This window comes from Arcicella sp. GW821-FHT09D11 (assembly GCF_059416265.1).
The window spans coordinates 671,098-901,783 of record NZ_JBWKOV010000001.1; the positions used below are offsets into that span (position 1 = coordinate 671,098).

The 230,686-nt window shown below is 35.6% G+C and carries 204 protein-coding genes, 9 tRNA genes, 1 pseudogene and 1 riboswitch (2 of these 215 running past the window's edge); of the genes and pseudogenes, 88 read left to right on the forward strand and 126 right to left on the reverse strand.

What is annotated here, in order from left to right; genetic code table 11:
- Both AC07N0_RS02760 and AC07N0_RS02765 read right to left on the reverse strand, forming a co-directional pair.
- Nucleotides 1-314, reverse strand: the 5' portion of a protein-coding gene (locus AC07N0_RS02760; protein WP_309915534.1) for a carboxymuconolactone decarboxylase family protein. Its footprint begins 229 nt before the window's first position; only the first 314 of its 543 coding nucleotides appear in the window; its start codon is at nucleotides 312-314; the stop codon falls past the left edge of the window.
- A 102-nt stretch (nucleotides 315-416) separates the two neighbouring features.
- Nucleotides 417-914 (reverse strand): hypothetical protein, encoded by a 498-nt coding sequence (locus AC07N0_RS02765; protein ID WP_494588027.1) that lies wholly within the window; start codon nucleotides 912-914, stop codon nucleotides 417-419.
- Nucleotides 915-1,144: 230 nt separating this feature from the next.
- On the opposite strand from AC07N0_RS02765, the gene AC07N0_RS02770 reads away from it, so the two are divergent.
- Together AC07N0_RS02770 and AC07N0_RS02775 are read left to right on the forward strand one after the other, a co-directional pair.
- Nucleotides 1,145-1,642, forward strand: a complete 498-nt coding sequence (locus AC07N0_RS02770; protein ID WP_494588028.1) for a DUF6934 family protein — start codon at nucleotides 1,145-1,147, stop codon at nucleotides 1,640-1,642.
- Nucleotides 1,643-1,646: 4 nt separating this feature from the next.
- Nucleotides 1,647-1,829, forward strand: coding sequence for a hypothetical protein (locus tag AC07N0_RS02775; protein WP_494588029.1), 183 nt, complete (start codon nucleotides 1,647-1,649; stop codon nucleotides 1,827-1,829).
- 40 nt (nucleotides 1,830-1,869) lie between these two features.
- Here AC07N0_RS02775 and AC07N0_RS02780 read toward each other — a convergent pair whose 3' ends face one another.
- Nucleotides 1,870-3,156: a DUF5690 family protein gene (locus AC07N0_RS02780; RefSeq protein ID WP_494588030.1), complete on the reverse strand. Its 1,287-nt coding sequence runs from the start codon at nucleotides 3,154-3,156 to the stop codon at nucleotides 1,870-1,872.
- 227 nt (nucleotides 3,157-3,383) lie between these two features.
- Here AC07N0_RS02780 and AC07N0_RS02785 point away from each other — a divergent pair, with 227 nt between their 5' ends.
- The 3 genes from AC07N0_RS02785 to AC07N0_RS02795 all read left to right on the forward strand — a co-directional run bounded on the left by AC07N0_RS02785 (nucleotide 3,384) and on the right by AC07N0_RS02795 (nucleotide 6,056).
- On the forward strand, nucleotides 3,384-4,166 hold the full coding sequence (locus AC07N0_RS02785; protein WP_494588031.1) for an HAD hydrolase-like protein: 783 nt from the start codon (nucleotides 3,384-3,386) through the stop codon (nucleotides 4,164-4,166).
- An 86-nt stretch (nucleotides 4,167-4,252) separates the two neighbouring features.
- Complete coding sequence (locus AC07N0_RS02790) at nucleotides 4,253-5,404, forward strand: TIGR03364 family FAD-dependent oxidoreductase (RefSeq protein ID WP_494588032.1); 1,152 nt, start codon at nucleotides 4,253-4,255, stop codon at nucleotides 5,402-5,404.
- Between the two features lie 199 nt (nucleotides 5,405-5,603).
- Nucleotides 5,604-6,056 (forward strand): hypothetical protein, encoded by a 453-nt coding sequence (locus AC07N0_RS02795; RefSeq protein WP_494588033.1) that lies wholly within the window; start codon nucleotides 5,604-5,606, stop codon nucleotides 6,054-6,056.
- A 121-nt stretch (nucleotides 6,057-6,177) separates the two neighbouring features.
- Here the strand turns inward: AC07N0_RS02795 and AC07N0_RS02800 are convergent, their stop codons facing one another.
- Complete coding sequence (locus AC07N0_RS02800; protein ID WP_494588034.1) at nucleotides 6,178-7,356, reverse strand: alkaline phosphatase family protein; 1,179 nt, start codon at nucleotides 7,354-7,356, stop codon at nucleotides 6,178-6,180.
- 661 nt (nucleotides 7,357-8,017) lie between these two features.
- On the opposite strand from AC07N0_RS02800, the gene AC07N0_RS02805 reads away from it, so the two are divergent.
- The 11 genes from AC07N0_RS02805 (at nucleotide 8,018) to AC07N0_RS02855 (ending at nucleotide 20,400) form a co-directional block, all read left to right on the forward strand.
- On the forward strand, nucleotides 8,018-10,579 hold the full coding sequence (locus AC07N0_RS02805; RefSeq protein ID WP_492800722.1) for a DUF5686 and carboxypeptidase-like regulatory domain-containing protein: 2,562 nt from the start codon (nucleotides 8,018-8,020) through the stop codon (nucleotides 10,577-10,579).
- 183 nt (nucleotides 10,580-10,762) lie between these two features.
- On the forward strand, nucleotides 10,763-11,797 hold the full coding sequence (locus AC07N0_RS02810; RefSeq protein WP_492800723.1) for a CDP-glycerol glycerophosphotransferase family protein: 1,035 nt from the start codon (nucleotides 10,763-10,765) through the stop codon (nucleotides 11,795-11,797).
- A gap of 198 nt (nucleotides 11,798-11,995) precedes the next feature.
- A complete protein-coding gene (locus tag AC07N0_RS02815; RefSeq protein ID WP_494588035.1) occupies nucleotides 11,996-12,799 on the forward strand; it encodes a cytidylyltransferase domain-containing protein in 804 nt (267 codons plus the stop codon).
- A 21-nt stretch (nucleotides 12,800-12,820) separates the two neighbouring features.
- A complete protein-coding gene (locus AC07N0_RS02820; RefSeq protein ID WP_494588036.1) occupies nucleotides 12,821-13,678 on the forward strand; it encodes a transketolase in 858 nt (285 codons plus the stop codon).
- Nucleotides 13,679-13,791: 113 nt separating this feature from the next.
- On the forward strand, nucleotides 13,792-14,700 hold the full coding sequence (locus AC07N0_RS02825; RefSeq protein WP_494588037.1) for a transketolase family protein: 909 nt from the start codon (nucleotides 13,792-13,794) through the stop codon (nucleotides 14,698-14,700).
- A gap of 164 nt (nucleotides 14,701-14,864) precedes the next feature.
- Nucleotides 14,865-16,208 (forward strand): aminotransferase class III-fold pyridoxal phosphate-dependent enzyme, encoded by a 1,344-nt coding sequence (locus AC07N0_RS02830; RefSeq protein WP_494588038.1) that lies wholly within the window; start codon nucleotides 14,865-14,867, stop codon nucleotides 16,206-16,208.
- A gap of 109 nt (nucleotides 16,209-16,317) precedes the next feature.
- Complete coding sequence (locus tag AC07N0_RS02835) at nucleotides 16,318-17,157, forward strand: SDR family oxidoreductase (protein ID WP_494588039.1); 840 nt, start codon at nucleotides 16,318-16,320, stop codon at nucleotides 17,155-17,157.
- Nucleotides 17,158-17,321: 164 nt separating this feature from the next.
- Nucleotides 17,322-17,813 carry a KdsC family phosphatase gene (locus AC07N0_RS02840; RefSeq protein WP_494588040.1) on the forward strand — a complete coding sequence of 164 codons (492 nt, stop codon included), beginning with the start codon at nucleotides 17,322-17,324 and terminating at the stop codon, nucleotides 17,811-17,813.
- A 141-nt stretch (nucleotides 17,814-17,954) separates the two neighbouring features.
- Nucleotides 17,955-18,860 carry an N-acetylneuraminate synthase family protein gene (locus AC07N0_RS02845; RefSeq protein ID WP_492800730.1) on the forward strand — a complete coding sequence of 302 codons (906 nt, stop codon included), beginning with the start codon at nucleotides 17,955-17,957 and terminating at the stop codon, nucleotides 18,858-18,860.
- 253 nt (nucleotides 18,861-19,113) lie between these two features.
- Nucleotides 19,114-20,025: a sterol desaturase family protein gene (locus tag AC07N0_RS02850; protein ID WP_494588041.1), complete on the forward strand. Its 912-nt coding sequence runs from the start codon at nucleotides 19,114-19,116 to the stop codon at nucleotides 20,023-20,025.
- Nucleotides 20,026-20,400 (forward strand): DMT family transporter, encoded by a 375-nt coding sequence (locus AC07N0_RS02855; protein WP_492800732.1) that lies wholly within the window; start codon nucleotides 20,026-20,028, stop codon nucleotides 20,398-20,400. It begins immediately after the preceding gene.
- Here AC07N0_RS02855 and ribD read toward each other — a convergent pair.
- Nucleotides 20,381-21,433 carry a bifunctional diaminohydroxyphosphoribosylaminopyrimidine deaminase/5-amino-6-(5-phosphoribosylamino)uracil reductase RibD gene (gene ribD / locus AC07N0_RS02860; RefSeq protein WP_494588042.1) on the reverse strand — a complete coding sequence of 351 codons (1,053 nt, stop codon included), beginning with the start codon at nucleotides 21,431-21,433 and terminating at the stop codon, nucleotides 20,381-20,383. The genes AC07N0_RS02855 and ribD overlap by 20 nt on opposite strands.
- 19 nt (nucleotides 21,434-21,452) lie before the next feature.
- Here ribD and prmC point away from each other — a divergent pair, with 19 nt between their 5' ends.
- Nucleotides 21,453-22,313 (forward strand): peptide chain release factor N(5)-glutamine methyltransferase, encoded by an 861-nt coding sequence (gene prmC / locus AC07N0_RS02865; RefSeq protein ID WP_494588043.1) that lies wholly within the window; start codon nucleotides 21,453-21,455, stop codon nucleotides 22,311-22,313.
- A 75-nt stretch (nucleotides 22,314-22,388) separates the two neighbouring features.
- On the opposite strand, the gene AC07N0_RS02870 is transcribed toward prmC, so the two are convergent.
- The 3 genes from AC07N0_RS02870 to AC07N0_RS02880 form a co-directional block, all read right to left on the reverse strand.
- A complete protein-coding gene (locus AC07N0_RS02870; protein WP_494588044.1) occupies nucleotides 22,389-23,231 on the reverse strand; it encodes an endonuclease/exonuclease/phosphatase family protein in 843 nt (280 codons plus the stop codon).
- A gap of 256 nt (nucleotides 23,232-23,487) precedes the next feature.
- Complete coding sequence (locus AC07N0_RS02875) at nucleotides 23,488-23,691, reverse strand: cysteine-rich CWC family protein (RefSeq protein ID WP_309915465.1); 204 nt, start codon at nucleotides 23,689-23,691, stop codon at nucleotides 23,488-23,490.
- A gap of 57 nt (nucleotides 23,692-23,748) precedes the next feature.
- Entirely contained in the window at nucleotides 23,749-25,584 is a 1,836-nt protein-coding gene (locus AC07N0_RS02880) for an ABC transporter ATP-binding protein (RefSeq protein WP_494588045.1), read from the reverse strand.
- A gap of 528 nt (nucleotides 25,585-26,112) precedes the next feature.
- Between AC07N0_RS02880 and AC07N0_RS02885 the strand changes: the two genes are divergently transcribed.
- The 3 genes from AC07N0_RS02885 to AC07N0_RS02895 are packed head-to-tail and all read left to right on the forward strand — an operon-like array spanning nucleotide 26,113 to nucleotide 28,995.
- A complete protein-coding gene (locus AC07N0_RS02885; protein ID WP_494588046.1) occupies nucleotides 26,113-27,297 on the forward strand; it encodes a glycosyltransferase family 87 protein in 1,185 nt (394 codons plus the stop codon).
- Complete coding sequence (locus tag AC07N0_RS02890; protein WP_494588047.1) at nucleotides 27,279-28,238, forward strand: glycosyltransferase family 2 protein; 960 nt, start codon at nucleotides 27,279-27,281, stop codon at nucleotides 28,236-28,238. Before AC07N0_RS02885 ends, AC07N0_RS02890 begins: the two co-directional genes overlap by 19 nt.
- Complete coding sequence (locus AC07N0_RS02895; RefSeq protein ID WP_494588048.1) at nucleotides 28,213-28,995, forward strand: polysaccharide deacetylase family protein; 783 nt, start codon at nucleotides 28,213-28,215, stop codon at nucleotides 28,993-28,995. Before AC07N0_RS02890 ends, AC07N0_RS02895 begins: the two co-directional genes overlap by 26 nt.
- Here the strand turns inward: AC07N0_RS02895 and AC07N0_RS02900 are convergent.
- From AC07N0_RS02900 to AC07N0_RS02915, 4 genes are all read right to left on the reverse strand, one after another.
- Entirely contained in the window at nucleotides 28,967-29,710 is a 744-nt protein-coding gene (locus AC07N0_RS02900; RefSeq protein WP_494588049.1) for a glycosyltransferase family 2 protein, read from the reverse strand. The genes AC07N0_RS02895 and AC07N0_RS02900 overlap by 29 nt on opposite strands.
- Nucleotides 29,711-29,726: 16 nt before the next feature.
- On the reverse strand, nucleotides 29,727-30,215 hold the full coding sequence (locus AC07N0_RS02905) for an NADH-quinone oxidoreductase subunit C (protein ID WP_494588050.1): 489 nt from the start codon (nucleotides 30,213-30,215) through the stop codon (nucleotides 29,727-29,729).
- A 5-nt stretch (nucleotides 30,216-30,220) separates the two neighbouring features.
- Entirely contained in the window at nucleotides 30,221-30,775 is a 555-nt protein-coding gene (gene nuoB, locus AC07N0_RS02910; protein ID WP_309915445.1) for an NADH-quinone oxidoreductase subunit NuoB, read from the reverse strand.
- Nucleotides 30,776-30,862: 87 nt separating this feature from the next.
- Nucleotides 30,863-33,157, reverse strand: coding sequence for a T9SS type B sorting domain-containing protein (locus AC07N0_RS02915; protein WP_494588051.1), 2,295 nt, complete (start codon nucleotides 33,155-33,157; stop codon nucleotides 30,863-30,865).
- A gap of 383 nt (nucleotides 33,158-33,540) precedes the next feature.
- Here AC07N0_RS02915 and recG point away from each other — a divergent pair, with 383 nt between their 5' ends.
- Nucleotides 33,541-35,637, forward strand: coding sequence for an ATP-dependent DNA helicase RecG (recG, locus tag AC07N0_RS02920; RefSeq protein ID WP_494588052.1), 2,097 nt, complete (start codon nucleotides 33,541-33,543; stop codon nucleotides 35,635-35,637).
- 70 nt (nucleotides 35,638-35,707) lie between these two features.
- On the opposite strand, the gene AC07N0_RS02925 is transcribed toward recG, so the two are convergent.
- Both AC07N0_RS02925 and AC07N0_RS02930 read right to left on the reverse strand, forming a co-directional pair.
- On the reverse strand, nucleotides 35,708-37,600 hold the full coding sequence (locus tag AC07N0_RS02925; protein WP_494588053.1) for an amidophosphoribosyltransferase: 1,893 nt from the start codon (nucleotides 37,598-37,600) through the stop codon (nucleotides 35,708-35,710).
- A 472-nt stretch (nucleotides 37,601-38,072) separates the two neighbouring features.
- Entirely contained in the window at nucleotides 38,073-39,716 is a 1,644-nt protein-coding gene (locus AC07N0_RS02930; RefSeq protein WP_494588054.1) for a carboxylesterase/lipase family protein, read from the reverse strand.
- Between the two features lie 103 nt (nucleotides 39,717-39,819).
- Here AC07N0_RS02930 and AC07N0_RS02935 point away from each other — a divergent pair, with 103 nt between their 5' ends.
- Nucleotides 39,820-40,554: an NUDIX hydrolase gene (locus tag AC07N0_RS02935; RefSeq protein ID WP_492800747.1), complete on the forward strand. Its 735-nt coding sequence runs from the start codon at nucleotides 39,820-39,822 to the stop codon at nucleotides 40,552-40,554.
- A 52-nt stretch (nucleotides 40,555-40,606) separates the two neighbouring features.
- On the opposite strand, the gene AC07N0_RS02940 is transcribed toward AC07N0_RS02935, so the two are convergent.
- Entirely contained in the window at nucleotides 40,607-42,985 is a 2,379-nt protein-coding gene (locus AC07N0_RS02940; RefSeq protein ID WP_494588055.1) for an alpha/beta hydrolase family protein, read from the reverse strand.
- A gap of 751 nt (nucleotides 42,986-43,736) precedes the next feature.
- Between AC07N0_RS02940 and AC07N0_RS02945 the strand changes: the two genes are divergently transcribed.
- Nucleotides 43,737-44,276 carry a hypothetical protein gene (locus AC07N0_RS02945; RefSeq protein ID WP_492800749.1) on the forward strand — a complete coding sequence of 180 codons (540 nt, stop codon included), beginning with the start codon at nucleotides 43,737-43,739 and terminating at the stop codon, nucleotides 44,274-44,276.
- A 50-nt stretch (nucleotides 44,277-44,326) separates the two neighbouring features.
- Here the strand turns inward: AC07N0_RS02945 and AC07N0_RS02950 are convergent, their stop codons facing one another.
- Entirely contained in the window at nucleotides 44,327-44,569 is a 243-nt protein-coding gene (locus AC07N0_RS02950) for a MoaD/ThiS family protein (protein ID WP_494588056.1), read from the reverse strand.
- A gap of 139 nt (nucleotides 44,570-44,708) precedes the next feature.
- On the opposite strand from AC07N0_RS02950, the gene moaA reads away from it, so the two are divergent.
- The 3 genes from moaA to AC07N0_RS02965 all read left to right on the forward strand — a co-directional run bounded on the left by moaA (nucleotide 44,709) and on the right by AC07N0_RS02965 (nucleotide 47,253).
- Entirely contained in the window at nucleotides 44,709-45,692 is a 984-nt protein-coding gene (gene moaA, locus AC07N0_RS02955) for a GTP 3',8-cyclase MoaA (protein ID WP_494588398.1), read from the forward strand.
- 106 nt (nucleotides 45,693-45,798) lie between these two features.
- A complete protein-coding gene (locus tag AC07N0_RS02960) occupies nucleotides 45,799-46,782 on the forward strand; it encodes a bifunctional heptose 7-phosphate kinase/heptose 1-phosphate adenyltransferase (RefSeq protein WP_494588057.1) in 984 nt (327 codons plus the stop codon).
- Nucleotides 46,783-46,800: 18 nt separating this feature from the next.
- Nucleotides 46,801-47,253, forward strand: a complete 453-nt coding sequence (locus AC07N0_RS02965) for a GNAT family N-acetyltransferase (protein ID WP_492800752.1) — start codon at nucleotides 46,801-46,803, stop codon at nucleotides 47,251-47,253.
- A gap of 133 nt (nucleotides 47,254-47,386) precedes the next feature.
- Here the strand turns inward: AC07N0_RS02965 and AC07N0_RS02970 are convergent, their stop codons facing one another.
- The 5 genes from AC07N0_RS02970 to AC07N0_RS02990 form a co-directional block, all read right to left on the reverse strand.
- Nucleotides 47,387-47,695, reverse strand: coding sequence for a hypothetical protein (locus tag AC07N0_RS02970; RefSeq protein ID WP_494588058.1), 309 nt, complete (start codon nucleotides 47,693-47,695; stop codon nucleotides 47,387-47,389).
- A 143-nt stretch (nucleotides 47,696-47,838) separates the two neighbouring features.
- Nucleotides 47,839-48,222: a RidA family protein gene (locus AC07N0_RS02975; RefSeq protein WP_494588059.1), complete on the reverse strand. Its 384-nt coding sequence runs from the start codon at nucleotides 48,220-48,222 to the stop codon at nucleotides 47,839-47,841.
- Between the two features lie 120 nt (nucleotides 48,223-48,342).
- Nucleotides 48,343-49,026, reverse strand: a complete 684-nt coding sequence (locus AC07N0_RS02980) for a Crp/Fnr family transcriptional regulator (protein ID WP_492800754.1) — start codon at nucleotides 49,024-49,026, stop codon at nucleotides 48,343-48,345.
- Between the two features lie 9 nt (nucleotides 49,027-49,035).
- Nucleotides 49,036-49,431: a DoxX family protein gene (locus AC07N0_RS02985; protein WP_494588060.1), complete on the reverse strand. Its 396-nt coding sequence runs from the start codon at nucleotides 49,429-49,431 to the stop codon at nucleotides 49,036-49,038.
- A gap of 4 nt (nucleotides 49,432-49,435) precedes the next feature.
- Entirely contained in the window at nucleotides 49,436-49,891 is a 456-nt protein-coding gene (locus AC07N0_RS02990) for a YHS domain-containing (seleno)protein (RefSeq protein WP_494588061.1), read from the reverse strand.
- 165 nt (nucleotides 49,892-50,056) lie between these two features.
- Between AC07N0_RS02990 and AC07N0_RS02995 the strand changes: the two genes are divergently transcribed.
- From AC07N0_RS02995 to AC07N0_RS03015, 5 genes are all read left to right on the forward strand, one after another.
- Entirely contained in the window at nucleotides 50,057-50,503 is a 447-nt protein-coding gene (locus tag AC07N0_RS02995) for a DoxX family protein (protein ID WP_492800757.1), read from the forward strand.
- Nucleotides 50,504-50,786: 283 nt separating this feature from the next.
- Nucleotides 50,787-51,470: an RNA polymerase sigma-70 factor gene (locus tag AC07N0_RS03000; RefSeq protein WP_492800758.1), complete on the forward strand. Its 684-nt coding sequence runs from the start codon at nucleotides 50,787-50,789 to the stop codon at nucleotides 51,468-51,470.
- A gap of 28 nt (nucleotides 51,471-51,498) precedes the next feature.
- A complete protein-coding gene (locus AC07N0_RS03005; protein WP_494588062.1) occupies nucleotides 51,499-52,491 on the forward strand; it encodes a FecR family protein in 993 nt (330 codons plus the stop codon).
- A gap of 65 nt (nucleotides 52,492-52,556) precedes the next feature.
- The gene (locus AC07N0_RS03010; RefSeq protein WP_494588063.1) at nucleotides 52,557-56,021 is read left to right on the forward strand and encodes a SusC/RagA family TonB-linked outer membrane protein; all 3,465 of its coding nucleotides are present in this window, start codon (nucleotides 52,557-52,559) and stop codon (nucleotides 56,019-56,021) included.
- A gap of 51 nt (nucleotides 56,022-56,072) precedes the next feature.
- A complete protein-coding gene (locus AC07N0_RS03015) occupies nucleotides 56,073-57,602 on the forward strand; it encodes a SusD/RagB family nutrient-binding outer membrane lipoprotein (RefSeq protein WP_494588064.1) in 1,530 nt (509 codons plus the stop codon).
- Between the two features lie 222 nt (nucleotides 57,603-57,824).
- Here AC07N0_RS03015 and AC07N0_RS03020 read toward each other — a convergent pair whose 3' ends face one another.
- On the reverse strand, nucleotides 57,825-58,610 hold the full coding sequence (locus AC07N0_RS03020; RefSeq protein ID WP_494588065.1) for a DUF3050 domain-containing protein: 786 nt from the start codon (nucleotides 58,608-58,610) through the stop codon (nucleotides 57,825-57,827).
- A 232-nt stretch (nucleotides 58,611-58,842) separates the two neighbouring features.
- Between AC07N0_RS03020 and AC07N0_RS03025 the strand changes: the two genes are divergently transcribed.
- Nucleotides 58,843-59,355: a hypothetical protein gene (locus AC07N0_RS03025; protein ID WP_494588066.1), complete on the forward strand. Its 513-nt coding sequence runs from the start codon at nucleotides 58,843-58,845 to the stop codon at nucleotides 59,353-59,355.
- 95 nt (nucleotides 59,356-59,450) lie between these two features.
- On the opposite strand, the gene AC07N0_RS03030 is transcribed toward AC07N0_RS03025, so the two are convergent.
- From AC07N0_RS03030 to AC07N0_RS03040, 3 genes are all read right to left on the reverse strand, one after another.
- Entirely contained in the window at nucleotides 59,451-59,999 is a 549-nt protein-coding gene (locus tag AC07N0_RS03030; protein ID WP_494588067.1) for a hypothetical protein, read from the reverse strand.
- Nucleotides 60,000-60,085: 86 nt separating this feature from the next.
- Nucleotides 60,086-61,819: a beta-helix domain-containing protein gene (locus AC07N0_RS03035; RefSeq protein ID WP_494588068.1), complete on the reverse strand. Its 1,734-nt coding sequence runs from the start codon at nucleotides 61,817-61,819 to the stop codon at nucleotides 60,086-60,088.
- Between the two features lie 60 nt (nucleotides 61,820-61,879).
- Nucleotides 61,880-64,729: a TonB-dependent receptor gene (locus AC07N0_RS03040; protein WP_494588069.1), complete on the reverse strand. Its 2,850-nt coding sequence runs from the start codon at nucleotides 64,727-64,729 to the stop codon at nucleotides 61,880-61,882.
- Between the two features lie 421 nt (nucleotides 64,730-65,150).
- On the opposite strand from AC07N0_RS03040, the gene AC07N0_RS03045 reads away from it, so the two are divergent.
- The 6 genes from AC07N0_RS03045 (at nucleotide 65,151) to AC07N0_RS03070 (ending at nucleotide 74,031) form a co-directional block, all read left to right on the forward strand.
- On the forward strand, nucleotides 65,151-68,168 hold the full coding sequence (locus AC07N0_RS03045) for a PAS domain S-box protein (protein ID WP_494588070.1): 3,018 nt from the start codon (nucleotides 65,151-65,153) through the stop codon (nucleotides 68,166-68,168).
- Nucleotides 68,155-68,541, forward strand: a complete 387-nt coding sequence (locus tag AC07N0_RS03050) for a response regulator (protein WP_492800768.1) — start codon at nucleotides 68,155-68,157, stop codon at nucleotides 68,539-68,541. The genes AC07N0_RS03045 and AC07N0_RS03050 overlap by 14 nt, the downstream gene beginning before the upstream one ends.
- Before the next feature lie 103 nt (nucleotides 68,542-68,644).
- Nucleotides 68,645-68,960: riboswitch (cobalamin riboswitch) on the forward strand.
- 110 nt (nucleotides 68,961-69,070) lie between these two features.
- Nucleotides 69,071-71,023, forward strand: coding sequence for a TonB-dependent receptor plug domain-containing protein (locus AC07N0_RS03055; RefSeq protein ID WP_494588072.1), 1,953 nt, complete (start codon nucleotides 69,071-69,073; stop codon nucleotides 71,021-71,023).
- Between the two features lie 143 nt (nucleotides 71,024-71,166).
- Nucleotides 71,167-72,270: a YncE family protein gene (locus tag AC07N0_RS03060; protein WP_492800770.1), complete on the forward strand. Its 1,104-nt coding sequence runs from the start codon at nucleotides 71,167-71,169 to the stop codon at nucleotides 72,268-72,270.
- An 88-nt stretch (nucleotides 72,271-72,358) separates the two neighbouring features.
- Nucleotides 72,359-72,952 carry a DUF6580 family putative transport protein gene (locus AC07N0_RS03065; protein ID WP_494588073.1) on the forward strand — a complete coding sequence of 198 codons (594 nt, stop codon included), beginning with the start codon at nucleotides 72,359-72,361 and terminating at the stop codon, nucleotides 72,950-72,952.
- Nucleotides 72,953-73,095: 143 nt separating this feature from the next.
- The gene (locus tag AC07N0_RS03070; RefSeq protein WP_494588074.1) at nucleotides 73,096-74,031 is read left to right on the forward strand and encodes an ABC transporter substrate-binding protein; all 936 of its coding nucleotides are present in this window, start codon (nucleotides 73,096-73,098) and stop codon (nucleotides 74,029-74,031) included.
- A gap of 111 nt (nucleotides 74,032-74,142) precedes the next feature.
- Here the strand turns inward: AC07N0_RS03070 and AC07N0_RS03075 are convergent, their stop codons facing one another.
- Nucleotides 74,143-75,015, reverse strand: coding sequence for a glycosyltransferase family protein (locus AC07N0_RS03075; RefSeq protein ID WP_494588075.1), 873 nt, complete (start codon nucleotides 75,013-75,015; stop codon nucleotides 74,143-74,145).
- Nucleotides 75,016-75,019: 4 nt separating this feature from the next.
- Complete coding sequence (locus AC07N0_RS03080) at nucleotides 75,020-76,000, reverse strand: glycosyltransferase (RefSeq protein ID WP_494588077.1); 981 nt, start codon at nucleotides 75,998-76,000, stop codon at nucleotides 75,020-75,022.
- A gap of 190 nt (nucleotides 76,001-76,190) precedes the next feature.
- Between AC07N0_RS03080 and AC07N0_RS03085 the strand changes: the two genes are divergently transcribed.
- On the forward strand, nucleotides 76,191-76,991 hold the full coding sequence (locus tag AC07N0_RS03085; protein WP_494588078.1) for a glycosyltransferase: 801 nt from the start codon (nucleotides 76,191-76,193) through the stop codon (nucleotides 76,989-76,991).
- Nucleotides 76,992-77,006: 15 nt separating this feature from the next.
- On the opposite strand, the pseudogene AC07N0_RS03090 reads toward AC07N0_RS03085, so the two are convergent.
- The 17 genes and pseudogenes from AC07N0_RS03090 to AC07N0_RS03170 form a co-directional block, all read right to left on the reverse strand.
- Nucleotides 77,007-77,105 (reverse strand): annotated as a pseudogene (locus AC07N0_RS03090) (helix-turn-helix domain-containing protein); the annotation flags it as partial.
- A gap of 42 nt (nucleotides 77,106-77,147) precedes the next feature.
- Complete coding sequence (locus AC07N0_RS03095; RefSeq protein WP_494588079.1) at nucleotides 77,148-77,999, reverse strand: hypothetical protein; 852 nt, start codon at nucleotides 77,997-77,999, stop codon at nucleotides 77,148-77,150.
- A gap of 186 nt (nucleotides 78,000-78,185) precedes the next feature.
- Entirely contained in the window at nucleotides 78,186-81,245 is a 3,060-nt protein-coding gene (locus AC07N0_RS03100) for an AAA family ATPase (protein ID WP_494588080.1), read from the reverse strand.
- A 3-nt stretch (nucleotides 81,246-81,248) separates the two neighbouring features.
- Complete coding sequence (gene sbcD, locus AC07N0_RS03105; RefSeq protein ID WP_494588081.1) at nucleotides 81,249-82,451, reverse strand: exonuclease subunit SbcD; 1,203 nt, start codon at nucleotides 82,449-82,451, stop codon at nucleotides 81,249-81,251.
- 182 nt (nucleotides 82,452-82,633) lie between these two features.
- Entirely contained in the window at nucleotides 82,634-83,578 is a 945-nt protein-coding gene (locus AC07N0_RS03110; protein ID WP_494588082.1) for a sporulation-delaying protein SdpB family protein, read from the reverse strand.
- Entirely contained in the window at nucleotides 83,563-84,102 is a 540-nt protein-coding gene (locus tag AC07N0_RS03115; RefSeq protein ID WP_494588083.1) for an SdpA family antimicrobial peptide system protein, read from the reverse strand. Before AC07N0_RS03115 ends, AC07N0_RS03110 begins: the two co-directional genes overlap by 16 nt.
- Nucleotides 84,099-85,148 (reverse strand): sporulation delaying protein family toxin, encoded by a 1,050-nt coding sequence (locus AC07N0_RS03120; RefSeq protein WP_494588084.1) that lies wholly within the window; start codon nucleotides 85,146-85,148, stop codon nucleotides 84,099-84,101. The genes AC07N0_RS03115 and AC07N0_RS03120 overlap by 4 nt, the downstream gene beginning before the upstream one ends.
- Before the next feature lie 320 nt (nucleotides 85,149-85,468).
- Nucleotides 85,469-86,077 (reverse strand): hypothetical protein, encoded by a 609-nt coding sequence (locus tag AC07N0_RS03125; RefSeq protein WP_494588085.1) that lies wholly within the window; start codon nucleotides 86,075-86,077, stop codon nucleotides 85,469-85,471.
- Between the two features lie 180 nt (nucleotides 86,078-86,257).
- Nucleotides 86,258-87,091, reverse strand: a complete 834-nt coding sequence (gene tsf, locus AC07N0_RS03130) for a translation elongation factor Ts (protein ID WP_492800783.1) — start codon at nucleotides 87,089-87,091, stop codon at nucleotides 86,258-86,260.
- Nucleotides 87,092-87,313: 222 nt separating this feature from the next.
- Nucleotides 87,314-88,117, reverse strand: coding sequence for a 30S ribosomal protein S2 (gene rpsB, locus AC07N0_RS03135; protein ID WP_309915322.1), 804 nt, complete (start codon nucleotides 88,115-88,117; stop codon nucleotides 87,314-87,316).
- A gap of 274 nt (nucleotides 88,118-88,391) precedes the next feature.
- The gene (rpsI, locus tag AC07N0_RS03140) at nucleotides 88,392-88,781 is read right to left on the reverse strand and encodes a 30S ribosomal protein S9 (RefSeq protein ID WP_184129677.1); all 390 of its coding nucleotides are present in this window, start codon (nucleotides 88,779-88,781) and stop codon (nucleotides 88,392-88,394) included.
- Nucleotides 88,782-88,865: 84 nt separating this feature from the next.
- Nucleotides 88,866-89,309 (reverse strand): 50S ribosomal protein L13, encoded by a 444-nt coding sequence (rplM, locus tag AC07N0_RS03145; protein WP_184129674.1) that lies wholly within the window; start codon nucleotides 89,307-89,309, stop codon nucleotides 88,866-88,868.
- Nucleotides 89,310-89,662: 353 nt separating this feature from the next.
- The gene (locus tag AC07N0_RS03150) at nucleotides 89,663-90,145 is read right to left on the reverse strand and encodes a hypothetical protein (protein ID WP_492800784.1); all 483 of its coding nucleotides are present in this window, start codon (nucleotides 90,143-90,145) and stop codon (nucleotides 89,663-89,665) included.
- Nucleotides 90,146-90,213: 68 nt separating this feature from the next.
- A complete protein-coding gene (locus AC07N0_RS03155) occupies nucleotides 90,214-90,744 on the reverse strand; it encodes a hypothetical protein (RefSeq protein WP_494588088.1) in 531 nt (176 codons plus the stop codon).
- Between the two features lie 32 nt (nucleotides 90,745-90,776).
- Nucleotides 90,777-93,563, reverse strand: a complete 2,787-nt coding sequence (locus tag AC07N0_RS03160) for a hypothetical protein (RefSeq protein WP_494588089.1) — start codon at nucleotides 93,561-93,563, stop codon at nucleotides 90,777-90,779.
- Nucleotides 93,564-93,587: 24 nt separating this feature from the next.
- Complete coding sequence (locus AC07N0_RS03165) at nucleotides 93,588-94,289, reverse strand: hypothetical protein (RefSeq protein ID WP_492800787.1); 702 nt, start codon at nucleotides 94,287-94,289, stop codon at nucleotides 93,588-93,590.
- A gap of 264 nt (nucleotides 94,290-94,553) precedes the next feature.
- A complete protein-coding gene (locus AC07N0_RS03170) occupies nucleotides 94,554-95,105 on the reverse strand; it encodes a hypothetical protein (RefSeq protein WP_492800788.1) in 552 nt (183 codons plus the stop codon).
- A 592-nt stretch (nucleotides 95,106-95,697) separates the two neighbouring features.
- Between AC07N0_RS03170 and AC07N0_RS03175 the strand changes: the two genes are divergently transcribed.
- The 4 genes from AC07N0_RS03175 to AC07N0_RS03190 all read left to right on the forward strand — a co-directional run bounded on the left by AC07N0_RS03175 (nucleotide 95,698) and on the right by AC07N0_RS03190 (nucleotide 98,780).
- The gene (locus tag AC07N0_RS03175) at nucleotides 95,698-97,164 is read left to right on the forward strand and encodes a 4Fe-4S binding protein (RefSeq protein ID WP_494588090.1); all 1,467 of its coding nucleotides are present in this window, start codon (nucleotides 95,698-95,700) and stop codon (nucleotides 97,162-97,164) included.
- Nucleotides 97,161-97,682 carry an NADH-quinone oxidoreductase subunit J family protein gene (locus tag AC07N0_RS03180; protein WP_494588092.1) on the forward strand — a complete coding sequence of 174 codons (522 nt, stop codon included), beginning with the start codon at nucleotides 97,161-97,163 and terminating at the stop codon, nucleotides 97,680-97,682. The genes AC07N0_RS03175 and AC07N0_RS03180 overlap by 4 nt, the downstream gene beginning before the upstream one ends.
- 30 nt (nucleotides 97,683-97,712) lie before the next feature.
- A complete protein-coding gene (gene nuoK, locus AC07N0_RS03185; RefSeq protein WP_492800791.1) occupies nucleotides 97,713-98,024 on the forward strand; it encodes an NADH-quinone oxidoreductase subunit NuoK in 312 nt (103 codons plus the stop codon).
- Nucleotides 98,025-98,258: 234 nt separating this feature from the next.
- Nucleotides 98,259-98,780 (forward strand): acyl-CoA thioesterase, encoded by a 522-nt coding sequence (locus tag AC07N0_RS03190; RefSeq protein ID WP_492800793.1) that lies wholly within the window; start codon nucleotides 98,259-98,261, stop codon nucleotides 98,778-98,780.
- Nucleotides 98,781-98,909: 129 nt separating this feature from the next.
- Here AC07N0_RS03190 and AC07N0_RS03195 read toward each other — a convergent pair whose 3' ends face one another.
- Together AC07N0_RS03195 and AC07N0_RS03200 are read right to left on the reverse strand one after the other, a co-directional pair.
- Nucleotides 98,910-99,779, reverse strand: coding sequence for an SMP-30/gluconolactonase/LRE family protein (locus AC07N0_RS03195; protein WP_494588093.1), 870 nt, complete (start codon nucleotides 99,777-99,779; stop codon nucleotides 98,910-98,912).
- A 38-nt stretch (nucleotides 99,780-99,817) separates the two neighbouring features.
- Nucleotides 99,818-100,294, reverse strand: coding sequence for a nucleoside deaminase (locus tag AC07N0_RS03200; RefSeq protein WP_494588094.1), 477 nt, complete (start codon nucleotides 100,292-100,294; stop codon nucleotides 99,818-99,820).
- Nucleotides 100,295-100,688: 394 nt separating this feature from the next.
- Between AC07N0_RS03200 and AC07N0_RS03205 the strand changes: the two genes are divergently transcribed.
- The 11 genes from AC07N0_RS03205 to AC07N0_RS03255 all read left to right on the forward strand — a co-directional run bounded on the left by AC07N0_RS03205 (nucleotide 100,689) and on the right by AC07N0_RS03255 (nucleotide 110,319).
- Nucleotides 100,689-101,078, forward strand: a complete 390-nt coding sequence (locus AC07N0_RS03205; protein WP_309915291.1) for an NADH-quinone oxidoreductase subunit A — start codon at nucleotides 100,689-100,691, stop codon at nucleotides 101,076-101,078.
- A gap of 151 nt (nucleotides 101,079-101,229) precedes the next feature.
- Nucleotides 101,230-101,778, forward strand: a complete 549-nt coding sequence (locus AC07N0_RS03210; RefSeq protein ID WP_492800796.1) for an NADH-quinone oxidoreductase subunit B — start codon at nucleotides 101,230-101,232, stop codon at nucleotides 101,776-101,778.
- Nucleotides 101,779-101,834: 56 nt separating this feature from the next.
- On the forward strand, nucleotides 101,835-102,335 hold the full coding sequence (locus tag AC07N0_RS03215; RefSeq protein WP_323249535.1) for an NADH-quinone oxidoreductase subunit C: 501 nt from the start codon (nucleotides 101,835-101,837) through the stop codon (nucleotides 102,333-102,335).
- 12 nt (nucleotides 102,336-102,347) lie between these two features.
- Nucleotides 102,348-103,583 carry an NADH dehydrogenase (quinone) subunit D gene (gene nuoD / locus AC07N0_RS03220; RefSeq protein WP_494588095.1) on the forward strand — a complete coding sequence of 412 codons (1,236 nt, stop codon included), beginning with the start codon at nucleotides 102,348-102,350 and terminating at the stop codon, nucleotides 103,581-103,583.
- Between the two features lie 24 nt (nucleotides 103,584-103,607).
- Nucleotides 103,608-104,102, forward strand: coding sequence for an NADH-quinone oxidoreductase subunit NuoE family protein (locus tag AC07N0_RS03225; RefSeq protein WP_323249531.1), 495 nt, complete (start codon nucleotides 103,608-103,610; stop codon nucleotides 104,100-104,102).
- 185 nt (nucleotides 104,103-104,287) lie between these two features.
- Entirely contained in the window at nucleotides 104,288-105,628 is a 1,341-nt protein-coding gene (nuoF, locus tag AC07N0_RS03230; protein ID WP_494588097.1) for an NADH-quinone oxidoreductase subunit NuoF, read from the forward strand.
- Nucleotides 105,629-105,638: 10 nt separating this feature from the next.
- Complete coding sequence (locus tag AC07N0_RS03235) at nucleotides 105,639-106,829, forward strand: glycosyltransferase family 4 protein (protein WP_494588098.1); 1,191 nt, start codon at nucleotides 105,639-105,641, stop codon at nucleotides 106,827-106,829.
- 95 nt (nucleotides 106,830-106,924) lie between these two features.
- Nucleotides 106,925-107,941: an NADH-quinone oxidoreductase subunit G gene (locus tag AC07N0_RS03240; protein ID WP_494588099.1), complete on the forward strand. Its 1,017-nt coding sequence runs from the start codon at nucleotides 106,925-106,927 to the stop codon at nucleotides 107,939-107,941.
- A gap of 38 nt (nucleotides 107,942-107,979) precedes the next feature.
- On the forward strand, nucleotides 107,980-109,173 hold the full coding sequence (gene nuoH, locus AC07N0_RS03245) for an NADH-quinone oxidoreductase subunit NuoH (RefSeq protein ID WP_494588101.1): 1,194 nt from the start codon (nucleotides 107,980-107,982) through the stop codon (nucleotides 109,171-109,173).
- A 66-nt stretch (nucleotides 109,174-109,239) separates the two neighbouring features.
- The gene (locus AC07N0_RS03250; protein WP_492800803.1) at nucleotides 109,240-109,758 is read left to right on the forward strand and encodes a NuoI/complex I 23 kDa subunit family protein; all 519 of its coding nucleotides are present in this window, start codon (nucleotides 109,240-109,242) and stop codon (nucleotides 109,756-109,758) included.
- A 51-nt stretch (nucleotides 109,759-109,809) separates the two neighbouring features.
- Nucleotides 109,810-110,319, forward strand: a complete 510-nt coding sequence (locus tag AC07N0_RS03255) for an NADH-quinone oxidoreductase subunit J family protein (RefSeq protein ID WP_492800805.1) — start codon at nucleotides 109,810-109,812, stop codon at nucleotides 110,317-110,319.
- Between the two features lie 139 nt (nucleotides 110,320-110,458).
- On the opposite strand, the gene pyk is transcribed toward AC07N0_RS03255, so the two are convergent.
- Both pyk and AC07N0_RS03265 read right to left on the reverse strand, forming a co-directional pair.
- Nucleotides 110,459-111,934, reverse strand: a complete 1,476-nt coding sequence (gene pyk, locus AC07N0_RS03260) for a pyruvate kinase (protein ID WP_492800806.1) — start codon at nucleotides 111,932-111,934, stop codon at nucleotides 110,459-110,461.
- A gap of 286 nt (nucleotides 111,935-112,220) precedes the next feature.
- A complete protein-coding gene (locus tag AC07N0_RS03265; RefSeq protein ID WP_494588103.1) occupies nucleotides 112,221-112,781 on the reverse strand; it encodes a PAS domain-containing protein in 561 nt (186 codons plus the stop codon).
- 57 nt (nucleotides 112,782-112,838) lie between these two features.
- Here AC07N0_RS03265 and murC point away from each other — a divergent pair, with 57 nt between their 5' ends.
- Complete coding sequence (gene murC / locus AC07N0_RS03270) at nucleotides 112,839-114,212, forward strand: UDP-N-acetylmuramate--L-alanine ligase (protein WP_494588104.1); 1,374 nt, start codon at nucleotides 112,839-112,841, stop codon at nucleotides 114,210-114,212.
- 82 nt (nucleotides 114,213-114,294) lie between these two features.
- Entirely contained in the window at nucleotides 114,295-116,643 is a 2,349-nt protein-coding gene (locus tag AC07N0_RS03275; RefSeq protein ID WP_494588105.1) for a S9 family peptidase, read from the forward strand.
- 210 nt (nucleotides 116,644-116,853) lie between these two features.
- On the opposite strand, the gene AC07N0_RS03280 is transcribed toward AC07N0_RS03275, so the two are convergent.
- The 11 genes from AC07N0_RS03280 to AC07N0_RS03330 all read right to left on the reverse strand — a co-directional run bounded on the left by AC07N0_RS03280 (nucleotide 116,854) and on the right by AC07N0_RS03330 (nucleotide 126,592).
- Entirely contained in the window at nucleotides 116,854-117,660 is an 807-nt protein-coding gene (locus AC07N0_RS03280; protein ID WP_494588106.1) for a Rossmann-fold NAD(P)-binding domain-containing protein, read from the reverse strand.
- On the reverse strand, nucleotides 117,657-118,229 hold the full coding sequence (gene nadD, locus AC07N0_RS03285; RefSeq protein WP_492800811.1) for a nicotinate (nicotinamide) nucleotide adenylyltransferase: 573 nt from the start codon (nucleotides 118,227-118,229) through the stop codon (nucleotides 117,657-117,659). The genes AC07N0_RS03280 and nadD overlap by 4 nt, the downstream gene beginning before the upstream one ends.
- 98 nt (nucleotides 118,230-118,327) lie before the next feature.
- Nucleotides 118,328-118,897, reverse strand: a complete 570-nt coding sequence (gene gmk, locus AC07N0_RS03290) for a guanylate kinase (RefSeq protein ID WP_492800812.1) — start codon at nucleotides 118,895-118,897, stop codon at nucleotides 118,328-118,330.
- A gap of 536 nt (nucleotides 118,898-119,433) precedes the next feature.
- The gene (locus AC07N0_RS03295; RefSeq protein ID WP_184129601.1) at nucleotides 119,434-120,051 is read right to left on the reverse strand and encodes a sigma-70 family RNA polymerase sigma factor; all 618 of its coding nucleotides are present in this window, start codon (nucleotides 120,049-120,051) and stop codon (nucleotides 119,434-119,436) included.
- Between the two features lie 166 nt (nucleotides 120,052-120,217).
- Nucleotides 120,218-120,724, reverse strand: coding sequence for a hypothetical protein (locus tag AC07N0_RS03300; protein ID WP_492800815.1), 507 nt, complete (start codon nucleotides 120,722-120,724; stop codon nucleotides 120,218-120,220).
- 56 nt (nucleotides 120,725-120,780) lie between these two features.
- Entirely contained in the window at nucleotides 120,781-121,629 is an 849-nt protein-coding gene (gene mreC, locus AC07N0_RS03305; RefSeq protein WP_494588107.1) for a rod shape-determining protein MreC, read from the reverse strand.
- Between the two features lie 117 nt (nucleotides 121,630-121,746).
- Nucleotides 121,747-122,772 carry a rod shape-determining protein gene (locus AC07N0_RS03310; protein ID WP_309915228.1) on the reverse strand — a complete coding sequence of 342 codons (1,026 nt, stop codon included), beginning with the start codon at nucleotides 122,770-122,772 and terminating at the stop codon, nucleotides 121,747-121,749.
- A gap of 192 nt (nucleotides 122,773-122,964) precedes the next feature.
- Entirely contained in the window at nucleotides 122,965-123,621 is a 657-nt protein-coding gene (locus AC07N0_RS03315; protein ID WP_494588108.1) for a beta/alpha barrel domain-containing protein, read from the reverse strand.
- An 8-nt stretch (nucleotides 123,622-123,629) separates the two neighbouring features.
- A complete protein-coding gene (locus tag AC07N0_RS03320) occupies nucleotides 123,630-124,637 on the reverse strand; it encodes a PfkB family carbohydrate kinase (protein WP_494588110.1) in 1,008 nt (335 codons plus the stop codon).
- Nucleotides 124,634-126,091, reverse strand: coding sequence for a tagaturonate reductase (locus tag AC07N0_RS03325; protein WP_492800819.1), 1,458 nt, complete (start codon nucleotides 126,089-126,091; stop codon nucleotides 124,634-124,636). The genes AC07N0_RS03320 and AC07N0_RS03325 overlap by 4 nt, the downstream gene beginning before the upstream one ends.
- Before the next feature lie 177 nt (nucleotides 126,092-126,268).
- Nucleotides 126,269-126,592: a DUF3467 domain-containing protein gene (locus AC07N0_RS03330; RefSeq protein WP_323251335.1), complete on the reverse strand. Its 324-nt coding sequence runs from the start codon at nucleotides 126,590-126,592 to the stop codon at nucleotides 126,269-126,271.
- Between the two features lie 158 nt (nucleotides 126,593-126,750).
- On the opposite strand from AC07N0_RS03330, the gene AC07N0_RS03335 reads away from it, so the two are divergent.
- On the forward strand, nucleotides 126,751-127,449 hold the full coding sequence (locus AC07N0_RS03335; RefSeq protein ID WP_494588111.1) for a YjjG family noncanonical pyrimidine nucleotidase: 699 nt from the start codon (nucleotides 126,751-126,753) through the stop codon (nucleotides 127,447-127,449).
- A 161-nt stretch (nucleotides 127,450-127,610) separates the two neighbouring features.
- Here AC07N0_RS03335 and AC07N0_RS03340 read toward each other — a convergent pair whose 3' ends face one another.
- Both AC07N0_RS03340 and AC07N0_RS03345 read right to left on the reverse strand, forming a co-directional pair.
- On the reverse strand, nucleotides 127,611-128,228 hold the full coding sequence (locus AC07N0_RS03340) for a hypothetical protein (protein ID WP_323251348.1): 618 nt from the start codon (nucleotides 128,226-128,228) through the stop codon (nucleotides 127,611-127,613).
- A gap of 58 nt (nucleotides 128,229-128,286) precedes the next feature.
- Nucleotides 128,287-128,589, reverse strand: coding sequence for a (2Fe-2S) ferredoxin domain-containing protein (locus tag AC07N0_RS03345; RefSeq protein ID WP_309915208.1), 303 nt, complete (start codon nucleotides 128,587-128,589; stop codon nucleotides 128,287-128,289).
- A 167-nt stretch (nucleotides 128,590-128,756) separates the two neighbouring features.
- On the opposite strand from AC07N0_RS03345, the gene AC07N0_RS03350 reads away from it, so the two are divergent.
- Nucleotides 128,757-129,638 (forward strand): fructosamine kinase family protein, encoded by an 882-nt coding sequence (locus tag AC07N0_RS03350; RefSeq protein ID WP_494588112.1) that lies wholly within the window; start codon nucleotides 128,757-128,759, stop codon nucleotides 129,636-129,638.
- A gap of 136 nt (nucleotides 129,639-129,774) precedes the next feature.
- On the forward strand, nucleotides 129,775-131,061 hold the full coding sequence (locus AC07N0_RS03355; protein ID WP_494588113.1) for an O-acetylhomoserine aminocarboxypropyltransferase/cysteine synthase family protein: 1,287 nt from the start codon (nucleotides 129,775-129,777) through the stop codon (nucleotides 131,059-131,061).
- 140 nt (nucleotides 131,062-131,201) lie between these two features.
- Here the strand turns inward: AC07N0_RS03355 and AC07N0_RS03360 are convergent, their stop codons facing one another.
- Complete coding sequence (locus AC07N0_RS03360; RefSeq protein WP_494588115.1) at nucleotides 131,202-132,077, reverse strand: SDR family oxidoreductase; 876 nt, start codon at nucleotides 132,075-132,077, stop codon at nucleotides 131,202-131,204.
- A gap of 159 nt (nucleotides 132,078-132,236) precedes the next feature.
- Between AC07N0_RS03360 and AC07N0_RS03365 the strand changes: the two genes are divergently transcribed.
- Nucleotides 132,237-132,602 (forward strand): winged helix-turn-helix transcriptional regulator, encoded by a 366-nt coding sequence (locus AC07N0_RS03365; protein ID WP_494588117.1) that lies wholly within the window; start codon nucleotides 132,237-132,239, stop codon nucleotides 132,600-132,602.
- A 149-nt stretch (nucleotides 132,603-132,751) separates the two neighbouring features.
- On the opposite strand, the gene AC07N0_RS03370 is transcribed toward AC07N0_RS03365, so the two are convergent.
- The 4 genes from AC07N0_RS03370 to AC07N0_RS03385 form a co-directional block, all read right to left on the reverse strand.
- Nucleotides 132,752-133,594, reverse strand: a complete 843-nt coding sequence (locus AC07N0_RS03370) for a sialate O-acetylesterase (protein WP_494588118.1) — start codon at nucleotides 133,592-133,594, stop codon at nucleotides 132,752-132,754.
- Between the two features lie 295 nt (nucleotides 133,595-133,889).
- The gene (locus tag AC07N0_RS03375) at nucleotides 133,890-135,605 is read right to left on the reverse strand and encodes a GMC oxidoreductase (protein ID WP_494588119.1); all 1,716 of its coding nucleotides are present in this window, start codon (nucleotides 135,603-135,605) and stop codon (nucleotides 133,890-133,892) included.
- Between the two features lie 81 nt (nucleotides 135,606-135,686).
- The gene (locus AC07N0_RS03380) at nucleotides 135,687-136,208 is read right to left on the reverse strand and encodes a gluconate 2-dehydrogenase subunit 3 family protein (protein WP_494588120.1); all 522 of its coding nucleotides are present in this window, start codon (nucleotides 136,206-136,208) and stop codon (nucleotides 135,687-135,689) included.
- A gap of 379 nt (nucleotides 136,209-136,587) precedes the next feature.
- On the reverse strand, nucleotides 136,588-137,796 hold the full coding sequence (locus tag AC07N0_RS03385; RefSeq protein WP_494588399.1) for a 4-hydroxy-3-methylbut-2-enyl diphosphate reductase: 1,209 nt from the start codon (nucleotides 137,794-137,796) through the stop codon (nucleotides 136,588-136,590).
- Between the two features lie 249 nt (nucleotides 137,797-138,045).
- Between AC07N0_RS03385 and AC07N0_RS03390 the strand changes: the two genes are divergently transcribed.
- Nucleotides 138,046-138,525 (forward strand): flavin reductase family protein, encoded by a 480-nt coding sequence (locus AC07N0_RS03390; protein ID WP_494588121.1) that lies wholly within the window; start codon nucleotides 138,046-138,048, stop codon nucleotides 138,523-138,525.
- A gap of 154 nt (nucleotides 138,526-138,679) precedes the next feature.
- On the opposite strand, the gene prmA is transcribed toward AC07N0_RS03390, so the two are convergent.
- Both prmA and AC07N0_RS03400 read right to left on the reverse strand, forming a co-directional pair.
- Nucleotides 138,680-139,513 carry a 50S ribosomal protein L11 methyltransferase gene (gene prmA, locus AC07N0_RS03395; protein WP_494588122.1) on the reverse strand — a complete coding sequence of 278 codons (834 nt, stop codon included), beginning with the start codon at nucleotides 139,511-139,513 and terminating at the stop codon, nucleotides 138,680-138,682.
- A 104-nt stretch (nucleotides 139,514-139,617) separates the two neighbouring features.
- Nucleotides 139,618-139,690 (reverse strand) — tRNA-Phe (locus AC07N0_RS03400).
- Between the two features lie 263 nt (nucleotides 139,691-139,953).
- On the opposite strand from AC07N0_RS03400, the gene AC07N0_RS03405 reads away from it, so the two are divergent.
- The 6 genes from AC07N0_RS03405 to rlmN all read left to right on the forward strand — a co-directional run bounded on the left by AC07N0_RS03405 (nucleotide 139,954) and on the right by rlmN (nucleotide 146,040).
- The gene (locus AC07N0_RS03405) at nucleotides 139,954-141,282 is read left to right on the forward strand and encodes a 4Fe-4S dicluster domain-containing protein (protein WP_494588123.1); all 1,329 of its coding nucleotides are present in this window, start codon (nucleotides 139,954-139,956) and stop codon (nucleotides 141,280-141,282) included.
- Between the two features lie 79 nt (nucleotides 141,283-141,361).
- On the forward strand, nucleotides 141,362-142,354 hold the full coding sequence (locus tag AC07N0_RS03410; protein WP_494588124.1) for an alpha/beta hydrolase: 993 nt from the start codon (nucleotides 141,362-141,364) through the stop codon (nucleotides 142,352-142,354).
- A gap of 76 nt (nucleotides 142,355-142,430) precedes the next feature.
- On the forward strand, nucleotides 142,431-143,306 hold the full coding sequence (locus AC07N0_RS03415; RefSeq protein WP_494588125.1) for a sterol desaturase family protein: 876 nt from the start codon (nucleotides 142,431-142,433) through the stop codon (nucleotides 143,304-143,306).
- A 16-nt stretch (nucleotides 143,307-143,322) separates the two neighbouring features.
- On the forward strand, nucleotides 143,323-143,754 hold the full coding sequence (locus tag AC07N0_RS03420) for a PBECR3 domain-containing polyvalent protein (RefSeq protein WP_494588126.1): 432 nt from the start codon (nucleotides 143,323-143,325) through the stop codon (nucleotides 143,752-143,754).
- Nucleotides 143,755-143,897: 143 nt separating this feature from the next.
- On the forward strand, nucleotides 143,898-144,710 hold the full coding sequence (locus AC07N0_RS03425; RefSeq protein WP_494588127.1) for a (Fe-S)-binding protein: 813 nt from the start codon (nucleotides 143,898-143,900) through the stop codon (nucleotides 144,708-144,710).
- A gap of 250 nt (nucleotides 144,711-144,960) precedes the next feature.
- Nucleotides 144,961-146,040, forward strand: a complete 1,080-nt coding sequence (gene rlmN / locus AC07N0_RS03430) for a dual-specificity RNA methyltransferase RlmN (RefSeq protein ID WP_323251401.1) — start codon at nucleotides 144,961-144,963, stop codon at nucleotides 146,038-146,040.
- On the opposite strand, the gene AC07N0_RS03435 is transcribed toward rlmN, so the two are convergent.
- From AC07N0_RS03435 to AC07N0_RS03455, 5 genes are all read right to left on the reverse strand, one after another.
- Complete coding sequence (locus AC07N0_RS03435; protein WP_494588128.1) at nucleotides 146,030-146,524, reverse strand: DUF456 domain-containing protein; 495 nt, start codon at nucleotides 146,522-146,524, stop codon at nucleotides 146,030-146,032. The genes rlmN and AC07N0_RS03435 overlap by 11 nt on opposite strands.
- Nucleotides 146,525-146,610: 86 nt before the next feature.
- Nucleotides 146,611-147,294 (reverse strand): response regulator transcription factor, encoded by a 684-nt coding sequence (locus AC07N0_RS03440; protein ID WP_323251405.1) that lies wholly within the window; start codon nucleotides 147,292-147,294, stop codon nucleotides 146,611-146,613.
- Nucleotides 147,295-147,400: 106 nt separating this feature from the next.
- Nucleotides 147,401-147,670 (reverse strand): type II toxin-antitoxin system RelE family toxin, encoded by a 270-nt coding sequence (locus AC07N0_RS03445; protein ID WP_494588130.1) that lies wholly within the window; start codon nucleotides 147,668-147,670, stop codon nucleotides 147,401-147,403.
- Nucleotides 147,667-147,864: a hypothetical protein gene (locus AC07N0_RS03450; RefSeq protein ID WP_492800840.1), complete on the reverse strand. Its 198-nt coding sequence runs from the start codon at nucleotides 147,862-147,864 to the stop codon at nucleotides 147,667-147,669. Before AC07N0_RS03450 ends, AC07N0_RS03445 begins: the two co-directional genes overlap by 4 nt.
- A gap of 124 nt (nucleotides 147,865-147,988) precedes the next feature.
- On the reverse strand, nucleotides 147,989-149,731 hold the full coding sequence (locus AC07N0_RS03455; protein ID WP_494588132.1) for a sensor histidine kinase: 1,743 nt from the start codon (nucleotides 149,729-149,731) through the stop codon (nucleotides 147,989-147,991).
- A gap of 271 nt (nucleotides 149,732-150,002) precedes the next feature.
- Between AC07N0_RS03455 and AC07N0_RS03460 the strand changes: the two genes are divergently transcribed.
- The 5 genes from AC07N0_RS03460 to AC07N0_RS03480 all read left to right on the forward strand — a co-directional run bounded on the left by AC07N0_RS03460 (nucleotide 150,003) and on the right by AC07N0_RS03480 (nucleotide 155,430).
- Nucleotides 150,003-150,785 carry a T9SS type A sorting domain-containing protein gene (locus AC07N0_RS03460; RefSeq protein ID WP_492800842.1) on the forward strand — a complete coding sequence of 261 codons (783 nt, stop codon included), beginning with the start codon at nucleotides 150,003-150,005 and terminating at the stop codon, nucleotides 150,783-150,785.
- A 291-nt stretch (nucleotides 150,786-151,076) separates the two neighbouring features.
- Nucleotides 151,077-151,149 (forward strand) — tRNA-Gly (locus tag AC07N0_RS03465).
- Nucleotides 151,150-151,216: 67 nt separating this feature from the next.
- Nucleotides 151,217-151,300 (forward strand) — tRNA-Leu (locus AC07N0_RS03470).
- Between the two features lie 253 nt (nucleotides 151,301-151,553).
- Nucleotides 151,554-152,771 (forward strand): hypothetical protein, encoded by a 1,218-nt coding sequence (locus tag AC07N0_RS03475; RefSeq protein ID WP_494588133.1) that lies wholly within the window; start codon nucleotides 151,554-151,556, stop codon nucleotides 152,769-152,771.
- Between the two features lie 244 nt (nucleotides 152,772-153,015).
- Nucleotides 153,016-155,430 (forward strand): glycoside hydrolase family 2 TIM barrel-domain containing protein, encoded by a 2,415-nt coding sequence (locus AC07N0_RS03480; protein ID WP_494588134.1) that lies wholly within the window; start codon nucleotides 153,016-153,018, stop codon nucleotides 155,428-155,430.
- A gap of 149 nt (nucleotides 155,431-155,579) precedes the next feature.
- Here AC07N0_RS03480 and AC07N0_RS03485 read toward each other — a convergent pair whose 3' ends face one another.
- From AC07N0_RS03485 to AC07N0_RS03530, 10 genes are all read right to left on the reverse strand, one after another.
- Nucleotides 155,580-156,101 (reverse strand): YciE/YciF ferroxidase family protein, encoded by a 522-nt coding sequence (locus AC07N0_RS03485; RefSeq protein WP_492800845.1) that lies wholly within the window; start codon nucleotides 156,099-156,101, stop codon nucleotides 155,580-155,582.
- A gap of 514 nt (nucleotides 156,102-156,615) precedes the next feature.
- Entirely contained in the window at nucleotides 156,616-157,218 is a 603-nt protein-coding gene (locus AC07N0_RS03490) for a DUF4142 domain-containing protein (protein WP_494588135.1), read from the reverse strand.
- A 200-nt stretch (nucleotides 157,219-157,418) separates the two neighbouring features.
- The gene (locus AC07N0_RS03495; RefSeq protein WP_494588137.1) at nucleotides 157,419-157,595 is read right to left on the reverse strand and encodes a hypothetical protein; all 177 of its coding nucleotides are present in this window, start codon (nucleotides 157,593-157,595) and stop codon (nucleotides 157,419-157,421) included.
- 97 nt (nucleotides 157,596-157,692) lie between these two features.
- The gene (locus tag AC07N0_RS03500; RefSeq protein WP_494588138.1) at nucleotides 157,693-158,022 is read right to left on the reverse strand and encodes a hypothetical protein; all 330 of its coding nucleotides are present in this window, start codon (nucleotides 158,020-158,022) and stop codon (nucleotides 157,693-157,695) included.
- Between the two features lie 122 nt (nucleotides 158,023-158,144).
- The gene (locus AC07N0_RS03505) at nucleotides 158,145-158,366 is read right to left on the reverse strand and encodes a hypothetical protein (protein WP_494588139.1); all 222 of its coding nucleotides are present in this window, start codon (nucleotides 158,364-158,366) and stop codon (nucleotides 158,145-158,147) included.
- A gap of 5 nt (nucleotides 158,367-158,371) precedes the next feature.
- The gene (locus AC07N0_RS03510) at nucleotides 158,372-158,851 is read right to left on the reverse strand and encodes a response regulator (protein WP_494588140.1); all 480 of its coding nucleotides are present in this window, start codon (nucleotides 158,849-158,851) and stop codon (nucleotides 158,372-158,374) included.
- A gap of 495 nt (nucleotides 158,852-159,346) precedes the next feature.
- Entirely contained in the window at nucleotides 159,347-159,790 is a 444-nt protein-coding gene (locus tag AC07N0_RS03515; protein WP_494588141.1) for a ferritin family protein, read from the reverse strand.
- A 93-nt stretch (nucleotides 159,791-159,883) separates the two neighbouring features.
- Nucleotides 159,884-160,198, reverse strand: coding sequence for a hypothetical protein (locus tag AC07N0_RS03520; protein WP_494588142.1), 315 nt, complete (start codon nucleotides 160,196-160,198; stop codon nucleotides 159,884-159,886).
- 98 nt (nucleotides 160,199-160,296) lie between these two features.
- Complete coding sequence (locus AC07N0_RS03525) at nucleotides 160,297-160,857, reverse strand: helix-turn-helix domain-containing protein (protein ID WP_494588143.1); 561 nt, start codon at nucleotides 160,855-160,857, stop codon at nucleotides 160,297-160,299.
- A gap of 109 nt (nucleotides 160,858-160,966) precedes the next feature.
- Nucleotides 160,967-161,401, reverse strand: coding sequence for a response regulator (locus AC07N0_RS03530; RefSeq protein WP_494588144.1), 435 nt, complete (start codon nucleotides 161,399-161,401; stop codon nucleotides 160,967-160,969).
- 629 nt (nucleotides 161,402-162,030) lie between these two features.
- Here AC07N0_RS03530 and AC07N0_RS03535 point away from each other — a divergent pair.
- Together AC07N0_RS03535 and AC07N0_RS03540 are read left to right on the forward strand one after the other, a co-directional pair.
- On the forward strand, nucleotides 162,031-162,582 hold the full coding sequence (locus AC07N0_RS03535) for a hypothetical protein (RefSeq protein WP_494588145.1): 552 nt from the start codon (nucleotides 162,031-162,033) through the stop codon (nucleotides 162,580-162,582).
- A gap of 19 nt (nucleotides 162,583-162,601) precedes the next feature.
- The gene (locus AC07N0_RS03540; protein ID WP_494588146.1) at nucleotides 162,602-163,048 is read left to right on the forward strand and encodes a hypothetical protein; all 447 of its coding nucleotides are present in this window, start codon (nucleotides 162,602-162,604) and stop codon (nucleotides 163,046-163,048) included.
- 108 nt (nucleotides 163,049-163,156) lie between these two features.
- Here AC07N0_RS03540 and AC07N0_RS03545 read toward each other — a convergent pair whose 3' ends face one another.
- From AC07N0_RS03545 to AC07N0_RS03585, 9 genes are all read right to left on the reverse strand, one after another.
- Nucleotides 163,157-163,576 (reverse strand): response regulator, encoded by a 420-nt coding sequence (locus tag AC07N0_RS03545; protein ID WP_494588147.1) that lies wholly within the window; start codon nucleotides 163,574-163,576, stop codon nucleotides 163,157-163,159.
- Nucleotides 163,573-164,916: a sensor histidine kinase gene (locus AC07N0_RS03550; RefSeq protein ID WP_494588148.1), complete on the reverse strand. Its 1,344-nt coding sequence runs from the start codon at nucleotides 164,914-164,916 to the stop codon at nucleotides 163,573-163,575. The genes AC07N0_RS03545 and AC07N0_RS03550 overlap by 4 nt, the downstream gene beginning before the upstream one ends.
- 112 nt (nucleotides 164,917-165,028) lie before the next feature.
- Nucleotides 165,029-165,499, reverse strand: a complete 471-nt coding sequence (locus AC07N0_RS03555) for a response regulator (RefSeq protein WP_494588149.1) — start codon at nucleotides 165,497-165,499, stop codon at nucleotides 165,029-165,031.
- A gap of 353 nt (nucleotides 165,500-165,852) precedes the next feature.
- Nucleotides 165,853-169,902, reverse strand: coding sequence for an ATP-binding protein (locus tag AC07N0_RS03560; RefSeq protein ID WP_494588150.1), 4,050 nt, complete (start codon nucleotides 169,900-169,902; stop codon nucleotides 165,853-165,855).
- A 332-nt stretch (nucleotides 169,903-170,234) separates the two neighbouring features.
- Complete coding sequence (locus AC07N0_RS03565) at nucleotides 170,235-172,652, reverse strand: TonB-dependent receptor domain-containing protein (protein ID WP_494588151.1); 2,418 nt, start codon at nucleotides 172,650-172,652, stop codon at nucleotides 170,235-170,237.
- On the reverse strand, nucleotides 172,633-174,018 hold the full coding sequence (locus AC07N0_RS03570) for an HTTM domain-containing protein (RefSeq protein ID WP_494588152.1): 1,386 nt from the start codon (nucleotides 174,016-174,018) through the stop codon (nucleotides 172,633-172,635). The genes AC07N0_RS03565 and AC07N0_RS03570 overlap by 20 nt, the downstream gene beginning before the upstream one ends.
- On the reverse strand, nucleotides 174,005-175,141 hold the full coding sequence (locus tag AC07N0_RS03575) for an imelysin family protein (protein ID WP_494588153.1): 1,137 nt from the start codon (nucleotides 175,139-175,141) through the stop codon (nucleotides 174,005-174,007). The genes AC07N0_RS03570 and AC07N0_RS03575 overlap by 14 nt, the downstream gene beginning before the upstream one ends.
- 79 nt (nucleotides 175,142-175,220) lie before the next feature.
- Entirely contained in the window at nucleotides 175,221-176,351 is a 1,131-nt protein-coding gene (locus AC07N0_RS03580) for a DUF4856 domain-containing protein (RefSeq protein WP_494588154.1), read from the reverse strand.
- A gap of 135 nt (nucleotides 176,352-176,486) precedes the next feature.
- Nucleotides 176,487-177,146 (reverse strand): response regulator transcription factor, encoded by a 660-nt coding sequence (locus AC07N0_RS03585; RefSeq protein WP_494588155.1) that lies wholly within the window; start codon nucleotides 177,144-177,146, stop codon nucleotides 176,487-176,489.
- A gap of 333 nt (nucleotides 177,147-177,479) precedes the next feature.
- On the opposite strand from AC07N0_RS03585, the gene AC07N0_RS03590 reads away from it, so the two are divergent.
- Together AC07N0_RS03590 and AC07N0_RS03595 are read left to right on the forward strand one after the other, a co-directional pair.
- Complete coding sequence (locus AC07N0_RS03590) at nucleotides 177,480-178,154, forward strand: response regulator transcription factor (RefSeq protein WP_494588156.1); 675 nt, start codon at nucleotides 177,480-177,482, stop codon at nucleotides 178,152-178,154.
- Nucleotides 178,155-178,183: 29 nt separating this feature from the next.
- Nucleotides 178,184-179,440 (forward strand): sensor histidine kinase, encoded by a 1,257-nt coding sequence (locus AC07N0_RS03595; protein WP_494588157.1) that lies wholly within the window; start codon nucleotides 178,184-178,186, stop codon nucleotides 179,438-179,440.
- Nucleotides 179,441-179,521: 81 nt separating this feature from the next.
- Here the strand turns inward: AC07N0_RS03595 and AC07N0_RS03600 are convergent, their stop codons facing one another.
- The 3 genes from AC07N0_RS03600 to AC07N0_RS03610 form a co-directional block, all read right to left on the reverse strand.
- A complete protein-coding gene (locus AC07N0_RS03600; protein WP_494588158.1) occupies nucleotides 179,522-182,221 on the reverse strand; it encodes a TonB-dependent siderophore receptor in 2,700 nt (899 codons plus the stop codon).
- Nucleotides 182,222-182,368: 147 nt separating this feature from the next.
- Entirely contained in the window at nucleotides 182,369-183,331 is a 963-nt protein-coding gene (locus AC07N0_RS03605; RefSeq protein WP_494588159.1) for a FecR family protein, read from the reverse strand.
- A gap of 78 nt (nucleotides 183,332-183,409) precedes the next feature.
- Nucleotides 183,410-183,913, reverse strand: coding sequence for an RNA polymerase sigma factor (locus AC07N0_RS03610; RefSeq protein WP_492800870.1), 504 nt, complete (start codon nucleotides 183,911-183,913; stop codon nucleotides 183,410-183,412).
- Between the two features lie 353 nt (nucleotides 183,914-184,266).
- On the opposite strand from AC07N0_RS03610, the gene AC07N0_RS03615 reads away from it, so the two are divergent.
- The gene (locus tag AC07N0_RS03615; protein WP_494588160.1) at nucleotides 184,267-188,985 is read left to right on the forward strand and encodes a hypothetical protein; all 4,719 of its coding nucleotides are present in this window, start codon (nucleotides 184,267-184,269) and stop codon (nucleotides 188,983-188,985) included.
- A gap of 83 nt (nucleotides 188,986-189,068) precedes the next feature.
- Here the strand turns inward: AC07N0_RS03615 and AC07N0_RS03620 are convergent, their stop codons facing one another.
- Complete coding sequence (locus AC07N0_RS03620; protein WP_309915034.1) at nucleotides 189,069-189,287, reverse strand: hypothetical protein; 219 nt, start codon at nucleotides 189,285-189,287, stop codon at nucleotides 189,069-189,071.
- A gap of 206 nt (nucleotides 189,288-189,493) precedes the next feature.
- Here AC07N0_RS03620 and AC07N0_RS03625 point away from each other — a divergent pair, with 206 nt between their 5' ends.
- The 7 genes from AC07N0_RS03625 to AC07N0_RS03655 all read left to right on the forward strand — a co-directional run bounded on the left by AC07N0_RS03625 (nucleotide 189,494) and on the right by AC07N0_RS03655 (nucleotide 195,216).
- Entirely contained in the window at nucleotides 189,494-190,897 is a 1,404-nt protein-coding gene (locus AC07N0_RS03625; RefSeq protein ID WP_492803627.1) for a BatD family protein, read from the forward strand.
- Between the two features lie 57 nt (nucleotides 190,898-190,954).
- Nucleotides 190,955-192,064, forward strand: a complete 1,110-nt coding sequence (aroC, locus tag AC07N0_RS03630) for a chorismate synthase (RefSeq protein WP_494588161.1) — start codon at nucleotides 190,955-190,957, stop codon at nucleotides 192,062-192,064.
- 5 nt (nucleotides 192,065-192,069) lie between these two features.
- Nucleotides 192,070-192,510, forward strand: coding sequence for a nucleoside deaminase (locus AC07N0_RS03635; protein ID WP_494588162.1), 441 nt, complete (start codon nucleotides 192,070-192,072; stop codon nucleotides 192,508-192,510).
- Between the two features lie 87 nt (nucleotides 192,511-192,597).
- Entirely contained in the window at nucleotides 192,598-193,206 is a 609-nt protein-coding gene (locus AC07N0_RS03640; protein WP_492800874.1) for a superoxide dismutase, read from the forward strand.
- Nucleotides 193,207-193,303: 97 nt separating this feature from the next.
- Nucleotides 193,304-193,379: transfer RNA gene (locus tag AC07N0_RS03645), tRNA-His, on the forward strand.
- Nucleotides 193,380-193,432: 53 nt separating this feature from the next.
- Entirely contained in the window at nucleotides 193,433-194,116 is a 684-nt protein-coding gene (locus AC07N0_RS03650) for a carotenoid biosynthesis protein (RefSeq protein WP_494588163.1), read from the forward strand.
- 221 nt (nucleotides 194,117-194,337) lie between these two features.
- On the forward strand, nucleotides 194,338-195,216 hold the full coding sequence (locus tag AC07N0_RS03655; RefSeq protein WP_492800876.1) for a MerR family transcriptional regulator: 879 nt from the start codon (nucleotides 194,338-194,340) through the stop codon (nucleotides 195,214-195,216).
- Between the two features lie 187 nt (nucleotides 195,217-195,403).
- On the opposite strand, the gene nusG is transcribed toward AC07N0_RS03655, so the two are convergent.
- The 10 genes from nusG to AC07N0_RS03705 all read right to left on the reverse strand — a co-directional run bounded on the left by nusG (nucleotide 195,404) and on the right by AC07N0_RS03705 (nucleotide 201,322).
- Complete coding sequence (gene nusG / locus AC07N0_RS03660) at nucleotides 195,404-195,955, reverse strand: transcription termination/antitermination protein NusG (RefSeq protein ID WP_184129484.1); 552 nt, start codon at nucleotides 195,953-195,955, stop codon at nucleotides 195,404-195,406.
- 100 nt (nucleotides 195,956-196,055) lie between these two features.
- A complete protein-coding gene (gene secE / locus AC07N0_RS03665; protein ID WP_309915010.1) occupies nucleotides 196,056-196,241 on the reverse strand; it encodes a preprotein translocase subunit SecE in 186 nt (61 codons plus the stop codon).
- Nucleotides 196,242-196,401: 160 nt separating this feature from the next.
- Nucleotides 196,402-196,472, reverse strand: a tRNA-Trp gene (locus AC07N0_RS03670).
- A 121-nt stretch (nucleotides 196,473-196,593) separates the two neighbouring features.
- Nucleotides 196,594-197,781, reverse strand: coding sequence for an elongation factor Tu (gene tuf / locus AC07N0_RS03675; protein WP_323248964.1), 1,188 nt, complete (start codon nucleotides 197,779-197,781; stop codon nucleotides 196,594-196,596).
- A gap of 160 nt (nucleotides 197,782-197,941) precedes the next feature.
- Nucleotides 197,942-198,013 (reverse strand) — tRNA-Thr (locus AC07N0_RS03680).
- Between the two features lie 113 nt (nucleotides 198,014-198,126).
- A tRNA-Gly gene (locus AC07N0_RS03685) sits at nucleotides 198,127-198,199 on the reverse strand.
- A 72-nt stretch (nucleotides 198,200-198,271) separates the two neighbouring features.
- Nucleotides 198,272-198,354, reverse strand: a tRNA-Tyr gene (locus AC07N0_RS03690).
- Nucleotides 198,355-198,581: 227 nt separating this feature from the next.
- Complete coding sequence (locus tag AC07N0_RS03695; RefSeq protein ID WP_492800877.1) at nucleotides 198,582-199,790, reverse strand: outer membrane beta-barrel protein; 1,209 nt, start codon at nucleotides 199,788-199,790, stop codon at nucleotides 198,582-198,584.
- Nucleotides 199,791-199,949: 159 nt separating this feature from the next.
- A complete protein-coding gene (locus AC07N0_RS03700) occupies nucleotides 199,950-200,747 on the reverse strand; it encodes a hypothetical protein (protein WP_494588164.1) in 798 nt (265 codons plus the stop codon).
- A 26-nt stretch (nucleotides 200,748-200,773) separates the two neighbouring features.
- Complete coding sequence (locus AC07N0_RS03705) at nucleotides 200,774-201,322, reverse strand: RNA polymerase sigma factor (protein WP_407654651.1); 549 nt, start codon at nucleotides 201,320-201,322, stop codon at nucleotides 200,774-200,776.
- A 205-nt stretch (nucleotides 201,323-201,527) separates the two neighbouring features.
- Between AC07N0_RS03705 and murI the strand changes: the two genes are divergently transcribed.
- Nucleotides 201,528-202,334 (forward strand): glutamate racemase, encoded by an 807-nt coding sequence (gene murI / locus AC07N0_RS03710; RefSeq protein WP_492800879.1) that lies wholly within the window; start codon nucleotides 201,528-201,530, stop codon nucleotides 202,332-202,334.
- Nucleotides 202,335-202,371: 37 nt separating this feature from the next.
- On the opposite strand, the gene AC07N0_RS03715 is transcribed toward murI, so the two are convergent.
- The 20 genes from AC07N0_RS03715 to AC07N0_RS03810 all read right to left on the reverse strand — a co-directional run bounded on the left by AC07N0_RS03715 (nucleotide 202,372) and on the right by AC07N0_RS03810 (nucleotide 225,440).
- Nucleotides 202,372-202,641 carry a hypothetical protein gene (locus tag AC07N0_RS03715; RefSeq protein ID WP_494588165.1) on the reverse strand — a complete coding sequence of 90 codons (270 nt, stop codon included), beginning with the start codon at nucleotides 202,639-202,641 and terminating at the stop codon, nucleotides 202,372-202,374.
- A gap of 21 nt (nucleotides 202,642-202,662) precedes the next feature.
- Nucleotides 202,663-203,199, reverse strand: coding sequence for a DUF420 domain-containing protein (locus AC07N0_RS03720; protein WP_494588166.1), 537 nt, complete (start codon nucleotides 203,197-203,199; stop codon nucleotides 202,663-202,665).
- A 25-nt stretch (nucleotides 203,200-203,224) separates the two neighbouring features.
- Nucleotides 203,225-203,950, reverse strand: a complete 726-nt coding sequence (locus tag AC07N0_RS03725) for an SCO family protein (protein ID WP_494588167.1) — start codon at nucleotides 203,948-203,950, stop codon at nucleotides 203,225-203,227.
- 101 nt (nucleotides 203,951-204,051) lie between these two features.
- Nucleotides 204,052-204,369: a cytochrome C oxidase subunit IV family protein gene (locus AC07N0_RS03730; protein WP_492800883.1), complete on the reverse strand. Its 318-nt coding sequence runs from the start codon at nucleotides 204,367-204,369 to the stop codon at nucleotides 204,052-204,054.
- Between the two features lie 27 nt (nucleotides 204,370-204,396).
- Nucleotides 204,397-205,155 carry a cytochrome c oxidase subunit 3 gene (locus AC07N0_RS03735; RefSeq protein ID WP_492800884.1) on the reverse strand — a complete coding sequence of 253 codons (759 nt, stop codon included), beginning with the start codon at nucleotides 205,153-205,155 and terminating at the stop codon, nucleotides 204,397-204,399.
- 53 nt (nucleotides 205,156-205,208) lie between these two features.
- Nucleotides 205,209-205,802 (reverse strand): cytochrome c oxidase subunit 3, encoded by a 594-nt coding sequence (locus AC07N0_RS03740; protein ID WP_492800885.1) that lies wholly within the window; start codon nucleotides 205,800-205,802, stop codon nucleotides 205,209-205,211.
- A gap of 30 nt (nucleotides 205,803-205,832) precedes the next feature.
- Nucleotides 205,833-206,720, reverse strand: a complete 888-nt coding sequence (cyoE, locus tag AC07N0_RS03745) for a heme o synthase (RefSeq protein WP_323248944.1) — start codon at nucleotides 206,718-206,720, stop codon at nucleotides 205,833-205,835.
- Between the two features lie 38 nt (nucleotides 206,721-206,758).
- Complete coding sequence (locus AC07N0_RS03750) at nucleotides 206,759-207,742, reverse strand: COX15/CtaA family protein (RefSeq protein WP_494588168.1); 984 nt, start codon at nucleotides 207,740-207,742, stop codon at nucleotides 206,759-206,761.
- A gap of 151 nt (nucleotides 207,743-207,893) precedes the next feature.
- Nucleotides 207,894-209,777, reverse strand: a complete 1,884-nt coding sequence (locus AC07N0_RS03755; protein ID WP_492800887.1) for a cytochrome c oxidase subunit I — start codon at nucleotides 209,775-209,777, stop codon at nucleotides 207,894-207,896.
- A gap of 35 nt (nucleotides 209,778-209,812) precedes the next feature.
- Nucleotides 209,813-210,919, reverse strand: a complete 1,107-nt coding sequence (locus AC07N0_RS03760) for a cytochrome c oxidase subunit II (RefSeq protein ID WP_492800888.1) — start codon at nucleotides 210,917-210,919, stop codon at nucleotides 209,813-209,815.
- Between the two features lie 91 nt (nucleotides 210,920-211,010).
- Nucleotides 211,011-212,342 (reverse strand): quinol:cytochrome C oxidoreductase, encoded by a 1,332-nt coding sequence (locus AC07N0_RS03765; RefSeq protein WP_492800889.1) that lies wholly within the window; start codon nucleotides 212,340-212,342, stop codon nucleotides 211,011-211,013.
- Between the two features lie 79 nt (nucleotides 212,343-212,421).
- Nucleotides 212,422-213,039 (reverse strand): c-type cytochrome, encoded by a 618-nt coding sequence (locus tag AC07N0_RS03770; RefSeq protein WP_492800890.1) that lies wholly within the window; start codon nucleotides 213,037-213,039, stop codon nucleotides 212,422-212,424.
- Nucleotides 213,040-213,095: 56 nt separating this feature from the next.
- The gene (locus AC07N0_RS03775; RefSeq protein ID WP_492800891.1) at nucleotides 213,096-213,620 is read right to left on the reverse strand and encodes a DUF3341 domain-containing protein; all 525 of its coding nucleotides are present in this window, start codon (nucleotides 213,618-213,620) and stop codon (nucleotides 213,096-213,098) included.
- A 59-nt stretch (nucleotides 213,621-213,679) separates the two neighbouring features.
- Nucleotides 213,680-215,089: an NrfD/PsrC family molybdoenzyme membrane anchor subunit gene (gene nrfD, locus AC07N0_RS03780; protein WP_492800892.1), complete on the reverse strand. Its 1,410-nt coding sequence runs from the start codon at nucleotides 215,087-215,089 to the stop codon at nucleotides 213,680-213,682.
- 105 nt (nucleotides 215,090-215,194) lie between these two features.
- Complete coding sequence (locus tag AC07N0_RS03785) at nucleotides 215,195-218,275, reverse strand: TAT-variant-translocated molybdopterin oxidoreductase (protein ID WP_494588169.1); 3,081 nt, start codon at nucleotides 218,273-218,275, stop codon at nucleotides 215,195-215,197.
- 71 nt (nucleotides 218,276-218,346) lie between these two features.
- Nucleotides 218,347-219,552 (reverse strand): cytochrome c3 family protein, encoded by a 1,206-nt coding sequence (locus tag AC07N0_RS03790; RefSeq protein WP_494588170.1) that lies wholly within the window; start codon nucleotides 219,550-219,552, stop codon nucleotides 218,347-218,349.
- Between the two features lie 868 nt (nucleotides 219,553-220,420).
- Nucleotides 220,421-220,491: transfer RNA gene (locus AC07N0_RS03795), tRNA-Cys, on the reverse strand.
- Between the two features lie 222 nt (nucleotides 220,492-220,713).
- Nucleotides 220,714-222,531, reverse strand: coding sequence for a 30S ribosomal protein S1 (rpsA, locus tag AC07N0_RS03800; RefSeq protein WP_492800895.1), 1,818 nt, complete (start codon nucleotides 222,529-222,531; stop codon nucleotides 220,714-220,716).
- Between the two features lie 291 nt (nucleotides 222,532-222,822).
- A complete protein-coding gene (locus tag AC07N0_RS03805) occupies nucleotides 222,823-223,695 on the reverse strand; it encodes an inositol oxygenase family protein (RefSeq protein WP_492800896.1) in 873 nt (290 codons plus the stop codon).
- A 122-nt stretch (nucleotides 223,696-223,817) separates the two neighbouring features.
- Nucleotides 223,818-225,440: a sodium/sugar symporter gene (locus AC07N0_RS03810; protein ID WP_494588171.1), complete on the reverse strand. Its 1,623-nt coding sequence runs from the start codon at nucleotides 225,438-225,440 to the stop codon at nucleotides 223,818-223,820.
- 170 nt (nucleotides 225,441-225,610) lie between these two features.
- On the opposite strand from AC07N0_RS03810, the gene AC07N0_RS03815 reads away from it, so the two are divergent.
- The 3 genes from AC07N0_RS03815 to AC07N0_RS03825 all read left to right on the forward strand — a co-directional run.
- Complete coding sequence (locus AC07N0_RS03815; protein WP_494588172.1) at nucleotides 225,611-226,585, forward strand: hypothetical protein; 975 nt, start codon at nucleotides 225,611-225,613, stop codon at nucleotides 226,583-226,585.
- A gap of 520 nt (nucleotides 226,586-227,105) precedes the next feature.
- Nucleotides 227,106-228,089, forward strand: a complete 984-nt coding sequence (locus tag AC07N0_RS03820) for a ribonucleoside-diphosphate reductase small subunit (protein WP_492800899.1) — start codon at nucleotides 227,106-227,108, stop codon at nucleotides 228,087-228,089.
- A gap of 256 nt (nucleotides 228,090-228,345) precedes the next feature.
- A protein-coding gene (locus AC07N0_RS03825; protein ID WP_494588173.1) for a valine--tRNA ligase crosses the window boundary here: on the forward strand, nucleotides 228,346-230,686 show its 5' portion. Its footprint extends 287 nt past the window's final position; only the first 2,341 of its 2,628 coding nucleotides appear in the window; it begins with the start codon at nucleotides 228,346-228,348; its stop codon lies off the right edge, out of view.

Genomic DNA, 230,686 nt, shown 5'->3' on the forward strand with positions numbered 1-230,686 from the left:
GCGATATCTAACAAGGCTCTGAGTTTCGGAGAGATGGGCGTTGAGGCAAAGTTATCTTTGATGTCATCTATCAAGCTAGCATCACAGCCTAAATGAGCGACGGCTGTTGCAGCGTGTGAGGAATGACAAAAATGACAATCGTTTAAATACGAAACATGGGCTGCGATCAATTCACATTCTACGCTACTCAAACTTGAGTCGCTACGTAATAATGCTTCTGCCAAATTTAATAAAGGTACTGCGGTAACTTTGCTATAATCTAATAATCCTGTCATGCCAGGCAGATTAGGATTGGTAAGTGTTATATGTGCCATTAGTTGATTTTCTTTGATTGATGGAAAGTAAGAATCAGCTGCTGTATGCACAGCAACTATTACCAAGGTATCAATAGACACCATGGTAAAAATCATTGAACACTAAGACAATTCGGGAGGGGTAAAAAAGGACTGACTATAATCAGTAGGAAGATGGACTTCGTAAGAAAAAGAATTGATTGTACCTTTAACCAATGTATATTGGTATTGAGTAAGGTTTATTCCGTTATTCTGAATATAAGTAACCGATAATGACTTACATAAATCCAAAGCTTTTTTGAGCGGTGATTGTTTGTCAGAATGATTACGAGCCAACACTGTATTGATTTCATCTGCTAAGGATGCAAATCGTTCTCTGGCAGATTGATTGGTTTTGATTTTTGTAATCAACGTATCATTTTCATAACGCTGTTCAATAACATTATAAAATTCACCTTTGTATTGAATTAAAGCTTCGGTGGGTGATGTATTATGGAAGTCGGAGGTATAAGGTAGAGAAATCGGAACTTTTAATTCTAAAAATTCATCGTTTGCTTCATACGGCGTTGCAGTAGCATATTCTTTATCAAAACACAGCAATACAATGCCTGTGCTGAACATATTGTACAGCAAAAGACAAAGAAAAGATATGCTTATGATTTTTCTCACAACTTAAATACATTACTTGAACAATCAAATTTATATAAAAATCTTAATATTTGTTAGCATTTTTTGGTTTACTTTCTCTTATAAACATTAGTATAGAACAAAAATCAGAAAGACTCCTATTTTCATGTAAAAAATTAGTCTATAATTAATATTTTATTAATTTAGGATGTTATTCTTTTTCAATGAATATCCTAACTAAAATGAAAATTGAAAAGTATCCTACACAAAGCAACGCAAATAAATCTATATTTAGTTTTACAAGTATCGGACGTAATGTAATCGAAAAACGAGTCCAATTTACTCAAATTAATGATATTGAAAATTATGGATTACCTAAACATATAACACTTTATAATTTAGCTTTCGGTGATTGGAACGAAGAATCTGAAGATATAGATGATTTTGCTAGAAGTAATAATGGAGATACTGAAACAGTATTAGCAACAGTTGCTAATACTGTCCGAGAGTTTTGGGATTATCATCCAGACTCCCTCTTATTCATAACAGGCAGTACTTCAGAAAGAAATAGGCTTTATCAAATTGCTATTTCAAAAAATCTTAATGAAATACTGAACGAAGTAACTATCTATGGATTGACAAACTACTCTTGGGAAGAATATTCAATTGGCAATAATTATGATGCTTTTTTGATTATCAATAAAAGAAACTTATTATATTAGTATTATGAAAACGACAAAGACAAACATAGAGCATGCTAGCACAAATAGTCGGTATAACCCAAAATTAGATTATTTGGATGGAAAAGATATGTCATCAAAAAAATTAATTAAAGCTAAAGAACTACTTTCAAAAGCAGGTTTGCCGAAACAAGTTCTTGAACAATTCAACAAAGCAAAAAGTCTATAGTTTATATTTTCTAATATTCCAGAGACGAATAAATCATTTTTTATATACTAAGCACTGTAGAAGAAGTATTGGTATTTAATTTTCGATTAAAGTAAAAGAAGGAAATAATAATTAATACCATTGAAATCAAAGGTAAAAATAAAGATAAATCAGTCAGCAGGTTCAACCACGACGTATTTTTAGTGCCAAAGTTTTGGTAAATCAAAATCACCACACTGCCTACATATCCACTAAAATCGGCTAAGTAAAACAAGAACCCTACATTAGCTTTTTCTTTCAATACTGCCAAGAGTCGGTCGAAAAGCATTCCATTGAAAGGTACATAAGCCATGTATAAGCCTATTCCTAAATAAACAGACCACCAAAAAGGAGAGATAGTATGATTTAAAAAAGATAAGGTAGCAATCAGCACCAAGATTACTCCTGCAAAAATCATCAAATGATTCAACCAAAAAGCTTGTTTATGATTCTTTACAAAATACATAAAGGCGGTAAAAGCACAAATTACTAAGCCTATCAAAGACTCTGTTTTTGCAAAGATAGAAGCATTGGTTACACCTATTTCTCGCCAGATTTCTACGCCAAAGTTATCCCTAATGTCTCTTAGGATAGTCATCAATACATATATCGTAATCAAGGCTATCAGTCCAAAACCATGTTTTTTCAAGAAATTCTTTCGGTCTTCTGTATTCATAGGTAAGCGTTCCGACCGTTCGTTTTCATCTACTTTACTTGGTTTAGGAGCAATAGACATGGCATAAACCGATATCAGTAATAGTGGAAAAAATGTTAATCCCGTCAAGAAAGGCATCCAATATTCATTCACACCCATATTAATAAAATACTTCCCGATAGATTTTACCATGCCAGACGCTACAATAAAACTCACTGCCAAGCCAGCGCCTAAAATCTCTGTGATTTGTCGACCTTCTAAAAAACTAAACACTAAGCCATATACCATCCCTAAGCCCAAGCCATTAAAATACAAGAACGCCCAATTATAGGGAGGAGGTACTAATCCAAACAATAACAAGTTGAGTTCCGCAAATAGAATCATCCCTATAATGTATTTGGCTCTTTGATGGGGCTTTACTTCTGATACTATTTTGATACCCAAGCCTTTGGCCGTAGCATATCCCAACACTTGCGAGATAACCAACACAATTTTATAGTCTATTCCTAATAAAGTAACATCATGAAAATCGCCAGCAGTAAAAGGCTTTCTGAAAGCATACATACAGAAATAAGTACTGAAAGCGGCTATGCCTAGATAGATGGCAAGAAATATTTGAGATTGGCGCTGAAGAAAATTTTCTAGTTTGTTCATGGATGAAAAACATCTCTTCCAGTATATGATTTATGCTGAAAGATGACTTTTTTAATCACAACATTACAAACAAAAACACCTAAAAATCAGCATTTTACAAAGCCTTAATCAAGATTTAACGTATAATTAAAATGAGACTACTTATCTTTGATTTCATTAAAAAGACACTCAGATAGTATCCTAATTTTCATAATTAAAGCTTTGGTTGTCACTAAATCCAACATTAAATGTCACTCATTGAATTAGTCACTTTTGATATGGCGGGAACAACCGTTCAAGATCGCCATGAGGTAGAAATGTGCTTTATTGAAGCCGCTACTCAAACTGGTTTAACCGTATCGCCCGAACGCGTTCTGGCACTACAGGGGTATTCTAAAAAATATGTTTTTGAATTATTATGGTCGGAAATGATTGGTGATAATCATCCTGATTTGCGTGAATTTGTAAATAATTCATACCATACTTTTTGTGAAATTTTAGAGAATCATTACATCAACCATGACATTTATCCCACCGAGGGATGCTTGGAAATATTTGATTACCTGAAAAGCAAAAAAATAAAGATTGCCCTTACTACTGGATTCTATAGAAAAGTAACCAACATTATCTTACAAAAGTTAGGCTGGCTCGATGGCTTGAACAACAATTACGTTGGCAACGAAAATACATTGATACAGCTTTCTATTGCTTCAGACGAGGTACAGAAAGGTCGCCCAGAACCTTTTATGATTCAAAAAGCGATTCAGATGCTAAATGTGTCTAATGCAAACAAAGTAATCAACATTGGCGATACACCTTCTGATTTAAAATCAGGTGTACGTGCTGGATGTAGAATGTCGTTGGGTGTAACCAATGGTACCCATACGCGTCAACAATTGAGCATCCATAGAAATGATGGTCTGTTGAACAAAGTTTCAGACATCAAAGACATTATAGAGAACATTGAAAATGAACGTTTGGAGGACGATACACCATTCCCATTCTTAAAGAAACTTAATTTTTTACTATAATACTCTATTCTCAACAAAACCACTATTCAATAGAACGTTATCTAAATGCACCTAGCTTTTAGATACGATTTTTTAAAAACCATTCCATGAAAAAATATGATTTGATAGTCATTGGAGCAGGAAACGTAGGTACTTTTCATGCTTATCATGCTTTAACACAAGGCAAATCTGTATTGATGATAGATAAAGATTCGGAACCCATAGAAGCTACAGTTAGAAATTTCGGACAGGTAGTGCCTTCTGGACAAGCGTTAGATACTTGGTTTGAATATGGTAGAGAGTCATTAGGTATTTATAAGAAAATTCAGGCGAAATTTGATATTACTGCTCGCCAAAATGGTTCATACTATTTCGCTTCTGATGATGAGGAGATGTTGCTATTAGAGGAGGCAAGGGCATTGTTTAAAATCAGGGAATATCCTTCTACGCTACTTTCTAGAAAATCTTGTTATGAACGTTTTCCTAACCTGAATTCTGAATATTATAAAGGTGGTTTATTTTTTCCCGAAGAGGTATCAGTTGAGCCTAGGACGATGGTTCATCAAGTAAGGAAAATGCTTATCCAAGATTTTGGATTGGTATTTATGAACAATACTGCTGTTATCGACTGTGAAATAAAGAATGGTATTTGTGAAATCAGCACTGCAACCAATCAAAAGTTATTCGCTGACAAAGTAGCTGTTTGTAATGGTCATGAATTCAAAATTTTATTCCCTGAAATTTTTAATAACAGCGGTATGAAAATCTGCAAACTCAATATGATGCAGACCTACTCTTTACCTGAATTAAAATTGAATGGCAATATCCTTTCGGGACTTTCTATTCGTCGTTATGATAGCTTTAAATCTTGCAATTCATATCCATATATTCAGACGCCCGAGTGGCAAAAAGTTTACAAAGAGTGGGGTATTCATATTCTTTTCAAACAGGCATTAAATGGTTCTATCATCATTGGCGACTCGCACGAATATGCTGATGTACACGAGAATGCTAAATTGCCACTAGGCATTGATATGTCGATAAATGATTTGATTTTGAAGGAAGCTAAAAGAATTATGTCTTTGCCTAACTGGAAAATTCAAAATTATTGGGCTGGATATTACTCTCAAACGGCAGATGGTGGTTCGTATGAACACCAAATTGGAGATAAAATCTATATTTCAACAGGTATCGGTGGCAAAGGCATGACTACCGCCGCAGGCTATAGCCGTAAACGCATTGAGGATATTTTTGAGTAAGAGATTCATTAACATGAATCTCTTCGGGTATAGCTAGTTTGTGCATTTTTAAATTTATTTGTTTTTTATTTATCTTTGACTGTCAGATAAATAGCAATATTTCTTGGCAATTTCCCTCGCTTAAGAGACGTTATATTGCTACGATTAAACAACATCTATATTGATTAAAACTAGCATTAAACCTTAAATTAACGATATCATGAAAAAAATATCTTTACTCTTCCTTCTATTTATTACTGCATTTTCTATTAGCTCTTGCGAGAGAGAGAAATGTGGATGTACTTATCCAGCCGAATTGAACTTTTTAAAGTCTTGGCGACTAATTTATACTGACATTAATGGTAAACAAGTGCCTAGTGATAAGAAAGAGATTATTACTTTTGATGCTTTCAACAAGCCTAAAGCTGTTTATAAAAAAGAGGTTGATGATATAGTGGTGGAACAAACAGTGGTTGATGCCATCAAAGAAACTAGTAATAGTGATAAAAATGAGGTGGTTGTAACAATGACTTTAGACAACGTTGCTTATAAACAAAAACTTAAACTTGTATACGTTGCAGGTCAAACACAAACATTATTAGCTACTACCAAAGTAAAAGCTAGTGACAATTTCAGTGATTATATTTTACACTACGAATTGTATCAACCATAATTGATAACAATTATAGTTAGTCATATCTGTAGATTCTTGCATTTTTTCTCTTGAAAAAAAATCCCCTGATAAACTACGTCTGAGACGTTCATCAGGGGACTTTATATAAAAGGTAAGAGCGTTATTTCATCGTTTGTTTAATCACCTCTCCTATTTCCTTTCCATTCTGGAAATCAAATCCTAAGAATTTAGCTAATGTTTTTGCTAATTGATTTTGGAAAAATTGACCTTCTGTTTTTATTTCCCCTAACGCTGGCGTATCTGGTCCAATTACGCCAAACCAAATTTCATAACAGTCTGGTACTTTTTGACCGTGGCTTGTCCATTGGCTTTTAACTTTATTTCCACGACCGTGGTCTGTTGTTAAAATAATCGTTGTTTTGTCCTTATACTTTGGGTTGTTTTGACAGTAGTTCCATAAGTCCCCCACGAACTTATCAACAGTATTGGCAGCAAAAAGATATTCATCATATTTAGCTTCATGGGCAAATTCGTCGGTTTCATCAAACGATAAGAAAAATACTTCTGGATTATTCTTTTTGATATATTCCTTCGCTAAATAATACGTAATAAAATCGTGGCGGTCGCTAGCTAAACTTGGATAATTACTTTGAATTTCATTTAACATTTTTTCTTTCTCTGTTAAATTTCCTTCTACTAGCTCTTTACCACTGTTTACAGGAATACTACTTCTTTTTTCGTTGATAATATATGGAAATACATCCCAAGTAGAATATGCCGCAACTTTCCCTTTATATTTTGGCTGATTGTTCAAAAACTCTAACACCGTAATATTTTCGTTCAGAATTTTATCATTTGAATTTACTTTATCATCAGCATAACCCGTTAATATTTCGTTATAGCCTGGATATGAAAACCAATAAGGATTTTTTACATTTACTTTATTGCCTGCCCAACGATTACCGTACAATTGCCCTTGTTTAGCCATCGTATTCCATACAAAGGGCATTATTTTCTTACGACTCACAGAGGCTGTATCAGACCAAAAGGTTTGTTTTACCCTGTCTTTATTTTTAGTATATTCTTTATTATTCAATAGTACAGAATCAACTCCACCAAATACTTCCTCCCAACGAAAGCCGTCTGTCGTAATCAAAAAAATATGCTCTGTTTTATGTTGTGAGAAACCCTCTTGCGAAAAAACTAATGTAGCAAATGCAATTAATACAAAAGCGTTTTTCAGTATTTGAGGAAAAAACATCAACACTTTTCTTATTTGAAAAACATAATCGCTCACCATTAGTTTAATCATGGTTGAAGCATTGGGCAAAATATTCATTGATTGATTTTTTAAATATTTTCTATTGGAATGCCTTAAAAGGATTCAAAAGTAGCGATTTATAGGACTGAAAAAGTTATTGAAATGTTAACAATAAATTATAATTCATGCTTCAATATTAATAAAAATGTGTCTTTAATTATTTTTAAAATTCTTCCACAGAACTTTGCTATCAATAGTTGACAGTAATAGCCTTTTCTCAAAAATATTACCGCTAAAATAATAATAGTAAACATACTTGACTTTTAGGCTATCCATACTTACTTTTACATAGTCAATTTAGTTTACCATTATTCATTGATAGCAGTATTACTGTTATTTATCCTAAGAAAACAGTTGTTCATCATTTATTTCGTTTGTTGAACTATATTGATTCTTAGTTTTGTTAGGATTAAAATACGTATTTTAAATCTATTTATCTAACAATTGAACCTTTTAGAAGTAGCCTTAGTTTTTGTGAATATAGTTTATTCATTTATTGTTTTTTCGGTTTTATAAGACCGTTTTTTTTAATTCTTTCCAACCTACTTTCGGTTGGTTTATTAAAAATATTGATTTCGTATTTTCAAAAAAAATCTCAAGTTAATCCTTATTACATGTGGTTGTTTCTGATGGCCGTTCTTATATAATTCAACTGCTTTATTTAAATTAATTTTATAAAATGAGTGATTATTACAAAATACTCAAAACCTGTTTACTTCTACTATTTGTAGCTATTACACCAATTATTTATGCACAACAGCTTACTCGTATCAAAGGAAAAGTAAGCGATGCTAAAACTGGAGAAACGTTGCCATTTGTAAATGTAAGTATTATGGGAACTAAACAGGGTACTCAGACAGATATGAATGGGAGTTTTTATCTAGAAACTCCTGTGCTAAAACCTACTCTGCGAGTAGCCTTCGTAGGTTATACCCCTGAGGTCAGAGAAATAGATGGTGGCAAAATAGTAACTGTAACCTTCAAACTTAAAACGCAGAATACAGACTTACAAGAAGTAACCGTAAAAGGCAAAAAAGATAGATACCGCAACAAAGACAATCCTGCTGTTGTATTGATTCGCAAGGTAATAGAACACAAAGACCAAAACAGGAAAGAAGCCCTAGATTTTTATCAATATAATAAATACGAAAAATTAGAATTTGACCTTAGTAATATTTCTGAAAAATTCAGGAACAAACGCTCTTTGAGAAAATTTGACTTTGTATTTAATCACCTTGACACTTCACAAATCACTGGTAAAGTCAATTTACCAATGTATCTAAAAGAGACTATATCAGACGTTTACTACAAAAAATCACCAGAAAACAAAAAAGAAGTAATCAGCGGTGAGAAAATGACGGGCTTGGGGAATTATGTAGATAACAATGGTATAAAACTATATCTGGAGGCCTTGTATCAAGATGTAAATGTGTATGACAACAATATTCTACTATTAGCCACACAGTTTTTAGGACCAACGGCTCCTGTTGCTCCTCAATTTTATCGGTATGTAATTATTGATACCACCAACTTTAAAGGAACCAAGTGTGTCAATTTAGGTTTCTCTCCAAGAAATTCTAATGACCAACTTTTTCAAGGAACAATGCTGGTAGCACTGGACTCTAGTTATGCGATTAGGAAGGTACAAATGGGCTTTTCTAAAGACATTAACGTCAATTTTGTGACAGATTTAAGGGTGGCTCAAGAATACGATTTTGTTGAAAACGAAGGGCTGATGCTCACTAAAGATGACTTAGCAATTGAGTTCAACCTATTGAAAAAGGAAAATGGTATGGGGCTTTTTGGGCAAAGGAGTGTGTCGTATAATAGGTACGTTATCAACAAGCCCATCAGTGATGAAAAGTTTTCAGGACTAAAAACAGATATCTTAAAAGATGCCGCCAATAGAGATGATAGCTTTTGGCAACAAAACCGACATCAGGAACTATCATCAAAAGAGTTGGGTATTTACACGATGGTCGATAGTGTAAAAAAAGTACCTGCTTTTCAGCGTTTCATGAATACTGCCACTTTTTTACTGGAAGGTTATAAGCCCCTCGGAGGCTTTGAAATCGGGCCAGTCAATACGTTTTACAGTTTTAATACAATAGAGGGTTTTAGGCTACGAGTAGGCGGGCGAACAACGCCTACTTTTAGTGATAAAATGGCCTTGGAGGGCTATGCTGCTTATGGTTTCAGAGACGAACGCTATAAGTATTTTGCTTCTGCTACTTTCTCATTGACAGACCATAATACCTATACCTACCCTATCAAACATCTCAGGATTTCTTATCAAGATGAAATTAAAATCCCTGGTCAGGAATTACAGTTTGTTCAAGAAGATAATTTCTTGCTCTCTTTCAAAAGAGGTCAGAATAATAAAATGACCTATAATAAAGTAATCAATCTGGATTATTTAAATGAATCGAGGTCGGGATTAACAGTGAATGTCAATTTCAAGAATATCAGACAAACGCCTACTGGTGCGCTTACTTTTAATACTATCAAAGACGGCAATATTACTCCTACCCCCGAAGTGATTAGTAGTGAGTTGATGATTGGTCTAAAATATGCCCCTAATGAGCAATTTTATCAAGGCAAAAATTACCGTATCCCGATTATTAACAAATATCCTACCTTTCAAATACGATATACGTTAGGCATAAAAGGTTTGTTAAATGGACAATATAATTTCCATCGCCTAGTAGGTTATGTTCACAAAAGGATGTATTTGCCCCCTATCGGCTACACCGATTTTACGTTAGAAGGAGGCAAAACTTTCAATACATTGCCCTATCCATTATTAACGATTCATAGAGCCAACCAAAGCTATGCCTATCAGCCAGAAGCCTATAACCTGATGAATTTTTTAGAATTTGTCAGTGATGAATACGCCGCTCTTTTTGTTGACCACCATTTTAATGGATTTATTTTCAACAAATTACCCTTGATAAAAAAACTAAAGTTAAGAGAAGTTATTACCTTTAAAGGATTGATGGGAAGGCTAAGTGATAAAAATCTCCCAACAACACAGAATGGTTTAATGTTATTACCTGTAGACGAAAATGGAAAACCTACTACTTTTTCGCTCGAAAATAAACCTTATATGGAAATGAGTTTTGGTATTGAGAATATCTTTAAAGTACTTCGACTAGATTTTGTAAAGCGTTTAAGCTATTTAGAAAATCCAAATGTCAGTACGGGAACAGCAATTAGGTTTAGAATGAGATTTGATTTTTAATCGAATATAACCCAAAATATCATACCTAAAAAACCTTAAAATTGACTTTAAACCACCTTTTTAAAATACGTTAATATCAATTTCATCCTGATATAGCTCAAACTCACAAACACTTAATTTCGAGATAATATTGAATTAATACTTGCTTGATAATTTTGCTTTAAATAAATCAAAAGATAGTCTATGAAAAAGAAGATTTTATTCATAACTGGTTCAATCAATCAAACTACTCAAATGCATCAGATTTCGGAGCAACTTCCTGAATTTGATTGTTGGTTTAGTCAAATTTTTGCAGATTCCCCCTTTATGCAATGGGTTATAGACAAAACAGAGTTTTTGGATAAAACTGTATTAGCGGGGCAGTTCAGAGAAAACTCTGAAAAATACTGTTATGAACATCATCTCAAATTGGATTATAAAGCTAGAAAAAATCAATATGATTTAGTGGTTTATTGCTCAGATATGGTTATTCCTGATAGAATGCTCCAAACTAGAACCTTGTGGGTGCAAGAAGGTATGATTGACGAGTACACTAATTTAAGTAGGCTTATAAAAACATTACATTTACCCCCTTATCTTGCTGTAGGGACATCATTAAATGGTTCTTCCAACATTTGTGATGTTTATTGTGCAGCTTCAGAAGGATATAAAGAACATTTCTCAAAAATTGGTACTAACAAAAGCAAAATTGTAGTAACGGGTATTCCAAACTTTGATAATTGTGAACAGTATCATACAAACGATTTTCCCTTACATAATTATGTCTTAGTAGCAACTTCTGATGGAAGAGAATGCTTTAGACCAGAAGACAGAGTCGGTTTTATCAAAGACTGTGTGGTAAAAGCAGCAGGAAGACAAATGATATTCAAGCTTCATCCTAATGAAATTGTTGAAAGAGCTACTAACGAAATCAAAGAGAATACGCCTGAAGGAACAATCATTTATACCTCTGGTAATATTAATCCAATGATTGCCAACTGTGATGAATTTATCACGCAATATTCATCGGCAGTATATGTGGGCATGGCGCTTGGTAAAAAAGTACATTCGTTCTTTGATAAAGAAGAACTTATCAGACAAATGCCTCTTCAAAACAAAGGTACTTCGGCTAAAAATATCGCTCAGGTTTGCAGAGACTTTTTAGGCTTTGAAGGAAAGAAAGAAGATTTCGTTAAATCTTACGACTACAAAGCTGTTAGCGAATTGGTATATGAATAACCTGTATGATAAGTAATCATGCAGCATTATATTAGGCTATAAGCCGTAGGCAATATGCAAAATGTTTATTTTTTCATGATAAAATCATATCTATTTTTTGCTTATTGCTTAAGGCCTATAGCTTACAGCGAGTAAAATTAAAGTTAATTTTGCTCACTTACTTACAGACATTTTGTTTCAAAATAATATATTAAAATAATGTCAGAAATTACAATTGTTGTTCAAGCGCGCATGTCGTCTAGTAGATTACCCAAAAAGGTATTATTACCCATTTTGGGCGAAAGTCTGCTGTATAGAATGATAGAGCGTTTACAACAAATTAAACATCAGGCTACTATTGTAATTGCTACCTCTGAAGATCAACAAGATGATGTAATTGAACAGTTTTGTCAAGAAAAAAACATTATCTGTTACCGTGGAAGCCTGAATAATTTATTAGACAGACATTATCAGGTTGGCGTATTGACTAATGCCAAAATTGTGCTGAAAATTCCTTCTGATTGTCCACTTATCGACCCAAGGATTGTGGACAAAGTATTAGATTTTTATTTCGACAATGAAGGAAAATATGATTTTGTGAGTAATCTTCACCCAGCTACTTATCCAGACGGCAACGATGTAGAGATTATGACGTTTGAAGCGTTGAGCAAAGCTTGGAATGAAGCCAGTCGCCCGTTAGAATTAGAACATACTACTCCTTACTTTTGGGAAAATCCAGATAAATTTCGGTTAGCAAATGTTAGTTGGGAAACGGGCTTAGACTATTCTATGTCACATCGTTTTACCATAGATTACTACGAAGACTATCTATTCATCAAGCGTGTTTTTGAAGAGTTATATACTCAAAACCCTGCGTTTTCAATGGATGATATTCTTACATTGCTACAGAACAACCCTGAAATATATACTATCAACGAACGTTTTGCTGGCGTAAACTGGTACAGAAATCATTTAGATGAATTGAAAACCATCACGCCTGAGCAAACCAAAATTAGTATTTAGCATAAATTCCAAATAAATACAATGACCGAAGAAAAATTAGAAACATTAAAAAGTATCGCATTACGTGTCCGTGAGCATATCATCGGAATGTCAACGGATGGCGGTTGTTTTGTAGGAGCTTCCCTTTCGGCTACCGATTTGATGGTTTACCTCTACAACAATTTTTTAAATATCACTAAAGAAAATCTTGACGATCCCAATCGTGACTATCTGTTTCTTTCAAAAGGTCATGATGTACCTGCTTTGTACGGAACGTTAGTTGAAATGGGTATTTTAGAAGCCGAGCGTCTTCAAAATCACCTTTCTACTTCTGATAATATTTACTGGCATCCTAATACTAAAATTCCGGGTATCGAATTTCACTCTGGTTCATTAGGACACCTACCTGCGGTATCGCTTGGCGTTGCTTTAGATTGCAAGATAAGAGGTACAAACAACCGAATCATCTGTATTTTGGGTGATGGTGAATTAAACGAAGGCTCATGTTGGGAAGCTGTTTTGGTAGCCAATGCGTACAAATTAGACAACCTAGTTTTTGTAATAGACCGTAACCAGTTTCAAGCAAATATTGCTACTGAAGATTTGATTCCATTGGAACCTCTGGCTGATAAATTCAAGGCTTTTGGTGCGGATGTGGTAAGAATAGACGGACATAATTTTCAGGATTTGGAAGAAGCTTTTACAAGTTTAGATGAACGCAAAGGCAAACTTCACGTAGTGATTGCTGATACTATCCGTGGGAAAGGCTTACCAAGTATAGAGGCTCGTGCTGACCGTTGGTTTTGTAATTTTTCAGCCAATGAGGTATCTCAACTGATGGAAGAATTACATGGTGTTCATTCAGCTAATATCGAATCTGAAGTATTAGTAGTTAGATAGCTTTCAGCTATCGGATGTCAGCTATCGGCTTTAAGCCTTTAGTTTATGATATTAAAATCTTTAATCCGAAATCTGATAGCCGAAATCCGATGACTTAAAAAACATATAAAATTATGTACGAAGAATTATTAAAAAATACAGCCCTTAACGACGAACGTTTTGTAGTAATGACTGCGGAAAACCGTGCATTAGTCAGAAATCTACCAGCTGTTTTGGGTAAAAGATTTATAGATACGGGTATCACCGAACAAACGATGATTGGTGCTGCCGCTGGTTTGGCACTTCGCGGACGCATTCCTATAGTCCATGCTTTGTCGGCTTTTTTGTCGATGCGTGCTTTTGAGTTTATCCGTACCGATGCAGGTATTGCTAATTTACCCGTGAAATTAAGCAGTTTTATCCCAGGCTTTTTATCAGATGGCAATGGCCCTACGCACCAAGCCATTGAAGATATTAATATCATGCGTGGTATTCCGAATATGCAGGTTTTTGCTCCTGCTGATGAAAATGATTTAGTAACGATGTTACCTCAAATCTGGAATACCCCTAATCCTTCTTATGTACGTATTTGTACACGACCTGCTCAGTATCAACACCAAACTAATTTTGAAATTGGGAAGGCTGAAATCATTGCAGAAGGAACAGATGTAACCATCTTAGTTTATGGTTTTATGTTTGAGCAAGCCTTGATTACAGCAGAAATTTTACGTCAAGAAGGTAAATCAGTAGGGTTAGTAAACATGAGAAGCCTAAAACCTGTGGACGAACAAGCCATTGTAAAAGCTGCCCTTCAATCAGATTTAGTGGTAACTATCGAAGACCACTTCTTAACAGGCGGATTATACACAATTGTTGCCGAAACTTTATTGAAAAATAGAATTACGGCTGATGTCTTACCAATTGCTTTAGTTGAAAAATGGTTTAAGCCAGCACGTCTAAATGAAGTATTAGCATACGAGGGGTTCACGGGCAAACAAATGGCTGAAAAAATATTGACTTATGAAGCGATTAGCATTGAATGATAAGTGATGAGTTAGTTATGAGACTGAGCTTTTGAGCAATAAGTCTTGAGAAATGAGATGTTAGTTTTAAGTTTTCACTTCTTGAGTCTTATGTCTTTCTTCTAAAGTCTTATCTCTTTGTATCCTCAAGTCCTAAATCTTCAAAGTCCTAAATTCCAACAAAAATGCCAAATTCAATAAAATCTAACGATAATTATCCAACTATCACAGAGTCTGATAGTTTGTATAACAGAGCTTTAAAAGTACAAAAACCAATTACACAAACACTTGCCAAAGGGCCAGGTCAGTTTACGAAGGGAGTAGCTCCTAAGTATTTGAAAAAAGGGAAAGGCTCGCACGTTTGGGATGTTGATGGCAACGAATACATCGATTTCAATGCAGCGATTGGCCCACTTTCGTTGGGTTATGCCTACCCTGTAGTAGATGAAGCCATTAAGCAACAGTTAGAAGATGGTATCACTTTTTCATTGATGCACCCTTTGGAAGTAGAACTTTCTGAATTGATTCAAGAAGTAATTCCTAATGCTGAAGCTGTAAAGATTTCAAAAACAGGTGCGGATGTTTGCTCGGCAGCTATCCGTGTGGCACGTGCTTTCACAGGTCGCGAAAAGATTTTCTGTTGTGGTTATCATGGCTGGCATGATTGGTATATCGGTATTACAAGCCGTAATGCTGGTGTTCCAGAGGCTATTCAAAACATGACTTATACGTTCGAATACAACAATATTCAAGCAATCCGTGAGGCGTTGGATGAAGACGTAGCTGCTATTATTCTTGAACCATTCATTTTTGAAGCACCACAAAATAACTTCTTACAGGAATTAGCAACTCTTTGTCGTGAAAATGGCACATTGCTCATTTTTGATGAAATGTGGACGGGCTTCCGTATCGCTGTGGGTGGTGCTCAGGAGTATTTCAATGTTGTGCCTGATTTAGCAGTCTATTCAAAAGCCTGTGCGAACGGTATGCCGATTGCATTATTGACGGGGCGTGCTGATGTAATGGAATTGTTCAACAGTGATGTATTTAGCTATACAACTTTTGGTGGTGAAGCACTTTCTTTGGCAGCAAGTATTGCTACTATCAAAGAAATCAGGGATAAAAATGTGCCTGCCTATTTGGATGCAAAGGGACAAATTATCAAAGATGGTTATAACGAAATCGCGAAAGAATTTGGCTTAGAAAATCTTACGAAATGTATCGGTTATAACTGCCGTTCGATGGTGACGTTTGCGCCCGAAGCTGGTAATGGCTTAGAAGTAAAAGCCTTTGTACAACAAGAAATGATTAAGCGTGGTGTTTTATGGGCTGGTTTTCATAATATGTGTTTTAGCCATTCAGACGAAGACATCAACTATACACTTTCGGCATATCGTGAGGTAATGCCAATTTTGAAAGAGGCTATCGAAAGTAATGATGTAAAATCGTACTTGAAAGGTGAAGTATTAGAAGCAGTTTTCAGAAAAACAAGCAATTATAATATAAAGCCTGCTTTGGCTAAAGCGTAAAAGCTGTGAGTTGTGAGCGATGAGCTGAGAAGTTAACATATTGATAAACAACATATCAATATTGTTTATTTTACATAACCTGCTTGATTTTAGATACGTTAAATTATTTATGGAAAATACAATTTCTAGTCCTGACTTAAACCTTTCCCAATTGTTTTCTTTAGAAGGGAAAACGGCTATCGTAACGGGTGGAACTGGACTTATCGGTAAAAAGCATTGCGAAGCGTTAATAGCTGCTGGATCCAATGTAGTAGTAGCAGACATTGCACAGGCAAACCCACAAAAATTTGCGGAAAGCTTAGGCGAAAAAGCGATAGGAATAAGCATAGATGTTACTGACGAAGCATCTTTGCAAAATGCTAAACAAGCAATCATCGCTCGTTTTGGTTCGATAGATGTTTTGGTAAACAATGCCGCTATCAATGATATGTTTGAAAACCCTGAGCTTGCAGCAGAACTTTCGGCTTTTGAAAAATATCCGATAGCATCTTTCCGCAAGTCGCTAGAAGTAAATGTTTTAGGGGTGTTTTTATGCTCACAAATATTTGGTTCGGTCATGGCTGAACAAGGTAGTGGAAGTATTATCAACATCGCTTCAACTTACGGAATCGTTGGGCCAGACCAAAGCATTTACCGCAACGAAGCAGGCGAGCAGTTATTTTTCAAATCGCCGTCGTACCCAACTACCAAAGGAGCTATTATTAATTTCACAAGATATCTAGCAGCTTATTGGGGAAACAAAGGGGTAAGAGTAAATACGCTTTCGCCGGGTGGCGTAGGCAATGCGCAAGATGAATATTTTGTAAAGAATTATTCGGCTAAAACTTTATTAGGAAGAATGGCTACTGCAAACGACTATCAAGGAGCTTTAATTTACCTAGCCTCAGATGCTTCTGCCTACATGACAGGTGCAAACTTGGTAGTAGATGGTGGTTGGACGGCGATATAATTTTGATTGGAATAGTTGTGAGTTAGTGAATTGCGATTTAGTGAGTTATAAACTAGCAAATTCTGAGTTAAATAAAAGTATGTATAAAATCCTATTTTGAATCATTCACTCAATCACTAACTCACAATTCACTAACTAAAAACCACTAAATCACTCAATAAAAAATGGATATACACGAAAAAGCAAAGCATATAAAACTTCTGATTACTGATTGTGATGGTGTTCTGACAGATGCAGGCGTTTATTATGGTGAGAATGGTGAGGTATTAAAAAAATTCAATATCCGTGATGGAATGGGTGTAGAAAGACTTCGTAAATCAGCCAATGTAGAAACTGCTATTATCACAGGTGAGGTTTCTCCTTCGGTGGTGAAAAGAGCTGAAAAGCTAAAAATCACAGAATTGCACCTTGGCATAAAAGATAAATTAGCCATTCTAACACAGATTATGGCGAATCGTGGTCTTACCAAAAACAACATTGCCTATATAGGAGACGATGTAAATGATATTGAAATTATGCAACATGTGGGGCTAACAGCTTGTCCTAATGATGCCATTAGTTTTACCAAAGAAATAGCCGATTATATCTGTGAAAACAAAGGTGGCGAAGGCTGTTTTAGAGAATTTGCAGAATTGATTATTGCGGCACAATCTTAATTGATTTTAAAAAATTTAACAATAATGTCTTCCAGAGGTTGTATAAATCTGATTATTTATACAATCTCTTATCCCCAAAGACATCAATACTTTTCTAACAAACCTTCCTCGGGGGTCAGGGGTTTTTTACGTCCATTATCAATGAAAAACGTTATATTATCATCAGGAAAAGTTATCGGTAAAGGTGAGCCATGCTACATTATTGCCGAAATCGGAATCAATCACAACGGTTCTTTAGACGTTGCAAAACAATTGGTTGACGAAGGAGCAAATGCTAAAGCAGATGCTGTGAAATTTCAAAAAAGAACACCTGAATTATGTGTTCCGCTTGACCAATGGGAAATCCAACGTGATACTCCTTGGGGAAGAATGTCGTACATCGACTACAAACGTAAAACTGAATTTGGCAATTTAGAATATTCAGCCATCGACCAGCACGCTAAGCAAAGAGGTATCGACTGGTTTGCATCACCTTGGGATGTCGAGTCGGTTGATTTCTTAGAATACTTTAGCCCAGTATTATACAAATTAGCTTCGGCTTCTTTAACTGACTTAGAATTAATCGAAAAAATTCTTCATACTGGTCGCCCATTAATGATTTCAACGGGAATGTCAACCGTAAAAGAGATTATCGAGACAGTGGCTTTCATCCAAAACTTTGATGAAAACTATCCATTGATGATTGCTCATTCTACTTCGGCTTATCCATGCAAACCAGAAGAATTGAATTTAAGCATGATTAAAACGTTGGGTGAAATGTTCCCAGACACGCCAATTGGTTATTCTGGTCACGAAACAGGCTTGGCTACGACTGTAGCGGCTGTGGCTTTAGGAGCTACTTTTGTGGAGCGTCATTTCACACTAGACCGTGCTATGTGGGGTTCTGACCATGCTGCTTCAGTAGAGCCTCAAGGGTTATCTCGTTTGGTAAAAGACATCCGTGACGTAGAAATTGCAGTAGGTGATGGCGTTAAAAAAGTATATGAAGCTGAGATTTCTCAAATGAAAAAACTTAGAAAACATATTTCTGCTGAGTATTCTGCTTAATTTCAATGAAATTATCAGCGTTTTTCTGATGAGCGTCTATTTTATTAGCATAAATTGATTAAAAACAATACATTTTTCGTTAAGAGGTAGAGGCTTCCCAAAGTTTGCTACCTCTTAATTTCTACAAACTCATGATAAGTAAGAGTAATTAGTGGAAATTCTTTTTCCAGCACAACAACATTATACGACCAATATGAATCTCTTAACAATAACCACTTCAATATTAATATGTTGGATAATTTTTATTATTCTAATGGAAAGGTTATATCCATATCGTAAAGGGTTAAAGCTTTTCAGAGAAGGCTTTTGGGTGGATTTAGTTTGGTACACGATTATTCAGAGTTTCTTTCTTAAAATTCTTATTTTCGATTACATCATTCAGCCTATCAATACAAGTTTCGATTGGTCTGAATACCAATTTGTTAAACATTGGTCAGTTCCAGTACAAGTTCTTTTTTTTCTGATTACACACGATTTTTACATTTATTGGTTTCATCGCTTTCAACACTCCAATAAATTTTTCTGGAGAACACACGAAGCTCACCATTCTGGAAAAGAAGTTGACTTTTTAGAAGGTTCACGTTCACACGTTGCAGAAATTATCATTAACCAAACGATTGAATTTTTACCCATCATTGTGTTAGGTGCTGACCCTGCTGTGCTACCGATTAAAGCCTTATTAGATGCTATTTTTGGCATGTTTATTCATGCTAACATTAATGTAAAATTGGGTAAATGGAAATATATTTTCAACTCTCCAGAGTTGCATTTATGGCACCATTCCAATTATCAAGAAGTGTTTCATGCTAATTTTTCAACAAAATTTGCCTTTTGGGACTATCTTTTTGGTACAGTGTATTTCCCAGGGCATAAGCCAGGCAATGAGCGAGAAAATTGGGGATTATATTATGACTATCCGAAAGACTATTTCTTACAGCATGCTTTTTCGGTTAAACGTTTCGACGAAAAGAAATTATTACGCTTTAAATGGTTCGCAAGGTATTATAACCTTCGCCCTACCATTTTGAAAAAAATCACTCATTGGATTGAAGATATTGAACATTATTTCCTCATTGAAAACTCGAGTATGAATTATCGTAGAATAGAGCAACACAAAATAGAGGAAAATAAAGATTCAACTAATCGACCCTCAGACCTTACATAAATGGCTTGGATATACCTTATTATTGCTGCTTTGTTTGAAGCAGCATGGACTTTCTCATTAAAGTTATTTAGTTTTAAAGACATTAAAGCACTTCCCTTAAACAAGTATTTTGCTACAGAAGGAATTGTAACGCTAATGCCATTCGTGGGTTATATCGTTTTTGGATTAGCCAATGTTTATTTTTTCTCAGTTGCACTCAAAACAGTTCCCACAGCTACGGCAATGGCCGTATGGACGGCAGCCACACTGATTTTCATTAAAATAGCTGAAATAGCTTTCTTTAATGAAAAATTAAACTGGTTTGAAGTCTTTTTTATCATGCTAATTACGGTAGGCATTATTGGTTTGAAAGTAGTTAGCGGTAAAGTCTCGTAAGGACATTATCGCTACCAAGATTTTCTTTTACAATGGTAACACCCTTAATCCTTGGGGCAGTAATGCCCGTCTCCAAGGTTTTCTTGCTTTGTAGGATAATTGCTTCGTCCCATAGATTGGTATCAATAAAACTTTGCAATAATTTACTACCTCCTTCTACTATCAAAGATTGAACTTTTCGTTGTGTTAAATCTTCTATAATAGTTGATAAAAAGGCTGTTTCATCCGCTATTTTCACAAAAACAACATTGTTTTCTTCTTTATTTGCTAACAAATTATAGCAAATAGTAGGCTGTGAGACATCAAAGATATGCAATGATGTGTTTAAGGAGAGGTCTTTATCTACTACGATTCTTAAAGGATTTTTGCCCGTCCAGAATCTAGTATTCAGACTAGGGTTATCATAGCGAGCGGTATTAGTGCCGACCATAATAGCATCTTCTTCACTACGCATTTTATGGACAACCCTTCTGGAAAGTGCATTAGAGATTTGAACAGCTTCAAAATTCTCTTTAGCAATAAACCCATCAGCAGTTTCTGCCCATTTCAAGATAATATATGGGCGTTGCTTTTCGATAAAAGTGAAAAAACGTTTATTCAATGCTCGTCCTTCTTCTGCTAAAATACCCGTCTCTACTGCTATTCCAGCGGCTTTTAGCTTGGCAATGCCCTTTCCTCCTACCAGTGGGTTTGAATCTACATTACAAATGATTACTCGTTTGACGGCATGCTTTACTAGTAAATCTGCACAGGGAGGTGTCTTGCCAAAATGTGAACAGGGTTCAAGCGTGACATATACATCAGCTTCTGTCAACAAAGATTTATCTACTACCGAATTTACAGCATTTACTTCTGCATGGGCTTCTCCATACTTTTTGTGCCAGCCTTCACCAATTAATTGCCCATTATGTACAATTACGCACCCTACCATCGGATTGGGTGAAACAGTGCCTGCTCCTAAACGAGCTAATTGCAAAGCACGAGCCATCCATATTTCAGGCTCATTAGCGTAATTTTCTTTGTAACTTTGCATAAATTTTATTAATCATTTTATGTCTGCAAAAACCCTTTTTCAACAATTAGTATCCGAAATTAGTGCTGTTTATGATGAAAACGAAGCAAAAAGCATCGTTTATTTGGTATTAGAACACTTTCAAGGTATTTCTAAAACAGATATTTTATTGGATAATCCACTAAAAGAGGTTTTTGATTATCAAGAGATTATCACCCGACTCAACAATCATGAACCTGTTCAGTACATTATTGGCGAAACGGAGTTTTATGGAAGAACATTCAAAGTAAGTCCTGCTACTTTAATTCCCAGACCAGAAACAGAAGAATTAGTTGAACTAACATTAAATACTTTTCAGGATTTAGCAAAGAATAATTTGATTGTATCGAATCCGGAAGTATTAGATATTGGCACAGGTACGGGTTGTATTGCTATTTCTGTGGGAGGCGGTATTGATAATGCCTCAATCACCGCTTATGATGTATCTATTGAAGCCCTGAAAATTGCTCGTCAGAACGCAATAAATAATAAAGTAAAAGTAAATTTTGAAGAAGTAAACTTTTTAGATGAATCAAAGCATGATTCACTGCCTGCATTTGATATTATTCTTTCTAACCCTCCTTATGTTACTAATTTTGAAAAGCAGGAGATGGAGAAAAACGTATTAGCTCATGAGCCACATCTCGCCCTTTTTGTAGAAGACGACAATCCATTGATTTTCTATAAGGCTATTGCCAAATTTGCAAAAAAACATTTATCGATAAATGGATTTTGTATCGTAGAAATTAACCAATCATTTGGTTTAGAAACAGCAGCTTTATTCTGGGACGAAAGTTTTAGCAGTGTTGAAGTAGTGAAAGATTTTTTTGGAAGAGATAGAATGGTGAAGGCGTTGTTATAGCTATCAGCTTTCGGTCATCAGCTATCGGCGTTTTAGCTGATGACCGAAAGCCGATGACCGAAAGCCGATAGCCTACTAAAATGCAAGCTGTGCAAATACAGCATGATGGTCTGATGCAAAACGACCATTCCATGTATTACTTAATGTACCGTGCTTCAATACTTTTATTTTATCAGTATTCAGAAAAATATAGTCTATCAATTTCCCTTCTATTTCTTTAGCCTGAAATCCATTAAAAGTACTTATTGGCCCAAAATGTGGTGTTAAAGTAACTTTCTCCGTATCAATTAATCCTGCATTGATGATAACGGTTGGCTCTTCTGTAGGAGTGCTGTTGAAATCTCCAGTTAAAATAACAGGAATTTTAGCATCAACTGCTTTGATTTTAGCAACCAGCATTTTAGCACTTTCACGACGAGCTACCTGACCGATATGGTCGAAGTGAGTATTGAAGAAATAGAATACTTTCTTGGTTTTATTGTCTCTGAATTTGGCATAAGTAACAATACGGTTCAACGCTGCATCCCAACTTTTGCTTGGTACATCAGGCGTTTGGCTCAGCCAAAAAGTATTGCTTTCCAATATTGTAAACTTATCTTTTCTGTAAAAGATGGGCGAAAACTCTCCTCCTTCTTTAGCATCATCACGCCCAACGCCTACATAGGCATAATTAGGAAGTAATTTGGTTAAATCTCTAATTTGTCCAACTAATACCTCTTGCATTCCACAAATATCTGCTTCGTAAAAATCTAACATACTGCTAAGATTTTCCTTGCGCTTAGCCCATTGGTTTTCTCCATCCTGCACAGTTTCCATGCGGATATTGAAAGTCATTACATTCAATTTTTGTTGTGAATAACTGCTCATAAAAGTACTTATGAAAAGTATTAATAGCAGAGAATAGAAAGAAGTTTTCATTTGCTGACTGTTTGAGATTTTTCAGCAAAGCTATTCATTTTCAATGTCAGACCTGACCTGATGTAGATAAAATTTGTGTAAAGGAATTTTTGAAGGGAGACTTTAGGATTGTTAGACTTTAGGACTTGAAGATGTAAGACGAAAGATATTAGACGCTAGACTTAAGACCTAAGATACTAGACAATAGATTTAAGACATAAGATATGCTTGTCTAAAATCACCCGAAAGCTGAAAGCCGACTTCCGAAAGCCTACGACTACGACACTTCTGCTTTCAGTTCCTCTAAACATTCATTACACAAGCACGCACCGTCAAATTCCCACTGACTGATGTCTGAAATGTGTTCTATTTGAGTTTTGCTCAGGTTGATTTTCATGCAGTCGCACTGTAAGATATTATTTACCTTACAGATAAAAACTTTCCCACATCTCGGGCAACCTTCTTGAGCGTGCTTTTCCATGATAAATTATTTAAGAACCCTAACCTTGCAGGTTTACGACGTTTAGCTAATAGCTATCTACGTTTCCTGCATACTGTTTAACTTCTTATAAAATCCATTTTCGTTTTCTAAAAGTTCACTATGGGTTCCTCTTTCTACAATCTTTCCATGATTAATAACCAAAATTTCATCTGCATGTTGAATCGTGCTAAGCCTGTGTGCAATTACTAGCGTAGTACGATTTTTCATTAAATGCGTTAAAGCTTCCTGCACCAATTTCTCCGATTCTGTATCTAAAGCAGAAGTAGCTTCATCAAGAATCAAAATCGGTGGGTTTTTCAACACTGCTCTGGCAATGCTTAATCGCTGACGCTGTCCGCCCGAAAGCCTTCCTCCACGGTCGCCAATAAAGGTTTCATAGCCATCAGCCAACTGGGTAATATATTGATGTGCATTGGCAATCTTAGCGGCTTCTTCTATTTGTGCATGACTAGCCACCGAACCAAAAGTAATATTATTGGCTACGCTATCATTGAACAAAATAGATTCTTGGGTAACAATACCGATTTGCTTGCTTAAAGATGCTAATTTAATATGTTTTAGGTCTATGCCATCCATCAAAATCTGTCCTTCCGTGGGGTCATAAAATCTTGGAACTAAGTCTGCAAGGGTTGATTTCCCTCCGCCTGACGTACCGACCAAGGCAACAGTTTTCCCTTTCTGAATTTTGAACGAAATATTATCCAATACTTTTCTTCCAGTTTGGTATTCAAAGCTTACATTTTTGAATTCAATCTCTTCTTTAAACTCAGGGATATTAATGGCATCTTTGCCATCTTGAATAGCAGGTACGGTATCAATCAATTTCAAGATTCTTTCTGCCGAAGCTATTCCCCTTTGTATTCCACTAAAGGCATCTGCAATTACTTTGGCTGGACGCATTACTTGTGAAAACAAAATGATAAAAGAAATAAACGTTGAAGCACTTAGACTTTCGTCGTTATTAATGACTAAGGTGCCTCCGTATAATAAAATACCAGCAATAACGGTTACTCCCAAAGCTTCGGAAACGGGGGATGTCATTTCCTGACGATATACCATGCGTAATACAGCAGCTTTATAGCCATAATTCTCTGCTTTGAAACGTTCGGCTACTACCTTTTCAGCATTAAATCCTTTTACGATTCTCATTCCTCCGAATACTTCGTCGAGGGTACCAATCATAGCACTTTGGCGTTCTTGTACATCACGAGCAGCACGTCGTAATCTTCTACTGATAGTAGCAATTACACCCCCTGATATAGGTAAAATCAACAATGAGAACAAGGTTAGTTTTACCGACATATTAAACAAGAAAACAAAGTACATAATCAAGGTAAAAACCTCTTTGAAACTCGCCGTAAAAGCTCTACCGACTGAATTTTCAACCTCTTGTACATCCGTAGTAAGATGAGCCATCAAATTGCCTTTTCGTTCATTGTTAAAAAACCCGAAATGTAGGTTAAGGGTTTTCTCAAAAATGGCTTGACGCAACGAAGCAATGGTTTGTGCCTCTACTGTTTTGAGGATTCTTTGAGAAAAATATCGAAAGATATTTGAGCATACAACCGATACTACAATAGCGATACAGGCAAACTTTAATGCCCCCATTCTACCATACAAATCAATGATTTGGTAGAAGTAATAATTAAAGATTTCTTTGAAGTAATCTGATTCAAGCGAGAACTCAGGTTTTTTGCTAAACTTCGCTAAATCAGTAGTTTGCACTTTATCAAACAGAACATCAAGCAAAGGAATCAATAAGGTAAAGTTTAAAATGCCGAATAAACTCGCCAGTAACGAAAATAAAAAATATGGAAATGCAAACACCCTTAGAGACTCTGCATATTGAAGAATACGAAAGTAAGTTTTCAATGAAAATTGTTTCAGATTTGAAAGTAAAAGCAAAAATAACCGCTACAAATTTAATAAAATGTATTGACTATTTCTGCTTTGATAAATATCTGCAATATAGTACTTGAATGATTAGGCAAAAAACACTAAATTGTGAAAGATAAATATTAATTTTGTTTAGAAACTTCCACTAAGGTTTCGAAACCTCTTTTGAATATATACTAATTGCTTTTATGATTAAATCCTTAAAACTATCAAAGCCTTTTTCTGTCATTGGAATAAGGTTTTCTCAAGTAGAATCTGTTCTCAACATATTCTGCTCTTTCTGGCAAAAGGTTTTCTTGCTCCCTGTGTATCAGCGCAATTCTTCTCAGAATTTGTCTTATCATTTTTGTTATGCCCAGTCCAACCTTATTGAATCAATTAACGTCAATAATAGAGCACTTTGTTCTCGCTATTTTTAGCAAATTTTATGTTTGTTAAATAATAGCACGATTATTGAATATAGTAAGGTAAAACTAATTGCTCAAAGGAAACACATACAATAGAATGACATTTTCTGTTCTGAAAGACAAAAGAAAACTACTTCCAATTTTGTGGTTTTTACTGCCTGTTGTTGCTGGCTTTATGAAATGGCGACTTCATTCAATAAATAATTACAATATTTTTAAAGGGGTATTTACTCACCTGATACACTCTTATAATTTATACGAACTATACCCACAGGAATATTTTGATTCTAATCATTATGGCCCGTTGTTTAGTTTGATTATTATGCCTTTTACATTCATTCCTGATGTAATCGGTATTCCGCTGTGGGTAGCATTTCATGCATTTGTACTTTACAAAGCTTTTGCTTTGTTACCTATAAAACCAGCCTATCAATGGATATTATTAGCTATTTGTATTGTCGATTTAAACACTTCATCTCATAATTTACAAGTAAACCCAAGCGTGGTGGCTTTGATAATACTTTCATGGTATTATGTAAAGAAAGACCAAGTAATATGGGCAACTCTTTTTGTAATGATTGGCGTCTTTGTGAAGTTGTATGGTATCGTAGGGCTGGCCTTCTGGGTATTTTCAGATAGCAAGCTAAAATACATTGGCTATGCTATTATGTGGGCGATTATCCTTTTTGTTTTACCGATGGCTATTAGTTCACCTGAATTTGTAATACAATCGTATTACGATTGGTTCAACAGCTTGGTTCATAAAAATATTGAAAATCAGGGCGTTGCAAATGGTGTTGGTACGAGTATGCAAGATGTTTCGCTGATGGGACTAGTAAGAAGAGTAGGCGGTTTTCCGAACCTCTCTAATCTGTTCTTTCTTATCCCTGGTTTTATTTTACAAGTACTTCCTCTATTAAGATTTAAACAATATAAAAACTTACTCTTTCAATTAAGATACCTTGCTTCCTTATCCATTTTTGTAGTCATTTTTTCATCATCATCCGAATCCCCAACTTTTATTATTGCGGTGGCTGGTGTGGCAATCTGGTTTATTACACAGGCACACCCTGTAGAACGATGGGTTTGGATTTTACTTTTTACAGTTGTTGCCTTCACTTCGCTTTCAGCAACGGATATTCTGCCAGCTTGGTTGCGAATGAAGTTTATCGTTTACTCAATTAAGGCCTTTCCATGTTGCTTGGTTTGGTTTGCGTGTATTTATCAACTTCTTTTAAGTGAAACCTCAGAAATTAAATCATTATGGATCAGTCAAGAATAAACATTTGTATCCTGTCGGCGGCATACAATGAGGGTGAAAACCTGTTAGTTTTTTATCATGCCGTCAAAAAAGTAATCGATAAATTACCTTATACGTTCGAGTTTTGTTTTGTAAATGATGGCAGTAAAGATGATACGCTATCAGTGATTAGAGCCCTAGCAAAAAAAGACGAATCAGTAAAATATATTTCTTTTTCAAGAAATTTCGGGCAACAGATAGCCTTAAAGGCTGGTATTGATACCATCAATGCTGATGCTATTATTATGATGGATAGCGACTTACAGCATCCGCCAGAAATGATTCCAGATTTGATTGATATCTGGCTTTCTAAAAATGTAAACATGGTCAATACCCTTCGTGAAGAAGACCAAGATTTATCATGGTTCAAAAGACAGTCGAGCAAGAGTTTTTATAAAGTACTGAATAAAGTAAGTGACCTAGAGCTAGAACCAGGTCAAGCTGATTTCCGTTTGATTGATAGACAAGTAACTGAAACTTTGAAAAACACCAAAGAACAAGATGTGTTTTTAAGAGGAATGATTCAGTGGATTGGCTTTGACCAAGCGACTATTAAATACAAAGCCAACAAACGTTTTGCTGGAGAAAGTAAATATACTTTTTCAAAAATGTTGCGTTTAGCATTGGCTGGCATTACATCATTCAGTATTAAGCCATTATATACGGCTATTTACATGGGTTTCTTTATTGCCTTTTTATCATTTTTGTACTTACCTTATGTAATGTATAGCCTTGCTATTGGCAAAGCCGTTGATGGTTGGGCTTCGCTATTGGTAACAGTAGCATTTTTTGGAGGATTAAATTTAATCGTATTAGGGGTTTTAGGAATTTATATTGGCAAGATTTTAATCCAAAATAAAGAAAGACCTTTGTACATTGTTCAAGAACAGAATATTCATGAAAATAGCCTTGTTGAGTTTTGATGTAGAAGAATTTGATATGCCTTTTGAATATGGTGGGGTTCCGCCTATGGAAGAGCAAATCGCCACTTCTAATCAAGGTTTACAATCCATTGTTTCAGTATTAGATAAATATCAAGCTACGGCTACCTTTTATTGTACGGGAGTATATGCTTTGGCAAAAACAGCACAGATTAAGGAATTAAGCAAAAAGCATGAGATTGCTTCGCATAATCATTATCATTCTAGCCATAAAAAAGAAGATTTAAGTACGTCAAAAGCTATTCTGGAAAATATTACCCAACAAGCAATTGTTGGGTTTAGAATGCCTAGAATGGCGCCTGTTTCGGATACAGATTTGTTGGATGCGGGTTATTTATACAATGCATCCATCAATCCAACTTATTTGCCAGGGCGATACGATTATCGTCATATTTCTCGTACATTTTTCACGCAGAATAACCTGATTCATTTTCCTGCTTCGGTTTCGCCTGCTTGGCGAGTACCTTTGTTTTGGATAGCCTTTCATAACTTTCCGTTGTCGTACTTTTTCTCTTTATGTAAAAAAGTAGTAGAAGCCGACGGCTACTTGCATTTGTATTTTCACCCGTGGGAATTTACAGACTATACTGATTTACCAAACGGGGCTAAATATCCTTTCTATTTACATAGAAATAACGGCAAAAAAATGTTGGAGCGATTCGATAAGCTGATGGCTTTTTTACAAAAAGAAGGCTTTGAGTTTAAAACCACTAAAGAGTTTTTGCTTCCTTCAGTTTAGCATATTTAACCACGGGATTCATGGCAGCAAGCAAAGCCCACATAAAACCCGCATAACCGTCTAAACAAGACCCTTTCAGTAGGTAAATCTTTAAGAAAGTAATAGGAAAGCGAGTAACGATGGTGGCTACGGAGGCTTTTTTGCCACGTTCTGCCAGCGTTTTTGCCCCTAGTGAAGTATATTTATTGAATTTATTGAAATAGTCTGTCAAATCTCGGTAGCTATCGTGTAGGATATGATTTTTCAGTACGCCTACTTTCCCTTGAATCTCTACACTTTCGTGTACGTGTTCAGTATTCCAATTACCAAAATTTCGGTTGAAAAGTCTGAGTGTAAGCCTTTTATATTCTCCGCTAAAACGCAAGAGCTTCCCCAGAAAAATCAACGAACGAGGAATTTTATAGGCTTGATACTCTGTCTCCTCTAGCGAAAGATTTTGTATTTCTTGTTGCAGAGCAGTACTTAGCTCTTCGTCATCATCCAGAGAAAGTATCCAATCGTTACTAGCTTGTAGGGTAGCAAAGTTCTTTTGAACACCATAGTTATCAAACTTTCTGTAGATAACTTTTGCATTAAATCGCTCGGCTATTTTAAGCGTTTTATCACCACTGCCCGAATCGACTATCACGATTTCATCTGCCCAAGCTACCGTTTCCAATACTTTAGCCAATGTTTTTTCGGAATTAAAAGTAATCAGTACAACGCTTATTTTCATTGGATAGGAGGAGGAATCAATATTTTACTTGGATACCATGATAGTATTCTTGAGCCTGATAATCTTTTCGAAGGGGATGTCCATCCCAATCTTCTGGCAATAAAATCCTTCTTAAATCTGGATGACCTGTGAATTCAATTCCCATTAAATCAAAGGTTTCTCTTTCATGCCAATCGGCCGTTTTCCAGATATTACTGACAGAAGGCACTTGTGGCAAAGGCTCTCCTTTTTCATTTCTCGCAAAAACCACCTTTAACATCAGTTTATGCTCGTAAGGAATTGAATACAGATTATAGATTACCTCCATCGTTGCTTTTTCAACGCCATTATCCAACCCTGTCAGGCAAGATAGCATATCAAAGTAGCAATCTTCATGCTCAAGCATTAATTGACAAACCTCTGCAATGCTTTCTGTAGGCACAGTAATACATTGGTGGTCAGCTTGGAGAATGATTCCTTCTCCAAATTTCTCTATCAGAATATCTTTAAAGTTTTCTATTTTCATCTTGCTTAGGCATTAATGGCAAATGCTGGTTTTTGGTTTCTGGCTTCTTCCTCTTCCATGTCTAATAGTGCTTTGGGCGCTACTAAACTTTCGCTTCTAATTTTTTCTTGCAGTTTCAAAAAACCACCAATCAAGGCCTCAGGGCGAGGCGGACAACCCGGTACATATACATCTACAGGAATGATTCTATCCACACCTTTCACTACATGATAGCCGTGTTCCCAATAGGGGCCTCCACAATTTGAACAACTCCCCATCGAAATTACGTAACGAGGTTCAGGCATTTGTTCATAAAGACGACGGATACGGTCGGCCATTTTGAAAGTAACTGTTCCTGCTACAATCATTACATCTGACTGGCGAGGGGAAGGTCTCGGAAAAACACCAAAGCGGTCTAAATCATAGCCAGAGGCCATTGTCTGCATCATTTCAATAGCACAGCAAGCCAAACCAAAGCCCATAGGCCAAAGCGAACTTAAGCGTGCCCAGTTGATAAGGTCATCTACTTTGGTAATAACAACACCACCTTCATTGAACTGTTGATCGAGTAATCCTTGCATAATGATTTAGATTTGTAGGGCTAAAAATGTTGTCCCCGACTGCAAATTTAATCTCATTCCTGCATTTTACTGCTCTCACCCTTAAAATTATCTGACAATGGTTAAATATCCTGTGATGGGACGGATGTCTGCATCGGCTTTTATCACGTAATAATAAGTGGCTGCTGGTAAACTAACATTATCTATTCTTCCATTAAATGGATTAGAGGAATAACTAAGGGTACTAAAAATTTCGTTGCCCCAGCGGTTATAAATTTTCACTTCTGCATTCGGATATTCTTCGATGCCCTCTAGTTCCCAAATATCGTTTACGTTGTCTTGATTAGGTGTAAAGCCCGACGGTACAATAATCTTGGCTTTTACTTTTACCAAAATATTATCGCTGCTAGTGCAGGTACTAGCACGTGAGCTCACTTTTAACACATACTCAGTAGATACAGTAGGCGAAGCAACGGGCATGGGAACGCGACTGTTATTCAAACCACTTTCAGGCGACCACTCATAAATTAAGTTATTATCAAATCCTCCGCCCGTGATACTCTTCAACGTAATAGTATCTCCTTTAAAAATAACGATGTCATTCCCAAGCAATACCTTGGGAGGCAAGTCAACAAAAACGATTCTGGTCAGTTTAGATACACAGCCAAATTCATTTGTGTATTGATAGGTAATAGGCGATTGTCCATAAACTAATGGCGTATATGCCGTGCCACTGACATTCATACCTATAAATTTGGCTTTGGTAGCATCATAAGGATTTACATAATTGAGTAAATTAAGCTTGGTAGTAGTTGAGCCACAAAAAGGAAGGATGGTATCAAACTTGATGGGCGTTAAGGGATTTACAGTTAGTTTTACCGCATCTGACATTTTCTTACAGCCATTTTCGTCCGTCACTAATACTTTATAAACGCCAGAGGTTAAAACATTAAATTTATTATCTGTTGCATTTTGAATAGCAACATCATTCTGATACCAAGCGTATTGTAAATTATAGCCAGTATTGGCAGTAAGTGGGATAGAATCTTTCTGGCAAATTACTTGCTTTCCCGTAGCATTTGATAACATAGCATCTGGCAAAGCGAATATTGTTACACTAGCTTTAGGCTCGTATTCACAAACGCCCCCTATTTGGGTCATCCTACTAACATACTCTCCTGATAAATTAACATCAAGTATATGGCTATTATTGGTGATATTAGTGGTACTCCGCGACCATTGGTAGCTAAAATCACTCGGTGTAAAAGCACTTCCATTTTGTTTCTGAATCGTTAACTTAATTGGAATTTCATCAAAACAGGCTTTTTTGGCATCAGGATTAATTACATATTGTTCTCCAGCTACTTTGTTTACTATTGTTATTTCTGAGGTGGTAGACTCACTACAACCAGTATTATAACCAATTACTACCGTATATTTTCCAGGTTCATTGATTTTGATTCTATAATCTTTTTCATTGCTAAGATTAACATTGTCTTTTTGCCATTGATAGGTATATCTTGCATCTAATGCTGTCGCAATTTCTACAAATCCATAATCACAAAAATCTATTGAAGCAGTATGTGTTTTGACAGGCGATAAATCTTTGAAAATATCGGGCTTGGCAGGAGGGTCAAAACAGTCGATGACTTTAAACTGAAAATCTCTTCGGGATTGCCCAATTACAACACCATTTCTGATTTCTTCAACCAATACAGAATACACAAAAAGTCCTAGCTCAGTAGCTGTCACCGTAATTATTCCCTGATTATCAATCTTCATTCCTTGTGCATTGGCTGGAATAGCAGTATTGGCAGTATATCCGTTGTTCCAAGTAATTAAAGGGATGTTAGAAGCACCTCTAGGGTCAGGTATAGCATTGTTACCATTACTAAATCCACGATAGGGCGTTACAAAAGAATATCTTAATTGGTCACCGTCTGCATCGGTTGCCGAGTTATCAAATCTAAAGGGTTTGCCTTTACAAATATATTCACCATTAGGGGTTGAGAATTGTGGAGAAGAATTAACAAAATCACTCCCATTTTTTTTCAAGGATGGAAATTCTAAATAGAATAGCATACCTGTATTTTGGGGATTGTTAATATTATTGGCCGAATTTCTACAACACCTATCATAAACGATATAATAACCTTGGTCATCGGAATAATCGACTGGGTTTAGGTACACATTGTCAATATAAGTGATGTCGGTAATGTTCAGCCCTTGATTGGTAGCACAAGCGGCATTGCTGTAAATAAAAGGAATACCATTTAAATTATAAGAATACAGGATAAGTGATTGCATCAAGGCATTATCTCTTTTCCTGAAAATACCGACTTTCAATCCATTGTCTTCTTGTTGAGATGCTTTTCTGACTGCATTGTCGAAATAGAGATGCATAGTTAAGGTAAACCAACCGTGTATATTCCCTTTGACGAGGTCGAAATTACCCCCGAGAATATGATTGGCTCTGAGCTGAAAGCTATTTAAAAAGCAGAGAACGCAAAAAAATGTAACGTAAATTTTCTTCATAGTTTTTGGATTCGAGAGCGTCTTTGTATTCAAAAAGCGTAGAGGGGAAGTATTAATTAGTATATTCTCTTTAGAGATTCCGAGGGCTTAAAGTTAATATTTTGATATAAAAATCAGTATTTTCACATAATTGTTTATCATCTATCTAAAATATTGTATTTCCTGTGAACAAATAGAGGCAAATATATTCATGCAGAAATTCAATATAAGACTACTAACTTACTAATAACGTTGCGATTAAGAGCAAAATTATGCAAAACAATTTTTTCGATACCCGCATAGAGATTCTCAAAGGTGTAGGTGCTGCAAGAGCGCTACTACTCAATACCGAATTGCAAATTTTCACCTATGCCGACTTGATTCAATACTATCCTTTCAGGTATGAAGACCGTACTAAATTCCATACAATAGCCGACTTGTATGAAGGAATGGAGGTAGCACAAATAAAAGGAAGGCTACATTTTATGGAGAAAATTGGCGAAGGCCATAAGGCTCGTCTTACTGCCCAATTCTCTGATGGAACGGGTACGATGGAATTAACGTGGTTTCAAGGAGTAAGTTTTTTAGAGAAAAAGTTAAGACCTAATTCAGAATATGTTATTTATGGCAAACCAGCCTTCTTTCAAGGTCGCCCACAAATGCAACATCCCGAAATGGAATTGCTAAACCCAACCAATGAAAAAGGAGGATATTTTCAGCCAGTATATGGTTTAACCGAAAAGCTAAAGAAACGATATATAGATTCTAAAGTAATTGCGACGATGCAACGCAATTTATTAGACATCTCTTATGCACAAATTCGAGAAACATTACCTGAAAATATCAGACAAAAATTCCGTTTGATAGAAAAGAAAGATGCTGTTTATAATATTCATTTGCCGATGTCGGAAGCTTGGTTGCATCAAGCTAGACGCAGGTTGAAATTTGAAGAACTTTTCTATAATCAGCTCAGGCTTATCAAACAAAAGCTGAATAGAAGGACTGATTATAAAGGACAAGTTTTTAAGAGTACTGGTTTAGTAACAGAATTTTACAAAAATCATCTTCCTTTTGATTTAACCAATGCCCAGAAGCGTGTAATCAAAGAGATTTTTGAAGATATGAAATCGGGCAAACAAATGAACAGGCTTTTGCAAGGTGATGTAGGTTCTGGAAAAACCATTGTTGCTTTCATTTGTATGCTTTTGGCAATAAGCAATGGATGTCAGGCATGTATTATTGCCCCTACCGAAATTTTAGCAGACCAACATTATCAAGGCTTAAAAGATTTTGCAGATTCATTAGGCATTAAAATTGATAAACTGACGGGGTCGGTTCGTAAAAAAGCACGGGTTGGTATTCATGAAGGACTTTTGGATGGTTCGTTGAATATCTTAGTGGGAACACATGCCATTTTGGAAGATATTGTACAATTTCAAAATCTTGGTTTTGTAGTTATTGACGAACAACATCGTTTTGGTGTAGCACAAAGAGCCAAACTTTGGGAGAAAAACTCAGTTATTCACCCACATATTTTGGTCATGACGGCCACTCCTATTCCACGAACCTTGGCCATGACCCTGTATGGAGATTTGGATGTTTCTATCATTGATGAATTGCCTAAAGGTCGAAAGCCTATCAAAACTGTTCATCGTTATGATTCACACCGCCTAAATGTGTTTGGTTTTATGCGTGATGAAATCAAGAAAGGGCGACAAGTATATGTGGTGTATCCGCTGATTGAAGAATCTGAAAAACTAGATTATAAATACTTGGCTGATGGCTATGAAAGTATAGTACGAGCCTTTCCTGAATACCATATTAGCATAGTTCATGGAAAAATGAAGCCCGCAGATAAAGATTTTGAGATGCAACGCTTTATCAAAAAAGAAACGCAAATTATGGTAGCAACTACCGTGATTGAGGTTGGTGTAAATGTGCCAAATGCCTCTATCATGGTGATTGAAAGTGCCGAGCGTTTCGGATTATCACAGTTACACCAATTACGTGGACGAGTAGGACGTGGGGCAGAACAAAGTTATTGTATTTTGATGACGGATGTAAAGCTTTCTAAAGACACCCGTATCCGTTTAGAAACGATGGTAAGAACAACTGATGGTTTTGAAATTGCCGATGTAGATTTACAATTACGTGGTCCAGGTGATTTATCAGGTACGCAACAAAGTGGCGTAATAGATTTACTCATTGCTGATTTAGCTAAAGATGGCGAAATATTAAGAGTTGCCAGAGAATGCGCTACAGCCATCTTGGAAGAAGAGCATGACTTAGACCTACCCCAAAATGCGATGGTTAAAGAACAGATAGAACAGCAAAAAGCAAATGCTAGTAACTGGGCTAGGATTAGTTAATGATAAACAAAAACGACTTGCCAAATCATCTTCGTCAAGTCGTTTTTATTTATTTTATATCGATGCGCTACTAATAAGCTCTCATCTCAACACCCTTCATAAAGTTTACAAAAGCAGTATTTACTACTTTGTTACCTCCCGGTGTTGGATAATTACCTGTAAAGTACCAGTCTCCTGTATCATTCGGACAAGCTTTGTTTAAACTATCAACTGTTTGATAAACAATTGCTAATTCAGCTTTCAAGTCTTTTGGTTTTACTAACTCAGCAATTTTATCAGAAATCTCTTCCGTTGTAAACGGTTCATAAATAGCTTTTACAAAGTTCTCTTTATGAGCAGTTCCTAATTCTATTGCTGTTAAACAACGTCCTAGTGTATCTTCTAGCACATCATCCATATTTCTTTCAATCAGTAACTGATAAGCCGCACGGAAAGCTACAAATTCTTTCATACGTGACATATCTATGCCATAACAATCAGGATAACGAATTTGTGGCGCTGAAGAAACAATAACGATTTTCTTTGGTCCTAGCTTATCCAATAATCTTACGATAGAACGCTCTAAGGTAGTTCCACGCACGATTGAGTCATCAATTAATACTACATTATCAACGCCTTTCTTGATTACCTCAAAAGTAGTATCATATACATGAGCTACCATGTCGTTACGGTCGGCATCATTGGTAATAAATGTTCTTAGCTTAACATCCTTAGAAATCAATTTCTCGACTCTTGGACGGAAAGTAAGCAAATCTTCAAGGTCTTTTTCAAACAAAACACCTTCCATGATAGCCTTTTTACGTTCCTTAGCAAGATAGTCTTCCAATCCTTCAATCATTCCCAAAAAGGCCGTTTCGGCAGTATTAGGAATGTACGAGAATACCGTATTCTTAAGGTCGAAGCTTACCTCTTGGAGTACCTGAGGAATCACTAAACGTCCTAATTGCTTACGTTCTGCATAAATATCTGGATCTGAAGCTCTTGAGAAATAGATGCGTTCGAAACTACAAGATTTTCTTTCGATGGGCTCGATGAATTGTTTTTCAGAATAATCTCCTTTTTTATCGATGATTAAAGCGTGTCCTGGTTGCACCTCTTTAATATCTTCATAATTACAGTTGAAGCTTGTTTTAATGGCTTGCTTTTCAGAAGCTACTACTACTACTTCGTCGTCGGCATAATAAAATGCTGGTCTGATTCCTGCGGGGTCACGGGCTACAAAAGCTGCACCGTATCCAGTCATTCCACACATCGCATATCCACCATCAAAATCACGGCAAGAACGCTGTAATACTCGTTGTAAATCTATATTATCTTGGATAACATCCGATAATTCTGGATTGTTATACTCGCTTTTGAAATACTCGAATTGGCGTTGGTTTTCTTCGTCCAAAAAATGTCCGATTTTCTCCATTACCGTTACTGTATCTACCTTTTCTTTAGGGTGTTGCCCTAGTGAAACGAGTTTGTCGAACAACTCTTCAACATTTGTCATATTGAAGTTTCCAGCCATTACTAAGTTTCTGCTTCGCCAGTTACTTTGTCTGAGCATCGGATGACAGTTCTCTATTTCATTCTGTCCGTGTGTTCCATAACGAAGGTGTCCTAAAAATACTTCGCCAGAAAAAGCCACATTTTCTTGAATCCAATGAGCATCTTTAGCTTTGTCTTTGTTGTCCTTCAGAGCCTTTCGGAATTTCTTGTAAATCTTTCCAAAAATATCAGGTACTGCATTTTGTTCTACTGAACGATAGCGACTGATATAACGGTGACCTGGAGGAACATCAATCTTGATGTTAGCAACCCCTGCACCGTCTTGTCCTCGGTTTACCTGCTTTTCCATCATCAAATACAATTTATTCAGACCGTACAGCGGCGTGTTGTATTTGTTGATATAATACTGATAGTCTTTCCGAAGACGGATTAGCGCTATCCCGCACTCGTGTTTAATTGCGTCAGACATGACTTTGATTATATTTTTTTTGAATTATTAGAACCTATTTTTTTGAAAATAAAGTTCCCTAAACCAATGTATTTAATGTCAAATGGTTCTGGTAAGAATTCGCAATAAATCTCAGATTAAAAAAAAATTAAAGATGGGTTATTTTTCTGTAAGCAAAATTACAGATATAACTTTGAAAAAAGCAAATTTTAAGGATTCATTAACACTATTTTTTGCAATCATTTTTAAAATTGTAACTATTCTTAGATTTAGTTAAAATATTAGTGTTTATCTGTTAAGACTATAGGACTGCAGGATTTAGGACTAAAGGATGCTAGACTAAAGATACTAGAATTTAGGACACTAGATACTAGACTTTATACTATTACTAAAAAGGACTGTCTCAATATATAATATCTTCAAATTTTCTTGGATGGATATTACTTATTAAGACAGTCCTCTAAATTTTCACTATTTATTTCTTTTGATATTCTTATTTCTTCTGATACTCTTTGTCTAAAAATAAATAACGATTATCATTTGGCGTTTTAATAGCCTTCGATTGTACTTTAATAATCATCACATCTGGATTAGCCTCGTCTTTAGCCACTGGCCAATTTTCTAAACCTGCTCCGTTCGGATTTCCCGTTTTAATAAAGTTAGCAAAGTAATTTTGCATCGTTTGCGACACTTTATAATCGTCTTCGTTCCAATCATAAGTAGTATTGCCTGCTAAATTACCCATAGCATATTCAATCTCTGCTGAGTGAACAGCACCTTTTGGCTTTGGTGGTTTCGGTGCATTCTTATCTCTTTTTACTACTCCCCCAGCTAAGGCAGCCTCAAGGTCTTGCGCTTTCATGTCGGGTCTAGGATGTGCATAAAAATAGCGATATACTGGCTGTGTGCTATTTTTGCGGTGTTCGTCAAACCATTTCCAAGTAGAATAAGCAATAAAGCGGTCACCAGCCAATGCCGTTGCCGACTGTTCTGTTTCTTCGGCTGTACCTACAGGGTATAATTTCAACACTTCCTGTGCTTTATCTCCGTACAATTCTTTTACGGTATTGGTATACACTTCCGCCGTAGCTTCTTTTCCTTTTGTTAAAGCCTTATAATTCATTTCTTCCGAGTTCCAACCTAGTAATAATGGTACATTAGCATGTTCTTTACTAGCGTAAATCTCTGGTAATGTTTTTGGCAAAAAGTATCCATCAAGTGTTGATTTGAAATTCCATACCCCAAATTCCATCATTTTCTGATAAACCTCATAGGTTGTCATCGCACGCAATTCTTTCAACGTACTCACTCCTGCTTTTTGAGCAAAGTTAACGCCTATTTTTTCTCCTTCTTGTAAAGTAACAGCTGCTAATGTTGGAAAAACCAATCCGCCACTTTCGCCAATAGCACCCGCAATTAAATTTTTAGATAATGGCGAAACCACTTGCGCACTTACTGAAACTGAACCAGCAGACTCGCCTGCTATCGTAATTTTGTTAGGATCTCCGCCAAAATTAGCAATATTAGCTTTTACCCATTTCAGTGCTGCGTTTTGATCTAAATAGCCATAATTACCCGAAGCTTTATGAGAAGATTCTTTGGTAAGCTCAGGATGTGAGAAAAAACTAAAAATGCCCAATCTGTAATTTAAAGTAACCGTAACGATTCCTTTTTTTGACATACTTTCGCCATCATATCTTGGTTCAGAGCCATCCCCTGCGATAAAGCCTCCGCCATAGAAATATACTAACACTGGCAATTTTTCCTGACTACTTACTTTGGGTGTCCACACGTTTAAGTATAAACAATCTTCGCTCATGCCATTACTTCTAAAACCCATATCTCCAAAAATAGCAGGCTGAATGGCTTTAGGGCCAAATTGTTTGGTTTCCAAAACGCCCGTCCAGTTTTTGACAGGCTGAGGTTCTTTCCACCTTAAATCACCAACGGGTGGCTGGGCAAAAGGAATACCCTTGAAACTATGCGTATTCGTACGAACATCAAATTCGCCTTCCACAATGCCATTTACCGTTTTGGCTTGAATTGGCAATACATATCCGTTTTTGAGCGATTGAGCAGTAATGTTTAGATTCATTAATACACAGAGTAAGCATAACAGTCTGATGCTAAATTTCATTTTATTTGTTAGTTTTACGAAAGATTGAACTTATTGTCTCATTTTGTGACAATAATAAAATGATTTATAGAAAAATACAATTAAATCTTATTATTTTTTAAAAATGACAAAAAGGGCTATTCATAAAAAGTATGCAAACACCGCAAAAGAATCAGGCTTTTTGCCTCATATTGCCTACGATTCAGTCATTTTTGGTTTTGACGGAGAGACTTTGAAGATTCTTATTTTAGAGTATCACAATACGAAACTCTTTGCATTGCCCGGAGGATTTGTCAAAGAACATGAAAGCTTAAATGATGCTGTAAGAAGAGGTTTGCACGACAGAACGGGTTTAGAAAATATTTATCTCGAACAGTTTCATACTTTTGGTTCTTTAGAAAGATTTGTTCCAGCAACCATAGAACAGATAATGTTAAATAATGGACATTTAAACTCGGGCGAAGAGCATTGGCTTTTAGAGCGTTTCATTTCGGTGGGATATTATGCCTTAATCAATTTTAATGAAGTAAACCCACAACCAGATACATTATCTGATAGATGCGAGTGGTATCCCGTTAATGAATTGCCTCCTCTGATGTTAGACCACGATGAAATGGTACAGAAAGCCTTGGAGACGCTTCGAGACAACATCAATAAAAAATTGGTTGGGGCTAATTTATTACCCGAAAAGTTTACCATGAAACAATACCAGCAAGTTTATGAAGCTATTTTAGGAGAAAAGATTCGTAGAACTACTTTCCAACGACAAATATTGGGTTTGGATATTTTAAAAAGACACGAAAAGCAATTTTTAGGCAAAGCTCACAAAGCTCCTTTTCTGTATAGTTTTATTAAATAGCTTTCAAACACAAAGCCCATCGAAAAATCTTTCGATGGACTTTGCATTAGTACTAAACAACATTCATCTCTACCATTTTTACCTCCTTCACATAAGTAGTCAACCACGTATCCATTTCCCAAAGCATGTGTAAAATAGATTCTTTGGCTTGGTATCCGTGGCTTTCATAAGGCAATTGGACATAACGCACCGTTGCTCCTAATCCTTTCAAGGCATTATAATATCGTTCAGACTGCATCGGGAAAGTTCCCATATTATTATCTGCTTCGCCATGTATCAATAGCAAAGGGGTTTTCATTTTATCGGCATAATTAAATGGCGACATTTTGTGATAGGTTTCAGGGGTTTGCCAAATCGAACGTTCTTCTCCTTGAAAACCAAAGGGAGTCAATGTTCTATTATATGCTCCACTCCTAGCAATACCCGCCTTAAACAAATCACTGTGCGACAGCAAATTAGCGACCATAAAGGCCCCATAAGAATGCCCCATAACGCCCACTCTATTTGAATCTACTACGCCTAGACTAACCCCTTCATCAATGGCTGCTTTCGCCCCTGCTACTAATTGTTCCAGATAGGTATCATTGGGTTCCACATTTCCTTCACCTACAATCGGAATCGAAGCTCCTTCTAAAATAGCAAAGCCTTGGGTTACCCAAAAGATTGGCGACCCCCAATAAATAGAGGTAAATTCATAAGGAGAGCCTGAAATCTGCCCCGCATTACTTTTATCCTTAAATTCTAGGGGATAAGCCTCTAGCAAACAAGGCAAGGCTCCTTGTTCTTTTTGATAATCGGCTGGTAAATAAAGATTAGCCGTAAGCTCTACTCCGTCTGGTCGTTTGTATTTTAATACTTGTTTGGCTATTCCTTTTAATGCTGGATAAGGATGCGGGAAAAAAGTAAGCTGTGTGGTATTTTTATTAAGCAAATCTCTGACAAAATAATTGGGATTATCTTGCTTTGATTCTCGGACAGTCAGCACAATTTGTTTGTCATTATCCAAAATAGAAATGGGTCTTTCATAAAAGGGTGCTTCTGAACGCCACAGTCGATTTGTTTCCTTAGTAGTTAAGTTTAAAATATCAACAAAAGGTCTATCACCCTCCGCTGACGCTCCATCGCCCGTCATAAATACCATATTGTCCTTCTGTACATCCATCACCAATTTACCATACTGGTTTTTTTTCGTTGATGGATTACCCGGCTCATTGTATTTATCCTCAGAAGAACGGTCGAATAAAATTTGAACTGCTTGTTGTCCGCTTGGATCAATAATTTTTGTAATTACTCTTCTGGTTTTATGCCAATATTCCTCCATCAAAGCTAATGTTTCATTAGCCCAGATGATGCCTGCATAGCGATAATTCGTTTCAGCAATTGTATTATAATTTCCCGTAAAGGGTGCTGACAAGGCAAATACTTTATCTCGAATTGTTACTTCATTTTTAGGGTCACCATCATCTTGGGCTTCAACCCAATATATGGTAGCTGGTACGTCAGCTCGCCAGTTAAATCCACGAGGTTCTTTCTGAACGGCATCAAATAAAATCGGAACGTTTTCTATCAATGGGTTATCTACCAAAGTTTTTACCAATACCCCATCTATTCCAAAAATGTCTATTTTTTGAGGAAAACGATTGTGAGGAACAAGATAAGAAAAAGGTCGATGAATGGTTTTCACTAGAATATATTTCCCATTGGGTGAAGTAATGGCTGTACGAATAATACCTGCATCAATGATTGTTTCAGCCTCTTCTCCAAGGTTAATCTTCACGATAACAGATGTGGCATAAAACTCAAAAAGCTTTTCATCACTTTCATTTTTAAGCAAATCCTGATACGTTCTGCTCGGATTGGTCTTCCCTAAATTTTCAACAATCGTAGGCCCTGAAGGTATTGTTTTTTTCTGAGGAGGATTTCCACGATTTGGGTCAACAGTTTTGGCTATCAAAGATTTACCATCAGATAACCAGACGTACGGATGCCCAAAGACAGCATTCATTCCTAAATCTGTTACTTTGTTTGCAGTTGCTGTAGCAATATCAAGTACCCAAAGTTCTATCTTATCAGGTGTTGAATTACAAAAAGCTATCTTAGAATCATCTGGCGACCAGCTTGCATAGCTTAATAATGGTTTTTCAGGCAACCCTTTAATGATGACTTCGGCTGTACCTAGCACTTTCCTTAATTTGATACTCACAAAATAAGCTGTTCTGCTTGGTCCATTGTTGGCAGGATTAATTCTCAGGCCTGCTAGTTTAAGCTCAGGTTGGGCTAATTGTTCTATCGATGGCTGAGCCGAACGTTGAAGCAGCACCATCCATTCCCCTTTTGAATCAACACTTACACTTGGTGTTACGTTTGCAGTCACTAAATCTGCAATAACTTTTGGTGGCATTTTGTAGCCCTCATTTTCACAAATATCCATATCGTCACAAAGTGTTGAAAAGTGTAAAGTTTATTAAAAATAAATCGCTTATTAGTCACTAGGTTCGTCCATGAATGTACAAATAAAATTTTGTTTTCTTTATAAAGGCACACGATGCTTTATGGAGAGTGTTTTCATCAAAATTCCATGAATAAATAATATCAGTATCATTTCAGAAAAAAAAGGACATGACTGCATCCACAATAATTTGTAGTTATACGTCGTATGTTCATATTCGTCATTTTTTTGCACACTCTAAAACTATTATATATACGTAACAATGCTAAAAATCGATTCAGTTATATTAACATAGGATAACATATAAACATAGCTATTTAGTAAATATTATACCACACTAATTGAGCATTTTATTTTTTGAAAAGTGCAGTTTTTTGATGATTAACGATTGTTTTTACCTAAAATATTTGTTGAATAAATTATATTTTCCTTAATTTGCATATATCATTTTCTTTCCATTTATTACTAGCCATTGCTTAATACTAATTTTGATTTATTCATAGTTAGATATTTTAAGTAGTATTTAATACGACATCTATTTTAAATACAAAATAAACTTTTGCAAAGTTTATTTGTCCAAATAAGCATTTTAAGGCTAAACAAATTCGTTAAAAAAATTGAATAGCCATTTACCCTCATTCATAATATTAAAAATGGAATGAGTTTATGTACCATTGCTATTTAAACTAAAAAAATTGTTTTTAACCTAAAATCGCCATCAATTTTAAAACACATGAAAACAAATATTATTCCGGCCTCTGTAATTATGATAGCCCTTATTTTAAGTCAATCTTCTTGTGTTAGTAGCAAAAAGTACAAAGAACTTGACGGATCAAAAAGTAGACTTAATGAAAACTTTAAACGCTCACAAGTTGAAGTAAGAGATTTACGGTCTAGAACATTAACATTGTCTGACGAGTTACTTGCCCAAGAGAAAAGATATCGCTCTTATTTTGTTGAAATAGGCAATATCAGAAACAATTATAAGCAAGATTCTTTAAAAATGGTAAATCTGTTTAAAGACGTAGATTTAAAAGTTGAAGAATTTAAGGCTTATAAAGTAGAAACTCAGAAAAAAATTGAAGGGTATGAAACTCAAGTAAGTACGTTAAATACGCACATCAAAAAGCAAGATAAAAATATTCAGTTATTATCTAGCAAAATAATGAAAGAGCGTAGACTTCACGCTAGTCAGAAACGTGAAATTATTAATCGCTACGAGAGAAGAATCAAAAATTTGAATGCTACCATAAAGTCCTCAAATGGTATCTAAGTAAGTAGCCTTTGATTTTCAATATAATTGTAAAATCAAAGGCTATTTTATTACCCTCCGCTTACGGGTGGAATCAATGCTATTTCGTCTCTGAAATTCAAGGTCAAATCCTGCTCTGCATACTCGCTGTTTACTGCCACCAATAGCGATTTTATCGCCCTCAGCTTTGGATAATCGTCTTTTAGCTTTTCTAGCAGTTGCGCTACATTAACAGACTCCTGCATTTCTATTTCAATCAATGTACTACCAATTATTTCTTTAGTAATACCGAAAAGATTTATACTGTACTTCATATTATTGGCTAAATATTACCTTTTATACGATAACAATTGAATGTTTTTATATTCGCTAAGGTTATTTACTTAAATTTGTTCAACAAAGAGACGAATTTACGGAATGATCACTCAAAACAAAAAGCAACCTAACCAAACCTTGATTTACGATAATCATGGTCGACCAATTACGTATTTGCGTTTGGCTGTGACTGACCGTTGTAATTTGCGTTGCTTTTACTGTATGCCTGAAGTGGGCGTGAAGTACCTTCATAAATCAAAATTGATGACTTATGAAGAAATGCATCGAACCGTTTCTGTATTGTCTGAATTAGGTGTTTCGAAAGTACGCATCACAGGGGGCGAACCTTTTGTTCGCCATAATATGATTGATTTCATGTATATGCTTTCTGAAATTGAAGGCATTACTGAGCTTAACATTACTACGAATGGTATTCTTACGGGACAATACATTCGCCAAATGAAAGAAATAGGCATTCGTTCTATCAATTTGAGTTTGGATACTTTAGATAAAAAACGTTTTTTTGAAATTGCCCGCAGAGATGAATTCGACAAAGTATATGAAACGCTTTTTCAATTATTAGATGCTGGTTTTGAAGTAAAAGTAAATGCTGTAGTAATGGACGGGCAAAATACCCAAGACATTATTCCATTAACAGCATTGACGAAAGATAATAAGGTTTCAATTCGTTTCATTGAAGAAATGCCTTTTAATGGCGAGGGTGCCCACTATCCCAAACTTCATTGGAATGCTACCCGTATCTTACAAGAAATCAGAAGCGAATATCCTGATTTACAAAAATTGGTTGATGCTCCCAACTCAACCTCATACAATTATCAAATTCCGAATCATCAAGGTAATATCGGAATTATTGCGGCCTTTTCACGTACCTTCTGTGGCACTTGCAACCGCATTCGTTTAACCGCTACGGGCGAGTTGAAAACTTGTCTTTACGATGATGGTGTACTGAATATCAGAGATTTACTAAGAAATGGTATTTCTGACACAGAACTCAAAGATACTTTTATCCATGTTTTTAGCAATCGCCCTAAAGATGGTTTTGAGGCCGAACGCAATCGCAAAAGTATCATCACAGAATCAATGACCACGATTGGTGGATAAACCGAAAAATCCTTTTCCGTTTGATTCTATCAAAAATGCCCTAATTTTGTAGGCAAGAAACTTCTTTTCTTTTACCCGTACAACTAGAATCTATTTCCTTGTTATTATGACAATCTCTGAGATATTCAATCAATTTAATCAATTAAAAGTTCTTATTATTGGCGACGTAATGCTTGATTCTTACACATGGGGAAAAGTAGAACGTATTTCGCCAGAAGCTCCAGTACCAGTAGTAAATGTACTCAATCGTGAAGTTCGCTTAGGTGGTGCTGGCAATGTAGTAATGAATGTACAAAGTCTGGGTGCTGAAGCAATTATTTGCTCGGTAGTTGGCAATGATACTTATGGAAATGATTTAATCAACCTTTTGCAAGAACGAGGTTTATCAACAGAAGGGATTATTCAATCTGATACCAGAATTACTACTGTCAAAGAAAGAATCATTGCAGGCTCGCAACAAATTGTGCGCATTGATACCGAAACGGATGCTTTGATTAATGATACCGAGAACGAATTACTCACTGAGAAAATAAAAGAATTGGCTAAAGGTGCCGACGTAATCATCTTTGAAGATTACGACAAGGGTGTCTTATCTAAAGGGCTCATTGCCGACATCATTGATTTTGCCAATAGTCATAATATTCCTACCGTAGTCGACCCTAAAAAACGTAATTTTCTTCATTATCAACAAGCGACTCTTTTTAAGCCCAATCTAAAAGAATTACGCGAGGGTTTAGACATTACTTTTGATGTAAAGAAAACCGAAGAGCTAGAAAATGCGGTGAGTAAACTAAAGGATACTTTGCAGTTAAAAGGTGCGTTTATCACACTTTCTGAAAGGGGTGTTTATATTGATTTTGAAGACGAGAAGAAACATTATCCTGCCTATTTTCGTAAAATTGCCGATGTTTCTGGAGCGGGCGATACCGTTATTTCCATTGCGGCTTGTTGTATAGCGTTGGGATTAACGCCACAGCTAGTAGCAGGTTTGTCTAATTTAGGTGGTGGATTAGTCTGCGAATCATTAGGCGTTGTGCCGATTGACAAAGCTTTGTTACAAAAAGAGGCTAGTTTAAATTTTGAAAACTAATTTTAGCATTTTCTAATCATGTTTGAAGTACAAAAGGATAACTTTTTGATTTCTACGGATAAATCAAAATTGCAAATCAATGTCATTCATGACTACCTGAGCAACCACTCGTATTGGGCTAAAGGTATTCCTATTGAAATCGTTCAACGTTCTATCGACCATTCAATGGCTTTTGGTATTTATCATCAAACAGAAAATCAATTGGTGCAAGTAGGGTTTTGTAGAATCACTAGTGATTTGGCTACTTTTGCTTACCTAGCCGATGTTTTTGTATTGGAAACATACCGTGGTAATGGACTTTCTAAGTTCTTGATTGAAACTGTGTTGAAACATCCTGATTTGCAAGGACTACGCAGATGGATATTGGCTACTTTGGATGCCCAAGGCCTTTATGCACAATATGGTTTTAAAGCACTAGACAAACCAGAAAATTTCATGCAAATAAAAGCCGAAAACCCGTATAATATTTAATTGTGAATGAGTGAGTTTTTCTAATGGTGAATGAGTGAGTTAGTGATTGAGTGAGTATTATTTTTCCATACCAAAATCACTAACTCACAATTCACTAACTCACAACTAAAAAATCACTCAATCACTAAATTACCTAAGGTTTCTCCTCTATCCCCAACATCGTCAAAGATGGATTTATGGTTCTGGGCGTAATTACTATTTTAAAAACCTTATTGTTGGCTATTCTAAACTCTGTAGTGTATTTCCCTTTCTCTTTCAAGCTTCTATATACAGCCGTATAATTTATTTTACTTTCCCAACCATTAATCACTAGTGATGATATCACTTGGTCTAAACACTTACTGAGGTTCGAGAAATAGCTTAAAACAGTCTCTTTTTCCCTAATAGCATTCAACGAACCAATCGGGATTACGGCTACTTCATAAATAGTTTGTTGTTTCATAAATTTTAATGAAAAATAATTCAACTATTTTTCAAACGTAAAACTTTTCATAAACGTTCAGCGTTTTACTATCATACGCATCAAAAAAGCAAAAAGCCCCGATTTTCATCGAGGCTTTTTTTATGGCTAAATCTTCTGATATTTTACTGTGCAATCGCCGTAAATTCTATTTCTACTAAGTAATCTGGCGAAACCAATTTACTGATTTCATAAATGCCTGTCGTAGGTTTAATGTCTTTGAAATAGGCTCCGTGTGCTTTCGCGATATTATCAAACTGAGTAATGTCTGTAGTAAAAATTCTTGTTCTTACTACATCACTCAAACTCGCCCCTGCTTCTTCTAATACTTTAGCAATTCTTTCAATGATGTTATTGGTTTGTGCATAAGCGTCGTCAGCCTTTACATTTTCGCCATCAACGATGGCCACCGTTCCTGATACTTCAATAATATTTCCGATTCTTACGGCACGGCAATAGCCCATTTTATCTTCCCAAGGTGAACCTGTAAGGATATTTTGTCTTGACATTTTTTGTATTATTTTTGGTTAAGCTACAAAGATAATTTTAGCACCTTAAAATACTAATGCTTTGTCAGTCAATTTTTATAAAACATTGTATTGCGAACGAGCCGACTTATTCATCTATCTTTAAACTAAGCGATGAACATCCTTTACAATAATTTCACTACGCGTATAGTCTATTAACCCTGCATTCTTTAATTCATTAAATAGCATTGTTACGGTTTGACGGGTACTACAAATTAAGCCTGCTATGTCGCTGTGGGTAAGATAATTCTTTACGATAATATCCTTGGTTTGTCCATTGCCTTCTTTCGTGACCCAATCTTTTAAAAATAAGACAAATCTTGTCCGCACATCTTTAAACATTAGATTCGTATAATTATTCGTAATGCGTTTGAGTTTAAAACCTACCAATTTGGTATAACGAATAGCCAATTGTGGATTGTTCCTAACAATATTTTCAAAATCATTTAGTTTAAAACTACATATTACTACTTTCTCCGAAACTGCTACGGCATATTCATCTTCATTTTCATCTACTTCATCAAAAGTATATTGCCCAAATAAATCTCCTGATCTTAAAATTTCTTTTACCGTTTCGTTCCCTTCAGCATCTACCGAAATGATTTTAAGCGTACCGCTCTTGATAGTATAAAGTCGCTGTTCGTCATCATGTGAAAAATAGATGATTTCGTTTTTCTTAACCGTCTTAAAATTTGGAATCAAACACAAGGCACGGTTCTCTTCTCTACTTAATACCGAGAACAACTGATGGTCGTGGAGATACCAATATTTTGCTTCCTCTTGCATACTGATTAATTAAGTTAGTGTATAAAAAAAGGCAAAAAAGTCACCCTTACGTATATATGCTACTATCGCACAACAAAATAAGGTAACTAATGCTAAGATAAACAAATATCCTCCATCTCCGTCGCTTTCTATGCCCAATAAAGTAAGATGAGCCAGAATAGCACCAAGCATTATTCCCATTCCTAACCAAGCACCTATCCATGCTTTTTTAGGAATTAATAATAGGATGACTGTTATTAATTCTGTCACGCCCGCGCCATAGCGCCCAAAAGGTTCTACGCCTAATTTAGTAAAAAGATGTACACTTTCAGGCGCCCCTGTGAATTTGAAGAAAAGCGTTTGGGCTAAAATCACTGCTGCAATGATTTGGGCTTTCCAACTGATATATTTTTTTTGACTAGTCATGTTTTTATTTTTTGAGTATTTTTTCCCAATTACTATCTGCTTTTGCTTTTAAGTTAGCCTCATCTTTGTTCCAATCTGGTAGGGTATTGGCAAAAAAAGTATGATAAAACAGGTATAATTTGCCATTGACAATTTTGTAGGTTTCTGGGTCAATTGTTACTTTTTCACCCTTACTTCCCATTGCATAAGCACACCATCCGCCGTACTGGGGTTCGTATTTTGAAGGACTCTTTTTGAAGTTTTCCAAATTACTAGCACTCGTAAAATGATAGATAACTCCTTCCTGATTGTAGGAAAACTCCTTTTTCCCTTCCACTGGTTTTCCTTGAAAATAACTGACTGGGTCGAAGCCACTAACGGCTAAACCTTTGTCTGTTAAATAATGTTTTTTTCGAGTAGCCATGTCTTGCGAAAAAAGATTTAAACTAATGATACTGAATAGAATAACTAGAAATTTCATCGTCTTTTTTGTTTAATTACATCACAAATTTCGTTTTTCTTCTCGCCACCAATTGTCAGCTAACTTACCAATTTATATTTTTTAGCTATTGCACAAAATAATTCTATCTAATATTGACAATGTTATATTTTTATTATAAATTCAATAAACTAAACAATTATCAATATGACTACAATTGAAAGCATAGAAAATTGGGGTGATAGACATCACCCAGCATGGCTTGACATTATTCGGATTGCGTTGGGGTTGTTACTATTATTTAAAGGAATGAGCTTTATTGGCGATACTTCCTATTTATCAACGCTTGTTGAAGGACTGCATTTTAATGCTTGGACTTTCGTAGCGGTGCATTATGTGGCCTTTGCCCATCTGGCAGGAGGTTTGATGATTGCGTTAGGATGCCTTACCAGACTGGCGGCGGCTTTCCAAGTACCCATTTTGTTTGTAGCAGTGTTTTTTACCAATATCAGTAACGGCTTTACTTTCGTCAATTCTGAATTTTGGTTATCAATCGTTGTGTTATTCCTTCTATGTCTTTTTTGGTTAATTGGTTCTGGTAAATTTTCGTTTGATGAATACGTAAAAAATCATCCTGCTTATAAAATGAAGTGATTGTTTCATTAAGCATTAGCCTTAACATGTTTAATCATAAAAACCTCTAACATCTACTTGATGTTAGAGGTTTTTTTATGGTAATCTCTCTGTGAAAAAAACATTGTATTAACCCCCTAATAAAGTGATATTTACAGAAAAAATACTACGATTTTGATACCCTTTAGCACAATATTGAACTATACTTATATTTTATTTTAAAAAAACTTTAAAAACAAGGTAGGGTAAAATGAAAAATTAAAGTCTATCTAATTGAAAGTGCAACTAACTATAAAGTTTGCCCGTGAATTTACCAATAGAAGATAATTCGAAGGATTTTAATAAGAATCTGTTAGATACAACATCTGTTAACCATAATTTTATCGATTCTTCACAGAAAGTAATCGATAACGAGCTTTTCATTAAAAAAATTCTGGAAGAAGAGCCTCGGAAAGGTTATGAGATGTTGTTCAGAAAATACTACGCTCCGTTGTGTAGCCATGCCATCAGGTATGTTTATTCAAAGGAGGTGGCCGAGGATATCGTAGCTGAGGTATTTTATAATTTTTGGCACAAGGCTCTTTATAAGCAGATTGATACTTCGCTAAGGGCATATTTATATACGATGGTTCGTAACAGAAGTTTTACTTACCTCAAAAGCGAGTATAATAACAACAATACCGATGATATTGTTGACTGGAATGGTGCATCTCACCTGCCCCAACCTGACAAAGTACTTGAATATGACGAGTTATATATGCAAGTAGAACGAGTAATCGGCACACTTCCTCCGCAATGCCGAAAAGTGTTTTTATTGAGCAGATTTGAAGGTAAAAAATACAATGAAATTGCCACCGAATTAGGCGTTAGTCAGAAAGCCGTTGAAGCACACGTAAGTAAAGCATTAGCCGAGTTACGAAAGGGATTAAAAAATTATGGATTGGTTTCCCTTTTGATATTTTCAATCATCATGTATTACAGTAAGTGATAGTTTTTCTTTTAAATATATCAACAACATGAATCTATACAAAGAAATGATTTTTAATTATTTCGCTGGTAACGCCTCGCCTTTACATAAAAAATTAATTGAAGATTGGTTGCAAGAACCGAAGAATATTGAGCAGTATTTTGAATGGCTCGATGAATGGGAAAGAACCTGTCCGCAGTTCTTACCTGATGTTGAAATAGCGCTTTTAAAAAACTTAGCGCGTATAGAGAATAACGTTTTACCAGTAAATGACGCTACTATTATCAATCCTGTTCCCCAAAGTACCAAACTAAATTTATGGTGGATAGCAGCCGCTGTTTTTTTGGTTTTTGGTACTACGGCTTTCTTCTTAAAACATGATATTATGTATCAATCTTACACCACTGACTTTGGCGAAATAAGAAATATACATTTATCAGATGGCAGTGAAGTAACGCTAAATGCCAACTCACAATTATCTGTTCCAAGATGGGGATTTGGTATAAAAACCAGAGAAGTACTATTGGCAGGGGAAGCAGAATTTTCAGTTAAGCATACCCTAGACCACATGAAGTTTATTGTCAATACCCCAGACAAACATCAGATTACGGTGTTAGGAACTGAGTTTGTAGTATATGCCAGACAACGAGGCACAAAGGTGGTGTTGAATAAAGGAAAAGTAATTTTGAGTTCTGCTAATAAAAAGGAAATTATTACGATGAAGCCTGGCGACATGGTGAATATTTCTAAAAAAGGAGAATTGCACCTACAAGTATTGAATAAAGAAAAGCTTAATACTCAGCTCTCTTGGAAAGACCACCGCTTTGTCTTTGATAATACCCCTATGAAAGAAATCGCCAGTTTAATCAAAGAAAACTTTGGCGTTGACATTAAGATTCAAACACCTGAATTAGCCAATAGAACCATTACTGGTGCTTTCAAGGCAGAAAATGCCGAAGAATTAGTCAATGTATTAGCCGAAATGCTAGAATTCAGCGTAGTGAAAGAAGAGAATTCTTATATCATTTCTTTTACTAATTAAGTAGTACTCGAGTAAAACTAGTCATAATCAACCCGTAAAAATTCACTAAACAATCCGAATTCAATATGAGAAACAAAGCTTTACTTAGAATGCTTTGTTGTGGCATCGCCCTGAGTATTTTTCCCTCATTGGTTTTTTCACAACTATTGGCATATTCCAATCAGAAAAGTAAATCTAAATTTACTGAAAAAGAAAACACTTCAAATACTATTAAATTAAGAGAGGCTTTATTGAAATTAAAAGAAATTTACAAAGCTGATATCTTGTTTGAGGAAGGGTTGGTAGCCAACCACGAAGTACAGAGAACATTGATTGATAATAAGAATACTGTTGAACAAAACATAGAATCTGTATTACAGCCAACGGGTTTGCGTTTTAAAAAAATCAAGAAAAACTCTTATGTAATTTTACCCTCCACAGCCAACAAAACGAGCGTTTCGATTGAAAGCAAAGCACAAGAATTAACCAAACCCGAAGAAGTTAGTGCTGAAGTTGTTGCCGAAAATATTATCTCAGGAACGGTGGTAGATGACAAAGGTATTTCGTTGGCGGGTGTAAGCATCTTAATCAAAGGGACTTCAAAAGGGACTTTGACAGATGAAAAAGGGATTTATAAAATTGAGGTAGAGTCATCTAATTCAGTGCTTGTTTTTAGCTTTATTGGCTTCAAGAAACAAGAAGTTACCGTGCTTCAAAAATCGTTAATCAACGTACAAATGATTCCTGAGAATCAGGCTTTAGAAGAAGTAGTGGTTACGGCACTAGGTATCAAAAAAGAGAAAAAATCTTTGGGTTATGCAGTTTCTGAAATAAAGGGAGAGGAATTAACAAAGGCACGTTCTACTAATATTGCTAATACGTTAGCTGGTAAAGTAGCAGGTTTGAATATTTCGGGAACTGCCACAGGACCAAGTGGCTCAAGCAGAATTGTAATTCGTGGAAATGGTTCTATTTCTGGGAACAACCAACCTTTGATTATTGTAGATGGTATTCCTATCAATAATGATAACTTGGGTTCAGTAAACATTGGTGCAAACCGTGATGGAAACTGGACTGGGGCTGACAGAGGCGATGGTATTTCGAGCTTAAACCCTGATGAAATCGAAAATATCAGTGTGTTGAAAGGGGCTACTGCGGCGGCTTTGTATGGTTCAAGAGCATCAAATGGGGTTATTTTGGTAACAACCAAAGGAGGAAAAGCAGAAAAAGGCATTGGGTTAGAAATAAACAGCAATTTTGTTGCGGAGGATTTATTAATCAAATCTTATGATGATTACCAATATGAATATGGTTTAGGAAGTAATGGCGTAAAACCAACTACAGTTGCCCAGACTGCTACAAGAAATAGCTGGGGAGGAAAACTGGACGGAAGCAATGCGATGTTTTATGATGGTATAGAAAGACCTTATGTGGCAGTTAAAGATAATTTAAAGAAGTTCTATCAGATAGGAACAACTTTAACAAACTCTATCGCTCTGACAGGTGCTACTGAAAAAGTCACGTATCGTTTCTCGATGAATGATTTAAACAACAAAGGAGTTTTGCCTAGCAACACATTACGTAGAAACAACTTTGCCTTGAACCTTAATGGCAACTTGGGTAAAAACATCTCATTCGTAGCCAATGCAAAGTACATCATTGAAAAAAACCATAACAGACCAAGAGTAAACGATTCACCAGGAAACGCCAACTTTACGATGTATGTGTTACCTACTTCTTTGGGCGTGGATGTATTAAGAAATGCTGTGGTGGATGCTAGTGGTAACGAAAAAGTATGGTCTGATAACCAATTTACCCAAAACCCATATTTTGCGACAGAACAGTTTCAACAAGATGATGAGAAAAAGAGAATCATCACTTCTTTTGAACCTAAATATACTATTAACGAATGGCTATATGTAAAAGGACGTTTAGGTTTTGATAATTTCAATTATTACTACAAAAACATCGAACCTTATGGTACGGGCTATGCCCTCAGAGGAAACTACAGTGTATCAACCCGTAATTTCACTGAAACTAACACAGAGTTGTTGATAGGTTTTAACAAGAAATTTGGAGAGAAATTCAGTGTGAATGGATTAGTGGGTGGCAACCAAATGAGACAAGTTACGAGAGTAACAGAATTCAGTGCCTCTAATAGCTTTAACATTCCGTTCTTTTATGATATTTCAAATATTGATCCTTCTGCAAGGACTTTATCAGAAGCATATATCGAAAAAAGAATTAACTCAGTATATGGTTCAGCTGAATTCTCGTACAATAACTTCTTGTATTTAACAGCAACGGCTCGAAACGATTGGTTCTCTACCCTTGCACCGGGCAGAAACAGCATTTTGTACCCTTCTGTTGGTTTAAGCTTTGTAGTATCTGAAGCTATCATGATGCCAGAAGCAATCAATTACCTAAAATTCAGAAGTTCATGGGCACAGGCTGGTGGTGATACCGACCCTTATAATTTAACATTATACTATGCTTTGAATGGTGCTCATTTGGGTTCTCCGATAGCACAAGTGAGTTCAAACCGCGTACCTAATTCAAACTTACAGCCCTTGACATCAACGGCATCTGAATTAGGACTTGAAGCAAAATTATTCAGAAATAAAGTCAATATTGATTTAGCCGTTTATAACAGAAAAACGACAAATGATATCGTAGCGGCTACTATCTCTGGTGCTTCGGGTTACAACAGTGCTTTATTCAACGTTGGTGCTATTCAAAACAGCGGTATTGAATTATTGCTAGGAGTGGCTATTGCTAAGTCTAAAGACTTCTCGTGGGATGCGTCTTTCAATATGGGGTACAACAAAAGTGAGGTGTTGAGCTTATACGGCAACTTAAATACATTACGTGTTGACCAGTCGAGACCGGGTGCTACTTTTGTTCAACAAACGATTGGTTTGCCTTATAGCCAAATTCAAGGATATGATTTCAAAAGAGATGCTAGCGGTAACATCGTTTACAATGCACAAGGCTATCCAATGCAAGGCGACTTGAAAAACTTTGGCACAGGGGTTTCGCCATATACGTTAGGTTTAAACAACTCTTTCTCTTTCAAAGGTATTACGCTAAGTGTTTTGTTTGACGGCAAGTTCGGTGGCTACATTTATTCTGGTACAAGTGCCTTGGCTTATCGTTTTGGTTTAGCCAAAGAAACCTTGCAAGGTCGCGAAGGTGGCTTAGTGGGTGTCGGCGTTACGCAATCGGGTGAACCCAATACGGTAAAAGCACAAGCACAGGCCTATTACAGCGGATTGTATAGTAGTATTGCTACACCATTTGTTTATCAATCTGACTTTATTAAGTTAAGACAAATTGTATTGGAATATAGTATCCCAAGCAAATACCTAAACAAGTTGCCATTCAAAGGAGCATCGATTTCTATCGTGGGTAGAAACTTAGCAATCTTGATGAAGAAAACGCCAATCATTGACCCAGAGTCTACTTATAACAACGGGAATGCCCAAGGATTAGAGTTTGCTGGAACACCTTCAACAAGGTCGTTTGGGATGAATTTAAACTTGAAGTTTTAATCAACAGTATCATTCTTTTTAGCTAAAATTCAATTAATATAATATACAATTATGTTAAAAAAAATAACAATATTCGCTTCTCTCATCTTATCAATGGGAGCTTGTACGAAAGATTTTGAAGTAATTAATGTCAACCCTAATACGCCATCAACCGTACCCATTGATTATTTATTAGGAGAATCAGAATTATTTATTGCTGGTTCTAGCGATGCCTCTAGCAAAGCTTGGCGTATCAATTTTGGTTTCGCTGCTTGCTTTGTACAACAGATGTCATCCATTGATGTAACGTTCTATGGAGGGAGTTTTTATAACTCTGGCTCTAATAACTTTACCTCATTCTTTGACTATTCTTACCCCAATGCGGTAAAAAGCTTGGTCAATGTAATTGATATTGCCAAAAAGGATACTAAGTACGTCAACGTATTGTCGATGGCTAGAATCTTGAAAGTAATGGAAATGGCCAGACTAACCGACCTTTATGGTGATATTCCCTATTCAGAAGCAGGAAAAGCATTTTTAGATGGCAATTTTTCTCCAAAATACGATGCTCAGAAAGACATCTATTTTGATATGCTGAAAGAATTGGACGAAGCAGGCAAAGCATTTAATGCTACATCTTACATCCCTAAAACAGCAGACTACCTTTATTCGGGTGATTTGGATAAATGGAAACGTGCTGCCAATACATTGATGTTACGTTTGGCAATGAGATTGCAAAAAGTAGATGTCGCATCGGCACAGTCGTGGGTTAAAAAAGCGATAGATGGTGGTTTGATTGCTAACAACAGCGAAACCATTGCCCTTAAATTTGATAATACTGGTGCGATGATTAACTCGAACCCTAACTCTTGGGTACTTGGGCCAAGTGGTCAGAACATTGCTAATTTGAACAATGCGGGTGTACAATGGGGTAAAACTTTTATCGACCTTATGAAGGCTCGTAAAGACCCTCGTTTAGCAGTTATTTCAAGTTTGAGAAGTGGTGATAGAACCATCGAAAACCAAAGAGGCTTACCTAATGCTACGGATGCTATTATCTTGAATACTTTGGATGAGAAAAATCTTAATAATTATTCTCGTCCAAGCAGTAGTTTAATGAGCCTAGCTGCTCCTTGGATTTATATGACCTATGCGGAGGCTCAACTCTTAAAAGCAGAGGCGATTGAAAGAGGTTGGGCAACTGGTTCAGCAAAAACAGCGTTTGTAGACGGGCAAAGTGCTGGCATCAATCAGCTTTCAGTAGTAGGAAGTACGCTTACAGCAAGCGATGTAAGTGCTTATGCTGCCTTGAATACTTATCCTGAAAGTGGTAGCTTAGAAGATAAAATAAAGGCTATCCATACAGAACTTTATTTACTTCATGCTTCAACGCTTAACCATATTGAAGCTTGGTCTGACTGGAGAAGAACTGGTTATCCACAACTAACGCCTGTGAATTATGCAGGCAATGAAACTGGAGGAGTTATTCCACGTCGTTTGCGTTATCCTTTAAGTGAACTAGGAATCAATCCTAATTTCAAAGACGCCATTACACGCCAAGGTCCAGACTTATTTACGACTAAGGTATGGTGGGATAAGTAGTGATTAGTAAATAGTGATTGGTGAATAGTCCGCCGTCACTACATCATTACAAACCATTAATTATCAGTTATTTACAACAAAAAAAAACGTTACTTAAATTGTATTCATTACTTAAGTAAATTAGTCGCTCTCAAAATTAAGTATAACTGAATAAATACAAAAACCTCATCCAAAGTTGCAGCTGCGGATGAGGTTTTATTTTGTTATATACGATTCAAGCCTTTACAGACTATTTTCAAGCTCTTTAACTTTTGCTTCTACTCCATTCCAAAGTTGGTTTCTTACTTCTAATGATTTTAGAGAATATGCTTCGGCTTCTTGCCATTTTTCGGCATCATCCCCACAAAGTTCTTCAACCATTTTTAATGCCAAATGACTGTGATGGTCGCCATCTACTTCAATGTGTCTTTCTAAATAATAATTGAATATCGAAATCCTTTCAGGCATACTTTGATTCAAGTCTTTCACCATCGACACGAACATATCAGGGATTAAATCTTCACGACCAAAAGTAAATACGGCTGCCATGATGTGTGGCTTTTGTGTGTTGATTACTTCAAACGTAAAGGCTACAAACTGAAGAATGCTTTCAGATACTTCTACCGCTGCCAATGCTTCCAGTACTGGTGTTTTCTGAGTGATTAACTGAATGAACTGATTGATTTGTGCTGTGTTTGCCCCTGCCTGTGCCATTGCTTTTAAATAAAGCTCAAAATGGCTCATCGTATTACCTTCGGTATCAGTGTCGCTTTCTTCACAAATCACAATTTCATTGATTAAAAAACGAGTACTTGCATTACCCACAGGAACCCAAGGAATATCTACGCAAGTAAGATGGCGTTGTAGGCCTTTGAGTAAAGACATAAAATCCCACACTGCAAAAACATGGTTTTGCATAAAAAGCTGTAAATCTTCTAATTCATGGATGTGTTTGTAAACTGAATGTGAAGTAATTTGTTGACGGATGGGCTCTATTGCTGATTGAATCTTAATAATATTGGGGTTCATTCGCTATTTTTTTAATGGTTTTAATATTTACGGATTTTATGGTGCTATTGGTTTTATTGCAACTCAAAATTAAAGCATAAAGTTTAGTTTATACCATCATGTTTTCTAGTGTTCATTTGATTTTTAAGAATATAAGCCACAAAACTTAATAATGATAACTTTCATTTAACATACCATTAATCATGTATTAATATCTAAATCTGATTTTTGTATAGCACAAAACTATTACAAAATGAAAAAGATATACTGTATTTTATGCTGTTTCTGCTATCTGGAAAGCACCGCACAAGATGGTATTTATCTAACTGCTCGCGACTTTGGAAGTCATAAACTTAGTGTAACCAACTCGGGTATTTTTAAGGAAAGATATAGCAGTGTTAAAGTACAAAATGATACTAGCAGTATTTACAATTTTAAAAATGCTTTTGGTTACCATAAAGGTGATAAAGATTGGCGTTTCGTAGGGAATAAATCCTATGAAATAATAAACAGCGACGGTATATACATTTATCGTTTAGACATCAGTAACGACATATCTACACAACTTTATTACTTTAGTAAAGAAGCAGACGGAGAGCTAATAGCTTTGTCTAGAAGAAATTTAAGGAAGGTATATGCTGACAACGCTTATTTCATAGAATTATTAAACAGTGTCAATTGGCGATTAGGGTTAGAAGACGAAATTCCTCCTTTCCATACCGTTAGAGTGGCAGAGCTTTATAATTATACCTTGGCTAAACAATAGAAAAGCCGAAGCGATACGCTTCGGCTTTTGCATAATTACACCAATATGAAAATCCATTTCGGACTTTCTCCCCGTTTCTCAACGGAGAGAAAACCTTAGTAAGGCTTGACAGTTACCCACTCATGAGTAGCTTTGTTGTATTGCAAATGGTCGTCGGGCCATTCTATATATTGTTTCATGGGTAGGTATTTATCTACGTTCCCATCTTTAATTAATTCTCTGAATAAAAAGCCTCCTCGCTCTTTCACAATTTCTTCTGTTAAATGAGGCGTGTTAATGATTTCTTCAAAAGATTCGGGCATTAATGAACCTTCTTTCAACTTGAATTTTGCCAATACTCCTCGTCTGAATACTGGGCTAGATGATACTGGACGAATTAAAAAAACGTAATTCCAACCATCTTCTGTTTGATAATAATTTTGGATTTTAAAAAAAGGTAAGGCTTTTACATAGAAACTTCTGAAACGTGTTTCAAATTTTGTGGTATTATCAGCACCCGGTGCAGGTAAGTAGATATAAGTAATGATGTTTGTTAAAAGTGTATCTTGTTCGGTACTAGAAAAGTATTCACTCGCTTGATATTTTTTTGAGTTACAAGAAAAAAGCAACACAAAAACAGAAAGAATGATAAGTATGTTTTTCATATTGGTAGTTGATGCAATCTTAATAAACTTCAGTCTGATATTTTAAAAAATATACAGACTGAAGTATTGAATTGTACTAAGTATTTTTATTTAACGTAAGTAATACCTTGTGGGTTAAATTCTGTCCAGCCTGCTGTCCAGTCTGTATCTTTGAATGCACCAACGTAGTCAGTTTTAACAAAGAATGCAGGTAAAGTAGTTGGTAGATTAACACCTAATAAACTAGAACCAGTAGCTAAAGTAAATGTAGGACGACCAGTTAAGAATAAAGAAGGGCTTAAACCAACAGTTGAAGAAGTAGCTAATATTTTGTTACCAGTCTGAGCAGCAAACCAAGCTGAAGGCTTCTGACCACCGATTAAGATATCAGCTAAAGCACCACCTTGTTCTTTTTCAGAAACTGCACTCGTACCGAAACCACCTGTTCCCCAAGCTTCTAATCCAGCTAATACTACGTTGTTAAGTACTAACTCACCTCTTTCAGCATTACCTTTAGCATCACCTAATTGGCTATCGATATAAACACCGTAAGGGAAACCTGTAACAACTGTATTATAAACTTTCAATTTGTTGTTACGACGTAACTGCATACCATTTTGGAATTGTGAACTGATAGTAGTAGTCAAGCTTCCTTTTGGCCCGATGATACTCATGTTAGCCAATGTAGCAGCTGTATAAGGAGTGTTGCTTGAACCTTTACTATCGTTATCAACTTCAAATCCATTTGAACCAGAGATATCTGCCTGAGTTGCTCCACGAACAGAAATACCGAACTGAATGTTTCCAGAGAAACCGTTGTCCATATCAAAATCATCATCTAAACCTTTGTAAGCAACTAAATATTTAGCATTTACATTACCACCGAACCATTCGAATGAATCATCCAAACCAAATGAAGCTTGAAGATATTCTAATGTAGTACCTGAACCTACTGAACCAAATGTGAATGAGTTAACTTCTTGATTTGGATTGATTGGAATACCTGCATATTCAATACGTACATATTTTAATGAACCTGAGTTATCAGCGTTATCAGTACCTCCGTGGAATGCACCATAAGCACCTTCAAGTTCACGGCTAGCTTGTACATCTGGCAAGTTGTTTACTGCACGACCACAGATAACTAATCCACCCCAGTCACCTGGCTCACGCTCACCAACTGCACGCTCAGATGTCATGATGATAGGCTTAGCAGCAGTACCTTCAGCGATAATTTTACTTCCTCTTTGAATAACCAATGTACCTTTAGTAGCACGGTCACCGATAACGATAGTACCCGGTTGGATTGTTAATGTACCAGTTTTAGTAACTGTTCCGAAAACTGATTCCTGACCTACACGTACAAAGCTCTTCAATTTGTAGATTTTGTCAGCAGTCCAAGTTACGTTACCTTCAATGATACCTTCAACGATTACAACTGTAGGAGCAGGTACTGCCGAAACTGTAACAGGGATAGTAGTTAAAGCAGATACTTGATTTGATTGGTCTGTTACTTGAACAGTAAAGTTTACAACCGTACCAGCAGACACGTTATCAATTACATAATCTTTTGTATAATCAAGTGTTTTTTCACCTGTACCTGTTTTTGTATCAAAAGCAGCACCATTTTTCAATACTACTACAGATTTAACACCACCTGGAGCATTGATTGAAGCTTTTAATTGAACTGTTGCTCCTGGAACACCAGCCAAAGTTCCTGAAACTGAAATAGTAGGTAAAGGAACAACTTCAGCTGTATCGTCTTTACAAGCCTGAAATACCGTCGCCATTGATAGCAACAAAGCAATAATTCGAGTAGCTTTCATGTTTAAAAATTTCATTGATTTAATTTTTAGATTAAGAAAAAAATGTTTTAGAAATTGAAATGTATCTATGGGTTATTAATTTTTTCTAAGCGTATAAACCAATCCTAAAGAGTAAGTTCTTCCCGGAGAATAAGCTTGTATAATCTGATCGACATTACTATCAAATGTATTATCCTTGTTTCCGTCCTGAATAATTAAGTTTCTTTGGTTCAGTATATCTGTAATACCGCCTTTCAGCATAAGATTTTTTGCAATTTCTTTAGAGAATGTAAAGTCAACTACATTTCTTGGCATCTCGTACCAGTCTGGATAACCTGCTGCAAATGAGTTACCTACCGCATAGATACGCTTACCGATTACGTTGAATAATAAGCTAATCTGTGTGTTCTTTTTAGCATCATTATAGTTGATACCTGCATTGATGATATAAGGAGACTGTCCTTGTAATGGGCGATTGTCTGACTGGTTTTGCGAAGCAGCACCAAGTTTCACACGGCTATAAATAAATGCTCCGTTGAATACTAGGTTTATTTTACTTAATAATGGTGATGCTGTTAATTTATCTAACGATTTTTTCACTTCAATCTCAAAACCAGCACTATAAGCACTTTCAGCATTTCCAAAAGTTAAGTTGGCATTGTTAACACCATCAAAAATTACTTCAATTGGATTTTTAAAGTTCTTATAGAACGCTGCAATTGAGATTACTTCAGCAGGAGTTGGGTAGAATTCATAACGGAAATCGTAGTTATCAATCTCTGCGTTGTTCAATGTAGGATTACCTGTTATTACGCGGTTGTTTACAAAATCATAGAAAGAGAATGGTGCAACTTCACGAAATTCAGGGCGATTCAATGTTTTACCGTAAGCAAGACGTAATAAGGCTTTTTCAGAGAAATTATACGTTAAATTAGCTGATGGTAAGATATTTGTCAGGTCACGTTTATAATTTACTGGCGTATTTCTACTGATGTCGTAACTGTTTAATTTTTGAACGTTCTTCTCTACACGTACACCAGCAATTAAGTTCAATTTTTTCGTAAAAGAATAGTTTCCAGAAACATAACCTGCTATCTGATTATTACTTGCATCGTATGAATCTGAAGCATTCGTTTGCTCATCAATTTTCACACCGTTTGTGCTATTGATATTTTGAAGTGCAAAAATTTGTTCAATTGGTAAGCTACCAATGTCAAACAATGAACTATTAGCACGTACATAACCAAGGTTACGAGCTTTGAAAGTACGTTCTTTATCTTCATAAAAAGCACCTGCTTTCAATTCTAATTCTTTATTTCCTTCTGGCGTCGAACCTTTTACTAATGTTAATTTCTGTACTAAATTGATTCCTCCTAAAACAGCGTGTTCATCTAATACAATGTTTGTTCTACCTAAGTTTACAGTTTGTGCTGCACCAAAAGGCACTAATAATACTGGCGTGTTACCACCATCAATTGAATATCTAAAACGCTTATAATCAGGTCGGTCACTATTTGATTTATTGTATCCAACTACCCAGTCTACTTTTGTTTTATCATCGTTAAAACTATGACGACCCAAAACCTGTCCTGTATAAATTCCACGATATACTTGATCTAAAGAACGAATATTCCAAGTACCACCATTTTCTAAACCATTTCTGTTTACATACTGAGCGTTACTCATTTGGTTATACAAGTTCTTGAATTCAAATGTGTGCTTCTCGTTCAATCTCAAAGCCCAGTTATGTAAGAAACCTGCTCTGATTGAGTTATTATATTGTAAATCTTTGAATCTTGTATCTTCATTAATCGTCTCAACGTTCGTTTGGTCAACTGAATAACCAAAATCACTTCTTGCCATTTCAAATATTGTACGGGTGTTGCTATAGTTAACAGCCGTAATATTTGCCAATTTCAAATCTTCTTTGTCAATAAATTTATAAGCACCCGTGATTGAGAAACGTAAATCAGGAATAGCATTTGAAGATTCTGGCGTCCAAGTATTTCTTAACATTTGTCCAGCCTGCGTTAATGCTGCCTGATTTGTCGTAGCTATTTGTTTTAAATCGTTTGTCGTAGGGAAATACTTAGGCAAATCTGAAAAACCATTATTAAAACCTGTATAAGAGTATTTTCCTGTTTGCGGGCGGAAAAACTCTTTTCCTGTTGTTCCGTCACGGTATCCTCCGCTTACATCGATAGTCAAATAATTTTCATCAGGGATACTTTTCGTGAAGATTTTCACAACACCCCCTGCAAATTCAGCTGGCAATTCAGCTGCTGGAGATTTATATACTAAAATACGGTCTATTTGTCCTGAAGGGATTACATCAAATGAAAACGAACGTACATCCGATTCCATACTTGGTGTAAATACGTTATTTAACATTACTGTGTTGTAACGTTCGTTCAAACCACGAATATTAATGAAACGGTCTCCGAAGATGGTTACACCTGGAACACGCTTAACTACCTCAGCAGCAGTACGGTCTAATGTTTTTCCGATTTGAGCGGCTGAAATACCACTTACAATTTGTTGAGCAGCTTTAATTTCTGAGATAACAGAAACTTCTGTGTTAGTAAGTTTTTTAGCGACTACTCTTACTTCATTTAATGTAGTAGCTTGGTCTTCTTCAATAAAAGTATTAATTTCAGTAACGCTTCCTTCTACTACTTTTACATTCTCGATAACTTTTACTTTATATCCTACAAAAGAAATTTTAAGTTTATAGTTTCCAACTGGAATTTTATTAAAAGAAAAGAATCCGTTAATATCAGCGGCAGCTCCTCTGTTAATTCCTTCAATGAAAACAGTAGCGCCTACTAGGTCTTCTTTACTTGCTGCATCTTTGATTGTACCGCGAATAGTTCCTTCCTGAGCGAAAGTGAATGAAAGTGAAGAAAATAGAATAATTAATGTGTAAAGTAATTTGTGCCTCATCATACTGGTTTGTTTTTTTGATGGCACAAAATTAGGTCGGCTATTTAACCACAGTATTACGCTTGTATTATGCTTGGGTTATGTTTATGTTACCGCAATGTTATGTAAATTAAGAAAGCCCTTAATTTTCTTGTACATAGAGGGTAGCTTGATTTAATATATCTACAAAGATTAGTATACAAAACCTCATAGCTCTTCATACAACTATTATCCTTAGCGGTAATAGTTTATTATTTTTTTCATTTTTACGATAAAAATTTCATTATTTACCAAATGTTAATTATGTTTAGATATAGTGACTCATTTATCCGTAAAATTTATTTAAACATTCTACATAAAAAATAGGTAGTTTGATAAATGTACAACTAAAGCTAAAGACTAATCCTTACTGCTTTTTTAGCGATCTTAAAATATCATAATATAAATGAGTAATCTGAAAGAAGAGTTATACGAACTAATAAAAAGTGATATCGCAATTTTTGACTTTATCCAAGAGTTTGCCTTGGATGGCTTTTGGTATTTGAATGTAGAGTCTCCTAATAACGGATGGATAAATACTAAGTTCTGGGCTACGCTCGGATATAAGGCTACAGATATACCGCTGGATTTAACTGCTTGGAAAACCATCATTTTCCCCGATGATTTAAAAGAATTAACCGACAACTTCTTACAACTTCCACATTATCAAACTCATCATCAACCGTATGACCAAGTTATAAGATTCAAACATAAAAATGATTCTACTGTCTGGCTTCACTGTAGGGCAATAGCCATTAAGAATGATAGCCCCCAAGACATTAAAATACTTTGTACTTATACAGATATTACTGAGTTAAAAAGAAAAGAGGAATTTCTGGAACGTTGTAATACTGCGGCAATGATAGGTTATTGGGAATTGGATTTACAGACCCAGAAACTGTATTGGAGTAAGACGACTAAATCAATACATGAGGTAGATGATGATTGTGAGCCCGATTTAACTACTGCTATTGATTATTATAAGGAAGGAGAAAATAGACAAAAAATAATAGAGGCAATAAATAATGCTATTAAAAACGGAGAAAAATATGATTTAACCTTACAAATAATTACGGCTAATAATCACCTAAAATGGGTCAGGAGTATCGGTAAAGTAGAGTTCTTGGACGGAAAGTGCGTTAGGCTGTTTGGTACTTTTCAAGATATTAATGCAGAGACATTAGCCAAAGAGGAAATACTTAAAGAAAAACAAAAGCTTCAAAGTGTTATTGAAGGTACTAATGTAGGTACGTGGGAATGGAATGTACAAACAGGAGAAACAGTTTATAATGAACGCTGGGCTGAGATTATTGGCTATACACTAGAGGAGTTGGCTCCAATAAGTCATGAGACATGGGAAAACCTAGTACACCCCGAAGACCTAAAGATTTCTAATCAAAAGATACTGGACTGTTTTGAAAAGAAAATAGAATTCTTCCGTTGTGAATGCAGGATGAAACACAAGGATGGGCATTGGGTTTGGATACACGATAAAGGTAAAGTAGTTACGTGGACAAGCGATGGGCAACCCTTGATGATGTATGGAACACATTCGGACATTAGTGAACAAAAGCAAATCGTTGAAAGAAATACGGTGTTTATTGAACATACCCCTACGGCCATAGCAATGTTTGATAGTAACTTAAAATATTTGGCAGTTTCTGAAAAATGGAGGGCTGATTATCGTTTAGAAGGCATCAACTTAATTGGAAAAACACATTATGAGATTTTTCCTGAAATAGGCGAAGATTGGAAAAATATTCATCTAGAATGCCTAAAGGGGAAATCTATCAAAAGAAACGAAGATAAATTTGTCAGAGAAGATGGCACTGTTCAATGGCTCAAATGGGAAGTAAAGCCATGGTATAATGATAATAATACCATAGGTGGATTGATTATGTATACTGATGATATTACTGAGCAAAAGAAAACTGAACAGAGCCTTCTGGAAAAACATACTTTATTAGAAACGATTCTTGAAAGTATTGATGTAGGAATTGTAGCATGCGACCAAAACGGGGCTCTTACGCTGTTCAATAGTACGACCAAACGTTGGCATGGATTACCATTAGACAATGTTCCTCCATCCGAACTTTCAAAATATTATGGACTTTATGATTTAGAAGGAAACCCGCTGCCGACTGAAGAAATACCCCTTATCAAAACTTTAAGAGGCCATAAAGTAGAAAATCAAGAAATATTGATTTCTTCTATCAATGGCACTTCACATATTGTTTCTTCTTTTGGCGCTCAGCTCAGAGGGCCCAATAATGAATTATTTGGTGCAGTTGTTGCTATGCATGATGTAACAGAGCGAAAAAAGGCATTAGAGAAGCTGTTGATTAGTGAGGAATCTTTTAGAGGAAATTTTGAAAATGCTGCTATTGGCATGGCTCTACTAGAGCCAGACGGACGATGGTTGAAGGTAAATCAAACACTTTGTAATATTGTTGGTTATACAGAGAAAGAGTTGTTTTCATTAACTTTTCAGGATATTACTCATCCTGAAGACCTAGAAGCTGATTTACACTTACTTAATGAATTAGTAAATGGTGAGCGAGCATATTATCACATGCAAAAACGATATTTCCATAAGAAGGGAAATATTGTACATGTTATTTTGGCGGCTTCTTTAGCAAGAGATCAGGCTGGTAAACCATTATATTTTATTTCTCAAATAATAGATATTACGCAGCAAAAGAAGGCTGAGGCAGAAATTCAAGCTCTTTTGGATGTTACAAAAGACCAAAACGAAAGGCTAAAAAACTTTGCTCATATAGTTTCGCATAACCTAAGGTCACATTCAGGGAATATTTCAATGATGATGGATATTTTATTGGAAGAATACCCGACCTTATTGGATAACGACTACATCACTTTATTAAAAGCTGCATCGACAAATCTTAAAGAAACTATCGTTCATTTAAATGAAGTAGTTTTGATGAATACCACCATTATTGACAATTTAAAGAGTGTTAATCTGTACAATGCGATAGAAAATGCTATTCAAAATGTTTCGGCTTTTGCAAAAGATTCAAACGTAAATATTAAAAATACTATCAGTATAGATGAACGAGTTTTGGCTGTTCCTGCTTATTTAGATAGTATCATTTTAAATTTTTTGACCAATTCAATAAAGTACAGCACAGAAGAGAGAGATAGTTATGTTAAATTATCGACCTTTATTGATAATGAATACGTTGTTTTAAAAGTAGAAGACAACGGACTGGGTATTGATTTAAAACGCCATGGTGCAAAATTATTTGGTATGTATAAGACATTTCATGCGCATAAAGATGCTCGTGGTATTGGTTTATTCATCACAAAGAATCAGATAGAAGCAATGGGAGGAAAAATAGAGGTGATAAGTGAAGTAAACAAAGGAACGACATTTAGTATATATTTTAAACATGAAAAAATTTAATATTGCTTGCATCATTGATGATGACCCGATTTTTATTTTTGGTACAAAAAGAATCATGCAACTTGCAAATTTTTGTGAAGGATTTTTAGTTTTTCACAACGGGAAAGAGGCATACGAGAGCTTGAGAGCGATTATCATTGGAGGAGGAAAACTTCCAGATTTAATTTTATTAGATTTGAATATGCCTATATGGGACGGCTGGCAGTTTTTAGATGAGTTTATCCAGATTCCTAATGAAAAAGCCACTACCATTTATATAGTAACAAGTTCGATAGACCCTGAGGATGTTAAAAAAGCGGAAGCCTATGAAATCGTTAGTAATTATTTAGTTAAGCCTATTAAGATGGAGGATCTCAAAAAATTAATGGAATAAACTAATTATCAAATAATTGATTTTCAAACATTTAATAATTCTCAAAAAACAATATTATATAGTTTAAATCTGATTTTTATATCATAGAAATAAATTTTCTACTACCTTTGCAACAGTTTATGGTGCATTAGGCTCGTTTCTATATGAGTTTAAGGCTTAATAGGGAATCAGGTTTTAAGTCCTGAACTGTCCCCGCAACTGTAAGTTTCAATACAATTATTACCATTCTTCGATACCACTGGTTTAATGGTGATTGAGTGAATGAATGATTGAGTGAATGAAGAAATTCAAAAATAATCCTAAAAATCAATTGGCTTATTAATCACTAAATCGCTAAGTCACTAAATCACTAAATAAATTGGGAAGGTCAAGGTAATGATGAAACAAGTCAGGAGACCTGCCATTAAATCATTCTTAATCGTTTGCTTACGGAGGATAAGCATCATTGAGCGTTCGATTATTTCTTTCAAACTTTCTTGGTCATTTTTTTCGGTTTATTTCCGTAGGTCAAGGCTTAACTATTCAGGTTATGTCTGCTATTTTTACGTATTTGTTACGTTGTAAGCCTATATTTTTGCTCATCGGGATATTTGTATCCTTAGATTGCTATGCCCAAGAAATTTCTACCAGACAGATTGATGAAGTAAAAGTAACAGGCTTTTCAAACGAGCATTTTATGGCTGGCTTGAAAGTTAAAAAAATCGATTCGACTACTTTAGCACGTTTTCAATACCAAACCTTAGCAGATTTCCTACAATATCAATCGCCCATTACGTTCAAAAGTTATGGTAATGGTCAGTTAACTAGTATTTCTTTCAGAGGCACTTCTGCCATGCATACAGCCGTGCTTTGGAACGGTCTGAATATCAATAATCCTATGGCTGGGCAAACAGATTTTTCTACTGTGCCACTCTTAGGCTTTGACCAAATGGCTATCCAATACGGTTCGGCGGCTTCTTGTGTAGGTTCTGATGCTGTGGGTGGAAGTATCTTATTAGGTTCTGTTCCACAATGGAAAAAGCCTGGCGTAAACCTTACACTAGGTGGTCAATACGGAAGTTTTGATAATTATAGCGAACAAATAGGCTTAAGGTTTGTCCATCAGTCGAAGAAAGGCTTACAGTTCTCAGGGAAAACTTTGCTTTATGGAAGTAAGAACAACAACCATTTTTCGGAAGAAGAAAGAACAGATAATGCAGGAAGGACGTATCAGATTGAGCCTTCTGAAACGGCTCAAAAAGGCTTGATTCAAGATTTATACCTGAAACAACAGAACGGAAACTTACTCTCTTTGAATATTTGGTTGACCGACAATAAACTAAGTATTCAACCAGATATAATTGCATTCAGAGAAATTACCCAAACCAAGGCTTCACGTTTTTTATCGTCATATCAATTCGGTAATACGAATGTAAAAATGGGCTTTGTAAAAGATATTATTGATTATGGCACGGGCGATTTTTCAGCACCTAGCCATTCTGAAACAGATCGCTACATTGCTCGTGTTGAACATGAAATTAGCTATAAAAAAGCCAACTCTCTATGGAACACAAATATCAAATTAGGTGGAGAGTTTGTACATTATGTAGCAAACGTTGATGGTTACGACGGACAAGGAGGTATCACCGAAAACCGTCAAGACGTATTTGTATTAATCCGTAATCAATTCACTAATAAGCTAACGGCTTCATTTAATCTTCGTCAAGCATTTTCTAATCGTTATCAAGCGCCCTTTACGCCCTCACTAGGAATTGAATACTTATTGCTTTCTGCCAAGAAAAGTCAAATAATAGTAACAGGTAATGTGGCGAGAAGTTATCGTTTACCGACCCTTAATGAGCGTTACTGGAAAACACTTGGTAACCCAAATATTCAACCAGAAAGTGGTTTCAATAAAGAAGTAGGCATTAATTGGAAACAAGTAATTTCTGAAGAGCTTAATACGTCACTAGGCGTGAATGCCTATCATAATTTAATTGATAATTGGACATACTGGAATCCTGACAACGCTTATCGAGTAGAAAACCTACAACAAGTATTAACAAAAGGACTTGAAGTTACGGGCAATATAAAATACCTAAAAGGGAAAATACTGGCGGGTATTACCACAACTTATGCTTATACACATGTCTCTCAACAAAAAATGTATGCTGCGTATACAGAAGATATTATTGGTAAACAAATGATTTATGTACCCCTGCATACCGTTTCGGGGACTGCCTATGTAGGCAAAGGGAACTGGACATTAAATTTTCAAGGTTTGTATAACTCCGAACGTTATATCACTTTTGATCATTCAGGTCGCCCTTTCCCTCCTTATTTTATGTTGAACGCTACCATTTCAGGGAAAATTCAAGTAGGAAAAACACAAGCTAATTTGCTTTTTCAAATGAATAACCTAACTGATACTGTATATCCAAGTGTAAAGAAAAAAGCCATGCCCGGGCGAGGCTTTTCACTGGGGTTAGTTTTTAATATTTAGCATCTGATAGGCTTTCGTTAATGGGTCATCGGATGTCAGATATCGGCTGTCAGTATTAATACTTTCGCTTGAATACTGAAAGCCGACGACCGAAAGCCGAAATCAAAAAAATATTTTTTTTCAATTTTTAATCCATTAAAACAATGCAATTTAATTCTATTATCGTTCGCTCATTAGTGGCAAGCACGTTGTTCTTGTCATTAAATGCTTGTAATTCAACCTCTGATCCTGAACCTTCTCAACCTTATGATACTGGTGTTTTTGTAGTAAATAGAGGTAATTTCTTTGATAACAATGGCTCTATTACTTTGATAAATCCAACTACTAAAGTTACTAGTTTTGATATTTTCCAGAAAGAAAATACAAATGCTGTGGCTGGTGGTGTAGCTGATTACGCTGAGGTAGATGACAAAGGATTAATCTTAGTAGATAATTCGACTGCTGGCAAAGACTATATTCAAATCGTAAATGCTCGTACGTTTAAGGCTGTAGCTAAAATAGATTCTAACATCGTTGAAAACCCACGTTATGTTGTAAAAGCGGGTACAAACAAAGCGTATGTTTCTTGTTGGGATGCTTTTAATGCAGATTACTCTTATAAAGCAGGCTATATTTTAGTAATTAACCTGACGACAAACAAAATTACCAAGAAAATTATGGTTCAGCCTGGTGCTGAAAAATTGCTAGTTGTTGGCAATGAGGTAGTAGTTGCTTCAACTGGTTACAGTGGTTCAAGTAATATCACAGTGATTAATACTCAAACAGACGCTGTTTCACAAACAGTAACAATAGGCTATGAACCAAAATTGATTGGTGCAGATGCTAATGGAAAAATATGGTTTGAAGCCGACGGTAAATTTGTGAAGTTCAACCTAAGTACTAAAGCCGTAGAAAGTCGTATTGCTTTTGCTACAGCTAGTACCCTTAATCAATCGGCCGGAAGTTTCTCTTTCAATAAAGACAAAAATGTTATTTTCTTTGTTTACTCTTACTACGACTATGCTACTAATAAAAGTAAAGGAGAAACTTATAGCTTTAATATTAACGATGCTAGTATTGCTACAACAAAGCCATTTATCAATAAATTATTCACAGGTTTAAATACAGACCCATCAACGGGTAATATTTATGCAGGGTTTGCTCCTTCGCTTAAGCAAGCTGGTTATGTATTCAGGTACCAATCAAATGGAACATTGATTGATTCTTTGAAAGCTGAAATCGGACCAGAAGGATTTATTTTCAAGTAATTCAGATTTGATTTATCAAAGCTATATATCATTTTCAGATTGGTCAACTTTTAAAAAGTTGACCAATCTATTATACAAATATCCACTTATGAAACAAACTATCAATCCTCGCTTTTTAACCTTGCTTTGCTTCATTCTAGCCATTGCCTTGTTAAGAATTGCCAATTCGGCACAGCTTACACCTGTTGCTAACTATACCCCACTGGGTGCTATGGGGCTTTTTGGTGGAGCATATTTTACTAGTCGTTGGAAGGCATTTGCATTTCCTCTTCTTACGATATTAGTAAGCGATATTGTAATCAATAAGGTAATTTTTCAAGGTAAATATGGAATGATGTACGAAGGTTGGTACTGGATTTATGGCATCTTCGCCATCATTGTATTATTTGGCAGAATAATCCTTCAGAAAATCAATGTGCAGAATATTGTATTAGCAGCAGTGATTGCTTCGGTTTCACATTGGGTTTTAGCTGATTTAACTGTTTGGATTGGCGGAGGTACAGATTTGAGAACAAATCTACCGCTAACACGTGATTGGGCAGGCTTACAACAATGTCTTATACAAGGTTTTCCATTTATGAAAAACTTTTTGGTAGGAACACTTGCCTATTCAGCTTTGCTTTGTGGCAGTTTTGAGTTGCTACAAGTACGTTTTCCAAGTTTAGCAAAGGCTCAAGCTTGAGGCTTTTAGTCTTCGGCTATCTTCTATCTTTTTGAATTTTTATTTAAGGATAAGCTTCTAAAAGCTTTTACCTCTAATTTATTATTCTTTATCAGGTAATTGCTGACTTCTAATCAATAATTACCAATCACAAATCATTCATTATGAAAGTCGTCTCTTTTCTTCCAGCCGCAACGCAAATGATTTACGACATGGGTTTGCAAGACTTACTCTATGGCGTAACCTTTGAATGTCCGCCAACATCCAGAACTGAAAATGAAATTATTGTGCGTTGTGTGCTAGAAGGAAAAGATTACTCAAGTACTGAAATTGATAAAATTTTTTCAGCGTCTAAAGCGCAAGGGAAAAGCTTGTATTATGTAGAGGAAGATAAATTACAAGCCATAGCTCCTGATGTAGTAATTACGCAGGATGTTTGTGAAGTATGCCAGATTGATACAAAATGTACGCAAGCGGTGATAGATAATCTTGAAAAAACACCTCAGATTGTCACACTCACCCCACAAAGCTTAGAAGATGTTTTTCAGACAGTAATTACCATCGCTACAGCTTTGGGTAGAGAAGAAGCTGCGTATCAACACTTGGCAAATCTGCAAAAAAGAATTGATAATGTGATCGACAAACTCAGAGAATACAGGGCTTTACCCAAAAGAGTAATGCTGTTGGAATGGATAGAACCCATTTATAATTGTGGACACTGGATTCCTCACCAAATTGCTTTTGCGGGTGGAGTAGATATGTTAAGTAATCCATCAGGAGATAGTATCGTAACACAATGGGAAAAAATATTAAAGTACGACCCTGAAGTATTAATCATCGCTCCTTGCGGTTTTGATACGCAAAGAAGTATGGAAGAATTGCATTTATTAACGATAAAAAGCGGTTGGGAAAACCTACGGGCAGTTCAAAAAAAAGCTGTTTATGTGCTTGATTATGATTTGTTTACCCAGCCCAGTGCATCGACCTTAGTAAATGGTATTGAAATTTTGGCAGCATTATTTCACTCTACACTTTTTACAATTCCCCAACACCTAGCTTATAAAGTCTATCCTATTTTTAATCAAACATTAGCTATATAATTTAAGGAATAAATTATGTATGTTTCATCATCTAAAAGATTTTCCCTCTAATCTATCAAAAGTCTGGAACGAAAGTTTCAGGCTTTTTTATGGTCTATTCTTTATAAATCTTCACAGCAATTTATAATTTCTATACTCTCCTATTCTATAGCCCGTTAGTTTCTCAACTGCCATCTTTAATTTATTTTTGAATGATAATTTTTTCTCCTGAATATCATAATCAAACATCCAATTTACACTATCTATACGGGCTTGCATCACTTTTGGATGAGTTCCTTCAAAGAGTGTCAAAGAATCTATTTCAGAGTAGTCAAATTCCTCTAATACTTCCTTTATTTTATCCACATCTTGTCCTTCTCCCCAAAAATTAATCGAGCTTTTCATTTTTTCACGCTGTATTTCTGGTGGTTTTACCCAACCATAATGGTAGATATAGGCATCAATTAATTTTACTTTTAATTTCTGATTATCTGCCGTTCTAAAACCTTGTGCATCCTTATAGGAATGTACTTTACCTGTATTTCTAATCACCCTGATTTCTCGTCGATACCAACGATGTGCATTACCTACATAACGGTATGAACCATAAAAATGTGTATAGTTAAACAGCAAACCTTCTACTTCAGTTTTATGCAAATTATCCTGCATCGCTTGCTTGATAACAGGCAGGTATTTTTCATGTACTACTTCATCCCCTTGTATATAAAAGCACCAATCAGCATCAGGCGAAACAGCAGCTAAGGCTTTATCTGTTTCAACGGCTAGTACTTGTCCACCTTTGCGAAGCGAATCGTCCCAAACGGTTTCTATTATTTTTATTTTTGGCGAATCAATACTTTGTATCAATGCTAATGTGGCATCTTCTGAATTCCCTACGGCTACTATTACTTCATCGCAAATTGGCAAGATTGAAGTAATGGCTTCCACCACGGGATAATCAAATTTTATAGCATTCCTAACAAAAGTAAATCCAGATATTTTCATAACGTTATTCAGAAAAAGGCAAAAATTTCGGGTAGTTCTCCAAAGCCTTTGGTATTTGCGAATTAAGTGGTTTTCCAGCTAAAACTGTTTCATAATAAGTAATATACTTCTCGGTCATGGCCTTAGCCGAAAATACATCTTGAGCATATTCATGGCAAAGTTTAGGCGAAAAATGGTCAATATTTTTGAGTTGTTCTACCAATTCATGCTTATGATTTGACAGAAAGCCTACCTCTGGATGAATCAATTCTGGTAATGACCCATAAGTGGTACCAAACACCGCTGAACCCATATAAAGGCTCTCAACAATGGCCAAACCAAATGGCTCATGCCATAAAACTGGGAAAAGCAATGCCTTGGATTGATTCAATATTTGCAGTTTTTCTTGTCCTCCTATCATCCCATGAAAACGAACATTGAGGTCGGGCGTAAAGCGAAAGCCCATTTTAAAATTTAAGCGACTGCCACCCATAACCACTAATTTATGATGACTCCGTTTGGCAATTTCAATCGCCCCTTTTACATTTTTCACACGCCAAGCAGCTTTTGCTAAAAAATGAAGATGTTTTCTTGGAAGGTTAAAATCTGGCTTTCCATATTCATCAAAGTCGATTCCGTTATATACAAATGCTTCTCCACCGTGGCGTTCTGCATGGTTTTGAGATACAAAAACGGTATTCTGGTGCAAAGAATCTAATTGAGAGCTGTTTCCATGCTGAGTAACTACAAAGGGTTTTCGGATATATTCTTGTGGTTTTTGGTTGAGATGTACCACATCAATATCATCAGGAATTTGTCTGTCTAATGGGTCATTTTCATTAAAGGGAATAATGTTAGCAAAAGATGATTGGGAACCTTCTTTCACTAAAAAAGTGACTTTATGCCCTAATAAACTAAGGTATTTTCCAAGCCACCAAACTACTCGTTCTGTTCCACCATATTGATTTACAGGAAGTATCGCATTATGTTGAAGAAGTATATTCATAATATATTGTTTCTACAAAAGCCGTTGTAGAAACAAAATTTAAAAAATTTCAAGATTGTTTTCTTAAGAAAAAATCATACTTAATACCACAAATTTAAGGTATTGTCTGTGTAGTTTGACTATACTCAAAGAAATAACCGTAATTTTGAGGCTTTAATTGAAAATCATTCCATTTTAAAGATACAAGTTTATGCGTTGCTCAGTGAATATCGCTTTTTACAATAAAATTGATCATCTAAAACTCATTTTGGCAGCATTAGAACGCCAAACTGTTAAAGATTTTGAAGTGATTATTTCAGATGATGGTTCTCGTGAAGAAGTGGTTAAGCAAATCAAAGAAATTCAAAAGTATTCATCACTCCATATCAATCATCTTTGGCAAGAAGATAATGGCTGGCAAAAAAATATCATGCTGAATAAAGCAGTGATGAGTGCGAAATCTGATTACATTATTTTTATTGATGGTGATTGTATTCCTGATGATAGATTTGTGGAAGCTCACTTGGAAGCTAAAGAAAAAGGTTTTGCACTATCAGGAAGAAGAGTATATTTATCAGATAAAATTTCTAAAAAACTTACCCCTGAAAGCATCAAAAAAGGATATTTCAAAAAGAATTTTCTGTATTTATTATTATCAGGTGAAACACGTCATGGGGAAAAAATGCTTTATGCAAGAGTCCCATTTTTTGCTAGAATGATTAACAATAAGCACCGCGATATTTTAGGCTGTAATTTTTCAATCCATAAAGAAGATTTGCTAAGCATCAATGGTTTTGATGAGCGTTTCCTTTGGCCTGGTGTTGGCGAAGATTTAGATGTTTATAGAAGACTTCGTCAAATTGGCAAATCAACAAAATCTGTAGCTTCCTCGGCTTTAGTTTACCATCTGCATCATAAAGAAACTAAAATCCCACAAGAAACTTGGGATTTACAGAAAGTAACACAAGCAGAAACGAATCCATTTACTCCATTTGGAATTGTAAAAAAATAAAACTAGGGTAGTTTTTTACCCAATAAAAAAATCAATAGGTTTCTCAAAAAAAATAGCTATTTTGATTAACTCAGCAATTGATGGTTCTATCCTATTATTCTCTATTTTAGATAAGTATGATTGCGAAAATCAGATTTATATCAGCACAAAATCTTTTTACTTCTTGAACAACAATGAAAAGTGTCTCAAGTATCGTTTTAGATTAATTCGTTTTACAGAAACACGTTGCTGTACACTGATTGCTGTGAAGTCCCAATTTTTTACAATCTCTATGTCTTGGTCAAGTGGGCGTACACACAGCAAAGACTCTTGTAAAAAACGATTTATTACTGCATTCCACTCTATATTATTCCTATTATAATGTCCAATATTTTCACTCGCTGACTTTACATTTCCAAATTCAGCCATCGCTACTGATAAGGCAAACTGTTCAATTAGCTTTTTATTTACTTTAGCCAAAAGCATATTATCACAGATAATCAATGCTAGTTTCACTATATTCATTCCTATTTTACTAGGTAACCCTACTACACTAGCATTCCACATATAATGGTCTGGACTAATGACGATTCCTCCAAAAGATTTTTTACCTACTTGCTTCCACATTATTCTTTCGGTTTTGCTCTTGAGGCTAGACAGTTTTCCTTCGTTCACATGCATCAATGGATTATCCAAGGTAGTTTTTATTTCTTTAATGTCTGAATACAAAAAGGTATCTGTATCCACATAAAGCACATCTTCATGAGGGTGAATCGAACAGATATATTCAATAGCTTTGATTTTTACTCTTAAAAAAAATCTATATTCTCCTTCCCATTCTTCTAATAATCCTTTACTAATTTCTACAATATTTACTCGCTCGGCTACACGCTGATAGAACCTTGGTGCATCAGTCAAAATATAAATTCTATCGGAATTATCCATCTGCCCTAGAAACGAGCAAATAGAAAAGTAAGCTTGCGTATGGTTTCGCTGCTCTTCACCAAAAACCAAGTATAAAATATTCATAACTAATTAAGATTACTCAGGATGCTTTTTACAAAAGACTTCAAATGATATTTCTCTTTAATTTCTTCTGCTATGGGTTGATAAGGCATTTTGAAGAATACTCTTGGATTTTAATGAAACATTGGATAAAATCAGTCTTTATGCTATTTTTATATAAATTGAATGCGTATTTAAGTTTACAAAAAGCTAACTTTTTATTTCTATTTTACTAAACCCTCTATTGTTTCTCTCCAATTTTATTTGGGTTGAAATTCTTTCTTTGATTGACTCCACGTGCGAAATAATCCCTATATTCTTTTGTCCCTCTTGCTGTAGTTTTTCTAAAGTACTCAATGCCAAATCAAGCGTTTCGGGGTCGAGGGTTCCAAAACCTTCATCAATAAAAAGGCTTTCAAGTTTTACATTCTTAGAGGCTAAGTCTGACAAAGCTAATGCTAATGACAAACTTACCATAAAGGTCTCTCCACCCGAAAGTGTTTTTACTGAACGACGCTCATTTCCCATATACTGGTCAACAATCATCAACTCATCATCCTCATTTTCAGTGGGTTTGTCCAATAAGTACCTATCTGAAAGCTCTGCTAATCTTCGATTAGATAAAGCCACCAGTCTGGCTAATGTCAAGCCTTGTGCAAATGTACTAAATTTTTTTCCTTCTGCATCTCCAATATATCGGTTTAATAATTCCCACTTCAAATTAGATTTTTCTAAGAACGCAATTTCTTGTGTTAAAACAGACACTTCGTTGAGAAGTGTGTTCTGAGACTGTATTTTTACCCTTAAATCTACCACTTCATCAGCCACTGCTTTTCGCTGTTCTTGCAAAATTTTACTAAATTCAAAAAGTTCTTCCAGGCTTATTCTTGGGTTATCTTCTTGTTGTTTTAGTGCAAATTCTATTTTTTTACTCTTCAATTCATTTTCTAAAACGGTTATTTTTGTTCTGAGTTTTTCTTGCTCTTCACGCAAATTTTTGCTTTGTTCTACAGAAAGCAATTGTTTTTGAGCTTCTTTTATATTGGCAAAACCCAAGTTTTTCAATGCCTTCAACAACTCATGCTGTAATTCTTTTACCGCTTCGCTCTTTTCTTTAATTTCTATGCGAAGTTGTTGAATTACTTGCTGATTAGCACTGATTTTTGTTTGTAATTCCGAGAATTGTTGCTGGAGTATATCACAATCATTATTGATATTCTTGCCCGCATATAAACCTTTAATGGTGTCAAGAAGGGTATTTTTTTGTTCTTGAAAGCCCTTTGTTTCTTTTACAATTTTGTGTAAAGTCCTTAAATCTTCTAATACTTTAGCCGACTTTATCAATAAATTCAAGGCTTCTGTTTGTCCTTCTTTCAGCTTTATTTGGTCTTGCACCCACGCTCTATTCCCTACTTTATCTAACTGTAAATTCTGTTTTATATCAGTTATTTCTACATGTTTTTCAGTTAGCTTATCCTGAAATCCTTGTTTTTTCTGCTGTTCTTTTATTTCTATTTGTCGTGCAGAAGCTATTTGCGTTGTCAAGACGTTCACTTCATTACTTAATTCTTTTTCTGCTATTTTCTGAGCTTTTAAGTCTTGGTCTATCTCTACATAATTATTAGCATAGTGACTCAGAAAAGGATGTTCTAAGGAGCCACAAAGCGGACATGCTTCGTCTTTTTTCAATAACGTAGCTCTATCTTTTTCAAAATTGTAAGACTTACCCAAACGTTCTTTTTCAGCTTCTAACGCCTCTATTTTCTTAATGAGATTAGCTAGTAAAATTTGTTTTTTTTCAAGAACAAGTGTATTCGAATTTTGACTTTCAAGCTGGTTTTTTTCTTCTTTTTCAGCTTCATTAAAAAGCGTTTTTAGGTTACTATACTCACTAATCAATTGGTTAAGTTGATGGTATAATTTCACCTCAAACTCTAACCGATATCCTTTTTCTTCTATTTCCTCAGGTGATGAAATCTCAGCGATTTCATACCATTTTTCCATCTGTACTTTCTGTGATTGAGCAACAGATTGAATAAGTACTAAAGAACTATCAGTCAATTGATTGACTGATAAACTACTTAATTGCGGAATTCTCAAAAAGGATATTGACTCATTAATTTGCTGTTGTTTAGCTTTCAATGTTCCTTCTTGTTCGCTCAATTCACGCATCAATTCCGTTACTTTTCTACGATATTCTAGCAATAACTCACGTGCATATTCTGCTCCTACTTCTTGTTTAGTCAGTTCTGCGATGGCTTCCAGATTTCGTTTAAATGCGTCCTGATTATTAAGTAAATCCTTTGCTTGGGTTTCTTGTCTATTTTGAAGATTTTCAAGTTCTCTTTCATCGTTTTTTACTTGGGCAATCTGCTCTCTGAAAGGCTCAACCAATTCGTGTTGCTGTAATATTGGTAGTTTCTCCGTTTCAAATAGCTGCCAAATAGCTTCTGTCGTAACAAAGTCTTTTTCCTTCTGAACTATTTCTTGATTGATTATTGCTAAGGCATTTTTTACTCGAATACTTTCTGATGTTTTTTCAATATTTTCACTCGCCTGACTAATCAATAATTCTTTAGCAACTAAGTCTTTTTCCCAGTTTTCAGCAATTTCTTTAGCAACTAATTTATCTGAAACACTTTTTATTTGATTACGCTTAAGCTTTAATTCCCCACCTTTTTCATTATTAATTTCAAAAGCTTTTTTACCTAACAAGCGATAAATTTGCATGCCAGTGATATCTTCTAGCAATTTTCCCCGCTCGTCTTTCCCCGACTTTAAGAACTTTGAAAACTCACCTTGTGAAAGCAAAATTGATTTCACAAATTGATCATAATTCAATCCTATTAGGCTTTGATTTTTATCGGGTACATCTGTTTTTTTATTGGTAATAATCTGGTCTTTGGCTTTATCGATTAGCTCCATCCCATAATCATTCAGATTATTATTTCGATTGACATTTATCCACCATTTAGACACATATACTCCCGACTTACAAACATATTCTACTTCAACGACACATTCTTTTTCACCACGAGTCAGAATTGACCCTCCCGACCCCACTAAGTCTTTAGAAATCTTTTTATCAAATCTTGGCACTCGGTTAAATAATGCCAAAGTGATGGCATCAAGCAAGGTAGATTTCCCCGCTCCTGTTGGACCAACAATGGCAAAAAGCCCTGCTGTTGATAGTGGACTTGCCGTAAAATCAATACTATGTTCTCCTTTAAAAGAGTTGATATTTTTTAAATATATTTTATTGATTTTCATCGCCTAATTCTCCTCCTTAACTTTTTGTAATAGTTCCGTAAAAGCCTCCATCAATAAAGCCTGATGTTCTTCTGAAAGTCCACTTTCTTTTTCCAATCTTCTTTTTAAAATCTCAGTTTCATTGATATCATCAATGTGTTCTCCTTCATAAAAAAGCTCTTCGGTACTTTGTACTTCATTTTTAAACGTAATTCTATGTTTCAGCACAATGGCATTGTCGTCTTCAAAAACGGCTATAATATCGTTCAACTCTCTTGTTAAAAGCGGGTTATGCAATTCTTCAATTACTTCTATTTCTAAAAATGCTTTTAAAAGGCATTCATTTTGAAAACTACTCAGTTGACTTTTCACCTTTTCAAAATCACCACTTATTTTCTTTAATAACCTGTTTTTAGGAATAAGGATATCTTCTATCCGCGTGATTTTACGATTAGTTACTTCCAATTCGGTGATAATCTTCAAATCATTTTTTTCACTAAAACTTAAAGCAATCGGCGACCCTGAATAACGAATATGTTCTTTCCCTGACACTCTTTGTGGTCGATGGATGTGTCCTAATGCTACATAATCAAGTAGTTCAGAAAAATCACTTCCTTCAAAAGAAGCCAGATTACCTATCTGGATTTCCCGTTCAGATTCAGAACTGATAGAACCATTGGCATATAAATGCCCCATAGCGATAACAGGCAACCCCGGAAAACGTTCCTGACATATATTTGCTAATTGGTCATAATGATTTTTAATACCATTTCGCACTGCCTCAATGCGTCCTGAGGGTGTTTCTCCCTCTACTGGCTGACGCAAATCAGCATCTCGTAAATAAGGAATAGCACAGACAATAACGTCTTTTAAATCAATTATTTGGTCTTCAATATTAGGTGTAATACCACCAATAACGATAACATCCAACATCGCCAGAATATCCTTTGGCGCATTCAGCATCGATACAGAGTCGTGGTTTCCACCCGTAATAATGATTTTGCATTTCTGTACAATCATTTGTCGTAAAAACCAATAATATAGCATTCTGGCTTCGGCAGGAGGATTGGCAAGGTCAAAAATATCCCCAGCAATTAATAAGACATCAATCTGTCGTTCTTGGATAATGGCTATTAGCCATTCCAAAAACAGTTGATGGTCTTCGTGAAGGTCGTATTTATGGAGTTTTTTACCCAAATGCCAATCGGCAGTATGCATAATTTTCATGGAATGTCATTCTATTTAAAAGAATGCAAAAATACGCCTCTTAATTGAATTATAGCTTAAAAATCAATAGGCTTTACAAAAGCATAAACCCCACCCTATTGAAATACTCAATATGATGGGGTTTATTAAAATCAGTTTGCCTAAAAAGTAGCTCTTCGTGCTTGGTTACTTAGCACTATTATTCACGGTAAACTTTGTGAATTGCTGAATTTAAATAATCTAAACACACTGATTTTGCTAAATTTAAATGAAAACTCATGCTCAAAAGGTCGTAAAAATAAGATTAGCGCACCAATCATGATTAAAGCAAAACTTACTAAGCCATGTACAAACCCTATTAAGACATGAAATAATATTCCTAAAAATAATAGCGTACCTCTATTACTTTTACTCATAAATAATCCTGCAAAAAGTAAAAACTCTAAAATAATTACCCACCAATTGATAATCGTTAATGACAACGGATTTTGTAATAATGGTAACACTATCGGCTTAAGCCAATTGGCCAGTCCAAACATTGGGTCTGTAAACCAATAATATAGGGCTGTTCCGTTTTGCCATTCTAACACACTACATTTTCCGACAGCCGAATGTAAATAAATAACTGCTACTTGTATTCTTATTAAATCATAAAAAATAGAAGCTACTAAGTTCTTATATCTATATTTAGCACTCCCATCGACATTCTCAGCAGTGTCCCAATGCCACAAACGACTGTCTGTTAAAGTAATCGGAATTAATAAGAAACTAATCACGGTAGCAGCATGTTCTCCCCCATCTACAAGAGGCGCAGATGAAATCAAGCTATAATTTATCCACCAATGTAACACACCCATTATTCTGGGTCTCCAACCGATTGTTACTACAAACAAGATGATGATGCTAATCCATCTTGCTAATTCAAGGTGATTGGATAATAGGCAAAAAAGACTAATTTTCCCACTTAATCCATTACACATCGGAATGTCATCAACGCCTAATATCGGTCTGAATAGCGTACTTACATCATTCATTAATAAGGTAAGTAAAACACTCAACGCAATAAGCGACCTGCCTAAGCCATAAACATTGCTCCAAATATTTAGGTTTAGTTTTCTTTCGATTTGATTATCTATTTCTTGCCACATATCACTTTTAGGATTACATATTTAGCTGGCATCTCTTCACTTTTTTTAAGTTCAGACCATGCCCAAGGAACGGGAGAATAACTTACTATTGCGATTGTATCTTTCAAAATAGGCATTGGAGAGATATTTCTAACCTCTATTATTTTGGTCGTATCTTTTTTGATACAATCAACAAAATTTCCCTTACAATGCTGCCAGTCGTTTTCAGATGGCTGAGGAATAATCATAGCCATTTCAACAGATTGAGCTCTTACAAGTCTATTTAATCCAAATGAGTTACCCGGTTTTGAAAGTGGGGTAAGTGGATTTTGTATCCACTTACCATTTTCTTTATAATAAATTATCACTTCCTCTTCTTTAGGATTACGGGTAAAAAATGCCCATCCTTCGGGTAAAAACGACTGGAAAGTACTTGTTACCTCCGTGTTGTAAATCGACAATGGATTATGGGGCAAAGAGATTGTCATTGTCAGAATCACAAACACAACCACGAATAGTTGCCCCACGATATATAAGGCTCTCATATTCTGAATTGATATTGTTTTGTGATTGATTTCACTAACTGCTCTTGAAATAAAACCTCTTTCCCAAAAAGGTCTGATGGCATAGGGGTATTATCAATGGCAAACAACACAACATTTACCGCTACTGCTATATTAACAGCTTCGTGCACATTCACATTTTGATTAATATTTACATTCTGGTTCACATTGACATTCTTGTTTTCATTCACATTTTCGTTCACATTAAACCAACTGCCTGCTCCAATATCTGCTAATCTGTTAAAATTCACATCTATGTTTCTATTAAAATTTAGATTTTGAAGACGATTGAGGTTTCTGTCAAGCTGTATGTTTAAGTTTTTATTGGTGTTCAAATTGAAATTGATGTCTCTATCAAAATTCAAATCAAAGTTTCTGTTTTTATTCACAGCCAACATACTATTTGTATTCGGTCCTGGAAATAAATTCACCATTCTGTTCTGATTAATCTGGAGATTGGTAACCCTATTGGTCATAAGTCCTTTTAATAACCTACCTTCAGGGTCTGGCACATTAAGAAGCTCTTTTAACTTGGCAAAATCAGATACTTCAGCCAATTCTCTTAATTTCTTTTTATCTTCTTTCGAATAAAGACTATCTATTAGTTCGGGGTTTCTTTTTAAAATAAGCAAAGGCATCAGCGTACTTGTAGAGCCAAGTATTTTTTCGCCTGCATACTTTAATCCTGTTTGAACCAAAACGGGGTCTCCACTTTGTACCATTGCTCTGAATTCCTCGAAAAACTCGGGAGATTGCTTCTTAATATCTGCGATGACAAATTCTTTGTATTTATCATAGGTTTTCTTTTGAGCAGCGTTAAACTTATCAATCCCAGCATAATCTCGAATCTTTTTCAATTCAGGAATATTCACACTCGCGTCTCCTTCGATAAACATAATATCAGAAAAGAGTTTAGCTCCATCCACTTTGGTGGCATTGGAGTTTCCTTTGTTTTCACAACCGCTAACTATGGCAAGCGATGTGACTAGCGCCCAATAAAGCACTATAGATTTGATTGTTTTCATCATTTAATTGATTTAGATAATGTTGTTTAGCAATAATTACTAGGCATAAAATTGTACATAAATGGATGTAGAACAATCTGAAAATTATTGAGCGGTATCTAAATTTATTTAACGGCACTTTATTTTGAATAAATTATTACGCTTTTAATTCTTTTATTCATCTTTAATAATTTTACATTCATATATTTTCATAGTATTTCTTAGCACTATTAATATGATTTAGTTGTTGAATGACCATAAAAAAACAGAAGAGGCTTCCATTGCTGAAAGCCTCTTCTGTCGAATTATTTATTCTTCTTATAGAAATGTATCTTACTAAAATCCTAGTGTTTTTTAAGTTTTACAATTTTATGTAGTGGCGTTTCCAATGCTTGTTTGAACGCACCAGTCGCATCAAATAAAAGTACTTTACGGTTTGTTCCATCACTAATCGCTACATAAATGTTACCATCAGCATCTTTACCCGCACGTTTTATAGTATAACCTACGTAAGTAGTAGTAACATAACTTGTTAGCGTAGTTGGCAAAGTAGTAATATCTACTTCTGTTAGTTTCGCTTTTCTAGCATAATGTTGCAATGCTTTTACAAATACACCATTGGCATCAAACAATAGGCCTGTTTCAACATTATTTAAAGAAATACCTACTACATACTGACCTTGGGCATCCTTACCTGCAAACTTAATACTTGCTCCCGCATAATTGGTAGAAATATAAGTAGTGATAGTAGCTGGCAAAGCCGCTGGGTCAATACTAGTAATATTTCCTTTACATTTTTGTTTAGTTACCGTATCAGTCACAGCAGCCGTACGGGCAGCAGATACTTCTAAAGCTGAATAATTATCATCCGAAGCTGATAAATCCTCTTGCTTTGAACAACTCGCTAACATGACACCAATAAAAGCTGTCATTAGAAACATTAATTTTTTCATTATGTAATGGTTTTAAAGTTTAAATAATTTGACCTTAACAATTACATAGACATCCCTATTTTCATAAGCGTTGCGTTGCAAGTAAAAATACTTATTATAATATATTTAGTTAGGGGTTGGACATAAAAAAAGGCTTCCATTACTGAAAGCCTTTTCTTAATATTATTACTCGAAAGTAAATTATGCTAAAGCAATACGTTTGAAAGTACTAATAGTTAATCCTTTTTGAGTTTGCTCTAACAATTGTTTGATATTGATAGAGTTATCTTTTACGAATTGTTGGTTCAACAAAGTATTTTCTTTGTAGAATTTCTCCAATTTACCTGTTGCAATTTTTTCTAACATTGCTTCTGGTTTTCCTTCTTGACGAGCTTGGTCTTTACCGATTTCGATTTCACGTTCGATAGTAGCTGCATCAACTCCGTCTTTATCCAAAGCAACTGGCTTCATTGCAGTGATTTGCATAGCGATATCTTTACCAACTTCAGCAACATCAGTTCCTGTTACGTTTGTAAATGCTACTAAAACACCAATTTTGTTGTTAGAGTGTACATAAGAAACCACTTTATCAGCAGTGATGTTTTCATAACCAGCTACATTGATTTTCTCACCAATTTTACCAGTCAATTCAACCATTGCTTCTTGAGCGTTACGTCCGTCAGCTAAAGTAGAAGCTAATAAAGCATCTTTATCTGCTGCATCTGTAGCAACTGCTGCTGCCAATAAAGCCGCAGCTAATTCATTGAAATCTGCTACTTTAGAAACTGGTTCAGTTTCGCAAGCTAAAGCAACTAATTTACCATTTGTTCCGTCTGCGCTGATTGCAACCAATACTACACCTTCGTTAGTAGCGTTGTCTGCACGTTTAGCTGCCACTTTTTGGCCAGCTTTGCGAAGAATATCAATAGCGGCTTCAAAATCACCACCTGCTTCAGTAAGGGCTTTCTTACAATCCATCATGCCCGCACCGGTCATTTGTCTTAACTTATTAACGTCTGCTGCTGAAATAGCCATCGTTTTATTGATTTTAGATTTTGGATTTACGGATTGCTAAATTGAACTGGCTTTTATTACGTTAAAATCGCAATCCGCGTTCGCTAATTCAATGTTAATTTTTAAAGGAACAGCCCATAGAATTCCATGGGCTGCTTCAATTTTGATAAATTATAATGATAAAGTTATGACAAAAAGATAGTTCCTATGGCTTTCTCAGATTATCATATCTTCAAATTATTATTAATCTTCTTTCTCGTATTTAGCCGCAACTTTCGCTGCTTCTTTAGCTGCCTCTTCGTCAGCTAAACGTTTCGCTTCTTCCTCCTCTGCTAAACGAGCATCATCTTTATCTTGTTTACGCTCCATTAAGCCTTCTTCGATAGCTTTACCAATTGCTAAAGTAATCAAAGCGATTGATTTGTAAGCATCATCATTAGCTGGTACTGGATAGTCAACTAAATCAGGGTTCGAGTTAGTATCGCACATTGCGAAAACTGGAATACCTAATCTTTTTGCTTCTGCTACTGCAATGTGTTCACGCTTAACGTCAACTACGAAAAGAGCTGCTGGTAAACGAGTAAGGTCAGTAATACCGCCTAATACTCTTTCCATTTTCTCTTTATCACGAGACATCATCAAACGCTCACGTTTTGCTAAAGCTTTTACTGTTACTTCGTCTTTCAATAATCTGTCGATAGTCGACATTTTTTTAATTGATTTACGGACAGTAGCGAAGTTTGTAAGCATACCACCTAACCAACGGTCAGTTACGTATGGCATTTTCAAACGACGAGCTTCTTCAGAAACAATTTCTTGTGCTTGTTTCTTTGTAGCAACAAACATTACTTTACGACCTGAACGAACTACCGCTTTGATAGCAGTACAAGCTTCGTCTAAACAAGCTAAAGTTTTGTTCAAATCAAGAATGTGGATACCATTCTTCTCCATAAAGATGTATGGAGCCATTCTTGGATCCCACTTACGTGTCATGTGTCCAAAGTGAACACCAGCATCCAAAAGGTTTTTGTATTCTAATTGTGCCATTTTCTGACAGTCATCAGCCTTTGTGATTTGAAAATTTGGGGATTTGAAAATTTGAAGATGCTTTGCATTTCAACCTTCTAATCATTTAATTTTCTTCATACTTAAAGAACTGAACGACCAATTTTTTAAATGAAAAAATATGAAAAATATATCACTAACACATCGGTCACTGTAAGTATTAGTGAAGGAATAATTTAAAAACTTAGCAATTTGAAAATCAAGAAATATTGTTTCCCAATTTTCAAATTGCCAGATTTCCAAATTACAACGAATATTAACGTTTCGAGAACTGGAATTTACGACGAGCTTTCTTACGACCTGGTTTCTTACGTTCTACCATACGAGGGTCACGCGTTAAGAATCCTTCTTTTTTCAAAGCTGGACGACGCTCAGGATCAATTTCTTGTAAAGCACGAGAAATAGCTAAACGAAGCGCTTCTGCTTGTCCTTTGATTCCACCGCCATCAAGATTTGCTTTGATATCATAAGAACCTTCAGTCTTAGTCAATGCAAATGGTTGATTAACGATAATTTGTAAAATTTCAGATGGAAAGTACTCATTCAAAGCACGACCATTCACAAGAATAGTACCGTTACCTGGAGTCATATAAAGACGGGCAACAGCTGTTTTTCTTCTTCCTAATGTATTAGTTACTTCTGCCATTTTTTTATAGAGAAGTTATCAGTTATCTGTTAATGGTTAATTCGTAAAGACGAATAACGGATAACGAATAACAAATAACGATTATTAGAATTTAATTTCAGTTGGTTGTTGAGCTGCGTGTGGATGTTCTGTACCTGCATATACATACAAGTTAGTGAACAAACGGCTTCCCAAACGGTTTTTAGGCAACATACCTTTAACGGCAGCTTCTACAACTCCTCTTGGGTTTTTCGCTAACACTTCTCTTGGCGTTGCAAAACGCTGTCCACCTGGATACCCTGTGTGACGGATGTAAACTTTATCAGTCATTTTCTTGCCAGTAAAACGAATTTTATCAGCATTAATAACGATAACGTTATCACCACAATCAACATGCGGAGTGAAAGAAGGCTTGTGCTTTCCACGTAAAATTTTTGCAATTTCAGAAGTCAAACGACCTACAATCTGATTTTCTGCATCTACAATAACCCATCCCTTTTCTGTGGTAGCCTTGTTGGCTGAGATGGTTTTATAACTTAAAGTATCCACTTTATTAAGATTTTAAAAGTCCTAAATGTTTTCTCAAAGAAAGCACCTTTGCCAAAAGGTGTTACAAAAAATATATTCACGGTGGACTCTTATTAATTGCTGTGAAAGTATTTTCGGTAAATCAAAGTTGGAACGTCTCTGATTTTCAATGATTTTGCCTTATTTTCTTTCTGAACGGGCATCCAGTTAAAAATTGGGAACGCAAAATTACGGAGTTGTTTTGTGATATGCAAAAAAAACAGCAAAAGTTTTACCTTCTTTCTTGATAAAATCTAAGCTTTTTTATCTTATCCTTTCAGAAACTTATGCTGACTCTTATTTATCAAGATTAAAATGATGATTCTCTATCCATTTTAAAGACCTGCTACGGTGTAAATGATTGTTGTTGAGTATGTTTTAACGGGAATTAGTACTGAAACTCCTGAAATTTCATATTGAATAGGTACCCCTACACGATTGCCTAAAAGGGCCAATGAGCCTGAGAAAAAATTAACATTTGAAGTAGTTATTTGTTGGTAGCTACTCACACCCGAAGGACTTATCGTAGCTAATAAACCTGCTGAGCCATCTCCAGTTTTACGAACATATAATAATAGCCTTGAGTCCCATACTACATCCTGACGCTTAACAACTACTTGATACCCTAGCAAAGAGCCATTAACATTAATAAGAGACTGGTTTGAAGCACTTGTTACATTAGCGGTATAGTCTGCACCAGCTTGTGTAATAGTAGAGGCGGCTAGCGACTCTGACCAAATGGTCCCTCCAGCCTGTACGCTAATGCTTTGTCCAAAAACTGATTGGCACATCAACAAGAATATGATGGTGTATCTCATAAGGATGAGTAATGAATGATGAATGCTAAGTTTAAAATATTGCACTTTAGTCCATATAATTAAGCATTTCAATTATCTGATAAGGTATAAATTACAGAAAAAGATGTTGTGCCTTGGCGAAGTAAAGCATAATTGGTGATTGATAAACTAAATTGAAGATTATAACCATTGGATTCTCCTACACTAGTATAAGCTCCGCCAATATTATTAATTATTGGGGTGGTACTGCCCGACAATGTTACCAATCCTGTTGAAGTGCCATAGCTTCCAAAACTATTGGCGGCTGTTCCCGCCTGTAGTCTCAAGGTAAGTCCACTCGGTATGCTCCCACTGGATACTTGAGCCGTTATTTTTCTAGTAGTACCCGTGGCTACACTCGAAGTAAAATTTATCCATTTAGTATTATTCGTCAATGTGCTAGTAAGGCTTCCTCCTGATGTACTAGGTACGGGGAATTGAAAGTTGATAGCACCATTATTGGGTTTAATACTAAGTAAGGAAACTGAATTAAGCGTAAGATTAACACTCACAGAGGCTGTACTCTGCCCCTGCAAATGCTGAAAGGATAATAGAAAAATTAAAAACGTTAATATTTTCATTACACATGTTAATAAACATTATTCAACTCCCCTTATTTATTGGCTTTTACATGTAACTGAAACGTTTTATCTGAAAAACGTATTTTTCGCTCTTTGCTGGTTACAGAAAAAGACATACGATTTGTCTGACTAGACATTACTTGGATTATTTGTTCGGGGTTTTCAATACTATATTGTTCTTGTTGATTAGGCAACCATACGGATACCTTCCATTCGCCTGGCAAGATTTCTTTATAACAGAATTCTCCTTTTTCATTGACTTTCGTAATAAAGGACTCTGAGTCTTTTTGAAACTTCACAAATATTAAAGGTACTTGTCGGAGTGAATCCCTATCATCATTAATGTTTTGAAAATTAATTTTTCCGACAACGTCTCCCGTCTTCACCAAATTAATCTTGATTTTATGTAAACTATCTTGTTTAACATTTATCTCAATGGGAGGTTTGGGCGTACTTACAATTCCCGCCGCCATAGAGGTGTTGTCTATTTTTAGCAAATATTTTGCTGGTATCAATCCATTGAAATAAAAATTCCCTTTAGCATCTGTTACTGTTTTTTTATTACCCAGCTTTATCAACACATCCGACACTCGAATATCAGCATCAAGACTTGACACTTGTCCGTGAATCGCTCCTACTCTTCTATTTCTAGCAATGGGCAAATTCAACTTTAAGGAGTACTTGACAGAAAAGTAAAACATATCTCGTGTGCCTAAGTTGATATTTTGTTGATAAGGCACAAAGGTTTTGCCGAAGTTTACCGAAACAGCATGCTTTTCTTTAATATTTACATTAATCATTCCATTGACAAAAGACTGCGTTTCAACCAATGCATCGGGGGTATAATTATTACGATACATGAATAATGCATTCAACCAATGTTTAGCATTAATTTTCAAAGTACTGCCATAAAAATAATAATTGGTGATGGCATTATTGGCTGAGTATTTACTAGTTTGTTGATGTTCCAGAATTGCCCCAAACCAGATAGACCGCCCAATTTTTACCTGCGGATTTAAGGCATTAGCAATAGAGCGTCTAAGCGTCGTGGCATCATTGGGAACTAATAAATTTTGTGCCGAGCCGAATCTTCCGCTATAATTAATGTTAAACCGCTTTGAAAAGTAACTATACATCACATTGGCAAAGTCTTCTTTATAATGAAAGTTCTGAGGCATCATTCTATCCTCTCTTTCTTGCCAATTATAACTAACTCTTACTTGGTTTCGCTCATTTATCTGATAATCACCCACTACCATCAAGCTATTAATATAAGGTGAACTGTTATAAACGAGTAAATCCAGACTAGGGTTAATTCTGGTAAAATTGTGGCTAAACCCTACGCTTAGTTTATTAGAAAAACGATAATTTAAATTATTTATCGCTAGCCAGCTATTTTTATAAAATCCCTGAAAGTCTTTACTAGCATAAATAAGGTTGCTTGAGAAATAAAATTTACCCAAGTTCAGATTTAAATTATTGTAGAAGGCATAACTCTTTTTATTCGATGTTTCGCTCATGGCAACCTCTGTTTCTATATCCCAATTTCTTGCTCTATAACTACTAGTTATGCTCACAAGGTTTGACATCGTATTGGGCTTCAAAAAGTTTTGATTGCTCTTTTTTACTAAATCTACCCCTAGTTGAAATTTGGTAGAAGGAGTGAATCGTACATTTGCACCATATTCATAATTAATATCTGAAAAAAACCTAGGTTTAGCATAAAACACACTAAATCCAATTTTTTTAAAGTCATAATCATACCTAAATCCCCTGCTAAAGCGTCCAAATTCTACAAGATTAGAAAGCTTTAGTTGATAGTCTCCCACTTGCAATGCTCCTCTTTTTTTAAAAATATATTTAAGAGAGAGGATTTCATACGAGCCCGTAATAGGTATATTGAATTGGTCTGGACCATGAATAACAAATTCAACAAAATGATTTTTAGAAAAATCTAAAAAACCTCTTCCTCTTACGTCATATTGCAATGCTTTTAGTTTACTCTGCTCAGAAAAAGCACCTATGTACATTCCTCCAATTTCAATCGGGAACCTTAAGCTTTGGTCTTGTGGTTTGTTTTCGATGCCATATACTGTTGTACTTACTAGACTAATGATGGGATTCAATGAATCTTTTAATAAAGTCACTAGGTCTGACGTAATATACCATGTACTCTCAGCAGTTTTGGGTACTTTCTGGCTAACAGTTATTTGGATAGACTCTTTCTTTTTAAGCAATAAAGAATCTCCAAGCTTTTCTATTTTAGCCTGTGTTGATTTAATAAATAGTTTCTCATCAGCATTGCCTCCATTATAAACAAGGAACTGTACTTTAAGTGAATCTCCCTCTTTTACATAGTCAGGATTATCAAAAGATGTTATCTGTATATCTCTGACTCTTTTAACTAAAACCTTTATACGCTTACTAAGTATTGTTTTATTCATCTTAAAAATCATCAACACTTCGTGTTCAGAGGCTTTGGCATCTGCTGGGCACATAATGGTATAAATATACCTTACAAGCGTATCGTTATTCAAAGTCTTCTTCCCTAATAATAAGCGCCATTTTTCTGGAACATTGATAGATGGTTCGAATAAAGTGTCTTTAGTTACATTTCTTCGAATATCCGCAAAGAGGGTAAAGTATTTTCCTGGCTCTACAACGGCTGGCACATCAACTTTTAAAATATCTTCGTTTGCTGACTGTGCGGTAGCATTAGTAACCAATATGTTAATCAATATAACAATAAAGACACGTCCTCTTTGGAGAGGATGGTTTCTCAAATACCAGCAACAATATTTAATTTGAGAAAGTATCATTTATTTTACTTTCAAGGTATAACGCTATTCTATTTCTATTTCTACATTTGATGCCAATAAGTCAGTGCCATTATCTGCAATCAAAATTCCTTCATATTTACCCTTCGCAAGCCCGCTCACTTCTATTTCAAAACTATTGCATTTCTGAGGATATATTCGCTTGAAGTAGCTTTCAAGCACTTTCAGTTTCTGCTTTTTTTCATTGTAGATTTCTAGTATTACTTTGGTTTTTGTAGAAAAATTGCCTTCATTTTTTAGTAAAACGTCAACCATTTTTTTCTCTGATGCCAGATTCTTCACCTTTACATTTTCAAAATTCAAGTTTCCGTTTTCGTAACTCCCGTGGTCAGCTATTATTTGGACTGCATATCGAACTTTAGAATTTATTTTTAAGCCAGAATTATCATTTGTTACAACGGGGTCTGCTCCTTCTATCATCAAGACCGTCCAATAACTTCCATTTGACAGATTAGCGGGCAAACTAATGGTATAATTCACATCATACTCTTCATTTGGCAACAGCTCTTTTTCGTTCAGGTTGGTAATTATATAAGGGGATAATGAGCGAGGATGCGTTGTGGCATTAGAAAAATCTCCTTCGACACCACATGCTAATATTAATTCTTCTTTATAAACTAATACTTTCTCTGGCGTATTAGAATCATTCCTGAGTTTGATTTTACCAGTAATAGCACTTCCATGATTGGTTTGATGGATATGTGTCAATCCATTTAATATCACTATACTACCGTATGATGAATTTATTATCAGCAAGATAATAAGGACGACTTGATAAGAAAAAAGTATTGATATTTTCATGTATCTGTAGATGGCTTTATAATATTTAAAAGACAATAAGGTCTTCACTATGGTATAAAATACCATAGGCATCATGACAGTGGAATAAATAAAATGTTGATAGACAGTGCTGTGATAAATTGCTGGTAAAACCATTAGACGATGTTTATCACAGCACTGCTAAAGACTTGCCTAGTCTGACAATGTATACGTAATTGTTACAGAAGTAGTGCCAGATCTTAAATTACCATAATTTGAAGCCGTTCCTGTATTAAGGTTGTAAGTTAGATTACTGCCATCGGTAGCACCTATCCCTGTTGCACAACTAGTAATACCCGTAATTAAGGTTGCATCTGTTGCTGCAATCGCCGAAACTGTTGAGCCAGTTCCACCTCCGCCCAGTAAATTCGTTGCTGATGGGTCAGCCGCAGTAACACTGATATTTACTCCGTTTATTAAAGCAGATGTTTTCACAGATACCTTTCGGGTTGTTGCAGGGGCCGTCAGGATGGAAGAATACTGCAAATAAAGTGTAGAGTTGTTAGTTGGAGCATTTATCGCATTACCCGCTGTTGTCGGTGCTGTAAAATCCATCGTCAAATTTTTGGAAGCTACCGGCGCAATTCTAATTAACGTAACTGCTGGAATCGTAATGCTAATCGTGTGATTATCTGACTGTGCAAATAATTGACTTCCGATTAAGCAGCAAAACACTGTAAGAACAAGGAAAAATTTGGTTTTCATGATAGTAGATCATTAAAAATGGATGGATGGATATAAACAAAAATAAAAAATACTATAAAAATCCATAGTCATACACTATTAAACATATCATGAGTAATTACAATTTTTCAATTATAATTGCTAATGACATTTTTAATAAAATGCATTTTATGCTAGTATAAATTAATGATTGTGTGTGTTGTGTGGCGGTATTGTGTAATATGCTAGAAGCTTTAATAACACTATATTTCAATTATTTAACTGAATATATATTTATAATTTGCTTGAGATATGGTCAAGCAAAACGCTGGAATACTTAAAAATCATAATGGATGGGAATTTATTAATTTAAACAGTTAGTCTACCTATATTTATATTTTATGTAAATATATGAATAGTTTTTATAAAAAAAAGCTGAGTAATACTTTTTTTATAAAATATTTACTCCATTTAAAAACTACCCCTATCCTGTATACTGTATAGCACAGCTAGAAAAATGAATTGTTCTTTCATTTGTAAATGCTCACAACGTACCTTTGTTGAGAAATTATCTTTCAATTTGAAAATGATAAAAGTAGATTCAGCGTCATAAACCTGAAAAATTGATTTACCTGTGCATAAAGGAGCAAACAATACATATTTCGGAAACATCAAGGAAGGTATTAAATCTTCTTTAAAAGGGCTTTCGTTATCGTGGAGACACTTAAAAGAAGCACGCCAAAGCCGAAAACCAATTTTTGTAAATAATCCTGATTACTTCAAACAAGAGACAGGCATTGTTACATTACAATACCCTCATGAGAAGCTTCCATTGCCTGACAATGGTCGTTATCAACTGCATAATGAAATGGACGATTGTATCGTCTGTGATAAATGTGCGAAGGTATGCCCTGTTGATTGTATCGAAATTGAGCCTATCAAGGCAACAGGTATTGCTGGGTATGCTTCCGATGGTTCTGCTATTCGTTTGTATGCAGCAAAGTTTGACATAGACATGGCAAAATGCTGTTTCTGTGGGTTGTGTACTACTGTGTGTCCGACTGAATGTTTGACGATGACACATGAGTACGATTTTTCTGAATTCGATATTACTAAACATAATTTTGCCTTCGGAAATCTTTCTGCTGAACAAGCCCAAGAGAAACGTGAGCTTTATGACCAATTCATGCTTGAAAAAGAAGCAATGAAAGGGTTGAAAACGAAAAGTGCTAGACTAGAAGATACTAGCCTAGAGGATACTAAAGCCGAAGAGATTGTCCCTTCTCCAAGACCGAAGCCAGCCTTTAAGCCTGCATTTAAGAAGCAAGACACAGGACTCGAAGACACAGGACTGGAGGTAAAGAAGGATGTAGAAGATGTAAAAACAGAAGAAGTTAATCCTGCTCCAAGACCAAAGCCAGCCTTTAAGCCTGCGTTTAAGAAAAAGGAGGAAGGACTGGAAGATAATGGACTAGAGGGACTTAAGACGCTAGACACTAGACTAGAAGACACTAAATCCGAAGAGATTGTCCCTGCCCCAAGACCGAAGCCTGTTTTTAAACCTTCGTTTAAGAAGCAAGACACAGGACTGGAAGACGCGGGACTGGAGGTAAAGAAAGAGGAAGTAATAGCGGAGATAAAAGTTGAAGAAGTTATTCCTGCCCCAAGACCGAAGCCTGTTTTTAAACCTTCATTTAAGAAAAAGGAAGAAGACACTGGACTAGAGGTAAAGAAAGAAGATGTGGAGGAAGTGAAAACAGAAGAAGTCACTTCTGCTCCAAGACCGAAGCCTGTGTTTAAACCTTCGTTTAAGAAGCAAGACACAGGACTGGAAGACGCGGGACTGGAGGTAAAGAAAGAGGAAGTAATAGAGGAGATAAAAGTTGAAGAAGTTATTCCTGCTCCAAGACCGAAGCCTGTGTTTAAACCTTCGTTTAAGAAAAAGGAAGAAGCATTGGAAGACACTGGACTGGAGGTAAAGAAAGAAACAGAAGAGATAAAAGAAGTAGAAGACGTAAAAGCAGAAGAAGTCACTCCTGCGCCAAGACCAAAACCTGCTTTTAAACCAACGTTTAAACCTAAACCAAAAACTGACAATTGATACCTTTCATTTTTATAGCATTTATCTTATTAATAGCCGTCTCTGCAAGTGTTGTTTTGTGGAGTAAAAATGTATTATATGCTGCATTCAGCCTTTTGCTTACTTTCTTTGGTATTGCAGCGCTATATGTATTGATTGGTGCAGACTTTCTCGCTATCACTCAACTTCTAGTATATGTAGGAGGAATTTTAGTTTTATTGATTTTTGGCGTAATGCTTACCAACCAAAAAGGAAGTAAAGAGAATGGCAAGAATGACATCATAGGTACAAATACTAACCGATTGATTGGATTTGTTGTCGCCATAGGGTTATTCGGATTACTTTTTTATTCTTTTGCAAGGGCTGATTTCATCAAAATACAATCTTACTTATTCGAAACCACTGAGACCTTTTCTACTACTCAAAATATTGGTGTTTTATTAATGACTGACTTTGTTTTACCTTTTGAGGTTTCGGGTGTTTTATTAATGGCAACTTTGATTGGTGCGGCATATCTAAGTAATAAATCTAAAGTATAAATATTGATAAACGCTGTAGATATTTTTAACATGGACAATAGTTTTCTTTCATATTATTTACTCACTGGTGCTTTATTATTCAGCATAGGCTTGGCTGTTGTGGTTACGAAACGAAACGTTATCGTAGTGCTGATGGGGATAGAATTGATGCTAAATGCTGTAAATCTAAACCTTGTAGCTTTCAGTAAAAACGACCCTGATTTGCAAGGACAAATGTTTGCGCTCTTTGTAATTGTAGTAGCAGTTTGTGAAGCCGTTGTGGCATTAGCAATTGTTTTGAAAGCCCATGAACATTTCAATACCATCAATCTTGATGAAATAGGTACTAATTCGGAAGAGTAGATAGCTATCAGCTGTCGGATTTTCGGCTGTCAGACATCAGCTGTCAGTCATCGGATTTCTGCTTTCGGCCATTATGCTATTTCTTGATTACGTTGAAAGCTAAATATTCCAAAAGTATAAAAAAGCCCAAAAGTTAACTCCTAAAAACCAATAACCGAAGCCCAAAAGCTGAAATCCGATGACTGACAGCCGACGACCGAAAGCCAAAAAAAATATAACCTTCATTCAACTAAAATGACAAAAACTAAATACGTTTCAGAATCTCTTACTACTATGACGGAAATGATATTTCCGAACGATACCAATACTTTAGGAAATTTGATGGGTGGCAACCTTATGCGTATGATGGATGTTGTGGGTGCTATTTGTGCTCAGAAACATTCAAATCGTATTGTAGTTACTGCTTCTGTAGATAATGTATCTTTTAAGGAATCTATTCCACTGGGTAGTGTAGTTACGTTGCAAGCCAAAGTTACTCGTGCTTTTAGTTCTTCTATGGAAGTGGTAATAGATGTGTGGGCTGAAGATATTCCTGCTCAACAAAGAGTAAGTACTAATAAAGCCTTTTTTACTTTTGTAGCAGTTGACCAAAGTGGTCGCCCGATAGATGTACCTATTTCATTAACAGAAACGGAAGAGGAAAAATCACTTTATGATGGTGCATTACGCAGACGCCAATTACGTTTGGTTTTGGCAGGCAGAATGAAACCATCAGATGCTACTGAATTAAAATCGTTTTTGAACGGGGGGGAATAGATGTTGAGCTATGAGCTGTGAGCTATGAGTTATCAGCTTTGAGCCATTAGTTTATGGTTGAGGCAATGACAGCTTATAGCTCAAGGCTCATTTCTCACAGCTCAAGGCTTAAAGCTCACAGCTCACCCCTTACTTCAAATTAAAACGCTCCATCCCTTTTCTATCCTGTAGGGTTACGTAAGCATATTTCTTATCTGGGCTGAATACGATGTTACTACTTTGTAAGCCTTTCAGTTGTACCTCTTTCTTCAATTTACCTGCTTTAGTAAATATTAGGATTTTACCTAGTCCCCAGCGACAAACATATAAATTTCCTTTACCGTCGCATTTCATCCCATCCAAACCTCCATCTTCAAAAGAAGTAAAAAGTCTTTTATTGGAAATATTTCCTGCAAGGTCAACATCAAAAGCCCAAACTTTCTTCTGAACACTTTCATTGACATACAACGTTTTTTCATCTGGACTCAAACAAATGCCATTGGTAGTTCCCATTTGGTCTGTCAATAGGGTTTCTTTCCCTCCTTTATCTATTCGCCAAATTTTTCCCGTTGAGTTCTTCCAATTGGGGTCTGAGGCAAAAATCACATCTTTTTTGGTGATACAAATATCATTGGGCTGGTTAAAAGCATCATTATGGCAATACGTAGAGACTGCCTTATTCTTCATATTTACCTTCAATACGTTATGCCCAGAAAAATCGGCTAATAACATATTACCAGCTTTATCAAATTGAATGGCATTCGCCGTACTACCTTTCGGCAAAGTCAGGAACAATTCACAAGTACCGTCAGGTTTTACCTTACCAATCGTGCCATCTTCTTTAAAATTAACTACATATAAATTTCCCGCTTTATCAAAATTAGGACCTTCTATATTATTAGTAAATAGGTTCTCTGCCGTAAAATCTTCTACTTTGGTCGGTTGCTGAGCAAAAGCCTGACAAGAGAGTAATGAAAGTGCTAGTACCCTTAGCGAGTAGCGTGTCTTTGTGTGTTTCATTGAACGTAATTAAAAGAGTATATAAAATTAAATTGGATTCAGTAATCAATCTTGTTATTCAAATTTTGCCACAAGTCAAAAGCTTTTTGGGCTTCCTCTCTTCCTAAAGGAATCATCTGTATTTGGCGTTCTGAAATAGGCAAAGGTATTTCGTCATAAATAAAGGCATCGTCAAAACCCACTTTAGCTGCATCGTCACGTGTATTGCCATAATATACCTTTAAAGGACGCGCCCAATAGATTGCTCCCAAACACATCGGGCAAGGCTCGCATGAAGTGTATAGCTCGCAATCTGCCAACTGAAAAGTATTCAAGTTTTTACAGGCATCTCTAATAGCCATTACCTCCGCATGAGCCGTTGGGTCGTTCGTAGAGGTCACTTGATTATAACCTTCACCTACAATTTCTCCATTCTTTACAATTACTGCTCCAAAAGGCCCTCCTTTTCCATCCGAACTTCCTTTGATAGATAGTTCGATGGCTCTCTTCATAAATTTTATGTTGTCTTGTTCCATGATGAATATTTTTAGCAAGTTAATAAACACAATCAAAACTCTAACGACTAACATCGTCTTAGCCTTGTTTTTGTTTTTTTTAATAAAGTTTTTTGGCGTAAAAAATCAGAAATTAACGAGCAGATATGCTTCTGAAACGCATTCATAAAAAGCGATTAAATGTTAAAACATGAATGTCTTATTTAGTATGAATCCATATAACAGATTATAACATGGCTTTCTGTATTCTCTTTGGCATTTCCGTCTAATTTTAGCATTAAAAAAATGTCGCAAACAAAATTTTATCAGTAAATTGCAGATAAATTTTGAAAAGATACTAGTAAAATAACGTATCGGTTTGGAGACGAAGATGTAATCATCTGAAAATCAAAACCTAAAACTCAAAAAATCAACAATGAACTATCAACCGTCAGATTACCTTCCAATACTTGTTCAATTAGGGGCTGCTTTAGCATTTATTGTTGCAACAATGCTTGCAACACACTGGCTAGGTCCTAAACGTCACAGTGTACTTAAAGATGATGCGTTTGAATGTGGTATCGAATCAGTTGGTGATGCCCGCACGCCTATCTCTGTTAAATACTTCCTTGTAGCCATTCTTTTTGTGTTATTTGATGTAGAGATTATTTTTATGTATCCTTGGGCTGTAAACTTTATGGGATGGGTAAAATCATCTTCTGATGTAGCCATTACGATGTTTCTTGAAATGTTAGTATTTATGGGCTTATTATTAGTAGGCTTTATCTATGTTATCAAGAAGGGTGTTTTGACTTGGGAGAAATAGTATCGTTGAATAGAATGGTTTTTCTGTAAACAAGCCTTTCGTTATTCACAGTGTTATCACAGATGTTGAATATTTAATATATTGTGTTACTGATTATTGAATAAAAAGTCTTCAATGACGTTTCTAATAATTAGCTTCACAAATAGATACAATGAGCGATAGAATAATAAAAACAGTTGATGCTCCAGAAGGAATTGAAGGACAAGGTTTCTTCGCTGGCAAATTAGATGATCTCGTGGGTCTTGCTCGTGCAAATTCACTTTGGCCACTTCCCTTCGCTACTTCATGTTGCGGTATCGAGTTCATGGCTACAATGGCTTCACACTATGACATCTCGCGTTTTGGTTCAGAGCGTATGTCATTCTCAGCACGTCAAGCAGACATCTTAATGGTAATGGGGACTATTTCTAAAAAAATGGGACCAATCCTCAAACAAGTGTATCTTCAAATGGCTGAGCCTCGTTGGGTTCTTTCAGTAGGAGCATGTGCCTGTTCGGGTGGAATTTTTGATACTTACTCTGTTTTACAAGGCATAGACCGTATTATTCCTGTGGATGTTTATGTTCCGGGTTGCCCGCCACGTCCAGAGCAAATTTTGGATGGCTTTATGCAGATTCAGGAAATTGCTAAATCAGAGCAACGCCGTCGTAGAGAATCTCCTGAATACAAAGCACTTTTAGCATCTTACGGAATAGAGTAACAGTTATCCGTTTTACTAAACATATTTAGTAACGACGATTGACAGATAAGCTAACAATGACAAACGAACAAATAGCACAAGATTTAGTCGCACAATTTGGCGAAGATAATATTTTTGGAATTGTAGAAAACTACGGACTGTTAAACGTAACTACTACAACCGACACTATTGTGCCGTTGATGCATTACTTATATCAACACCCGACCTTCAAATTCCAATTTTTAACAGATTTAGGCGGTATTCATTTTCCAGACGTTCCAAGCCATGAATTTGGCGTTATTTATCACTTACATAGTTTAGAAAACAATGTAAGATTGATTATTAAATTGTACGTTACACGAGAAAACATCGTAGTACCAACCCTCACAGGTTTGTATGCGTGTGCCAATTGGATGGAAAGAGAAGCCTTTGATTTCTTTGGAATTATGTTTTTGGGACATCCAAAAATGGAACGTGTTCTGAATGATGAAGAAATGGATTATCATCCGATGCGTAAAGAATATCCATTAGAAGACGCCACTCGTCAAGACAAAATTGATGCCTTATTTGGTAGATAAATTTATAAAAATATGTCTGAAATCGCATTAGTATCAAGCCCTTTCGTAGGCTTAGAGAAAGCACAACTAGATAAAAAGTATGTCAATGAGTTGACTACCCTGAACTTAGGGCCAACTCACCCTGCCACTCATGGTATTTTTCAAAACATCTTGACGATGGACGGAGAAACTATTATTGATGCAGAACAGACAGTAGGGTATATTCACCGTGCATTCGAGAAAATTGCTGAGCGTCGTCCTCTTTATCAAATCACAACGCTTACAGACCGTATGAACTACTGTTCGTCGCCAATCAATAATATGGGTTGGCACATGACGGTAGAAAAACTGTTGGGTGTTGAAGTACCTAAAAGGGCACAATATATCCGTGTAATCATGATGGAATTAGCCCGTCTTGCTGACCACATCATTTGTAATTCTATTCTTGCTGTTGATACGGGTGCTTTAACAGGCTTCTTGTATGTAATGCAGTGGAGAGAGCACATTTACGAAATTTATGAAGAAATGTGTGGCGCTCGCCTAACGACCAATATGGGGCGTTGTGGTGGAATGGAAAGAGACCTTTCTAAAGAAGCTATCCGTAAAATTCAAGTGCTCCTTGATGATTTTCCCCCTGTACTTCGTGAATTTGAAAGCCTAGTAAAACGAAACCGTATCTTTATGGATAGAACCATAGATGTAGGCGCTATTTCGGCTGAACGTGCTTTAAATTATGGATTTACGGGTCCAAATCTACGTGCTGCGGGTGTTGATTATGACGTTCGTGCCATGAATCCATATTCATCGTATGAAGATTTTGATTTTGAAGTACCAGTAGGAACCAAAGGAGATACCTATGACCGTTTCTTGGTTCGTGGTGAAGAAATGTGGCAGAGTTTAAAAATCATTAAACAAGCCCTAAATAATTTGCCTGAAGGACCTTTCCATGCAGATGCTCCGCATTATTATTTACCTGAGAAAAACGAGGTTTATAGTAACATGGAAGCGTTGATTTATCATTTCAAAATTGTGATGGGTGAAATCGATGCTCCTGTCGGAGAAGTATATCATTCTGTAGAAGGTGGTAACGGTGAACTTGGTTTTTATTTAGTCTCAGATGGTGGCCGTGCACCATATCGTTTGAAATTCCGTCGCCCTTGCTATATTTATTATCAAGCATTCCCTGAAATGATTAAAGGTTCAACACTTTCTGATGCCATCGTTACGATGTCATCAATGAATGTGATTGCAGGGGAATTAGACGCGTAATTTTTGCTTAATTCAGAATAAAACATGACAAATACACAAACCATACAGTTTCCAGCTGATACGTTGGAGTTAGTTCATAGAATCATTAAACGTTACCCAGAAGGTAAGCAAAAATCAGCTTTACTTCCAATTTTACATTTGGCTCAAGCAGAGTGGAGATGGTGTAGTTCAGAAGTAATGGATTATGTGGCTAATTTGTTAAAAATAAAGCCTGTTGAAGTTTATGAAGTGGCTTCATTTTATACAATGTTTCACCTTGAACCAGTAGGTGAACACGTAATAGAATATTGTCGTACAGGGCCTTGTTGTTTAATGGGCGGCGTTGAAGTATACGACCACTTAAAGCAAAAACTAGGAATTGAAACTGGTGAAACTACGCCAGACGGCAAGTTTACCATCAAAGAAGTAGAATGCTTAGCAGCCTGTGGTTGGGGACCTGTGTTTCAAATTCGAGAAAAATATTATATGAATTTGACCAATGAGAAGGTTGATGAAATCATTGATGAGTTGTCAAAATAGTAATGATACCAAGTAAGAGCTTTGAGTGATGAGTGATGAGTTTTGAGCGGTTTGATATACATCATTTTAATTCATACAATCACGACTATTTACTACTAAAACATCTGAACTAGTTTTAAAAGTAATTTATTGATAAACTTTATCTGAATTCGATGCGAAGTATCGCTAATCAAATTTAATAGAAAATGAAAATATTAACTGAACATATTGACGTACAAGGTATTAACACTATTGATGTTTTTCGTAAAAATGGTGGATATAGCGCAGTAGAGAAAGCTTTGAAAACGATGACTCCTGATGAGGTTACTGAAGAAGTAAAGAAATCAGGTATCCGTGGACGTGGTGGTGCTGGTTTCCCGATGGGTATGAAATGGTCATTTTTGGCTAAACCCGAAGGTATTCCTCGTTATTTAGTTTGTAATGCGGATGAATCAGAACCTGGTACTTTCAAAGACCACTATTTGATGATGAAGTCGCCTCATACTTTAATTGAGGGAATGATTGTATCGTCGTATGCTTTAGGAGCAAATACTTCTTATATTTATGTAAGAGGAGAATTAATGTATGTTGTCAATATCCTTGAAAAAGCTATTCAAGAAGCGTATGACAAAGGATTATTAGGTAAAAACATTTTGGGTTCTGGATATGACCTCGACCTTTTTGTTCAGCCTGGTGGGGGTGCTTATATCTGTGGAGAAGAAACTGCCTTGTTGGAATCTTTGGAAGGTAAACGTGGAAACCCACGTAACAAACCTCCCTTTCCAGCGGTAAAAGGTTTGTGGCAATGCCCTACAGTTGTTAACAATGTGGAATCTATTGCTGCTACTTCTTGGATTATCAACAATGGTGGTGATGAATATGCCAAAATTGGTATTGGTAGAAGTACAGGAACAAAATTAATATCAGCCTCTGGCCATGTTCGTAAGCCAGGTGTATACGAAATTCCATTGGGTATTACTGTTGAAGATTTTATCTATGCAGATGAATGGTGTGGAGGTATCAGAGACGGACATAAATTAAAAGCTGTCGTAGCGGGTGGGTCTTCTGTACCTATTCTTCCAGCAGAGTTGATTCTTAAAACAGTAAATGGTGAAAATCGTTTGATGACTTACGAATCGCTTTCTGATGGTGGTTTTATTACAGGAACTATGCTAGGGTCTGGTGGTTTTGTTGTGATGGACGAAACTACTTGTATTGTTCATAATACGCTTACTTTTGGTCGTTTTTATCACCATGAATCATGCGGACAATGTTCGCCATGCCGTGAAGGAACAGGATGGATGGACAAAGTGCTTTATAGAATAGAGCATGGAAAGGGCCGTCAGGAAGATGTTGATTTATTAGTTGATGTAGCTAAAAAAATTGAAGGTAATACGATTTGCCCATTAGGTGAAGCTGCCGCTTGGCCAGTTGCTGCCGCTATTCGTCACTTCCGTGATGAGTTTGAATGGCACATTAAATTCCCTGAAAAAGCCACACAAAAAGGAGCTGTATTTATGCGTGAAGGTGCAAGTTGGAGTTTATAATTTAAAGGATATGCAAAAAAAGATATTATTTATTGGTCACGACGCCAATGTTGCGGGTGCACAATATGTACTACTTGATTTACTTAAATCTTTAAAAAATCAAGGGTTAGAAATATATCTTTTATTAGCAAAAGGGGGCACTTTACTAGCTGAATTTAATAAAGTGGCGAATGTGATTCTTTGGGAATACAATGAAGAATCATCACGAAGAAACCCTTATTCTAGAATCATTTACGATAAAGTTTTTAAACTAAACAAAATTCGTAAACTGAACTTTTATCAGGAAAAACATAAAGAGCTAGCCGACCTAAAATTTGATTTGATTTTTTCAAATACCATTGCCAACGGTGGCTTATTACGAAGTCTGGAGTTTTTGAAATGTCCCTTTGTAGTATATGTACATGAACTTGAAAATTCTATTCAAAAATATACGTTACCAGAGGATTTAGAATATCAAGTACAAAATTGTACTCATTTTTTAGCCGCCTCAAAAGAGATTAAAAGTAATCTGTTTAAAAACCATCAAATTGCTGAAGATAGAGTAACAGTTGTGAATCCATTTATATCGGTAAGTGGCATTCTCAATAAGTTGCATTATGCGAACAGAACAGGCATCAGAAAACGTCTGAATATTCCTAGTGATGCTTTAGTGATTGGAGGATGCGGAAATTTTGAATGGAGAAAAGGCGTTGATACATTTTTGTCAGTAGCCAATGCTGTTTTTAGTGAAAAGAAAGATGTTCATTTTTTGTGGATAGGTATTCAAAAAAACTCTATTGAACACCAAAACATTTTGTATGATTTGGAAAAAATGGGCATTGAAAATCATGTGCATGTTATTGCTCCTACCAGAGATAACATCGATTACATGGCTTGTTTTGATATATTCTTTCTTTCTTCGAGAGAAGACCCTCATCCATTAGTGATGATTGAGGCAAGTTTGAATAAAATTCCTGTCGTGTGTTTTGACAAAGCTGGGGGTGCTCCTGAATATGTTGATAAAGATGAAAGAGTAATCATTCCTTACGGAAGTATCGTTAGTGCTAAAAGTAAATTGATTACCTTGATTGAGAATAAATTACTCAGAGAAGAAATTGGGCAAAAGATGTATCAGAAAGCCTTAAATTATGATGCTTCTGTGATAGCTCCGCAGATATTACAAATTTTAGAAGAAATAAACGAGCATGAAAGTATTGCTTAATTGTTGAGATAAGGTACTATTCAAATCGTTAATAATTGGGTTGCTCTTAGGAAAAACCATGTTTTAATCGACAAAATTAAATATTAAGCTTTTATATGAAAGTTACAATAGATAACATCACCGTTGACGTAGCCCCAGGTACAACCATTATGCAGGCGGCTCGTCAAATTGGGCCCCATATAGCACCTCCTGCCATGTGTTATTACGAACCACTGAAGGCTTCGGGTGGTAAATGCCGTGGTTGTTTGGTTAAAGTAACAGCTGGTTCTGAAAAAGACCCACGTCCGATGCCAAAACTAGTGCCTGCTTGTATTACGCAAATTCAAGAAGGTATGGTTGTAGAAAATACAATCAACGAGCAAGTATTAGAGGTAAGAAAAGGTATTGTAGAGTTTTTATTGTTAAATCACCCATTAGATTGCCCAATTTGTGACCAAGCTGGGGAATGTGATTTGCAAAACTTTACTTTCGAACACGGTGTATCTAAAACACGTACGGTAGAAGAAAGAAATACATTTGACCCTGTAGATTTAGGGCCAAATATTAAACTAAACATGAATCGTTGTATTTTGTGTTACCGTTGTGTGTACACAGCTGACCAAATTACAGACGGACGTGTGCATGGTGTAATGAATCGTGGTGACCATGCCGAGATTAGTACTTACATTGAAAAAGCAATTGATAACGATTTCTCTGGAAACATCATTGATGTTTGTCCAGTGGGAGCTTTGACAGATAGAACTTATCGTTTCAAAAGCCGTGTGTGGTTCTCGAAACCAGTAGATGCAAGTTGTGATTGTGGAAAATGCTCAGGAAAAGTAACCCTTTGGTACAGAGGTGACGAAGTAATCAGAGTAACTGCCCGCAAAAACGAATGGGGTGAAGTAAAAGAATTTATCTGTAATACATGCCGTTTTGAACGCAAAAAGACATCTGATTGGACTATCGAAGGACCAACCCAAATAGCACACAATTCGGTTATTTCTGCTAATAAATATGGTGCGAAGACAATCACGCCAGCATTTCCATTAAAACAAGCAGCAGAACAGTATAAAAAGATTGACGATAACCGTGATCGTTCATTTTTAGCCCCACAAAAACAATTAAATTAATTGATTGTAGATAGTTTACTATTTACACATTTAGATATATGGAAATTACATCAACATTATTTACGGCCAAAGCCATTTATGTAGGAATCATCTTCGCTATTACCCTTGGTGTAGCGGCCTATTCTACTTACTTTGAGCGTATCATAGCTGCTTTTATGCAAGACCGCGTAGGACCAGACAGAGCAGGTCCATTTGGTATTTTACAGCCTCTTGCTGATGCTGTAAAAATGTTCATGAAAGAAGATTTCATTCCTGCACAATCTAACAAATGGCTCTTTATTGCTGGCCCATGTATCTCAATGCTTACGGCATTGATGACTTCAGCAGTAGTACCCTTTGGAGATAAATTGGATTTAGGAGACGGCATTATTTTAGACTTACAGGGAATTGATGTTAACGTCGGTATTCTTTGGGTATTTGGTATTGTTTCTTTAGGTGTTTATGGTGTTTTAATTGGTGGATGGGCTTCAAACAATAAATATTCTTTGATTGGTGCTATCCGTGCGGCTTCACAGAACATTTCTTATGAATTGGCAATGGGGCTTTCTATTATCGCTATCTTGATGCTTTCTGGTTCTTTGTCTACAAAATCTATCGTAGAAACTCAGCAAAATGGACATTGGAACATCTTCTATCAACCACTTGGCTTTGTAATATTTATCATCTGTGCTTTTGCAGAATGTAACCGTACTCCATTCGATTTACCTGAATGTGAAACTGAATTAATTGGTGGATATCACACAGAATATTCATCGATGAAATTAGGGTTCTATTTATTCGCAGAATACATCAACATGTTTATTTCTGGTGCAGTAATGGCTACTTTATATTTTGGTGGTTATGATTATCCTGGACATGACTTCGTGGCTTCTTTTGCTTCTGAAAAATTCGGTGCTACTGTTGGATCAAACATCGCTACCTTAGTAGGTGTAGGTGCATTAATCGGAAAAGCATTATTATTTGTTTTTGTATTTATGTGGGTTCGTTGGACTTTACCTCGTTTCCGTTATGACCAATTAATGGGCTTAGGATGGACAGGTTTAATTCCATTATCAATGTTCAACGTTGTATTGACGGGTGCATCGATGTTATTTACTGTAAACGAAGGTGGTTCAAACTGGATGACAGTTGCCGCATCGTGGGCAGGTGTTGTCATCATGTTGATAGTAACATTTGCTTTCAGCGAAATGAAATACAAGAAAAAGAAATCAGCAAAATTAGCAACAGCTTAGTTTGATTAACGCAAGCAGGCTTTCAAATAAAATTTAAAATCTTTCCTTTAAGGTTTGAAGACTATTATGAAATTATCAAATAAATCCAAAGTCTTAGAGCAAGAAGAAATGACTTTTGCAGAACGCATTTACCTGCCAGCTATCGTTGGAGGTATGGCTACTACGTTAAAGCACTTCTTTTCTAAAAAAGTAACCATTCGTTATCCAGAAGAAAAACGTTATTTAGGCCCTGTCTTTCGTGGACATCATATCCTAAAACGTGACGAAGCAGGTGCTGAACGCTGTACTGCTTGCGGACTATGCGCAGTAGCTTGTCCGGCAGAGGCGATTTCGATGATTGCGGGAGAACGTAAAAAAGGCGAAGAAAATTTATATCGTGAAGAAAAATATGCAAGCGTGTATGAAATCAATATGCTTCGTTGTATTTTCTGTGGTTTATGCGAAGAAGCTTGTCCTAAACAAGCTATCTATCTACAACACGACAAAATGGTTCCTGTTTTTGAAGACCGCTCTGAAGTGATTTTTGGAAAAGATAAATTGGTTGAAAAAATGGATAACCGATATTTAAGAGAAGGTTGGAAATAACCATTTTGTAAATAAATTATTTGTAATATCTGATAACGATTCATTAAAAATATGAACTTTTGGTACTTTCTAACTGCTTTGACACTCCTAAGTGCTTCGATGGTGGTATTATCTAAAAACCCTATACATAGTGTGTTGTATTTGGTTTTCACTTTCTTCTGTATTTCTGGTCATTATGTGTTATTGAATGCTCAGTTTTTGATGGCAGTTAATATTGTGGTGTATGCAGGAGCCATCATGGTTTTATTCCTCTTTGTAATTATGATGATGGATTTAAGTAAAAACTCCCCTGATTCAAAAAATACATTGACCAAACTAGCAGGAGCGATACTTGGCGGAACGATATTGGTAATCATCATTGCAGCATCTCGTAAAATGGATTTAAAGAACGCTGTAGCAGTAAAAGCATACGATGCTCAAACAGGGATGGTTGAGGGCTTAGGACAAATTTTATACCGTGATTATGTACTTCCTTTCGAATTGGTATCAATCCTATTTTTTGTAGCGATGGTAGGTGCAGTAATGTTAGGAAAAAGAGAAGCTGGAGAACGTAATTTCTAAGGATATAGCATACCCATAAAAAAGCCTGATGAATTTGAATTTCATCAGGCTTTTTATTTGCCATATTTTGAAATACCAAGACATGAAAAAGGGTTAAATCCTATGGATTTAACCCTTTTTCTATTGCCAAAACAATTGATTACTCAACAATTCCTAATTGAACTGTATTGGTCTTCAAGTTTTTATCAGAAGGGATGCTTAATGTTGATACGAAAGTATCCCCAACTGTTAATAAACCTTTTTCTTTCAAGAAGTCAGTCATTCCTTTTACAGTTGCTTCAACATCATTTCCTTTGGTTTCATAATAGAAAACATTTGCTCCCCATAATAAGCCCATTTCTTGTTGAACGGCTTTATTAGCAGTGAAGATATACAAACCTGCTTTAGGACGGTGAGCAGACAAACGGAAGGCTGTATAACCACTGTTTGTAATACACAAAATTGCTTTTGCTTCAGTATCACGTGCCAAACGACATGCTCCAGCAATCATACGGTCGTTTAACGGAAATTCAATAGCACCTTTACTTAATGAGTGGTTTTTGAAGTAAATTGAAGCCTCGTCACCTTTTACGATTTTAATCTCATTTTGTTGTTGCTCCACTACCTCTTGAATATGAGCCATCGTCTGAACAGCTTTCAAAGGATATGCTCCTGAAGCAGATTCACCACTCAACATCGTAGCAGAAGCTCCTTGTAATACAGCATTAGCCACATCGGAAGTTTCAGCACGGGTAGGTACTGGGTTAGAAATCATTGACTCTAACATTTGAGTAGCAACGATAACTGGTTTTCCAGCCAAAGTACACTTCTCAACCATTAATTTTTGTAAGTGTGGTACTCTAGCACCATCAATCTCAACACCTAAGTCACCACGAGCAACCATGATAGCATCAGTAGCTTCGATAATTTCATCTAAATTATCAATCGCAAATGGAGTTTCGATTTTAGCAATAACCTTTGTATTCTTCTTACCATAAGCCTTGATTCTGTCTTTGATATCATGAATATCCGCAGCAGTACGAACAAATGAAAGGGCTATCCAATCTACACCATTATCTAAGCCAAAATATAAATCTTTAAGGTCTTTTTCAGTTAAACATGGTAAAGAAACCTTAGTACCTGGTAAGTTAATACCTTTTTTAGATTTCAATACGCCACCATAAATAACTTCTGTAATTACCTCTTTCTTTACTTTATCAATCTCTAAAACCTTAACTTCTAAATTTCCATCATCCATCAAAATTCTTTCTCCAACGTTAACATCTAAATACATAGAGGTATAAGTAGTACCAACACGTTCAGACGTTCCCATTAAGTTTTCATCCATTACGAATGTTAAGGTATTTCCTGCGGTGATAGTTACGCCATTGTTTTCGACAAGTTGAGTACGAATTTTAGGACCTTGTAAATCCTGAAGCACTGCAAGATTTATATCTAATTCATCAGCTATTTCTCTGATTGTGTTTAGTCTTTGTAAATGATCTTCGTGTGAGCCGTGCGAAAAATTTAGTCGGAAAATATTTACACCTGCTTTAGCAAACTTAACCAGCATTTCCTTTGAATCAGATGCGGGACCTACTGTTGCTACGATTTTAGTTTTTCTTTGATAAGACATATTTCTGTTAATTATTCAATCTTGATGGTTCAATTAGATAATATACTGCGAAATTACATTTTACTATTTATACTTTGAATTAATTTTATGTGTTTTCTTCGAGAAGTTTAATTTTTATTTTACAAATATAATTTTATCAAGAAAATAAGTAACCAAATCTACAGTATATATTTCAAGAAATATCAATAATAATATTTTGTTATCATCTATTTTTTCAAATGATTATTCTTTCAATAAAAAATCCCACAAAACAATTGCTTCATGGGATTAGTCATCATCATTTATACTAAACTAGTTCATGTTCTAAGGCTATAAAATTGCTCAATACATTATCTTGGTTAAATACGGGTAAAATATCAACCCTACAGACATAAGACGCCCCATCTTTTCGATAATTGATTACTTGTCCCGAAAATGTAGTCCTGATATTTATACTTTCTCTTATCAATTGCCTTGTTTCTAAGGATGTTTCTTTACCTTGAAGAAAATTCGGAGATTTACCTACCGCTTCACTAAAGGCAAAGCCAGTCATTTTGGTAAAACCCTTGTTTACCCATTGAATTTTTTCGTTTGGACAAGTTATGACAACAGCATTTTCACGAAGTTTCATAAAGTTAAACACTATATTTAAATCAAACTTCCAAGCCTTATTTTTAGCATACTCTTTCAAAAACTCATATTCGCTCGCACCATTACCAGCAATACTCATAAACTCAAAGGCATGCAATAATGGACTTACCACACGAACTTCCTTAAAAGTATCGCAGTGGACTTTGGTAGAAAGATTTGTCATTTTACAAAAATTAATATTACACTTATTGATGATAGTAAGAGTTTGTAAAATCATTTTGTTTTAATTTTTTTAAAATATCTTTGTTCTAATGAAATTTAACCCTTGATAAAAGTGAATCTTAAAGTCCTAAAACACATTTATTTTCTTGGTATAGGTGGCATCGGTATGTCGGCAATTGCACGTTGGTTTATTGCCAATGGATATTCGTTAGCTGGCTATGACAAAACCGCTACCCCTTTGACCAATGCTTTACAAGCTGAAGGAATCCCTGTTCATTTCTCTGATGACATCAATTTGATTCCTGCTGAGTTTTTAGCGAATAAGGAAGAAACTTTAATCGTCTACACACCCGCTATTCCTAAAGATAACCTTGAATTTAATTATTTAAAAGATAATGGTTTCACATTGATGAAGCGTTCGCAGGTGTTAGGGTTGTTAACCAAGAGTTTCTATACCATTGCTGTTTCAGGTACGCATGGTAAAACTACTACGTCATCGATGGTATCGCATATTTTAAAACAGGCTGGTAAAAACGTTACTGCTTTTTTAGGAGGAATCACCCAGAATTATGGTACCAATTTTTTAATCAATGAATCTCCTAATGATGTAATTTGTGTGGTGGAAGCTGATGAATTCGACCGTTCGTTTCTTACACTATATCCTAATTTAACCATCGTCACCTCAACAGATGCCGACCATTTAGATATCTATGGCGACCACAGTCAGTTGCTAGAATCTTTTCAATTATTCGTTTCTCAACTCAAAGATGGCGGGAAGTTATATCAACGCAAAGGGTTGAATTTAGCCTCTTTTACCAAGAATGAATCGGCAGAATATTCATTGAATGAAGGTGATTTTTATGCACAAAACCTTAGGATTGAAAATGCTGAGATGATTTTTGATATTATCTATCCAAATGGTATTATTAAAGATTGTACTTTACTGACACCTGGTTTTCATAATGTAGAAAATGCTTTGGCGGCTACGGCCGTAGCTTTAGAAGCAGGATTGACGGCTGAACAAATCAAAGAGGGTATTTGTAGCTTTGGTGGTGTAAAACGTCGCTTTGAATACCATATTCGTTCAGAGAAAATTGTTTATATCGACGACTACGCCCATCATCCTACCGAAATACAGGCTTTTTTATCATCCGTGAAGGCATTATATCCAACGCGTAAATTAACGGTAGTATTTCAACCACATTTATTTACTCGTACTCGTGATTTCCAAGAAGGTTTTGCAGAAAGTCTGAGCTTAGCTGATGATTTAATTCTATTGGATATTTACCCAGCGAGAGAATTACCTATCGAAGGCGTTACATCGCAAATTATTTTCGACAAGGTAACATCGCCCATCAAAACACTTTGTGATAAAGATGAAGTATTAGCATTATTAACAGCCAAAGAACCTGAGTTAATAGTAACTGTTGGCGCTGGTGATATTGATACGCTGATTCCTAAGATTAGGGAATGGGGAATTAGTTAGATAATTGGGCTTATATTAGATACCTTATAAAAGGTGTCTAATATAAATTAATAGATGTAAATTATAGCAAAAACTCATCAACATGAAAAAAATCTTTACCTTAATTATTACCACTTGTTTTTGTTTTACACTTTATGCTCAACAATTGAGTGTTGAACATATCATGCAAGACCCTAAATTTACCATTGGAGCTTTGCCTTCCTCTATCAATTGGTCGGAGGATAGTAGAATGGTTTATTTTAACTGGAATCCATTCAGAAATAAGGCGGATTCGTTATATGGGGCTTCTGTTAGTGAAAAGAAACCTTTCAAAATAGCTCCTCAAACACGTAGAGCTTTGCCTTCATTTTCAGGTGTTTATAGTCGTGATTTCTCAAAAAAAATCTATACAAAAAATGGAGATTTGTTTTTGCTAGACTGTAAAACAATGGCTGTTCGCCAGATTACTAATACTGTTGAAACAGAAGGTAACCCTAATTTTAATGGCAAGGAAAGCAAAATCATTTATACCAAAGCCAGCAACTTGTTTAGCTTTGATTTATCCACTGGCGAAACAGAGCAACTAAGCAATTTTTTAACAGGTAGTAAAAAAGCTGACGCAAAGCTAAATGAACAGGAAAAATGGCAAAAAACTGACCAACTAAGTCTTTTTGACATATTAAAAGAACGTGCCGATAAGAAAAAGCAGGGAGATATAATTGCCAAAGCTGATTTACCTAAACGTGCCAAAGAGATTTATATTGATGATAAAAGGGTAGATATTCAGACGTTAAGTCCTGATGAAAATTATATTACTTATCGCTTAACGAAATCGGCAACGGGTGCTAAAAATGCTGTTGTGCCAAGCTATGTAACAGAATCTGGGTTTACGGAAGATTTGCCAGCTAGAACTAAAGTAGGTGCGCCGATGCCAAGTTATGAGTTTTGGGTATATGATATCAAAAAAGATACTGCTTTACAGGTTTCTACAAAGGAGATTGAGGGAATTTATGACGAACCTGATTATTTAAAAGACTATGCTAAAAAAGATACTACCAAAAATAAAAAGTTAGAACCTAGAAAGATAATCTTTAGCGAAGTGATATGGTCGACAGATGGTAAATATTGTGTCGTGGTAGTAAGAAGTCAGGATAATAAAGACCGTTGGATTTTGAAATTGGATGTTGCTACCCGAAAACTAAAGACTATCGACAGACAAAGAGATGAAGCTTGGATTGGCGGACCAGGGATTAATTTCGGAAATATTGGTTTTTTAGGCGATAATCAAACGTTATATTTTCAATCAGAAGAAGATGGTTATTCTCATATTTATACTGTGAATTTATCAACTGGTGCTAAAAAACAATTAACTAAAGGTAAATTCGAAGTACAGAGTCTTCAACTATCAAAAGACAAACTGCATTTTTACTTTACCTCCAACGAAGTACATCCGGGCGAACAACATTTTTATAAAATGGCTGTAACTGGTAGTGATAAAGTACGTTTAACTAAAATGACGGGGTCGAATCAAGTGGTTCTTTCACCTGATGAAACCAAATTAGCTTATTTGCATTCTTATTCAAACCGCCCTTGGGAAGTATATATTCAAGACAATGTTGTAAATGCCCCTCCTATACAAATTACAAAATCGCAAAGTCAGCAGTTCAAAGAGTATAAATGGCGTGAGCCTGAAATCATTACTTTTAGTGCCAAAGATGGTGCAGAAGTGTATGCTCGTCTATACGAAGCCAAAGGAGAGAAAGGGAAAAAGCCAGCAGTAATCTTTGTACATGGTGCGGGTTACCTACAAAATGTACATAAATGGTGGAGCCAGTATTTCCGTGAATATATGTTCCATAATATGCTGGTTGATAACGGCTATACTGTCCTTGATATTGATTACCGTGGTTCATCAGGTTATGGTAGAGATTGGCGTACAGGCATTTATCGTTTCATGGGGGGTAAAGATTTGACAGACCAAGTAGATGGTGTTAAATGGTTGGTTGAAAATCAAGGCATTGACCCTAAAAAAATCGGTATTTATGGTGGCTCGTATGGTGGTTTTATTACTTTAATGGCCATGTTTACTACGCCAGATGTATTTGCTGCGGGTGCTGCCTTAAGACCTGTTACAGACTGGGCAGCCTATAATCACCCTTATACGGCAAACATTCTGAATGAACCCCAAACAGACTCTATTGCATATCGTAAAAGTTCACCAATATATTATGCGGATGGATTGAAGGGAAATTTATTGATATGCCATGGTATGATAGATGTAAATGTACATTATCAAGATGCCGTTCGTTTGGCTCAAAGGCTGATTGAATTAAAAAAGGATAACTGGGAACTGGCATCTTATCCGATGGAAGACCATGGCTTTGTAGAACCTACGTCGTGGATAGACGAATACAAGCGTATCTTTAAACTGTTTGAAAGAACGCTTAAATAATGGTGAATTGTGAGTTAGTGAATTAGTGATTAATGGGTTATCGGAAATCGGATTTCAGATAGCAACTAATCATTATAATCTATTATAATCTTGTAGCGGCAACCCTTGTGGTTACCGTTTCTTGTATTAGTGTTTTCGTCGAACGGTAACCGCAAGGGTTACCGCTACAAGGAATTTAAATCCCCAATTCACTAACTCACAACTCACTAATTAATCAACTTTATATTTAAAGTCCAAGGGATTAGCATATTTAAACTGATAGCCAGTTTGCTGTATGAGTTTCTGTGGACTGATAATTTTAAAGGGAATAGATTCAGTAGCTTCTTCAAAAATAGGTTTTTCAAACCCATATTCTTCACAGTTCTTTAAAAACACTGCTTCCCGAACGGGATGTTCTGGCGAAACAGCATTAAAAGTCTCCTGCCAAATGCCCTTTTCAAGTATCATCGCAATAATGCCTATTACATCCTCTTGATGGATATAATTCACAGGAATATGTCCCGTATTAATGCGTTTACCAGCAAAGTACTTCGCTCCTATTCTTTCCTGTCCCATCAACCCTCCACAACGCAAGATTGTAGTTCGTAATTCAAGTTCTTTTAATAGATTCTCTACTTTTATTAATGCAGTTGATGCTATCACTTCGTCTTCTTCAGTGATTTCTCTATTCAAATCTGGATATACTGAAGTGGATGAAGTATAGATAATAGATTGAATACTGGAAGAATGAAGGGAGGCAATTAATGATTGAATTTGTTGTACATGATAGGCTTCGCCATATTTGCCAGCACGAGGAGGAATGCAAATAATCAATACATCAGATGTCAAAAATTCAGCAAGGTTATCGCTTTCAATTTCAGGGGTAAACCTCAATAAAAAAGGGCTAATACCTACGGCTTGTAATAATGGAAATTTAGCCTCGGAGGTTGTAGAACCCTTTACTTCATGTCCTTGTGCTACTAAATATTTGCCCAAGGGCAAGCCTAGCCAACCGCAACCTAAAATGCTAATTTTCATAAGTAAAATTTTTTCCTCAAAATAAACTCTTCCACTGCCTCAGGTATCATGTAACTGATTGATTGTCCATTTTTCAAACAATCCCGAATAAAGGTGGCAGAAATATCCAATAAAGGTGCTTTTACTAAACGGACGTTGGGATGTTTCTCTAAATCGCTCAGTTCAGCATTAGGGCGAGGATAAACATATAAACCGAAGTATTCTAAAATTTTATCGTGATTTTTCCAGTTTGGGAATTGAGCTAAATTATCGCCTCCAATAATCAATTTGAATTCATGCTGGGGATGCTTCTCTTGCAGACGTATTAAGGTATCAATGGTATAAGAAGGCTTAGGCATCGAAAACTCTATATTGGTTACTTTGAATTTAGGATTATCAGCAATGGCTTTTTCTACCATATCCAAACGATCAAATTCGTGTAATAACGATTTATTCTTTTTAAAAGGATTTTGGGGCGACACTACAAACCAAACTTGTTCTAAGTCGGTAGTAGTTGCCATTACATTGGCAACTATTAAATGCCCAATATGGATGGGATTGAAAGAACCAAAAAAGAGACCTATTTTCATGTAGTTCTGAGCTCTTAAGATTTGAGCAACAAGCTATGAACAATTATTATTATTGGTATTAACAAATGGATAAGCTCAATGCTCACAGCTTTTAATGCTTAGTTTATAAATTCCTCAAATAGTTTTTGAGCTTTTCTGAATGCCTCTGTTAAATCATCATTCAATAATACAATATCAAATTTATCTTGGAATGACATTTCAAAATTCATTTTGAATACTCTCTTAGAAATAGAGTCCTCTGAATCTGTACCACGTTCGCGCAAGCGTTTTTCTAGCTCTTGTACGCTTGGCACTTTTACAAAGATAGACAACGCTCGTTCTTTGTAATATTCCTTCAATTTTACTCCTCCACGAACATCAACATCAAAAATTACATGTTTACCAGATGCCCATAGGCGTTCAATTTCTGATTTCAACGTACCATAATAAGCACCAGGATATACCTCTTCCCATTCTACAAATGCGTCTTCATCAATTTTATCTTTGAATTCTTCTGGCGTCATAAAGTGATAATCTTTGCCATTTTCTTCATTACGTCCACGCTTATCACGTGTGCAAGCAGAAATAGAAAATCCAAGATTAGCATTATTGGCAAGCAAGTGCTTAACAATAGTTGTTTTGCCCGAACCAGAAGGGGCAGAGAAGATAATAAGTTTTCCGTTTTCCAATTTTCAACAAGTAAAATACCCTAATTAATTAAAAGTAAAAGGCTATTAAGTATATCGTAAGCAAAACGACCAACTTAATAACCTTTATTTTTTGAGCTTAAATACTCAATTATAATGCACTTATTTTCTTTTTGATACAATCAATCAAACTAGTTGGAACACATTTTTTTTCCAATCTTAATTGCATTGTTTCTTTAATACACTTCTCCAATTCATATCCTTTCTCACACGGCAAACATTTATCCATGTTCTGTTTAAATTGGGCTATTTCCTCTTCTGATGCCTGACCGTCCACAATTAACTGGACTAATTTCATGCAATCTGACTGATGCTGACAGCTTGTCTTTTTTTGAATTTTTTCAACCTCGGAAACCATTATTCTATTGGATTAAACAAATTTTAATTTGGCGTTGTATTGGGGTTACTATTTGTGATAATCAAGTAGTTATTGAACAGGAAGGTTGTAAAAAAAATTCCCTTATGCTAAAAAATATAAAAAATTTCTTGATTATGATTATTTTTTCATCAACAGTTATCTATTCTGCCATGCTGTCAGCATTTACGTCATAGCCCAAAGATTTGGCATACGATTTCAATTTTTCTTTTAACAACATTCTAGCACGGTGTAGACGAGAACGGACTGTCCCGATAGGTATATCTAATATCTTCGCCATTTCTTCATAAGTAAATCCTTCAACATCACATAATATGATAACAGTACGAAAATCAACAGGTAAAGCATTTAGCGCATTGGCAATTTCATCTCCAATTAAATCTTGAACAGTATCTGCTCTTAAATCAACTGTTTGAGTAGTTTCTGCGTCTTCTTCTGAATTATAAGTTGTTTCAACATCCTGATAATCAACCTTCGACGGCTCTTTAGATTTCTTCCTAAAATCGTTAATAAAACTATTCTTCAGGATTCTGAACAGCCATGCTTTAGCATTAGTTCCCTCAGCAAATGAATTAATAAATCTAAATGCTTTCAGGTATGTGTCTTGAACAAGGTCGTTAGCATCATCCTCATCGTTTGTCAGACGGAAAGCAAAGTTGTACATTGAGTCAATGTACGGCATAAACTCTTTTTCGAAAACTCTATGTTTTTCTACTTCAGTATAGGTTTGAGTTATTTTAATTTCTTCTTGCTCGTCCATGATTGCTGCTGAATATCGCTTGATAAAAATAGAAAATGATACCGTAATTATCAAGTAATTTATTGAATCTACATTACATTGTTTTAGATAATTTCTATAAACAAACAACTTGCCAAGCATGATTTGAACTTTTTTCCTGACAAAAAGGCGTAAAACTTTTTTATTTTTAATCTTTTCTAAAAAGCTGGATAATTACAATTACTAATGTAGTAAAAATCGTGCTAGCTATTACTTTTGCTAAAATGGGGAGAATTAGCCCAAAGTTAGAGGCCTCTAATGAAAACAAAATAAAATGATGAATAACAGTCAATATCATTACGTAGGTCAAGAACCAAGATACGCCCATTGATTTCAGACTCAGTATTTGTCGCTCGTCATAGCCTCTTTGAGGCACTAATAAGGCCAAAATTGGTGTACGAATATAGGCTATGAATGTCATGGCTGCTGCATTGGCACCAATGGTATTATAAAAAATATCAACAAACATTCCTGCAATAAAACCTAAGAAAACCAACTGTACTCTGTTAATATCAAAAGGAAGCAAAATGACCGTAGCTACATAAACAAAACAAAATGCGTGATTGAGAAATACCAATTGTCTAACAAAGAAAATTTGCAACAAAAGATAAAATATAAAAGTAAGTATTTGAGGAAAAATATTTCTTGGAGTCATTATTAATTAGATTGCCGAGTTTATAATGGCTATGCAAATTATTGGAAAATAGTACGCTATTTTTTTACTTCACTATCAGTACTTTCTAAGGCTCTTTGTTCTTTTTCTAGTTTGTTATTAATTACATACACATACGAAAGCGTACTAAAATCAGTGGCCAATTTTACTTTTATGTCATGAAAAGTTTGGTCTGGCTTTAAACCTACTTTGCTCACGTAACCAATCACGATGTTGGACGGGAAAACGTAATTGAAGTCTGAGGTCATTACGGTATCCCTTACCCTCACATTTTTGTACCTTGAAACATCTGTCATTTCTACGACAGAAGGATTGAGTCCATCCCATTTGATAGACCCGATTTCATTGTTACTTTTAATCTTAGCAGAAACGGTATATTCTGAATGTAGGATAGAGATTATTCTTGAATAATGTTCTGAACATGATTTTATTTTACCCACTACGCCCGTTGAAGAAATTACGCCCATCCCCGGCGCTAAACCATCAGCAGTACCTTTATCAATCGTAATATAGTTATTAAACTGAGCTACGCTAAGATTAGTAACTTTGGCAACCGTAAACTTAAAGCGCGCTGCCACAGCAGAATCTGCCTTATAATTGATGATAGAGTGAGTAATAGGGGTTTGTTGAGCTTGTAGTTTTTCTACTAACTCATAAAGTCTTTTATTTTCCGAGCTTAAATCTTCGTTTACTTTGCTCAGATTCGAATACTCTACGATACTATTGGATACATCCAAGGCTTGTGCTGCATAATAGTTCGTAGTATTGAACATGATAGCACTGGGATAATTATTGTATGAATAAAAAAACCACAGACTCAGTACCTCCAATAATGCAAACAAAATGAAGGCTCGTTTCCTAGAGATAAATTGGATTAACTGATACATTTAAAAGAAGAATCTTGGAATAATTGATTTGACAGAAAAGGCTATAATGTAAAAATGAGTAAACGAAAGAACATAAAAATATCATTCTTTCATTTACTCATTCCTTAGCCTAGTTAATTAAGAGATGAGAATAGGCTTGAAATGGTCAAGGTGTTTTAATACTTCACCTGTTCCACGCACTACAGCTCTTAATGGATCATCGGCAATATGAATAGGCAATTTAGTTTTGTTAGCTAAACGCTTATCTAAACCATGCAACAAAGCTCCCCCACCTGTTAAATGAATACCATTATGATAAATATCAGCCGAAAGTTCAGGAGGCGATACCTCTAGGGCTTTCATCACGGCTTCTTCAATTTTAGAAATTGATTTATCTAATGCATAAGCAATCTCTGAATAAGTAACCTTAATTTCTTTCGGGATACCAGTCATTAAGTCACGTCCACGGATTTCATAATCTGCTGGTGGATTTTCCAATTCTGGCAACGCTGAACCTACTTCAATTTTGATTAACTCTGCCGAACGCTCACCAATCAATAAATTGTGTTCGCGACGCATATAATCAACAATATCACGGGTAAATACATCTCCAGCAATACGTACCGAAGCCTCACAAACAATACCTGAAAGCGCAATTACTGCTATTTCAGTAGTACCACCGCCAATATCCACAATCATTGAACCGTTTGGCTGTTCAATATCTATTCCAATCCCTATTGCCGCAGCGATAGGTTCATGAATCATATACACTTCTTTCGCTCCAGCGTGTTCTGCTGAATCTTTTACCGCTCTTTTCTCAACCTCTGTGATACCTGAAGGAATACAAATCACCATGCGGTGAGATGGCGTAAAGAAACGACTTCCCGTATCAATCATTTTTATCATTCCCCGAATCATCAATTCGGCTGCCGTAAAGTCGGCAATCACTCCGTCTTTCAAAGGACGAATCGTTTTGATATTCTCGTTGGTTTTTTCGTGCATCTGCATTGCCTTGTTACCAATGGCCAAAACTTTGTTGGTGGCTTTATCAAGGGCAATAATTGATGGTTCGTCAACCACAATTCTATCTTTATGGATAATTAACGTATTGGCAGTACCAAGGTCAATCGCAATGTCTGAAGTCAGGAAATTGAATAATCCCATTTTGTGAATTTGTTCTTTATTTTTATATTTCTTTTGAACAGGTATTGTGTAAAGTTAGTCAATTTAAACTACCTGCTGTCGGATATTCTTGTAAAAGTACAAAATTAATGAGAATGTAAGAGATTACCTTAAAACCATGAGGAAAAATTAGTAGGAATTAAAGCCAAGAAGATAAAATATGATGATTAGATACTAGTTTTTAATAATACTGAGGCATTCTTTGACAGTATTTTCAATCCAATTGAAATTATTATTGTCTAAAATTGACTTCGGAAACAACTGTCCGCCCATGCCAACAGCTTTAGCACCAGCACTGAACCATGTAGTTAAGCTTTGTTCGTTGGGTTCTACTCCACCAGTAATCATCATTTCTACTTGTGGCATCACTGTCTTGACTGATTTTACAAAAGAAGGGTTTAAAATATTGGCTGGAAATATTTTTACAATATCTGCTCCTAACTGATTAGCCTTATAAATTTCGTTGGGCGTAAGTACGCCTGGAAACCAAGCCATGTTATTTTGTTGACAAACGTTAGCGACACCCTCATCAAGTGTTGGCTGAACGATAAAGTCTGTATCTAAACTGACAAAATATTCAGCCTCCTCAGCATTGAAGATAGTGCCAATACCTATTGCCATATCTGGAAAGTCTGTGCGAATGTATTTTACCAATGCTGCAAAAACTTTATCAGCCCCCACACCACGATTTGTGTATTCAAAAACCCTGATACCACCATTATAACAGGCTTTTACTACGGCCTTACTCTTCTCTACATCGGGATGATTGAAAAGAGGCATAATGGGTGTTTCGCTTAGTTTTGTATAAAGTAGTGCTTTTGAAAACTTCATAATCGGTTTTATCTTCTTAGTTTTCCACTGACATCGCCATTCATTACTGCTTCTATTTCGCTGACTGAAGATAAATTAAAATCGCCTTCTATCGTATGTTTTAAGGCAGAAGCCGCCACTCCAAACTCTATTGCTTTCTGTGTATTCTGATAGATGATTTCGCCAAAAATAAACCCTGCCATAAAGGCATCTCCTCCACCAATTCTATCAACAATATCAGGAATATTTATTTGCTTGGTTTCTAACATTTCAAATCCGTTCCAGCACTTTCCTGTTAAAGTATTGTGTGAAGCCGAAATTTGACCTCGTTTGGTGGTTAATACTTTTTTTAGTTTCGGAAAACGGTCGGTTAGTTGTTGACAAACTGATTTAAAACTTTTCTTGTCGTCGTTAGGAACTATCCCAAACATATCTTCGGCATCACCTTTACTGCAAATAATTACATCGCAATTTTCAATCAGCGCTGGCATTATTTCATTGGGTCTTTTACCCCATTTCCATAAATTAGAACGATACCCCACATCTGCGGAGACTTTTAATCCTAAACGACTAGCCGTTTGGGCGGCCTCTAAACAAGCCTGAGCGGCGCTTTCTGAAATAGCGGGTGTGATACCTGTGAAATGAAACCACTGGGCATCTTCAAAGATATGTTCCCAATTAAATTCCGAAGGCTTGAGGGTAGCAAAGGCTGAATCAGCTCTGTCATAAATTACCTTACTTGGCCTCATGGCTGCTCCCTGTTCTACATAATAAATGCCTATACGGTCGCCACCTTTTACAACATCATCCATACTAAGCCCATACCGTCGGTAGGTATTGATGGCGGCATTGCCCAAATCATTGTCAGGGAAACGGGTTACATGGCTCGCTGGAACCCCCATAATAGCCAATGAGGACGAAACATTAGCTTCGCCCCCACCAAAATTAATATCAAAACTTGTCGCCTGTTGAAAGCGAGTATGACGTGGCGTGCTGAGCCTCATCATTATCTCACCGAAAGTGACTACTTTTTTCATAAATATTTCCTCACTGCGTCTGAAAACCCTTCTAACTGTGTTAAATCTTCACCCCACAAGCTTCTGTTAGATAATACTTTGTCTAAATCAAAGTTTTCCCAAGCTTCGTAAAAGTATGGTGCGAAATTACAATTGATTGGGTAATATTCACCATTACATTCGCCGAAATAATTACCATTTACTTCTTTTTCAGCTTTCATGAACTGTAAATAAGCAGCAAAGCCCATGGCAAACAATTCGGGTGCTTTACCAAATTCACGATAATATTGCAAAAGAATAGGCACATTACGCATTTTCATTTTGGCAGTATACTGAACGGTAATGTCTAGTAATTTATGTTGTAAGAAAGGATTACGGAAACGGTCTAATACCATTCTACCGAAACGGTCTCTAATTTTAGGGTCAATCTTATAAGGAATTGCTAAAGATACTTCTCCTAACATCATATTCGTAATAATTTTACTTAAATAACTATTACTCATTACATCTTTTACCAAACGGAACCCTAGCAAATATGCCATCCCGCAGGTTAAAGTATGTGTTCCGTTAAGCATTCTTAGTTTTAATTCACGGTAAACTTCAATGTCTTTTTCGATGATAACGCCCGGGTCAGCAGCCGCAAATGATAATATTTTACGGATTTTTTCATCCCCCTGAATTGCCCAAAGACGATATACTTCTGAAAGTATCATCAAGTCGTCCTGATAAGAAAATTTCTTTTCTAAATCATCACAAATTTCTTTGTCAGGTTTTCCCGGTACAATTCTATCTACCAATGAATTACAGAAGTAGTTATGGTTTTCAAGCCATTCGATAAATTCAGGTTCAAGACCATTGCGGTGAGCTTGTTCCAATACAATTTCTTGTAATTTATCTCCATTCCCAACGATTAATTCAGTAGGGATAATGACCATTCCACTTTTGGCAGAACCTTTGAATACTTGCCAACGCTCGTATAAAAACGCTAATAATTTTACAGGGAATGATTGCGGAGGATTACTCGTTATCTTATCGTTTTCTAATAAAGTAATACCTACCTCTGTAGTATTAGAAATGATTATTTGCATTTCAGGGTTTTTAGCACAAGCTAATATTTCCTTCCACTGCGAACGTGCCGAAATAGTACGAGAAATAGAAGCATTGATAATATACTCTTCTACTTTTTGCCCATTTTCTAATCCTTTTACGGCATGGGTAAAAAGCCCGTCTTGTTCATTAAAATCATCTGTACCTCCTTTATCTGTAGATTTAACCACTACTACACGACCATTGAAAATACCTTTTTTATTAGCCTTGTCAATAAAATAATCACAAAGTCCTCTTAATAAAACACCAGTACCAAATTGAAGTACTTTCTCAGGAAGTTCAAAAATTTTATCATTAGGTAACTCAACAAGTTTACTCAAATTTTCAGCATTAGCCGCTAAATATTCTCTGGTCAGTTTTTGATTCATTGTCTCACAATATTTATATTTATTTATTTTAAAGCCCGTAGGCACTGGTTATCTACTCATTGTTATTTCAACAATAGAGCGTAAATGAGCAATAGAATATTCTATTTACTTACATTTACGCTCTGTTGATGAAAATTCTGAAAGTATTATCTTATTTGTAAAAACCTGATGTGGATATTAGGCTTCCCCAATAGGACCACGATAATTGGTTGGGAACTGAAAGCCATTTTGGTTTTTATCGTCCGTAATTGGGCCGTAGGCCTCTTCATATTTTTGAATATTTTCTTTGAGGGCATTCAAAAGACGATAAACATGATCAGGTGTAAGAATTACTCTTGATTTTACTCTCGCTTTAGGGATTCCAGGCATCATTTTGATAAAATCAATAACAAATTCACTCTGAGAATGTGCAATCATCGCCAAATTCACGTATTCTCCTTCTGCCATTGCTTCTGTTAATTCTACGTTTATCTGGTTTTCTTCTGTGGGTTGACTAGCCATTTTTATGGTTAAATTAGATTTCTTAAAATTGTTTTTTACAAACTATGAATTTATATAAAAGAATATCTTGATGCAAATTAATTCAGGTTTTATCCTTTAAAAATAAACGCTTAGTTTTTGTTTCAAAAGTTTCACCTATGATATTTGTATAAAAAAATATGTATAAGCATCTTTTCTTCGACCTCGACCATACTCTTTGGGACCATAATACGAATTCTAAACTTGCTTTAGACGAAGTGTATCAGCATTTCGACTTACATACTTATGGCATTCCTTCTTCTGTACAATTTTATACTATCTTCAATAAAATAAATCATCAGCTATGGGATTTGTATGAGCAAGGGAAGATTGGTCAGCCTGAATTGCGTCATCAGCGCTTCAGGATGATTTTCAGTGAATTAGGTTGTTACGACTATTCTCTTTGTGATGAGGTTTCAGATAAATATATCAATATTTCAGTCCGCAAGCCTAATTTATTGCCTAATGCCAAAGTGGTGCTAGAATATCTATTTCCAAAATATCCTCTACACATTATCACCAATGGTTTTATGGAGGTACAGGATATAAAAATGACCTCTGGAGGAATTAAACATTATTTCAAAGAGATTGTCACTTTCCAAAATTCGGGCTATAAAAAACCTGAGGCAGGCATTTTTGAATATGCATTGGATTTGGTTGGGGCGAAGCCTTCTGAATGTATTATGATTGGTGATAGCTTTCAAAGCGATATTGTAGGAGCTAATCAAGCGGGTATCGACACGGTTTTTTTCAATCCTGATGGAAGAGTACAGGAGCTTACATTAAAGCCTAAGCATGAGGTGAAGGATTTGATTGAGTTGAAGGGGATTTTTCTTTGAGACTTGAGGATTTGTGGACTAGAATAGAAGACGCTAGATGCAAGACTTAAGACTTTTTGTTTTTTGAGACTTGAGAATTTGAAGATTTAGCCAGAATGAATAAAATCTCCCTAGGCTTACTGCTAAAGGCTCAAAGCTTACTGCTCATAGCTTAAAGCTATTTAAAATAGCGACAACTGGTTGGTATCTCCTTTTTTATCAAAAATTTTTTTATCCTTAATTAGCTTGCGGTGTTGTTCTAAGAAGGCAACAAAAGCATCTATTTGTTGATACAGCGGAGTAAAATTATAGGTTTTTACATCATAGCTTTCTTGATATACATCATTAAAATCTGTAATGATATAATCCAAGGTTCTGACGCCCCATTTCTGTAACCCTAACATATACAGGTTTTGATGGTTAAACTCAAAACGATTGGGTTGATATAATCTGGTAGATTTTAAATCTACAGCACGGTCGCCTCCTACTAAATCTACAAAGCCATAAATTAAACAATTTTTATACTTTGCTTCGGTATAAAACTGCGTTTTGTATTTGGCTGGCAATAATTCACGTGCTTTTTCAATGATTCCTTCACCGAATAGCTCTTCATTCTCGCCTGTAATTACGGCCTTCTCAAAATCAATTCCTCTTTGCTGAGCTTCAGTAGTTGGCTTTTTCACTCTATTGATACGGTCTATCATTTCCCACAAGTCTACAAGGATGTTTCCCTGAGCATCTAATACCTGTTGCTCATACAAAACAAATGAATTGATTAATGTGGGATAGATTCTGTACATCTGAGTGTTATTTTTTTTATTAGAAACGGACAAGTCCGTTTCTAATGGCTATCATCAATTATCCGATTACTAAACGCTCAACGGCTTTGTCGCCTATTAAATGGCTCTCTACAATTTCTTCAACATCAGATAATTGCACATTGCCATAAAATACTCCTTCTGGATATACCACCATGCCTGGCCCAAAAGCACAAACATCTAAACAGCCTGTTTTTTGTGCTCTGATTTCGCTCAATAACCCTTTTTCTTTCAGTGATGCCTTAAAAGCATCTACTAATGCTCCTCCTCTTTCTACGCCGCAGCTTTTTTTGGGTGCATCTTTTTGGTTAGTACAAATAAAAACGTGTTTCTTGTATTTCATTTTGTTTTTTAAATTTTGCTGACATCTTTGGAGTAGATTTTAACAATTTGTTTTTGATAAAATCGTTCAACCAATGCAATTTAATGGTTTTCTAGTAATTTTGGAATAAACCATAGCAGACAGTCGATAAAATAATCTGACTTTAGCATTCCGTAATCAATATTTGTATGACTTTTCAGACGCAGGAACAATATCAATTTATAGAAAGTATTCTTTTTGAAAACTTAGGACATAATCCAGAAGTACTTGATTTCCAGTTTTTTTATGGTGGAAACTTCAATCTTGCTGTAAAAGTAAAAGTAGCAGAAGGCGATTACTTTATTAAATGGAATCAGGGCGACCATGATGGTATGTTTGAATCTGAGGCAAAAAGTTTACAAGTTTTACAGAATACTGGCGTGCTTTCTATTCCTCAAGTAATTAATTACGGAAAGATTTTAGATAAAGAATACCTGATGATTGAATTCTTGACGGCAGGCTATAAGCAAGAAAACTATTGGCAAGATTTCGGACAAAAATTAGCGAAACTTCATACACATACACACCATAGTCATGGACTAGATTTCAATAATTATATCGGTGCATTACGCCAAAGTAATGAATGGATGGAAGATGGTGTGCAGTTTTTTATTGAAAAAAGATTGAAAGTACAGGCAGGTTTAGCGCTATACGACCGCAAAATTTCTGAGGAAGTGTATGATAAATTTCAAACGCTTTTTGAAAAAATTCCTAGTCTTATTCCTAACGAAAAACCTGCTTTGTTGCATGGCGACTTATGGTCTGGTAATGTAATGACCGACAGTAAGGGCTTTGTTGCCTTGGTAGACCCTGCTTGTTATTATGGCTTACGCGAAGCTGAATTGGCTTTTACAACCATGTTTGGTGGTTTTGAACCTGTTTTTTATGAAGCCTATCACGAAGTATATCCCATAGAGAACGGTTTTGGTGATAGAATTCCTCTTTATAATTTATATCCCTTAATGGTACATGTCAATCTTTTTGGTGGAGGCTATTTAGATGCCGTTGAGAAGATTTTGAAGAAGTATTAATGATAAAACCTTATTATTAATTTCTTTTGATATTTCAGAAAAATTTGTTTCCCTATTCATTATACTTAAATTTTATATCATAACTTTGTCTATAGATTTTATAGAATATACTCAGACTAATTTAACAAACAATCTCATGAAATTTGAAACACTCCAACTGCATGCTGGGCAAGAAGTAGACCCTACAACCAATGCTCGTGCAGTACCTATTTATCAAACAACAGCTTATCAATTCAAAAATGCTGAACACGGTGCTAATTTGTTTGCCTTAAAAGAATTTGGCAATATCTATACCCGTATCATGAACCCAACCAGTGATGTTTTCGAGAAACGTTTGGCGGCTCTTGAGGGTGGTGTGGCAGCTTTGGCAGTAGCATCTGGTCATGCGGCACAGTTTATCGCTATCAATAATATTACTACTGTTGGTGATAATTTTGTGACTACTTCATTTTTATATGGTGGCTCATACAATCAGTTCAAAAATTCATTTAAAAACATTGGTGTTGAGGCACGTTTTGCCAATGGTGATGATGTATCTTCTTTTGAAGCCCTGATTGATGATAAAACTAAAGCCATCTATTTAGAAACTATCGGAAACCCAAGCTTTAGTATTCCAGATTTCGAGGCTTTTTCTGCCTTAGCGGCCAAGTACGATTTACCAATTATTGTAGATAATACCTTCGGGGCAGGCGGTGCTATTTGTCAGCCTATCAAACATGGTGCGCACATCATTGTTGAGTCTGCTACGAAATGGATTGGTGGACATGGCACAACCATGGGTGGTGTAATTGTAGATGCTGGTACGTTCAATTGGGGTAATGGCAAATATCCTCAGTTTACAGAACCTTCGCCAAGTTATCATGGCTTAGTATTGAATGATTTATTTGGTATTGGTGGACCATTCGGAAATATTCAATTTATTATCCGTGCCAGAGTAGAAGGTCTGCGTGATTGGGGCCCTGCACAAAGTCCTTTCAACTCTTTCTTATTAATTCAAGGGTTAGAAACGTTGACGTTAAGAGTAGAAAGAATTGGAGAAAATGCCTTGGCACTTACTAATTGGCTATTAAATCATCCAGAAGTTGAGCACGTAAATTATCCTGGTTTAGAAAATAGCCCCTATCACGAATTGGGTAAGAAATACCTTACGCGTTGTTTTGGAGGAGTATTCTCGTTCAAACTAAAAGGAGATAAAGCTAAGGCTGAAAAATTTGTAAATAGCTTACAATTAATTAGCCATTTGGCCAATGTGGGCGATGCAAAAACTTTGATTATTCACCCAGCTTCAACGACACACTCACAGCTTTCAGAAGCAGAGCAAATTTCAGCAGGTGTGGAACCTACTTTACTAAGAATTTCGGTAGGTATTGAACATATTGATGATTTAAAGGCAGATATTGAACAAGCACTAGCAGCTTTATAGCTATTTAGCTTTGAGCCATGAGTTTTCAGCTATGAGTATTCGATTATCATAAAAAACCAGTTGTTGACGTTTCAACAACTGGTTTTATTTTTTGTATTAAAGCATCAATTTTCAAATTAACACATTTTCAAATCTTCAAATTACTTGCTATAAACTCCCTTCAAGAAAGTTTCAACATCTAATGGGGTTCTGCCTAATAAATCTGCTAAATCAGAACTTACTTCATCAAACTCACCCTCTTTCATTGCTCCACTAAAGCCAGCAAATAAACCAATATATTGTGCTGGAACACATGCATCAGTAAGTGTTTTTGAAAACTCTTCTACACTTGGGGAAACATAAACTATTTGCTTGCCTGTTATTTCTGAAATGATATTGGCAATGTCTTGATACGAATAAGTTTTTGCACCCGTAATTTCATAGGTCTTATTCTCATATCCTTCACTAGTTAAAATATTTGCTCCTGCTTCTGCCATATCTTCACGCCAAGCAAAAGCGGTTTTTCCATCACCAGCTGGTTGATAAATCACTCCTGTTTCAAGTACTTGCTCGCCTACAAACATTGGCAATAGGTCGGTATACAAACCATGTTTCAGAATGGTATAAGTAAGCCCCGATGCTTTTAACCATTCTTCCGTTTTTAGGTGTCCTTCTGCCACAAAAGCAATTGGCGAAGTAGCTGTTTCGTTTTTACGTTGGAAACTAGTATACACAATATGTTTCACGCCTGCTTCTGTAGCTGCTTTTACTACATTTTCATGCTGAGGAAGACGGTTGAAAATATCATTTCCTGACACAAAATATAATTTATCAATCCCTGAGAAAGCAGCAACCAATGAATCATAATTGTTATAATCGCCAACGATGATATTTACACCTTTATTTTTTAAGTCTTCAACTTTGGCAGCATCTCTTACCAATACTGAAATGTTCGAAGCCTCTGTTTTTGTTAATAAAGATTTTACTACTGCACCGCCTAACCCACCTGTTACTCCTGTTACTAATATCTTGCTCATTTTTTTAATTGTTTATTTTTAAAGTCTTATTGCATACTAAAAGTAATTAAGTTACTTTTGGAGAGTAAAAGTAGTTTCTCTTTAATAACAAATCAAGAAGGCACTAAAAAGTTAGGCACTTACTTCAAAGTAATTATTACTGATAATCAACACATTAGCATGGAAAAAATAATAGATAATTTTACAATTTCAGCCAATTGTCCTGTAAGGAATGTGCTGGACAGATTTGGCGACAAGTGGTCGATACTTATCTTGATTGTTTTAGGACAAAACGGTACAATGCGTTTTAACGAAATCAATAAAACAATAGGAGATATTTCACAAAAAATGCTGACTGTCACCTTAAGGACTTTAGAGGCCGATGGACTGATATCAAGACAGGTATTTCCTGAGATTCCGCCTAAGGTAGAATATCAATTGACTCATTTAGGCTTTAGCCTTGTTCCGCATATTAATAATTTAGCTACATGGGCAAACGAGAATATTGTAGAAATTAAGAATTCTAGAGAGAAGTTTAAAGTGTAATGGCGTCATAAACAAATTACTCCACACAAAATGCGTGGAGTAAATCTACACTACAACAAATTTATGAATCGTTAATTCCCTTTGTTTAGAAGAAGGGGATTAATTTCTTGTTTTATCGACCTTTCTGATAAGATACCAGTAGAAGAAACTTAATGTTGAATCAATGTAAGCATTTTAGTTGCGTATCTTTTACCTAATTCGCGATAACCTGCCGCATTAAAATGTAGATTATCGGTAGTATCTGTACATCCTGCAGAAGAAATAACATGAGCATTTGGAATAGTTTGCGGTAACATAGCAATGATTTTGTTCATACTAGCACAAATGCCTCCTTGGTCTGCATTAACTGTTTCTCCAGCCAGCAGTGGTACCTCCTCTGCTTTTAGATGAAGGTCATTCATAAGGTTATCATACACTATCTTTACTTTTTTAGTCCAAAGAGTATCGTTTGTGTTGGATTCTCCTTGATGCAACAATATACCTTTAATAACGCCATCCTTCTGTGCTAATTTGGCCATTTCCACCAAACGACCATACGGATTTCCGTCGTATTCTTTTATCATATTTTTCATCCAAGACGGGGCAGTACTGGTATAGGTTTCAAAATGGTCTTTATCGAATAATTCGATTTTACAACCGCCTATCGCAACATTGATAATACCCACCTTTACATTTTCAGGGAGGTTTTCAATCATCGTTCTACCAAAATAATCTCCAGGAGTAATTCCTGTACGACAACGACATAAAGGAGGAATGGCAGTATACCATTGTCCTTTGCTCCTGCCCAAGTTAGGACAGTCAACAGCTTCCATTACTTGAAAGCGAGGGTTAACGTTAATGGTGTCTTGGGCTTCAACAGGGGCATTTCCTTCCATATTCGACTGCCCGAAACTTAAGTAAATATGAAAGTTGGTATCTTGACCTAAAGCGGTAATACACGACGATAAAAAGAAGCTTAGTAGTAATGCGTACTTAAAAGGATTTTGTTTCATGGTTATTATTAAAATGCTATCAATATTTAAGGATATAAAGTAAGCCATTTAGTTTTTGTTTCATTAGCACATTTTAACATATATGTATCGAAAATGTTCAATCCCTTCTAAACAAAAGATAATTTTATAGCATTATAGCTTGGAATTAGCTTTGAGTTATAAGCTTTCAGCCTTGAGCTTTTTATTTGCCGATATATTTTATTAACTGAAAAAGGGTAAGCATCAAATTCGATGCTTACCCTTTTTCAGTTTTATTCTTTCTTAAATCTCAAAGCTAATAGCTCATTACTCAACGCTATAAAGTTCCTTTTCTCATTTCTTTTACAGCATAATCAACAGAGCGAGCCGTCATTGCCATATACGTAAGCGATGGGTTTTGTGTGGATGTTGATGTCATAGAAGCACCATCTGTTACGAATACATTTTTACAGCTATGAATCGCATTCCATTTATTCAAGATAGATGTCTTAGGGTCTTTGCCCATTCTTGCACCACCCATTTCGTGAATATCTAAGCCCGGCGTACGGTTTGAATCATTCGTTCTGATATTAGTGAATCCAGCTTTAGTGTACATTTCTGTGAATTGTTCAAAGAAATCTTTCACCATCTTGCGGTCGTTATCATCATAATCAACTGAAATTCTCAGTTGAGGAATTCCCCAAGGGTCTACTTTTGCTTTATCCAAAGCTACATAATTACTTTCCTTCGGAATAGTTTCGCCCATCATGTGCGAGCCAACACTCCATACATTATTATACTGAGGTTTTAATAAAGCTTTTTTCAAATCCTCTCCTAAGCCACTTCTATCATCGTGCTGATAATGCCCAGCCGAGAACCCAGCCGCATAACCCCGCAAGAAATCTGTCTCTTGTTTTTCTACGTTTCTGAAACGAGGAACATAAGCTGAATTTGGTTTACGTCCATCAGTTGTGCTATCTAGGAACCCTTCGTAATCAGCATTGATGGTTGCTGTATAATTATGGAAGGCTACATATTTTCCTAATAATCCACTATCATTTCCTAATCCGTTCGGGAAACGATGTGACGTAGAATTCAACAATACCAAGTTTGAATTTAACGCTGCCGCATTGACAAAAATAATACGTGCATAAAACTCCATCATTTGCTTTGTAGTAGCATCAATTACCCTTACGCCTGTAGCCTTGCCTTTTTTCTCATCATAAATGATTGAATGCACCACTGAATTCGGACGCAATGTTAGTTTCCCTGTCTTAGCAGCCCAAGGCAACGTAGATGAATTACTACTGAAATAACCTCCATAAGGACAGCCACGCTCACAAATCGTTCTGCTCTGGCATTGTGCTCGTCCTTGGTCGTAATGGACTTGTTTAGGTGATGTAAGGTGCGCACAACGTCCAGTAATAATATGACGGTCTTTGTAGTTTTTAGCTACTTGTTCTTTAAAGTATTTTTCAACACAGTTTAATTCATGTGGTGCTAAAAATTCGCCGTCTGGCAAACTAGGCACATTATCTTTATTGCCTGAAATTCCAGCAAATTTTTCTACATAACTATACCATGGAGCAATGTCTGCATAGCGTATTGGCCAATCTACCGCGAAGCCGTCACGGGCAGGCCCTTGAAAATCGTATTCAGACCAACGCTGTGTTTGACGAGCCCATAACAACGATTTTCCGCCAGTTTGGTAGCCACGAATCCAATCGAAGGGTTTTTCTTGTACATAAGGATGTTCGGCATCTTTTACAAAAAACTGTTCTGTACCTTCATAAAATGCATAACATTTACTGACGATTGGATTAGCATCTTTTACATCTTTATTAATACGTCCGTGGTGTTCAAATTCCCAAGGTTGCATCAACGTTGTTGGATAGTCAATTACGTGTTTTACGTCTCTACCACGTTCTAATACTAACGTACGTAATCCTTTTCCTGTAAGTTCTTTAGCAGCCCAGCCACCACTTATTCCTGAACCAATCACGATAGCATCGTAAGTTTGGTTCTTTATAGCATCTATATTTAAATTGGACATAATCTTTTTAAAATAAAATTTGAGAGTAGTAATAATTAATACGGCAACAGATTGCTTATACTTTTAAGCTAAATTTTGATACTATTTTTTAATCGGTACACATCCGTGATAACGTCCCGGAACCATTTCAAAAATTCTTAGATTAGTCATCACATATTCAGAAACCAAGTATCCATCAATTGTAAGCCCTTTTACTAATTGAATAAACCCTTTGTCATCACTATTTTGTGAGGTACTCATTTTCTTTAGAATATCTAATTTTTGTTTTGAATCAATTTCCACAAAAGTTTTAGCATACTCTTTTTTTGATAATTCATCTACAGAAACAAGTCCTTTTGCAAAAATATCTTGCGACTTTTTATCATAGCAGTCTGCTACCATTTTCAAGATAAATTTATCTGCACCAAGCTCTTTTGCACCAGGTGTATCTGTTTTAGGAATAATAGTCTCTACGATTTCTGCCAATAAAGCCTCTTTGGTATAGCTAATCTTGAAAGTATTATTTTGAAGTGATTCTTTACTCCAAGCATTTGCCCACGCTGGTAAAACGATTGTTCCACCAATCGTAAGGGCCAAGTTTTTGATTGCCGAACGTCTTTGCATTATGTTAAGGTTAATTTATGAATACAAATAAAAGATTTTTTACCCGAGGGATTAGGCTGAGTTATGTGGTTTTATTACTTGTAAAATTCATCTTAGAGAAAGAGATTTTCAATAGCTTATAGCTTGAATTTATCATCTACCCTTTTCAAAATAAAAATCAAGGCTTTAAGTTACAATATATTACTTTATTTTAGGTCAAACCTATATCTTATAAAGATAGCTTTACGTAAATAATGCCTATTTATTGTAAAACAGTTTAACCTTATAAATTTCCCATAGAATAAGGGTAATAAAAGATAGGAAGAGGAGAGATAAGCTAAATGTATGTTGAGTAATGTGTTTTGTTGAATCGTGATAATATCACAATTCAACAAAAATATTAGCCTATAACAGGCTGTGCATCAGGGAAAAATGAGTGTAATTTCAATAAAATAGATTCAACCACTGCATCAGGGCATGACGCTCCGCAAGTAAGCATAATCGTTACTTGTTCTTTTTTGGGTAAAAAATCACTGGTATGTTTTTCAGTTTTTGAGTGTAAATCAAAATGACTGATGATATTTTCTGTTAGTATTTTATCGGCAGAAGAAATAAAATAAGTAGGTAGCTTTTGTTCACAAAGCTCTACTAGATGTGAGGTATTGGATGAATTATACCCACCCGCTACTATTACTAAATCAGCATCTTCTTTCAATAATCCATACGTAGCACTTTGATTATCATTGGTTGCATAACAAAGGGTATCACGGGTATCTGCGAAATAGGCTGTTACATCGTTCCCTTCAATATTATGTTTTTGAACCATCATTTGCTTTAAATAATCTGCAATACCCTGCGTATCAGAAGCTAACATAGTCGTTTGGTTTACCACACCGATTCTTTGTAAATCTTTAGTAACATCAAACCCTTCTGAAAACTGACCTTTAAATTCTTCATAAAATTGTTCTGAAGCTTTTTCGCCAGTAATGTATTTTGCTAATTCAATGGTTTGTTTCATGTCTTTTACGACGATTGTAGCAGCATTTTCTTTGGCATGCGAGAATGTAGCTCTGGTTTCTTCATGAGTTGGCTTGCCATGTACTACTATCGTATAATCTTTTTGTCCTATGGCGGTAGCACGGTTCCACACTTTCTCTACAAAAGGGCAAGTAGTATCATATTGATAAGCATTGATGCCTATGTCAGAAAGCTGTTGTTGTATTTCAACGGTAGTGCCAAAAGCAGGTACAATGACTACATCATCCGAAGTCAGTTCAGCCCACGGTATCAGTTGTCTACCCGAAGTATCCATGATAAAACTAACTCCTCTACTCAATAAATCAGCATTTACATCAGGATTATGAATCATCTCTGATAATAGAAAAATTCTTTTATCAGGGTTTTCTTCTATCGTTCTGTATGCTATCTCAACGGCATTTTCTACACCATAACAAAAGCCAAAATGCCTAGAAATCAAGAACTTTACGGAGCCATAGTCTAAGACTGTTGGTGTAAAGTCTTTTTTGAGTTTATCTTGAACACGGCGTTTCTCCTTGATACCGCCGATGATAGTACTCTTGTATAGATCAGGAATCTGAAATGATTTCATTTTCTTCATTTTTCTTCGGGCATCTCCTTCTGAAGGAGCCTCCACCCGAAACAGTTCAATATCAGAAGAATTACTAATTACCTCCATCTCTTTAAACAACTTTTTTGATTAACAGTTTTCAAAGTTACACGAAAAGTGTAAAATCAGGCTAAATAATTATTAGTAATTGCGCAATCGGTTACTAAAGTAAAAGTTTTATTTCTTTCTAATGATCTGTTTTGTAATTTAAAAATTTCATAAAAATTGAACATGGGTAAATCTTTATTAAAATACAAAAATTATGATGTGCATGCTATCACAACTGTTTCTCCATTAGGAAAAATAAATGCCAACATTGCCACTTGGGTCATGCAAAGTGCTATGCAGGGGAAGTTTATTACAGTGGCTTTATACAAAACGGACTATACCATCGAATTGGTACGAGAAAGTATGATACTGAATGTAAATCTTTTAGCGAAAGACCAAGCCAAAAAGCTAATTACGAAACTTGGCAGGAAAAGCGGCAGGACTTCTAACAAATTTGTAAACTTGCCTTTTGAGATAGACGAAAGGGGTTGCCCCTACCTTACGGAAGCCATAGGTTATGTACAATGTAGATGTGTGGGAAATATAGATTCTGGTGACCATGAATTATTTGTCTGTGAAGTATTAACACAAAAGGTTCTGAATCCAGATAAAGAGGTGTTAACGAATGATTATTTGAGGGTAGAGGGATTGGTGAGGGGGTAAATGGCTATCGGATTTCGGCTGTCAGCTATCGGATTGGGGTATTATAAAAACATTTAAAAAACAAAACGGCAACCCTGAAGATTGCCGCTACATTTTATCTTATAATTACATACATCTCAAAACCGAAATTCGATAGCTGACGGCCGAAAGCCAATTATTTTCTTTCAAAAATGACAGCAGCCCAATTGTTTTTATTTTCAGTATGTGTTTTTATTAGACCAGCTTCTCTCGCTACGCTTTCTATGTCTTCAATATCATGTTGATAAAAACCACTTACAATCAATTTTGAAGGGGCAGGTTTCATAAACTCTACATATTTTGGAATATCACGCATCAAGATATTTCGGTTGATGTTTGCCAAAATAATATCGTACTGGTCAGCTGGTTCATCTTCAATGGTACCTTGACGAATCACGATGTTATCACAATCGTTCAATCCAACATTCTCACGCGAATTCTCGGCAGCCCATTCTTCAATATCAAAACCTGCTACTTCCGAAGCCCCTAATTTTGAAGCAAAAATGGCTAATATCCCTGTTCCACAACCTACATCCAATACCTTTTTTCCTTGATGGTCTATCTCCATTTGTAAACTCAACACCATCGAAGTAGTTTCATGATGCCCTGTTCCGAAAGACATTTTAGGATTAATCAACAACTCGTATTGAATAGTTGGGTCAGGCTCATGGAAATTCGCACGTACTCTCACACGACCGTTTGCTGCTAAGATAGGCTCATAGTTTTTCTCCCATTCCTCATTCCAGTTCTTTTTTTCTAAAGTCAAATAGCTATAACTAATAGGAGTCATCGCTAAATATCGCTCCATAATTTCATCCAGTTGCTCTTCTGAAAACAAATCTTCTGTAATATAGGCGTTCAAACCCTCTGCTTCTTCGGTAAAAGTTTCGTAGCCAATTTCACCTAGCTCAGCCATGAAAATATCCGAAAATTCTGGGTTGATGTTTAGTTTTACTTCTATGTAGTTCATGTCGAGCTGGAAAAATATGTTAAAGAAAATTATTAAACCGTATTTCAGAAAAAAAATCGTACAATAAAAAACCCCTCAAACGTAACGTCTAAGGGGTTTTTTTGTGGTAAAGGGCGGACTCGAACCGCCGACACACGGATTTTCAGTCCGATGCTCTACCAACTGAGCTACTTCACCTGAATCCCGCCTGTGTTTCGGGACTGCAAAGGTAGGAAACTTTTTTTTAGCACCAAACATTTTCTAAAAATAATTTCAAAAATTTTAAAATTATTTTTCAAATAGTATGCTTGCATAACAAATAGAAAAACCACATCTTTGTAACACACAATTAATTCAGTAAATTGTTAAAAAAAATCGCCAGATTATCTTTAAAATCATCAAAAAGAGGTTCTGATACATTTTAATATTAAGTAAGCTAAGCAGGCTTATTTTTCTGAACTATGCAAATCATTCAACAAATTCTCTTTGTAGCAGCTTTCGGTTTGGCAGCTTATTTTATTTCAAAACGCATACAAACCATTAAAAAGACCATTCAATTGGGCAAAGCTGAAGACCGTTCTGATAATCCTTCCGAGCGATTAATGACGATGTTACGCATTGCTTTCGGACAAAAGAAAATGTTTGACCGCCCCCTGGTCGGTATTATGCACTTTGTCATTTATGCTGGTTTCTTATTGATTAATGTGGAAGTGCTAGAAATTGTGTTAGATGGTATTCTAGGTACCCACCGTTTGTTTGCACCAGTTTTAGGAAGCCTCTATCCTATCTTGATTAATTTCTTTGAAATATTGGCTTTCGGCGTACTGTCGGTTTGTATCATCTTTTTAATCCGTAGAAATATTACTAAAGTAGAACGTCTGCAAGCTACTCGCCACCGTGAACTCAATGGCTTTCCTGTAATCGATGCCAATAATATCCTATTTGCCGAAATTATATTAATGACTGCCCTCCTCAGTATGAATGCTGTAGATAGTATTTTACAAGAACGTGGCAACGAGCATTATCATCAAGTAGGCTCTTTTGTAATTAGCTCTTTCTTGAAACCAATCTTTACAAACTGGAACGAAACAGCCCTCATTGTTTATGAGCGCATTGCTTGGTGGTTGCATATTCTGGGTATTCTGGCCTTTGCTTTGTATGTTACTTACTCTAAACATTTACATATTTTTCTGGCGTTTCCGAATACTTACTTCTCGAATTTGAAACCTAAAGGTGAAATGGTCAATATGCCAGAAGTGACTAAGGAGGTTCAGATTATGTTAGGCTTAACACAACCTGATGCTGAGGCTAGTACAGAAATTGCTCGTTTTGGAGCAAAAGACATCAAAGATTTGTCTTGGAAAAACTTGATGGATGCTTATTCATGCACAGAATGTGGTCGCTGTACTTCTGCTTGTCCTGCTAACATTACAGGCAAAGCTTTGTCTCCTCGTAAAATCATGATGGATACCCGCGACCGTCTGGAGGAAGTAGGTAGAAACCTATCGGTAAATGGGGGAATCTTTGTAGAAGATGGCAAGGCTTTGTACGGAGATTATATTTCTTCAGAGGAATTACGAGCTTGTACCACTTGTAATGCTTGTGTGCAAGAATGCCCTATTAATATTTCGCCTTTAGATATTATCCTGCAATTACGTCGATACCAAATCATGGAGGAATCTAGTGCGCCTGCTTCTTGGAATGCTATGTTTTCTAACTTAGAAACTAACCAAGCTCCTTGGAAATTTTCTCCTTCAGATAGATTCAATTGGGCGAATGAAATAAAATAAGATGTAGGATGAATAAAGAAATCTTTGAAGATAAATATTATTCTGTTGCTAATAAACACGCTAATTTTCTCTAAAAGTCATGAAGGCATTAAAAGTAATTATTACCCTTTTGATATTGCTTACAATCGGCTATTTCCTCGGACCAAAGCCAGATGCTCCAATCATCAAGGTAGCTTACGATTTTAATTTACCTAATTCGCTAACCGACTTAGAAACTAAAATCAATACTGATGAAAAAGCCGTTGTAGGCATTCGTCCTGATTGTCAAGCCAGAATTATTTGGGCTGATACTGCCAAAAAAGTAAAAACTAAACTAGCCATCGTATATGTGCATGGTTTTTCGGCAAGTCAAGAAGAAGGCGACCCTGTTCATACTAATTTGGCAAAAAGATATGGTGCTAATTTATATTTAGCTCGTTTAGCTGGACATGGTATCGATTTGGGCGATTCTACTATGAAAAATGTCATGGCAGATGATTTTATTCAATCAGCCGAAGAAGCATTAGCCATTGGCAAAAAACTGGGAGATGAAGTAATTGTGGTAGGAACGTCTTTTGGTGGAGCTTTGACATTGTATTTGGCTTCGCAACATCCCGAGATTAAATCAATTGTGATATATTCTCCTTGTATCAAAATTTTTGACGATAATGCTGAGTTGCTGGATAATCATTGGGGGCGGGCTTTGGCAAAGTTAGTCACAGGTTCTGAAATACGAGATTTCCCTCCGCACAACCCTATTCATGGCAGATATTGGAGCACGCATTATCATATCAATGGTGTAATTGCTTTGCAAAATTTCTTGACGAACATCATGACGCCAGAAACTTTTAAGAAAGTAAAATGCCCAACTTTTATGGGATATTATTACAAAAACGAAGAAGAACAGGACAAAGTGGTCTCTGTACCTGCTATGTTAAAAATGTATGACGAATTGGGCGTTCCGGCCAACGAAAAACAAAAAGTAGTTTTTCCGAATGCGGGCAATCATGTGATTGGCTCTTATGTTTTATCGAAAGACTATCAGACTGTACAGCAAAAAACTGAAGTATTTTTAGATAAGGTTTTGAAGTAAAGGCTTTGAGCAATCAGATTTCGACTGTCAGTCATTTTCAAATTTAGCTCATTTTCAAATTTTCAAATTAATTACAATGGCACCGAATCTTATTTTATACGCTGTTCCGTTTTTTGTATTGACTGTCATTATTGAGGCAATTTTTATTACACGCGAACAAAAAGATTATTTAGAAGCCAAAGATTCATTTACTTCTATGGCTTTGGGAATTGGTAATTTATTGAGCGGACTGATTTCTAAAACGGCTATCGCTTTTATCTTTTTGTATTTATACGACAATTTTCGGGTATTTACTTTAGATGGCTCTGTTTGGTGGATGTGGGTTTTGGCATTTTTTGCTGACGATTTTAGCTACTATTGGTTTCATCGAGAAGCACATCTAATTCGGTACTTTTGGGCTTCGCATAAAGTGCATCATTCTTCTGAAAAATATAATCTGGCAACGGCGCTTCGTCAAACTTGGACAGGCAATATTTCTGGCTCATTTATTTTTTATTTATGGATGCCTATTGTAGGCTTTCATCCAATAGTCATCGTGATTATGCAACAAATCAGTTTGTTGTATCAATATTGGATTCATACTGAAACTATTGGAAAAATGTGGAGACCCTTTGAATTTATCTTCAATACTCCTTCGCACCATCGGGTACATCATGGCTCGGATGTGAAATATTTAGATAAAAACTATGCAGGTATTCTAATTATCTGGGATAGAATGTTCGGCACTTTTATAGAAGAAGAGGAACGACCTACTTATGGACTGACGACCAATTTAAAAACTTATAATCCCGTAAAAATCGCCTTTAGCGAATGGGTAGATATTAGTAAAGATGTTTGGAAAGCAGGTTCATTAAAAAATGCTTTTCATTACGTTTTTGCTCCTCCAGGCTGGAGCCATGATGGTTCTAGAAAAACGGCGAAGCAAATGCAGGAAGAAATAAATAATAAATAAACACTTATTAATAATAATGGATTTAAGCGAGATTCTAACCTTAGCAAAAACTGATACTGAGAACAAAAACAAGGTTTTAATTATAGGAGAAATAACCAATGAACTATCAAATATTTTAACACAACAATCTGGAATTCAACTAACTAATTATCGATTTTCTATTGATGTATATGCGATAAAACATATTATTAAGAATCACGGAATTCCAGAAATTGAAATACCTAAAGGCCAAGTAGCTATTACAGATGCTGATTTTAACCTAATTCCAGAAATTTTACAAAATCCTGATTTAGTTTTCTATGATGGTCAAAATAAATTAGGGAAAGATGTTTTTCAATTTCAGAAAATAATTGGAGATAAATATGTGATAATTAAAGAGGTAAGAACAGGGAAAAAACAATTAGCTTTAAATTCCATGCGTATAATAAAAAAGAACCATCATTTCTGACAGTTCCTTTTAAAAACAACGAGCGAGTGCCTAAAATTAATTTTATCCCTCCTCCTAACGTCCTAAACGTTTTTGTTCATTACAAAGATAATAAATAAAACATGATTTGTCCAGTGAAATAACGAAGAAAAATCAATAAAGAAATGTTAAAAGAAATAGAATATAAAGTGCCTACAATGGCTGATATGATGAGTACTGGCGAAACCCCTGAAATATTATTTTGGGTAGGTTGTGCAGGTTCTTTTGATGACCGTTATAAAAAAGTCACCATTGCATTTACTAAAATACTTAATCATGTAGGTATAAAATTTGCCGTTCTCGGCACAGAAGAATCTTGCACTGGCGACCCTGCACGTAGAGCTGGCAACGAGTTTCTATTTCAAATGCAAGCCACCATGAATATTCAGGTATTAGACGGATATGGCGTAAAAAAAATCGTAACGGCTTGTCCTCATTGCTTTAATACCTTAAAAAATGAATACCCTGCTTTAGGTGGAAACTATGAAGTAATTCACCATGCTACTTTTTTACAACAACTGATTGATGCAGGCAAAGTAAAGGTACAAGGTGGGGGCGAATTCAATGTCGGAGTGCCGACCAGACGTAAAATTACTTACCATGATTCTTGTTATTTAGGTCGTGCCAATGATATTTATGAAGCTCCGCGGTCGTTATTAGAAGCTTTGGATGCAGATTTGGTGGAAATGAAACGTTGCAAAACCAAAGGTTTATGCTGTGGTGCTGGCGGAGGACAAATGTTTAAAGAACCAGAAAAAGGCAAAAAGGACATTAATGTAGAACGCATTGAAGACGCTTTAGCTACAGGAGCAACTACAATCGCCGTAGCTTGTCCATTCTGTATGGTAATGATGTCGGACGGTGTAAAAAACAAAGAAAAAGAAGATTCTGTGAAAGTATATGATTTGGCTGAATTGTTATTGGAGGGGATGAAATAAGAAATTATTTTCTGAATTACTGACTTCATTGATGGAATGAATTGAAATCATGCCATCAATAGTTTTAAAGCTACAATATTCAACTTTATAAACATTTGATTATCAATATCATACCAACATCTTGGTTTGATTTAATTTTATCCTTAACTTTGCAAAAATAACCTAAAGAGTAAAGACGCCAATCTTTGCTCTTTTTTTGTCGATATAAAATAATCTTACTTGACATTTGAAAGCTAAGATTGCCAAATACATGGAAACAGTAAAAATCACCAAAAAAGATATACGTAAACTATCGCTCGCTCAAATCAAAGACTTTTTGACTGAGCATGGCGAACAAGGATTCAGGGCTAAACAGATTTATGAGTGGCTTTGGAAAAAATCAGTGTTGACTTTCGAAGAAATGACTAACCTTTCTAAGAAAACGCGTGAACTGTTAGAAAATAACTTTGACATCAGAGCAGTTAAAGTATCTGAAAAACAGGTAAGTTCAGACAGAACTATCAAATCGTCTTTTGAATTATTCGACCATAATTTAGTAGAAGGCGTGTTGATTCCTGCTGACGATAGAATGACGGCCTGTGTGTCGTCACAAGTAGGCTGTTCACTAACCTGTAAATTTTGTGCTACAGGTTATATGGATAGAAAGCGTAACCTTGATCCTGCCGAAATATATGACCAAGTAGTATTGATTCGTGACCAAGCAGAATCGCATTATCAAACTCCCCTTACAAATATTGTGTATATGGGTATGGGCGAGCCTTTGCTGAATTATGCTAATGTATTGTCATCTATCAACTATATTACTTCGCCAGAAGGCCTAGGAATGTCGCCAAAACGCATAACGGTTTCAACGGCGGGTATTGCTAAGATGATTACCAAATTGGGTGATGATGAAGTAAAATTCAATTTGGCTCTTTCACTTCACGCAGCTAATGATGTAAAGCGCAATGAGATTATGCCTATCAACGAATCGAACACACTTGAAGCGTTGAAGGATTCTTTATTGCATTTTTACAAGAAAACAGGCAGTAGAATTACGCTTGAATACATTCTTTTCTATCGCTTTAATGATAGTTTACAAGATGCTAAAGAGCTTTGGGAGTTTGCCAGACAGTTTCCTTGTAAAATCAATATTATTGAATATAATCCCATTGCAGAAGCAAATTATACCAATACCGACCCACAGACATTATCCAAATTTGCTCAGTTTTTAGAAAGTAAAAACATGGTAGTAAACGTGCGTCGCTCAAGAGGAAAAGATATTGATGCTGCCTGTGGACAATTGGCAGGAAAGAAACCGCCAGTAGTAAAAGAGGAAGTTACAGCATAATCATAAAGTATTCAACAATGGCGATGATGGCAAACACCAGCATAGCTAAACAAAGAATTACTTTTCCAACCATACCAGCAATAAGCCCTAAAAATGAGCCAACAGCCGCTTTTAGGGCTTTTTCAGGTGTTGCTTTTCCAACAATCTCCCCTAAAAATGCTCCCAAAAAAGCTCCAATAAATAAGCCAAAGCCTGGAATAACGAATAAGCCTACTAATAGGCCAATCATTGAACCCCACGAACCGTACTTAGTCCCACCAAACTTTTTTGTTCCCCAAATAGGTGCATAATAATCGAAAATACTGATGCCGATGGTAACCAACGTAAAGAAAGTCAGGGTTTTCTTATCAAAATCCACATATTTGGAATAATGTAACATAAATAAGCCTATCAAGCTGAGGGGTGGCCCTGGCAATGGTAACACTGCACCTGCCAAACCTACTAAAAGGCATATTATTGAACCAATCAAGAGAACTACATCCATTTAGTTTTGAGTGATGAGTTGTGAGCAGTTTACCATATTGGCTCAAAATTGATATACAGTACTTTAAGCCTAACAACTTATTAATTTTATACCATTAATTTAAAGCCTTCTCCATGAAGGTTCAAAATCTGGATTTCGGGTTCTTCTTTCAAGAATTTTCTTAATTTGGTAATATATACATCCATGCTTCGGGCATTGAAATAGGTATCATCTCCCCAAACCATTTTCAAAGCAAAACTTCTACTGACAGGCTTTCCCATGTTTTCGCATAATAATTTCAGCAAAGCTGATTCTTTTGCCGTCAATTTCTGAGATTCACCATTTCTTTCTAGTATTTGTTTTTCAGTATCAAAAGCAAAACCTCTGATTGTAAAGTGCGATATTTTTTCATTTTGCAACTCTAATTTCTGACTTCTTCGTAAAACTGCTTGCAGGCGTGCTAACAATTCTTCCATCGAAAAAGGTTTGGTCATATAATCATCGGCTCCTAGTTTAAAGCCTTGCAAAGTATCTTCCTTCATCGCTTTGGCCGTCAGGAAAATGATAGGCGTATCTTTATCAGACATTCTAACCTCTTTAGCCAACGTAAAACCGTCTTTTTTAGGCATCATTACATCAAAAATACAAAGGTCATAATCCTGCTGTACAAACTTTGTCAGGGCTTCATCACCATCTTTAGCCAGAATAGTTTCATAGCCTTTTATCGTTAAATATTCTTGTAGCAAAGTACCTAAATTGGGGTCGTCTTCGGCGAGGAGAATCTTTGTCATTTCAGTTAAATTGATTTTTATCTTTAATTTGTTGGTGTTTTTACATTGTTATTCATAGCTATATATCTTTCAATAATAGACATTTATAACAATTATCTACATATTTTCAAGGGAAATACTTATAAATTTCCTTGCGGTGAGCTATCAAAATAAAAAGAATACTACCATCATCCTGAAGCTCAAAACCTATTCGATAATCACCTAGTCTAACTCTATAATAGGTTTGGAAACCTTGCATTTTTTTGATATTAGGAATTTCAGCAAGAGAATCTGAATTTTCAAAACTTTCAATTAAAGACAATAGACGAGCTTTTATTTTTTTATCTTTGAGCTTTTTGATACTTTTTTCAAATGACTCATCAAATTGCAAAATCATTTGCTTAAATGTTCTAATATAGAGGCTTTTGACACTTTCTTGCCTGTTTTCTCTTGGGTCATCATCAAACCTAACGCTAAATCTTCAGCAATTTCAGGGTTAAGAATCTGTGCTTTATCACCCATTTTTTTTACTAATTCAACCAGTAATTTACTTGTCTGCTTAGACTGTGTTTGTATAAGAAGCGTTTCCATATTTTTAGTTTTGTAAAAAGTAATTTTATTCTTTTATGTATCTCGCACTAACTTGTTGAACATTACCTTATAAATACATTAAACTCTTAATTTTCATCATCAAGTACAAAATATTCTACTATACTTATATAGGTAAAATCACTTCAAATTCACTTCCTTCACCAAACCTACTCACTACATTTATACGTCCGTGATGTTCTTCTACCATCTTTTTCACATAGCTCAAACCTAAGCCAAACCCTTTTACATCATGCAAATTACCAGTAGGAACGCGATAGAATTTTTCAAAGATATTCTTTATCGACTCCTTACTCATTCCAATACCCTTATCTTTTATGATAATTGATATCCCTTTTTCAGTATTTTGAGTAACGATGGTAATTTCAGGCTTTTCTGGCGAATACTTATTGGCATTATCTAAAAGATTAAAGATAATATTGGTCAAATGTACTTCATCTGCTTCAATTTCTGTCTTTTCGGCCTGTAAATCTAAATCAATCGTACCTTCTCTAAGCTCAATTTGTGGGCTAATATTTTCTAATACTTTCTCAATAATTTCATGCACGTCAACCGTTTTTAGCTTCAATTGTACGTCTCCTCTTTCCATTTGTGCGGTTTGTAGTACTTTCTCAACTTGAGAGCCTAGCCTTTTGTTTTCATCACGGATAATCCCTAAATATCTTTTAAACATCGATGGACTAGCAGCCACGGCTTCGTCTTGGAGCATCTGAGTAGCCAATGAAATCGTAGAAATTGGCGTTTTAAACTCATGGGTCATGTTATTGATAAAATCATTTTTAATGTCTGCTAATTGCTTTTGTTTCACGATCGTATTCACAGCTACATAAAAACAACTTAATACCACCAAAATCAACAGCAAGGAAGTAGCATACATCACCCAGATGTTGCGGATAATATAACGGTCTTGATTAGGAAAATATACTCTTAAATAATTTTCAGAATTGGCATAATCGTTCGGGAAGAGATTAACAGTATACGTATCCTTATCATTTTTCAAGCCCGTCATTTTGTATTTCATCGAAGACGCATAATGCAGATAATTAGGCTCTTCCTGACTACTGATACCATATTCAAAGGGAATTTCTATTCCCTTCATTTTGATTTCATATTTCAACAGAGAATCCAGAACCATATAATTGATTCTGTCATAAATACTCCTTTTTTTGAACAGAAAATCATTAAAAACCTCCTTAGCCATTTCGGCTTTGTTCATTACTTTATCTTCTGTTTTTAAAGGCTCAATAATTTTGTCAACATGCTTTTTTACAAGTTTTTTCCTTTTCGCTGCTAGCAAATCAGCCTTCTGCATAGAATCTTGTTTTTGTAAACTATTCTGATGTTGCTGAAGTGCCTCCGAAAAAATCTCATCTAATTGTTTATGTTCATTCAATCGATTCTGAAAATCTTGAATATCAATATTCATTGAAAATTCCTGATATTCTCTAATCTCCCCATTTGGCAAAATCTCCGTTCCCTTTGATACCAAAATATCTGAAGGAAAAGGCGTACGTGCTACTTTATCCAAACCAATGGTTGATTGATTCGGAGTGTTTTGAGCGAGCACTTTCTGTTTGGGTACTTCCTGTACCTTTTCTTCTACAGGCTTTGCTATCGCCAGCAGTTGTTTTTGTTTTTCTTCTGCCTCTACTTTCCTTTGGACAAAATAATAAAACTCCTGTTTGCCAAGCTTCCGCACTACCTGTTGCATAGCGTCTCTTACATCACTTCCAAACTGATCATTTTTAGAGCGAACCGTAAAACCCAACCAATACATTTGAAAGGCGATTAAACCTAACAGTGCAAAAGCCATCAAAGCAATAATATATTGTATTTTTCGCTTAGTCATTCTTAATAATTAGCATTAATCATACTCTTTTTAGTTCATCTAAATTAGTTTCAAATAATTTTCGCACAAAAAATATACTCGAAAATTTACTTTGCAACATTTTCATTTTTAGTGTGTCTATTTCAGAGCAACAAAATTAAACTAAATCTTAACCAATTTATTTTGTTTAACATCTTTTAACAAAGTTTAAAGGTTTGATATATAATAGGTTGATTAAGTTTGTTTTATATAAATTTTAAATGTTTTTTTTAATCAAAATCCAACATTCACTATGCAAAAGAACATCAAAATTTTCGGGACAGCCCTCTTATTTGCGGTAAGTATGACAGCAATGGCTCAAAAAAGCACTTCGCAAAATATTGAAGAAAAAGATGGAAAAATCAAAATCCATGTAGAGACTACAGAAAACGGACAAAAACAAGTATTCGACCGTACTTATAATGCAGAAGGTTTGAATGCTGAACAAAAAGAGAATTTAATCAATAACATCACAGATTCATTATTCTCGGCATCGGGTCACGGTAGAAAACAAATTAGAATTAAAATAGACAGAAATGGTGATAGGTTATCACAAGCGCCAAGAGCTTTTGGAAATGGGCAGAAACGCATTGAAATCTACAAAGATGGCAAACGAATTGACAAAGACTTCAATGATAAAGATATCCATGCGTATAACTTCGATTTCAAGAGATTGGATAGTGACAAACTAATAGGTTCATTAAAACCTGCTATGAAGGAATTCAAGTTTAAGTTTGATAACGACTTTAAAGAGTTTGATCCTTTCAACGAATCAAAAACAGTAAAAGCCCTGAAAATATATCCAAACAAGCCTTTTGACAACAAACTGAATCTTAAATTTTACACTCCTGAAAAAGGTGATGTGAATGTAATCGTTACTGATGTCAATGGTAAAGAAGTGGGTACGCAGAAATTTAAAGATTTCCAAGGAGATTTCATGGGACAAGTAGAATTAAAGAAAAATACAAAAGGAACACTCTTTGTAACGGTAACACAAGGTGAAGACGGGACTGCAAAAAGAGTAGTTATCGAATAAAATAATTGATTGGTCAGGTTTGTTTTAAAAGAGTCATTTCCATTTCTGGCAATGACTCTTTTTGTTTATCATAAAATCAGCATGAATTACCTCAATAATAATTTCCATACCAGCTTTATGCCTCCTGACATATTCAGATGCAGAAAAATCTAAAAAAAAGTTTAAGACTTAATCCAAACATAATCAGCGATTTATAAATTTTTCAAATTTTTTTTGCTATTTTTTTCACAAAAAGCTTGCACAGGTGATTTATAAGGCATAATTTTGCACCACAATTCAACGGAATTATAAGCGAAAGTAGCTCAGCTGGTAGAGCGCAACCTTGCCAAGGTTGAGGTCGCGAGTTCGAACCTCGTCTTTCGCTCAGCTTATCGAAGCACCGTAAGGTGCTTTTTAAGTTTAAGAAGTTAGGGTAATTACTTTAATTTCATGCCAGGGTGGTGGAACTGGTAGACACGCAGGACTTAAAATCCTGTGAACGCAAGTTCGTACGGGTTCGATTCCCGTCCCCGGTACAGTATAAAAAAGGGTTTTTACATCTTATTGTAAAAACCCTTTTTTATTTGGTACTATATCTTTCTGCATAATTTAAGGTAAAACTGCCAAAAAGATGTCTTCATTTGAAAACCTAAAGAAAATTCGTCATACCTAACATTCACTTTTCTCATTTTAAAGTAATCATATTTTTCTTAAAATCTGCTAGCCCTGTTACGGTTTTACTAAAATCAGTATCCTTGTACAGATATGAAAACTAAATTTGAAAATATTGTGGCAAGCTGCCAAATTCGTTTTGACCATGGGGACCCTGAGACATGGAAGCACAGGGATTTTGTGGAGCTTAGTCATGAGATTCTTCAAGACACGAATGTTTCTATTAGTACCAATACCCTTAAACGGATTTTTGGAAAAATTTCAGTTTATCAGCATTACATTCCACAACAGGCCACCATTCAGGCGCTAGAAAAATACGGTCAAAATCTTTCATCAGCTAATGCGCTCGACGATATTAAACAACCAATAGAACCGTTAATCTTACCCGCACCTAAACGCATTGGCATTTATAAATTTGTTCTGCCGATGGCTATTATCACTTTTGCAGGACTGATGGCTATGATTTTCAGTTTTTTCTATACAGACAGTGATTCTACATCTGACTTACGATTTGTGAGTATGGAAGGATTATTGCCAGCAACGGCCTTTTTCGAATATCAGGCTCCTAAAAGCAAAGACAGTCTTTTTCTGAATTTTGGTGATAAAACACAATGGGTGTATGTGGAACCTGGGAAAGCCAGCCTCGCTCATGCTTATCTGTTCCCAGGTGTATTTTCCGTAACCTTACAAAGTAGAAAACATACCTTGAAGTCAATCAATGTGTATGTCCGTTCTAACAAATGGGTTGGTCTTGGATACCGTCAGGGAGATGAGTTACCAAAACATTACTATGAATTTTTGGCTACTAAAACTGGGAAAGACAGCCTCTTCCATATTTCAAACGAACAGCTAAAATCAAAAGGCATCGATACGTCTGGACTGGTTTATACTAGGCTTTGTAATTTTATGCCTGTGGATTATACTGGCGAAAATTTTGTTTTTGAAACCACCTTTAAAAACATGGTGGATAAAAATGGAATGTATTGTAAAAGCACTCAGTTTCAAGTTTCTGGCATCAAAAATCGTATCCGTTTTAGATTAGCCACCCCAGGGTGCAGTAATAGAATAACCAATATAATTAGTGAGCAAAGCTATGTTGGGACTAAAGTCAATCTTTCTAAGTTTACATTAGATTTAAGCCATTGGACTACCGTGAAAATGATAAATCATCATAAAAAGGTATTGCTTTATGTTAACAACAAGCTCCTATATACACGAACATACCAAGAATCGATAGGCGCCATTAAGGGTCTTTTTTTAGAATTCGAAGGAACTGCTTTCGTAAAAACCTGCCAGCTAACATCTGAAGATGGCAAAATCCTCTACCATTTCTAATTTCCCTCCTCAAAGAACTTCAAAGTAAAACTGGCAAATGCCTGTAAACCAACAACTTATTTTATCCATATTATGGACATAACTTGGATAAAATTTGGTCAAGCTATCCCACCTCTTATCACCCTTCTTGTACGTAATTTTCGGAAATCAAAATAGTCTAGTATTTGTCTTCTATTTGCAAATGATTCTATTCTCTTTCTTTTGCACCATGAGACACTATAGAGGAACTAAATGTAAATTACTAATGAAGAATAAGAAAATTTTATTAACCATCGTTACCCTTTTTTATACAACATTCCTTTTTGCTCAAAGCAAGCATGAGCACGTTAGAATAAACCAACTTTTTAATTTTGGTTGGAAATTCAAAGCTGGTGAAATCTCGAATGCTCAAAATCTCACTTACGATGATAGTGATTGGCGTGAGCTAGATTTGCCACACGATTTTCAGATTGAGCAACCTTGGGATAAATCAGCCAGTCGTGGTCGTGGATTTAAAGCAATGGGGATAGGTTGGTATCGAAAAACATTCAAGGCAGACTCTAGTTGGATAGGTAAACAAATATTGCTTGATTTTGAAGGAATGATGTTATCAGGGGAAGTGTGGGTGAATGGAAAGAAGATTGGAAAAACAGACTACGGTTATCTTGGTTTTGAATCAGATATTGCAGGAATCATTCGATACGACGCTGTAAATGTGGTTGCCGTTCGTACTTCTACGGGCGAAAACAGCAATTCCCGTTGGTACACTGGTGGTGGACTTTTCAGAGATGTACATCTGATAGTAAAAGACACCATCTCTATTGCTCGTCATGGTATTTTTATCACAACTCCACACATTTCTAATCAGCATGCCGAAGTAATTGTACAAGTGGAAGTAGCAGGAATTAAAAATAAACAATATCAACTGGAGATTAAGACAACGATATTTTCTCCAGAAGGAAAACAAATAGCTGAAACAAAAACGTGGGCTCCGAAGAAATCAAATATCGCTACCGTAGAAGATCCCCTACCAAGGATAAATATTACGAATCCGCAACTTTGGTCTTGTGAAACGCCCAATCTTTATACAGCTGAAGTTGTATTAGTTTTAAATGGAAAAGTGATTGATAAACTCACTAAAAAGTTTGGAATCCGTACGATTGAGTTCTCTAAAGAATATGGATTAAAATTAAATGGTAAAAAGGTCTTTCTTAAAGGCGTTGCCAATCATCATGACTTGGGTGCTGTAGGTGCGGCTGCTTATGAAACCTCAATTGCCAGAATGATGGACAAATTAAAAGCCTTTGGTTTTAATCATATCCGTACTTCGCATAACCCTTATTCGGAAGCATTTTTTAACCTTGCCGATGAAAAAGGAATTCTGGTTGTCGATGAATTATACGACAAATGGGGAAGCACAGTTGCTTGGGCAGGCAATGCACCATGGAATGATGTATGGTTCAACAATGTAAAGGAATGGATTAAACGAGATAGAAATCATCCTTCGGTTATTATGTGGAGCTTTGGAAATGAGTTACAGTTTCAAGAAGAACGATGGGGATTTGCAACAGGTGATTGGGGCGTTACTACCTACCGACTGATGGATGTAGTAGCAAAACGTTATGACCCTACCCGTAAAACAACAGTTGCTATGTATCCCGCTCGTGCTGGAGGAATTATTAAGGCTAATCCAGATTTCAAAATCAAAGAAAACATCGTTCCGCCTGAATTAGCCACTGTAACTGATGTGGCCAGTTTCAACTATGTATGGGATGATTATCAAGAGTATTTGAAGCACGCTCCCGATATGATTATTTATCAAAGTGAGGCCGTTACGAATGAATTGGCTGCTCCTTACTTCGGTATGGATAGAGATAAAATGGTGGGATTAGCCTATTGGGGAGCTATTGAATATTGGGGGGAGTCTGACGGTTGGCCGAAGAAGGGTTGGAACTATTCCTTTTTCAATCATGCCATGGAGCCTTTTCCACAAGCATGGCTAACCAAAAGTGTTTTCAAGGAAGAACCTTTAGTACATATCGGTATCGTAGATAATGAAGGAGATACAAAAATGTGGAACGATGTATTGGTAGGACAAAAAGTTATTTCGTCACATTGGAATCGACAGGAAGGCAAAAAGTATAATCTCTATACTTATACCAATGCTGATGAGGTGGAATTATTGGTGAATGGTAAATCGTTAGGAGTGCAACAAAATTCTACCGACGTAAAAAAACGCAATACTATTTATTGGAAAGACATTCCATTTACGGCTGGTAAGATTACGGCAATTGCCCGAAAAGGAGGCAACATTGTAACTCAAGACGAACTGGAAACAACTGGGAAGGCAGTAGCACTAAAAATAGAAACTGAAAATACCGACTGGAAAGCAGATGGCATGGCTCTTCAATATGTAAAGGTATATGCTGTTGATAGTAAAGGACTTAAAGTGCCAACGGCAACGGGAGAAATCACTTTTGATGTCAGTGGACTAGCAACTATAATTGCAGTAGATAACGGCAACCATGTAAGTAATGATTTGTTTGCAGGAAATAAAAAAGCACTTCACAACGGTTTTGCCATGGCTATTTTGCGTGCAGGTCAAACAGCAGGAACTGTAAAATTGAAAATTTCAGCGGTGGGATTTAAACAAGCAGAACAAAACTTACTCTTAAAATAGTTTAGATAATTTATAAAACTCCCTTTGAGGATTGGTAGTATGGAAACCAATCCTTCAAAGAGAACCTTCTCACTCGTTTATATTCGGGTGAGATTAAACATAGTGTGTAGTGAATGTTTATTTTAAAATGCATTTATCCAATCGGCTAGCTAAACTTCTTCAGCAGCCTCAATATTGATTGAACTTTCTGCAATGGCCGATAATAAGCTATCAGCATCTTTTTCTTCTTCCAACGTCTGATGTAATAACTTAGCTGCCTTTTTTTCACCTAATGTATTGGCGAAAGAAAACAATGTACCATAAGTAGCAATTTCGTAGTGTTCTACTTTCTGGCTTGCCGCAATAATACCTGCATCACGTACTACGCCTTCTTGCGTGCTTTCCATGATTTCCTCTGCTTCCTTAATTAGCCCTTCTATGGCTTCGCATTTCTTGGTTTGTGGTTTCAAGCCTAGTGCCTCAAATACTTTTTCCGCACGAATCACTTGACCTTCAGTAACCTTGAGATGATCTTGGAGTGCATCTATCAATTCTTGAGAAGTAGCTTTCTTAGCCATTTTTGGCAAAGCTTTTGTCAATGCTTTTTCAGCGTAATAAATGTCTTTTAAGCTATCTTCAAATAATTCACGCAGGCCAGTAGCCACATCTGAGTTTTTTGGAGTGTTTTTCATTTTCTTAGAATTAAGTTTGAATAATTTGAATGTTAATTTTATAATTTAAGTGGAATATAATGTAACAGATGGTGAAAAAAGCATTCCACTCAAATATGTAGTAGACTGAGAACTAAGTACCACAAAAGATAGAATAATCCTTTAGAGTGTGGTATAAGTACCTCTTTCATTGCATTTATACACAAGCTTCTTGATAAATATTTTTGAGGAGATGGACTTTAAGTGATGGCTTATTTACAAGCTACTAAGTAGTAAAAGATGGCCTTTTAGTACTTAGCGATTCGCCATGTATTCCCTACTTTCAGATTATCTAATAATCTCACTAGCGGTGTACACTCTTTCCTTGAAGAAACCTTTTTGGGTAAATTCTGGCACAACCAAGTTTTGTTAGGTCGCCTGTTTGTAATCTAAATGTTGGTATTGAGTGAGATTTGAACGAGATATTATCTGAGAGAATAAGAGCGGATTTGTAGACATAGGAATCTCCTTTTTTGAAGCGAAATAAATAATACTTTTACTTTGACGAACTTCCAGCATTTCTCTTACAAGTAATGGCTTGATTGAGATTACTGCGTAATGTTGGCAACATGATGGTTGCCAATTGAATCATATCGAAATCGTTAGATTCTACTAAAACTTTTTCAAAGGAAGCTATCGCATCTTTGTTGCTCATAACCATGCTATTACAAAACGCAAAGTCAAAATCTCTTTGCGACTGTTTATTTAATTTGCTGTAAGTATCAATAGCATGGTTTGATAAGACTGTTGAAATCCTGATTGATTTTTTCTTGGCAATTGCTATTATATTTTTTAATGATTTATAATGCAACACTTCCATCTTTTTACCCAATACTCTTACTTCATATTGCTGACTAGTATGTTGTGCCAACTGTCCTAGTTTTATTTCTTCTAAATCAATTTCTGCAACATTTACCAAAAACTGTTTGTCATTTTCTAGTGCTATATCTTCAAGTGTAGTTTCTTTGATTTGATAAATATTTGATAAACTTTCATCAGGTTTTGGATAACGATGATTACAAGATATAAAGCCAAACATAATAAGGCATCCTACTACGCTTGACCACAGAGTGTTGTTTAAGTAAATGGTTGTTTTCATATTATTTTACTGATTGAAATAAATCTTACCTATTGATGTAGTACTTGCTAATGATAAAAAACTATAAATAAATAATTACATAACTGTTATAATGAGTTGCCACCCTTTGCTGGACATCACTGACTTTTCTTTTGTTGACTCTTTCGAGGGTCAATCTTGCCATCAAATAAATCTCTTCTAGTCACCCTCTCGTACAAGGATTATAGATAAATCTGATATAGGTGGTTATTATCTAAAAACCAATTAAAGGCTATCTTCATTTTATGCAAGTATTCGTCCTCTCTGAAAACTTCATAGAATGTATTAAGTGCCAATATAGTATATGATGGGTTGTTCCATGTATTACGATAATACAAGCCTTTTATAATGAATGCCATTGCACGGTACGAGTAGAGAATATTTTTTGAACATTCTGTAATGCTATTTGCAGAGTTGCTTCAGCATTATCCGTATATCGTTTTTAATTATTTACCATCAAAGCCTAGTAAAATAATTTCTAACATAAGCTAGCTGTTGTTTATCAGTCATTTTATCACTTGTCCTTACTTCAATCTTGATATTTTTATAATGTTGGTCTTCATTCAAAATATTAAATAGTTGGGCTTTTGCATTTGTTGGGCCAAATAGTAATACTTCATCATACCCTATTATTTCCGTAGCTATTTTTTTATAAAAATCCATTTCAAGGTGTTGCTCCTTGTTATGCATAACATTTTCGCTTTTGCTCAAGCTTTGCTCTTTTTCTTCATGTGTAAAATCAGATGTTATTGTTTTACTTTCTATGAAAATACTACTATATTCCATTAAATTGGCTGTTGAGTGATCCATCCAGATACCCAATTTCTTCTTTGTAGTCATTATTCTTGATGTTGTTTTTGTATATAAGATTGTTTGAATAGTATAGGTTTAGAGGTTAGAGAACCATATTATGCTGTATCTCCGCGATTATGATTAGTATTGTATTTTTTTAATAATGCCAATAAAGAATCATAATAATCTTGTAAATTTTTCTGATTTACCGCTGGGTTAACAACATCTGGAGCGCTAACTGGCATTTCGTCAACATATTTAGATAATTCAGGAAATTTCTCTTCAATAAGCATTGTTATTTTAAGAATATCGTCGTTAAGGTCACTTTCCGTCTTCATAAAGTTTAATTATTAACTATAAAAAACGTTTGTGCTGGAACATTTTGTTCAAAAATCAATTTATTAACTGAGCCTTTAAAATCTAGTGATGGATTGGGTTTAAGTGCTTTCTGTATCGCCTGTCTGATTTTCTGGCAAAGTATTTTTTGATTAGAAGGTTTATTGATAAATGTTTTGCCCCCAAGCTGAAGTATCTCTTTAATCCTATCCATATCATTAGTAAGAAAAACCACTGGAATATTTTTCATTCGAGGGTTCTTTAATATTTTAACAAAACATTCAATACCTCCCATAATAGGCATATTGATGTCCGTAAAAATTAAGTCTGGAAGTATTTCTGCCTTTTCTAATTGTTCTAAAGCTTCTTTTCCATTATTTGCAAGTCCAAACAGACGAACTTCGTGTATTTCACTCAAGGCTTCTATAAAAAACCTTTGGTCATCTTTATCATCTTCAATTAATAATATATTTTTTGTGGTTTTCATTTTTTTGGGCTATCAAATAGTCTTTGTAGCCACTTTTAATAATGGTTAAAATCATTTTAAATTGGACATTCGCATTAAAACAGTAGGTTGAATGGGCTGGAATAATAATTTCTTCGCCTAATTTTAGCTTAACTTTTTATCATTGATTATTAACTCGGCAGAACCATCAATAATTTGAATGTATATATCGTAAGGAAGTTTTTTTTAGATAATTTTTCTCTAGCATCTAAAGAAAATATAGTGATATTCCCTGTAGTGCTTTTGATTTTTCTAATTCAGAATTTCCCATACTTATATTCGATTTAATGCTGATTGAACTATCTTATTACAAAGGTTGGGAATTTGACATTAGAATGTGTTACACAACTTTAGAAATATGTTGCATTATTCACAGGTTGGGGGAGCAATGGTAGCTTTTCAATTTAATTTTCAATAGTATCTATATTGACGATAACCTATATACGTAGCTAGTTAAATTTATCTACTTATTATACCTCAATACTTATCTGATTTGTTGTTTAACGCTATTATTCTGGCATAATCAACTCTAAGTAACCTTTGTTGAGCATTAATCATAATGCGCTGATAGGTAGAGATATTTGCTAGATTATCCTTCAAGGCTTTTCTATAAGTATTAATGATTTCTTCCTCGCTATGTAAACAGACATTTAGGATGGCTTTTCGGTAATTTCCTGAAAGCATTGTTTTTAATTTACTTAAAAAACCAAAAAAATTATTTGTTGACGTTCTTTCCTTAGTTGGTTTACCTCCAATATTATACATTTCGTCAATAAGCTCTTTTTTAAAATATTTACTCGTTGGTTTAACCTTCAAACCTGTTTCATCTATTCCATAGCTTTCTAAGCTTTCATTATCTAGTTCAATCAGAGAGTTTAGTCGTTCTATTGATTTTTCTTTATTTATTGTATTGATAGACATAAGTTATTGTATTAGATATTGACTTGTGAGTTAATACATGATTAATCTGATAGGTTGTGTACAGACTCACAAGCCAACATATATTGTTCTAATCTACAGTAAAAGAATCAATAATAATACGATGATAATAATGGCTCCTACAGAAAGATATACGCCACCGCCTACTTCTTTTAATGATTTTTTAATTGAACGGACTTCTTTTCTCAAAGCTTTCTTTTCTACCGAACTCATATTCGATTTATCCATGGCCTTGATTTCTTCTAATCTATTCATTAGCGTACTTGCTGTTGCTGATGCCACTTTTTCAGTTGCTGCTTTCTCAGGTTCATTCCCTTCAGCTTTCAATGTAATAGGCATCACTAGAACCAATACAATCGTGATTAAAAGATACGATTTAATTTTTTTCATTTTTTTAGTATTTATAGCTTGATTTTTAGTATTCAGTATAAAGATGGGGTATAAAAAGCTAGAAACTGTTACATGATTTTGGATAATAGTTACATGATTCACAGGTTTTCGAGAGTACTTCTTTTTTTAAGTTTAAGGGCTTTAAAAAATGATGGGGTTAAACCAGTTATCTTTTTGAATTGATTAGAAAGATGAGCTACGCTACTATAATGTAGTTTAGCCGCTATTTCGGTAAGGTTTAGCTCATCATAAATGATTAGCTCTTTTACCCGTTCAATTTTGTGCAGAAGAATATACTGTTCAACTGTAGTGCCTTCCGTTTCAGAAAAAAGATTGGATAAATAAGTATAATCGTATTTAAGTTTTTCGCTTAAATAAACTGAGAAGTTGATTTTAGGCATTTCATCTGTATAATGAACCATCTCAACGACTACATTCTTTATTTTTTCGATTAACATAGCTTTTTTATCATCCATTAGTTCTAGTCCCGATTTTGCAAGGGCAATTTTAATTTGGTTGTGCTGCTGTTGAGAGATATTTTCCATGATTTCCACTTCACCCAAATTTACATTTACATAATGTAATCCAAGTGCTTTCAACTCTGCTTTCACCACCATTTTACAACGATGGCTGACCATATATTTTATAAATAATTTCATACCTTACCTATCAAGTTTGTTTACGAAGCACAGACAACGCAAAAGGGTGGGAAGAGCTAGCAAGTTAAGGCTTTATAAAAGCGCTGTTTAATTTTGTCATTCGTCGATGTTACATTCTCTCCATATACCAATTTAACTCTTTTTCCATTTTATGATACTTGAAAATAGTTGAAATAATTTGCTGTAACCGCAAAAAGGCTGTTTCGCTCTTTACCACATAATCATAAGAATGGTGGTGCATACAATTTATGGCTACATCTATTCTATCTTGTTGAGACAACATCACTACAGGGATTTTAGCATCAAAAGCTTTTATTTCATCCAATACTTGTATTCCGTTTATTGCGTATTTATCAATCCCATCAAGCAAATAATCTAAAATAATGATATCGGGTTCATGCGATAAGTTTTCTATACAAAGCTCGCCTGTAACATATGTTTCAACGATAAAGTTATCTAATTGAAGGAATTCTATTTCTAGCGATTTCAAAAACACCACATCATCATCTACTAGAAAAATTTTAATTTTATTTTCGTTTCTCATTATTTATTAGCTGAATGTATGTCAACTATAATTTAACTATAAATAATTATTAAGGCAGCAGTTACTTAAACCCTGCCTATGTCTGCCACGGTAAATTCAACATTTTAGCTAATATGTTGGTTTTACTTGAATTTAATATAAAACTATCAGTAAAGGTGAGCATCTTATTCGACAATAACCTTATATCATTAAAGAATAACCTTATATAATTCATATATTTCAAAAATCGGTAAGCATAAAAGTGCCAAATAGCTATATCGTTAAATATATATTCTTGAAAAACAATCAATTACCCTTCAACCCCTTACTTATTTTTTGAATAAAATAGCTATTCATAAAGGTGTAAATCGAGGGATATAATTTATTTTAAAATGGGAAGTCTTTTCTCGTGGGTATTCTAATAAAATAACAAGACAGGGTTCAGGTCATTAACTGTATGGATATTGAAAAAATCTGTTGATTTAGTAAGTAAAGTCATCTCTGAAAGCTGGAAATAGTAGCCTAAAATACCTAGCGCTAGGTATTGCCACATTTTCACTAATCATCTAAATTAGCTTTGCTAATTAGGCTTTACCAAATACAAATAAAAAAACAACAGTTACTTTATAAAACACTTTTACATTAAGCTTATGGATGCTTGTGCCATCCATGCTGGTATTCAAGTATTGTTGAAATTGCAGAAGAATAGACTATTTTTAATATTCTTATTAGCTACTTCTCCCTCATTTTTATTCGCACAAGACATCATCATCAAGAATGATAAATCTGAGCTTAAGGCAAAGGTTGTTGAAATAACAAGTGATTTTATTAAATATCATGATTGGGATAACCTATCTGGACCAATATACAATATTGCCAAATCACAGGTATTCATGATAAATTATCAAAATGGTAAAAGAGAATTTATAGCACTCGTTGGAGGTTCATATTATTTGAATGAGGCATTGAAACTGGATAAAACCAAAGGTGCTTTGTATATAGGTGCAGCCGTTGCGTACACTTATACTGCGGTAACCTCCGATGCTTCAGACGAGATGGTTTCTTCAGGAGATTTTGGTGGGTTTGGGCGTGTTGGCGGTCGCTTAAATTTTACCAAGGGCTTTGGAGCTTTTGCTGAAGTGCATGTCGGACAGGGAGACCCTGCCATCATTGCAGGATTGACATTTAGTATTATAAAATAAAAAACTAGAGACTGATATAATGAAAACCTCATTACTAAAATCGCTTTTTATTACCACAGTTCTTGGCTGTATGGCTATGGGTTGTAAGAATGATGAGGTAACATCTGTTAACACGAACAACGAATTTACTTTTGGTAGTGATAAATATACTGGTCCCTGCACTGCTGTATCCTCACAGATTTGTAAAGGTTCAACTGATGTGGGTATTACATCAACCAAAAGTTTGCTTGTTTATAACATGCCAACGGCTAGTTCTGGAAACTTTACCATTACTAACGGCTGGGCTGCTAATCCTGCTTGCAATATTTATGTGTTAATACAAAAGGAAAGTGGCGACGTATCTGCTAGCATTAATGGAACACTTACTAAAACAGGGGAAAAATCATTCACTTTGTCTACAGTGTTAAGTGCTAGTCCTTCTGCCTCGTCCACCATTGCAGCAACGGCAAGTGGCAGTTATAAGTGATATTGAGATTTAAGGTATTTCAGATTATCCTTCTCGTATAAATATAAGATACATACCTATATAAACAACCCCCGGATATGCCAGCATTTGGCATATATCGGGGATTTATTATTTTTTACAATGCATATACTCATGGCTATCAAGTATCTCTTTTAGTTTAGCGGAATCAAAAGGTTTGACCAAGTAGTCTGAAATTTCTTTAATCTTCTTTGCCTGCTGAATGTCTTCTGGGTCTGTAGAAGACGTAACAATGAAAATAGTAACGGGTTTGTTAATCTGTGCTTTGATAGCACTAAATTCTTCTAAAAACAGCCATCCATCCATGAGTGGCATGTTGATATCTAAAAAAATAATATCTGGAATATTCTCTACTTCCATATAATGACTAACAAAATAATTGAATGCTTCTTCACCATTAAGAAAGTTCCACATTTTATTTACCTGATAATCTTTACTAATCATTCTTTTAATCATATATTGATAGATGGGGTCATCATCAATAAAACATAGACTTAATAACTTTTTCATTGCTTTGTCCTATTAAAAATTACGGTGAATATAGAACCTTCATTAACTACACTTTCTACAGTGATTTCTCCTCCCATAGCTTCTACTTGTGTTTTAGTCATAAATAAACCCATACCTCTGGCCTGCTGGTGGCGGTGGAAGGTCTTGTGCATTCCAAATATGTTTCTTCTGTGTTTAGCTAAGTCTATGCCAAGCCCATTATCCTCTACTTTAAGGATTATTTCACCATTGTTATTTTCGGTTTTCAAACGTATCTCGGGAATACGATCAGGCGAACTGTATTTAAGTGCATTGGATAATAGATTAAACAGGATGCTTTCCAGATAAACTCTAGGATAGCTAATAATAGGTACCTTAGAAAAATCAGCACTCACAATGGCTTCGCTTTCGATTAACTGGTCTTTCAGCATGACTTTTACAGATGCAAAAATGTCTTCGAAAACTAATTCTATTCGTTCTTTTGTAATGTCTTCTTGAACACTAACGGTTTCTAATAATTCATCAAGCGTAACCGTGAGATTATCGACCACTGTATCTAAATTTCCTACTAGCTCATCTTTGTCTTCTATCGTCATGCTTTCTTTATAGAATTGCAACAATAGGTTTAAATTGCTAACTGGGGCACGCAGGTTGTATGAAGTAATCTGTGCAAAAGCGCGCAACTGCTGATTCTGTTTTGTTAACTTTTTAGTTAATATTTCTAGTTTTTGGTGTGCCTCTACTAAATTATTCTCAATGATTTTCCTGTCTGTAATATCATAAATGAACGACATCAAGTACTGTTCATTTCCCATTATTAATTTTTCCATCGAAAAAATACAATGTATGGGCATTCCATCTTTATTTCTTAGGGTAATATCAGTATTGAGGATACGTCCTTGTTCATTCAATAAGCTAATCAGTTTTTTTCTCGCTGGAATATCCAGTATTAACAATTCCGTGACTGTATGCCCTATCATTTCTTCGTGCGTATATTTAACCATATCCAGCACTGCCTGGTTAACATTAATATATTCGCCGTTATCCAATTTGCTGATAGCTATGCCTGTTGGATTGGATTCAAACAATTTAACAAACAATTCATGAGAATATTGAATATTTGGTGATTGATGTAATACCATTTCTTCAATCCTTTTATTCAATTCAAGGGTTGTTTGCTCTGCTGCTAATTTTTTTTGCTCGCTTTCGTTTAACGTTTTCCGAATCACTAAAACTCCTAGCAAAACAAATACAACAGTAGACATTACGGTTCCGAACGCTGTTGTGACATACTGTGGCATTAGGATTTCAACAATACTTATTCCCAATATCCATTCCAGTAGCCCAATGGTGCCCGACATTATCACACTTATGCCAGTAAGTAGATATAATATCGACGAGTTGAGGATATTCTGAGGATTACTTAAATGCATGCAATAAATTTGAGAGGTACTTGTGTTGGGTAAACGGATTTTAGATATAATGCTGTCTAAACTTCGGTAAGCTTAGATTATTAAAACCATGGTGAACGAATGATTTCGAATTTTTACTATCACCATAACTATTTAAAGTTAGCATATACTGAATCAGACCTACCAAATCTGTTTTTATATTACTTGATTTGGATAAGAAACAATCTGCCCCTGCATCTAAGATACGATTGATGGACGTTTCATCCTCTAAGGTAGACATTGCTATTATTTTTATTGAAGGCCAGTTCTTTTTTACAATGAGAGCCGTGGTAAAACCATCCATTCTTGGCATTTCAATATCAAGAATAATCATGTCTGGCAAATAATTACTTTGCTTGAGTTTTGTAATACATTCTTCTCCATTCTCGGCTTGGAAAGGAATATTACATCTGTGTTTTTTTAGTTCAGAACTCACTAAAGTTCTAACGAGAGAATTATCATCTACTATGGCGATTGAATATGGAGTAAACATATTAATTATAGGGTTATTATTATGATTGATTTTGAATGGTATAACAACTAAACAATATAAGATTCTACTTTATCAGGTAGGGAATTGAACTATTATTGATGCTCGGCTTATAACTCATTTAACTACTTTTTGAAATACTTAAGCGGAAAGTCAAAATAATTTCTTTATTTAATTAGTGGTTAGGTAATCGTTTCTTAATCATGTCCCTAGGGATTACAAAAGTATAAAATAAGTTGCTGACAGGATTTTTGATTGGTTTCAAATAAGTTTCTATTGGTTGCATCAGGCAAAAAAAAAGGGATAAGATTGTTGCATGCAATAATCTTATCCCTTTTTAAACAACTAATAATCAATTACTTATTTGTTGCACTTGGAGAAAACCCAAATTCTTCCTGAAACGAAGTAGAAAAATGTCCAGCATTTTTATACCCCGTTTTCCAAGCGACTTCTGAGATGTTGAAATTGCTAGTTTTTAAAAGAATTCTGGCTTGCGTTAGTCGGTAAGAACGTATAAAGTCAGAAGGAGAAACACCCATCAAAGTTTTCATTTTTCGAAACAATTGCGAACGGCTCATACCGATTTCTTGACAGAGTTGAGGTAATCCAAAATTCTCATCTGCAAAATTTTCATGTACAATTGATTTTACCTTTTTAACAAAGGTATGTTCAAGCTCATAAATTTCCTCTGGTAAGTCTTCCGTGACAATATCAACTACTTCTTCTATAGGATTATTTTGTGAGAAATATGCTTGTAAACGCTTTTGTTTTTGCATTAACATTTCCAATTGTACTATCAACTCTTCCTTATTAAAAGGCTTGGTCATGTAGACATCTGCTCCGTGCTTGAGCCCAGCTATTTTGGAATCAGTATCCATTTTAGCAGTTAATAAAATTATTGGAATATGGCTTGTACGTTGGTCACTTTTTAAGGTTTCACATACTTGAAAACCGTCTTTTCCTGGCATCATCACATCACTAATGATAATGTCTGGAGTATTTTCAATGGCTTTTTCAATGCCAACTATACCATTATACGCTACGTCCAATTGGTATAACCCATATAGACAAGTTTTGAGAAAGGTAACTAAGTCAGCATTGTCTTCAATAATAAGAAGATGTAGTAAGGAATCCTCAACCACCGAAGACGATATGGGAGTAATACTTTCACGGTTAATAAAATTTATAGAAGAAACAGATTTATCTAATGTCGGAGAACCAGCCACAATAGGTGCCTTGTTGGTGATGGGTAATTTAACGATAAACGTAGTGCCTTTTCCCAGTTCGCTCTCTACAAAGACTTCTCCATTCATCAATTTAATCATCTCATGGACATGTGCCAACCCAATGCCAGTGCCCTCACGCTGCCTAGTGTGTGAATTATCTATTTGGTAAAAACGATCGAATATATATGTCAACTCTTTTTTAGCTATTCCTATGCCTGTATCCTGTACTTCGATAATCAACTTATTATCTTCCTGCTTTAGTCTAATGGTAATTTCTCCACCTGACGGTGTAAATTTAATCGCATTAGAAATAAGATTCGTCAATATTTGTTTTACCTGCTCTTCGTCATAATCCATTACCCGTATATTCAAAGCACTCAAGAATCGTAATGATAAATTCTGGCTGTTGGCATACGCTTGGAAAGATTCAGTGAGGTAGCGTAAATAAGGTACAATATCTGCCTGTTGAAAATATAGCTGGAATGAGTTGTCAGAAAGCTTGGATAAATCGAGCAACTGATTGATAAGCCTAAGCAAGTTTTCGCCGTTGGTTTTGATAAGTCGCGCACCTTCCTCTAGATATTTATCGGGTTGAGTCCGAATTTGTTCTACCATGCCAAGAATCACTGTCAGTGGGGTTCTGAATTCATGTGTGAGATTGGTATAAAGACGGTTTTTGAACAAATCAAGTTCTTTAAGCCGTTGAGCTTCTTGGTGTTTCATCTTCAGCTCATTTTGAAGAATCAATCTCTTTTTCAACACATTATAAATAACAAGGCAAAGACCCAAAAACAACAGAAAATAGATGGAGTAGGCCCACGAAGATGCCCACCAAGCTGGATGTACTATTATTTTTACAGCCATTTCGTTCGAACGCCACCGTCCTCTGCTGTCTCGTGCTTTCACCCTTAAAATATATTCTCCGCTAGGCAAACTGTTGAAATGGACAAAATTAAACTTAGAAGGTGATGACCAACTGTCTTTATAACCATCAATCTTATAACTGTAAAATATCTCCTTGGGGTTGTCATAGTCCATAAGAGCATATTCAAACGTATAAGACCAATTCCAATAATTGAATTGTACTTCTGGTTGACTGGCGAATGAGGTTTTCCTCAATACCGTATCTTGTTTTTCATCTGTATATTCTAAAGCAGTAAGTACAAGCTTTGCCTTTTGATTTCTATCCACTCTGGTGATATAAGATTGCATCAAATCTTTTGGGAAAAAGGCATTCACCCCGCGCATTCCACCAAAAAACATCCGACCATTTCTGGCTTTGAAAAATGACTTGCGGTTAAATTCGTTAAAAGTTAGCCCATCTTCCTCCAGAAAATTACTAAAAACTTTGGTGGGTAAATGAAACCTAGATAGCCCGTGATTAGTACTTAGCCACAGGCACGAATCTCCTTCCATCAACATTCCGCTGATAAAATTATTTGGTAAACCCTCAGAAATAGTATATTGACGGTGTGAGCCATTAGACGGATTTACCCATACTAAGCCAGCATCACTACCTAACCAAAGGTTTCCTTTACGGTCTTCCTCAATCGCCAATATACGAGATAAGGCCAATCCCCAAGTCTTAGGATCATACCAATGTCGTACTTTCGTTATGGGGTCATACTGCAATAATCTTCCTTTAAAACTCAGCCATATTTTCCCGCTTTTCATACCTGCATGAAAAGCTTCAGTTGCATTGAATAACTTGTCGGGCAAATCAAATTCTTTCTCCCATTTTATTTGATTATTCGCTTTATTCAAACGATATAATGTGTAATGTGTTACCCACCAAAGCGTTCCGTATTTGTCTTTAGTAAAAAAACCGTTATCCTGAAATGTTTTTTCCTTAAATGGGCTTGGAACTTCTATTATTTTGCCAGAATTCGGTTCTAATGCTTGAAAGCCATTAAGCCAGATGATATCTCCATCTGTATACAAATCATACAACTTTACAGTACCAGGAAATATATAAGTTCGTAGTGCTTGTTTTTTTATAGGGTCAATTTTGGCGATTCCAGTATAATATACGCCGTATATCATGCCTTGTGCATCTTCTGTCAATCCACGGAAACTATAATTAGCATTCACATTGTTCATACCACTGAAATAAGTATCAAAAGGATTTGGCCATGGTCTTACTTTTAGCAAGCCGAGTCTGGTCTCTACCCATACTATTCCTGTATTATCTTGAAACAACCCTAAGAAATCGTTATTATTCGGTAACAGTCGTTTTAATTCTTCACGAAAATTGTATAATTTATCCGCACGAGCATCATAATAAATAAGACTTCTATCGTAACCACACGCCCATATACTACCATTTTTTTCTGTAATAAATCTCCTTATTTCAATCTTGCTAGAATTCAGTAATCGATTGATAGGGTGTGGTAAGAATTTATTTTTACTTTTATCCAACTGATAAAAAAGCCTATTTGATAAAAGTGCTACCGAGCCCTTCATATAAGGTTGAAACCACATATCACCACAATTCTTACATATATTATCTAATGGCGTTGCTGTAGTGATTTTACCAGCTTTATTTATGTGATATACCGTGTCTACATATGCTAAAGAATAATCATAATCGTTAATATTACGCCAATAATAGGCACTTAACAAGTCAGGATATTGTGTCCCTCCCATCGCATCCGATTTATCCATTTTATACGGCCAAGCTCGCTGAGAGCCCACCTCTATTTTGGTCATTAGCTTAGCATTTTGCCCATCAATAGGCCAAAACCTAATCCTACCTCCTGGGGTATTCTTTATTTTTAGGTTGATAGGTTGCCAATGCGCTTTTTTGGGATTAAATAAAAAATGATGATGTTCACTCCACACAAATAGTAAAGAATCTTGGTACAAAGTCAAACCTGATATGTACTCCTGTTTGGCCGTTAATGCACTGGGGGTTGGATAGATTAAAAAATTATATCCATCATAACGGTGGATTTTCCCATCATTTATAAACCAAATAAATCCTTGGTCATCTTGTGTTACTGAAGACGTGTGGTTTCCAGCAAGTCCGTTAGCAGTGCTAAAAAACTCAAAGGTAGCCTTTTGTGCAACGGTAGAACTTGCACATAACAATAATGACGCAATTGTAAGAATAACTTTATTTATATGCGCTTTCAACAAGAAATACACATCCATGCGGCGGTATGGAGTAATTTTTATCATAGGTAATAACATCAGAGGTAGAAAGACCCAATTTTTATACTACTAGAGCAGAAGTATTATATTTATGTGATTTGGTATGCTATTTACAATTAGTGTGTTTATTGAAGTTAGCAAAGCTTTTTCATTTTTCGCTAAAACTCTATGACTTTTCTTTTAAACATTTTTTCTCTTTAACATACATCAACGTATATAGTGGTAATTCTGCGGTAAAAGGAACATTCGTAAATTTGTTAAATAATTTTGTAGAAATCCTCTTTTTAAACAAACGCCATGAGTTATTCACAATTGTGAATAACTTATGGCGTTTAATGATATAAAATATAGGAAAACCTTTAAATTTTAACCTGCAAAGTAAGGTAAAAACTTCTGCCATCTGAAGGTAAAATACCTGGCCCTGGATAACCTGTGGCTCTTCTGGTAAAATACATTTCATTAGCAAGGTTATTGATACTTGCCTCTAGTTTAATCTTCTTGAAGTCATAAGAAAAGCTTAAATCCATGATTTTATAGGCTGGAATTAATCCTATTACAGACGATATTCCGCCATCTCTGGCATTGGTAGCATCCGAAAACTGGTCTGTTAAATAGGTAAACTGAAACGAGCCTTTCAATTTTTTATAGCCAACCCTAAGACCCGTTTTTAAGTTTATTTTAGGTACAAATTCCACTTCATTTCCTTTCACTCCTACCATCTTGCTCTCGCGATATTCCGATTTAATGAAGGCAAAATTACCGAATAACACCGTACTCATATCTTTACTATCTGGTTTAAACAAACGGAAAAAATCAGCTTCTGCATACGACTCTATCCCCATTATCACAGCTTGTCCTACGTTAGTGCGTAAACGTAATATCCTGTTACTCTCATCATAAAACTGTATTTCACCTATCCTATTATTATAATTGAGGTAAAACAAACTGACATCGTAATTATAGAAAGATGTCTGGTGACTTCTAATACCAAGGTCAATCGAATACCCTTTTTCATCCTTCATATCAGGGTCTATCACCGACGAAGGGTTTGAAATACGCATATCGCTAAAGGTAATTGAACGATAGTTCTGAGAGATGTTACCATAAATTTCAGTTTGTTCTAATGGCTTAAAGCTAATCCCTATGCCTGCTAATACAAACTGTCGATTGTTCACACGAACCTCGTCAGTTCTGGTAATATTAATTACGTTCCCTGCTAAATCACGCATGATACTTCCATAATAGCCATCTGCTTTGGTACTGATATATTCATAGCGTATGCCAGGGGTAACCGAAATCTTATCATTGAGGTAAAATATATTTTCAGCAAACAGCGATACGTTTCGGTTGGGGAAACTATAATCATACGTAATGAAACGTTCTGGCTCAACAAAATTAAAATTCGCATCTTTCCCTGTACTTCCTAATCCCTGTAAACTATGGTTGAAACCATGATAATATCTTCCACCTACCAACAATACAGACTGTTTTTTGGCTATTGAATAACGTTTTAAATACCTCGCCTCGGTTCCCCAGTTGTCAAATTCTCCTTTAATTAAATCTCGTTCACTATTATCATCAATCGTCGCCACACGGTTTGGTCTGAAACCTAACGAATATCGATGAGCTGACAAACCAAAGAAGCGGAGGTTGAACTGGTTTGTTTCGTTAAATTTATGGTCAAAATGAACTGCTAACATATTCCAATTTACATCAAACCAATTCCGTTCTCTATTGGTTTGTCTTGGGTCTTGTGCAAACATTGCATCCGAAAGTCCCCCCGGTTGTTTGGCAAGGTATTCCATGTGGGTTACATCTAAGCCAACAGAGGTTTTTTCTGATATTTTATAATCTATGTCTGAATAAAATGTGTAGCTATTAAAATGAGAATTTGCTCTCCAGCCATCGGCTTTTTTGTATTGAAAAAAAGTATAATAGCTAAGTTTTCCAACAGTCCCACTCGCACTGGTAAAAGCATTATAAAATCCAAAAGAACCTACTGTTTGTCTAGCGACTACTTCAATTTTTTTATCAAGAACGGGCTTTCGCATGATAAAATTAATAAGCCCTCCAAACTGCGTACCATACTGAAGCGAAGCCGCCCCACGTACAATTTGGATTCGTCCCACGGCTTCTACTGGAGGAGTATAATAACTTTCTGGATAGCCTAGGGCATCAGCACTTATATCATGTCCATTTTGTCGAACATTGAAGTTAGATGTTCTGTTGGGGTCTAGTCCTCTCCCTCCTATGCTTAATTGCAAACCTCCTCCTTCATTCTCCCAGATATTAAGACCCGCTACCCTTGAGTAAATTTGTCGGGCATTGTTGGTTGACAAATTAGCCACCAATTGGTCTGGTGTAATTACTTCCGACTTCTTGCCTTCATAAATACCCATGTTTTCAACCCCTCTTAATCTTGAAAATCCGAAATCGGTCTTTTTATCTGACACTACAACCTCGTTCAAGGTTTCGTCACGCGAAGAAAGGTAAATTACTATTTCTTCATTTTTCCCTGCGATAACAATTGTGCGTTTGACAGGCCTAAAGTCTGGAGAAATAACTTGTAAGGTATGTTCGCCATTGGCGATAGAGGGGAATATAAATATGCCTTCTGGGTTAGATAATGTTTTCTGGTTGCCATCAAGGTAAATTTCTGATGTCCCTACGATGGTACTATCGTTTTTTGACTTAACAATACCTTTCAAACGGTATTGTGCAAAAGTATATGTCGAGAAAAAACAGATAAAAACTGTACTAAAAACCTTTAATTTCATTATTGAGGGGAATAATCCAGGATTTATGCTGGAAGGATTCTATTTCTTTGGCTAAATCAGTAGTAGGATTAATAAATGTTTTACCCAACCTACCATTCAGGGTAACGTAAGCATCAACATAGACTTGAGGAGAACGAAAGCCTCGGCTTTGGTAATAATCTCTCAGAATATGTGCATAATATAAAATCATATCTGGCTGAGTAGCCATCATTTTCTCTTGAAGGGTCGTCAAGAACGCTGTATTATTAACTATCTGGTAATGTCCATCATCATCTTTTACAGTAAACTGTGCATTGCCTGCTTTTTCCATCAACATTACTCTCCATGAAAATCGGTAGCCTTCTTCCGTCCAGAAAAGCTCATCAGGATACATAAGATACCTAAATGGAAATATAAGCTGGATAGTGAAGAATATCATAAAACCACCCATCAAAAGCTTATTGGCTACAGGAGAAAAAGAGTAGGTTTTATGGGGTTGCAAAAAACTTACTGACACTTTTATCAGGCTTCCCAATTTTTGAATAATACTTTGATGGAAATTAGAAGAGAAAAAAATCAAGGCTGTCACTATCATAATGTATGGAAACATTCCGATTGGAAACAGCAGGGCTGTAAAAATATGAAAAACCACCACTGTCAAATAAGCGATGGGTCTTGTTGTAGCATTCAATAAGAAAAAGACAATAGTGAGGTCGTACACACAACCAAACCAGCTAAAAGCGTAGGGCGTCCATGAATAATTGAACAAAAAGCCAATAATAGGCATATCATTTTTAGCAGGAAGCCATATCCTTAGCGGTAAAGCTTCTAGTAACCAATCACTATTTAACTTCGCAAGCCCAGCATAGAAATAAAGGATGAAAACCAATAATTTGATAACATCTATACACCATGCAGGTATTTTATCTACCAATAAGGTTTTGTCTTTGTAAGCATCCAATGAGAAATACCGATGTGCTGGCAAAAACACCATTATTAAGCAAAGCAAACTGATAAAGTAATAATGGTTTAGATAGGTACTCTTATCCATGAGTTCTATATAAGTAAAACTGAGGAATAAACTGACAATGGCTATTCTATAAAAATAGCCAATCATTACCAAAACCGATGACACGATACATACCACAAACAAGCTATAAGTATATTGCCCTAAAGGATGAACAAACTCGAATCCATAAAAAGGAAAAAAATAACGAGGCTTTATGTACAAATCATAAATCCAACCTTTGCTCCAAAAGCGCAAAAGACTTACGAAAAGCATAAAGCCCAGAGCCATTCTGAATACAGCTAATGGTATGACAGAAACCTCTTTATTAAAATATTGAGTATATAAAGTGCTATTACGCCAAAGCTTAGTCACCGTCATTATCAGTATAAGTAATGGTTATGCTCATAGCCGAGGTCATATCTACTTTTAGCATTCTTACAGCTTTTTGTAGTTCGGTATATACAGCCTTCATCGCTGCGTTGTTATGCAACACTTCTTGGTGAAAATCAGGCTTCAATACATCTATTTTGGCTTTGTTAGCAACAAACTGTGTATTGATAATTTCGCTTAATAATTTTCCAGTAGTAACATCTTTCGCCACTAAACCATCAAGATAAGTTTTGAAAGAAGGACCTTCTACACCAGTTTTTACATTTTTACCATTAAAAAAATCAACAGCTGCTTGATGTGCACTTAATGCCAATGCTTTAGAAATATCTTTCTTATACAATCCTTCTACTTTATCTGCCGACACAACGCCATTCAGCATAGCACCCGACGGAATACCAAATTTACCTGAACGGATAAATCTTTCATAATGTAAAATATAGCCATTAATCATTTCACCCATTGGCGAGCCAATATCTGTACCTGTCTTTTTGATAAACTCAGCTCGGTAAGTACCCCAATCGCTTATTACTTTGGTAATAAGTTCGTTCATGTGGTCTACAATTCGCTTAATATAAGCAAGACGTTTGGCACCATCAGTAGAGGATTTAAAATAGGCTACTATTTCTGCATCTGTACTTCCTGTGCCATTCAATAAATAATCTAACGCAGGAAAACCTTGTTTGTCGTAAGCAGCAGTTACTTCAAAATTTTCAGTCGGATTATTGATATACGTCGCGATACCCGCAACATTGGTTGGATAAATATTGTAATAATTACGAATACCTGTCTTGGTTCCTGGGCCAAAGTCAAAGCCTTCAACAGTTTCCCAACTGATATAAGCATCTACCCACGCCTGACGAAATTCAGCCAATGTTGCTGTTTCTGGCTTAGCAATAAAAGCTTGTGACTTAGTAGACATCACATCCAATTTTGTTTTAAAATTGGTATAGGATGGCACAATGACATTATCGGCCAGATTGGTCAATATTGCTGCACGGTCTTTATTCAAATCTGGCGTTGTATTTTGTGGGTCGTCAGTTTTTGAACATGCCAACACCAATACAATTGCAATCAATAAAATACTTACTTTTTTTAAGTCTATTCTAGTCATCACATTAAACGATAATATGGGTTGACAGCAATACCATTGCCACCAACCCACTTGGTTACTATTATTAAAAAATAAGTTCTTATAAAGCGAACTTTGCTTTGATAGCATCAGACGCCGCTGCAATTTTAGCAGGAGTCAAATCCCAATATCCATTTGCCGAACCTAACAATGCTGTTAAAATATCATCTGAAAATTTAGCATTAGCACCGTTAACTGTACAGAAACGTAGAGAGTAGATAAATCCTCCACCTTCACCAATATCATGTACTTTGTCTGCTTCTGTAGTTCTAGTTCCCCATTTTCCTAAATAGCCTACCGCTGCTGCTGCAATTGCTTTTTCAAATGCTGCTTTAATAAAATCAGCTTGTTTTTTCAATTCTGTTTTGTCATTATTAACAATTGCTGCACGACCTTTCAAGAAGGCAAGGTGAAGTTGTGGATAAGCAGCTTTGTTGTATTCCCATGCGTATGAGCCTAATGCAAATTCAGTAGTACCTCTTACTGCATCTGTAGAGCCTGCTAAATAAGCTTGGTTCAATGTTAATAAACCATAAGCTTCGTCCCAGTTTTGTTCTAATTGAGAGTAGTTTTTACCTGCTACAAGCTTGCTATTATCTGCCTCTAATCCTTTAGTTAATAATACATTCGCAATATAATCATATTGTAATGCACCAATTAACGATTTTTGGATAATTTGTACTGTTTCAATACCTTTTGCATCAACCAAACGGCTACCTAATTTACCTGCTTTACCTTTTTCTGCTACCGTAGTTACTGATTTACTTGCTTCAGCAACTTCATTAAAAAGTGTTTCAATTTTTGTTCTTACTACTTCTGCATCAGCAGCAGCCCAAGACGAAGCTACGGTATTACGCAATTGTACACCCGAAGTGTTTAGTTTTGTACTATCAACAAATGGATTACCAGTGTTAGCATACATATTTTTCAATACAGTAGCATCTATCACTTTGTTACCAGTAATTGATGAGCTGATTGATGTATTTATTGCTTGGAACATCTTATAACGATTGTTTCCATTACTCAAATCTACTGTAGTTTTTCCTCCATCCATAAACGCACTACTATATGGAGTTGTAGCAGTTAGGGTTGTATAGTCAATTTTTGTAGTACGCAATGGTGCTACTACTGCATCATCATCTTTACATGAGGTCATACCTGCAATTGCCAAAGCAACTAACACAAATTTCATTTTGTAGGTTCTCTTAAACATTGTAATAAGGAATTAGTTATTTATTATTCAAAAATTTATTTTATTCTTTGTTAATTGTAATTAGACTTATTCCAAACAAATAGTCAAAAAAATAGGGCTAATTGTTAGCACCTTTTAGTCTTCCCATTTGTAGCCAATACCATATACGGTATTGAGGTATATTCTGCACCCAGCATTGTTCATCTTTCTTTTAAGATTTTTAATATGCGCATAGAGTATATCTGCATTACTTTTAGAATCATCCAATTGCCCCGACAAATACGTCAATAGGGAATCTTTGGTAACTACTTTGTTTTTATGTTCTAAAAAGAATACAAGTAATTCAAATTCTTTTTTCGTTAGTCCAAGTAGTTCTTCGTTCACAAGAACCGACTTCGCTAATAAATCAATCTGTAATTCGTTATACCTGATAATATTTTTATTATTCAGTTTACTTCTTCTTAGCACCGAGAATATTCTGGCTACTAATTCCGATACTTCATAAGGTTTATTCAAAAAATCATCTGCTCCTTTGTATAGAGCATCAATCTTTTTTTGGAAAGAATTATCTGAAGAAATCACAATAAGACCTGCATTCTTATTTGTTTTTTTTATTTCTTCAATGAGCTGTAAGCCTTTGTTTTCCTCGAATGTCAAGTCAACTACAATACAATCATACCTTGTAGTTTTTATCTTTTGCTTTAATTCTTGGTCATTTATCACAAATTCGGCTCTATGGCCCATTCCTAATAAATCATTGGCAATCTCATCGCTAAACTTTCCAGAATTTTTCATAATGAGAATCTCCATGGCACAAAATAAAGAGTCAATTCTGAATTTTTTTTAAATTAAACTAATTCTAAATAATATTTCTTGATGTATTTTAAATTGTTGAATCCTTTAAAGAACCATTTCTTGGGATTGACGTTATTTTTGATGAGTCGATTAAAGCCAATTAGTTAAATAAATTCTTCATATTGATAGACTATACGACAAATTGCGAAAAATAGTCGCGTACAAAAAATATTTTTCTACAATCACACTTAATAAAGGCTAATAACTTCTTTTTTTGCAAGTATTTTTAATCTTGTGTTCACAAGTAATAGTCACAATAAACGCTGAAAACCTATGAAACTATTATTGGTAGAAGACGAACAACTTCTTTTAGAAGAAATGGATACCTACCTGACCGAACAAGGTTATCGTTGTGAAAAAGCTACGACATTTGCTGAAGGACAGGAAAAATTGCATTTATATCATTACGATGCTATCGTATTAGACATCACCCTTCCAGGGGGCAATGGGCTTTCTTTGCTCAAAACATTAAAAAAGCAAGATGAAAATGTTGGTGTGCTAATTTTATCAGCCAAGGATTCTCTATACGACAAAATAACGGGATTAGAAATGGGAGCTGATGATTACCTCACAAAGCCTTTTCATTTAGAAGAACTGAACGCAAGAATTTTTTCATTACTCAGGCGAAGGACTTTTGATGGGGAAAATGAAATAAAGCTTGATAACCTTGTTATTAACATGGCAACCAAAGCAGTAAGTTATAAAGACGAACCTATTAATTTAACTAAAAAGGAATATGTACTGCTATTGTACTTTGTTATCAATAAAAACCGTGTTGTAAGTAAGCAAGCCATCGCCGAACACCTTTGGGGCGACCATTACGACATGGCTGAAAACTATGATACTGTATACGTTTATACCATGAATTTACGCAAAAAAATAACTGCGCATACGGGTGTAGACTATATCAAAACAGTATATGGAATGGGGTATAAATGGATTTCTTAACTGATTAATTAAACGTTTTAAGGTAAAAAATGACATTACTTCATAAAACTACAAGAGATTATTTAATTGCCTCGGTGTCTATTTTAATCTTTACTGGCTTTACCCTTTTTGTGATACTCCAAAAAGCTGTAAGCGATGAAATGGATGAACAGCTAGAATTACAGGCAGATCAAATCTTTGAGAGTATCAGGCTGGGCAATCATGTCAATTCTCCCTTTATTAAAATACAGCAGGTAACTGATAATACTCCGCTCGGACTGTTCTTTGGTGATACCATGGTTTATGACCGCGTTCAGAAAGAAATTGAAGAATATCATTATCTGAAAGAAACACAAGCCATTGGAAATGCTCGTTATGATGTAACAGTAATGAGTTCGCACATTGGCTGGGATAATTATTACCTCACCATTCTATACATTTTTTTATTAACTGCTGTCCTCCTGACTGCCTCTGGCATTCTGATTAACTATTATTCCAACAAGAAAATTTTGCGACCTTTTTTTCAAAATTTAAAAAATGTCCAAGCGTTTTCAGTTACTTCCCCCCACAGTCTTGAACTGCATGATTCGGCTATTACAGAATTTAAAGAACTAAATTTTACCCTAAAAGACTTGACAGAAAGGAGTAGAAAAGAATATTTAGCCCTCAGGGAATTTACCGAAAATGCTTCGCATGAAATTCAGATACCTTTAAGTATTGTTCAGTCAAAACTAGATAGAATGAGCCAACTGGACATTACAGAACAGATGGCAAGTTATATTACACAAGCGAAATCTGGGGTAAATCGGCTTTCAAAAATGAACAAGAATCTTTTGTTACTAGCCAAACTGGATAATCAATTGTTTAGCGATGAACATCAAATTGTTTTTAGTGATGCCCTAGATACACATCTCCGCAATATGGAAGACCTTTTCTTAGCGAAGAGCATTAGTTTAAATGAAGAAATAAGTAGAACAGAGCTAATCACCAATCAATACCTGATAGATACATTAATTTCGAATTTTCTTTCAAATGCCTTAAAATATACCTCCGCTAATGGTGTTATTAAAATAGTACTCACCAATAATGCCTTCATTATTTCCAATACAGGTTGCCCGTTAGATTTTCCTGAGGAATATATTTTTGATAGATTCACCAAGAATCCTGAAAATACTTCGTCTACTGGTTTGGGCTTAGCCATTATCAAAGAAATCTGTGCTTTAAACCGTTGGCCGTTATCTTACCAATACCTAGAAGGATGGCATCGCTTTACGGTTGTATTTAACAGAAATCCTGAAATCATTTAAGGGCTAATACAAGAAAAACCTCGAAGGAAAGACCTTTCGAGGTTTTTACAATAACTATAATCCTTATATGAGTGATAATCTTTAAAATTTGTATGACAATGTCGTTACAAATTGACGAGGAGGTATTGGGTTGATACTATATCTATCATGACCAATATAATTAAGCTCATTAAAAATATTAGATACTTTAGCAAGTAATGATACTTTTTTGAAGCTATATCCAGCCGATGCATCAAAAGTGGCAAAGCCCGTTAATGGCACTAAACGGCTATATTCAGGTGTTTGTCCGAATGTATTATTTACCCCTGCAAAACGATTCCCCGTATAGAAACCAGATGCTCCTAATTTAAGTCCTTTTACTTTTCCTTTATCAAAAGTATAGAACAACGTAGCGTTGGCACTATGCGCAGGGTTGTTGATTAAACGTTCACCAGTGATATAAGAGCCCCTCAATGCTGACGTTTTGGTATAACGCATGAAGTTGTAGCCATAACCAGTGATGAAGTAAAAGTTTTTCGAAAGGTTACCATTGATATCTATTTCAAAACCATCACTGGTAGTTTCTCCTGTAAGTTCTTTAAAATTAGCATCTGAATTCACAGTTCCGTCTGCTTTTGTCGGAGCCATTTGTGCCATGTTGTGGTTTACGATACGGTAAAGACTGACATTGGCTGAAATTTTTCCATTAAAAAATTCATTTTTAGCACCCAACTCAAACTGATCTACAATTGAAGGACTCAATTGCGCTCCATAAATATCTGTTCCTGTATTGAACGTAAAGTTATTAGAGTAACTTCCATACAATGATGTAGTTTTTATTGGTTGAAACACTAACGATGCTTTTGGAGATAATGCACTATTGCTAATCGTTGCCGCCGTACCTCTTGTCACTACATTATCTGCAAGATTCACAATAGTAGTCTGAATTGTTTTTTGGTGTGACCAACGAAGACCAGCTAATATTTTAAATTTCTCTGTCAAGCTAATCATATCCTGAACATATACCCCCAAACGGTGTGAAGGTGATGTTGTTCGTGCTAAAGCCTCCGCATCTGGAATGTCGGTACGTTGCACATACTTATTCATGTTCAAAATATTAATGGTATCATAAGTAGTAATTGCTTTTCCTCCGCTCGTAATTCTGAATGTATTACTTACGCTTTCTAAATATACATAATCGCTACCAACAAGTAATTGATGACCTAATGACCCAGTTTTGAAATTTCCATTAAGGTTTAACTGAGCCGTTTTGCTATCTTCCCCTGTTTTTGCTCTTGTCAAACCTCTTGCCCAGTTTCCATTAGCAGCAATACTGTTCGGAACGTTTGTTGAAAATGAGTTTACATCTGTCGTTTGGATAGCTCCAATTACATTTAACTTCCAGATTTCGTTAAACTGGTGATTGATATTTACTGAACCCGTCACCTGATCAATGTTACTATATGCCCATACAGTATTCAGGAATCTTGTACGACTAGGGATAATCTCAGCATCTCTGTTAGCATTCAACGAACCAATACCATTATCGGGTGTAAGGTTTTGTTTAGTATAATCTCCTTGCAATAAAATGTCTGTTTTTTTACCTAATTTATATAACAAAGAAGGGTTTACAAACGTACGTTTAGTACTCACTACATCTCTGAAACTATTGGAAGTTTCGTAAGTACCAATCACTCGAAAAGCAAGGTTTTTAGCAATAGGACCATACAAATCTACGGTAGGCTTGTATAAATCATAGCTTCCTGCACGCATAGAAACTTCTCCGCCAAAATTGAATTTTGGCTTTTTAGTCACCATATTTACTATTAATCCACCAGAAACGTTTCCATATAATAACGCCGCACTTCCTTTTAATACTTCTACAGATTCTAAGGTACTAGTTTCAGGAAAACCTTGTGTATTTGAAATAACACCATTCTTGAAAATACTACCCGACGAACCTGCAATACCAATACTATAACCTCTTGAAGAAAACGTTTCGGCTACACCACCTCTTTGTTGAGTAAGCGATACTCCACTTACATTCTGAAGGGCATCTCCTAATCTAGATATTTGTTGGTCAGCAATTACAACGCTACTTACTACACCTGTTGACTGTGGTAAGTCAAGCGGACGAATATTAGCTTTTCCTAATGAAACAGGTTTGTTGATTACGTTTGAACCCGTGATAACTACTTCTTCAAGCTGTGACGTACTTTCTGTAAGCACAAAATCTTGCACAGCAACTTGGTTTTCAACTACTTTAACGCTCTTTTCTTGTAGGCTCAAACCCACCGACGAAACTTTCATGGAATAAGTACCTTCTTTAATCCCTTTGATTTCAAAGTACCCATTTTCATTCGTTGTTGTCCCTTTGTTAACCTCTTTTAATCCAACATTTACAAAAGGAGCTGGCTTACCGTCTGGTGTTTTTACCGTTCCTTTAATTGTTCCTTTCCCTTCTGTTTGAATTTGTATTAAGATAGACTTATCGCTTACTTGTACTTTCTTTAAGCTATTACCAAGTAATTTAGAAAGGGCATCTTGAACGGTAACATCTTTATAATTAATAGTTACTCGCTTTTCAGTATTCATTTTGCTATTGCTAAATGATACAGAATAACCAACCTTAACTCCTACAGCTTGTAAAGCTTCAGATAGCTGTACGTTGGTAAGGTTTAGGCTTATTTTTTCATTTAAAACTGAATTATTTTGAGCTTTTATTTGAAAAGTAAGGAATGAAAGCATCATATAAAAAAACAAGAACTGCTTTTTTACAGGGGATTTTGGTAAAGAATACATAAGTTTGTAATATTAAGTTTTATAATAATTATAATTAATCAAATGGTTAATTAACCAATTAGCCCCGATTGATGTTTGGCGACGGATAATCGGGGTTTTCTTTATAAAAGCAATCAGCTTATTTATATCGCTGTATGCTCGTAATTATCAATAGATAATAATTTCATCATCAATTATCTTATATTGAAAATCCATTACGTAACAGATTTTCTCTATGACAGTTGTAGCAGACAGGTTTTCAAACTGCCCCGTAAACCGCTGTGGGCCTATATGTGGTGCGCTAAGCTTGATTTTTACGCCATACCAACGCTCTATTGTTTTAGCAATATGGGCTATGTTTTGGTTATCAAAAACTAACTTATTATCCATCCAAGACAGATACCTATCTGCATATACGTTACCCTCTCTCAAGCCAGTTTCAGCATCAAAATGACCTTTCTCATCGCTTGTTAGTATAACCTTCCCATACGTTTTATCAATGGGCGAAAACTGTACTTTCCCTTCTTTGACGACTATTGATATTTCTTTATCATCTGGGTAAGCTCTTACATCAAACTTTGTCCCTAATACTTTTACACTAGCACGAGTCATATTGACAACAAAAGGATGAAGAGAATCTTTAGTCACTTCAAAAAATGCTTCTCCTTTTAAAGTAACGAGCCTTTGGGCATCATCAAAGTGTAAAGGGATGCGCAATTCGCTTCCTACATTTAGATGAACAATGGTACCATCTTCAAGGGTTACGTTGGCTCTTTGTCCAAATTTTGTATTAAACACCTTGAACTCTTCAGGTTTGTTTACTGCCTGCAAAGCGTTATCTCTGCTTTGGTATAAGAACAATCCAAGTCCGCAAATCATGATTACACAGGCCGCAACTAATAGCCTGCCAACAATGGCATAAGGTATAATACGTGGTTGTTTTTCCTGTGCTGGAAAAATATTATTGTTAATATTCTCCCAGATAATCTCCTTGTGCTTAGGGTTATCTTTTTCATCTGGAAAACTTACTTCCGTATCAGAATCTAATAGCCATGCTTCTATCTCCAAGATTTCTTGAGGATTACAAAGCCCTTTGGCATATTTCTCTAAAAGTGCATTTGTGATTTTCATCAAAATCTTTGTGGATTCTTTCTTATAATAGGGTAGTCGTACAAGTCGCAGATTAGTCCTATATAAAAGTAAAAAAAATTAACGGTAGTCTTGTAGGCTTAAACGAAGTACTGTTAAAGCTTTGGTGAGGTGATTTTTAACGGTCTTTTCTGAGATAAGAAGGGCTGAAGCTATTTCTTTGGTATCTAATCCTTGTTCTCTACTCAATCTATATACCTGACGACACTGGCAAGGAAGCTGATCAACCAGATTGCCTACTCTTTCATTCAATAAATGATACAATACATCGTTTTCAGTACAGCATTCACTATTGCACACACTTTCAAGCTCCTCCTCCTCTACTAATACCACTTGGTTAGCCTTCTTTCTGAAATAATCAATTACTTTATACTTAGCAGCTTTCACAAGATAATTTTCAATAGACCCTTCTACTGTCAACACATCTCTGCGTTCCCAAAGTGAACAAAATATCTCTTGAACCATCTCATAAGAAAGTTCAACATCCTTACAATGATTATAACAAGTACCGAAAACTTTTTCCCAATACTGATCATAAAGGATTTTAAAAGTATTTTGATCCATATGTTTTTTGCCGTAAAGCGTTAATATCAATCCATTGGGCTTGATAAAGCAGTGTGAAATTCTGCTGTAAATTTACAACGGGAATAAATTACAACAAAAAATTATTTTGATTTAATCTAAATAATAACAAGCTATCAGGATAACACCTTTCTCTTTTCTTCTTTTAGTACTATTTTCCCATCATATATTTTAATCTACTTATTTATTTTCCTTTACTGCCTTTCTCCTATCTCATCTGAAATGATGATATTTGTGCATTCTTTTCTTTCTGAAATCTTAATAAGAATACTTCGTTTAGTTATGAAATACTATACGTACTGATTTCGTTTATTTCTTTGAAGCTAACTCCTACAATGATGACAATAAAACGCTTTTATTTAATTTTTGGACTTATTTTATGTTGCTTAACGGCCCACACACAAGCCTTAAAGCTCTCTGAAAAGCCCGAAGAATTTTTAGCAGATGCCAAAAATGTTTTAATGGCTTCTGGAAACCCTCAGGCAAGCTATATCATACAAAATCTGGAGAAAAACTGGAATTCTGGTACGTTATCAGAAACACAGAAAGCAGCATTGGCAAAAACTGCCAGTTTTATGCTAAAAAAGGGCTACAAATCGCCTCAGTTTATTCCATTTTTTGATGCTACCAACCTTGGTCTTTCAAGTGGGATACTCTCACAAGCCAGTTTTGATAATTATTTAAATACCTTACAAAAATCTGTAGAAACAGGAGATGTAAAAACTACTACAAAATACATTGATGTCTGTCGACTATTTTTCAAAAATAATAGTCTTTACTTTACCAATTTCAACCGTTTGTATGCTTATAACGGTACGGTAAGTTTTAAATATAACGACCAAAAGACAGAGGTTTTTAAAACTGAAAAAGTAGCTACTCCAACGACCAATACTACTACCCCTGAAGCTGCCAAGAAAGCCGATTGGGGCGATTGGGATACACCAGCTCCTGCTAATAACGGTAGTGCAACTCCCCCTCCATTAGACGAACCAGTCGCTCAATTCTTAAACCCTGGACCTAGCATTGAATTCAATGCCATTAATCTGGCGATAGTTACTGCGAACGATTCAGCTATTTTGGTCAATACCAAAGCATTTTTAGATGTAAAAGAAGGCGTTTTGATAGGCAGTGCTGGCAAGTTCTCTTGGGAGACTGTTGGTGTGCCAGAGATATTTGTCAACCTAGATAATTACAGCATGGCTATCAGAAACCCTAAGCTTAATGCTGACTTGGCAACACTAAACTATCCTGAAAAATTAACCAGTCCTATCAAAGGGATTTTTGAGTTTCAGAGCAGGAAGAGAACTAAGAACTCCTCCGCTATTTACCCAAGGTTTATGTCACTACAAAATGATGTGACCTTAAAAAACAGTAATGATATTGCCTATACGGGTGGGTTTACGATTGTCGGCACTAAAATATCCAGTGCCTCTGTGCAGTCAAAATATGCGACTATCTTAGTCAAAAAAGATGGTAAAACGGCCTTTAAGGTGATTAGTAAAAGATTCGACATCAGCGATTCTTTAATTACTGCTCCCTCGGCCATTTTTACTGGATATTTTGCGTCTCAGGATTCTCTTTATCATCCCTCTGTCAAACTTAATTACAATCGTCAATTACAATATTTACGCCTTAATAAGGTAGACGAAGGTGGGTTCAGAGAATCTTCTTATTCAGACAGCTATCATAAATTAGACATTACTTCAGATGTAATGCGTTGGAATTTGAAAGATAAGAAAATGGATTTTATGATTGTCACGGCAAAAAACATCGTTCCTGCCTTGTTTGAATCTTACGATTATTTCAATCCTGAACGTTTTGCTAAAATATCTGCTAATTATAGTTTCAATCCATTGTTAGTAGTTTCCAATTATATTAAGAAAAACAATTTGCAAGCTACCACCCTTAGTGAGCTTGCCGTTGCCTACAAAAAAGATGCAGCAGCCCTGAAACCTGTGTTTTTGGAAATGATGCAAAAAGGATATTTTGACTATGACCCTGATGTAGAAAAACTCAAAATTTCGAGAAAAGGACAACATTATCTGGCGGTTTTTACGGCTAAAAAAGATTATGACAACTTTTTGATTCCATCTTTCTATGCATCAAGTTCTAAAGATTCTACTGCCAATGCGTCCTTGGATTTGAATAACAATCAATTAATTATTAGAGGGGTAAAACAATTCTATCTTTCAGATTCGCTAAATGTTTACATGGCTCCTTACGACAATATCATTAAGGTAAACAAAGACCGTAACTTTGGGATTAGTGGCGAGCTTAAAACAGGAAATTTCAGGTTTAGAGGCAGGGATTTATCCTTTAATTACAATGAGTTTAGTGTGAAGTTGGATAAGATAGATTCAATCACCTTTATTCCACAAAAAGAATTAGCTAAAAAAGGACACACAGAAATCGGGGGAGATTTAAAGTATGAAGCAGGGGTAATTTACATCAACAAACCTGATAATAAGTCTGGTCGACAACGAATGTTAGAGTACCCTCGTCTAGTTGTTCCTACGGGCGTAACTGCCTACTTCGACCACCCGTGGAGAGTGAATGGTATTTATAACCAAAAAATATACTTCAAAGTGCCTAGCATCGACTTTGATAGTTTGAATATCAAAGACATCAACTTTGTAGGTACTTTTTATTCAGATGGTATTTTCCCGCCTTTCAAAGAAACCCTTATTTCAATGCCTGATAATACGTTGGGCTTTAGTCACAAGGTGCCTGAGGGAAAATACAATTTATACAATAGTAAAACCTTTGTAAAATTCAGCTCAAATTTATTGATGGATAGCAAGGGACTACATACTGAAGGAGAAATAAACCACCTTACGGCACAAATTAAAGCAAAAGAAGCCTTGTTTACACCTGATTCTGTTACTGCTACGGGTACGACGGGTATTATTAATGAAGGAGAAGTTGGCAAGGCATATTTTACCAAAGTAGCCATCAACAACTTTAAATTAAAATGGCAACCTAAGGTAGATAGTATGCTGATTGAAACGCAGAAAAATACCTTCGATTTTTATGCAGGAAGCTCTAAGTTAGAAGGTAAACTCTTGGTTCGTCAGACTGGTTTGTTTGGTTTTGGGAAAGTAAAAAGACTAGACTCTGAAATCGGGTCAAATAATTTCAAATTTGGCAAAGGTGTCTTTACTGCCGAATTGGCTGATTTATTTGTTGGAAACAACCTGAGTGTAGCAAAGCCTGCCCTTCTTGGTAAAAAGATGAACATCAATTTTAATATTCAAACGGGTTTGGTGAGTATCAAAACCCCTACTAACCTAAAATTGGAAGATTCTACTAGCTTGTATTTCCCTTATACTGCCTATCAAACCTCTATCAATAGTGCAGAATGGGATATTAATAAGAAACTAATAACGATGAAGGGGGATGTACGAAATACTACTTTCTCGTCAATGGAGCCAAGCCAAGAAGGACTGTCATTTAATGGTTCAGAGGCATTGTATAATATCGAAAAACAATCGTTGAATATCAATGGTGTTCCTTTTATTAAATCTGCTGATGCTAAAATTATTCCAGATAAAGGAGCCGTATTTGTCAGTAAAGATGCGGAAATGAAAGATTTCCATCAGGCAAAAATCGTCTTGGATACCATCAACTCTTATCATCGTTTAGTAAACGGAAATATTAAGATTTTATCAAGATTCAAATTTGAAGGTGATGCAATCTACCGATACGTCAATTCAGCGGGCGATAGCCTAAATATCAAGATGGGCAACTTTGATTTCAAAGAAGTAGTGCTAGACAATCGTAAGAAAACCAAGGGATATATTACTACTGCCAAAGCGAATATCGAGCAAAGTAATAAGTTTTACCTTTCGCCTAAATTGATTTACCGCGGAGAAATCAGCATGATTTCCAATGACAAGAATCTTACTTTAAATGGCTTTGTGCGTCCTGATACTAAAAACAAAAAGTATGAGACCAACTGGATAGTGTATAAAGGTAATAGCCGCGATAGCGTGAATATTGATGTACAACCTACTCTATTAGGTGAAGGCAACACTCCATTGTTTGCAGGACTACATTTCAGAACAGCTTCAAGTGGTTTATATTCTACGTTCTTATCGAACAAAGAAGATGCTAAAGACGAAGATATTTTTGTAGCCAAAGGAGCATTCAGAGATATTGCCAAGACATCACGTTTTGAAATTGGTGCTGACGATAAAGCTCAATCTTATGAAGCCAATCGTTATATTTTTGATGATGCTAAAAAGACGCTGAAACTAGAAGGGTCATTTAATTTCTTTAACCCTAGTACTTTATTACAGACGTCGGGCTTTGCTGAAATGAGGGTGGATAGTGGAAAATATAAGTTCGACCAGATGTTGGTGATTAATTTCCCAATGCCTGCGGAAGTACTTAAAGCCATGGCTGACAAGATTGTAAAAATAAATTTAGAGTCTCGTGATAATGTTAGTGCCGACGACCCTGATGATAAAGAACATTACTTATCGAAACTCGCTAATATTTTGGGTGGAAAAACTGTGGCTTCTTTTGAAAGACGTGTAAAAAATGAACACGTGCCTCTTTATTCAATTTCGTCTAAACTGAATACGACGATGGTTATTTCAAAAGCTAATTTGCGGTATTCAGACCAACACGCTTCTTTTTATAGTGTAGGCAAATTGGCAATTGCCAATATTGGAGGAACAGATATTAATGCCGAGATTGAAGGAATGCTTGAAATCAAAAAAACCAATGAGGGCGACGAGTTCTATCTTTATTTAGAACCTTCAGAAGATGTTTGGTATTTTATGGGTTACTTAAAAAATGAGATGGGTGTCATTTCATCTGATGGTGAATTTAATAATGCTGTTGCCGCAAAATCGAAAGGAGTTAAAAAAGGAAGTGGTAAAAATGCGTATGCATTCTTAGGCGTTGGTGCTGAGGAAAAAATTGCTTTTTCAGAAAGATTCGTGGATAACTATAGAACCAGGGTAGAAAAAGGCAAGAAAATAGTTAATAAAAAAGAAGAAAAGCCTAAAGTTGAGAAGAAGAAAGAAGAAGCGAAAGAAGGTTTCTAATAAAACTAAAGCCCTGCTAATTTAAAATTAACAGGGCTTTCTTAATCTTTTTTTGGTGTCTAGAATTCGGTGTTTAGGAAACTTTACTGAGCCAATACATTCATTTTTCGACGTAGTCTGTTAAAACATTTTTCGATAACTTGATTGTAGATTTTCCCAAATTTATCATAACACCATGCTTGCAACTCACTTACTTCATCAGATAATAGTGTCTTGATTGCTTTTTTTAATTCTTTCTCGAATAACTTTGCATCAAAACTAACTTTTTCCAAAATAACTTTGACATAGTTTAAGGTAATCATAGCTTTTAAATGGATTTAATAAAGTAACAATACAAAACAAATCTCTATCAAATTTATCATACAAGCACCTGAAAATCAAGTGTTTTAGTAAAAATAAATGATATTTTTTTTATATCATTAATGTATTAATTTTTTGAACGTTTATTTAGACAACGGTGAAACAAAAAAAATATTATATAATTATTTCAATATTTTTTTATTCTTTAGTGTGCTTCCTTTCTAAGGGTCAGGATAATGATGTATCATTGGTAATAGGAGAAAAAAATATTTCTATGAATGATCCGTTTGTGCTTACCGTAGTAGTTAAATATACTGGCGAAGCCCAAGTACCGACCTGCAAATTTCCCGACTTACCCAATTTTACAAAAAAAGGTTTTTCAAAATCAACCTCACATTCTTTTGTAAATGGACAAGCAATTTCTACTTGTAATATCACCCAAAACTATTCTCCACAAAAAATAGGTACGCTTAAAGTCCCTTCTTTTAAAGTAAATGTCAATGAGCTCAATATAAAAGCAGATGGTTTTACGGTGAAGGTAAAAAAAGCGAGCCAAGAGCAACCTAACCCTGAAAAAAAAGATATTTCAGTAGGCAATGAAGACTTTACTGATTTTATCGAAGGCACTCAATCGGAGATAAAAGATGCTAAAAATGATGCTTTTTTAACACTCAGTACCAATAAAAGTAGTCTTTTCGTTGGCGAAGGCTTCACTGTTACCTTAGCTTTTTATGTGGCTGATAATAACGGAACTGAAATGGAATTTGATAATAATAATATTCAAATTCCTGAAATTACTAAAAAATTAAAACCTGAAAATTGTTGGGAAGAAAGTTTTGGTATCACAGAAACGCAAGAAGGACAATTGGTTTTAAACGGTAAAACTTATACACAATACAAATTTTATCAAGCTACTTTTTATCCATTAAATAACAAAGAAATCATTTTCCCCTCGGTCAGTCTAAGGTTAATAAAATACACGATGGGTAAAAATGGGGAAAAAATACCCGAGGCAATTACTTTTAAAACCAAAGTCTTAGCCATAAAAACGAAGGACTTGCCTAACCATCCTCTTAAGCAGGAAGTGTCGGTGGGAGATTTTTCATTAAAAGAAGTCATCAATAAAAATAGTATTAATACAGGAAAGTCGGTTCAGTATCGCATTCAGATTACAGGGGATGGTTATAACATCAAACTACCCGAAATGAAGAATGACAACATTTTTGACTTTTTCCCTCCAGAAATAAATTCTAGTGCTTATCCAGAAAATGGAAAAGTTGTTAGCACAAAAACCTTTACTTTTCTGATAATTCCAAAACAGGCTGGTAACTTTGCACTCGATAAGTATTTTAAATGGGTATATTTTAATACTAAAACCGAGAAATATGATACCTTAAAATCAAAACTTCGACTAAAGGTAAGTGGACCAACGATTAAAACAGCCGATGCTCCCCTAACAGTAGTGTCAGTTTACGATGGTTTGAAAGATAAAGATTCGTCTGATGCACCGAATAATTTCGGTAAATTTTTAAAAGACGAAGCCAATATTCTTATCACCATTATGTTGATAGGAATGGTGTATATTCTATTACCCAATAAAAAGCGGAAATAAGTTAAGAGCAATCAAAAAATGAAGTAACCAGTTGTCGTTATTTCTTATATCACTCACATGAGCAGTACATACGGTAAATTATTCAAGATTAGTACATTTGGCGAGTCGCACGGAACAGCAGTTGGCGTAATTGTAGATGGATGTCCGGCGGGAATTGATTTCGATACGGCTTTCATTCAAAGCGAATTAGATCGTCGTAAACCAGGGCAATCGAGAATTACTACTCAACGCCGTGAAGCCGATGAATTTCAAGTATTATCTGGCATTTTTGAAGGTAAAACTACAGGCACACCCATAGCCATGATGGTATTGAACGGCGACCAACGTTCAAAAGATTATTCACACATCGCACAACAGTTTCGCCCGTCTCACGCAGACTATACTTATACAGCCAAATATGGTAATCGCGATTATCGTGGTGGTGGTCGTAGCTCTGCCCGTGAAACCGTTGCAAGAGTAGCCGCAGGTGCTTTGGCAAAATTGGTTTTAAACCAAATTGGCGTTGATATTAAATCTTATGTTTCGCAAGTAGGGAAATTAAAGTTATCGACACCTTATCAACAACTGGATTTGAATCTGGCTGAAGAAAACGCCGTTCGTTGTCCAGACCCAGTCATCGCGCAACAAATGTTTGATTTGATTGATGAAACCCGTAAAAAAGGAGATTCAATTGGTGGCGTCGTAAACTGTGTAATTACGGGTACTCCCGTTGGTTTAGGCGAGCCTGTTTTTGATAAACTTCATGCAGAACTAGGCAAAGCGATGCTAAGTATCAATGCCGTAAAAGGTTTTGAATATGGCAGTGGTTTTGAAGGCGTAGAGATGTATGGTTCAGAACATAATGATGAAATGTTTTTGGATGAACAAAACCGAGTGAAAACCAAAACAAATTATTCAGGCGGTGTTCAAGGCGGTATCTCTAACGGTGAAGATATTTATTTTAGAGTAGCCTTCAAACCTGTTGCTACGATTATGCAAGACCAAGACAGCGTAGATGCTGATGGCAATGCAGTAGTGGTGTCAGGTAAAGGTCGCCATGACCCTTGCGTCGTGCCTCGTGCAGTACCGATTGTTGAAGCAATGGCAGCCTTGGTATTGGTAGATTTTTATTTAAGAAATAGAGCTACCCATAAAGTTGCTGAAAAGATTTCATCTGATATTGCTTAGCAAATATGTATTTTTCTGACGAATACTTTATGAGAATTGCTTTACAACAAGCAGAAATAGCCTTTCAGGAAGGGGAAATTCCTGTGGGTGCCATTATAGTTTGTCAGAATCAAGTGATTGCTAAAGCTTATAATCAAACAGAGAAATTAAATGATGTAACGGCGCATGCAGAAATGTTAGCCATCACGGCTGCTGCACAAACTTTAGGCTCAAAATACCTCAAGAATTGTACTTTATATGTCACTTTAGAACCATGTGTAATGTGTGGTGGTGCGATTTTTTGGTCTCAACTGAGTAGAATTGTATGGGGTGCTTCAGATGATAGACGAGGCTTCAAAAAATTAGATGCTTCTATTATTCATCCCAAATCAACCATTTCATTTGGCGTTTTACAAGAAGACTCTACGCTCTTATTGAAGAGATTTTTTTCCCAATTAAGAACTTAATTACAATTTTGATAGTTTTTGAAACAACATGAGTAGAGAGTTCTCTCTAACTCCTTAACTATAATAATTAAATAACTCCTTAAAAAAATGGCATTCGTATTAGACCCTTTACCTTATGCAAATGATGCTTTAGAGCCTCATTTTGATGCGTTGACAATGGAAATTCACCATGATCGTCACCATAACACTTATGTTACTAACCTAAATGGTGCTGTAGCTGGTACTGAATTAGAAGGAAAATCAATTGAAGAATTGGTTTCTGAAGTAAGCAAGTACTCTCCTGCAATTCGTAACAACGGTGGAGGCCACTGGAACCATACATTTTTCTGGAATATCCTTTCTCCAAATGGTGGTGGTGCACCAGTAGGTACTTTAGCGGAAGCTATTACTACAAAATTTGGTTCATTTGAAGCTTTCAAAGACGAATTCAAAAAAGCAGGTTTAACAAGATTTGGTTCAGGTTGGGCATGGCTAGTAGTTACTGCTAATGGTTTAGCGATATCTTCAACACCTAATCAAGATAATCCATTAATGGATGTTGCTGAGATAAAAGGTACTCCTATCATCGGTCTAGATGTTTGGGAACACGCATATTATTTGAAATTCCAAAACAAACGTCCTGATTATATCGATTCTTTCTGGAATTTGGTAGATTGGGAAGGTGCTGAAAGCCGTTATAAAGCTGCTAAAGCTTAATTAGTTAGCTACAAATAACAATTTTTTTGAAGAAAATCTTTCAAAAAAATTGTTATTTGTCAATTCAACAACTACCTTTGCAGTCCCAATACAACACGGAGGTTGTAGCTCAGTCGGTTAGAGCATCGGTTTGTGGTTCCGAGGGTCGTGGGTTCGAGCCCCATCTTCCTCCCTAGGTCTTGTCAATGCGACAAGACCTTTTTTTTTAGGCAATTCTTAATCACTAATGAATCTTTCAACTATCCAAACCTTACTCAATACGCGCTATCGTAAAATAACTTTTACAATATTGTCATTGATGTATCTTGTCGGATTTATCGGTTTAATGATTCCAGTCACTCGAGAATATTTCAAATTTTTATCACCTTTCAACCTTTGGATTTCATTTATCCTTTTACTTTTTTTTCATCAAGACTTTCAGTTAAAATTTATTCTTTTTGCTATCATTACTTTTCTGATAGGCTTTTTTATTGAAGTATTGGGCGTACATACAGGTATTATTTTCGGGCAATATCATTATGGCAAAACATTGGGGATTCAACTATTTGACGTGCCACTCGTAATTGGTGCCAATTGGTTTATTCTAGTGTATAGTTCGGGGCATATCATTCAAAAGCAATTCAAAGGTTTAGGCCCATCCTTTGGGCATAATGTTCTACTAGCTATCGTAGCCGCTACGCTGATGGTCTGCTTAGATGTAATGATTGAACCCGTAGCTATTCGTTTAGATTTTTGGCATTGGGACTTAAACAAAATACCCCTTCAGAATTATATTGGCTGGTTCATTACCTCATTTGGTTTACAATATTATTTTATCAGTAGTAAATTCCTTAAAAACAATGCATTAGCACCCTTACTTTTTTGTTTACAATTTATCTTTTTTCTACTCCATACTATCTTTTCTACCTAGGCAACTTTAAATTTATTGTATAGTTTTGTAAACCTTTTTTTAAACAAGACGTTTATACCCTATACACAGTTATTTTTCATAGAGATTCGATTATATCACATCGTTTACACTATTCATAACTTTAGCTAGAAAATACAACATCATTGAATGCCAATGGTATTTTAAGCAATGTGACTTTTAATTTTTATGATAGTGAATTATCAAGCCATTTGGCCAACAATATGAGCATTTATTCTATAAAAGACCTTGAGCAATTATCTGGAATTAAAGCTCATACCCTTAGAATTTGGGAACAGCGGTATGAAATTCTAAAACCAGACAGAACAGATACTAATATTAGGACTTATGATGACAAAGATCTTAAGTTGGTTCTGAATATTGCGCTATTGAAGGCACATGGTCATAAAATTTCTGAGATTTCAAAAATGGCTTCCAACGAGCTGTCGAAAGAAGTATTGTTGATTTCAGAGAAACAATTGAGCTATCCAGAACAGATTCATGCCCTAACAATCTCTATGCTTGATTTGGACGAAGAAAGGTTTGAAAAAATTATCAGTACTAATACGCTTCAATTTGGCTTTGAAAACATGATGATTAACATCATCTTTCCCTTTTTAAGCAGAATTGGTACTTTATGGGTCACGGGTTCAGTTAATCCTGCACAAGAACATTTTATTTCTAATTTAATCCGTCAAAAGCTTATCGTTGCGATTGATGGACAATTGCCTTCGCTAAGAATTGGAGCAAAAAAATACTTACTTTTTTTACCTGAAGGGGAAATGCATGAAATTAGTTTATTATTTGGTAACTACATCATTCGTTCGCGACACAACAAAGTAATTTACCTTGGTCAAAGTTTACCTTTTAATGAGCTTATTTTTGCTCATAAAGTACACAAACCAGATTATCTATTGACAGTAATAACATCTGTTCCTGCCCAAGAAGAGGTTCAGAAATATGTGTACCAATTAGCAAAAGAATTTCCTGATTCAAGGATATTATTATCAGGTCAGCAGGTAGTAGCACAAGATATTATTTGTCCAGATAATGTAGATATTTTACCTCAGATTCATTACCTAGCAGCAATAGCTTCGGAATAGTACTTTTAAAGGGCGTTTACAGCCTTTTTATAGTAAAAACGACCGACAGTATTATCATTCACCAAACAACCTCGACAATATACCAAAATTGGCAATTGTCGAGGTTGTTTTATTTCTTACGTTCAGCTTAAACAAAAAGAGGAATATCTACGATAGATATTCCTCTTTTTGTTTAAGCTGAATTTGATTATTTTTCTACTTGAGAATAGTTCAATTCAACTGGAGTATTACGGCCAAATATTTTAACCATAACATTCAATTTTTTCTTATCGTCAAAGATTTCTTCTACTGAGCCTTCGAATCCTGAGAATGGTCCATCGATAACTTTAATAGTTTCGCCTTTAGAGAACGACGTTGGTGCTAATTCTTCAACAGCCACAGCCTCATCCATTTTACCTAAAATACGTTTTATTTCGCCAGCACGCAATGGAATAGGTGTTTTTGATGTCTTACCATCATTCCAGCTTAAAAAGCCAATAACACCCGGCATTGATGTAATTAAGTGGGCTACTTCACCATATTTAATATCTGCTTCAACAAAAATATATCCAGCAAACAAAGTTTTCTCGCGTACGGTTTTTTTACCGTTACGCATTTCAAATATTTTCTCTGTTGGAATAATTATCTGTGGAATATAATCCTGAAGACTTTGTCTCGCAATTTCATTTTCGAGATAAGTCCTTATTTTCTTTTCTTGCCCTGAAACTGCCCTCAGAACGTACCAATTAGTCTCTGCCATTGTATGAGTATAAATTTCGGTTTGCCATGATAGATTTTGAATTGATGTAACATCTCAACAGATTTATCGCTAAATCCGCATTCCGAAACTTCAATTAAAATTATTGATAGAAATACTCTAATCCAGACTTGAAAAGAAAGTCAATCATACCAACCACCAATGCAAAAATTAAAGATGCCACTAATACAAGTGTTGAACTTGCCTGTAATTCTGAAAATTTAGGCCATGTTACATTTTCTGTAACTTCTGTCCAAGACTCTTTAACAAGTTGTTGTAATTTGTTCATGGTTTCTATTGTTCGTAATTAAGCTAATAATTTATGTTATTTATAAGGCAAAAATATGGTGCTTATAAACTTTTAAGTTCCAATATTTTAGGCTTTAAATTTAGTACATTTTAAACAATGTAAGTAAAATTAAAATCTAAAACTTGGAACTTAAACTAAGCACGGGAACAAGGATTCGAACCCTGATCAAGGGTGTTGGAGACCCGCATTCTACCATTGAACTATTCCCGTGTAAATCGACTGCAAAGATAGTTGTTTATCCTAAACTTGCAAAAAAAATACTGACAAATTTATTCTAAAAAAAGAGAGCGTTACATATTTGCAACGCTCTCAATCTATTTTTAGCTAAAAATTAGTCTAAAATTTCAGTTACCTGACCAGCACCTACTGTACGTCCACCCTCACGGATAGCGAAACGAAGACCTTTGTCCATCGCTACTTTGTTCAATAAAGTTACTGAGATAGTTAAGTTATCACCAGGCATACACATTTCTACTCCTTCTGGCAACATGATTTCTCCTGTTACGTCAGTTGTACGGAAATAGAACTGTGGACGATATTTGTTAAAGAAAGGAGTGTGACGACCACCTTCTTCTTTAGACAAGATATAAACCTCAGCTTTGAATTTAGTGTGAGGCTTCACAGAACCTGGCTTACAAATAACCATACCACGACGGATAGATTCTTTGTCAATACCACGTAATAATAAACCTACGTTATCACCAGCTTCACCACGGTCAAGGATTTTACGGAACATCTCAACACCAGTTACAACTGATTTCAAGCCTTCAGCACCCATACCTAAGATATCTACTGCTTCACCTGAGTTGATGATACCAGTTTCGATACGACCAGTAGCAACAGTACCACGACCTGTGATCGAGAATACGTCTTCAACTGGCATCAAGAAAGGCTTATCAACATCACGCTTAGGAAGTGGAATCCAGCTATCAACAGCATCCATTAATGCATCGATAGTAGCAACCCATTTCGGCTCGCCATTCAAACCACCTAAAGCAGAACCTTGGATTACTGGAATGTTATCTCCATCAAATTCATAGAATGATAACAATTCACGGATTTCCATTTCTACTAATTCTAACAATTCTGGATCGTCAACCATATCCACTTTGTTCATGAATACAACCAATTGAGGTACACCTACTTGGCGAGACAACAAGATGTGTTCACGAGTTTGTGGCATTGGACCGTCAGTTGCAGCAACTACGATGATAGCACCATCCATTTGAGCAGCACCAGTTACCATGTTTTTCACGTAATCGGCGTGACCTGGACAGTCAACGTGTGCATAGTGACGGTTAGCTGTTGAATATTCTACGTGAGCAGTATTGATAGTGATACCACGCTCTTTTTCTTCAGGAGCCGAGTCAATTGATGAGAAATCTTTTTTCTCAGCAAGTCCTTTTTCTGACAACACTTTCGTGATTGCAGCAGTCAATGTAGTTTTACCGTGGTCAACGTGACCGATTGTACCAATGTTTACGTGGGGCTTACTACGGTCAAAATTCTCTTTTGCCATGATATTTAGTTCTTAATTAGTTTTATTTAAATAATTGTTTGATACTTTTTACATTTGAAAACTTGAGGATTTGAATATTTGAAAACATTTTAACTTATTCTGTAAAAACAACAAAATAACTTTCAAATCTTCAAATTAAAACAATCTTCAAATTGATTCGAGCCTTTGAGCAGAATCGGACTGCCGACCTCTTCCTTACCAAGGAAGTGCTCTACCACTGAGCTACAAAGGCATTTTCGGAAACCCAACCCTTAGAAATTATAAGAGGTTAATTGTTAATCGTTTTTAGCTAAACTAATAACTATTAACTAATTAACAACTAACCACTTACTATTGTTCCATCTGAGCGGGAGACGGGGCTCGAACCCGCCACCTATAGCTTGGAAGGCTATCGCTCTACCAAATGAGCTACTCCCGCTTACTCTTAATAGTGAAGATGATTGAGTATTGAATTTTAAACGTTTATTTAAATATTCACTCATTCAAATCGTGGGGGCGGATGGATTCGAACCACCGAAGGAATACTCCAGCAGAGTTACAGTCTGCCCCATTTGGCCACTCTGGTACACCCCCATTTTCTCTACTTTTGAACTGCTTACGTTTAGCGTTCTGGTGAAAGAGTGTGCAAAGGTAAGTTTATTTTTTATTTTGTCAAACGTTAAATAAAAAAAATTTCACTTTTTTTTCACAAAAAAATCTAATTCATTGATAATTCGACAGTTACAAAATTGGCATTTATTGAATATTTTTGATTTAAAATATTCAATAAATGCCAAGCTCAATGAATTATAATCTTTAACTTATAGTCTTATTCCGAAACTTACTCCACTTATGCCAGGACCTCTGCCATCTTGATACAATTTGTTTAAATCATAGTTTACAAACAAATCAGGGAAATTTTTCAATCCTAATTCAAAAGCCAAACCATAACGAAGATTATTCAAATAAAAGCTACTATGGTTCCATTGCTTAGCTCCGCTATCTTCTTCTTTCGTTTTTGTATAGCTATCTATTCTATAACCCACATATCCACCAGCAGCAATGTAAGTAACTACGCTATTCTTTCTGAAAGCCACATAGGGCATTATCGGAATGTTGATATTAGCAACCGTTAGTTTATTTCTTGAAAGTGGAATCACATTACCAGCAGCATCTTTATAGTTGGCAAACTCTACGTTGTTCGCTCCTTTTACTAAGTAATTATTGTTTTCGAACATATAGTTGTTCCATGATACTTCAAGACCATAGCTTATCTTCAAAGCCGCTTTTGTGCCTTTACTAATCATACCGCTTCTTGTCCAGCCAAAGCCAAAGTATCTTGAACCGAACGGACTTAATTCAAAGTCTTTCGAGTTATATATTCCCGAGACACTTCCAGTATTAGCAAAGCTATTGAAGCCAAAATAAATATTAAATCCTGAGCGACTACTAAAGCCTTGTTCTCTCCTACTAACTTTGGCCGTGTCTTTCAATATTACTTTTACTTCATCATTACCATCTTTCACTACTACGCCGTTCCAACTAACATGAACTTCTTCATTGCCATCTTTTACATGTACTCCACCCAATCCAATTTTTACATTAGAACCACTATTACCATTGGATACGTTTCTATTGGATGATTGGCTCGAGCTAGTATTGCTATTTCTTACAGTATCATCTGTTTTACCATTAATCGCCACATTGATACTCTTATTGTTTTGTACAATTACCAATACCGTATCTTTGCTCAATTCGCTATTCACTACTCTACGAATTCCTTTCCACGTTTCATCGTCAAGGTTCATCCCGTTCTTTTGAAACAACTCCTGTAAATCTTCTTTTAAAGACCTGTTCGGATTTTTACTATTTAATAATGTTTGATTACGCTTATCGATATTTATTACGGTTGAATCCTTTTCGTTCGAGTTAGCCAAACTTTTAAAACTTGTTATCGAGATAACAAAAAATGATACGATTATTGAAAAAGTAATTTTGCTCATCACTCTCTTCATTTGGTACGTTTCCATGGCGATTTTATTTATTGTTTAGGTTTTTTAGAGATTTCTTTCCCCTTAATTCTATCCCCCGCATGCCTTGGTTTTGAATTAAATTAGTAGTTATTCTAAAAATTTGTTGTTTGTATTTAAGATGCAATTGCATCAATTCGGGTTGCATCAATTATTTTTTTATTTTTCTGTTTCTTCTCCTTTTGTCAGTGCATTTTCTATTTTAGCATCTGCTCTGGCCAACAGCTTTTGGGGCTTAAATCCAACTTCTTTCCAATCTACATTCTCACCATTTTTAGCTCTTTTCAACTGTTGCCAGATTCTATTAAACTTGCTAGGTTTTCTATTAGCACTTTCGTCCAATGGCGTAGCTTCCGCAACCGCTTCAGCTTGTGTTTCTATCAGGTTCAACACTATTGTTTCTTTCTCAGCTTCTTTACTCACTTTAGGCGTATTATCTACTACTAAAACAATTGTGCTAGGCGCTATCTCAGGTTTTGGTATTTGTATCGGTGCTATGTTTTTAACCAATACTGGCTCATCCTTAGGGCTAATTAAATTTTTCTCAGCACTTGTCTTACTTGTTTTAATTGCCTTTTCTGTACTAATATCTGTCACTATTTTTGTTCGAGACTTTTCTGTAGCATTACTTGCTATTGAAATATTATCGTGAGCAATTGGTGAGGCTATATTTTTTGCTGTTTCACCCGTTTTCTTTTCAGTTGAAATTGTTTTTGTTGGGTTAGAAGCCATCTTGATAGCATCCAAATCTTTCGGTGCATTCATCCAATAAATGCCCGAAGCTAACAATAATGCTACCGAAGCAGCCGACGCATACCGCCACCACAAGGGTATCAGTTTGCTTTCTTGTTTATCTAACTTTGCTTGTAGTTTTTCCCATGCAACAGTACGTGGCTGACGCTCGTATTGCTGTAGTCGTTCGGCGAAAAACTTATCGATATTTTCTTGACTTTTCATATAATTTTCGATTAATCAAAATCGAGTTAAATCGTTTGAACTACTGCATTTTGTAAAATTACTCTTGCTCTTGATAGTTGCGACTTTGAAGTACTTTCCGTAATTCCCAATTGTTCCGCAATTTCTGCATGAGAATACCCCTCTATCGCATACAAATTAAATACTGTTTTATAGCCTGTTGGCAACTTCTCAATCAACTTTAGTAAATCTTTTGTTTCAAGGTCTGTTCTAAATTGTTCTGGTTCGGGTTCGTAAAGAATTTGGTCATAACTTACTTCAAATTGGGCTTTTTTATTACTTCTCAGATACATCAATGATTCGTTCACCATTATTCGTCGTATCCATCCTTCAAAGCTTCCCTCCAATTTAAAACTATTAATTTTATCAAATACTTTCACAAAACCTTCAATCATTATTTCTTCCGCCTCAAACTCATCATGTACATACCTAAAGCATATCCCCAACATCTTTGGGGAATACTTCTCGTACACTCTTCGTTGGGCCTTTGGGTCGCCTTTTTGACAAGCTTTCACTAATGCCTCTTCAGTTTGAAATAAAGTAATCAGTTTCACGATATAAGGTTCTGGTTTAGCTTTTTTATAAATCTGCGGTTCAGAGCAATTTGTTTACTTAATTACTTTCAAGATGAAATATACTAATGAAAGGTTGCATGATAAATATTGAATATTCAAATTTGTAAACAATAATTGATTTTCTTTGCCAGATATTATTCATAAGTAGCTTATAGCCCACATTTTTTTTATTTTTAATCTTTTTCCTATGAATTCTTCTGCTGCGATAGGCATTTTTGATAGCGGTATTGGTGGTTTGACGGTGGCTCATGCCGTAACCAAGTTACTTCCTAACGAAAATATTATTTACTTCGGCGACACAGCACATTTACCTTATGGCGATAAATCTGCGGCGGCCATTCAGGCTTATTCTATCAAAATCTGTAATGTTTTATTGCAGCAAAAATGTAAAATCATTTTAATTGCCTGCAATTCAGCTTCAGCCGCTGCTTATGAACTTGTAAAAGAATATGTTGGTAGCAAGGCTAAGGTAATGAATGTAATTGACCCCGTCGTTAATTATTTATCAGAAAATTATGCTGGAAAAACGATTGGCTTGATTGGCACTAAACAAACGGTTAATTCTAATATTTATAGAAAAAAAACTGATGCCCTAGAAAAAGATATTATGCTAAAATCATTGGCTACGCCTTTGCTAGCCCCTATGATTGAAGAAGGTTTTTTTAACAACAATATTTCTGAAAGTATTATTCAGGAATACCTAAAAAATGAAGAATTAGCTGATATCGAAGCCTTAATTTTGGGTTGTACGCACTATCCTTTAATCAAAAAACAGATTGAACACTATTATAAAGATTCTGTAACTGTGCTCGATACCTCTGAAATCGTTGCTAAATCTGTTGAAGAGTTTTTATCTACCAACCATGCTTTAAATGGCTTAAACGCATACATCAAACATTTTTATGTTTCAGATTATACACAATCATTTGAAACATCCACTAAAATATTTTTTGGTGAGCAAATCCGTTTAGAATATTATCCTCTTTGGGAATAAAAAATGGTTTCAGAATGTATTCTGAAACCATTTTTTGCTAACTAAAAGCTTTTCTTAATCGTTGTCTCAAAATAGTTTGAGGCGACATATTCTTCTTTGAGCTCTTCCACCATAAATAACCGACTACTGCTACTAATAAATACGGAGCTACAAGCAAGTATAAAATAGCAAAGTTTAAGTTGGATGCTATTTGGCTTCTACCATTTGAAACGGTACTTTCTACGGTCATTCTGCACATAGCACATTGTGCCAAACTCATTGATACCGAAACCAACAATATAACTGAAGTTAAAACGAATTTTTTCATAAGTTTTTTCTGTAATAACGATTACTTGTAATACGGTGAAATCATTAGGTAAACTATCACACCTGTTACTGAAACATATAGCCACATCGGAAAGGTAAATTTCACAATCTTTCTATGCAATTCAATCTGATTGCTCAAAGCATAATACATTGCTCTAAGAACAAACCATACCACGCTAATAGATAAACCAATATGCGAAAGTAAAAAGAAATAATATACAGGTCTAATAAACCCTTCGCCTCCAAAAGATGTAGAAGGATTAGATATATGATATAAAATATATAAAATCAAAAACAAAGAACCTTGTATAAACGACAAAGTCATCATTTTTCGATGCCATTTTATATTGTTATTTTTAATAAAAATATAGCCAATAATTAATGTAACTGATGTGGTTGTATTAAGTATACCAATCAAATGTGGTAATATTTTTGTCCATTCACCTAAATTAATTTTTGTTCTTACACCAATAAGCAGTGCAACTGCTACGGGAATAGCAATTGACAAAATACTAACTAGCTTCTCATTCTTTTCGTTTTTTTCTACCACTAAACTCATTGTATTATAGATTTTCTAATTCAACTCAGCTATTTGTTTCGTATATTTTTAATAGTACTCTCATTTCTAAAATCAGGCGATCTACATCTTTCTTATCAGTACCATCATAGAACCCTCTTATATGCCCTTCTTTATCTACTAATATTAACTTTTCAGAATGAATAAATGTTTCATCAGGACTTTTGATGGCTTTATCGTATTCTGAAGCATCTGCTACTGGAATAAAATAACCTTTGACAGCCAACGGATATATCACTTTTCTTTCACCTGTCAAAAAATGCCATTTCCCCTTGATAGCATCATATTCTTGGGCATATTTTTTTAACTTTTCTGGTTCATCATGTGCAGGGTCAACTGAAATCGAAACAAAATTCACTTCCTCATTTTGTGAAAATGTATCTTGTACTCTAGTAAGTTGCGTTGACATTTTAGGGCAAATAGAAGTACATCTAGTAAAGAAAAAATCTGCTACATATATTTTTCCTTTTAGGCTTTCGCTTGAAAAAGCTGTTCCATTTTCATCTATCAATTGCCAAGTAGGTATCGTATGAAAAACGGTATCCATTTCTGGCTGATTCCAACGTGGGTTCGGATTCTTCTTCAACATCACATTTCCTGTGGTAGAATCCGTAAGAGGAATCATATAGGGTAATTCATAATGGTTTTCCCCAAAACCTTTTAAATATAAAAAAATTAAAGCTGGAACAACTAACGCAGTGATTAGGATTCCAGCTTTCATAGACTTTTGCATGATTGTTTTCTTTAATCATTCTCAATGTTTAGGGTTGAGTCAACCTAAAACATAAGTGGATAACCACTTTTTCAAGCGATTATCCACCATAATTTGTTATATCAATAAAGGTGACCACCTTCGTAAATCAACGCTGTTAATAACCACGCTACAAATACTACGGGTATTAAAATCGCCCAGATAAGGGTTTTTACTTCATGCTTTAAGTGCATAAATTCACCTACAATGTAAAATGCTTTAACAATTGTCATTCCAGCAAAGATAGCAACTCTTAAATGGTTAGCTGGCATTGTAAATGCAATTACGAACTCAATTGCTGTTAGGATTAAAAGAATCCAAAATGTTTTCCAGATTGCCGCCGTTTGTGGAGGTGGTATTACTTTTTCATCTGTATGAGATGAATGAACATGTGATGCCATTATATTATTAGATTAACAGTTATCGAATTATACCAGATAGAAGAATGTAAATACAAACACCCAAACTAAATCTACAAAGTGCCAGTAAAGACCTACTTTTTCTACCATTTCGTAATGTCCGCGACGTTCGTATAAACCTGTTGCCGTATTAAAGAAAATCAAAATATTTAAAATAACACCTGAAAATACGTGTGTTCCGTGGAATCCAGTAATAAAGAAAAATAAATCTGCGAATGCAGGAGGACCATAAGGGTTACGTGTTAGATTAGCGCCTTCGATAGGGTTTCCTAAAGCATCTTTAGCCGCTAAAGCTAAGTCAGCAGGGCCATGGATAAAGTGCGTCCATTCCCAAGCTTGAGAACCTAAGAAAGTAAAACCACCAAGGATTGTCCAAAGCATCCATTTCTCAACATCAGCACGGTCGCCACGGTGACCAGCTTCTACTGCTAATACCATTGTAACAGAACTAAAAATCAAAATAAATGTCATGATTCCCACAAATATTAACGGAGCTTCAACACCATGTAAAAATGGAACTGCTTCGAAAACTTTGTCTGGGATTGGCCAGTGCGTAGTAGAAAAGAAGAACTTTTCATGTGCACCAGTGTATGCTTGCTGACTAAAGCGAATCATACCATAAGTTACCAATAGGGCTGAGAAAGTGAACGTATCTGAAAGTAAGAAAAACCACATCATTAGTTTTCCGTAACTAGCTTTCAAAGGTTCTGAACCACCCGACCATGTCAATTTTTCAGGAACGGCAGTAGCAGCGTGTAATGCAGACATCTTTTATAATTTGGGGTTTATTAATTATTTAAAAGTTCGCTAATTTAAACAGATTAACGATTAAAATACAAGAAAAAGAATAAATACAACCATAGGATATCCAAAAAGTGCCAATAAGTAGCACATAATTGGATTCTAGTAAGGTTTTTTGATTCAGCAGTAAACTTGAATGATGAAATCAAAGATACTAGTAATACTATTAAGCCAGAAAATACGTGTAAGCCGTGTAAGCCTACTAAAACATATATCCATGAAGACGCTACATCGCTTCCAGCAAAATATAATTGACCCTTAATTAAATCAGAGAAACCAATTACTTGGGTTACTAAAAACGTCAACCCGAACACAAAAGTAATAGAAATTGCTGTTTTGAGTGTACTGAATTTATTTTTTTTTGCAGCACTTACTGCTAAAATCATTGAAATACTACTTACAAACAAAATAATAGTTGAATACCAAAAGATTTGGGGCAACTCAAACTCGTGCCATCTTCCTTCTGCTTTTCTTACTAAATAACCTGATGTCCAACCTGCAAACATCATCGTTATTGAGACTATCGCTAACCAAAGCATAAACTTCTTTGGGTTCATCGAGAGCGTTTCTTCTGGCTCTCCTAGCTTTATATTGGCTAAATGTTCTTGTGTCATTATTTATTAAATGTCAATTCTAAATCAAAATTATACCTTGTCCATCAAAAAAGCTATCTGCACAATTGGCAAATATATAAATGAGCCAAACATCATCATCAACGCGGCTTTATCTGTTGGTTTAGACATCAAATAGAATGTCTGAGATAAAAACAATACACCACATAATACGGCTACCATCGCAGAGTTAATGCCCGTCATGTGCAAAAGATAAGGAACAAATCCACAAGGCACTAAAAAGATGGTGTACATCATCATGGTTAAGGCCGTTCTTAAGTCTTTATGCCCGTTATTAGGCAACATCTTAAAGCCTGCTCGTTGGTAATCTTCATCAGCTACCCAAGCAATAGCCCAGAAATGTGGAAACTGCCAAAAAAACTGAATGGCAAATAAAATACCTGGCTCTAAGCCAAAATGGTTGGTAGCTGCAACCCAACCAATCATCGGAGGAAAAGCTCCTGGAAAAGCGCCTACAAATACTGAAATTGGCCCTACTCTTTTCAAAGGAGTATAAACAAAACCATACAATAAAAAGCTTAATAAGCCCAGTAAGCCTGCTTTGTAATTAAATTCTATAAATAGAATATAGCATGAAATAATGAGCAAAACGATACAAAACACAGTAGCTTCATTTACCGACAGTCTTCCTGTGGGCAAAGGTCTATTTTGTGTTCTTTTCATCAGCTTATCCAGTTCTTTTTCTTTAATCTGGTTGACAATATTGGCAGAACCAGTAATAAAAAAGCCTCCTAAGCTAATCGCTATTACTTTTTGCCAATCAATATGGTCAACAGCTAAAGAATATCCAAAGGCACCCGAAAAGGCTACTAAAGCCGACAATCTAAATTTTAATAACTCGTAATAAGCTTTTACTTTTAAAGCTATTCCTATTGGAATATTTTCTTCTTTTGAGATCATTTTACTAGCATGAATATCAAATATTCATTTTAATATAATTAATTCTTTACTACGCTTAGTTCAGTTCTTGCTTTGAAAACACGTTCTGAATTTGTTAACAAGTAAATGATAAATTGAATACCTAAAGACAATATGGCAAGCGTGAGGTGAATAGGCTGGATATAAGCTGGTACACCAAAATAAGCCATAATAACACCCGACAGCACTTCAATAATAACGATAACCAATAATGTTATCATGAATTTATAAATCAGTCCTTCTGTATGAATGTTTTTCTTTAACACAACAATTAAATACACATGCAACGCCAGAATAACCAATGAATAGGAGCGGTGAATCATAAAGGGTAAGCCCATTTGCTCAATCCATGTGTTTCTATCATAACCAAACAAAGGATTAGCAATTACTTTATCTATTGCCTCTCTTACTTGTGTTCCTAATAATACTTGAGAGGTTGAAACAACCAACGTTAAAATCAACAGACGATTTAAGGTTGATTTGTTTTCAATTTTCTCTACTTTAATCACCTCAGACCACGCTCTGGCAATGGCATACAACAATACAAATACTACTAAAACTGCCAATAACATGTGCAAAGTTACTACACCGGGCTTTAAAAATGAATCAACTACGTATTTTCCTAATGCACCGTTCGCTCCTATCAAAACAACTCCTAAAAATGACAAATATACAATTACTCTATCTTTCTTGAAATAATAATAAATTGATGCTATAAATGCTGCAAATACTACTATCCCTGTAAATGCTCCGACTAATCTATTCGCATATTCAATCCACGTTTTTGTTGCATTAAATTCTACTTCTCCATGCAATTTTGCGGCGTAAATCTCTTGATAGTTAGGGGGTAATTGGCTTACGTCTGTTGGTGGTACTAACATTCCAAAACATTTTGGCCAATCAGGACAACCCATTCCCGAACCAGTACTTCTCACAATTCCACCTGCCAACACTAACAGATAAATAGTAATGATGGTTAATATCCCTAATTTTCTAAAAAGCATTATTAGAATATTTATGACATTGATAAAACAAATTCATTCAACAGGCTTATTGTTTCAATTGAATGAATCTTCTAAAAAGAAAAATTGAGAATATGTTAATCTAAGGCTACCTAAATTAACACATTCTCAATCTTTAGAGGTTTTTTACATCTTAGTGACTGTAAGATGAATTTTGAATATCTAATAAATCTTCAATATCCTTTTCTTGTGCAATTTCTTCATTTTCCTCTGGTAAGTTAGATTCAGGTGTTGCTGAATATGGAACGTTCTGAGGGATGAAATCTACTGCTGAACCTGGCTTGCTATAGTCGTAAGGCCAACGATATACTGCTGGAATCTCACCTTCCCAGTTACCATGTCCAGGAACAACTGGAGTAGTCCACTCTAAAGTTGTTGAATTCCAAGGGTTCTGAGGAGCTGTTTTTCCTTTGAAGATAGAATATACAAAGTTGATTACAAATATCACTTGTGCTGTAAATGTCAAGATAGCAGCAATTGAGATAAACATGTTCATATCAACAAAAGCTTCCATTCTACCATTTCCTAATGCAGTAAATGAGTAATAACGACGTGGGAAACCCGCTAAACCTACATAGTGCATTGGGAAGAATACGCAATAAACACCGATGAAAGTTGCCCAGAAGTGAGCATATCCCATGTTTTTGTTCATCATTTTTCCGAACATTTTAGGGAACCAGTGATAAACACCTGCCATCAATCCGAAGAATGATGCCGCACCCATTACTAAGTGGAAGTGAGCAACTACAAAGTAAGTATCGTGTAAGTTGATATCTAAAGCAGCGTTACCAAGAATGATACCTGTTAAACCACCTGAGATAAACAATGATACTAGACCAATAGAGAACAACATCGCTGGCGTAAAGATAATATTACCTCTCCAAAGTGTTGTGATATAGTTAAATGCTTTTACTGCCGAAGGTACTGCAATAATCAATGTTAGGAACATAAATACTGAGCCTAAGAATGGATTCATACCTGTTACGAACATGTGGTGAGCCCATACAATAAATGCAAGCATTGTAATACCCATCATTGAACCAATCATCGCACGGTAACCAAAGATTGGCTTACGAGAGTTAGTAGCAATAATTTCAGATGTGATACCTAAAGCTGGAAGTAATACGATATATACTTCAGGGTGACCTAAGAACCAGAATAAATGTTGGTATAAAATAGCCGAACCACCTACGTTTGGCAAAGCTTCACCACCGATATAGATTTCTGACAAATAGAATGATGTACCAAAGCTACGATCGAAAATCAATAATAACGCTGCTGATAATAATACAGGGAAAGATAAAAGACCTAAGATAGCTGTAAAGAAGAACGCCCAGATAGTCAAAGGTAATTTAGTAAATGACATTCCACGTGTACGAAGGTTGATAACAGTACAAATATAGTTAATACCGCCCATTAACTGAGAAACGATAAAGAATGTCATACTTGTCAACCATAATGTCATCCCTAATCCAGAACCAGGCATTGCTTGTGGTAATGCACTTAGTGGTGGATAAATTACCCAACCGCCCGATGCAGGACCTGTTTCAGTAAACAATGAAGCAAACATGATAATTGACGCTAAGAAGAAGAACCAATATGATAACATATTGATAAAGCCCGAAGCCATATCTCTTGCTCCAATTTGAAGAGGAATCAAAAAGTTGGAGAATGTACCTGATAAACCTGCTGTTAATACAAAGAATACCATGATGGTTCCGTGCATTGTTACAAGTGCTAAATAGAATTCTTTTTCTAATTTTCCATCTACAATCCACTGACCTAACACTGGCTTTAACCAAGTTAAATCCATATTAGGGAAACCTAATTGTAAACGAAAGATGATTGACATAGCACCACCAAAGAAAGCCCAGATAATACCTGAAATTAAGTACTGCTTAGCAATCGTTTTGTGATCCTCTGAAAAAATATATTTTTGAACAAAGCCTACCTCGTGATGCTCATGTTCATGCTCGTGTGCATGAGCGTCTGTAGCGTTTAGTGTCTCAGTTGCCATAATTAATGAAAATTTATTCTTTTTGAATAAGTAGTTTAACGTAAAGATGCCGTTCCAGCTGTGGCTGTTTCTGTAGCTGTAGTACTGTCTGTTTCAGCAGCAGGAGCTTCAATGTATTTTTGAGCTTTTGCTTTGAATTTTTCAGGTACTTTAGCTAAATAATCAGGATTTTGTGTTAAAAATGGTTTTTGTTGTTTACACCAAGCAGCATAATCAGCTGGCTCATCCACAAAAACTGTAATCGACATCCCAAAGTGACCACTTCCACAAATTTCAGTACAGTTTAACTTATAGTTGAAATCAGGATTTCCTGTTTTATAACGCATCTCTTCTGTAGAAATCGTTGGAACAAACCAGAATTTTGTAGGCATCCCTGGCACTGCATCCATTTTAACTCTTTGATATGGTAAATACACTGAGTGCAATACGTCTTGAGCTTTGATTTTCAATAATACTGGAACGCCTTTAGGAATGTGCATTTCATTGGCAGTAAAATCATCAAATGATTTCTCATCTGTAAAGTCAATACCAACACTATTTGTATTATCAATCAATTTGAAATTGTTATTTCCTAATCTGTTATCATCATTACCTGCATATCTAACATACCATCCAAATTGGTGACCTGTCACTTCAATCACAACAGCATTATCTGGTGCTTGTGAAGTAATGTCTCTCCAAGTTCTCCAGCCTGTAAATACTAGCACAGCCATTACGATAGCTGGAATTACAGTCCAAATAAGTTCAAGTTTATGGTTAACAGGATAGAAAGTAGCAATCTTTCCTTTTTCGTAACGATAGATAAATGGGAAGATGAATAAAAGTGCATTCGTAACAAAGAATGCGAAAGTAATTACTCCCATTGAAATCCAAAACATACTATCTGTTTTCACACCATGTTCTGATGCTGCAACTGGTAAAAAGTCTGGTCTTGCGTGGAAAAACGACCATGCAGCACCAATAGAACCTAAAACCAAGAATATAATGAACCCAATTGCATTTAGATTGTTAGCGCCATCAACTGGTACATCAGAGTCTATCTCTTCTCCTTTGATACCTTTTGATAAAGCCATACTCTTGCTGACAATCATAATTGCCAAAATCAAGAATATTACTGACAAAAGTCCTATTAAATACGTCATGTTCGTAAACAAATTTTAATTATAAATTCTTAATAAAATGTTTATCAAAAATGTTTTCTGTGATAAAACATTTTTTCTTAAATCAAAAAAATTAAATATCGTGGTGAAGAGCTTCTTCCAAGAATGGGTGGTTTTTAGCAATCAAAGATGCTTTTGTCAATTCATTTGATACAATATAAATGAATGCAGAAGCAAAGATTGTAACCATTCCAAATTCTACTAGTCCAAATCCACCGTGTGGGCCAAGTACGCCTGGCATAATCATTTGATAGAAATCTAAATAATGACCTACCAAGATGAAGCAACAACAGATTTTCAAGAAAACAGCTGTTCTTTTAGCATCACGCGTCATCATTACTAAGAATGGGAAGAAGAAGTTGAATACTACGTTCAAAATTTCTGTAGCCTTATAAAGCTTGTCGTGTCCTTCCCAACGTTCTAAGAAATAGATAGTTTCTTCAGGGAAGTTAGCATAGTAAATCAATAAGAATTGCTCGAACCAAACGTAAGTCCAGAAGATAGAGAACGCAAACATGAATTTACCCAAATCGTGTAAATGGTTAAAGTTCACATATTGCATATAACCTTTGTCTTTCAATAACAATACTGTTAAAGTAATGGTAGCTAAACCAGTAACGTGCCATGAAGAGAACATATACCAACCAAACATCGTTGAGAACCAGTGAGTATCGATAGACATAACCCAGTCCCAAGCAGACATTGAGCTTGAAATTCCCATTACTACGATAAATCCAGTAGCAATTTTTACCATATCGTAAAAATTATTAGTACCACCGTTTAAATCTTCATCAATAGATTTTTTACGCATCCAACTCCAAAGAACTAACCAAAGCACAAAGAATACAACCATTCTTCCTAAAAAGAACCCAAAATTCAAATATCCTGATTTACCAGCGATAATTTTATCGTAGTGTTCACTTGCAGGGTCTGTAATTCCATGGTGCATCCAGTGGAAAATAACATCTCCTTTAAAAAGGAATGTTAAAATTAAAACTGGTCCTGTTACCATCAAGAAGCGTGGAAATGCCTCAGGTACTCTTTTTAATACTGATGACCACCCTGCTTTAGCAAGGTATTGAATTGAAACGAAGAACATACCGATTACAGCAATACCTGTAAAATATACTCCGTTCAACCAAAGGTTTGCCCAGATACGGTTAGTCCAATCGTAATCACCATGATGAGAAACTGCTCCGCCAGAAAGGTGTTCTCCGTGCTCAGCACCATGTTCAGCAGCTGCTTGAACTACTTCGTGCCCTTCACCACGTGATAACAAATAAATTCCAACTAGTAGAGCTACAACTCCAGCCACAAAAGCATAAATGATTCTCTTGCGACCCTCCGCCGTGAACTCAAAATATTCTTCGACGTTAGCTGGGGAAAAATGTGAATGTCCCGCCATTATACTATAAAGTTTGTAAGTTTGATTTTATACTTTTAAAGAGTTTACCCTGAAACTCCGAAATGTTTTTTAGCAAATACTATTGCTTTTGTAATTCATGAACATACAATACAATTTTCCAACGGTCAGCAGAAGAAATCTGTGAACCATGAGCCCACATTCTACCTTTTCCATGTGTGATTGTATGATAGATATGTCCGTCGTTTACATCTTTCAAAGCATCAGATGAATATACAGGTACCCCTGCATACTTTTTACCTACAAGGCCATCACCTTTTCCAGCCTCGCCATGACAGTGCTGACAGAATCTTTCATATTGCTCTTTACCAGCTTCAATGTTTTTTTCTGTAGGGGCAAAAGGGTTTGATAATAAAGCCTCAGAAGAAGCCATATCTCCAGATTTGATATTACGAGCAATCAAATCCATCTGAAGTAATTTAGCATTCACAGAATCGCTTTGTGATTTACCATAATTACTACGAGGTACAGTTCCTTTTACAGGCAAACGCATATTCATTCCGTATGGGTTGATATGGTTTGTATCTCCTTCAGACTGTGACATTGGCTCGTATCCTACTGAATGATACATATTCGGAGCAAACTCAGTCCCTGGATCGTTATGTTTGTCTTTACAAGCAGTTAGTGATAATGCGATGACCCCACTTACTAAAAGACTTTTTGTTTTGTTAGTAAACATAATTTTAGAAATATTTTTTTCGTCAATCACTTAAAAATCATTTCAAGTGACATAAACTAAAATTGCTTAACGTTCACTTCGATTGCACCAGTTGCTTTCAAAATTGATTCGATTTCTGCTTCTGACTTTTTATTATTTGCCATATTAACAGTCAGAATAAATCTATCATCTGTGCTTCTTAAATCGAAAGTTCTTGGTTTTTTCCCTGGCCATAAGCTGTTTGATACTAAAAAAGTACCAACCATACCGAAGGCAGTAAACAATACAGTACCCTCAAATGAAACTGGAATCCAGTCTGGCAAAGCAAAGAAGTCTTTACCACCAATAATCATTGGCCAGTCGAAAACCATTGTATAGTTTATCAAAGAGAATATACATGTTAATCCTAAACAGCCAAACAAAAAGGCTGCTATTGGAATACGAGTACGAGGGTGACCAATTGCAACGTCTAATCCGTGAACTGGGAATGGAGTATAAACTTCTTCAATCTTGACACCGCTTTGCTTTACTGTGCTTACAGCATGTAAGACCTCATCGTCATCATCATATACCCCTACTAAATATCTTTCTGTTGAATCCATTGTTTGAATCGTTATTCTGTTATTGTGATTTGTACTTTAGTAAAATGAGTAACTAATTACTAATGAACATTTTCTTTAGATTTTTCTCCGTCTGGTTTCTTCTTGAAAGGATAGTTAGTAGAAACACCTTTCATTACTGACTTAACCTCGAACATATTAATTACTGGCAAGAATTTCGCGAATAAGAAGAACAACGTAAAGAATAAACCGAATGAGAAAATATAATCACCAATATCATACATCGTTGGCGAGAACATAGCCCAAGAAGAAGGAATGTAGTCACGATGTAATGAAGAAACGATAATTACAAAACGCTCAAACCACATACCGATATTCACAACAACTGATAAGATGAATGACGCAAGAATGCTTGTACGTAGTTTTTTGAACCAGAAAAATTGTGGAGAAAACACGTTACAACTCATCATCATCCAATATGCCCACCAGTAAGGACCAGTAGCACGGTTAACGAAACAGTAACTTTCATACTCTACGCCTGAATACCAAGCAATAAAGAATTCTGTTAAATATGCAATACCTACAATTGAACCTGTTACAGTAATGATGATGTTCATCATTTCAATGTGCTCAATCGTAATATAGTCTTCTAATTTAAATACTACACGAGTAATCAACAATAGAGACTGTACCATGGCAAACCCTGAGAAGATAGCACCCGCAACGAAGTAAGGAGGGAAAATGGTAGTGTGCCATCCCGGAATTACTGATGTTGCAAAGTCCATTGATACAATCGTGTGTACTGAAAGTACAAGTGGAGTAGAGATACCTGCTAAAATCAAAGAAACGTATTCATAACGTGCCCAAGTTTTTGCTGAACCATTCCAGCCCAAACTGAACAAACCGTACCAGAATTTTGAAGCTTTAGTTTGCGCTCTGTCACGGATAGTAGCCAAGTCAGGTACAAGCCCTAAATACCAGAATACTAATGATACAGAAAGGTAAGTTGAGATAGCGAAAACGTCCCAAACTAATGGAGAGTTGAAGTTTACCCAAAGAGAACCAAATGTATTTGGTAATGGTAATGCCCAGTGAAATAACCAAGGACGTCCCATGTGAGCCAAGATAAATGATGCAGCACAAAGTACGGCAAAGATTGTCATTGCTTCCGCAGCACGGTTAATAGATGTTCTCCATTTCTGACGGAATAGTAGTAATACAGCAGAAATCAACGTACCAGCGTGACCAATACCTACCCACCATACGAAGTTGGTAATATCCCATGCCCAGCCTACTGTTTTGTTTAAGCCCCAAACTCCAATTCCTTGCCACCATGTCCAGAATAGACAATAAGCACCGTAAGCAAAAACTACGAGAGATACTCCAAAAGCAATTTTCCATTCTTTTGTTGGAGCCCCTTCTACTTGCTTACAAATATCATTTGTAACGTCGTGATAAGATTTACCGCCTGAAACGAGGGTTTCTCTTATGGGTGATACTACGTGCGACATATTTTAATATTTGATAGTTTTAATTTCAATGATGGATCAAAAAAAATGATTGAAGAGTAAAATCTATTCGTAAAATTACTCTTCAATGTATCATTCTCTACAATATTATGCGTGTTCTTTGTGTTCAGCCTTAGCCTCTTCTTTTTTAACTACTTCTTCCTTGTTACGGATTTTCACTAAATAAGAAATACTTGGCTTAACATTAATTTCTTCGATTACACCAAATGCACGGCCTTTGTGTTCTACTGCTAATAATTTCGAGATTTCAGATGTTTCATCATTCATATCTCCAAAAGTAATGGCATTAGTAGGACAAGACTGAGAACAAGCAGTTTGGATTTCTCCATCTTTTGGTCTTCTCTTTTCTTTCTTCGCTTCTAATTTACCAGCTTGGATACGTTGAACACACATTGAGCATTTTTCCATAACCCCACGTGAACGAACTGTTACGTCTGGGTTAATCACCATACGACCTAAATCGTTGTTGAAGTGGAAATCGTACTCGTCTGTTTGGTAGTAACGGAACCAGTTGAAACGACGAACTTTATATGGACAGTTGTTAGCACAGTAACGTGTACCAATACAACGGTTATAAGTCATTTGGTTAAGTCCTTCTGTAGAGTGAGTAGTTGCCAATACTGGACAAACTGTTTCACAAGGAGCATTATTACAGTGTTGACATAACATTGGTTGGAATACAACTTCTGGATTTTCAGAAGCATATTCTAATCCTTTTACATCTTCCACATCAGCATCAGAAGAATAATAACGGTCAATACGCATCCAGTGCATTTCACGACGGTTAATTACTTCTTCACGACCAACTACTGCAATGTTATTTTCTGCATTACATGAAATCACACAAGCTGAACAACCAGTACAAGTGTTCAAGTCAATGACCATCCCCCATGCGTGGTTATTATACTTATGTCCATTCCATAACGTAATGTCCATGGCTGTTTTCTTACCTTCAGCTGTTGAAATTTCTGGTTTGAAACGTCCAGCTTCAACATTCTTTTTATAAGCACCTAAAACTGTTTCTTGTACTACAGCCTCACGAGCCATTACTGTATTGTGAGTTTGGGTACGAGCAATTTTAGCAGTTTTACCAGTAGGTTTTACTTGTACATCACCTGTATTGAAATAAGCAATGTTTCCGTTAACCACTGATGTTAATGGATAAGCGTTAACACCAACACCATCCGCTGACTTACCAGCTTTAGTACGGCCATAACCAATTGCAATCGCTACAGTATTGTTTGCCTGACCAGGTTGAACGATGAATGGAAGAATAACTGATTTACCATTTACCAATACTTCAACTTCAAGCGTATCTAATTCAACTTCTTGTTCTAAGGCTAATTGTTTAGCTGTTGCTAAAGATACTGTTGCATAATTACCCCAACATGCTTTAGATACTGGCTCAGGACATTCTTGAATCCAAGGATTGTTTGCCTGTGAACCAGAACCCATGATTACTTTTTCATAAACAGCCAATTCCATTTTGTCAGAAGTAGCTTTGTAGTTCTTAGCCACTAAAGCCGCAGCTTCTGCAATATTTACAACTGGTGTTGCAGCCGATACAGGAGAACCTATTTCGTAAACACCATCATGTAATACTTTAGACCAAGCCACTTTTCCACCTAACGTACCTAACCAGTTATTTTCAAGGTAAGTAGCATAGTCACCGTTTGAACCAGCCCAGATTAAGAAGCTAGATTGTGCCTGACGCGTCTTGAAAATTGTTGAGATAGTAGGTTGAGTGAATGAGAAGTAACCTTTTTTAGGTTCTGAATCATTCCAAGACTCTAAGTAGTGAGAGTCAGGAGTGTTATATTTACAAAGCGAACCTGTTTCGTCTGCTCTGTCATTTGTTGAAATCGTTAATCCAATTTTTGGTAATGCTTCAGCTAATTCAGCTCCACGAGGGTGGTTATATACTGGGTTAGCATTGTAGAAAATTACCGCAGCAATTTGACCAGCTTTAGCTTCAGAAATAAATGAATTCATTGCTGCATCAGAACCTGAACGGTAGCTTACTGGTGAACCAGCATCAATTGTTACGCCATAAGAGCCTAATAAGCTGTTAATAGCTACTACAATTGATTGAACCGCAGGGTCATTAGAACCTGACACTACCAATGAAGCACCTTTTGTTGCTACTAAATCAGCAGCAGCTTTATCAAGATGATCAATTTTTACAGCTGAAGTAGCAATCGTTGCAGCACCCAATTTAGATGCTACTGCATTATAAAGAGACGCTACTACTAAACCTTCTTGTGATGGTTTGTACGTTGCACGATAGTCAGCGTTAGCACCAGTCATCGACATAATCGTTTCGAACTGATAATGACGAGACATTTCTTTGTTACCACCTTCAGCAGAGCTTACTCTACGAGTTTTAGCCCATTGTTCTGAGAACTCATCACCTGATAACCAAGTACCTAAGAAATCAGCACCAAGAGAAACGATCGTTTTTGCTTTACTGAAATCAAAACTTGGAGCCGTACCACCGTTCGCTTGTACTAAACCAGCTAATGAGTTAGCATCGTAAGTAACTAATTGGGTAGTAGGATATTTTGCAATAAATTCAGCAATTACTTTCTTAGTAGTTGGCGATAAAATTGTATTTGATACAATTCTAATCTGACCACCTTTAGCGGCTACTTTAGTAAGCTCAGCTATAATTTCTTTATCTGCTACTTTCCAGTCTGCACCAGCACCTGCTATTAAAGCTCCTTTTAATTTCTCGTTATCATAAAGGCTCAACACAGAAGCATGAATACGAGCAGAAATACCTTTTGTAAGAGATGACTGTGGGTTTACTTCAATTTTGATAGGACGACCTTCACGTGTTTTTACTAAAACAGAAGCATAGTCACCTCCATCAGTAAAAGTAGATGCATACCAGTTGGCAATAGTAGGTTCTACATCCTCAGGTTTGTTCAAATAAGGAATAGTTTTTTTCACTGGCGCTTCACAAGCTGCCAAAGTAACTGCTGATACTCCAAAACCAAGTACTTTTAAAAAGTCACGGCGATTGGTATTTGTACCATCAATAATAGCTTTTCCTTTTTCATCTGTTGTAGGGGCATCTCCAAATTCACGATGAGCATATTTTACAAAATCTGCTTCATTAGTCAATTCCTCAATCCCTCTCCAATATCGTTTTGTATTATTTTCCATATATGTAATATGTATAACGAAATATCTTGATTATAAACTTAAAATGTCAGTCAATGAATAAATCACTATGATTAATAATGACATTTAGAACACTCTAAACCTCCGATGTTCTGAACTTTCAAAGGCTCTTTGTTAGTTTTATTATGTAATTCTACTAGCTTGTCGTAGTAAGCGTTGTCTTTTGTATTTACTTCTGTCTTTCTATGACAGTCGATACACCAACCCATTGTCAATGATGAACGTTGTTCTACCACTTCCATTTTGTTGATTTCACCATGACAGCTCTTACATTCTAAACCACCAACATTTGTATGTTGAGAGTGGTTGAAGTATGCTAAATCTGGCAAGTTGTGAACTCTAACCCATTGGATAGGCTCGTCGTTTTCTAAAGAACGATAGATTTTCTGAATTTCAGGAGACTCACGTTTGATAGTGTTGTGGCAATTCATACAAATGTTTGCAGAAGGAATGTTTGCACCTTTTCCTTTATAAACACCTGTGTGACAGTAGTTACAGTTAATTTCGTACTGACCAGCATGCAATTTGTGAGAGAATTGAATAGGTTGTTCTGGAGCATACCCTTGGTGGATACCTACGCCATAAGCAGTATCAATAGTTGCTTTACCAATCAAAAGAGTGATTAACAAGGCAGCACCTGTTTTGAACGCACTGTTACCTGCTAACTTTTTTCCATTTTCAGCAATTTTCTGGAATAAAGGTACATTTTTAGCTACATCAGAATCAGGATCAATTGTTGCTAATTTTGTCAGCGAAGAAACTACTGATAGTAATGCTACTAACACAAGAATCATTACGCCTAACAATGCTACAAGGATGTATTCCATCATACCACCATTTGAAGAACCTTCTGCCGCTGGTGCGCCTGCTGCTGGAGTTGCACCTGCTACTGGAGCCGCTGGAGCCGCTTGAGCATCAATGTAAGCAATCACACTCTTGATTTGATCTTCTGAATACCCAGGATAAGGAGTCATCTGAGCTTGGTTGAACTTCTTATAAAGTTCGTTAGCATATTTATCGCCAGAAGCAATAACTGCCTGAGGGTTGTGTACCCATTTTACAATCCAGTCCAGAGGTCTTCTATCGCTAATTCCTTTCAAGCCCGGACCTACTAAGGTCTCATCGCTTGTGTTGTGACAAGCAGCACAGTTGTTTTTGAAAATTTGTTCACCCTCGGCGACGTCTTGTGCGTTAACATTCACAGTTGCGGCGAAGAAGCCTAAAACTGCCGTTAGTGCAACAATTTTCAAGCGTTTCATGGTTATCATAATCGTTTTATAACAGAACATTTATATAAAAGTACAAGATTTAATTCAATTTCTTCAATTATCTAAACTCGACTACTCCTCTAGAAATAAGAGGAACAAAATTATTTTTTTCAGCAAAATTACTATTTAGACACTTTTGCGGGTCACAAAAGTACAATTGGATTATTTATGAACCAATTAATTTAATGTGCATTTTTTGCAAATTTCGTATCGCTAATACCAATTTAGAATCTTTCTAATCAAGCCATCATTTTCCCTCTTTTTCTTGATTGAAATTTCCTTTGATTCGTTTGTACAATATCAAGACCGCTCTACGCTATAAATTAACCGCTCATAAAGGTAATAAAGAATTAAATTTTTGCAGTATGAAAACAATATTTAGATTGATTTTACATAACATATTATCAAGTATATTTTCAATTATCAAAAATAAAAAGAATGAACATTTGTTAAGTTTATAAGCAGGGCAAAAGAGGTGTTAATGAGGAAGCTATTTAAACTTTCCCTTTCGGGTTAAACTAAGTCTTTTAGAATAGCTTGTTCCAAAATTTACTCTACGTAGCGATGCTATGCTTCCCAAATGTTGAAAAAATCAATTCTAAAATACAATACTTTCACCTCAGAAACGGAAAGTTTAAACAGCTTCAAGAATAAAGTTATTAAATAATTCATTTAGTAGGTACGTGCTCTGTAATATTTATAACATAGCGATTATAGCCCTTTTAAAGCAGTTAACAATGCCAAACTGCTTAACGGTTATTAATATTGTTTAGGACGAAAGAGCTATAAAACAAAAAAGTCTTTCAACAGTTGTTGAAAGACTTTTTTGTTTTTCCCTGAGTTATCAGACGTAACTCTGAGGTCTCGAGCGGATTCGAACCGCTGTAGGAGCTTTTGCAGAGCTCAGCCTAGCCACTCGGCCACAAGACCATTTGACTGGAGTGCAAAATTAATAGAAAAAAGATTAAAACAAAAGCCTCTTTTATATTTATCTATAATCTTTTTCAAAAAAAAATCTTCAATAAAGGTAACCCATTGGCTTAAACCATTTTAAAACATTACCAAATTAGTGAGGTTGGTATATAAATAAACAAAAAAACGACCTATTAGCAAAGCCAACAGGTCGTTTTTTGTATTCAATAAGAAAAAAGATTACTCAGCAGTGTTTGCTTTTTTATCTAATTTCTTTTTTGCCTCTTCACGAGCTGAATCTTCCATTTGAGCTTTCAATGCTGAAAGAGCATCTAAATCACCTAACGTAGATTTTTCAGTATTATCAGCTAATTTCTGAACGTCTTTAGCTGTTTTCTTTTTCTCTTCAACTACTGCTTCTTCTTTCGCATCGTTGTAAACTCTTACGTGAGAAAGAACAATTTTACGGTCTTCTTTTTGGAATTCAATTACTTTGAAATCTAATTGCTCACCTACTTCAGCGATTGAACCATCTTCTTTAGTCAATTGCTTTAATGGAGCGAATCCTTCGATTCCGTAAGGTAACTCTAAAGTAGCTCCTTTATCATTCTTCGCAACGATTGTAGATTTGTGTACTGAACCTACTGTGAAGATTGATTCGAAAGTATCCCAAGGGTTTTCTTCCAATTGTTTGTGTCCTAAAGCAAGACGACGGTTTTCAGCGTCTAATTCAAGTACGATAACATCTAATTTTTCGCCAACTTTAACGAATTCAGATGGGTGTTTGATTTTCTTAGTCCAAGACAAGTCAGATACGTGAACTAAACCATCAATACCTTCTTCTAATTCAAGGAATAAACCGAAGTTGGTTAAGTTACGAACAGTTCCAGTATGTTTAGAACCAATAGCATAACGAGCTAACAAATCTTGTTTAGTCCAAGGATCTTCAGTCAATTGTTTGATACCTAATGACATTTTGCGTTCAGCACGGTCAAGTGTTAACACAACTGCTTCGATATTATCACCAACTTTCAAGAAATCTTGTGGGTTACGCAAGTGCTGAGACCAAGACATTTCCGAAACGTGGATTAAGCCTTCAACGCCTTGAGTAATTTCTAAGAATGCACCGTAATCAGCAACATTTACAACTTTACCTTTTACTTTAGAACCAACTTCAGTAGTTTCAGCTAAAGCATCCCAAGGGTGAGCTTGTAATTGTTTCATACCCAATGAAATACGTTTTTTGTTTTCATCGAAGTCCAAAACAACCACTTGGATTTTTTGGTCAAGCTTAAGCATTTCTTGTGGGTGGTTGATACGACCCCATGAAATGTCTGTAATGTGAAGTAAACCATCTACACCACCTAAATCGATGAATACACCGAAGTTAGTCATGTTTTTAATTACACCTTCAAGTACTTGTCCTTTTTCAAGGTTAGTCAAGATAGACTGGCGTTGTTGCTCAAGGTCTTTCTCGATTAATACTTTATGAGATACAACTACGTTATCGTTAGCGTGGTTGATTTTAACCACTTTCACTTCCATTTTCTTTCCAACAAAGATGTCGAAGTCACGGATTGGTTTCACATCGATTTGTGAACCTGGTAAGAATGCTTCTACACCATAGATATCCACGATCAAACCTCCTTTAGTACGACGTTTCACGAAACCATCGATAACCACATCTTGTTCAAGAGCGTCTTCGATATTTTTCCATGCTGTCATTACTTTAGCTAGTTTACGAGAAAGAATCAATTGACCTGATTTGTCTTCTTGGTTTTCTACATAAACATCTACTACATCACCTACTTTCAAATCAGGCATATCTCTGAATTCAGAGGTTGGTACAAGACCATCTGATTTGAAACCAATATTCAAGATAATTTCACGGTCAGTAATCCCTACGACTGTTCCTTTTACTACTTGTTTCTCAGTAACTAAATTTAAAGTTTCCTCGATTAGAGCCTCCATTTGAGCTCTTTGCTCAGCAGAATAACCTCCACCGATACCTTTTGTGCCGACTAAATCCCAGTCGAAATCTGCTAATTGGTTAGCCATGTGTTTGATTAAAAGCCCTTTATACATCATCGCCCCGGGCAAAAGGCGAAGAAATTAAGTGAAATACCCTAAAAGTTGTACTTTATGGGGGTGCAAAGATAGAAAAAAAATGTAATGATTTGATAATGAGGAGGAAAAATATTTTTCGGGTATTTTATTGTCCGAAATCTTTGGAAAATCGAAGAAGACAGAGGATAATAATGAATTATTATTGTAATAGGCATTCTATAAACAGAATCAATATCTTAAAATACAAAAGCCATCCAGATTACTAGATGGCTTTTATATTGATTAAAACTTCAAGTTAGCTGGTAAGTATTTTTTCAGCAACTCTTTGTAATATGGTTTCAAGGCTTCTGTATCTGGAGGTACAGGAAGTTTTGAATACAAATCATAAGGATTGAATTTCTTCACCCATTCAAACATTTCATGGTCATGTTCATCCATCAAATGCTCGTAAGCGTTTTCACGGTGTTGTGAATAAAATGAGTGATAGCGAATCATGTACAAGGCTGGCTCTGGCAAATTATCTTTTACCATTTGATATAGGTATTCATCATGTCCCCACGACATATCCACATTTTTCAACCCACAATTTGGCGAATAAACACCATATTTAGTATTAAAACGTTCGTCGTGTGCATCTGGATTAGCCTCAAAATATTCTGAATAAACAATTTTATCTGAGTGCTTACACCCTACAGGGAAAGTATCTCCTACTACTGCCCATTGCGGTTCACCAAATAGGCAAAGTACTTTACCCATATCGTGTAATAAGCCAGTCAATACAAACCAATCTGGATGACCGTCTGCACGGATAGCCTCAGAAGTTTGTAATAAATGTTGCCATTGGTCTAATGAAGTATCAGGGTCAGAATCGTCTACCAACGAGTTTAAGAAATCAAAAGCATCCCAAATAGGCATTTCTTTTTTATCAAATTTCAAGAACTCAGCCTGTTTTTCTTTCACAAAGTCATAAGTTTGGTACTTATGATTCAAACGATAAAACTCCCGAACGGTATCTCTCTCGGGGTTGTCGTAGTTACGATACTCTTCTTTTGTCTTTGTAAAGGTAGTATCTTCTTCGGGATAACGCTGTAAAACATCGTCTTCCCATACATCCAAGCTCGCTAAGGGAGCGATTTCTTTTTCTGAAAATTCCATGAGACCAAAACAGATTAAATGGTATAAATTAATGATATTGAAAATTAGATAATTGTACTTAAAAATTGTATTATCAAAAGTATAAATTTTATTGCATACATTTGATACATTAGGTTTTGATTTTACCAAAACACGGTATAAAGTGCTGCTAAAACGCCGCAAATCAGCATTGAAATAACTACAAAAGAGCTAGATACCTTAAACATACTTGTATCTACTTCAAATCCTTTTGTTTCCTTTTTTCTTCTGTCTTCTATCAACGAAATGGTTATCATCAAAATTACTAAAATCAGATATACCCATAATGTTCTATCTAGAAAAGGAATAGGGTCTGTATGCATCCACTCTGGTAATATTTTGAATAATAGCGAGAGCGGTAAAGTTAATACAGCAGCAATAATTGCAGCATTTGAAGTTGTCTTTTTCCAGAACAAGCCCAGCGAAAATAATGCAAAAGCTCCGGGCGTAATATAGTTTGAATATTCTTGAATAAACTGATATGCCTGTTCTAGGTGGCGAAGCTGTGGCGTAACAATCAAGGCTATCGCAAAGGAAACCCAAACGGCGTATCTGCCTATTAAAACGGTTTGTCTTTCGGTCGCATCTTTCTTTAATATCTTTTTATAAATATCTAAGCTAAAAATCGTAGCAATACTATTACACTTGCTAGCCAAAGAAGCTACAATGGCAGCCGTAAGGGCTGCGAAAGCTAATCCTTTTAAACCTTGTGGTAATAAGTTCATCAATGAGGGATAGGCGTGGTCAGGCTTTACGACACCGTGTAAATCAACCATTTCTTGTTGTAAAGAACCATTGTTGTATAATACGTAGGCTGCTATACCCGGAATAACACAAATTAGTGGAATCAGTAGTTTTAAGAAAGCCGCAAAAATAATTCCACTTCTTGCCGTTTTTAAGTCTGCCCCCAAGGCTCTTTGAACGATGTATTGATTACATCCCCAATAATTAAGGTTGTTAATCCACATTCCTCCTATCAGAATAGACAATCCGGGTAATTCGTAATAATGCTTGTCGCCTTTTGAAAAAATCATGTGGAAATGATCATCAGCCTTTGTTTTCAGTAAAGACAATCCATCAAAAACACCTTCTCCACCAAATTTATCCGAAACCATATTGAGGGCTAAATAGGTAGTGGCCAACCCTCCCAGAATCAATACTACGACTTGGATAACGTCTGTATAGCCAATCACCTTCATCCCTCCCAACGTAATGAGAATAGCAAAAATAGATAAAGCACCCATACAGTATTCAAATTTTACGCCTGTAATGGTTTCTAAAGCCAATGAGCCCAAGTATAATATAGAAGTAAGGTTAATAAACACATACAGCAAAAGCCAAAATACTGCCATGATTGTCGCTACGGTATCGTTGTAGCGTAAAGACAATAATTGAGGCATGGTGTAAATCTTATTCTTTAAATAGATGGGTATAAAAAACACTGCTACAATGATGAGCGTAGCAGCCGACATCCATTCATACGAAGAAATAGCTAAGCCAATGGCAAAGCCCGAACCCGACATGCCGATAAAATGCTCTGCTGAAATATTAGAAGCAATTAATGATGCCCCAATAGCCCACCAAGTGAGCGAGCCTTCAGCCAAGAAAAACCCTTGGGTAGTGGTGTTTTTAGTTTTGTCTCGTTGAAATACCCAATAGCCATACGAAGCAACAAGGATTAAATAAAGTGAAAATACGACGTAGTCGAGTTGCTGAAGGCTATTCATATTAAATGGATAAAATCTAATTAATTCTAAAATATATCTAAAAGTAGATATTGATATTTTTTACTCATTTTAAGGAATATTTATATAACTCGGTTTCTATCCTGAATCACGATGGTCTCGAAATACTTTCTAATTGAATAAGTCGTTTACTAGCATATTAACATTGCTCCATGATGCTTTATAAAAACCCTTCCATATATTTTCTGGCTTTTGTAGTTGGCTTATCCTCAAAAAGTGTCGCTCAAACGCCGTCTTTGAGTCAACTGTTTTATCCGAACATTACTTTACGAGCAGAGTTTATGCCCGAAACATCTATGTCGAATGGACAAAAGTTTGGGTTTAGTAGAACAACTGCTTTGGGTATTATGCCATTGAGTACAGAAATTCAGGCAGGGATTGGTTTTGGTAAAAAAGCAGATATTCAAGCAAAGCATTCTTTATTAATTGCGAACCTTGCACAAATAAATACAACGATTGATGGCAAAGACCAGCCCGATGGTGGTTACAAAACCTTGGGGGTAACTTATGTGCAATTGAAAGCTAGTTTACGAGAAAAATTGTGGGTATATGCTGTAGGTGGAGGTATCACACAAACCAATGAAACTTTCTTGAATCCGCAACCTTATTTTTATGGTGGTGCTGCCCGCCTACGGATTTTGGGTTTGCGAACTCAGATTCTTTATGGAACTGCCATTATCTATAATCAGAAATTTAGAATTATTCCTGTATTTGGCTTTACAAAAGCGCTCGGTGATGACTGGAAGGTTTCGGGTATTTTACCCTTCAGAGCTAGCCTAGGGTATAAAGCAAAACCTTGGCTCCATCTGGATTTCAATAGTGTGTATGATGGATACAGTGCTGGTTATCAAGAATATGCTGTTCCAGAAAAGATGATTCGTCGCCAAAACTATCAACAGGTTAGGTTTACATTATCGGCCAATGCCCATGTATTAAATGTTTTCAACGTTGGAGTGGAGGGTGGATTAACTGCTTTCCGAAAAGTAAAAACATTTAATTCAGCCAACGAAAATTTAAGCACTTCTAGTTTGCCTGTAGCGCCTTATCTGGGGTTAAGTATAAGATATATTACCAGTAAATCTAAGATTTCATCAAAATTTTTGAAAAGTACTGGCATAGATTTTTAATACTATTCTGTAACATTCTGATAGACAATACTATCAATTAATCCTAACAAATAAATACTTTATAGTATTTAAATTGAGATTTTAAGCCCTGAATAATATTTCTAAAAATTCAATAATATTTCTTAGTTATTGAGCTAAAACCTTTCTAAATTTGAAAAAGATAGCTCAGCAATCGTATCAGCTTGAAGCTTCTTATGAATATGTATTTTGTACCTGCCTAATAGCCCACTAAAATTTTTATCTGATTAATTTTACACATTAAGCGTTCGTCTTGCAAAAAGGAGTGCTTATCAAAAACAGCAGATTTTTTTCCTGAAAATATAACTTCCTAACTACTTTTGATGTTGCGGTAAGTAGAGATTAGCAGAATTTAAGCTTAAAGCTTTGGGTTAATAAGTGTGAAAGACACTAATTACCTGACGTCCAATAATTTTAAATATTACAATAGAAAAACAAAGATTTTTATATAAAAGAATTGTTCAGATACTGAATTGCTGAACAGAAAATTCCCTTAAAAACCATGACAAACATTACGCAAATAGAGCCCCTTTTAGTTGAAGATCCAAACCGCTTTGTGTTGTTTCCTATTAAGCAAAATGATATTTGGCAATTCTATAAAAAAGCGGAAGCTTCTTTTTGGACTGCCGAGGAAATAGACCTTCAACAAGATTTAGCAGACTGGGAACATCGTTTAAATGATGGAGAAAGACACTTCATATCACACGTATTGGCATTTTTTGCTGCTTCAGACGGTATCGTAAACGAAAATCTTGCAGTAAACTTCCTTTCTGAAGTACAATACGCAGAGGCTAAATGTTTCTATGGATTCCAGATTATGATGGAAAATATTCACTCTGAAACGTACTCATTGTTGATTGATACTTATATTAAAAATCCTGTAGAGAAAGATAAAATGTTGCGTGCTGTGGATACAATTCCATGCGTAAAGAAAAAAGCTGACTGGGCATTGCGTTGGATTAACGATGGCAACTTTGCTGAGCGTTTAATTGCTTTTGCCGCGGTAGAAGGTATTTTCTTCTCGGGTTCTTTTTGTTCAATTTTCTGGTTGAAAAAACGTGGTTTAATGCCAGGTTTATCGTTCTCGAACGAATTGATTTCAAGAGATGAAGGTCTTCACTGCGACTTTGCTTGTTTGCTTTATACGGAACACATCAAAAATCAATTAGAGCCTGATTCAGTCTATAAAATTATCATGGATGCAGTTTCTATTGAAAAAGAATTTGTAACGGATGCTTTGCCAGTTTCATTAATCGGAATGAACGCTGAATTGATGTGCCAATACATTGAATTCGTAGCCGACCGTTTATTGTTGGCGTTGGGTTTACAAAAACAATATAATGCAACCAATCCATTCGACTTTATGGAGATGATTTCATTACAAGGCAAAACAAACTTCTTTGAAAAAAGAGTGGCAGAATATCAAAAATCAGGCGTCATGTCTGAAAAAGAATCAATGTCATTCTCTTTGGATGAGGACTTTTAGTCAATATATCTAGCATTAACGACAAAGCCCTCAGACAGTAATTGTATTGAGGGCTTTTTTTTGTTTGATTCAGTGGTATTAAAAGTATTTGCTTGTTACTCAATAGTCCTTTAGAAGAATATGACCAGTTTCAGGAAGCTTATCACTGATTCTCCTCAATATCTCCTTCCGTTCAATTGAGTCCTTTCCTTCAAAATCCGTATCTTTGCAACAAATTTCTGTCAGGGTAGAAAGACTGACTCACAATTCTTATAAAATGATTTCAAAAACATACGCTCCACAAGACATTGAAGCCAAATGGTACAAGTATTGGCTCGATAATAAATTCTTTGCTTCAAAGCCAAATCCAGACAAAGAACCTTATTCTATTGTAATTCCTCCGCCAAATGTAACGGGTGTGCTCCACATGGGACACATGCTGAACAATACTATTCAAGATGTATTGATTCGTAAGGCTAGAATGGAAGGCAAGGAAGCTTGTTGGGTGCCGGGTACTGACCATGCGTCTATCGCAACGGAGGCAAAAGTAGTGGCGATGTTGAAAGAAAGAGGTATTGAGAAAAAAGATTTAACGCGTGACGAATTCTTGGCTTATGCCATGGAATGGAAAGATAAGTACGGCGGAATTATCCTTGAACAATTAAAAAAGCTAGGTGCTTCGTGCGATTGGGATAGAACTCGTTTTACCATGGAACCATCATTGTATCAGGCAGTAATTGATACTTTCGTGCGTTTGTATGAAAAAGGAAAAATCTACCGTGGCGTAAGAATGGTAAACTGGGATCCACAAGGAAAAACAGCGTTATCTGACGAAGAGGTAATCGACAAAGATATTCAAGCAAAATTATATTATATTACTTACAACGTTGTTGGAGAAGAAGGAAGTTTAACGATTGCAACTTCTCGCCCTGAAACTATCATGGCGGATTCGGCCGTTTGTATTAACCCGAACGACGAGCGTTATACACATCTTCATGGCAAAACAGTAACAATTCCATTATTGGGTCGTGCCATTCCTGTAATTTTGGATGAATACGTAACGATGGATTTTGGAACGGGTTGTTTAAAAGTAACACCTGCTCATGATTTGAATGACTACGAATTAGGCTTAAAACATAAATTACCAGTAATCGACATTCTCGACGACGAAGGTTTCTTGAATGAAAAAGCAGTATTATTTGTAGGTCAAGACCGTTTTGCTGCACGTAGAAATATCGTTAAAGAGTTAGAGGAAGCTGGACATTTAGTAAAGGTAGAAGAATACAAATCTATCGTTAAGACTTCTGAGCGTACAGGTGCAGTTATCGAGCCTAAGTTGTCGCTACAGTGGTTTTTAGAGATGAAGGAAATTTCTCAGCCAGCTTTAGAAAACGTAATGAATGATAACATCAAATTGTATCCACCGAAATTCAAGAATATGTATTCGTCTTGGATGGAAAATGTGAGAGATTGGTGTATATCAAGACAACTATGGTGGGGGCAACAGATTCCTGCTTATTACTTGCAAGACGGTACTGTTATCGTGGCAAAAAGTAAGCGTGAAGCCTTGCGTAAAGCACAACACGAATTACAATTGTTTGCTTTGACTGAAGAAGATTTGACACAAGACCCAGACGTTTTGGATACTTGGTTCTCATCTTGGTTATGGCCAATTTCGGTATTTGATGGCATCGAAAATCCTGATAACGAAGATATTAAATATTATTACCCAACCAATGATTTAGTAACAGCACCAGAAATTTTATTCTTCTGGGTAGCTCGTATGATTATCGCTGGGTATGAATGGAGAGGTGAACTGCCTTTCAGAAATGTGTATTTAACGGGTATCGTTCGGGATAAATTAGGTCGTAAAATGTCTAAATCACTTGGTAATTCACCAGACCCATTAGACTTGATTGCTCAATACGGAGCCGATGGCGTTCGTACAGGGATGCTTTTTAGTTCTCCCGCTGGAAATGACTTAATGTTTGATGAAAAGCTTGTTGAACAAGGACGTAATTTCTGTAATAAAGTTTGGAATGCTTATCGTTTGGTAGAAGGTTGGAATGCAACAGATATTTCACAGCCACAGGAAAATTTATTAGCCATTCAATGGCTTGAATCACGTTTGAATCAGACGATTATTGATGTACAAGAGCATTTTGTGAAGTTCCGTATTTCGGATGCACTTTTGTCGATTTATAATTTAATCTGGGATGATTTCTGTGGTAAATACCTTGAAATGATTAAGCCTGCTTACGAACAGCCTATTGATAAAGCGACGTTTGAAGCTACAATTGCTCTCTTTGAAAAATTGATGTGTTTGGCTCATCCATATATGCCATTTATCACAGAAGAAATCTGGCAAGCGATTAGTCAACGTGGAGAAACTGAAAGTATTTGTAGAGCAGCTTATCCAATTGCAGGCGAAGTAAATGCTCAGCTTTTAGGTGACTTTGATGCCATGTTTACTATCGTTACCAAAATCCGTGAAACACGTAATGCTAAACAGCTTTCGCCTAAAACAGCCTTGCCATTATCAATCAAAACTGATGATAAAGCACGTTATCAAACGTTAGAAGGTATTATTCAAAAGTTGGCTAATACAGAAACGATTG

Coding starts and splice junctions, on each gene's coding strand:
- AC07N0_RS03355 (WP_494588113.1), top strand. CDS start 129,775: ATGAAATTTGAAACACTCCAACTGCATGCTGGGCAAGAAGTAGACCCT.
- AC07N0_RS02995 (WP_492800757.1), top strand. CDS start 50,057: ATGACTACAATTGAAAGCATAGAAAATTGGGGTGATAGACATCACCCA.
- AC07N0_RS03420 (WP_494588126.1), top strand. CDS start 143,323: ATGGATTTAAGCGAGATTCTAACCTTAGCAAAAACTGATACTGAGAAC.
- AC07N0_RS03695 (WP_492800877.1), bottom strand. CDS start 199,790: ATGGAAACGTACCAAATGAAGAGAGTGATGAGCAAAATTACTTTTTCA.
- AC07N0_RS03615 (WP_494588160.1), top strand. CDS start 184,267: ATGATGACAATAAAACGCTTTTATTTAATTTTTGGACTTATTTTATGT.
- AC07N0_RS03500 (WP_494588138.1), bottom strand. CDS start 158,022: ATGGAATATAGTAGTATTTTCATAGAAAGTAAAACAATAACATCTGAT.
- AC07N0_RS03415 (WP_494588125.1), top strand. CDS start 142,431: ATGGCACCGAATCTTATTTTATACGCTGTTCCGTTTTTTGTATTGACT.
- AC07N0_RS03125 (WP_494588085.1), bottom strand. CDS start 86,077: ATGAAAAAATTAATGTTTCTAATGACAGCTTTTATTGGTGTCATGTTA.
- AC07N0_RS02940 (WP_494588055.1), bottom strand. CDS start 42,985: ATGGATATTTGTGAAAATGAGGGCTACAAAATGCCACCAAAAGTTATT.
- AC07N0_RS03550 (WP_494588148.1), bottom strand. CDS start 164,916: ATGTCGGGCACCATTGGGCTACTGGAATGGATATTGGGAATAAGTATT.
- AC07N0_RS03485 (WP_492800845.1), bottom strand. CDS start 156,101: ATGAAAAACACTCCAAAAAACTCAGATGTGGCTACTGGCCTGCGTGAA.
- AC07N0_RS03505 (WP_494588139.1), bottom strand. CDS start 158,366: ATGAAGACGGAAAGTGACCTTAACGACGATATTCTTAAAATAACAATG.
- AC07N0_RS03315 (WP_494588108.1), bottom strand. CDS start 123,621: ATGAAGTTTTCAAAAGCACTACTTTATACAAAACTAAGCGAAACACCC.
- AC07N0_RS03555 (WP_494588149.1), bottom strand. CDS start 165,499: ATGTTTACTCCATATTCAATCGCCATAGTAGATGATAATTCTCTCGTT.
- AC07N0_RS03480 (WP_494588134.1), top strand. CDS start 153,016: ATGAAGAATAAGAAAATTTTATTAACCATCGTTACCCTTTTTTATACA.
- AC07N0_RS02840 (WP_494588040.1), top strand. CDS start 17,322: ATGGATATACACGAAAAAGCAAAGCATATAAAACTTCTGATTACTGAT.
- AC07N0_RS03010 (WP_494588063.1), top strand. CDS start 52,557: ATGAGAAACAAAGCTTTACTTAGAATGCTTTGTTGTGGCATCGCCCTG.
- AC07N0_RS03095 (WP_494588079.1), bottom strand. CDS start 77,999: ATGAATATTTTATACTTGGTTTTTGGTGAAGAGCAGCGAAACCATACG.
- AC07N0_RS03065 (WP_494588073.1), top strand. CDS start 72,359: ATGAAACAAACTATCAATCCTCGCTTTTTAACCTTGCTTTGCTTCATT.
- AC07N0_RS03820 (WP_492800899.1), top strand. CDS start 227,106: ATGACAAACATTACGCAAATAGAGCCCCTTTTAGTTGAAGATCCAAAC.
- AC07N0_RS03620 (WP_309915034.1), bottom strand. CDS start 189,287: ATGATTACCTTAAACTATGTCAAAGTTATTTTGGAAAAAGTTAGTTTT.
- AC07N0_RS03235 (WP_494588098.1), top strand. CDS start 105,639: ATGCAAAAAAAGATATTATTTATTGGTCACGACGCCAATGTTGCGGGT.
- AC07N0_RS02770 (WP_494588028.1), top strand. CDS start 1,145: ATGAATATCCTAACTAAAATGAAAATTGAAAAGTATCCTACACAAAGC.
- AC07N0_RS03150 (WP_492800784.1), bottom strand. CDS start 90,145: ATGAGATACACCATCATATTCTTGTTGATGTGCCAATCAGTTTTTGGA.
- AC07N0_RS03405 (WP_494588123.1), top strand. CDS start 139,954: ATGCAAATCATTCAACAAATTCTCTTTGTAGCAGCTTTCGGTTTGGCA.
- AC07N0_RS03085 (WP_494588078.1), top strand. CDS start 76,191: ATGCGTTGCTCAGTGAATATCGCTTTTTACAATAAAATTGATCATCTA.
- AC07N0_RS03575 (WP_494588153.1), bottom strand. CDS start 175,141: ATGACTAGAATAGACTTAAAAAAAGTAAGTATTTTATTGATTGCAATT.
- AC07N0_RS02960 (WP_494588057.1), top strand. CDS start 45,799: ATGACAATCTCTGAGATATTCAATCAATTTAATCAATTAAAAGTTCTT.
- AC07N0_RS03610 (WP_492800870.1), bottom strand. CDS start 183,913: ATGGATCAAAATACTTTTAAAATCCTTTATGATCAGTATTGGGAAAAA.
- AC07N0_RS03515 (WP_494588141.1), bottom strand. CDS start 159,790: ATGTCTATCAATACAATAAATAAAGAAAAATCAATAGAACGACTAAAC.
- AC07N0_RS03640 (WP_492800874.1), top strand. CDS start 192,598: ATGGCATTCGTATTAGACCCTTTACCTTATGCAAATGATGCTTTAGAG.
- AC07N0_RS03360 (WP_494588115.1), bottom strand. CDS start 132,077: ATGAGCAAGATATTAGTAACAGGAGTAACAGGTGGGTTAGGCGGTGCA.
- AC07N0_RS03700 (WP_494588164.1), bottom strand. CDS start 200,747: ATGAAAAGTCAAGAAAATATCGATAAGTTTTTCGCCGAACGACTACAG.
- AC07N0_RS02825 (WP_494588037.1), top strand. CDS start 13,792: ATGTACGAAGAATTATTAAAAAATACAGCCCTTAACGACGAACGTTTT.
- AC07N0_RS03275 (WP_494588105.1), top strand. CDS start 114,295: ATGAAAAAAATCTTTACCTTAATTATTACCACTTGTTTTTGTTTTACA.
- AC07N0_RS03580 (WP_494588154.1), bottom strand. CDS start 176,351: ATGAAATTTGTGTTAGTTGCTTTGGCAATTGCAGGTATGACCTCATGT.
- AC07N0_RS03565 (WP_494588151.1), bottom strand. CDS start 172,652: ATGAAATTAAAGGTTTTTAGTACAGTTTTTATCTGTTTTTTCTCGACA.
- AC07N0_RS03730 (WP_492800883.1), bottom strand. CDS start 204,369: ATGGCATCACATGTTCATTCATCTCATACAGATGAAAAAGTAATACCA.
- AC07N0_RS02915 (WP_494588051.1), bottom strand. CDS start 33,157: ATGCATCTCTATTTCGACAATGCAGTCAGAAAAGCATCTCAACAAGAA.
- rpsB (WP_309915322.1), bottom strand. CDS start 88,117: ATGGCACAATTAGAATACAAAAACCTTTTGGATGCTGGTGTTCACTTT.
- AC07N0_RS03320 (WP_494588110.1), bottom strand. CDS start 124,637: ATGAAAAAAGTAGTCACTTTCGGTGAGATAATGATGAGGCTCAGCACG.
- prmC (WP_494588043.1), top strand. CDS start 21,453: ATGTCTGCAAAAACCCTTTTTCAACAATTAGTATCCGAAATTAGTGCT.
- AC07N0_RS03810 (WP_494588171.1), bottom strand. CDS start 225,440: ATGAATAGCCTTCAGCAACTCGACTACGTCGTATTTTCACTTTATTTA.
- AC07N0_RS02905 (WP_494588050.1), bottom strand. CDS start 30,215: ATGAAAATAGAAAACTTTAAAGATATTCTGATAGAGAAATTTGGAGAA.
- nrfD (WP_492800892.1), bottom strand. CDS start 215,089: ATGTCGCACGTAGTATCACCCATAAGAGAAACCCTCGTTTCAGGCGGT.
- rpsI (WP_184129677.1), bottom strand. CDS start 88,781: ATGGCAGAAGTAACTAATACATTAGGAAGAAGAAAAACAGCTGTTGCC.
- AC07N0_RS03490 (WP_494588135.1), bottom strand. CDS start 157,218: ATGAAAACAACCATTTACTTAAACAACACTCTGTGGTCAAGCGTAGTA.
- AC07N0_RS03225 (WP_323249531.1), top strand. CDS start 103,608: ATGACAAATACACAAACCATACAGTTTCCAGCTGATACGTTGGAGTTA.
- AC07N0_RS03760 (WP_492800888.1), bottom strand. CDS start 210,919: ATGACGTATTTAATAGGACTTTTGTCAGTAATATTCTTGATTTTGGCA.
- AC07N0_RS03740 (WP_492800885.1), bottom strand. CDS start 205,802: ATGACACAAGAACATTTAGCCAATATAAAGCTAGGAGAGCCAGAAGAA.
- mreC (WP_494588107.1), bottom strand. CDS start 121,629: ATGTATCAGTTAATCCAATTTATCTCTAGGAAACGAGCCTTCATTTTG.
- AC07N0_RS03310 (WP_309915228.1), bottom strand. CDS start 122,772: ATGGGATTATTCAATTTCCTGACTTCAGACATTGCGATTGACCTTGGT.
- AC07N0_RS03380 (WP_494588120.1), bottom strand. CDS start 136,208: ATGCAAAGACGTTCGGCAATCAAAAACTTGGCCCTTACGATTGGTGGA.
- AC07N0_RS03585 (WP_494588155.1), bottom strand. CDS start 177,146: ATGAAAAATTCTGGAAAGTTTAGCGATGAGATTGCCAATGATTTATTA.
- AC07N0_RS03765 (WP_492800889.1), bottom strand. CDS start 212,342: ATGGCGGGACATTCACATTTTTCCCCAGCTAACGTCGAAGAATATTTT.
- AC07N0_RS03495 (WP_494588137.1), bottom strand. CDS start 157,595: ATGGCATTCATTATAAAAGGCTTGTATTATCGTAATACATGGAACAAC.
- AC07N0_RS03390 (WP_494588121.1), top strand. CDS start 138,046: ATGGGTAAATCTTTATTAAAATACAAAAATTATGATGTGCATGCTATC.
- murI (WP_492800879.1), top strand. CDS start 201,528: ATGAATTCTTCTGCTGCGATAGGCATTTTTGATAGCGGTATTGGTGGT.
- prmA (WP_494588122.1), bottom strand. CDS start 139,513: ATGAACTACATAGAAGTAAAACTAAACATCAACCCAGAATTTTCGGAT.
- AC07N0_RS02950 (WP_494588056.1), bottom strand. CDS start 44,569: ATGAAGTACAGTATAAATCTTTTCGGTATTACTAAAGAAATAATTGGT.
- AC07N0_RS03725 (WP_494588167.1), bottom strand. CDS start 203,950: ATGCAAAAGTCTATGAAAGCTGGAATCCTAATCACTGCGTTAGTTGTT.
- AC07N0_RS03770 (WP_492800890.1), bottom strand. CDS start 213,039: ATGTTTACTAACAAAACAAAAAGTCTTTTAGTAAGTGGGGTCATCGCA.
- AC07N0_RS03450 (WP_492800840.1), bottom strand. CDS start 147,864: ATGGAAACGCTTCTTATACAAACACAGTCTAAGCAGACAAGTAAATTA.
- AC07N0_RS03435 (WP_494588128.1), bottom strand. CDS start 146,524: ATGGATGTAGTTCTCTTGATTGGTTCAATAATATGCCTTTTAGTAGGT.
- AC07N0_RS03115 (WP_494588083.1), bottom strand. CDS start 84,102: ATGAGAGCCTTATATATCGTGGGGCAACTATTCGTGGTTGTGTTTGTG.
- AC07N0_RS02985 (WP_494588060.1), bottom strand. CDS start 49,431: ATGACTAGTCAAAAAAAATATATCAGTTGGAAAGCCCAAATCATTGCA.
- AC07N0_RS02980 (WP_492800754.1), bottom strand. CDS start 49,026: ATGCAAGAGGAAGCAAAATATTGGTATCTCCACGACCATCAGTTGTTC.
- nuoB (WP_309915445.1), bottom strand. CDS start 30,775: ATGCAAGGATTACTCGATCAACAGTTCAATGAAGGTGGTGTTGTTATT.
- AC07N0_RS03385 (WP_494588399.1), bottom strand. CDS start 137,796: ATGAAATCATTTCAGATTCCTGATCTATACAAGAGTACTATCATCGGC.
- AC07N0_RS03595 (WP_494588157.1), top strand. CDS start 178,184: ATGACATTACTTCATAAAACTACAAGAGATTATTTAATTGCCTCGGTG.
- AC07N0_RS03075 (WP_494588075.1), bottom strand. CDS start 75,015: ATGAAAATATCTGGATTTACTTTTGTTAGGAATGCTATAAAATTTGAT.
- AC07N0_RS02850 (WP_494588041.1), top strand. CDS start 19,114: ATGGAAAGGTTATATCCATATCGTAAAGGGTTAAAGCTTTTCAGAGAA.
- AC07N0_RS02930 (WP_494588054.1), bottom strand. CDS start 39,716: ATGAAATTTAGCATCAGACTGTTATGCTTACTCTGTGTATTAATGAAT.
- AC07N0_RS03025 (WP_494588066.1), top strand. CDS start 58,843: ATGAAAAAGATATACTGTATTTTATGCTGTTTCTGCTATCTGGAAAGC.
- AC07N0_RS03155 (WP_494588088.1), bottom strand. CDS start 90,744: ATGAAAATATTAACGTTTTTAATTTTTCTATTATCCTTTCAGCATTTG.
- AC07N0_RS03445 (WP_494588130.1), bottom strand. CDS start 147,670: ATGATTTTGCAATTTGATGAGTCATTTGAAAAAAGTATCAAAAAGCTC.
- AC07N0_RS03110 (WP_494588082.1), bottom strand. CDS start 83,578: ATGTGGCAAGAAATAGATAATCAAATCGAAAGAAAACTAAACCTAAAT.
- AC07N0_RS03560 (WP_494588150.1), bottom strand. CDS start 169,902: ATGATAAAAATTACTCCATACCGCCGCATGGATGTGTATTTCTTGTTG.
- AC07N0_RS02845 (WP_492800730.1), top strand. CDS start 17,955: ATGAAAAACGTTATATTATCATCAGGAAAAGTTATCGGTAAAGGTGAG.
- AC07N0_RS02765 (WP_494588027.1), bottom strand. CDS start 914: ATGTTCAGCACAGGCATTGTATTGCTGTGTTTTGATAAAGAATATGCT.
- AC07N0_RS02895 (WP_494588048.1), top strand. CDS start 28,213: ATGAAAATAGCCTTGTTGAGTTTTGATGTAGAAGAATTTGATATGCCT.
- AC07N0_RS03440 (WP_323251405.1), bottom strand. CDS start 147,294: ATGACAAAGATTCTCCTCGCCGAAGACGACCCCAATTTAGGTACTTTG.
- AC07N0_RS02900 (WP_494588049.1), bottom strand. CDS start 29,710: ATGAAAATAAGCGTTGTACTGATTACTTTTAATTCCGAAAAAACATTG.
- AC07N0_RS02975 (WP_494588059.1), bottom strand. CDS start 48,222: ATGTCAAGACAAAATATCCTTACAGGTTCACCTTGGGAAGATAAAATG.
- tsf (WP_492800783.1), bottom strand. CDS start 87,091: ATGGCTATTTCAGCAGCAGACGTTAATAAGTTAAGACAAATGACCGGT.
- AC07N0_RS03735 (WP_492800884.1), bottom strand. CDS start 205,155: ATGTCTGCATTACACGCTGCTACTGCCGTTCCTGAAAAATTGACATGG.
- AC07N0_RS02810 (WP_492800723.1), top strand. CDS start 10,763: ATGAAAAAGAAGATTTTATTCATAACTGGTTCAATCAATCAAACTACT.
- nusG (WP_184129484.1), bottom strand. CDS start 195,955: ATGGCAGAGACTAATTGGTACGTTCTGAGGGCAGTTTCAGGGCAAGAA.
- AC07N0_RS02875 (WP_309915465.1), bottom strand. CDS start 23,691: ATGGAAAAGCACGCTCAAGAAGGTTGCCCGAGATGTGGGAAAGTTTTT.
- AC07N0_RS03345 (WP_309915208.1), bottom strand. CDS start 128,589: ATGAAATACAAGAAACACGTTTTTATTTGTACTAACCAAAAAGATGCA.
- AC07N0_RS03080 (WP_494588077.1), bottom strand. CDS start 76,000: ATGAATATACTTCTTCAACATAATGCGATACTTCCTGTAAATCAATAT.
- AC07N0_RS03530 (WP_494588144.1), bottom strand. CDS start 161,401: ATGAGAAACGAAAATAAAATTAAAATTTTTCTAGTAGATGATGATGTG.
- AC07N0_RS03050 (WP_492800768.1), top strand. CDS start 68,155: ATGAAAAAATTTAATATTGCTTGCATCATTGATGATGACCCGATTTTT.
- AC07N0_RS03750 (WP_494588168.1), bottom strand. CDS start 207,742: ATGCTTTTTAGAAAATTAGGGATATTAACCATCATTACTATTTATCTG.
- AC07N0_RS03030 (WP_494588067.1), bottom strand. CDS start 59,999: ATGAAAAACATACTTATCATTCTTTCTGTTTTTGTGTTGCTTTTTTCT.
- AC07N0_RS03775 (WP_492800891.1), bottom strand. CDS start 213,620: ATGGATTCAACAGAAAGATATTTAGTAGGGGTATATGATGATGACGAT.
- AC07N0_RS03195 (WP_494588093.1), bottom strand. CDS start 99,779: ATGAAACACACAAAGACACGCTACTCGCTAAGGGTACTAGCACTTTCA.
- AC07N0_RS03045 (WP_494588070.1), top strand. CDS start 65,151: ATGAGTAATCTGAAAGAAGAGTTATACGAACTAATAAAAAGTGATATC.
- AC07N0_RS03335 (WP_494588111.1), top strand. CDS start 126,751: ATGTATAAGCATCTTTTCTTCGACCTCGACCATACTCTTTGGGACCAT.
- AC07N0_RS03035 (WP_494588068.1), bottom strand. CDS start 61,819: ATGAAATTTTTAAACATGAAAGCTACTCGAATTATTGCTTTGTTGCTA.
- AC07N0_RS03365 (WP_494588117.1), top strand. CDS start 132,237: ATGGAAAAAATAATAGATAATTTTACAATTTCAGCCAATTGTCCTGTA.
- AC07N0_RS02970 (WP_494588058.1), bottom strand. CDS start 47,695: ATGAAACAACAAACTATTTATGAAGTAGCCGTAATCCCGATTGGTTCG.
- AC07N0_RS03715 (WP_494588165.1), bottom strand. CDS start 202,641: ATGAAAAAATTCGTTTTAACTTCAGTTATATTGTTGGTTTCGGTATCA.
- AC07N0_RS02830 (WP_494588038.1), top strand. CDS start 14,865: ATGCCAAATTCAATAAAATCTAACGATAATTATCCAACTATCACAGAG.
- AC07N0_RS03160 (WP_494588089.1), bottom strand. CDS start 93,563: ATGATACTTTCTCAAATTAAATATTGTTGCTGGTATTTGAGAAACCAT.
- nuoD (WP_494588095.1), top strand. CDS start 102,348: ATGTCTGAAATCGCATTAGTATCAAGCCCTTTCGTAGGCTTAGAGAAA.
- AC07N0_RS03785 (WP_494588169.1), bottom strand. CDS start 218,275: ATGGAAAATAATACAAAACGATATTGGAGAGGGATTGAGGAATTGACT.
- AC07N0_RS02855 (WP_492800732.1), top strand. CDS start 20,026: ATGGCTTGGATATACCTTATTATTGCTGCTTTGTTTGAAGCAGCATGG.
- pyk (WP_492800806.1), bottom strand. CDS start 111,934: ATGTCTTATCAAAGAAAAACTAAAATCGTAGCAACAGTAGGTCCCGCA.
- AC07N0_RS03200 (WP_494588094.1), bottom strand. CDS start 100,294: ATGGAACAAGACAACATAAAATTTATGAAGAGAGCCATCGAACTATCT.
- AC07N0_RS03100 (WP_494588080.1), bottom strand. CDS start 81,245: ATGAAAATCAATAAAATATATTTAAAAAATATCAACTCTTTTAAAGGA.
- AC07N0_RS03295 (WP_184129601.1), bottom strand. CDS start 120,051: ATGGACGAGCAAGAAGAAATTAAAATAACTCAAACCTATACTGAAGTA.
- AC07N0_RS02965 (WP_492800752.1), top strand. CDS start 46,801: ATGTTTGAAGTACAAAAGGATAACTTTTTGATTTCTACGGATAAATCA.
- AC07N0_RS03055 (WP_494588072.1), top strand. CDS start 69,071: ATGTCTGCTATTTTTACGTATTTGTTACGTTGTAAGCCTATATTTTTG.
- AC07N0_RS03535 (WP_494588145.1), top strand. CDS start 162,031: ATGGATGCTTGTGCCATCCATGCTGGTATTCAAGTATTGTTGAAATTG.
- AC07N0_RS03325 (WP_492800819.1), bottom strand. CDS start 126,091: ATGAATCAAAAACTGACCAGAGAATATTTAGCGGCTAATGCTGAAAAT.
- AC07N0_RS02870 (WP_494588044.1), bottom strand. CDS start 23,231: ATGAAAACTTCTTTCTATTCTCTGCTATTAATACTTTTCATAAGTACT.
- AC07N0_RS03720 (WP_494588166.1), bottom strand. CDS start 203,199: ATGAGTTTAGTGGTAGAAAAAAACGAAAAGAATGAGAAGCTAGTTAGT.
- AC07N0_RS02820 (WP_494588036.1), top strand. CDS start 12,821: ATGACCGAAGAAAAATTAGAAACATTAAAAAGTATCGCATTACGTGTC.
- AC07N0_RS02935 (WP_492800747.1), top strand. CDS start 39,820: ATGACAAAAAGGGCTATTCATAAAAAGTATGCAAACACCGCAAAAGAA.
- AC07N0_RS03425 (WP_494588127.1), top strand. CDS start 143,898: ATGTTAAAAGAAATAGAATATAAAGTGCCTACAATGGCTGATATGATG.
- secE (WP_309915010.1), bottom strand. CDS start 196,241: ATGAACAAATTACAACAACTTGTTAAAGAGTCTTGGACAGAAGTTACA.
- ribD (WP_494588042.1), bottom strand. CDS start 21,433: ATGCAAAGTTACAAAGAAAATTACGCTAATGAGCCTGAAATATGGATG.
- sbcD (WP_494588081.1), bottom strand. CDS start 82,451: ATGAAAATTATGCATACTGCCGATTGGCATTTGGGTAAAAAACTCCAT.
- AC07N0_RS03590 (WP_494588156.1), top strand. CDS start 177,480: ATGAAACTATTATTGGTAGAAGACGAACAACTTCTTTTAGAAGAAATG.
- AC07N0_RS03215 (WP_323249535.1), top strand. CDS start 101,835: ATGACAAACGAACAAATAGCACAAGATTTAGTCGCACAATTTGGCGAA.
- AC07N0_RS03370 (WP_494588118.1), bottom strand. CDS start 133,594: ATGAAACAAAATCCTTTTAAGTACGCATTACTACTAAGCTTCTTTTTA.
- AC07N0_RS03655 (WP_492800876.1), top strand. CDS start 194,338: ATGAGCATTTATTCTATAAAAGACCTTGAGCAATTATCTGGAATTAAA.
- AC07N0_RS03635 (WP_494588162.1), top strand. CDS start 192,070: ATGTATTTTTCTGACGAATACTTTATGAGAATTGCTTTACAACAAGCA.
- AC07N0_RS03790 (WP_494588170.1), bottom strand. CDS start 219,552: ATGAAACGCTTGAAAATTGTTGCACTAACGGCAGTTTTAGGCTTCTTC.
- AC07N0_RS03170 (WP_492800788.1), bottom strand. CDS start 95,105: ATGAAAACCAAATTTTTCCTTGTTCTTACAGTGTTTTGCTGCTTAATC.
- AC07N0_RS03350 (WP_494588112.1), top strand. CDS start 128,757: ATGACTTTTCAGACGCAGGAACAATATCAATTTATAGAAAGTATTCTT.
- nuoK (WP_492800791.1), top strand. CDS start 97,713: ATGGACAATAGTTTTCTTTCATATTATTTACTCACTGGTGCTTTATTA.
- AC07N0_RS03280 (WP_494588106.1), bottom strand. CDS start 117,660: ATGAAAATTAGCATTTTAGGTTGCGGTTGGCTAGGCTTGCCCTTGGGC.
- AC07N0_RS03265 (WP_494588103.1), bottom strand. CDS start 112,781: ATGATTTTACAAACTCTTACTATCATCAATAAGTGTAATATTAATTTT.
- AC07N0_RS03805 (WP_492800896.1), bottom strand. CDS start 223,695: ATGGAATTTTCAGAAAAAGAAATCGCTCCCTTAGCGAGCTTGGATGTA.
- AC07N0_RS03815 (WP_494588172.1), top strand. CDS start 225,611: ATGATGCTTTATAAAAACCCTTCCATATATTTTCTGGCTTTTGTAGTT.
- AC07N0_RS03300 (WP_492800815.1), bottom strand. CDS start 120,724: ATGACTCCAAGAAATATTTTTCCTCAAATACTTACTTTTATATTTTAT.
- AC07N0_RS03005 (WP_494588062.1), top strand. CDS start 51,499: ATGAATCTATACAAAGAAATGATTTTTAATTATTTCGCTGGTAACGCC.
- AC07N0_RS02795 (WP_494588033.1), top strand. CDS start 5,604: ATGAAAAAAATATCTTTACTCTTCCTTCTATTTATTACTGCATTTTCT.
- AC07N0_RS03525 (WP_494588143.1), bottom strand. CDS start 160,857: ATGAAATTATTTATAAAATATATGGTCAGCCATCGTTGTAAAATGGTG.
- AC07N0_RS03600 (WP_494588158.1), bottom strand. CDS start 182,221: ATGTATTCTTTACCAAAATCCCCTGTAAAAAAGCAGTTCTTGTTTTTT.
- nadD (WP_492800811.1), bottom strand. CDS start 118,229: ATGAAAATAGGTCTCTTTTTTGGTTCTTTCAATCCCATCCATATTGGG.
- AC07N0_RS03190 (WP_492800793.1), top strand. CDS start 98,259: ATGACAAAAACTAAATACGTTTCAGAATCTCTTACTACTATGACGGAA.
- AC07N0_RS03755 (WP_492800887.1), bottom strand. CDS start 209,777: ATGGCAACTGAGACACTAAACGCTACAGACGCTCATGCACACGAGCAT.
- AC07N0_RS03250 (WP_492800803.1), top strand. CDS start 109,240: ATGAAATTATCAAATAAATCCAAAGTCTTAGAGCAAGAAGAAATGACT.
- AC07N0_RS03570 (WP_494588152.1), bottom strand. CDS start 174,018: ATGACGGTGACTAAGCTTTGGCGTAATAGCACTTTATATACTCAATAT.
- AC07N0_RS02885 (WP_494588046.1), top strand. CDS start 26,113: ATGACATTTTCTGTTCTGAAAGACAAAAGAAAACTACTTCCAATTTTG.
- AC07N0_RS03070 (WP_494588074.1), top strand. CDS start 73,096: ATGAAAGTCGTCTCTTTTCTTCCAGCCGCAACGCAAATGATTTACGAC.
- AC07N0_RS03460 (WP_492800842.1), top strand. CDS start 150,003: ATGCAAAAGAACATCAAAATTTTCGGGACAGCCCTCTTATTTGCGGTA.
- rpsA (WP_492800895.1), bottom strand. CDS start 222,531: ATGGCTAACCAATTAGCAGATTTCGACTGGGATTTAGTCGGCACAAAA.
- AC07N0_RS03510 (WP_494588140.1), bottom strand. CDS start 158,851: ATGAAAACCACAAAAAATATATTATTAATTGAAGATGATAAAGATGAC.
- AC07N0_RS03605 (WP_494588159.1), bottom strand. CDS start 183,331: ATGAAAATCACAAATGCACTTTTAGAGAAATATGCCAAAGGGCTTTGT.
- AC07N0_RS02945 (WP_492800749.1), top strand. CDS start 43,737: ATGAAAACAAATATTATTCCGGCCTCTGTAATTATGATAGCCCTTATT.
- AC07N0_RS02780 (WP_494588030.1), bottom strand. CDS start 3,156: ATGAACAAACTAGAAAATTTTCTTCAGCGCCAATCTCAAATATTTCTT.
- AC07N0_RS02805 (WP_492800722.1), top strand. CDS start 8,018: ATGAGTGATTATTACAAAATACTCAAAACCTGTTTACTTCTACTATTT.
- AC07N0_RS02790 (WP_494588032.1), top strand. CDS start 4,253: ATGAAAAAATATGATTTGATAGTCATTGGAGCAGGAAACGTAGGTACT.
- AC07N0_RS03240 (WP_494588099.1), top strand. CDS start 106,925: ATGAAAGTTACAATAGATAACATCACCGTTGACGTAGCCCCAGGTACA.
- nuoF (WP_494588097.1), top strand. CDS start 104,288: ATGAAAATATTAACTGAACATATTGACGTACAAGGTATTAACACTATT.
- AC07N0_RS03650 (WP_494588163.1), top strand. CDS start 193,433: ATGAATCTTTCAACTATCCAAACCTTACTCAATACGCGCTATCGTAAA.
- AC07N0_RS03540 (WP_494588146.1), top strand. CDS start 162,602: ATGAAAACCTCATTACTAAAATCGCTTTTTATTACCACAGTTCTTGGC.
- AC07N0_RS03455 (WP_494588132.1), bottom strand. CDS start 149,731: ATGACTAAGCGAAAAATACAATATATTATTGCTTTGATGGCTTTTGCA.
- AC07N0_RS02890 (WP_494588047.1), top strand. CDS start 27,279: ATGGATCAGTCAAGAATAAACATTTGTATCCTGTCGGCGGCATACAAT.
- AC07N0_RS02800 (WP_494588034.1), bottom strand. CDS start 7,356: ATGAATATTTTGCCCAATGCTTCAACCATGATTAAACTAATGGTGAGC.
- AC07N0_RS02785 (WP_494588031.1), top strand. CDS start 3,384: ATGTCACTCATTGAATTAGTCACTTTTGATATGGCGGGAACAACCGTT.
- aroC (WP_494588161.1), top strand. CDS start 190,955: ATGAGCAGTACATACGGTAAATTATTCAAGATTAGTACATTTGGCGAG.
- AC07N0_RS03410 (WP_494588124.1), top strand. CDS start 141,362: ATGAAGGCATTAAAAGTAATTATTACCCTTTTGATATTGCTTACAATC.
- tuf (WP_323248964.1), bottom strand. CDS start 197,781: ATGGCAAAAGAGAATTTTGACCGTAGTAAGCCCCACGTAAACATTGGT.
- AC07N0_RS02815 (WP_494588035.1), top strand. CDS start 11,996: ATGTCAGAAATTACAATTGTTGTTCAAGCGCGCATGTCGTCTAGTAGA.
- AC07N0_RS03330 (WP_323251335.1), bottom strand. CDS start 126,592: ATGGCTAGTCAACCCACAGAAGAAAACCAGATAAACGTAGAATTAACA.
- AC07N0_RS02835 (WP_494588039.1), top strand. CDS start 16,318: ATGGAAAATACAATTTCTAGTCCTGACTTAAACCTTTCCCAATTGTTT.
- AC07N0_RS03120 (WP_494588084.1), bottom strand. CDS start 85,148: ATGATGAAAACAATCAAATCTATAGTGCTTTATTGGGCGCTAGTCACA.
- AC07N0_RS02775 (WP_494588029.1), top strand. CDS start 1,647: ATGAAAACGACAAAGACAAACATAGAGCATGCTAGCACAAATAGTCGG.
- AC07N0_RS03255 (WP_492800805.1), top strand. CDS start 109,810: ATGAACTTTTGGTACTTTCTAACTGCTTTGACACTCCTAAGTGCTTCG.
- AC07N0_RS03015 (WP_494588064.1), top strand. CDS start 56,073: ATGTTAAAAAAAATAACAATATTCGCTTCTCTCATCTTATCAATGGGA.
- rlmN (WP_323251401.1), top strand. CDS start 144,961: ATGGAAACAGTAAAAATCACCAAAAAAGATATACGTAAACTATCGCTC.
- AC07N0_RS03040 (WP_494588069.1), bottom strand. CDS start 64,729: ATGATGAGGCACAAATTACTTTACACATTAATTATTCTATTTTCTTCA.
- AC07N0_RS03020 (WP_494588065.1), bottom strand. CDS start 58,610: ATGAACCCCAATATTATTAAGATTCAATCAGCAATAGAGCCCATCCGT.
- AC07N0_RS02990 (WP_494588061.1), bottom strand. CDS start 49,891: ATGAAATTTCTAGTTATTCTATTCAGTATCATTAGTTTAAATCTTTTT.
- AC07N0_RS03545 (WP_494588147.1), bottom strand. CDS start 163,576: ATGAAAAAGTTATTAAGTCTATGTTTTATTGATGATGACCCCATCTAT.
- AC07N0_RS03520 (WP_494588142.1), bottom strand. CDS start 160,198: ATGAAAAAAATTAAATCGTATCTTTTAATCACGATTGTATTGGTTCTA.
- AC07N0_RS03340 (WP_323251348.1), bottom strand. CDS start 128,228: ATGTACAGAATCTATCCCACATTAATCAATTCATTTGTTTTGTATGAG.
- AC07N0_RS03375 (WP_494588119.1), bottom strand. CDS start 135,605: ATGTCCAATTTAAATATAGATGCTATAAAGAACCAAACTTACGATGCT.
- AC07N0_RS03060 (WP_492800770.1), top strand. CDS start 71,167: ATGCAATTTAATTCTATTATCGTTCGCTCATTAGTGGCAAGCACGTTG.
- recG (WP_494588052.1), top strand. CDS start 33,541: ATGCAAAACAATTTTTTCGATACCCGCATAGAGATTCTCAAAGGTGTA.
- cyoE (WP_323248944.1), bottom strand. CDS start 206,720: ATGATCTCAAAAGAAGAAAATATTCCAATAGGAATAGCTTTAAAAGTA.
- AC07N0_RS03210 (WP_492800796.1), top strand. CDS start 101,230: ATGAGCGATAGAATAATAAAAACAGTTGATGCTCCAGAAGGAATTGAA.
- AC07N0_RS02925 (WP_494588053.1), bottom strand. CDS start 37,600: ATGTCTGACGCAATTAAACACGAGTGCGGGATAGCGCTAATCCGTCTT.
- AC07N0_RS03205 (WP_309915291.1), top strand. CDS start 100,689: ATGAACTATCAACCGTCAGATTACCTTCCAATACTTGTTCAATTAGGG.
- nuoH (WP_494588101.1), top strand. CDS start 107,980: ATGGAAATTACATCAACATTATTTACGGCCAAAGCCATTTATGTAGGA.